The sequence below is a fragment of the Bradyrhizobium sp. RDI18 genome (assembly GCF_043203335.1).
Taxonomy (GTDB): domain Bacteria; phylum Pseudomonadota; class Alphaproteobacteria; order Rhizobiales; family Xanthobacteraceae; genus Bradyrhizobium; species Bradyrhizobium retamae.
In genome coordinates this window covers 1,076,524-1,307,209 of sequence record NZ_JBICRN010000006.1, presented here as the reverse complement: position 1 = coordinate 1,307,209, position 230,686 = coordinate 1,076,524, and the positions used below count along the sequence as shown (strand labels likewise).

Annotated in this window: 182 protein-coding genes and 23 pseudogenes (2 of these 205 running past the window's edge); 114 read left to right on the top strand and 91 right to left on the bottom strand. The window is 62.9% G+C overall.

Translation table 11 applies throughout. The features are described from left to right. From ACFXS9_RS07240 to ACFXS9_RS07230, 3 genes are all read right to left on the bottom strand, one after another. Positions 1–581, bottom strand: partial view of a hypothetical protein gene (locus tag ACFXS9_RS07240; RefSeq protein WP_392686674.1) — the 5' portion only. 175 nt of this gene lie to the left of the window's left edge; 581 of the gene's 756 nt are visible here — the first part of the coding sequence; the start codon lies at positions 579–581; its stop codon lies beyond the left edge, outside the window. Between the two features lie 51 nt (positions 582–632). Further along, positions 633–2,228 carry an arylsulfatase gene (locus ACFXS9_RS07235; protein ID WP_392686671.1) on the bottom strand — a complete coding sequence of 532 codons (1,596 nt, stop codon included), beginning with the start codon at positions 2,226–2,228 and terminating at the stop codon, positions 633–635. Between the two features lie 133 nt (positions 2,229–2,361). Beyond that, positions 2,362–3,963, bottom strand: coding sequence for an arylsulfatase (locus ACFXS9_RS07230; protein ID WP_392686669.1), 1,602 nt, complete (start codon positions 3,961–3,963; stop codon positions 2,362–2,364). On the opposite strand from ACFXS9_RS07230, the gene ACFXS9_RS07225 reads away from it, so the two are divergent. Then, positions 3,962–4,195, top strand: a complete 234-nt coding sequence (locus ACFXS9_RS07225) for a hypothetical protein (protein ID WP_392686666.1) — start codon at positions 3,962–3,964, stop codon at positions 4,193–4,195. The two genes, ACFXS9_RS07230 and ACFXS9_RS07225, sit on opposite strands and share 2 nt — an antisense overlap. On the opposite strand, the gene ACFXS9_RS07220 is transcribed toward ACFXS9_RS07225, so the two are convergent. Beyond that, on the bottom strand, positions 4,167–5,093 hold the full coding sequence (locus ACFXS9_RS07220) for a formylglycine-generating enzyme family protein (protein ID WP_392687325.1): 927 nt from the start codon (positions 5,091–5,093) through the stop codon (positions 4,167–4,169). The genes ACFXS9_RS07225 and ACFXS9_RS07220 overlap by 29 nt on opposite strands. 440 nt (positions 5,094–5,533) lie before the next feature. Between ACFXS9_RS07220 and ACFXS9_RS07215 the strand changes: the two genes are divergently transcribed. From ACFXS9_RS07215 to ACFXS9_RS07205, 3 genes are all read left to right on the top strand, one after another. After that, entirely contained in the window at positions 5,534–7,741 is a 2,208-nt protein-coding gene (locus ACFXS9_RS07215; RefSeq protein ID WP_392686664.1) for an ABC transporter substrate binding protein, read from the top strand. Beyond that, positions 7,738–8,355 carry a response regulator transcription factor gene (locus ACFXS9_RS07210; protein WP_392686661.1) on the top strand — a complete coding sequence of 206 codons (618 nt, stop codon included), beginning with the start codon at positions 7,738–7,740 and terminating at the stop codon, positions 8,353–8,355. Before ACFXS9_RS07215 ends, ACFXS9_RS07210 begins: the two co-directional genes overlap by 4 nt. Positions 8,356–8,417: 62 nt before the next feature. Further along, positions 8,418–8,804 carry a response regulator transcription factor gene (locus tag ACFXS9_RS07205; RefSeq protein WP_392686658.1) on the top strand — a complete coding sequence of 129 codons (387 nt, stop codon included), beginning with the start codon at positions 8,418–8,420 and terminating at the stop codon, positions 8,802–8,804. Positions 8,805–8,842: 38 nt separating this feature from the next. On the opposite strand, the pseudogene ACFXS9_RS07200 reads toward ACFXS9_RS07205, so the two are convergent. Further along, positions 8,843–13,673: pseudogene (locus tag ACFXS9_RS07200) on the bottom strand (NAD-glutamate dehydrogenase). Between the two features lie 427 nt (positions 13,674–14,100). Here ACFXS9_RS07200 and ACFXS9_RS07195 point away from each other — a divergent pair. From ACFXS9_RS07195 to ACFXS9_RS07145, 11 genes are all read left to right on the top strand, one after another. Next, the gene (locus ACFXS9_RS07195; protein WP_392686655.1) at positions 14,101–15,144 is read left to right on the top strand and encodes a LacI family DNA-binding transcriptional regulator; all 1,044 of its coding nucleotides are present in this window, start codon (positions 14,101–14,103) and stop codon (positions 15,142–15,144) included. Positions 15,145–15,227: 83 nt separating this feature from the next. Next, a complete protein-coding gene (gene xylB, locus ACFXS9_RS07190) occupies positions 15,228–16,682 on the top strand; it encodes a xylulokinase (protein WP_392686652.1) in 1,455 nt (484 codons plus the stop codon). Next, a complete protein-coding gene (gene xylA / locus ACFXS9_RS07185) occupies positions 16,679–18,001 on the top strand; it encodes a xylose isomerase (protein ID WP_392686649.1) in 1,323 nt (440 codons plus the stop codon). Before xylB ends, xylA begins: the two co-directional genes overlap by 4 nt. A gap of 12 nt (positions 18,002–18,013) precedes the next feature. Further along, the gene (locus tag ACFXS9_RS07180) at positions 18,014–18,778 is read left to right on the top strand and encodes an ATP-binding cassette domain-containing protein (protein ID WP_392686646.1); all 765 of its coding nucleotides are present in this window, start codon (positions 18,014–18,016) and stop codon (positions 18,776–18,778) included. After that, on the top strand, positions 18,778–19,860 hold the full coding sequence (locus ACFXS9_RS07175) for an ABC transporter permease (protein WP_392686643.1): 1,083 nt from the start codon (positions 18,778–18,780) through the stop codon (positions 19,858–19,860). The genes ACFXS9_RS07180 and ACFXS9_RS07175 overlap by 1 nt, the downstream gene beginning before the upstream one ends. Positions 19,861–19,947: 87 nt before the next feature. After that, positions 19,948–20,880, top strand: a complete 933-nt coding sequence (locus tag ACFXS9_RS07170; protein WP_392686640.1) for a sugar-binding protein — start codon at positions 19,948–19,950, stop codon at positions 20,878–20,880. Positions 20,881–20,967: 87 nt separating this feature from the next. Then, a complete protein-coding gene (locus ACFXS9_RS07165) occupies positions 20,968–21,945 on the top strand; it encodes an aldo/keto reductase (RefSeq protein ID WP_392686637.1) in 978 nt (325 codons plus the stop codon). Between the two features lie 3 nt (positions 21,946–21,948). Beyond that, the gene (locus tag ACFXS9_RS07160; RefSeq protein WP_392686634.1) at positions 21,949–22,818 is read left to right on the top strand and encodes an amidohydrolase family protein; all 870 of its coding nucleotides are present in this window, start codon (positions 21,949–21,951) and stop codon (positions 22,816–22,818) included. A gap of 800 nt (positions 22,819–23,618) precedes the next feature. Further along, positions 23,619–24,818 carry an ABC transporter substrate-binding protein gene (locus ACFXS9_RS07155; RefSeq protein WP_392686631.1) on the top strand — a complete coding sequence of 400 codons (1,200 nt, stop codon included), beginning with the start codon at positions 23,619–23,621 and terminating at the stop codon, positions 24,816–24,818. Positions 24,819–24,911: 93 nt separating this feature from the next. Beyond that, entirely contained in the window at positions 24,912–25,997 is a 1,086-nt protein-coding gene (locus ACFXS9_RS07150; protein ID WP_392686628.1) for an AMP-binding protein, read from the top strand. Then, positions 25,901–26,806: an AMP-binding protein gene (locus ACFXS9_RS07145; protein WP_392686625.1), complete on the top strand. Its 906-nt coding sequence runs from the start codon at positions 25,901–25,903 to the stop codon at positions 26,804–26,806. The genes ACFXS9_RS07150 and ACFXS9_RS07145 overlap by 97 nt, the downstream gene beginning before the upstream one ends. A gap of 121 nt (positions 26,807–26,927) precedes the next feature. On the opposite strand, the gene ACFXS9_RS07140 is transcribed toward ACFXS9_RS07145, so the two are convergent. Then, positions 26,928–27,440, bottom strand: a complete 513-nt coding sequence (locus ACFXS9_RS07140) for a helix-turn-helix domain-containing protein (protein WP_057843316.1) — start codon at positions 27,438–27,440, stop codon at positions 26,928–26,930. Positions 27,441–27,679: 239 nt separating this feature from the next. Between ACFXS9_RS07140 and ACFXS9_RS07135 the strand changes: the two genes are divergently transcribed. Both ACFXS9_RS07135 and ACFXS9_RS07130 read left to right on the top strand, forming a co-directional pair. After that, positions 27,680–28,312 carry a 2-hydroxychromene-2-carboxylate isomerase gene (locus ACFXS9_RS07135; protein ID WP_392686621.1) on the top strand — a complete coding sequence of 211 codons (633 nt, stop codon included), beginning with the start codon at positions 27,680–27,682 and terminating at the stop codon, positions 28,310–28,312. A gap of 63 nt (positions 28,313–28,375) precedes the next feature. Further along, positions 28,376–29,575: a CaiB/BaiF CoA transferase family protein gene (locus ACFXS9_RS07130; RefSeq protein ID WP_392686614.1), complete on the top strand. Its 1,200-nt coding sequence runs from the start codon at positions 28,376–28,378 to the stop codon at positions 29,573–29,575. A 29-nt stretch (positions 29,576–29,604) separates the two neighbouring features. Here the strand turns inward: ACFXS9_RS07130 and ACFXS9_RS07125 are convergent. Continuing rightward, positions 29,605–30,283 (bottom strand): annotated as a pseudogene (locus ACFXS9_RS07125) (glutathione S-transferase family protein). Then, the gene (locus ACFXS9_RS07120) at positions 30,283–31,026 is read right to left on the bottom strand and encodes an SDR family NAD(P)-dependent oxidoreductase (protein WP_392687322.1); all 744 of its coding nucleotides are present in this window, start codon (positions 31,024–31,026) and stop codon (positions 30,283–30,285) included. Before ACFXS9_RS07120 ends, ACFXS9_RS07125 begins: the two are co-directional and overlap by 1 nt. A gap of 224 nt (positions 31,027–31,250) precedes the next feature. Here ACFXS9_RS07120 and ACFXS9_RS07115 point away from each other — a divergent pair, with 224 nt between their 5' ends. The 8 genes and pseudogenes from ACFXS9_RS07115 (at position 31,251) to ACFXS9_RS07080 (ending at position 40,518) form a co-directional block, all read left to right on the top strand. Next, complete coding sequence (locus ACFXS9_RS07115) at positions 31,251–32,855, top strand: class I adenylate-forming enzyme family protein (protein WP_392686605.1); 1,605 nt, start codon at positions 31,251–31,253, stop codon at positions 32,853–32,855. A 19-nt stretch (positions 32,856–32,874) separates the two neighbouring features. After that, positions 32,875–33,612 carry an SDR family oxidoreductase gene (locus ACFXS9_RS07110; RefSeq protein WP_334415375.1) on the top strand — a complete coding sequence of 246 codons (738 nt, stop codon included), beginning with the start codon at positions 32,875–32,877 and terminating at the stop codon, positions 33,610–33,612. 15 nt (positions 33,613–33,627) lie between these two features. Next, positions 33,628–34,809 (top strand): acyl-CoA dehydrogenase family protein, encoded by a 1,182-nt coding sequence (locus ACFXS9_RS07105; protein ID WP_392686602.1) that lies wholly within the window; start codon positions 33,628–33,630, stop codon positions 34,807–34,809. Positions 34,810–34,830: 21 nt separating this feature from the next. Next, positions 34,831–35,961, top strand: a complete 1,131-nt coding sequence (locus ACFXS9_RS07100) for an acyl-CoA dehydrogenase family protein (RefSeq protein WP_392686599.1) — start codon at positions 34,831–34,833, stop codon at positions 35,959–35,961. Positions 35,962–36,012: 51 nt separating this feature from the next. After that, entirely contained in the window at positions 36,013–37,200 is a 1,188-nt protein-coding gene (locus ACFXS9_RS07095; protein WP_392686596.1) for an acetyl-CoA C-acyltransferase, read from the top strand. 49 nt (positions 37,201–37,249) lie between these two features. Continuing rightward, positions 37,250–38,254, top strand: coding sequence for an NAD(P)H-dependent flavin oxidoreductase (locus tag ACFXS9_RS07090; protein WP_392686593.1), 1,005 nt, complete (start codon positions 37,250–37,252; stop codon positions 38,252–38,254). A gap of 22 nt (positions 38,255–38,276) precedes the next feature. Further along, positions 38,277–39,105, top strand: a pseudogene (locus ACFXS9_RS07085) (enoyl-CoA hydratase-related protein). Between the two features lie 213 nt (positions 39,106–39,318). Continuing rightward, the gene (locus tag ACFXS9_RS07080) at positions 39,319–40,518 is read left to right on the top strand and encodes an adenylate/guanylate cyclase domain-containing protein (protein WP_392686590.1); all 1,200 of its coding nucleotides are present in this window, start codon (positions 39,319–39,321) and stop codon (positions 40,516–40,518) included. A gap of 183 nt (positions 40,519–40,701) precedes the next feature. Here ACFXS9_RS07080 and ACFXS9_RS07075 read toward each other — a convergent pair whose 3' ends face one another. The 5 genes from ACFXS9_RS07075 to ACFXS9_RS07055 all read right to left on the bottom strand — a co-directional run bounded on the left by ACFXS9_RS07075 (position 40,702) and on the right by ACFXS9_RS07055 (position 45,404). Next, positions 40,702–41,835 carry a S8 family serine peptidase gene (locus ACFXS9_RS07075; RefSeq protein WP_392686587.1) on the bottom strand — a complete coding sequence of 378 codons (1,134 nt, stop codon included), beginning with the start codon at positions 41,833–41,835 and terminating at the stop codon, positions 40,702–40,704. Then, positions 41,778–42,524 carry a hypothetical protein gene (locus tag ACFXS9_RS07070; protein WP_392686584.1) on the bottom strand — a complete coding sequence of 249 codons (747 nt, stop codon included), beginning with the start codon at positions 42,522–42,524 and terminating at the stop codon, positions 41,778–41,780. The genes ACFXS9_RS07075 and ACFXS9_RS07070 overlap by 58 nt, the downstream gene beginning before the upstream one ends. 16 nt (positions 42,525–42,540) lie before the next feature. Continuing rightward, positions 42,541–42,999: a hypothetical protein gene (locus ACFXS9_RS07065; RefSeq protein ID WP_392686581.1), complete on the bottom strand. Its 459-nt coding sequence runs from the start codon at positions 42,997–42,999 to the stop codon at positions 42,541–42,543. Between the two features lie 99 nt (positions 43,000–43,098). Further along, positions 43,099–43,854: a hypothetical protein gene (locus ACFXS9_RS07060; protein ID WP_392686579.1), complete on the bottom strand. Its 756-nt coding sequence runs from the start codon at positions 43,852–43,854 to the stop codon at positions 43,099–43,101. A gap of 485 nt (positions 43,855–44,339) precedes the next feature. After that, entirely contained in the window at positions 44,340–45,404 is a 1,065-nt protein-coding gene (locus ACFXS9_RS07055) for a zinc metalloprotease HtpX (RefSeq protein WP_392686576.1), read from the bottom strand. 383 nt (positions 45,405–45,787) lie between these two features. Between ACFXS9_RS07055 and ACFXS9_RS07050 the strand changes: the two genes are divergently transcribed. Next, positions 45,788–46,168, top strand: coding sequence for a hypothetical protein (locus ACFXS9_RS07050; RefSeq protein WP_392686574.1), 381 nt, complete (start codon positions 45,788–45,790; stop codon positions 46,166–46,168). Then, positions 46,143–48,443: an MHYT domain-containing protein gene (locus ACFXS9_RS07045; protein WP_392686571.1), complete on the top strand. Its 2,301-nt coding sequence runs from the start codon at positions 46,143–46,145 to the stop codon at positions 48,441–48,443. The genes ACFXS9_RS07050 and ACFXS9_RS07045 overlap by 26 nt, the downstream gene beginning before the upstream one ends. 47 nt (positions 48,444–48,490) lie before the next feature. Here the strand turns inward: ACFXS9_RS07045 and ACFXS9_RS07040 are convergent, their stop codons facing one another. The 5 genes from ACFXS9_RS07040 to ACFXS9_RS07020 form a co-directional block, all read right to left on the bottom strand. Beyond that, the gene (locus ACFXS9_RS07040; protein WP_392686568.1) at positions 48,491–51,601 is read right to left on the bottom strand and encodes an efflux RND transporter permease subunit; all 3,111 of its coding nucleotides are present in this window, start codon (positions 51,599–51,601) and stop codon (positions 48,491–48,493) included. After that, complete coding sequence (locus ACFXS9_RS07035) at positions 51,598–52,776, bottom strand: efflux RND transporter periplasmic adaptor subunit (RefSeq protein WP_392686566.1); 1,179 nt, start codon at positions 52,774–52,776, stop codon at positions 51,598–51,600. Before ACFXS9_RS07035 ends, ACFXS9_RS07040 begins: the two co-directional genes overlap by 4 nt. Positions 52,777–52,803: 27 nt before the next feature. Beyond that, on the bottom strand, positions 52,804–53,562 hold the full coding sequence (locus ACFXS9_RS07030) for a hypothetical protein (protein WP_392686563.1): 759 nt from the start codon (positions 53,560–53,562) through the stop codon (positions 52,804–52,806). Between the two features lie 156 nt (positions 53,563–53,718). Next, positions 53,719–54,132: a hypothetical protein gene (locus ACFXS9_RS07025; RefSeq protein ID WP_392686560.1), complete on the bottom strand. Its 414-nt coding sequence runs from the start codon at positions 54,130–54,132 to the stop codon at positions 53,719–53,721. 272 nt (positions 54,133–54,404) lie between these two features. Continuing rightward, a complete protein-coding gene (locus tag ACFXS9_RS07020) occupies positions 54,405–54,629 on the bottom strand; it encodes a hypothetical protein (protein WP_392686557.1) in 225 nt (74 codons plus the stop codon). A gap of 426 nt (positions 54,630–55,055) precedes the next feature. Here ACFXS9_RS07020 and ACFXS9_RS07015 point away from each other — a divergent pair, with 426 nt between their 5' ends. Then, positions 55,056–55,733: a response regulator transcription factor gene (locus ACFXS9_RS07015; protein ID WP_392686554.1), complete on the top strand. Its 678-nt coding sequence runs from the start codon at positions 55,056–55,058 to the stop codon at positions 55,731–55,733. Between the two features lie 75 nt (positions 55,734–55,808). Further along, positions 55,809–57,173, top strand: a complete 1,365-nt coding sequence (locus ACFXS9_RS07010; protein WP_392686551.1) for a sensor histidine kinase — start codon at positions 55,809–55,811, stop codon at positions 57,171–57,173. Between the two features lie 11 nt (positions 57,174–57,184). Here ACFXS9_RS07010 and ACFXS9_RS07005 read toward each other — a convergent pair whose 3' ends face one another. Then, complete coding sequence (locus tag ACFXS9_RS07005) at positions 57,185–57,478, bottom strand: hypothetical protein (protein WP_392686548.1); 294 nt, start codon at positions 57,476–57,478, stop codon at positions 57,185–57,187. A 431-nt stretch (positions 57,479–57,909) separates the two neighbouring features. Between ACFXS9_RS07005 and ACFXS9_RS07000 the strand changes: the two are divergent. Continuing rightward, positions 57,910–58,758: pseudogene (locus tag ACFXS9_RS07000) on the top strand (RNA polymerase factor sigma-32); the annotation flags it as partial. A gap of 116 nt (positions 58,759–58,874) precedes the next feature. Here ACFXS9_RS07000 and ACFXS9_RS06995 read toward each other — a convergent pair. Both ACFXS9_RS06995 and ACFXS9_RS06990 read right to left on the bottom strand, forming a co-directional pair. Then, positions 58,875–60,071, bottom strand: coding sequence for an acetyl-CoA C-acyltransferase (locus ACFXS9_RS06995; RefSeq protein WP_392686545.1), 1,197 nt, complete (start codon positions 60,069–60,071; stop codon positions 58,875–58,877). Between the two features lie 176 nt (positions 60,072–60,247). Continuing rightward, entirely contained in the window at positions 60,248–60,955 is a 708-nt protein-coding gene (locus ACFXS9_RS06990) for a LuxR C-terminal-related transcriptional regulator (protein ID WP_392686543.1), read from the bottom strand. Positions 60,956–61,838: 883 nt separating this feature from the next. Here ACFXS9_RS06990 and ACFXS9_RS06985 point away from each other — a divergent pair. From ACFXS9_RS06985 to ACFXS9_RS06965, 5 genes and pseudogenes are all read left to right on the top strand, one after another. Beyond that, entirely contained in the window at positions 61,839–62,066 is a 228-nt protein-coding gene (locus ACFXS9_RS06985; RefSeq protein WP_392686540.1) for a hypothetical protein, read from the top strand. A 224-nt stretch (positions 62,067–62,290) separates the two neighbouring features. Then, on the top strand, positions 62,291–62,620 hold the full coding sequence (locus tag ACFXS9_RS06980) for a hypothetical protein (protein ID WP_392686537.1): 330 nt from the start codon (positions 62,291–62,293) through the stop codon (positions 62,618–62,620). Beyond that, positions 62,587–62,664 (top strand): annotated as a pseudogene (locus ACFXS9_RS06975) (hypothetical protein); the annotation flags it as partial. The gene ACFXS9_RS06980 and the pseudogene ACFXS9_RS06975, both read left to right, overlap by 34 nt. Positions 62,665–62,787: 123 nt before the next feature. Further along, entirely contained in the window at positions 62,788–64,326 is a 1,539-nt protein-coding gene (locus ACFXS9_RS06970) for a VTT domain-containing protein (RefSeq protein ID WP_392686534.1), read from the top strand. After that, positions 64,326–65,015 carry an endonuclease/exonuclease/phosphatase family protein gene (locus ACFXS9_RS06965; RefSeq protein WP_392686531.1) on the top strand — a complete coding sequence of 230 codons (690 nt, stop codon included), beginning with the start codon at positions 64,326–64,328 and terminating at the stop codon, positions 65,013–65,015. The genes ACFXS9_RS06970 and ACFXS9_RS06965 overlap by 1 nt, the downstream gene beginning before the upstream one ends. Positions 65,016–65,031: 16 nt before the next feature. Here the strand turns inward: ACFXS9_RS06965 and ACFXS9_RS06960 are convergent, their stop codons facing one another. From ACFXS9_RS06960 to ACFXS9_RS06945, 4 genes are all read right to left on the bottom strand, one after another. Continuing rightward, entirely contained in the window at positions 65,032–65,223 is a 192-nt protein-coding gene (locus ACFXS9_RS06960) for a hypothetical protein (protein ID WP_334364092.1), read from the bottom strand. Between the two features lie 90 nt (positions 65,224–65,313). Next, a complete protein-coding gene (locus ACFXS9_RS06955; RefSeq protein ID WP_392686528.1) occupies positions 65,314–66,009 on the bottom strand; it encodes a DUF3750 domain-containing protein in 696 nt (231 codons plus the stop codon). 243 nt (positions 66,010–66,252) lie between these two features. Then, the gene (locus tag ACFXS9_RS06950) at positions 66,253–67,269 is read right to left on the bottom strand and encodes a YihY/virulence factor BrkB family protein (protein ID WP_392686525.1); all 1,017 of its coding nucleotides are present in this window, start codon (positions 67,267–67,269) and stop codon (positions 66,253–66,255) included. Between the two features lie 335 nt (positions 67,270–67,604). After that, positions 67,605–68,534: a dihydrodipicolinate synthase family protein gene (locus tag ACFXS9_RS06945; RefSeq protein ID WP_392686522.1), complete on the bottom strand. Its 930-nt coding sequence runs from the start codon at positions 68,532–68,534 to the stop codon at positions 67,605–67,607. Positions 68,535–68,644: 110 nt separating this feature from the next. Between ACFXS9_RS06945 and ACFXS9_RS06940 the strand changes: the two are divergent. Next, positions 68,645–69,828, top strand: a pseudogene (locus tag ACFXS9_RS06940) (CaiB/BaiF CoA transferase family protein). A 39-nt stretch (positions 69,829–69,867) separates the two neighbouring features. Here the strand turns inward: ACFXS9_RS06940 and ACFXS9_RS06935 are convergent. Then, positions 69,868–70,320 (bottom strand): Lrp/AsnC family transcriptional regulator, encoded by a 453-nt coding sequence (locus ACFXS9_RS06935; protein ID WP_392686519.1) that lies wholly within the window; start codon positions 70,318–70,320, stop codon positions 69,868–69,870. A 118-nt stretch (positions 70,321–70,438) separates the two neighbouring features. Here ACFXS9_RS06935 and ACFXS9_RS06930 point away from each other — a divergent pair, with 118 nt between their 5' ends. The 5 genes from ACFXS9_RS06930 (at position 70,439) to ACFXS9_RS06910 (ending at position 77,774) form a co-directional block, all read left to right on the top strand. Then, positions 70,439–71,419, top strand: coding sequence for a nucleoside recognition protein (locus tag ACFXS9_RS06930; RefSeq protein WP_392686516.1), 981 nt, complete (start codon positions 70,439–70,441; stop codon positions 71,417–71,419). Between the two features lie 801 nt (positions 71,420–72,220). Next, complete coding sequence (locus ACFXS9_RS06925) at positions 72,221–72,982, top strand: SDR family NAD(P)-dependent oxidoreductase (protein WP_392686513.1); 762 nt, start codon at positions 72,221–72,223, stop codon at positions 72,980–72,982. Positions 72,983–73,015: 33 nt separating this feature from the next. Continuing rightward, the gene (locus ACFXS9_RS06920) at positions 73,016–73,852 is read left to right on the top strand and encodes an enoyl-CoA hydratase family protein (RefSeq protein ID WP_392686510.1); all 837 of its coding nucleotides are present in this window, start codon (positions 73,016–73,018) and stop codon (positions 73,850–73,852) included. Between the two features lie 240 nt (positions 73,853–74,092). Next, positions 74,093–76,441: a bifunctional salicylyl-CoA 5-hydroxylase/oxidoreductase gene (locus tag ACFXS9_RS06915; protein ID WP_392686507.1), complete on the top strand. Its 2,349-nt coding sequence runs from the start codon at positions 74,093–74,095 to the stop codon at positions 76,439–76,441. Positions 76,442–76,520: 79 nt separating this feature from the next. After that, on the top strand, positions 76,521–77,774 hold the full coding sequence (locus tag ACFXS9_RS06910; RefSeq protein ID WP_392686504.1) for a flavin-dependent oxidoreductase: 1,254 nt from the start codon (positions 76,521–76,523) through the stop codon (positions 77,772–77,774). Position 77,775: 1 nt separating this feature from the next. Here ACFXS9_RS06910 and ACFXS9_RS06905 read toward each other — a convergent pair whose 3' ends face one another. Both ACFXS9_RS06905 and ACFXS9_RS06900 read right to left on the bottom strand, forming a co-directional pair. Further along, complete coding sequence (locus tag ACFXS9_RS06905; RefSeq protein ID WP_392686502.1) at positions 77,776–78,231, bottom strand: cupin domain-containing protein; 456 nt, start codon at positions 78,229–78,231, stop codon at positions 77,776–77,778. A gap of 21 nt (positions 78,232–78,252) precedes the next feature. After that, entirely contained in the window at positions 78,253–79,428 is a 1,176-nt protein-coding gene (locus ACFXS9_RS06900; RefSeq protein ID WP_392686499.1) for an ABC transporter substrate-binding protein, read from the bottom strand. Positions 79,429–79,641: 213 nt separating this feature from the next. Between ACFXS9_RS06900 and ACFXS9_RS06895 the strand changes: the two genes are divergently transcribed. After that, positions 79,642–80,136, top strand: coding sequence for a MarR family winged helix-turn-helix transcriptional regulator (locus tag ACFXS9_RS06895; RefSeq protein ID WP_392686496.1), 495 nt, complete (start codon positions 79,642–79,644; stop codon positions 80,134–80,136). Between the two features lie 42 nt (positions 80,137–80,178). On the opposite strand, the gene ACFXS9_RS06890 is transcribed toward ACFXS9_RS06895, so the two are convergent. Together ACFXS9_RS06890 and ACFXS9_RS06885 are read right to left on the bottom strand one after the other, a co-directional pair. Continuing rightward, a complete protein-coding gene (locus ACFXS9_RS06890; RefSeq protein WP_392687319.1) occupies positions 80,179–80,610 on the bottom strand; it encodes a helix-turn-helix domain-containing protein in 432 nt (143 codons plus the stop codon). 15 nt (positions 80,611–80,625) lie between these two features. Beyond that, a pseudogene (locus tag ACFXS9_RS06885) lies at positions 80,626–81,199 on the bottom strand (AraC family transcriptional regulator); the annotation flags it as partial. Between the two features lie 285 nt (positions 81,200–81,484). Between ACFXS9_RS06885 and ACFXS9_RS06880 the strand changes: the two are divergent. From ACFXS9_RS06880 to ACFXS9_RS06865, 4 genes and pseudogenes are all read left to right on the top strand, one after another. Beyond that, on the top strand, positions 81,485–81,934 hold the full coding sequence (locus tag ACFXS9_RS06880; RefSeq protein WP_392686493.1) for a cupin domain-containing protein: 450 nt from the start codon (positions 81,485–81,487) through the stop codon (positions 81,932–81,934). A 33-nt stretch (positions 81,935–81,967) separates the two neighbouring features. Then, positions 81,968–83,456: pseudogene (locus ACFXS9_RS06875) on the top strand (flavin-containing monooxygenase). A gap of 185 nt (positions 83,457–83,641) precedes the next feature. Then, complete coding sequence (locus ACFXS9_RS06870) at positions 83,642–85,339, top strand: benzoate-CoA ligase family protein (RefSeq protein ID WP_392686490.1); 1,698 nt, start codon at positions 83,642–83,644, stop codon at positions 85,337–85,339. Positions 85,340–85,364: 25 nt separating this feature from the next. Continuing rightward, positions 85,365–85,823, top strand: a complete 459-nt coding sequence (locus tag ACFXS9_RS06865) for a RidA family protein (RefSeq protein WP_392686487.1) — start codon at positions 85,365–85,367, stop codon at positions 85,821–85,823. 22 nt (positions 85,824–85,845) lie between these two features. Here the strand turns inward: ACFXS9_RS06865 and kynA are convergent, their stop codons facing one another. Both kynA and kynU read right to left on the bottom strand, forming a co-directional pair. Then, positions 85,846–86,685: a tryptophan 2,3-dioxygenase gene (gene kynA, locus ACFXS9_RS06860; RefSeq protein ID WP_392686484.1), complete on the bottom strand. Its 840-nt coding sequence runs from the start codon at positions 86,683–86,685 to the stop codon at positions 85,846–85,848. Next, complete coding sequence (gene kynU, locus ACFXS9_RS06855; RefSeq protein ID WP_392686482.1) at positions 86,682–87,875, bottom strand: kynureninase; 1,194 nt, start codon at positions 87,873–87,875, stop codon at positions 86,682–86,684. The genes kynA and kynU overlap by 4 nt, the downstream gene beginning before the upstream one ends. Before the next feature lie 163 nt (positions 87,876–88,038). Here kynU and ACFXS9_RS06850 point away from each other — a divergent pair, with 163 nt between their 5' ends. After that, the gene (locus ACFXS9_RS06850; protein ID WP_392686480.1) at positions 88,039–88,869 is read left to right on the top strand and encodes an alpha/beta hydrolase; all 831 of its coding nucleotides are present in this window, start codon (positions 88,039–88,041) and stop codon (positions 88,867–88,869) included. A 69-nt stretch (positions 88,870–88,938) separates the two neighbouring features. Here ACFXS9_RS06850 and ACFXS9_RS06845 read toward each other — a convergent pair. Next, positions 88,939–90,458 (bottom strand): annotated as a pseudogene (locus ACFXS9_RS06845) (mannitol dehydrogenase family protein). Between the two features lie 121 nt (positions 90,459–90,579). On the opposite strand from ACFXS9_RS06845, the pseudogene ACFXS9_RS06840 reads away from it, so the two are divergent. The 6 genes and pseudogenes from ACFXS9_RS06840 (at position 90,580) to uxuA (ending at position 96,771) form a co-directional block, all read left to right on the top strand. Next, positions 90,580–91,318 (top strand): annotated as a pseudogene (locus ACFXS9_RS06840) (FadR/GntR family transcriptional regulator). Positions 91,319–91,468: 150 nt separating this feature from the next. After that, a complete protein-coding gene (locus ACFXS9_RS06835) occupies positions 91,469–92,377 on the top strand; it encodes a sialic acid TRAP transporter substrate-binding protein SiaP (protein ID WP_392687317.1) in 909 nt (302 codons plus the stop codon). A 138-nt stretch (positions 92,378–92,515) separates the two neighbouring features. Beyond that, positions 92,516–93,094: a TRAP transporter small permease gene (locus ACFXS9_RS06830; RefSeq protein WP_065748849.1), complete on the top strand. Its 579-nt coding sequence runs from the start codon at positions 92,516–92,518 to the stop codon at positions 93,092–93,094. Positions 93,095–93,098: 4 nt separating this feature from the next. Next, positions 93,099–94,505, top strand: coding sequence for a TRAP transporter large permease (locus tag ACFXS9_RS06825; protein WP_392686478.1), 1,407 nt, complete (start codon positions 93,099–93,101; stop codon positions 94,503–94,505). Continuing rightward, positions 94,502–95,549, top strand: a pseudogene (locus ACFXS9_RS06820) (L-idonate 5-dehydrogenase). Before ACFXS9_RS06825 ends, ACFXS9_RS06820 begins: the two are co-directional and overlap by 4 nt. Before the next feature lie 28 nt (positions 95,550–95,577). Then, complete coding sequence (gene uxuA, locus ACFXS9_RS06815) at positions 95,578–96,771, top strand: mannonate dehydratase (RefSeq protein ID WP_392686475.1); 1,194 nt, start codon at positions 95,578–95,580, stop codon at positions 96,769–96,771. Here uxuA and ACFXS9_RS06810 read toward each other — a convergent pair. The 7 genes and pseudogenes from ACFXS9_RS06810 to ACFXS9_RS06780 all read right to left on the bottom strand — a co-directional run bounded on the left by ACFXS9_RS06810 (position 96,724) and on the right by ACFXS9_RS06780 (position 104,422). Continuing rightward, complete coding sequence (locus tag ACFXS9_RS06810) at positions 96,724–97,857, bottom strand: ABC transporter ATP-binding protein (RefSeq protein WP_392686472.1); 1,134 nt, start codon at positions 97,855–97,857, stop codon at positions 96,724–96,726. The genes uxuA and ACFXS9_RS06810 overlap by 48 nt on opposite strands. Continuing rightward, positions 97,854–98,835, bottom strand: a pseudogene (locus tag ACFXS9_RS06805) (ABC transporter ATP-binding protein). Before ACFXS9_RS06805 ends, ACFXS9_RS06810 begins: the two are co-directional and overlap by 4 nt. After that, complete coding sequence (locus tag ACFXS9_RS06800; RefSeq protein WP_392686469.1) at positions 98,835–100,406, bottom strand: ABC transporter substrate-binding protein; 1,572 nt, start codon at positions 100,404–100,406, stop codon at positions 98,835–98,837. The pseudogene ACFXS9_RS06805 and the gene ACFXS9_RS06800 overlap by 1 nt, the downstream one beginning before the upstream one ends. A gap of 16 nt (positions 100,407–100,422) precedes the next feature. Next, a complete protein-coding gene (locus ACFXS9_RS06795; RefSeq protein ID WP_392686467.1) occupies positions 100,423–101,991 on the bottom strand; it encodes an ABC transporter substrate-binding protein in 1,569 nt (522 codons plus the stop codon). Further along, on the bottom strand, positions 101,988–102,875 hold the full coding sequence (locus tag ACFXS9_RS06790; RefSeq protein WP_392686464.1) for an ABC transporter permease: 888 nt from the start codon (positions 102,873–102,875) through the stop codon (positions 101,988–101,990). Before ACFXS9_RS06790 ends, ACFXS9_RS06795 begins: the two co-directional genes overlap by 4 nt. Beyond that, a complete protein-coding gene (locus ACFXS9_RS06785; protein ID WP_065748841.1) occupies positions 102,872–103,810 on the bottom strand; it encodes an ABC transporter permease in 939 nt (312 codons plus the stop codon). The genes ACFXS9_RS06790 and ACFXS9_RS06785 overlap by 4 nt, the downstream gene beginning before the upstream one ends. Positions 103,811–104,167: 357 nt before the next feature. Then, positions 104,168–104,422: a hypothetical protein gene (locus ACFXS9_RS06780; protein WP_392686461.1), complete on the bottom strand. Its 255-nt coding sequence runs from the start codon at positions 104,420–104,422 to the stop codon at positions 104,168–104,170. 369 nt (positions 104,423–104,791) lie between these two features. On the opposite strand from ACFXS9_RS06780, the pseudogene ACFXS9_RS06775 reads away from it, so the two are divergent. Then, positions 104,792–106,039 (top strand): annotated as a pseudogene (locus ACFXS9_RS06775) (SulP family inorganic anion transporter); the annotation flags it as partial. 17 nt (positions 106,040–106,056) lie between these two features. Here the strand turns inward: ACFXS9_RS06775 and ACFXS9_RS06770 are convergent. From ACFXS9_RS06770 to ACFXS9_RS06755, 4 genes are all read right to left on the bottom strand, one after another. Next, positions 106,057–106,638 carry a DUF2889 domain-containing protein gene (locus ACFXS9_RS06770; protein ID WP_392686458.1) on the bottom strand — a complete coding sequence of 194 codons (582 nt, stop codon included), beginning with the start codon at positions 106,636–106,638 and terminating at the stop codon, positions 106,057–106,059. Between the two features lie 29 nt (positions 106,639–106,667). Continuing rightward, complete coding sequence (locus ACFXS9_RS06765; protein WP_392686455.1) at positions 106,668–107,645, bottom strand: NADPH:quinone oxidoreductase family protein; 978 nt, start codon at positions 107,643–107,645, stop codon at positions 106,668–106,670. Between the two features lie 84 nt (positions 107,646–107,729). Next, complete coding sequence (locus ACFXS9_RS06760; RefSeq protein WP_392686452.1) at positions 107,730–108,803, bottom strand: LLM class flavin-dependent oxidoreductase; 1,074 nt, start codon at positions 108,801–108,803, stop codon at positions 107,730–107,732. An 80-nt stretch (positions 108,804–108,883) separates the two neighbouring features. Next, positions 108,884–109,642, bottom strand: coding sequence for a FadR/GntR family transcriptional regulator (locus tag ACFXS9_RS06755; protein ID WP_392686449.1), 759 nt, complete (start codon positions 109,640–109,642; stop codon positions 108,884–108,886). Positions 109,643–109,797: 155 nt separating this feature from the next. On the opposite strand from ACFXS9_RS06755, the gene ACFXS9_RS06750 reads away from it, so the two are divergent. The 11 genes from ACFXS9_RS06750 (at position 109,798) to ACFXS9_RS06700 (ending at position 121,916) form a co-directional block, all read left to right on the top strand. Continuing rightward, a complete protein-coding gene (locus ACFXS9_RS06750) occupies positions 109,798–111,162 on the top strand; it encodes an ABC transporter substrate-binding protein (RefSeq protein WP_392686446.1) in 1,365 nt (454 codons plus the stop codon). Next, positions 111,159–112,058, top strand: coding sequence for a carbohydrate ABC transporter permease (locus ACFXS9_RS06745; protein WP_392686443.1), 900 nt, complete (start codon positions 111,159–111,161; stop codon positions 112,056–112,058). Before ACFXS9_RS06750 ends, ACFXS9_RS06745 begins: the two co-directional genes overlap by 4 nt. Before the next feature lie 8 nt (positions 112,059–112,066). Next, the gene (locus ACFXS9_RS06740) at positions 112,067–112,894 is read left to right on the top strand and encodes a carbohydrate ABC transporter permease (protein WP_392686440.1); all 828 of its coding nucleotides are present in this window, start codon (positions 112,067–112,069) and stop codon (positions 112,892–112,894) included. Positions 112,895–112,897: 3 nt separating this feature from the next. Further along, entirely contained in the window at positions 112,898–113,689 is a 792-nt protein-coding gene (locus tag ACFXS9_RS06735; RefSeq protein WP_392686438.1) for a shikimate dehydrogenase family protein, read from the top strand. Positions 113,690–113,850: 161 nt separating this feature from the next. Next, positions 113,851–114,993 (top strand): mechanosensitive ion channel family protein, encoded by a 1,143-nt coding sequence (locus tag ACFXS9_RS06730; RefSeq protein ID WP_392686435.1) that lies wholly within the window; start codon positions 113,851–113,853, stop codon positions 114,991–114,993. A 132-nt stretch (positions 114,994–115,125) separates the two neighbouring features. Continuing rightward, positions 115,126–115,539 (top strand): DUF3830 family protein, encoded by a 414-nt coding sequence (locus tag ACFXS9_RS06725; RefSeq protein ID WP_027536371.1) that lies wholly within the window; start codon positions 115,126–115,128, stop codon positions 115,537–115,539. A gap of 2 nt (positions 115,540–115,541) precedes the next feature. After that, positions 115,542–116,480 (top strand): allantoinase PuuE, encoded by a 939-nt coding sequence (gene puuE / locus ACFXS9_RS06720; RefSeq protein ID WP_392686431.1) that lies wholly within the window; start codon positions 115,542–115,544, stop codon positions 116,478–116,480. Positions 116,481–116,484: 4 nt separating this feature from the next. After that, entirely contained in the window at positions 116,485–117,708 is a 1,224-nt protein-coding gene (locus ACFXS9_RS06715; RefSeq protein ID WP_392686428.1) for an allantoate amidohydrolase, read from the top strand. 198 nt (positions 117,709–117,906) lie between these two features. After that, complete coding sequence (locus ACFXS9_RS06710; RefSeq protein WP_392686426.1) at positions 117,907–119,301, top strand: hypothetical protein; 1,395 nt, start codon at positions 117,907–117,909, stop codon at positions 119,299–119,301. 249 nt (positions 119,302–119,550) lie between these two features. After that, a complete protein-coding gene (locus ACFXS9_RS06705) occupies positions 119,551–120,261 on the top strand; it encodes a cysteine hydrolase family protein (RefSeq protein ID WP_392686423.1) in 711 nt (236 codons plus the stop codon). Continuing rightward, positions 120,258–121,916 carry a regulator gene (locus ACFXS9_RS06700; RefSeq protein WP_392686421.1) on the top strand — a complete coding sequence of 553 codons (1,659 nt, stop codon included), beginning with the start codon at positions 120,258–120,260 and terminating at the stop codon, positions 121,914–121,916. The genes ACFXS9_RS06705 and ACFXS9_RS06700 overlap by 4 nt, the downstream gene beginning before the upstream one ends. Before the next feature lie 58 nt (positions 121,917–121,974). Here the strand turns inward: ACFXS9_RS06700 and ACFXS9_RS06695 are convergent, their stop codons facing one another. Next, the gene (locus ACFXS9_RS06695; RefSeq protein WP_392686418.1) at positions 121,975–122,829 is read right to left on the bottom strand and encodes a VOC family protein; all 855 of its coding nucleotides are present in this window, start codon (positions 122,827–122,829) and stop codon (positions 121,975–121,977) included. A gap of 73 nt (positions 122,830–122,902) precedes the next feature. Here ACFXS9_RS06695 and ACFXS9_RS06690 point away from each other — a divergent pair, with 73 nt between their 5' ends. Further along, the gene (locus tag ACFXS9_RS06690) at positions 122,903–124,207 is read left to right on the top strand and encodes an NAD(P)/FAD-dependent oxidoreductase (RefSeq protein WP_392687314.1); all 1,305 of its coding nucleotides are present in this window, start codon (positions 122,903–122,905) and stop codon (positions 124,205–124,207) included. Positions 124,208–124,263: 56 nt separating this feature from the next. On the opposite strand, the pseudogene ACFXS9_RS06685 reads toward ACFXS9_RS06690, so the two are convergent. The 4 genes and pseudogenes from ACFXS9_RS06685 to ACFXS9_RS06670 all read right to left on the bottom strand — a co-directional run bounded on the left by ACFXS9_RS06685 (position 124,264) and on the right by ACFXS9_RS06670 (position 129,344). Continuing rightward, positions 124,264–125,894, bottom strand: a pseudogene (locus ACFXS9_RS06685) (ABC transporter ATP-binding protein). After that, positions 125,891–126,721 (bottom strand): ABC transporter permease, encoded by an 831-nt coding sequence (locus tag ACFXS9_RS06680; RefSeq protein WP_392686415.1) that lies wholly within the window; start codon positions 126,719–126,721, stop codon positions 125,891–125,893. The pseudogene ACFXS9_RS06685 and the gene ACFXS9_RS06680 overlap by 4 nt, the downstream one beginning before the upstream one ends. A 4-nt stretch (positions 126,722–126,725) precedes the next feature. Further along, complete coding sequence (locus tag ACFXS9_RS06675; protein ID WP_392686412.1) at positions 126,726–127,703, bottom strand: ABC transporter permease; 978 nt, start codon at positions 127,701–127,703, stop codon at positions 126,726–126,728. Between the two features lie 24 nt (positions 127,704–127,727). Beyond that, complete coding sequence (locus ACFXS9_RS06670) at positions 127,728–129,344, bottom strand: ABC transporter substrate-binding protein (protein ID WP_392686409.1); 1,617 nt, start codon at positions 129,342–129,344, stop codon at positions 127,728–127,730. 428 nt (positions 129,345–129,772) lie between these two features. Between ACFXS9_RS06670 and ACFXS9_RS06665 the strand changes: the two genes are divergently transcribed. Then, positions 129,773–130,072: an HU family DNA-binding protein gene (locus tag ACFXS9_RS06665; protein ID WP_057843247.1), complete on the top strand. Its 300-nt coding sequence runs from the start codon at positions 129,773–129,775 to the stop codon at positions 130,070–130,072. Positions 130,073–130,281: 209 nt separating this feature from the next. On the opposite strand, the pseudogene ACFXS9_RS06660 reads toward ACFXS9_RS06665, so the two are convergent. After that, positions 130,282–131,049: pseudogene (locus tag ACFXS9_RS06660) on the bottom strand (SDR family oxidoreductase). Positions 131,050–131,347: 298 nt separating this feature from the next. Here ACFXS9_RS06660 and ACFXS9_RS06655 point away from each other — a divergent pair. The 11 genes and pseudogenes from ACFXS9_RS06655 (at position 131,348) to ACFXS9_RS06605 (ending at position 145,547) form a co-directional block, all read left to right on the top strand. Beyond that, positions 131,348–132,448 (top strand): ABC transporter substrate-binding protein, encoded by a 1,101-nt coding sequence (locus ACFXS9_RS06655; protein ID WP_392686406.1) that lies wholly within the window; start codon positions 131,348–131,350, stop codon positions 132,446–132,448. After that, positions 132,426–133,439 (top strand): ABC transporter permease, encoded by a 1,014-nt coding sequence (locus ACFXS9_RS06650; RefSeq protein WP_392686403.1) that lies wholly within the window; start codon positions 132,426–132,428, stop codon positions 133,437–133,439. Before ACFXS9_RS06655 ends, ACFXS9_RS06650 begins: the two co-directional genes overlap by 23 nt. Continuing rightward, positions 133,433–134,230, top strand: a complete 798-nt coding sequence (locus tag ACFXS9_RS06645) for an ABC transporter ATP-binding protein (RefSeq protein WP_392686400.1) — start codon at positions 133,433–133,435, stop codon at positions 134,228–134,230. The genes ACFXS9_RS06650 and ACFXS9_RS06645 overlap by 7 nt, the downstream gene beginning before the upstream one ends. Next, positions 134,224–135,409 (top strand): annotated as a pseudogene (locus tag ACFXS9_RS06640) (acyl-CoA dehydrogenase family protein). The gene ACFXS9_RS06645 and the pseudogene ACFXS9_RS06640 overlap by 7 nt, the downstream one beginning before the upstream one ends. Positions 135,410–135,439: 30 nt before the next feature. Then, positions 135,440–136,541: pseudogene (locus ACFXS9_RS06635) on the top strand (LLM class flavin-dependent oxidoreductase). After that, positions 136,538–137,479 carry an ABC transporter substrate-binding protein gene (locus ACFXS9_RS06630; protein WP_392686397.1) on the top strand — a complete coding sequence of 314 codons (942 nt, stop codon included), beginning with the start codon at positions 136,538–136,540 and terminating at the stop codon, positions 137,477–137,479. Before ACFXS9_RS06635 ends, ACFXS9_RS06630 begins: the two are co-directional and overlap by 4 nt. Before the next feature lie 193 nt (positions 137,480–137,672). Then, positions 137,673–138,518, top strand: coding sequence for a CmcJ/NvfI family oxidoreductase (locus tag ACFXS9_RS06625; RefSeq protein ID WP_392687311.1), 846 nt, complete (start codon positions 137,673–137,675; stop codon positions 138,516–138,518). A 79-nt stretch (positions 138,519–138,597) separates the two neighbouring features. Continuing rightward, positions 138,598–139,833: an MFS transporter gene (locus tag ACFXS9_RS06620; RefSeq protein WP_392686395.1), complete on the top strand. Its 1,236-nt coding sequence runs from the start codon at positions 138,598–138,600 to the stop codon at positions 139,831–139,833. A gap of 114 nt (positions 139,834–139,947) precedes the next feature. Further along, a pseudogene (locus tag ACFXS9_RS06615) lies at positions 139,948–141,613 on the top strand (hydantoinase B/oxoprolinase family protein). Next, positions 141,610–143,655, top strand: coding sequence for a hydantoinase/oxoprolinase family protein (locus ACFXS9_RS06610; RefSeq protein WP_392686392.1), 2,046 nt, complete (start codon positions 141,610–141,612; stop codon positions 143,653–143,655). Before ACFXS9_RS06615 ends, ACFXS9_RS06610 begins: the two are co-directional and overlap by 4 nt. A 662-nt stretch (positions 143,656–144,317) precedes the next feature. Next, a complete protein-coding gene (locus tag ACFXS9_RS06605) occupies positions 144,318–145,547 on the top strand; it encodes an ABC transporter substrate-binding protein (protein ID WP_392686389.1) in 1,230 nt (409 codons plus the stop codon). Positions 145,548–145,652: 105 nt separating this feature from the next. On the opposite strand, the gene ACFXS9_RS06600 is transcribed toward ACFXS9_RS06605, so the two are convergent. Next, positions 145,653–146,867: a mandelate racemase/muconate lactonizing enzyme family protein gene (locus tag ACFXS9_RS06600; RefSeq protein ID WP_392686386.1), complete on the bottom strand. Its 1,215-nt coding sequence runs from the start codon at positions 146,865–146,867 to the stop codon at positions 145,653–145,655. 165 nt (positions 146,868–147,032) lie between these two features. Then, positions 147,033–148,268: an amidohydrolase family protein gene (locus ACFXS9_RS06595; protein WP_392686383.1), complete on the bottom strand. Its 1,236-nt coding sequence runs from the start codon at positions 148,266–148,268 to the stop codon at positions 147,033–147,035. A 153-nt stretch (positions 148,269–148,421) separates the two neighbouring features. Here ACFXS9_RS06595 and ACFXS9_RS06590 point away from each other — a divergent pair, with 153 nt between their 5' ends. Further along, on the top strand, positions 148,422–148,841 hold the full coding sequence (locus tag ACFXS9_RS06590; protein ID WP_392686380.1) for a nuclear transport factor 2 family protein: 420 nt from the start codon (positions 148,422–148,424) through the stop codon (positions 148,839–148,841). Positions 148,842–148,950: 109 nt separating this feature from the next. Here the strand turns inward: ACFXS9_RS06590 and ACFXS9_RS06585 are convergent, their stop codons facing one another. Continuing rightward, positions 148,951–149,709 carry a GntR family transcriptional regulator gene (locus ACFXS9_RS06585; protein WP_392686377.1) on the bottom strand — a complete coding sequence of 253 codons (759 nt, stop codon included), beginning with the start codon at positions 149,707–149,709 and terminating at the stop codon, positions 148,951–148,953. Between the two features lie 195 nt (positions 149,710–149,904). Between ACFXS9_RS06585 and ACFXS9_RS06580 the strand changes: the two genes are divergently transcribed. From ACFXS9_RS06580 to ACFXS9_RS06565, 4 genes are all read left to right on the top strand, one after another. Next, positions 149,905–150,768, top strand: coding sequence for an ABC transporter ATP-binding protein (locus tag ACFXS9_RS06580; protein WP_392687308.1), 864 nt, complete (start codon positions 149,905–149,907; stop codon positions 150,766–150,768). A 1-nt stretch (position 150,769) separates the two neighbouring features. Then, positions 150,770–151,546 (top strand): ABC transporter permease, encoded by a 777-nt coding sequence (locus tag ACFXS9_RS06575; RefSeq protein ID WP_392686374.1) that lies wholly within the window; start codon positions 150,770–150,772, stop codon positions 151,544–151,546. 43 nt (positions 151,547–151,589) lie between these two features. Then, positions 151,590–152,615, top strand: a complete 1,026-nt coding sequence (locus tag ACFXS9_RS06570) for an ABC transporter substrate-binding protein (RefSeq protein WP_392686371.1) — start codon at positions 151,590–151,592, stop codon at positions 152,613–152,615. A 546-nt stretch (positions 152,616–153,161) separates the two neighbouring features. Beyond that, positions 153,162–153,887, top strand: coding sequence for a reverse transcriptase domain-containing protein (locus ACFXS9_RS06565; protein ID WP_392687305.1), 726 nt, complete (start codon positions 153,162–153,164; stop codon positions 153,885–153,887). A gap of 915 nt (positions 153,888–154,802) precedes the next feature. On the opposite strand, the pseudogene ACFXS9_RS06560 reads toward ACFXS9_RS06565, so the two are convergent. After that, positions 154,803–155,954 (bottom strand): annotated as a pseudogene (locus tag ACFXS9_RS06560) (recombinase family protein); the annotation flags it as partial. A 523-nt stretch (positions 155,955–156,477) separates the two neighbouring features. Between ACFXS9_RS06560 and ACFXS9_RS06555 the strand changes: the two are divergent. The 5 genes and pseudogenes from ACFXS9_RS06555 to ACFXS9_RS06535 all read left to right on the top strand — a co-directional run. Further along, positions 156,478–156,846: pseudogene (locus ACFXS9_RS06555) on the top strand (reverse transcriptase domain-containing protein); the annotation flags it as partial. Next, entirely contained in the window at positions 156,847–157,290 is a 444-nt protein-coding gene (locus ACFXS9_RS06550; RefSeq protein ID WP_392687302.1) for a group II intron maturase-specific domain-containing protein, read from the top strand. A 99-nt stretch (positions 157,291–157,389) separates the two neighbouring features. Beyond that, positions 157,390–158,043, top strand: coding sequence for a hypothetical protein (locus ACFXS9_RS06545; protein WP_392686368.1), 654 nt, complete (start codon positions 157,390–157,392; stop codon positions 158,041–158,043). Beyond that, complete coding sequence (locus tag ACFXS9_RS06540; RefSeq protein WP_392687299.1) at positions 157,943–158,833, top strand: amidohydrolase family protein; 891 nt, start codon at positions 157,943–157,945, stop codon at positions 158,831–158,833. Before ACFXS9_RS06545 ends, ACFXS9_RS06540 begins: the two co-directional genes overlap by 101 nt. Before the next feature lie 205 nt (positions 158,834–159,038). Beyond that, the gene (locus ACFXS9_RS06535; protein ID WP_392686365.1) at positions 159,039–162,359 is read left to right on the top strand and encodes a carboxyl transferase domain-containing protein; all 3,321 of its coding nucleotides are present in this window, start codon (positions 159,039–159,041) and stop codon (positions 162,357–162,359) included. A 939-nt stretch (positions 162,360–163,298) separates the two neighbouring features. Here ACFXS9_RS06535 and ACFXS9_RS06530 read toward each other — a convergent pair. Beyond that, entirely contained in the window at positions 163,299–164,786 is a 1,488-nt protein-coding gene (locus ACFXS9_RS06530) for a flavin-containing monooxygenase (protein WP_392686363.1), read from the bottom strand. Further along, entirely contained in the window at positions 164,731–164,910 is a 180-nt protein-coding gene (locus ACFXS9_RS06525; RefSeq protein ID WP_392686360.1) for an FAD-dependent oxidoreductase, read from the bottom strand. The genes ACFXS9_RS06530 and ACFXS9_RS06525 overlap by 56 nt, the downstream gene beginning before the upstream one ends. 188 nt (positions 164,911–165,098) lie before the next feature. Here ACFXS9_RS06525 and ACFXS9_RS06520 point away from each other — a divergent pair, with 188 nt between their 5' ends. The 3 genes from ACFXS9_RS06520 (at position 165,099) to ACFXS9_RS06510 (ending at position 168,263) form a co-directional block, all read left to right on the top strand. Next, entirely contained in the window at positions 165,099–166,697 is a 1,599-nt protein-coding gene (locus ACFXS9_RS06520) for a GMC family oxidoreductase (RefSeq protein ID WP_392686358.1), read from the top strand. A 7-nt stretch (positions 166,698–166,704) separates the two neighbouring features. Next, the gene (locus tag ACFXS9_RS06515; RefSeq protein ID WP_392686355.1) at positions 166,705–167,154 is read left to right on the top strand and encodes a hypothetical protein; all 450 of its coding nucleotides are present in this window, start codon (positions 166,705–166,707) and stop codon (positions 167,152–167,154) included. 83 nt (positions 167,155–167,237) lie between these two features. Next, on the top strand, positions 167,238–168,263 hold the full coding sequence (locus ACFXS9_RS06510; protein ID WP_392686352.1) for a S1C family serine protease: 1,026 nt from the start codon (positions 167,238–167,240) through the stop codon (positions 168,261–168,263). A gap of 50 nt (positions 168,264–168,313) precedes the next feature. Here ACFXS9_RS06510 and ACFXS9_RS06505 read toward each other — a convergent pair whose 3' ends face one another. The 5 genes and pseudogenes from ACFXS9_RS06505 to ACFXS9_RS06485 all read right to left on the bottom strand — a co-directional run bounded on the left by ACFXS9_RS06505 (position 168,314) and on the right by ACFXS9_RS06485 (position 175,835). Continuing rightward, on the bottom strand, positions 168,314–169,096 hold the full coding sequence (locus ACFXS9_RS06505; protein ID WP_392686350.1) for an alpha/beta fold hydrolase: 783 nt from the start codon (positions 169,094–169,096) through the stop codon (positions 168,314–168,316). 3 nt (positions 169,097–169,099) lie between these two features. Beyond that, entirely contained in the window at positions 169,100–170,395 is a 1,296-nt protein-coding gene (locus ACFXS9_RS06500; RefSeq protein WP_392686348.1) for an O-acetylhomoserine aminocarboxypropyltransferase, read from the bottom strand. Between the two features lie 45 nt (positions 170,396–170,440). Next, positions 170,441–171,744, bottom strand: a pseudogene (gene pncB, locus ACFXS9_RS06495) (nicotinate phosphoribosyltransferase). A 69-nt stretch (positions 171,745–171,813) separates the two neighbouring features. Next, entirely contained in the window at positions 171,814–175,368 is a 3,555-nt protein-coding gene (locus ACFXS9_RS06490) for a molybdopterin cofactor-binding domain-containing protein (protein WP_392686345.1), read from the bottom strand. Beyond that, entirely contained in the window at positions 175,365–175,835 is a 471-nt protein-coding gene (locus ACFXS9_RS06485; protein ID WP_392687296.1) for a (2Fe-2S)-binding protein, read from the bottom strand. The genes ACFXS9_RS06490 and ACFXS9_RS06485 overlap by 4 nt, the downstream gene beginning before the upstream one ends. Before the next feature lie 291 nt (positions 175,836–176,126). On the opposite strand from ACFXS9_RS06485, the gene ACFXS9_RS06480 reads away from it, so the two are divergent. The 8 genes from ACFXS9_RS06480 (at position 176,127) to ACFXS9_RS06445 (ending at position 184,371) form a co-directional block, all read left to right on the top strand. Beyond that, complete coding sequence (locus tag ACFXS9_RS06480) at positions 176,127–177,572, top strand: 6-hydroxynicotinate reductase (RefSeq protein WP_392686342.1); 1,446 nt, start codon at positions 176,127–176,129, stop codon at positions 177,570–177,572. Further along, positions 177,569–178,477 (top strand): UPF0280 family protein, encoded by a 909-nt coding sequence (locus ACFXS9_RS06475; RefSeq protein ID WP_392686339.1) that lies wholly within the window; start codon positions 177,569–177,571, stop codon positions 178,475–178,477. The genes ACFXS9_RS06480 and ACFXS9_RS06475 overlap by 4 nt, the downstream gene beginning before the upstream one ends. 18 nt (positions 178,478–178,495) lie before the next feature. Further along, the gene (locus ACFXS9_RS06470; protein ID WP_392686336.1) at positions 178,496–179,080 is read left to right on the top strand and encodes an amino acid synthesis family protein; all 585 of its coding nucleotides are present in this window, start codon (positions 178,496–178,498) and stop codon (positions 179,078–179,080) included. Between the two features lie 23 nt (positions 179,081–179,103). Further along, positions 179,104–180,315 carry an ABC transporter substrate-binding protein gene (locus ACFXS9_RS06465; RefSeq protein WP_392686333.1) on the top strand — a complete coding sequence of 404 codons (1,212 nt, stop codon included), beginning with the start codon at positions 179,104–179,106 and terminating at the stop codon, positions 180,313–180,315. 192 nt (positions 180,316–180,507) lie between these two features. Further along, the gene (locus ACFXS9_RS06460) at positions 180,508–182,397 is read left to right on the top strand and encodes an ABC transporter permease (protein WP_392686330.1); all 1,890 of its coding nucleotides are present in this window, start codon (positions 180,508–180,510) and stop codon (positions 182,395–182,397) included. Beyond that, positions 182,394–183,185, top strand: a complete 792-nt coding sequence (locus ACFXS9_RS06455) for an ABC transporter ATP-binding protein (RefSeq protein ID WP_392686327.1) — start codon at positions 182,394–182,396, stop codon at positions 183,183–183,185. The genes ACFXS9_RS06460 and ACFXS9_RS06455 overlap by 4 nt, the downstream gene beginning before the upstream one ends. Next, complete coding sequence (locus ACFXS9_RS06450; RefSeq protein ID WP_392686324.1) at positions 183,182–183,886, top strand: ABC transporter ATP-binding protein; 705 nt, start codon at positions 183,182–183,184, stop codon at positions 183,884–183,886. Before ACFXS9_RS06455 ends, ACFXS9_RS06450 begins: the two co-directional genes overlap by 4 nt. A 29-nt stretch (positions 183,887–183,915) precedes the next feature. After that, a complete protein-coding gene (locus tag ACFXS9_RS06445) occupies positions 183,916–184,371 on the top strand; it encodes a MarR family winged helix-turn-helix transcriptional regulator (RefSeq protein ID WP_171577799.1) in 456 nt (151 codons plus the stop codon). Between the two features lie 13 nt (positions 184,372–184,384). Here ACFXS9_RS06445 and ACFXS9_RS06440 read toward each other — a convergent pair whose 3' ends face one another. The 5 genes from ACFXS9_RS06440 to ACFXS9_RS06420 all read right to left on the bottom strand — a co-directional run bounded on the left by ACFXS9_RS06440 (position 184,385) and on the right by ACFXS9_RS06420 (position 190,104). Beyond that, positions 184,385–185,050, bottom strand: a complete 666-nt coding sequence (locus ACFXS9_RS06440; protein ID WP_392686321.1) for a hypothetical protein — start codon at positions 185,048–185,050, stop codon at positions 184,385–184,387. Positions 185,051–185,053: 3 nt separating this feature from the next. Further along, entirely contained in the window at positions 185,054–186,454 is a 1,401-nt protein-coding gene (locus tag ACFXS9_RS06435; RefSeq protein WP_392686318.1) for a selenium-binding protein SBP56-related protein, read from the bottom strand. Between the two features lie 60 nt (positions 186,455–186,514). Further along, complete coding sequence (locus ACFXS9_RS06430) at positions 186,515–186,940, bottom strand: DUF4399 domain-containing protein (protein WP_392686315.1); 426 nt, start codon at positions 186,938–186,940, stop codon at positions 186,515–186,517. A gap of 17 nt (positions 186,941–186,957) precedes the next feature. Next, a complete protein-coding gene (locus ACFXS9_RS06425) occupies positions 186,958–188,520 on the bottom strand; it encodes an SUMF1/EgtB/PvdO family nonheme iron enzyme (protein ID WP_392686312.1) in 1,563 nt (520 codons plus the stop codon). A gap of 384 nt (positions 188,521–188,904) precedes the next feature. After that, positions 188,905–190,104: an amidohydrolase family protein gene (locus ACFXS9_RS06420; protein WP_392686309.1), complete on the bottom strand. Its 1,200-nt coding sequence runs from the start codon at positions 190,102–190,104 to the stop codon at positions 188,905–188,907. A 145-nt stretch (positions 190,105–190,249) separates the two neighbouring features. Here ACFXS9_RS06420 and ACFXS9_RS06415 point away from each other — a divergent pair, with 145 nt between their 5' ends. Next, entirely contained in the window at positions 190,250–191,023 is a 774-nt protein-coding gene (locus tag ACFXS9_RS06415; protein WP_392686307.1) for a ferredoxin--NADP reductase, read from the top strand. A 143-nt stretch (positions 191,024–191,166) separates the two neighbouring features. On the opposite strand, the gene soxA is transcribed toward ACFXS9_RS06415, so the two are convergent. The 9 genes and pseudogenes from soxA to ACFXS9_RS06370 form a co-directional block, all read right to left on the bottom strand. Beyond that, the gene (soxA, locus tag ACFXS9_RS06410) at positions 191,167–191,940 is read right to left on the bottom strand and encodes a sulfur oxidation c-type cytochrome SoxA (RefSeq protein ID WP_392686305.1); all 774 of its coding nucleotides are present in this window, start codon (positions 191,938–191,940) and stop codon (positions 191,167–191,169) included. Further along, positions 191,937–192,257 (bottom strand): thiosulfate oxidation carrier complex protein SoxZ, encoded by a 321-nt coding sequence (gene soxZ, locus ACFXS9_RS06405; RefSeq protein WP_392686302.1) that lies wholly within the window; start codon positions 192,255–192,257, stop codon positions 191,937–191,939. The genes soxA and soxZ overlap by 4 nt, the downstream gene beginning before the upstream one ends. Next, positions 192,257–192,736, bottom strand: a complete 480-nt coding sequence (locus ACFXS9_RS06400) for a SoxY-related AACIE arm protein (protein WP_392686300.1) — start codon at positions 192,734–192,736, stop codon at positions 192,257–192,259. The genes soxZ and ACFXS9_RS06400 overlap by 1 nt, the downstream gene beginning before the upstream one ends. A 9-nt stretch (positions 192,737–192,745) precedes the next feature. After that, positions 192,746–193,183 carry a sulfur oxidation c-type cytochrome SoxX gene (gene soxX / locus ACFXS9_RS06395; RefSeq protein WP_392686297.1) on the bottom strand — a complete coding sequence of 146 codons (438 nt, stop codon included), beginning with the start codon at positions 193,181–193,183 and terminating at the stop codon, positions 192,746–192,748. A 13-nt stretch (positions 193,184–193,196) separates the two neighbouring features. After that, positions 193,197–194,479, bottom strand: a pseudogene (locus tag ACFXS9_RS06390) (FCSD flavin-binding domain-containing protein). Positions 194,480–194,491: 12 nt separating this feature from the next. Beyond that, positions 194,492–194,785, bottom strand: coding sequence for a c-type cytochrome (locus ACFXS9_RS06385; protein WP_392686294.1), 294 nt, complete (start codon positions 194,783–194,785; stop codon positions 194,492–194,494). 53 nt (positions 194,786–194,838) lie between these two features. After that, complete coding sequence (locus ACFXS9_RS06380; protein ID WP_392686292.1) at positions 194,839–197,025, bottom strand: molybdopterin cofactor-binding domain-containing protein; 2,187 nt, start codon at positions 197,023–197,025, stop codon at positions 194,839–194,841. 10 nt (positions 197,026–197,035) lie between these two features. Beyond that, the gene (locus ACFXS9_RS06375) at positions 197,036–197,485 is read right to left on the bottom strand and encodes a (2Fe-2S)-binding protein (RefSeq protein WP_392686289.1); all 450 of its coding nucleotides are present in this window, start codon (positions 197,483–197,485) and stop codon (positions 197,036–197,038) included. A gap of 181 nt (positions 197,486–197,666) precedes the next feature. Next, positions 197,667–198,089 (bottom strand): MarR family winged helix-turn-helix transcriptional regulator, encoded by a 423-nt coding sequence (locus ACFXS9_RS06370; RefSeq protein ID WP_392686286.1) that lies wholly within the window; start codon positions 198,087–198,089, stop codon positions 197,667–197,669. A 116-nt stretch (positions 198,090–198,205) separates the two neighbouring features. On the opposite strand from ACFXS9_RS06370, the gene ACFXS9_RS06365 reads away from it, so the two are divergent. Next, positions 198,206–198,613, top strand: coding sequence for a DUF1772 domain-containing protein (locus ACFXS9_RS06365; RefSeq protein ID WP_392686283.1), 408 nt, complete (start codon positions 198,206–198,208; stop codon positions 198,611–198,613). 39 nt (positions 198,614–198,652) lie between these two features. Here the strand turns inward: ACFXS9_RS06365 and ACFXS9_RS06360 are convergent. The 7 genes and pseudogenes from ACFXS9_RS06360 to ACFXS9_RS06330 form a co-directional block, all read right to left on the bottom strand. Further along, positions 198,653–200,034: pseudogene (locus ACFXS9_RS06360) on the bottom strand (MFS transporter). Between the two features lie 131 nt (positions 200,035–200,165). Further along, on the bottom strand, positions 200,166–200,954 hold the full coding sequence (locus ACFXS9_RS06355; RefSeq protein ID WP_392686281.1) for an ABC transporter ATP-binding protein: 789 nt from the start codon (positions 200,952–200,954) through the stop codon (positions 200,166–200,168). Further along, complete coding sequence (locus ACFXS9_RS06350; protein WP_392686278.1) at positions 200,942–201,997, bottom strand: dihydrodipicolinate synthase family protein; 1,056 nt, start codon at positions 201,995–201,997, stop codon at positions 200,942–200,944. The genes ACFXS9_RS06355 and ACFXS9_RS06350 overlap by 13 nt, the downstream gene beginning before the upstream one ends. A gap of 11 nt (positions 201,998–202,008) precedes the next feature. After that, on the bottom strand, positions 202,009–202,833 hold the full coding sequence (locus ACFXS9_RS06345; RefSeq protein WP_392686275.1) for a GNAT family N-acetyltransferase: 825 nt from the start codon (positions 202,831–202,833) through the stop codon (positions 202,009–202,011). Then, entirely contained in the window at positions 202,820–203,857 is a 1,038-nt protein-coding gene (locus ACFXS9_RS06340) for an NAD-dependent epimerase/dehydratase family protein (RefSeq protein ID WP_392687293.1), read from the bottom strand. Before ACFXS9_RS06340 ends, ACFXS9_RS06345 begins: the two co-directional genes overlap by 14 nt. Before the next feature lie 14 nt (positions 203,858–203,871). After that, positions 203,872–204,642: an ABC transporter permease gene (locus tag ACFXS9_RS06335; RefSeq protein ID WP_392686272.1), complete on the bottom strand. Its 771-nt coding sequence runs from the start codon at positions 204,640–204,642 to the stop codon at positions 203,872–203,874. 89 nt (positions 204,643–204,731) lie between these two features. Beyond that, complete coding sequence (locus tag ACFXS9_RS06330; RefSeq protein ID WP_392686269.1) at positions 204,732–205,379, bottom strand: TetR family transcriptional regulator; 648 nt, start codon at positions 205,377–205,379, stop codon at positions 204,732–204,734. 99 nt (positions 205,380–205,478) lie between these two features. Between ACFXS9_RS06330 and ACFXS9_RS06325 the strand changes: the two genes are divergently transcribed. The 3 genes from ACFXS9_RS06325 (at position 205,479) to ACFXS9_RS06315 (ending at position 208,927) form a co-directional block, all read left to right on the top strand. After that, on the top strand, positions 205,479–206,483 hold the full coding sequence (locus tag ACFXS9_RS06325) for an ABC transporter substrate-binding protein (protein ID WP_392686267.1): 1,005 nt from the start codon (positions 205,479–205,481) through the stop codon (positions 206,481–206,483). 145 nt (positions 206,484–206,628) lie between these two features. Beyond that, positions 206,629–206,778 (top strand): hypothetical protein, encoded by a 150-nt coding sequence (locus ACFXS9_RS06320; protein ID WP_392686264.1) that lies wholly within the window; start codon positions 206,629–206,631, stop codon positions 206,776–206,778. 202 nt (positions 206,779–206,980) lie between these two features. Next, on the top strand, positions 206,981–208,927 hold the full coding sequence (locus ACFXS9_RS06315) for an alkyl/aryl-sulfatase (protein WP_392686261.1): 1,947 nt from the start codon (positions 206,981–206,983) through the stop codon (positions 208,925–208,927). A 101-nt stretch (positions 208,928–209,028) separates the two neighbouring features. Here ACFXS9_RS06315 and ACFXS9_RS06310 read toward each other — a convergent pair whose 3' ends face one another. Further along, positions 209,029–210,096: a glycosyltransferase family 4 protein gene (locus tag ACFXS9_RS06310; RefSeq protein ID WP_392686259.1), complete on the bottom strand. Its 1,068-nt coding sequence runs from the start codon at positions 210,094–210,096 to the stop codon at positions 209,029–209,031. Between the two features lie 303 nt (positions 210,097–210,399). Here ACFXS9_RS06310 and ACFXS9_RS06305 point away from each other — a divergent pair, with 303 nt between their 5' ends. The 4 genes from ACFXS9_RS06305 to ACFXS9_RS06290 all read left to right on the top strand — a co-directional run bounded on the left by ACFXS9_RS06305 (position 210,400) and on the right by ACFXS9_RS06290 (position 216,312). Beyond that, entirely contained in the window at positions 210,400–212,163 is a 1,764-nt protein-coding gene (locus tag ACFXS9_RS06305) for an ABC transporter ATP-binding protein (RefSeq protein WP_392686256.1), read from the top strand. A 68-nt stretch (positions 212,164–212,231) separates the two neighbouring features. After that, complete coding sequence (locus ACFXS9_RS06300; protein ID WP_392686253.1) at positions 212,232–214,430, top strand: glycogen debranching N-terminal domain-containing protein; 2,199 nt, start codon at positions 212,232–212,234, stop codon at positions 214,428–214,430. Positions 214,431–214,476: 46 nt separating this feature from the next. Next, the gene (locus tag ACFXS9_RS06295) at positions 214,477–214,974 is read left to right on the top strand and encodes a PRC-barrel domain-containing protein (RefSeq protein ID WP_392686250.1); all 498 of its coding nucleotides are present in this window, start codon (positions 214,477–214,479) and stop codon (positions 214,972–214,974) included. A gap of 45 nt (positions 214,975–215,019) precedes the next feature. Further along, positions 215,020–216,312, top strand: coding sequence for an MFS transporter (locus ACFXS9_RS06290; RefSeq protein ID WP_392686248.1), 1,293 nt, complete (start codon positions 215,020–215,022; stop codon positions 216,310–216,312). Here the strand turns inward: ACFXS9_RS06290 and ACFXS9_RS06285 are convergent. The 4 genes from ACFXS9_RS06285 to ACFXS9_RS06270 form a co-directional block, all read right to left on the bottom strand. Further along, positions 216,281–217,510, bottom strand: a complete 1,230-nt coding sequence (locus ACFXS9_RS06285; protein WP_392686246.1) for an MFS transporter — start codon at positions 217,508–217,510, stop codon at positions 216,281–216,283. The genes ACFXS9_RS06290 and ACFXS9_RS06285 overlap by 32 nt on opposite strands. A 120-nt stretch (positions 217,511–217,630) precedes the next feature. Further along, positions 217,631–218,122, bottom strand: a complete 492-nt coding sequence (locus ACFXS9_RS06280) for a cupin domain-containing protein (protein ID WP_392686243.1) — start codon at positions 218,120–218,122, stop codon at positions 217,631–217,633. Between the two features lie 132 nt (positions 218,123–218,254). Continuing rightward, positions 218,255–219,616, bottom strand: coding sequence for a dihydrolipoyl dehydrogenase family protein (locus ACFXS9_RS06275; RefSeq protein ID WP_392686240.1), 1,362 nt, complete (start codon positions 219,614–219,616; stop codon positions 218,255–218,257). 90 nt (positions 219,617–219,706) lie between these two features. Further along, positions 219,707–220,198 (bottom strand): DUF302 domain-containing protein, encoded by a 492-nt coding sequence (locus ACFXS9_RS06270; RefSeq protein ID WP_392686237.1) that lies wholly within the window; start codon positions 220,196–220,198, stop codon positions 219,707–219,709. A gap of 231 nt (positions 220,199–220,429) precedes the next feature. Between ACFXS9_RS06270 and ACFXS9_RS06265 the strand changes: the two genes are divergently transcribed. Together ACFXS9_RS06265 and ACFXS9_RS06260 are read left to right on the top strand one after the other, a co-directional pair. After that, positions 220,430–220,714, top strand: a complete 285-nt coding sequence (locus ACFXS9_RS06265; RefSeq protein ID WP_392686234.1) for a hypothetical protein — start codon at positions 220,430–220,432, stop codon at positions 220,712–220,714. Positions 220,715–220,794: 80 nt separating this feature from the next. Beyond that, a complete protein-coding gene (locus ACFXS9_RS06260; RefSeq protein ID WP_392686232.1) occupies positions 220,795–221,514 on the top strand; it encodes a peroxiredoxin-like family protein in 720 nt (239 codons plus the stop codon). Positions 221,515–221,601: 87 nt separating this feature from the next. On the opposite strand, the gene ACFXS9_RS06255 is transcribed toward ACFXS9_RS06260, so the two are convergent. The 3 genes from ACFXS9_RS06255 to ACFXS9_RS06245 all read right to left on the bottom strand — a co-directional run bounded on the left by ACFXS9_RS06255 (position 221,602) and on the right by ACFXS9_RS06245 (position 224,215). Further along, complete coding sequence (locus ACFXS9_RS06255; protein WP_392686229.1) at positions 221,602–222,171, bottom strand: NuoB/complex I 20 kDa subunit family protein; 570 nt, start codon at positions 222,169–222,171, stop codon at positions 221,602–221,604. A 29-nt stretch (positions 222,172–222,200) separates the two neighbouring features. After that, positions 222,201–222,656, bottom strand: coding sequence for an antibiotic biosynthesis monooxygenase family protein (locus ACFXS9_RS06250; protein ID WP_392686227.1), 456 nt, complete (start codon positions 222,654–222,656; stop codon positions 222,201–222,203). A 656-nt stretch (positions 222,657–223,312) separates the two neighbouring features. Continuing rightward, the gene (locus tag ACFXS9_RS06245; RefSeq protein ID WP_392686224.1) at positions 223,313–224,215 is read right to left on the bottom strand and encodes a LysR family transcriptional regulator; all 903 of its coding nucleotides are present in this window, start codon (positions 224,213–224,215) and stop codon (positions 223,313–223,315) included. Positions 224,216–224,402: 187 nt separating this feature from the next. On the opposite strand from ACFXS9_RS06245, the gene ACFXS9_RS06240 reads away from it, so the two are divergent. Continuing rightward, a complete protein-coding gene (locus ACFXS9_RS06240) occupies positions 224,403–225,227 on the top strand; it encodes a 3-hydroxybutyrate dehydrogenase (RefSeq protein ID WP_392686221.1) in 825 nt (274 codons plus the stop codon). A gap of 62 nt (positions 225,228–225,289) precedes the next feature. After that, positions 225,290–226,453, top strand: a complete 1,164-nt coding sequence (locus tag ACFXS9_RS06235) for a patatin-like phospholipase family protein (protein WP_392686219.1) — start codon at positions 225,290–225,292, stop codon at positions 226,451–226,453. A 7-nt stretch (positions 226,454–226,460) separates the two neighbouring features. On the opposite strand, the gene glgA is transcribed toward ACFXS9_RS06235, so the two are convergent. Continuing rightward, positions 226,461–227,888 (bottom strand): glycogen synthase GlgA, encoded by a 1,428-nt coding sequence (gene glgA / locus ACFXS9_RS06230; RefSeq protein ID WP_392686216.1) that lies wholly within the window; start codon positions 227,886–227,888, stop codon positions 226,461–226,463. A 199-nt stretch (positions 227,889–228,087) separates the two neighbouring features. Here glgA and ACFXS9_RS06225 point away from each other — a divergent pair, with 199 nt between their 5' ends. Together ACFXS9_RS06225 and ACFXS9_RS06220 are read left to right on the top strand one after the other, a co-directional pair. Next, positions 228,088–229,293 carry a CaiB/BaiF CoA transferase family protein gene (locus ACFXS9_RS06225; protein ID WP_392686213.1) on the top strand — a complete coding sequence of 402 codons (1,206 nt, stop codon included), beginning with the start codon at positions 228,088–228,090 and terminating at the stop codon, positions 229,291–229,293. Positions 229,294–229,443: 150 nt separating this feature from the next. Beyond that, a protein-coding gene (locus ACFXS9_RS06220; RefSeq protein ID WP_392686210.1) for an ABC transporter substrate-binding protein crosses the window boundary here: on the top strand, positions 229,444–230,686 show its 5' portion. Its footprint extends 299 nt past the window's final position; 1,243 of the gene's 1,542 nt are visible here — the first part of the coding sequence; the start codon lies at positions 229,444–229,446; its stop codon lies off the right edge, out of view.

Here is a 230,686-nt window from a genome sequence, read left to right as displayed (position 1 = left end):
CCGCGGAAGCCCGCCGCGTGGAAGCCTCCCATGCCGCCCGCGTGGAAGCCACCAGCGTGGAAGCCGCCGAAGCCGAAGCGGTCGATAAAGAGCGCCGCGGGCCCGTCGCCGCCGGAAAGATCGCCTTCGAGCACATCCACATCGAAGGTCAGCCGGTCGCCCTCGAGCTTCGCAGTCTTCAGCACCACGACGGCATCGCGGATTTTCGACGCATCGGTGCTGAGCACTGAGACGGTGGCGTTCGGCGGATCCTTGGTAAAGCTCTCAGCGCTGTCATTGCTCGGCGACCATTCCGCCATCAGGTCGGTCGTGAGCGAATGCCCTGCCGCCCGCACCGGGCGGTCCGCGAAAACGATCGAGTTGGGCGCCACGCCGGTGAGTGTCAGCTTCCCGCCCTGCAGGCTGGCGCCGCGGGCATTCATGACGATCAACGACGGCACAATCTCCGGCTTGGCCTGGCCGATCGTCTTCTGCAGCGGCGTGTGCTGCGGCGTCGAAGGCGCGGTCTGGGCCAGCGCCGGTGCTGCCCCGCAGAGCAGGAGGGCGATAATCATGCAGCCAGTTCGATTCTTGATGGTCATGATAAACTCCTTCCGTTTCGCTACTTGCGTTCAATCGGAGTCGTGCCGAGTTCAATTGCTAGACGGTGGATTCCTTAGCTTTTCCATCGCTTGTTCGACGGAGAATGAGCCAGGCCTTTGCCGCGGCGGAAATTGCTGGAAACTCGTGAGATGCTGCCCCACGATTGCCTGCGCGGGAACGAGCACAAAGGCATGCTCCACGAACCACCGGACGTAATCGCCGGCTTCATGCTGGGCTCGCTCGAACGGATCGGATCGGAGGTTGAACAGCGACGGCAACCGAAGTTGAATCATCGGCTGGGCCCATACGTCGAACCCATGTGCCTTCTGTTCCAGGAAGACGGCCTTCCATTGGTCGTAGCGAAGCCCGGCCAAGTTGCCGTCGTCGGTCCAGTAGAAGAATTCGCGGCGCTTATTGGCGCCCTTGCGGGCGAGAAGGTCGCGCTGGTCGTACCCGTCGAGGTGGACCTTGAAGTTCTTCCCAGCGGCATCGTAGCCTACCAACAGCTTTGTCTTGACGTCGGGCTCGCCCGCCGCCGCGACCAGCGTCGTCGCCCAATCCTCCGCCGAAAACACGTCGTTGATTTCGGTTCGTGCCGGCACCAGTCCGGGCCAGCGCACCATCGCGGGGACGCGATAGCCACCCTCCCAGTTGGTGTTTTTCTCGCCCCGGAACGGCGTCGTGCCGCCGTCCGGCCAGGAAAATGTTTCCGCACCGTTATCGGTCGTGTAGATCACGATCGTATTGTTGGCGATGCCGAGATCGTCGAGCTTTTTCAGCAACTGTCCGACTTGCCCGTCGTGCTCCACCATGCCGTCGGGATAGATACCAAGACCGGTCTTTCCCTGGGATTCGGCCTTGAGACGCGTCCAGATATGCATCCGGCTCGAATTGAACCAAACAAAAAACGGCTTCCTGTCGCGATTGGCGCGGTCGATGAAGTCCACTGAGGCGGTGAGAAATTCCTCGTCGACTGTCTCCATGCGCTTCTTGGTGAGCGGTCCGGTATCCTCGCACTTCTGCTTGCCCCATGGGCCGAAGCGCGGATCGTCGCCTGGCGTGTCGACGGTTGTCGCTGTGCATTTCATGACGCCACGCGGACCGAACTGCGCCCTGAATGCCGGATTTTTCGGATAGTCCGGATGTTCCGGCTCGTCCTCGGCATTCAGGTGATAGAGGTTGCCGAAGAACTCGTCGAAGCCGTGAACCGTGGGCAGAAATTCGTTGCGATCGCCAAGATGGTTCTTGCCGAACTGCCCGGTCGCATAGCCCTGCGGCTTGAGCAGGTCGGCAATGGTCGGATCCTTTCCAGACAGGCCTTCCTTCGCTCCCGGCAGGCCCACCTTCAGGAGTCCCGTCCGCAATGGACTCTGGCCGGTGATGAACGCCGCGCGGCCTGCGGTGCAGGATTGCTGTCCGTAATAGTCGGTGAAGATCGCGCCTTCGTTCGCAATGCGGTCGATGTTGGGCGTGCGGTAGCCCATCATGCCGCGGTTGTAGGCGCTGATATTCCAGTAGCCGATGTCATCGCCCATGATGACGAGGATATTGGGCTTTTGTTGCTGGGCGGACAGCGGCGTGACCAATGCTGTTGCAGCTGCGACCGAGGTAACCAGACTAAGGCATGCACGTTTGAAGATGCTCATGATCAAGTTCCTCGTTCTATTCTCTGGTTGCGCCGGATCCGGCGCAACCGCTTCGCTGATGGCTGCTTGCTTGAGCGAGGGAGTTGATCGGCGGGCGTCACTATGGGACGCCCGCCGAGTTAACGTCGTGCTGTTAATCGCTGCGGCCAGCCGTCTTCATATTCTTAACTTGCTGCATGACCTGTTCCAGGTTGTAGCTGGCCGGGTCCTGCAGCGCCGGGAATTTGATGTAAGTCTCGAGGTGCATCAGCCACAGCTGTTGCCCGATAGGCAGCAAGTTCCAGTCATAGACATAGGCGGTGGACGGAGAAGCAATCGCCCCGCCCATACCGAACAGCGTCTTCTGCTGCGAGCCAACGGAGGTCTCGAAGGGATCGCGCTTGATGTTGACGACCTGGGTCCAGGAGTAGGGCTGCACTCCAGAAACGAAGCCCGCTGGGTTGTCGGACACCATCGCGAAGTACATCTTCCAGTTCTTGTAGCGGACGGCCGACGGCGTTGTGCTGGACCAATACAGGAAATGGTCGCGTGCCGACTTCTCTGACCTGCCACTCAGGTATTCCACCTGGTTGACGCCGTCGAGCGTGGTCTTGACGATGCCGGGATACTGCCCGGCCTCGATCCGTTGCTTCAGTTCGTTGCCTTTGGGTCCGCCGGCGATCTCGACGAGAGTCGGGACCCAGTCGAGGGCGGCAAACATTTCGTTCTTGACCGTGCCAGGCTTGATGACGCCCGGCCAGCGGATGACTGCAGGAGCGCGCAAACCGCCCTCCCAGGTGCTCAGCTTGCCACCCTTGAACGGCGTGACGCCGCCGTCCGGGAAGGTGATGGTCTCGGCGCCGTTGTCGGTGGTGAAGACGACGATCGTGTTGTTGAGTTGGCCCATGTCTTCGAGCTTCTTCAGCACCACACCGATGTTGTCATCCATCTGCTTCATGCCGGCTTCGTTGACGCCCCAGTCCTTGCCGCCGGGCTCGCCCACCATGGCCAAGTATTTGTCCGACAGCACGGTCGTGATGTGCATGCGCGCCGGATTGTACCAGACGAAGAACGGCTTGTTGGTCTTCTTCGGGTCGTTACGATCGAGGTAGTCGACGACCTTTGCCGAGATTTCCTCGTCCACGGTCTTCGATCGCTCGAGGGTCAGCGGTCCTTCGCTCCTGCACATTTGTCTAGCGCCAGTGCCGTCGGATGACGTGCACGCGAGTATCGGACGCGGTGGCGTCAGGCAGACCGTGGTCTTGGGATCCACCGCGCCGGGAAGCTCGGGCACGCCGGGAATCGGAGTGTTCTTGCATGGCGGCGCGACGGTCTGCTGGGTCGGAGTCTTGTTGATGTCGGGGAAGCTCACCCCCTGCATCGCATCGAGATGATAGAGGTAGCCCCAGTATTCCTGGAAACCATGCGCGGTCGGCAGCGATTCGGTGTGGTCGCCGAGATGATTCTTGCCGAACTCCCCGGTGTTGTAGCCGAGATCGAGCAGGAACTTGGCAATCGTCGGCGTCCCGGACCGCAGATAGGATGGGCTGCCAGGAATTTCCGGCAAGGTCATGCCGACGCGAACCGGCTGCATGCCGGTGAAGAAGGCCGTACGCCCAGCCGTGCAACTCTGCTCGGAGTAATAGTGCGTGAACATGGCGCCTTCGTTGCCGATGCGATCGATGTTCGGCGTCTCGCCGACCATCAGCCCGCGATGGTAGATGCTCGGCTGGTAGAGCCCGATATCGTCACCCATGATGAAAAGGATATTGGGTTTCTGTGGCGGTTGCTGTGCGGTTGCCGGCGTGCTGACCGGCCCGGACAGTGTCATCAGCATCGATGCGCTCAACAAGGCGGCGCAGGATCGCTTGAGACAACCGGGCACCTTGCCTTGCGGCGTTGCGGCAGAAGGCGGCTTGTCATTGAATATGGAATCTAACATGTTCGTCGCTCTCCCTTTTATGATGCATCAGTGGTTCCTCGCCTGATGCATCGAAAGCCAAGATGACTGGTGGAAGTATCAACCGGCTCCGCATGACGCGCTGCCGGCCGGTAGCGTCGGCAGTAGTTCGGCGCGCACAAATGCGAGCCGCCCTTGATGACCTTCTGTGGAATTTTCACGTTGGTCGTTCGGGGGTCGTAGCTGTTGTCCTCGCGCCCGCCGCGCGGGTTCTTTGGAATGCAGCAAGCCTTTGCAGCATCCGCCTGATGCTTTGGCGAATACCAGTCGGCCGTCCATTCCCAGACGTTGCCGATCATGTCGTGCAACCCATAGCCGTTGGGCGGGAATGCACTGACCGGCGAGGTGCGCTCGAAGCCATCGGCATTGGCATTCTGGCGAGGGAATTCTCCCTGCCAGGTGTTTGCCATGTGACGGCCGGCCGGCGTGAATTCATCGCCCCACGCAAATTCGGTGTCGTCGAGCCCGCCGCGCGCTGCAAATTCCCATTCCGCTTCGGTTGGCAAATCCTTGCCAGCCCATTTCGCGTAGGCGAGCGCATCGCTGAAAGCCACATGCACGACCGGATGATCGTCGAGACCACGGATGTTGCTTCCGGGTCCGTAGGGATGCCGCCATTGCGCGCCCTTGGCGAAGGTCCACCACTGGCTGAAGTCGCGGAGGTTGACCGGATGGTTGGGCGGCAAGAACATCAGCGAGCCCGCGTAGATCATATGCGGGAGCATTCCCGGATAATCCTTGGGGTTAGGTGTGATTTCGGCGACGGTGACGTGTTTGGTCGCCCTTACGAATTCCCTGAATTGCCGGTTCGTCACCGGATAGCGATCCATCCAGAAACCGTCCACCGTGACACGATGCGCCGGAGCTTCTTCGGGATAATGCTTGTCCGATCCCATGCGGAAAGTGCCACCGGGTATCCAGATCATCCCGTCGGTCGGCGAAGCACCAACCGTGACGTCAGCTTTGAATGTGCTTGCAGGGAAAAGCGTTGTCATCTCGCGCGCTGCCTCCCGCTCGATCGCTAAACTGCGAGAGGCACGCTACGCAGGAGCCCTGTCACAAGCTATTGGACCGTGGTCCAACATCGGAGCGATGTAGCTAGCGTCACTGGGACGGACCCTCCGGCGCCTGCGCACATGACTTGCATCGCGGCGACATCGGTCCGCTGTTTTTTGTCTGGCGGGAAAATCCCCGTTGATTTTACTTAGAAATCCTGAACAACCGGGGCAGGATATGCTCCCAAAAACGTGCTAAGGTTGCAGGCTGGATGTGAGCCGTGCGGGCAGATTGCTTAGTTTGTAAATTTACAATTGTAGCGTTTTTTGAGTGGCGGCCATTTCAGTGTGACGACGATGCGCATCATCGCATGGAGCATTGGACTCCTTTTTTGCTCGCGGGGGAAGCCCGCGCTGCGGAGCGTGCGCGCGTTCTTATGCTTCACGCCTTCAACTACTCATTTCCCGCCACCAGCGTGATCGCTGAGGCGGCTCGAAAGCGGCTAGTCGAACACTCGAAATCAGCTGAGATCGATGCGGAATTTCTCGATCTGGGTCGAAACACTGACGAGGCCCATTCGCTGCGAGCGGCGACTTTTATTCGCGACAAGTACGGGAAGCATCCGCCGGATTTGATGATTACGCTCGGCAGCAACGCTTTGCCATTTGTCGTCAAGCATCGTGACATGCTGCCCGACGTTCCGGTCGTCTTTGCATCCATCTCTCCACACACCTATGCTGCGTTGCGACCGCCGCCGGGCATTACCGGGCTCGTCACTGCGTTCGATCTGGCGAAGACGCTTTCGCTTGCGGAGAAGCTCCAGCCGGAGGCGCGCCGTCTGTTTGTCATCGCCGGAAGCGGCGAGACTGATCGCCGTTGGCAACCGATAGCTCGCAAGATGATCGAGGAGCGCGGCGGCAAATTCGAGACGACATTCCTGTTCGAGCTTCCATACTCAGAACTCGTCGCTGAACTGTCGAAGGTGCCTAGTGATGCGATCGTGATCCTTCTGACGTTTTTTGCTGATCGCGAAGGAAAGACTTTTGTTCCGGCACAGGTCGCGGCTGATCTGTCCGCGCTGTCACCTGCACCGCTCTACGGGCCTTACGATACGTTTATCGGCAGGGGTGCCGTCGGCGGTTTTGTTGAGACGTTCGAGTCGATCGGCGTTGCAGCGGCTGAAATGGCGATCGAAATCATGGATGGCGCGGATCCGGCTACGCTCGCGCCCCGAACAAACCCGGCGCAGCACTACCGCGTCGATCACCGGGCAATGCAGCGCTGGAATCTGAAGGAGAAGAATCTGCCTCCAGACACCGTTGTTCTGTTCAAAAAGCCGACGATCTGGGATGAGCATCGCGGCACCGTTCTTGCGGCACTTTCCGTCCTCGGGTTGCAAACGACAATTCTGGGCGCCTTGCTAATTCAGCGGCGCAGGAGACAGCGCGCCGAGGAACTGCTTAAGGATAGCGAGGAGCGGATGACCTTTGCGGCCGCTGCGGCAAACATCGGCCTCTGGCAGTTTGACCGGGATACGGATGAGTTGTGGGTCACCGACCATGGCAGGGCGCTGTTCGGGCTGCCGCGTGATGTACCTCTCACCCGGGAGGCATTCCTTGCCGCTGTTCATCCGGATGATCTCGAAACCGCACGCCGTTCGCTCCGGCAGTCCTTCAGGAAGGAGCGGTCCACGGCCAGCGACGTACGAATTGTCTTGCCGAGCGGTGAGACGCGTTGGATCCGTATGCGCGCCCGGTCGTATGCGGAGAGCAAAAGCGAGCCAAAGCAGCTAGGGGGAATTTTCGTCGACATCACCGACCAGAAATCGGCCGAAGCTGAGACCGCATTGCAACGTCTGGAAATTGAGCACCTGATGCGGGTGTCCGTACTCGGCGAACTTTCAGGTTCGATAGCTCACGAGGTCAACCAACCCCTCACTGCAATCCTGTCAAATGCGCAAGCGGCGCTCCATCTCTTGAGGCAGAAGTCCCCAGATCTCGCCGAAGTTCGCGACGCCCTTGAAGACATTGTGCACGAAGATAATCGGGCGGGCGAAGTGATCCACCGTCTCCGTGGCCTTCTTAAGAAGGGCGAGCGAAATATGGAAAACGTCAACATCAATTCCCTTGTCACATCGACGATCAGTCTGCTGCACAGCGAGCTGATCGGCCGCGACATTAGCGTCAAGCTTGATCTGGAAAACGATGTGTTTCTGACGCGAGGCGATTCTGTGCAGTTGCAGCAAGTCCTGCTCAATCTTGTCATGAATGCAATGGACGCCATGGCCGCTACCCCGATAGCGCAGCGGTCTATCCTGATCTCGACCCGAGAGGCGAAAGCCGGAATGATAGACGTGCTCGTGAAGGATCGGGGGCACGGCATTTGCCCCAAGGAAAATGGCCGGCTGTTCGAACCGTTCTACACCACCAAGGCCCATGGCCTTGGCCTGGGTCTGGCCCTTTGTTCGACGATCATAAAGGCGCATCAGGGAAAGCTGACCCTGGTCAATGGCGAGGGCGGTGGCGCCGTTGCAGGATTTTCGTTGCCCGCTCAGCAACCTGTGGTCAGTTCTGTATGACAGACATGTTCACGGTTTATCTCGTTGACGATGACCCCGGAGTCCTCAAGTCCTTGTCGCGACTGCTCCGCGCCAAGGGTTATGACGTCAAGCCCTATTCTTCGCCGCAGGTATTCCTCGAAGAGCATGACGAGGCGATTCCTGGATGCGCCGTACTCGATGTTTCGATGCCAGATCTTGATGGTCTGGAGATTCAGGATGTGTTGACCACCGCCAGTGGCTCGCATCGTCCCATCGTGTTCGTTACCGGCAAAGGCGACATTCCCACCAGCGTACGTGCCATGAAAGCCGGGGCGATCGATTTCCTGACCAAGCCGGTAAAGGACCAGGATTTGTTTGAAGCGCTATCCCGCGCTGAAGCCATGGACGCCGAGTTGCGTCGACTTCGTTCCGAACTGGACGTGATGCGAGCGAAGGTAAGGACCTTGACCCCACGCGAACGCGAAGTGCTTACGCATGTCGTGGCGGGGCGGCTCAACAAGCAGATTGCCGGCGAGCTGGGTACGGTCGAAAAGACCATCAAGGTTCACCGCAGCCGGATGATGGAGAAACTTGGCGTTCGAACTGTCGCCGATCTTGTGCGGATGGCCGAGAAGCTCAAACTGTCCAAATAAGATGCACCTGTTGGCCCAAGGGCCAACTCGACGAGCGCAGGGTGCATCGGCAATAGTCTTCCATGGCGGAAGCTTCCCCATGGATTGCCATTGTGGACGATGATCCGGCCGTGCTCAAGGCCTTGAGTCGGTTGCTGCGTTCGCACGCCTTTCGTGCCCGGGCATATGGATCGGGAGCGGAATTTCTCGCGGCGTTGCCGGCCGGTCTGCCCGTGTGCCTGATTGTAGATCTTCAGATGCCGGAGATGAACGGCCTGGAGCTTCAACAGCATCTCATAAGCAACGGCATAAAAATTCCGACAATTCTCATCTCCGCGCACGGCGACGCTACGTTATGCACGCGATCGGACGATGGTACGCTTGTAGCCAGCCTCCGGAAACCTTTGCAGGAGGAAACCTTGTTCTCGGCTATCGACAGAGCAATTGGCAGTTCGGGAAATGCCAGCTAGCGACAAAGTGGCGCCGCCCCCTCGCCGCGGCGCGCCCATCAACTCTTGACCAAATCCCCCAGCAGGTTCGCCGTCACAGTCAGCTTGGCGAGCGTCAGTCCGCTGACAGCGATCTCCTCGACGGAGCGGCGGATGCGCGTCGCCTCAGGATGAGCCGCGAGCCAGGTCTCGGTAGCCTGCTGGCCGCATTGGCCGGTTGTCAGCATATCCGCGACCAATCTTCTTTCGGCTGCTGCGATCTGGTCAACCGCGCGGTCGATGGCGAGACGTTCGAAATGATCGTTTGCCGGAACGCTGCGCGCGGCGACGATGATGGGATGAACGTGGAAATTGGCCTCGGCAGCGAAGAAGGTCGTAGCGGCGTCGTCGATGGCGCGGGTGGTGCGCTCGGCGACAGTCACGATATCCGGTGCGGAGACCAAGGCGTCGAGATCGGCGAGTTCGTTTGCGAGGTCGGTGGGGACGCCGGCATCGACCAGATCCCGTCGCCGCTTGCTGCGGCCAGCCTGCAAGTCCTGCGGCAGGGCGTTGTCGAGCCCGGCGGCGATCTCTCGGATACTCGGGCCGAAGCGCGAGATGACCGCGTCCAGGCCGGCTTTGAAATCAACGTTGCGCACATACCAGATCATGCGGGAGAGCAGGAGATCCTGAATCGCCGCGTAGAGGCCGAGTTGGACTTGACCGTTGATCGCCGTGTCAAGCGCATCAATCGCGTTGTTCAGCCGCTCGAGACCGTAAGATTCCTCCACCGCCACGAAGGCCATGGCGATGGTGGATACGTCGGCGTCCGTCTCATCGATCAGGCGACCGATGCAGGTCGGGCCGCCGCGATTGATTACGGCATTGGCAAGATTGGTTGAGATGATCTCCCGGCGCAGACGATGGTGTTTCATGGAATCGGGGAACTTGTCTCGAATCTCGTGCGGGAAATATTTTGACAATTCGCCGATGAGATAAGGGTCGTCCGGCACGCTTGTGACGAGCAGATCATCGTAAAGGGTAAGCTTGGCGTAGGCGAGCAGGACGGCGAGTTCTGGCCGCGTAAAGGGTTGGCCGCGCTGAGTGCGCGCGGCGATCGCGACGTCGTCCGGCAGGAACTCAACGGCGCGGTCGAGGAGGCCCCTCCGCTCGAGCGCTTGCATCAGGCGGGCAAGGAAGCCATTGTCGGCCACGCCCTTGCGTTCGGCTAGCGACAACGCCAGCGACTGAAGGTAATTGTTGCGAAGCACCAGCGTGCCGACCTCGTCGGTCATCGCGGCAAGCAGGCTGTTGCGGTCACTCGAACTGAGGCGTCCCTCGCGTTCGGGACGCGCCAGCGCAATCTTGATATTGACCTCGACGTCGGAAGTGTTCACTCCCGCCGAATTGTCGATGGCATCGGTGTTGAGCTTGACGCCTCTCTGCGCCATTTCGATGCGGCCGCGCTGGGTCGCGCCGAGATTGGCACCTTCGCCGATCACCCGGGCGCGGATGTCAGAACCGGTAACACGGATCGGATCATTGGCCCGATCGCCCGCCTGATCGTCGCTTTCCGTAGACGCGCGGACATAGGTGCCGATGCCGCCAAACCAGAGCAGGTCGACCCGTGCCTTCAGTATCGCCGTCATCACCTCGAAAGGCGTGGCTTGCGTCTTGTCGAGATCAAGCAGGGCCCGCACCTCCGGTGCGAGCGGAATTGCCTTGAGCGAACGCGAGAACACGCCGCCGCCCTGCGAGATCAGCGATTTGTTGTAGTCCTGCCAGCTAGACCGCGGCATGTTGAACAAGCGCAGGCGCTCGGCGTGGCTGATGGCAGGGTCGGGCGAGGGGTCGATGAAGATGTCCCGGTGGTCGAAGGCCGCCACCAGCCTTGTCGCCGGCGAAAGCAACATGCCATTGCCGAAGACGTCGCCGGACATGTCGCCGACACCTGCAACGGTGAAGGGCATGGTCTGGATATCGGTGCCGAGCTCGCGGAAATGGCGCTTGACTGCTTCCCACGCACCGCGCGCGGTGATGCCCATCTTCTTATGGTCATAACCTTGGCTGCCGCCTGAGGCGAAAGCGTCACCGAGCCAATGGCCCTTCTCGACTGAGATCGCGTTGGCGGTGTCGGAGAAAGTCGCAGTGCCCTTGTCGGCCGCGACGACGAGATACGGATCATCCTTGTCGTGCCGCACAGTGTCGTCGGGCGGCACGATCGCATCGCCATCGAGATTGTCGGTAAGTTCGAGCAGCGAGCGAACGAAGATGCGATAGGCCTCGGTGCCTTCCGCCATCCAGGCCTCACGATTGGAGGGCGGCGGCAGGCGCTTGGGCACGAAGCCGCCCTTAGCGCCGACCGGCACGATGACGGCGTTCTTGACCTGCTGTGCCTTGACAAGACCGAGGATCTCGGTGCGGAAATCCTGCGGCCGGTCGGACCAGCGCAGGCCGCCGCGCGCGACCTTGCCGAAACGTAGATGGATACCTTCGAGACGCGGCGAATAGACAAAGATCTCGTAGAGCGGTCGCGGAGCGGGTAGGTCATCGATTTTGCGGGCGTCGAACTTGAAGGAAATCACCGGACGCGGATATCCGTCCTGGCCGATTTGCCACAGGTTGGTGCGGACGATGGCCTGCACCAGATTGGTGAAGCGGCGCAGAATGCGGTCTTCGTCCAACAGGGCGACGGATTTGAGCTGCTCCTCAATCTCGGCGAGGAGAGCCGTCTCCCGCGCCGAGCGCTCGGCATTGGTGGCGGCGAGCCGCGGGTCGAAGCGAGCCTGGAACAGCGCGACGATGCTGGTGGTGATAGCGCTGTTCTTGCGCAACGTCCCCCACATATAGTCCTGGCTGAACGGAGCGCGGATCTGGTGCAGGTAGCGGGAGAGGGCGCGGATGGCCGAAACTTCGCGCCAGCTCAAGCGCGTGCGCAGGATGAGGGCGTTGTATCCGTCGGATTCGGCGCGATCGCCCACCACCGCCATGATCGAGGCTTCCAGGCGACGGCCGAATTCCTCGGTAACAACGATCGGCTTGGCGTCATTGGCCTCGATCGTCATGTCGTGTAGCCAAACCGGTGCGGGTGTAGACGTGGCGCTGGGCGTAATCTGGTAGGTACGCTCGTTGACGACGCGCAGGCCGTGATTTTCGATTACCGGGACGCGATAGGACAGCGATAGCGGCGTGCCGCGCGAAAAGACCTTAAGGCCGAAACGCGTCGGATCATCGCCGTCGATGCGGTAGACCGAAAGCGCCACGGGACGAGCGGCGCTGAGCTTTTCGATGGTGGTGATGTCAGTGATGGCCTGTGAGGCGTCGAAGATCTCCGTATAGCCGCCGGTAAAGGCCCGGGCATAACGGTTGGCGAGCAGGCGAGCCCGCATGCCGTCAGTGGTGGTCGCAAGCTTGGCTTTCAGCTTGTCGCCCCATGTTGCGATGATTGCGCTGATCCCGCCTTCAAGCGTGGCGCGCTCGACGACGGGCGTTTTGCCTTCATAGCGCCCGATGATGTAGTGGACGCGCGCAAGTGGACCTTCGGGGAAGGCCACGTAGGAGGCTGCCAAGGTCCCCTTGTATACCTGGGCCAGGAAGGCGGCGACCCGCGTCCGTACGTCGGTGTCGTACTTCTCGCGCGGAATGAACACGAGGATGGAGACGAAACGGTCAAACTTGTCAGCTCGTGCCAACGCCCGCAAGCGAGGGCGCTCATAAAGCATCAGGACTTCCATGACGAAATTATAGAGCGTCTCGATATCGACCTGGACGATCTCGTCGCGCGGATATTCTTCGAGGATATGCAGCAGTGCCTTGCCGGAATGGCTGTTGGGGTCGAAGCCGGCGCGCTCGAGCACCTGCGCCACCTTGTGGCGGACGTAGGGGATTTGTCGCACCGAACGAGTATAGGCGCCCGAGGTGAACAGACCGACGAGGCGCAGTTCGCCGTCGAGCCGGCCGTCCGGCGTGTACAGTTTGATGCCTACGTAGTCCATCCGGACGCGGCGATGGACGCGGCTGCTGACATTGGCCTTGACAACGATGAGGAGTGTCGGCTCGCGCATAAACTCGCGGATTTCCTGTGTCATCACCACCATTTCGGTGCCGCGGCGCAGCACCCTCACATCAGGATCACGCAGGATGCCGAGACCTTCGCCGCTGCTGATCTCGTCCGACGCAGCGCGGTCGGGCGAGAAGCGATATTCGCGCAGGCCCAGGAAGGTGAAATTGTCGGCGCACAGCCATTGCAGGAACTGGTTGGCTTCGGCGACCTCGTCGATCGGCAGCGGCGGCGGATTGGAGCTCAAGGTCGTGATCGCTCCTTCGACGCGGGCGCGCATGGCTCGCCAGTCGGTCACGCAAGCGCGCACGTCGTTCAGCGTCTTGGTGAGGCCATCGATCAGTTTCTGGCGGTCGTCAGCGGCATCGAGCCGGGCGATATGCAGATGGATCAGGCTTTCGCGCTCGCCCATTGACCCTTCGGGCAGTGTTTCGCCATAGAAACGCAGCAGCTTGCCGTACGCGTCGCGCTCGACGGCTATGATCGGATGGGCGACCAGCGTGACTTCGATGCCGTGCTCGGCGAGTTCCGCCATGGTCGAATCGAAGAGGAAGGGCATGTTGTCGTTGAGAACTTCGAGCACGGAAATCTCGCGCCCGTCCGGCATCATCGGATTGATGACGCGGATATCAGCACGGCCTGCCGCGCGTTGCTGCACATGCTCCCAAGCCTGTTCCGCCAGGAAGGCGAGACGCGGCATCGTAGCCGGTGAGATCCTCGCTATTGGTGTGGCCGAACAGAAGCTCGGCAAAAGTCCGGGGGGTCTTGCCCGGCTGGACGCTTCCCGCTGCATCGCGGATCAGGGTTGCCCTGACCCTGTCGTCACGCCAGGACGCCATAACGTCCTCCATTTTCCGCGCCATCCGACCGCAGGCGCGATCGTCCGCTTGACTTTGGAGTGCATCTCTTCGAGGGCCATTGTCTCGACCGCGATTGAACGCGTAAGCGAAATCCTCGGTCTCGGAGCTTCAATAGCTCCTGAAGACAATACCATCCTGGAGCGGCCCCCGCCAGCTATAGCGGTGCCATCCCAGTTCTAATGCACGTGGAGGAGCTCGCCATGTGCGGTGCGTTCCACGTCCCGATGCTGCTCGGTCGCTTCCATGAGTCGGAAGATTGAAGAAGATATCGGAGGTTCGGTCGATTGGCGCCGTGCTTGCAATTCGCCCGGCGGCTTGCCTCGGGAGTTCGAGTCGCTCCCCGCTGCCGGGTCCGCTCAGCGTCGTGTTCCTCAAAATGAGTTGCGTACCTCAAATAACCTCTGCTAGCCTTCAGCCCATGAAGGAGCCGGACGGCAACAGCCCTCTCACGCTTAGGGACATCGCCCGCCAGGCTGGCGTCAGCCTCGCGACGGTCGATCGTGTCCTGCACAACCGCCCCGGCGTGCGGCCGGATACGATCCGCCGTGTCAAGGAGACGATCGCGCGCAACTCCTTCCAGCCGCATGTGGCCGGCGCCGAGCTCGCCCGTGGCCGCTTCAGGCGCTTCGCCTTCGTGATGCCGTCGGGGCCGAATCTGTTCATGCAGCAGATCCAGTCCTATCTCGGCGAGATGTCGGGCTGGCTGTCGGCCCGCCGGCTCGCGGTCGAGATGGTCGCGACCGACGTGTTCGATGCCTCCGTTCTCGCGAGCTCGCTGGAGGCTCTCGCCGGCGAATATGACGGCATCGCGGTTGTCGCGCTCGATCATCCGAGCGTGCGGGCCGCCATCAATGATCTCGTCGATGGTGGCGCCAAGGTGGTGACGCTGGTTTCTGATGTGCCTTCGTCGCGCCGTCATTATTATGTTGGCATCGACAATATCGCCGCCGGGCGCACCGCCGGCGCGCTGGTCGGCCGCCTCGTTGGTCCGCGATCCGGCAAGGTCGCGATCGTCGCCGGCTCGCAAGGCCTGCGCGACCATGCCGAGCGCATCTTCGGCTTCAATCAGGTGATGGCGTCGGAGTTTCCTGGGCTTAACGTGCTGCCCGTGCTCGAAGGGCGCGACGAGGACGGGCGCTCGGAACAGCTCATGTCGCGGCTGCTCGGCAAACATCCTGACATCGTCGGCCTCTACAATGTCGGCGCCGGCACGCAAGGCGTTGCCAAGGCCCTGATCGATTCCGATCGCGAGAAGCAGGTGGTGTTCGTCGGACACGACGTCACCGTGCTGACGCGCAAGCTCTTGTTGCAGGGCGTGATGGATGCGGCGATCTCGCAAAATCCGGGACATGAGGCCCGCGCCGCCGTGCGCGTGCTGCTCGCGCTCGCCCGCGGCGAGCCGATCCTGAGTGAACAGGAGAAGATCCGGATCGACATCGTGATGCGGGACAATCTGCCATAGCCTGCAGAACCGATTTGCAAGACGGCCCGATGTGGGGAAAGGCGACATAGATCGCGAACCGGGCCGGAAGGGAGGATGACGACGTGTATCTCGGAATGGACATCGGCACGTCCGGTGTGAAGGCGGTGCTCGTGAACGAGGCTGGCGCAATCGTCGCGACAGCCGCGCGCGAGCTTGCGCTCTCGCATCCCGCACCGCTGTGGTCCGAGCAGGATCCGGACGCCTGGGTTGATGCAGCGATCGGCGCCATCGACGATCTCGCGTCCGTTCATCCGAGCGACGTCGCGCAGGTGCGCGGCATCGGTCTCTCCGGCCAGATGCACGGCGCTACCTTGCTCGGCGAGGACGGTCGTCCGCTGCGTCCGGCCATCCTGTGGAATGATGGCCGCTCCCATACCGAGTGCAAGGAGCTGGAGGCGCGCTGTCCCTCGCTCCACGCTATCGCCGGCAATCTCGCGATGCCAGGCTTCACCGCGCCAAAGCTGCTCTGGGTGGCCCGCCACGAGCCCGAGATCTTCGATCGGGTGGCAAAAGTGCTGCTGCCAAAGGCCTATGTGCGCTACCGCCTGACCGGCGAGATGGTCGAGGACATGTCGGACGCCGCCGGCACGCTCTGGCTCGATGTCGGTCAGCGCCGTTGGTCTGCGGTGCTGCTACATGCCACGGGGCTCGATCTTCACCACATGCCGCGTCTGGTCGAAGGCAGCGAGATCGGCGCGGCACTTGCCGGCGAATTTTCGAAGCGCTGGGGCATGGCGAAAGATGTCATGGTTGCCGGCGGTGCGGGAGACTGTGCCGCGAGCGCGATCGGGCTCGGAGCCATCACGCCCGGCGATGCGTTCCTGTCGCTGGGAACGTCGGGCGTGGTGTTTCGTGTCACCGACAGTTTTGCGCCGGCGCCCGCGTCGGCCGTGCACGCCTTCTGTCATGCGCTGCCGGGTCTCTGGCACCAGATGGGCGTGATGCTGGCGGCGGCCGCCTCGCTCGCCTGGCTTTCGGGCGTCATGGCGACGCCTGCCGCCGCGCTGCTGGCGCCGCTCGGCGGGACCGTCCGCGGACCGAGCCCGGTCAAGTTCCTTCCCTATCTCGATGGCGAGCGCACGCCACACAACGACGCTGCCGCCAGCGGCGCATTCGCAGGTCTTCGCGGCGGGACGGGACGCGATCAGATCGTCCAGGCCGTGCTCGAAGGCGTGGCCTTTGCCGCGCGCGACAACCTCGCGGCGCTCGGCAACGCCAGCGGGATCACGGAGGTCGACCTTGTGGGCGGCGGCTCGCGCTCGGCGCTGTGGGCCCAGATCTGCGCCGATGTGCTCGGCATTCCCGTCCACCGCGTCGAGGAGGGCGAGGTCGGTGCAGCGCTTGGCGCGGCACGGCTCGGCCGGCTTGCCGCAACCAACGAAAACCCTGCCCAGATCTGCACGCGTCCGCGGCGGCTTGCGAGCTTCACGCCGCGTGCGTCTGCCAAAGCCGCCTACGATGAAGCCTATCACCAGTGGCGAAAACTATATCCCGCGCTGAAGGAGTTCTCCCTGTGAACGTGTCACCCAAATTCTTCGGGGCGAGTGCGCCGGTCGCCTATGGCGGCAAGGACGCCAAAAGCCCGCTCGCGTTCCGCTGGTACGACAAGGATCGCGTCGTGCGCGGACGGCGGCTCGAGGATCACTTGCGTTTCGCGGTCTGCTACTGGCACTCGCTCTGCTGGCCCGGCGGCGATCCGTTCGGCGGCGAGACATTCCTGCGGCCCTGGCATCATGGCACGGATGCGATGGCGCTGGCGCGGGCCAAGGCCGATATCGCCTTCGAGCTGTTCCGCCTGCTCGACGTACCCTTCTTCACCTTCCACGACGTCGATGCCGCGCCGGAAGGCGCCTCGCTCGGCGAATCCGTCGCCAACCTCAACGCCATTGCCGATCTCTTCGAACAGAAGATGGCGTCTTCCAAGGTGCGTCTACTCTGGGGTACGGCCAATCTGTTCACGCATCGCCGCTACATGGCCGGCGCCGCGACCAATCCGGATCCGGACATTTTCACCTATGCCGCAGGCCAGGTACGGGCCGCGCTCGAGGTGACCAACCGTTTGGGCGGGCAGAACTATGTGCTCTGGGGTGGACGCGAAGGCTACGAGACGCTGCTCAACACCGACATCAAGCGCGAGCTCGACCAGCTCGGCCGCTTCGTCTCGCTGGTCGTCGAGCACAAGCACAAGATCGGTTTCAAGGGACCGATCCTGATCGAGCCGAAGCCGAAGGAGCCGACCAAGCATCAGTATGATTTCGACGTCGCCACATGCTACGGGTTCCTCCAGCGGTATGACCTTCTGAAAGATGTCAAGCTCAACATCGAACAGAACCACGCCATCCTTGCCGGCCATTCGTTCCAGCACGAGATCGCGCTGGCCCAGGCGCTCGGCGTGTTCGGCTCGCTCGACATCAACCGCGGCGACGATCTGCTCGGCTGGGATACCGACCAGTTCGCGATGAACGTGCCAGAGCTGGCACTGGCGTTCCACGACATCCTGAAGGCCGGTGGCTTCACGACGGGCGGTCTCAATTTCGACGCCAAGATCAGGCGGCAATCGATCGATCCGGACGATCTGATCCACGCCCATGTCGGCTCGATGGACGCCTGCGCGCGGGCGTTCCTTGCCGCCGCCGACATGCTCGATGCCGAGGCGCTGACGATGCCGATTGCGGAACGTTACGCGGGATGGGCTGATGCCGAGGGACGCGCGATCCTCGCCGGCCAGCGTTCGCTTGCCGATCTTGCTGATCGCGCGCTGGCACCCGGTTTCGATCCGCAGCCGCGCTCGGGTCGTCAGGAATATCTGGAATCACTGGTCAACCGGTACGTCTGAGCGAGGCCGAGCATGGAAACCGCAGGTAGCGCCGGGCAACCGGTTCTGGAATTGACAGGGATCGGCAAGGAGTTCGGCGCGATCCGCGCGCTGCACGGCGTCGACATGCAGGTCTTCCCCGGCGAGGTGGTCGGCTTGATGGGCGACAACGGCGCGGGCAAGTCGACGCTCGTGAAAATCATTGCCGGAAACTTCCGCCCCACCCATGGCGAGGTCCGCTTCGGCGGCAACACGGTCCATTTCTACCGTCCCATCGATGCTCGCGCGGTCGGGATCGAGGTCGTCTATCAGGACCTGGCGCTTGCCGACAATCTCACGGCGGCGGCCAACGTCTTCCTCGGCCGCGAGCTCAAGCGCAAATTCGGCCCGTTCGCCTTCCTCGATCACAATGCGATGGCGGCGCGCGCGCTGGAGCTGTTCGGCGAGCTGCGCTCCGAGACGAGACCGCATGATCTCGTGAAGCAGATGTCGGGCGGCCAGCGCCAGGCGGTTGCGATCGCACGAACCCGCCTGTCGAACGCCAAGCTCGTGATGATGGACGAGCCGACCGCGGCGATCTCGGTCCGCCAGGTCGAGCAGGTCCTGGGCTTGATCCATCGGCTGAAAGAGCAGGGCGTCGCCGTCATGCTGATCTCCCACCGCATGCCCGACGTCTTCGCGGTCTGCGACCGCGTCGTCGTCATGCGCCGCGGCGAGAAGCGGGCGGATAAGTCGATCCGCGATACCAGTCCCGAGGAAGTCACTGCCCTGATCACCGGCGCGAAGGAGGCTGCGTAATGGCTATGCCGCTGGAATCCCCGATCTCCTTCGCCAATGTCGGCCGCATCAGGTGGTGGCAGCGCGGCATCTTTGCATCCCAAACCGGCTACGTCCTGCTGGCGCTGCTGGTGCTGCTGATCGCGATGCATTTTGCGAGCCCCTACTTCTTCACGCAGGGCAACATGCAGAACGTGGCGAAGAACTTTTCCTTCATCGCCATTGCCACCCTCGGCATCACCTTCGTGATCATCACCGGCGGCATCGATCTCTCGGTGGGATCGATGATGTGCTTCTCCGCCATGATCACATCCATGGTGATGTCGGGCTTATCGACGCCGGGCATGCCCGGCGCGTCCCTGTTCGTGCATCTGGCTGCGGACGGCAAGACCGTGGTCGCCAATGTACCGGGGCTGATCCTGATCGTCTCGATCCTGGCGGGACTTGTCACCGCGCTGATCGTCGGCTTCGTCAACGGCTTCTGCATCGCCGTGCTCGGGCTGTCGCCCTTTGTCACTACGCTCGGCATGCTCTCGATCGTCCGCGGTCTCGGCTATGTCGTCTCCAACGGGCGCGGCAGCTTTCCGGGCGGACCAGATGCCGACTATTTCTACGCGCTGACATCGGGCGATCTGTTCGGCGTACCGGCGCCATTCATCTATCTCGTGATCCTCGCGGCGGTAATGGCGATCGTGCTGCACCACACGAGCTTCGGCCGTCATGTCTTCGCGCTCGGCGGCAACGAGAAGGCGGCGGAATTGACTGGCATCCCGGTCGTACGGGTCAAGATCGAAGTCTACGTGATTTGTGCGCTGGCCGCAGGGCTGCAGGGCATCATCGTCTCGGGCTGGCTGGGGTCTGCGCCCGCGAACATGGCGACATCCTACGAACTCAACGTGATCGCAGCGGCGGTTATCGGCGGTGCCAATCTCGCAGGCGGCGTCGGCGGCCCGCTCGGGGCCATCGTCGGCTGCGTGCTGCTTGAGGTGATCCGCAATGGCCTCGTGCTCGCGCAGGTCAGCTCCTACTGGCAGCAGACGCTCGTGGGCGTGATCATCATTCTGGCCGTGCTGGTCGACCGCATCCGCTCACGCATCACTTGAGGTTACTCCGGGAGAGCAACGAACACTTCGTCTATCCGCCTTCTGGAGATTCAATTCAAAAGGATAGGCACAAATGTGGAGGGACCAATGAGGAAAATACTTCTCGCCGGAATGGCCATCGCGATGATGGCGACCCCGGCATTCGCCCAGACCTACAAGTTCGTGATCGTGCCCAAAGCGATGAACAATCCGTTCTTCGACGTCGCGCGCGACGGTTGCCTGAAGCGCGCCAAAGAGCTCGGCAACGTCGAATGCATTTACAAGGGGCCGGTCGAGCATGAGCCGGCGACACAGGCGCAGATCATCCAGGATTTCATCACGCAAAAGGTGGATGGTCTTGCGATCTCGGTCGCGGATGTCGCAGCGATGACCAAGTCGATCGAGGCTGCGACCGCGGCCGGTATTCCTGTCATCACCTTCGATGCGGATGCGCCCGGCTCCAAGCGCATTGCCTATATCGGCACCAACAACAAGGACTTCGGCCTCGCGCTCGGCAAGCAATTGCTGCAGCTCAAGCCCGAGGGCGGCAAGTATGCCGTCGTCTCCGGTGGTCCGGGCGCCAAGAACCTCGCCGAGCGCGTCGATGGCGTGCGCGAGGCGCTCAAGGGCTCGAAGTGGGTCGAGGTCGCGGGCTCGCCGACCTTTTGCAATGACGATCCTGCGCTCGCGGTCCAGCAGATGGCGGATCTGCGCACTGCCACGCCGGATCTCGGCGCGATCGTGCCGGTTGGCGGCTGGCCGATGTTTGCGCCGGAAGGCTACAAGGCCTTCGTCAACAAGAACAAGAAGGACATCGATGCCGGCAAGCTGACGCTCGTCGTCGCCGATACGCTCAAGATGCAGCTTGAACTCTTGCGTGACGGCTACTCCAACGCGCTTACGGGACAGCGCCCGTTCGAGATGGGCGAGAAGGCGATGGACACTCTGCTGGCAATCAAGAAGGGCCAGAAGGTTTCCGAGGTCATTTATACCGGCCTCGACCTCGTGACCAAAGACAACGTCGCTCAACTCTTGAAGTAGGAACGTTCTCAGCCCCGACGTTCCTGCGCTACACTCCCTCTCCCGGTTGCGGGAGAGGGAGTGCATGTTTCGACCATGGATCCTGGAATGAAGCGTATGCGGCTTGCGGATGGACTCGACGTCACAGCGATTGGTCTCGGAACCGCTCCTCTCGGCGGACTGTTTGCGCCGGTCAGCGACGCGGACGCGGAAGCCACGATCGAGCGCGCCTGGTCGCTCGGTGTCCGCTTCTTCGATACTGCGCCGCTCTACGGCTTTGGATTGGCCGAACGTCGCCTGGGCAGTTTTCTGCGCCGGCAAAAGCGGGATTCATTTGCGATCTCCACCAAAGTCGGCCGTTTGCTGCGCCCGGCCAGTGCGGCTGCGGAAGACGATCACTACAAGGGCACGTCCGCCGAGCGGCCGCAGTTCGACTTCAGCTACGACGGCGTGATGCGATCGGTTGAGGAAAGCCTCGCCCGTCTCGGGCTCGACCGCGTCGATGTACTGCTCGTCCATGATCCGGATGATCACTATGAGGATGCAGTTGCCGGTGCCTTCCGCGCACTCCAGCGCTTGCGCGACGATGGCACGGTCAAGGCGATCGGCGCCGGTATGAATCAATCCGAGATGCTCGCCCGCTTCGCCGAAGCGGCGCCGGTCGATTGCTTCCTGCTGGCGGGCCGCTACACGCTGCTCGACCAGGGCGCGCTGACGAATTTGTTTCCGATCTGCCGTGCGAAGAGCATCGGCATCATTCTCGGGGGCATCTACAACAGCGGCATCCTCGCGAACCCGCGAACTGGGGCGAAGTTCAATTACGAAGACGCCGATGCGGCGCTCGTCGCCCGCGCGCTGGCGCTGGAGGCACTGTGCCGCAAGCATGGCACCGAGCTCAAGGCCGCCGCAGTCCAGTTCTGTATGGCCCATCCGGCGGTAACGCTCGCGCTGCAGGGCGCGCGTAGCGCTGCGGAGGTTTCGGACAACATCGCGATGGCCGAGCGGCTGGTGCCGTCCTCCTTCTGGCAGGAGCTGCGCGAGCGCAAGTTGGTCGATGCGTCCGCACCGCTGCCGGGTGGAGCTTGACCCATGGTGATCGACGGTCATCAGCATTTCTGGGATCCCGAGCGCGCCGATTATCCCTGGATGGAGGCGCCCGAACTCGAGCGGATCCACCGCGCTTTCGGCCCGAGCGATCTCGCGCCGCTGCTTCTCGCCAACGGGGTCGATGCGAGCATTTTGGTGCAATGCCGCTCCTCGATCGAGGAGACCGAGGAATTCTTGCGCGTCGCCGCTGCGACGCCCTTCGTCATCGGTGTGGTCGGCTGGGCCGATCTCACGGACGGGTCGGTCGACGAGACGCTCGAACGGCTGCGCGGCTCGCCCGGAGGCAACAGGCTGGTCGGCATTCGTCACCAGGTGCACGACGAGCCCGATCCTGATTGGCTGCTGCGCGAGGACGTGCAGCGCGGCTTGACCGCGGTGGTTGCGCACGATCTCACTTACGATCTTCTGGTGCGCACGCGTGAAATGCCGGCCGCGATCGCAACTGCGCAGGCGTTTCCGCAAGGGCGCTTTGTCCTCGACCACGCCGGCAAGCCGCCGATCGCCGAGGGATTCAGCCGTGAATGGGCCGATCTTCTCGTCGCACTCGCCGCTTGCGGCAATGTCTGGTGCAAGATCTCGGGTCTCGCCACCGAGGCCAGGTGGGACGATTGGGATGCGGAACGTCTGCTTCCGTTCGTCGCGCACGCCGCCAAATGCTTTGGCGAGGATCGCCTGATCTTCGGCTCCGACTGGCCGGTGTGTTTGCTCGCAGGAAGCTATGGCGCGACCAAGGGCGCGCTCGAGGCGTGCCTGATGAAGCTTGGTCCGCACCTGCGCGACAAGGCGTTCGGGGCGAACGCTCAGCGGGCATATCTCAATCCTTCTGCCCTTGTGGGAGAAGGTGGCGCGTAGCGCCGGATGAGAGGTTCTGTCCGCGAACTCACCCGATATCGTCCAGCCGCATCCTACTTTGCACGCCGCCAAGTGGTCGAAATCGGTAGAGTCGATTCTTCCTTCCCAATGCGTCGTCGATGCCGGCGTTGGCCGACAGGTAACGCCCGTCTAATGACGCTGCGATCGAGCAGCTCTTTCTCAACCATGCACGGCCGTGGACTTGAGGAGCGAAATTACGCCCGTCTCACGACAGTTCTATAGTGGAATTTATGTGATACTCCGTTCGAAGGAAGTATTCCCGTCGCATTTCTGACGGACCGCGTTGCTTCACCTGCGCCGGTAGTTGCGCAAGCCATACTCGTGCAAGCGACATGGTAGTTATCGATAAATCCTATTAGGTCAGCGCTGGAGACGTCACGTTATCCAAAATGGATTGAAGCCCATTTCCGGCAACAGAGGAACTGGTTTCGAGGGACTTGACTAGTTCTAAAAAAGAACTGTAGGTTTAGAACAAGACGGTCGGATAACGGCTGCGACTTGCAGGATCGCGGCCCCCGCTTGGGACGCGCACTCCGCTATTCAGAAGGGGAGGGACGCTATGATGCTCAAATCTTTCAAGCCTGCTGCCGCGCTAATGCTGTTAGCGCTGGGATCACCCGCATTTGCTGCTGACGCGCCGAGGTAACGCCGTCCACGCTGGGACCAGTTCAGCGAAGTTCTCGATGCCGCTTTTGAGTGACGAGGGACGAGCAGCCAGCGGCGAAACAATAACAGAACCACGTGCCCGTAAGGGTGCATCGCGTTTGGGAGGACCAAGAATGTTGATGAAATGGAAGATCGTGGCGGCTCTGGTTTTACTCTTGTGCGGCCCGGCATTCGCAGCCGAAGAGCCAGGAATCTCAGCGACCGAGATCAAGATTGGCGGCGTTTTTCCCTTCAGCGGACCGGCGTCATCGATCGGTCTCGTGGGTAAGGGAGTTATGGCCTATATTCAGTCGGTCAACGACCGCGGCGGCATCAACGGCCGCAAGATCAACTACATCGCGTATGACGACGCATACAGTCCTCCGAAAGCGGTGGAGCACGTCCGCAAGCTCGTTGAGAGCGACGAAGTGTCGTTCATGTTCGGCCAGCTCGGCACTCCCGGCATCTCGGCTACGGCAAAATACCTGCGGTCGAAAGGGGTGCCCAGCATCGCAATTATCAGCGGGTCATCCAAGTTCACGGACGTCGCCAATTACCCGCTGACCACGACAGGTCTTGTCAGCTACGACACCGAAGGAAAAATCTACGCCAAATATCTGACGAAAGCGCTGCCAAACGCCAAGTATGCCATCCTCTATCAGAATGACGACCTCGGCAAAGACTATGTCAACGCCTTCAAGGCATTCCTCGGAAAGGATTTCGACCGAAAGGTCGTGGCCGCTTCCTATGAGGTCACCGAACCGACGGTTGATTCACAGGTCGTCAACCTGAAGAGTTCGGGTGCGGACGCGCTTGTCATCGCCGGCACGCCGAAGTTCGCGGCGCAGGCCATCCGGCAAGCCGCCGTGATCGGCTGGAAGGCCACCGTGATCATTAATTTTCCTTCGGGCTCGGTCGGAGGCACGCTCGCGCCCGCCGGTCTCGACAAATCGGTCGGCGTGATCGTCGGTACGACCAACAAGGATGTTCTGGATTCGGCTTGGAAAGATGACCCGGGCATGCAGGCCTTTCGGGTGTTCTTTGACAAGTATTTGCCGGGCGCCGATATCACCAACGGCAGCTATCTGACCGGCTATCAGCAAGGCGTCCTGCTCGAGCAGATTCTAAGGCAATGCGGCAATGATCTGTCACGCAAGAATATTCTTGCGCAGGCCAAGAACCTGAAAGACTTCGTCGTTCCGACTGCGCTGCCTGGCATCAAGGTCAACACCACCGACACCGAGAACATGATCTGGACGCAAATGCGATTGCAGCGGTGGAGCGGCACGAGCTGGCAAGCCTTCGGCGACGTGCTGGACGCCAAGTCCGAGTGACCTGGCGCGGGCGAACGACGGGCCTGGCAAATTCGCGGACTTGGGCGCGAACTGCCGACCGGTCACGCCCGTAAGACTGATTGACAACTCGCGTTGTCCAGGCCGGCGGACCTACGAGCACCAGGTATCGGTGGTGAATGGCTGCCTTCGAGCGCTCCTTTCCCGGTAATTCAGGAGATCAATTCCATGTCGACGAAGGCACTGACGTTTGCGCCAAGGGAGCTTTGCATAGAGCGTCGAACCGACGGCACGCTCATCTTGAGCTCGCCTGTTGAGTTGGGGGAGTGTGCCTGGCGCATCACGGATTTCCTTCCGACCTGGGCAAACTCTGCTCCGGATAGAATTTTTCTTGCGCAGCGCAATGCGAAGGGCGGATGGGACGAGATTACCTATGGTGAAACATGGTTGCAGGTTCAGGCGGTCGGCCAAAGCCTGATCGACATGGGCGCAAAGCCGGCTGACAAGCTGGCGGTACTTTCAGGAAACTCCATCGAGAACGCCGTGATCTCGTTTGCCGCGATGTCGATAGGGGTAATTCTGGCGCCGATATCGCCAAATTACACGCTGATGCCCGGCGGCCTGGTTCGTCTCAAGGATATCGCGGAGGTGCTGCGTCCGAATTTCGTTTTCGTTCAGAGCGGACGCGACTTTTCCGCGGGCCGCTCCATTCCGGAACTGGCAGCCGCGACCTGGATCAGCGTCGATGGCGCGCCGGACACGGTGCCGTTCCAGGCTCTGACCGCCCGAAGCGGGAGCGACGGATTCGAGCGCGCGTCACGTGCGGTGTCTTGCGGCGCTGTCGCAAAGATACTCTTTACGTCCGGTTCGACCGGTTTCCCCAAAGGCGTGCTCAACACCCACCGCATGATGGCGGGCTCACTGCAAATGGGGAGCCTGCTGGTGTCTTCTCCGGACGCACCGGTGCAGGTCGAGTGGCTGCCATGGCACCATACGATGGGCAGCAACGTAATTCTTCACGGCATTCTGAGGAATGGCGGTACGCTTTACATCGACGATGGCCGGCCGCTGCCTCAGCTCTTCCACAAGACGGTGGCGATCTCAGGGAGATTTCGCCCACCGCCATGTTCAACGTGCCTGCTGGCTATAATCTCTTATGTGACGCGATCGAGAACGATCTCGATCTTGGCGCCAGCGTATTCAAGCGGATGGATAGATTGAGCTATGCCGGGGCTGCAATTTCGCAAGGGACGCTTGAAAAGCTCTATCGGCTGACATCGTCGATCACCGGCCGGCGAATTCCGGTCATGTCGGGCTACGGTACCACCGAAACGGCCCCGACCATCAGTACGACCCATTGGGCGACCGACCAGCCGGGAGAGATTGGTCTTCCCGCGCCGGGTCTGCAGCTAAAACTGATTCCAGTTTCCGATACTTATGAGGCGAGGGTCAAGGGACCCAACGTCACCCCCGGTTATCTCGGAAGGCCTGATTTGACGGAGAAGGCCTTCGATGAGGAAGGGTTCTATCGCATCGGCGACACCGTCTCGTTTCTGGATCCTCAGAAACCGGAGCTTGGGCTGCGCTTTACAGGCAGAATTTCCGAGAACTTCAAACTCGCGAACGGCACGTGGGTCTCGATCGGCAACATGCGCGCGGCAATCCTGGCTGCAACGCGAGGCGTATTGCTGGACATTGTCGTTGCGGGGGAAAACCGTGAATCGTGCGCGCTGCTCTGCTGGTTGAATCCGACCGAGGCGGCGCGAATTTCGAAGACACCAGCCTCGGATTTGACCTGCGATGCTCTCGTGGTTCAATTTCTTAGAGATCGTTTTCAAGAATATAATGAGATCGTTGGAAGCAGCGAACGAATCTGTTCGTTTTCCCTGCTGAAGGATCCACCGTCAATGGCGGCAGGAGAAATCACCGACAAGGCCTACGTCAATCAACGTGCTGTCCTGAAATATCGTTCTGAACAGGTCGAACGCCTCTACTGCAACGAAGCAAGTCGAGATGTGATCCGGGTCTAAGGTTCAACCGTTCGCGACCGTTGCCGGACATCTCGTGTCCGCCATATGGCGCCTACGATATGCCGGCGCGGAGATCTGGTTAGTCAGGCTTTCGATGCGGTAGCCGGGGTGAGCGGCCACCTCAAGCGGCGCTGCGGCGCGCCTTTGCCTTCGGTTTCTCTGGCGCCTTTATTGCCGGGGTGCTTCGGGCACCAGGGCCGGGGTGGGTATGAACCTCCTTGGCCGAAAGTGGCTCGCCGCATTCGGAGCATACCATGACCGGATCGAAGTTCTTGCCGCATTTGCGGTGCTGGTGCAGCAACGGCCGCCCGCGTTCGTCGACCATGTGCGTGTCGCCCCAATGCACAATCGCCATCATGATCGGATAAAGATCGAGGCCCTTCTGAGTGAGGATATATTCATGCCGTTTGGGCGACTCCTGATAGGGAATGCGGCGCAGTACGCCCTGGCGGACCAGTTTCTTCAACCGTTCGGCGAGCAGATGGCGTGTGATTCCGAGCGCGGACTGAAATCCCTCGAAGCGACGCGTGCGCAGGAAGCACTCGCGCAGGATCAGAAGGGTCCAGCGGTCGCCGATCACGCCGATGGTCCGGGCCATCGAGCATGGCTCTTCCTCCAGTTCATCCCATCTCATTCCTGTTCTCCAGTCTTCCCACGCCAGTTCCTCTCGAATCGTCCAGCGAACTTTTGGTTCCGCTACCATTCTAGTTAGGTACTAAACTCCAAACAATCCCCTAGGGTTCGCGTCAAACTAGGAAAATTCCGCATAATTTGACAGTTCGTTTTTAGAACTGTAAGGATGGATGGCAAGCTTGGGTTCAGCCTGCTGATTATCGAACCTGACCAACAACGCGCTCTCCGGGAGGAGTCGACATGCCCCTGAAGGTAGAATTCCAGTTCGATTTCGGCAGCCCTAACGCTTATCTGGCGGAAGTAGCCATTCCGGGAATCGAGCGGCGTACCGGCGTGAAATTCGAGTATGTCCCGGTTTTGCTGGGCGGCATCTACAAGGCGACGGGCAACATGTCGCCGTTCGATTCGCTTCGCGGCATCAAGAACAAGCCGGAATACCAGGCGCTGGAGACCCAGCGGTTCATTCGCCGCCATAATGTCACGAAATTTCGCCAGAATCCGTTCTTTCCGGTCAATACGCTGATGCTGATGCGTGGCGCCGTCGCCGCCCAATTCGAAGGCGTGTTCGAGCCCTATTTCCGTGCCGCCTACCATCATATGTGGGAGGAGCCGAAGAAGATGGACGACCTCGAAATCTTTCGTAACGCATTCATCTCCTCAGGGATCGATATCGACCGGTTGATCGCGCGTGCGCAGCAGGATGACGTCAAAAAGAGGCTGATCGACCTGACCAACGACGCCGTCAGCCGGGGAGCATTCGGCTCGCCAACTTTCTTCGTTGGAAAGGAAATGTTCTTCGGCAAGGACCAACTCCGCGACGTCGAGGAATCCATCGTCGAGCAGACCAGACAGCCTGTTCCCAGGACGGCCTAACGGCTACGATGGCCCGGGTTGAGTGGCGGACCCAAAGCAAAAGTGAATTCAGGGAGAATGTCCATGCCTGGCCCGCTTAGCGGTGTTCGTGTCCTCGACCTGACCGGCGTGGTGTCGGGCCCGTTCGCGACCATGTTTCTAGCGGACCAGGGCGCCGACGTGCTGAAGATCGAGCCGATCGGCGGCGATATTACGCGCCGCAGCCGGGCCACCATCGACAAGGACGGCGAGTTCTCCGCGCTGTTCATCTCTTCGAACCGCGGCAAGCGTTCGCTGTCGATCGACGTCAAGAGCACGAGCGGCCGTGAGGTACTCACCAGGCTGGTCGCGCAGGCTGATGTGCTGGTGCAGAACTTCCGGCCCGGCACCATGGAACGCCTCGGTTTAGGCGTAGAAGAATTGCGGCAGCGCCATCCGCGCCTGATCTATGTCTCGATCAGCGGCGTCGGCGATACCGGCCCGTATGTAAAGAAGCGCGTCTATGACCCGATCATTCAGGGCCTGTCAGGCTTCGCTGATATCCAGTCGCAGCCGGTAACGAACCGTCCGCAAATGATCCGCACCATCGTATGCGACAAGACCACTGCAGTGTTCACGGCACAGGCGGTGGCGGCAGCGCTCTATGCCCGCGAGAAAACCGGGCAGGGCGATCATATTCAGGTCGCGATGTTGGATGCGATGATTTCCTACCTGTGGCCCGAAGGCATGATGCAGTATACGGTCGTGGGGGCCGAGGCCGCCGCAGCCGATCCCAACGATCGGCCGGATCTCGTCTTCAAGACCAGTGATGGCTACATCACCGCCGGCACGATTTCGGATTCCGAATGGCAGGGTTTCTGCCGGGCATCCGGCGATCCCGAGCTTGCCAACGATCCAAGGTTTGCGACGCCCTCGGCGCGTTCGGTCAACGCCACCGCCCGCATCAACAAGATGGCTGAGTATATCAGCCAGCATACCACTGCCGAATGGCTGGAGCGACTGGACGCCGCCGACGTGCCTTGTGCGCCGATCCTGCGTCGGAGCGAAATCATCCACAATGAGCAGGTGGTGGCGCGCGGTATCATCGCGGAATTCGATCAGCCGAAGGTCGGGCGAGTGCGGCAGCCGAAGCCCGCGGCTCGCTTCGAAATCAATGAGGCTGCAATTGGCGGGCCGGCGCCCCGGGTCGGTGAGCATTCGCGTGATGTATTGCGCGAACTGGGATATGACGACAGCGCCATCGACAAGATGGTCGCCGAACGCGCCGTGCGTGTGGCCGTCTAATCCGAAGCCTCGCGACCGGCGATCGGCTCTCAGACCTTCGCCGCCGCCGGCGTAGTCGGTGCCGCCGGAACATTCGCTGCAACGGCTTGCTGATAGGCCGCTCGGCTTTGGATGCGCTCAAGGTAAGGCTGCGCGTTGTCGCAAATGCCGACGCCGTAGGCGACGGCCCAGTCCAGGCACGTCGTGAGCAGGATATCGGCGCTGGTAAATTGGTCACCCATCAAGAACGTCCGCCCATCCGCTAGCGCGACCTCCACGTGTCGCAATTGTTGCCGGAAATATTCGCCGGCCTGTGCGACAACTTCGGGCGCAATTCCATAGATATGTCCCAGTGCATCCGCGCGATGGCGGCGCATGACGTAGAGGCTCGTAGAATCGAGTTCGGCGACGATAAAGAAGCACCATTCGAGCCACGCGGCGAACTCGCGCTGGGTTTCGGGAATCAGCGAACGGCCTGGCGTTGAATAGGTTCGCGACAGATAGGCGACAATCGCGGCGCTTTCTCCGATGCAGAAGTCGCCGTCCTGCAGCAGGGGGGATCTTCTGGCGGGGATTGAGGCTGGTGTATTCGGCCGTCTTGGTCTCGCCGGTTCGCGGTCCGATCGGCCTGACTTTGTAGGACAAGCCAAGCTCGTGCATGGCCCAGTGCGCACGAATGGTGCGGCTTGTACCAACGCCCCATAGGGTTAGATCGGGTGTTGCGCTCATCACCATTTCTCCACGGACGGACGAAGATCGAGTTCATGGGTCCAGCCGTCTCGGCTTTGCTGATGGGTGAACCAGTACACCTCGGCTATGGAAGACGTCTTCGTCAGACTGTCCTGGGGAATCTCGCCTGCCTCGATTCCCTTCGCCGCCTTCATGCGCTGATGAATGGCTTCGCTATCTACGCCGGCGTCAATGATGAGATGGACCACGTGGATGTTCTTTGGTCCCAGTTCGCGCGCCATGGCCTGGGCGACCGCGCGAAGGCCAAACTTCGCCGATGAAAACGCCGCAAAGCCCTGGCCGCCACGGACGCTGGCGGTCGCACCAGTAAAGAAGATGGTGCCGCGCCCACGTGGCAGCATGACGCGCGCAGCCTCGCGTCCGACCAGGAATCCCGCGTAGCAGGCCAGTTCCCAGGCCTTGAAGAACAGCTTTTCCGTGGTCTCCACGAGGGGTTTGTTGACGTTCGATCCGGCATTGAAAAGGCAAACCTCGATCGGCCCGACGTTGCTTTCGACGTCGGAAAAAAGCTTTTGAACTTCGGATTCCTGACGAGCATCGACGCTGAAAGCGTGGATACGATGGCCCGCAGCGGTGAGTTCATCTACCAGTCCCTGGGATTTGGCTGCGTCACGCCGGCAGATACAAACGGTGTAGCCCCCTTTGGCAAACCGACGCGCGACAGCCGCGCCGATGGCGTCGCCCGCGCCCACGAGTATTGCAACGCCGCGACCTTCCACCATTCTCGGTCTCTCCCGTAAGTTCTTATTTGGTACTTGTAGGTAGCTCTTATCGACCTCGTTGTAAACGAGCTTTTCGAGGCGTGACAAAAGCGACAGGCGTGCTGCCTCTTTTGAACGTGGACACCAGAAGACCAATTAGCAATTGACGAGTTCTAAAAAAGAACGTTAAATCGATATCGCGCGCGACGCAGCAGGGGCGACGTTGGCTGTTCGGGAGGTTGACGGTGACGGGTCTTTCAGGGGCAATCGATATCGATGAGATTGCTGCGGAGTTGCCGCGCCGCATCCATGAAGTAACGACTGGCCACGTCGTCAATGCCCCGGACCGGATCGCCCTGATCGAAGATGGCGCCGCCTGGAGCTATCGTGACCTGGACGGGCGGGTCGCCGAGATCGCGGCTGTTCTCACCTCGCTGGGGGTGAGAGCGGGTGATCGGATGGTCATTATCAGCGAAAACTGCATTGCGCTGGCGGCCTTGCTGCTTGCGGCGAGCCGGCTCGACGCCTGGGCAATCGTCGCCAACCCGCGATTGTCGGCGCGCGAGTTGGACCAGATCCGCGACCATAGCGGCGCCCGCCGGATGTTCTTCACGTCAGGTGTTTCGAAAGAGGCCGCGGCGCACGCATCACGCTATGGTGCGGAGAACCGGCAAATTGGCGCGCTGCGGGAGATTGGCATCGGCCCGCTGAACGAAAGCGCCACCGTCGAGGCGGTGGAGGCCGATCCGGCAAAACAAGTCGCAGTGCTGATTTACACCTCGGGAACGACGGGCACGCCAAAGGGGGTGATGCTCTCTCACGAAAACCTGCTGATCAGCGCCAAGACCACGGCGCATTTCCGCAAGATGGATCAAGACGACAAGATCTATCTGGTGTTGCCGATCTCGCATATCGTCGGCATCTCGCTCCTGATCATGACGCTGATGGTCGGCGGCACGGTGCGGATGGTCAGCAAATTCGATCCGGCGGCAACTGCCAAGGCGATCGCGGAGGAGGACGTAACCATCCTCAATGGCGTGCCGGCCACCTATCAACGTCTGCTGGAATACAAGAGCGTATCGGGTCTGAAGCGGCTCGACCGGGGCTCGTTGCGCTTGATTGCCGTTGCCGGCGCGCCGCTCGACCTGAATTTGAAGTTGCGTGTGGAGAAGGAGTTCGGCCTTGCGCTCCTCAACGGTTATGGGATCACCGAATGTTCGCCCGGAATATCCGGCGTGCGCTTCGACGCGCCGCGGTCCGACCAGGCGGTTGGTACGCTGCTGCCAGGAATAGAGGGGCGCATCAGAACAATCGACGGCATACCGCTGTCGAAGGGTGAAGTCGGAGAACTTCACGTTCGCGGGCGCAACGTGATGCGCGGCTATTATCGCGCGCCGGAACTGACGGCCAAAGTGATCGACAGCGAGGGTTGGTTCAATACCGGCGATCTGGCGCGCTTCGACGGCGATTGCCTCTATATCGTCGGCCGCACCAAGGAAATGATCATCCGCTCCGGCTTCAACGTCTATCCCGCCGAGGTGGAAGCGGTCCTCAGTTCACACAAGGACGTGGTGCAATGCGCCGTCGTCGGCCGTCCGGCCGATGGCAATGAGGAGATTGTCGCCTTTGTACAGTTGCTGCCGGGGTCGCGCGCGACGCCGGCCGACCTGATGGGCTTCATCCGATTTCAGCTCACCTCCTACAAGCGACCATCCGAAATCATCGTCCTCGATGCCTTGCCGGCTACTTCGACCGGCAAGATACTCAAGCATAAGCTGGCGGAGTCTTTACGCGAGGGTGACGAAGCTCCACCGGCGCAGATGGCTCCACTTCGTAGACAGCAGATCTAACCTGACCGGGAGAAGACCCTTGCAAAAGAGAAACGCAACCGTGGCCGTGATCGGCGCCGGGGACTACATCGGCGGCGAGATCGCCAAAAAGTTTGCCTCAGAGGGCTTCACGGTGTTTGCCGGGCGCCGTAACGGGGCCAAACTCGAACCGCTCGTCAAGGAGATCGAGAAGGCCGGCGGTGAGATTCACGCGCGCTCGCTCGACGCACGCAAGGAGGAGGAAATCATTTCATTCCTCGGCGATGCCGACAAGCACGCGCCTCTCGAGGTCTGTATCTTCAACATCGGCGCCAACGTCAATTTTCCGATTCTGGAAACCACCGAGCGCGTGTTCCGCAAGGTGTGGGAAATGGCCTGTTATTCCGGCTTCCTCGCCGGGCGCGAAGCTGCGCGGCTCATGCTGCCGCGGGGCAAGGGCAATATCTTCTTCACTGGAGCGACGGCGAGTCTCCGTGGTGGAACGGGTTATGCAGCCTTTGCCAGCGCCAAGTTCGGCTTGCGGGCCGTCGCCCAGGCGGCCGCTCGCGAGTTGGGGCCCAAGAACATCCACGTGGCGCATCTCATCATTGATTCCGGCGTCGATACCGAGTGGGTGCGCCAGCGACGGATCGAGGCACTCGGTCCGAACGCGCTGGATAACCCCGATGCTTTGATGCCGCCATCCTCGGTCGCGGAATCCTATTGGCTGCTCTATCAGCAGCCGCGCAGCGCCTGGACCTTCGAACTGGAGATCCGTCCCTTCGGCGAGAAGTGGTAGCGGGAGCCTCGCACGATGGAGCTCGAACTTTCCAGCGAGGACGCAGCGTTTCGTGACGAGGTGCGTGCTTTTATCGCGGAGAACTATCCGCCGGAAATGCGCGTTCCAAACCCCGAGACGGATTTGACCAAGGAGCAGTCGCTGCTCTGGCACCGCATCCTCTACAAGAAGGGTTGGATCGCGCCGCTCTGGCCCAAGGAATATGGCGGCCCCGGCTGGTCGGTCACGCAGCGCTTCATCTTTGAACAGGAGACCTCGCGCGCGGGAACGCTGCCGCCGCTCGCATTCAGCGTCACCATGGTCGGCCCGGTCATCTACACCTTCGGCAACGATGCGCAGAAGAAGAAGTTTCTGCCGCGGATTCTCTCCGGTGACGACTGGTGGTGCCAGGGCTATTCGGAGCCGGGCTCCGGCTCCGACCTCGCATCGGTCCGCACCAGGGCGGTACGCGACGGCGACCACTACATCGTCAACGGCCACAAGACCTGGACGACGCTGGCCCAGCATGCCGACTGGATCTTCTGCCTGGTGCGCACCGATCCCTCAGCAAAACCTCAGGCCGGCATCTCCTTCCTGCTGATCGATATGAAATCGCCGGGCGTCACCGTGCGGCCGATCATTACGATTGACGGATCGCACGAGGTCAACGATGTGTTCCTCGAGGACGTGCGAGTGCCTGCGGAGAATCTGATCGGCGAGGAAAACAAGGGCTGGACCTACGCCAAATTCCTGTTGGGCAACGAGCGCACCAGCATGGCCGGGATCGGCCGGTCCACTCGGTATCTCGGGCGTCTGAAGCAGATCGTGAGAACCGAAGTTGGTGAGGACGATCCAGCGTTCGGGGAATTCATCAGGGAGATCGCGCGCGTCGAGCTCGATGTGCTGGCGCTGGAGGCAACCGAACTGCGTATCGTGGCTCAGATGTCGCGCGGCATCGACCCAGGACCGGCCGCGTCGTTGTTCAAGATCAGGGGCACCGAGATATTCCAGCGCATCACCGATCTGACGCACCAGGCGATCGGCAATTATGGTCTGGCCATCCGTGAGCACCCGGTAAGCGCCAACCGCTTCATGCCGGGGCCGGACTACGGGCACACCGCGACCGAAAAGTACCTGAACTCCCGCAAACTCAGCATTTACGGGGGATCGAACGAGATCCAGCGCAACATAATCGCGAAAGCGGTGCTGGGTCTCTGACCACAGCGCACGAGGCATCCGATGGACATTCAGTTGACGGAAGAACAGGAATTGCTCCGTTCCAGCATTCAACGCTTTCTGCGCGAGCAGTACGATTTCGACGAGCGCCGCAAGATCGTTGCGACCGACGAAGGCTGGAGCCGCAGGCACTGGAAGTCGTTTGCCGAGCTGGGGCTCTGCGCCGCGCCGTTCCAGGAAAGCTCCGGTGGCCTTGGTGGCGGCTCGCTTGCCACGATGATCGTGATGCAGGAGTTCGGCCGCAAGCTCGTCGTCGAGCCGTTTTTTGAGACGGTTGTCCTCGCCGGTGGCCTGATCGAGGACGTCGGCTCGGCCGAGCAGCGCCAGGCATTCCTGCCGAAGATCATGGAAGGCGATGCGATATGGGCGCTGGCCTGGGCGGAAGGACGGTCACGTTATGATTTCAACAACGTCACCACCACTGCACGCCGCCAAGGGGACAAATTTGTTCTGAGCGGAACCAAAGCAGCGGTGGTCGGTGCGCCATGGGCCGATAAGCTGATCGTTTCGGCGCGCACCTCGGGCCAGCAACGCGATCGCGACGGCGTAAGTCTGTTTGTCGTAGATCGCCATGCGGCCAATCTTCACCTGCAGAGCTTCAAGACGATCGACGGTCGGCGCGCCGCTGAACTCACGCTGATGAAAGTCGAGGTGCCGGCCAGCCAGATGCTGGGGGGCGAAGGCGAGGGCGTCGCTGCCCTGGAGGCGGCTCGCGATCGCGCCATCGCGGCCCTTTGCGCGGAAGCCGTCGGTGCCATGACGGAGCTGAACTCGGCGACGCTCGAATACAGCAAGACGCGCAAGCAGTTCGGGGTTGCGCTGGGAACGTTTCAGGTGCTGCAGCACCGCATGGTCGACATGTTCATCGCGCTTGAGGAGTCGATTTCGCTCACTCAGCATTTGAATCTAAGCCTGGCATCGAAGGAACCGAACGGATCGAAACTGGCGTCCGGCGCCAAGACCAAGGTGGGCTATGCCGCCCGCTTCGTCGCGGAGCAGGCCGTGCAACTGCACGGCGGCATGGGCATGAGCGACGAGTTGAACGTCGGCCACTACTTCAAGCGCATAAGCTCCATCAACATCCAGTTCGGCGATCCTGCCTATCATCTCATGCGGTACGCGCAGCAGAGCTGAATCTCCCTCCCAACGCAGCAAATCGATGCCGCACCCCGAACAGAGGTAACAATGACCGAAGCCGTAATCGTTTCGACCGCTCGCACCCCAATTGGCAAGGCTTACAAGGGCGCTCTCAACAATACCGAGGGCGCGACCCTGCTCGGGCATGCCATCGCCTCGGCGCTGTCGCGTGCGAAGATCGAGGGCGCCGAGGTCGAAGATGTCGTGATGGGTTGCGCCATGCAACAGGGCGCCACGGGTATGAACATTGCGCGCAAGGCGCTGCTGCGGGCCGGACTTCCGGTCAGCGCGGCTGGAACCACCATCGACCGCCAATGCGCGTCGGGCCTGCAAGCGATTGCCCTGGCTGCGCGTTCGGTCATCTTCGATGGCGTGGAGGTTGCCATCGGCGGCGGCGGTGAATCCATCAGCCTGGTCCAGAACGCCCAGTTCAACAACTTTCATGCCGTCGATCCGGAACTGCTCGCGATGAAGGGAGACGCCTACATCGCGATGCTGGATACTGCCGAGATCGTTGCGAAGCGCTACGACATCTCGCGCGAACGTCAGGACGAATACAGCCTGGAGAGCCAGCGCCGGACAGCGGCTGCCCAACAGGGCGGCCGCTTCAGCGACGAACTCGCACCGATCAAGACGACCATGGCGGTGACTGACAAGGCGAGCGGCGCTGTATCCTATCAGCAGGTGATGCTATCGGCGGATGAGGGGCCGCGTCCCGATACGACCGCCGAAGGTCTCGCAGGTGTCAAGCCGGCCAAGGGGCCGGGCTTCACCATTACTGGCGGCAACGCGAGCCAGCTCTCGGACGGCGCCAGTGCCGCCGTCATCATGAGCGACAAGCTGGCCTCCCAGAAAGGATTAAAGCCTCTCGGTATCTTCCGCGGCTTTGTCGCCGCAGGATGCGAGCCGGACGAGATGGGAGTTGGCCCGGTCTACGCCGTGCCCCGACTTCTCAAGCGCCACGGACTCAAGATCGATGATATCGATCTCTGGGAACTGAACGAGGCATTCGCAGTGCAGGTGATCTATTGCCGCGACAAGCTCGGGATCGACCCGGAGAAACTCAACGTCAACGGTGGCTCGATCGCAGTCGGCCATCCCTATGGCATGACTGGCGCGCGGTTGACTGGCCACGCCTTGATCGAGGGCCGGCGGCGCAAGGCGAAATACGCCGTTGTCACCATGTGCGTCGGCGGCGGCATGGGCGCCGCAGGGCTGCTCGAAATCGTTCATTAAACAATCAAGTCGGCAGGACCAGACGTCCATCAGCAAATCGGAGGCACGTGTGAAGACAGCAATCACCGAGATGTTCGGCATCGAACATCCGATCATTCAAGGCGGAATGCACTATGTGGGATTTGCCGAACTCGCGGCCGCGGTGTCGAATGCCGGCGGGCTCGGGATCATCACTGGCCTGACGCAGAGGACGCCGGAACTATTGGCCAAGGAGATCGCGCGCTGCCGCGACATGACGGACAAGCCCTTTGGCGTGAACCTTACTTTCCTGCCGAGCTTCACCGCGCCACCATATCCGGAATATATCGCTGCTATCAAGGAAGGCGGCGTCAAGGCGGTGGAGACCGCCGGCCGCAGCCCCGAGCAGTATATGCCGGCGCTGAAAGCCGCTGGCATCAAGGTGATCCACAAATGCACCTCGGTGCGGCACTCGCTCAAGGCCGAGAAGATCGGCTGCGACGCTGTCAGCGTCGATGGCTTCGAATGCGGCGGCCATCCCGGCGAGGACGATATCCCGAACATGATCCTGCTGCCCCGTGCGGCGGACGAGCTGAAGATTCCGTTCGTGGCGTCGGGCGGCATGGCCGACGCGCGGAGCCTCGTCGCGGCGCTGTCGATGGGGGCCGCCGGCATGAACATGGGCACCCGCTTCATCGCCACGAAGGAAGCGCCAGTCCACGACAATGTAAAGCAGGCCTTGGTCAAGGCGACCGAACTCGATACCGTGCTGGTCATGCGCGCGCTGCGCAATACCGAGCGCGTCTTGAAGAACAAGGGCGTCGACCAGTTGCTGGAGGTCGAGCGCGAGAAGGGCGCAAGCCTGAAGATTGGCGACATCCACGAGCAGGTCGCTGGGGTCTATCCGAAGGTGATGATCGAGGGCGATATGGACGCGGGCGCCTGGAGCTGCGGCATGGTCGCAGGCCTCATTCACGACATTCCGACCGTGAAGGAACTGATCGACCGCATCATGGCGGATGCCGAGCAACTGATCAGGGGCCGGCTGACGGGATTCCTGGACGCCGACAGCGAGGCAGCCCTGAAGGTCGCGTGAAGGCACGACGGGAGCAGCGCGAATGGCAGAAGATCGGATCGAGGTCGATACCGGCACAGGTGAGCTGCTGTGTGAAATCCGGGATCGCGTGGCGCTCATCACGCTGAACCGGCCCGCGGCCCGCAACGCCTTGTCCGATCAACTGACCCCCGCGCTCCGGCGCATGATCAGGCAGTGCGGCGAGGATTCCAGCGTCGGCGCATTGCTCATCACTGGGGCTGGCGCTGCTTTTTGCGCCGGCGGCGACGTCAAGGGTATGGGGAGCAATGCCGCCAAAGCCGAAGCGCCGATCGCTGAGCGGGTCGCCGACCTGCGCATCAAGCAGCGCACACTTACAGGTGCGTTGGTTGGATTGCGAAAGCCGACGATTGCAGCGCTTCCCGGGCCTGCGGCAGGCGCAGGGCTTGCGCTCGCACTCGCCTGCGACATTCGAATCGCCGCTGAATCGGCGGTGATGACTACGGGATATGCCCGCATCGCCCTGACCGGAGACTACGGCGTCGCCTGGCTGCTGACGCGGCTGGTGGGGACGTCCCGGGCACGCGAGTTGATGTTTCTGTCGGAGCGGATCGACGCACGCCGCTGCGAAACCCTGGGGCTTGTCAATCGGGTGGTAGCCGACGCCGAGCTTCGCGACGTTGCATTTGCGCTTGCAAGGTCGCTGGCCGAGGGCCCCTTGCATGCTTTCGCCGGCATGAAGGACAACCTTGACCATGCCTTGACGGCCGACCTTCTGGATCTCGATGGACCAGGAAGCGGAATACATGGTCCGCTCCGCGCGAACGACGGATCATCGGGAGGCGGTGCGCGCCTTCATCGACAAGCGCAAGCCCGTTTTCGTCGGGCATTAGCGTGCGTCGCTGGACGTCAGCGTCGCTGACCGGCTTCCTGGTCGACGCGAAGGACACCCGGTCGCCGCGAGCCAACTGCGGCATCCTGACCGCGGGAAATTCACCAATGCTATCAATGCGCACGGCAGATTGCGGCGGACTCCGTTGACGACGTCGCACGGGGACACGACATATCCTGTACCGTCGATCCAGGTCACTGCTCGGGAGCAAGATATGAACGCGCCGCCAAGAATCGATCCCGTTACCGCGCGTTCTGACCGGGACGTCCTGCACTGGCTGACAAACGGCACGCGTGATGAGCGCTTCATTGACAATATTTTCGCTGAGCTGTGTATCCGGCTCCAACGAGCAGGCATACCGGTCAAGCGGGCGTCGCTTCATATCCTGATCCACCATCCGCAATGGCTTGGCGCACGGATCATGTGGGCCGACGGGATGCGCGAGGCGGAGATTGCGAGGGTCGACTACGACGTCAGGGAGCGATCCGAGTACATCGGTAGTCCCGCCAACGAAGTCCATGATGGCGCCACCGAGGTACGCGAAAATCTCGAACGGGACCCGTCACTGGGCCGCAAGCACGCCGTCTTTGACGAGATGCGGGCGAAAGGCCTGACCGATTATGTGGCGTGGCCGCTGTATCATACGCTCGGTAAGCGGCATATCGTGACCTTTGCAACCGACCGGCCAGGAGGTTTCGACGATGCGCATATCGCCAGCCTGTTGGAACTGTTGCCGGTTCTGGCGCTGGTCAGCGAAATCCGTGTCAAGAACCGGTTGGCGCGAACGCTGCTCGAAACCTATGTCGGGTCGCATGCCAGCGAGCTCATTCTAGCCGGCGCCACCAGGCGGGGCAGCGGGACCACGGTACGCGCCGCCATCATGATCTGCGATCTGCGTGATTTCACCAGGATCTCCGACAACTGGCCGCGCGATGACGTCATTGATCTTCTGAACGGCTATTTCGATGCGATGTCGGAGCCGATTGCGCGACATGGCGGGGAAATACTGAAATTCATCGGCGACGGCCTGCTTGCCATTTTTCCGCTGAGCCAGCCGTCGGCCTGCGCAAATCTGCTGCATGCCGTGGCTGAAGCCCGTCAGGCCATGCTTGCCCTCAACGAAAAAAATAGCGAAACCGGTCGTGAGCCGCTGAATTACGGCATCGGCGTCCACGTCGGAGACGTCATGTACGGCAATATCGGGTCGCGCAGCCGGCTCGACTTCACGGTCATCGGTCCTGCGGTCAACATGGCTTCGCGTCTCGAAGCCCTCACCAAACAGTTGGGAAAAACGGTGCTGCTATCCCGCGCATTCGCTGATTTCGTCGAAAACGATTTCGATCTCGAACGCGTCGGGGAATATCCGGTGCGCGGCTTCAACGACCCGATCGAGCTGTTTGCGTATCACGGCTGAACGACGATCTATCGCCAGGGCCCCGGTCATTCTCTCGGCGGTCGGCCCGGCGCGAACACGCACCGGGGACCACGAGGTGTGTCGCGCAGCTCTTGGCAATAAGCGGTGTCCGCCCGCCGCGATGAATGCGAAGGACGAAACCGACTAACGCGCGATTGCGATTCGACTTAGAGCCATCGCGCTTTAGCGTTCTGCCGCCAAACCAGCGAATGCCATTGCTGCCTTGAGTTCGTGGATGCTTGCTTTCCCGCCGCCGTCAGCCTGGAACGTCAGAGGTCCCGAACTCAGCGGCAGGCTACTCACCTTGGCCGGACCACGCGGCAGCTCGAACGGCATCACGTCGCTTGCGCCGAACTGAATCTGGTCGAGCTGCCGAATGGCGCTGCGCATCTGACGCAATCCGACATTCAGCGGCATGACTGTCGCTCGCTGCTCAGACCAGATGCCAAGCGCACGTGCCGCGTTCGGTAGCCCAGCCCCCGTCTGCCAGGGATGACCGATCGGCTGCGCGGTATCCTTGAGAATCTGGAACAGCCGTTCGACGCGTTGCAAATCTCTGGCAGCGAAACTGCCCTTGAAATCACTGTGATCGGCGAGGATCAGGGCCGCGAGTGCGGTAACGTGGGCAGCAGCGAGCGAGGTTCCGTCACAGACCGCGTAACTGTCAAGGGACTGGCAGGCAGTGATCGCAACGCCAGGCGCGCAGAGGTCGAGCTCGGGCCCGCGACAGGAAAACGGCGGTACGAAGAATCCGCCGGCGAGCGCGATGGCTGCCGCCGCTTGTGCCGCCTGCGGACTGTCTTCCGGGAAGCTTCCCGCTTGTCCGACCGCACCAACCGCCATGACGTTGGGGGAGCAAGCCGGAAACAGCACCGCTCCTGCGGAATTTCCGGCAGCCGCGATGAGGCTCATGCCATGCTGTTTTGCCTCAGCGATGCGTTGCTCAACCAGAGCTGAGCCGCGCTCGCAACCGAATCCCAGACACGCCACGTCGATGGCGTTCTGCAGGCAATAGTCGAGCGCTACGATCAGATCGCTGCAATAGGCATCGGACGGAAGCTTGCAGATATGCAGCTCGCTGTCCGGCGCGTAACCGCGTACGCCGTGCGCTGTCTGGAGCGCGGCACTGATAAGGCCCGCGCATGGCGTGCCGTGGCCGATCGCGTCCTTCGACCAGGATTTTGCTTCGGCGCTCCTGATGTCGATACCGTGATCGATCCTGGTCAATCGCTTGTGGCTGGTCGCAACGCCGCTGTCGATCAGAGCGATCCTGATTCCGGCGCCGCGGCATTGCGTCGGGATCTGATCAAGCTGCATGGCTGCGCCCCCCAATCCAGCGCCTCCGGCAGCGACAACGGTTTTAGGGTGAAAGTGTTCACCGCATCGGCCTCGAGATGAGGTCGATGTTGCCACAGGCCCCAAAAGCCGGAGCGCGGGTTGACAATTATGGCAGCGACCGTGTCCGGCTGCTCGCCTTGCAGCGTCAGATCTATTCTGCCGTCGCTATCCGTCAGTCCCTGAACTGACACCTGCTCGCCGATGAGCCGCACCGCCGTCTGCTCCACGGGCGTGCCGGCTTCGCTCACGATCCGGATCGTCACCTTCAAATCCGGCCCGAACGCGGTCATCATCGCGGCCGTCGGGAGAACCGATAACGCGCCAGCGAATGATGCAGCTCGCAGATGGAGGTCCGGCTCGATGATCAAGCTGCCGGCTGCGGAGCGGCGCAGTGCGGTGGCGGCATCGTCAGCTATGCGCACGACCGCAATCGGCGGGGCAGTGGTGTCGCGCCGGTCACGGGTCCGCAGGATCTCGATGTTGCCGAACTGGTTGAGCTGCTCGGCTAGCTCTTGACCGCTTACACCAGGTCCCGCCGGCGCGATCATGTACTGACTGGTGCGGGCCGGTGTGCGTCGATCACCGGCCGGGGCTGAGCGCACGTCACGTGCTGATTTGCGTCGGTCGCCGCTCGACGTGGAGCGCGCATCATCTGAACTTGCTGCCATGGTGTCGCCTCCCACCTTAGTGGATTGAGGATTTAGTCTGGTCGGTCGAAGCCTGTCGCACCAGCGGAACGCGCGGATCAGCTGCGCGGACGATTTCGATCACGCGATAGGCCTGCCCGATTAGGTCGAAGGCCTGCGCATAGTCCCGCGCGGCAAACCTGTGCGCGGCTTGGGTCACGATCGGCACGCAGTTCTCAAGGCCGGCATACTGCGCTGCGTTGGCTGCGAGAAAGGCGGAAAGCGAGCGCAGCGATTCCGCGACCATATCGCCGATCATGTTCTCCGCGGCCTGACGATCGAGGACCGGGTTCGGTATCGGCAGGCTGCCGGGCATGGTCTGGAACGGTTGCTCAAAAGGTTGAGACTGAAGGCGCATGAGAAGCGGCATCAAATTGCCGAGCAGCGCGACGAGCTGCTGAATGTCTGCCGGGCGTGGCTGTGACGCGGTTGCGCCAGAAGGATTGGAATCGGACATGGATGTTCTCCTCCGGAGGGAAGCATGACGGCAGCGAGCACAACCGCCGCTTTGGGCGGCGGTCGCTGATTACCTTACGGGCTGGCCCGCGAATTGCGCTCAGATCATCCGCTGTTGGCTATAGGCCTGAAGGTTACCTATGACCTGAGGAATGACGCCGATCAGCTGGCGGGTGATGTCGGCCATATCCTGCTGCGTCAGTTGTCGCTGCTGGCCAAAGGCCATGGGACCGCCGAACGCCGACTGGAACTGAGGTGCGCCGAACTGAGTGCCCCAGGCCTGCGCTGGATGGCCGAGACCAAGTTGGCCGAGGCCTCCGAATTGTTGGCCGAGGCCTCCGAACTGACCCTGACCGAGGCCGCCCTGCATGGCCGCATAGTGAGGTTGCTGTTGGCTCTGCAGCATTCCAACGATCTGTGGAACGATGGGCAGGATTTGCCGCACGACTTCATTCACGTCCTGCGGGCTCAGCTGCCGCGGCGCTTGGCCGTAGGCTGCGTGGCTGATTCCGCCGAACGGATTTTGTGCTTGCGCGAGGATTTGAGGCAGCGCCGGTACCAGTTGACGCACGACCTCATTCACGTCCTGTTGCGAAAGCTGGCGCTGTTGGCCGCCCCACTGCTGGCCCCATCCCATCGGTTGCCCGCCCCAGCCGGGGTTATATCCGAATGCGCCGAAGGGCTGCTGACCGCCGTATTGCCCATATTGCTGGCCGTAGGCCGCCTGTCCGAGTCCAACACCGCCTTGTCCAACACCGCCTTGCGAACCTAATGCTCCCCATCCCCCTTGTTGTTGCGGACCGAACTGTCCGAACTGCGGATTATGCGTCTGTTGCAGGGTGTCAAAGTAGGTCATCGCCGTTCTCCTTGCGATGGTTGGTGCCCTCAGCCCAAAGCTCTCCGAAGATCATCCGCATGCGAGGTCCTTCGGTGGCACAGTCCGTCACGCCGGTTTGTGACGGCTTTGCATTTCAAGTTCAAAATGCTCAACGCCGGACAAGTCGCAGCAATAGGTCATATCTTCCTTGCGGCACGCGAACTGCGTTCCTCAAGGCAACAAACGAATGAGAAGCATAAGGCGGCAAAACAAAGCCGTTGAGAGATGAAGGAGCGGGTTTGTTGTTTCTTACCAGCCATCTCCTAGAGGCCAGCCACTTACGTCCGCCCAGACGCTCTGCGATTGATTGCTGATTTTTTCCCCAAACGCGTTCAAGCGCGAATAGTTTCGCGGAAACGCGACGATATTTTGGTGGCAACTCTATGAAAATTCCAAGACGCGCGGATCTTGTCAGCTTAGTCAGCGCTCTTGTCGAAGCACATCTGCTTCGGCACACGCGATTGCTAAAAAGTGAGGTTGAGTAGAGTACCGACGCGCTCGGAGGTAGCGGGGTGGCTGCGAAGCAAGCGCATGGGATCATGCCCGAATGCAGACACAGCCATTGGCGCAGAGCCGGTATGATGGCGCTCCAGCTTATCGAGTGCGGCGATTAGTGCCCACGAGTTGCCGGTCAATTCTAGCGCGGTTGCATCCGCATCCAGTTCGCGGACGCGTGACAGCGCCAGTCCAAGCAACTGACCGAGCGTCGGAGCTGCGCTCAGCAGCGTCGCCAATGGCTGGCTTGGCCTCATCGCGCCGTGGTTATGTCGCGTTCGCAGCAGGGCTAGACCGGCGAGCGAGGTCCAATCGATCGCACGACGCAATGCAGTCGCCCAGCTCATTGTCCAGGTGTCATTGTTGCGGATATGCGCCACTTCGTGGGCCAAGATCCCGGCGATCTCTTCGCGCGTCATGCCACGCAACAGCCCCTCAGTTAAGACGATGGCGCTGCGTTCCGGTCCGCCGAGCGCGTAGGCATTCATATCGCTTGGTGCCGGTAGACAATAAAGCTCCGGCACTCGAGCCAAGCCGGCTCGGCCGCAAACCTTCGTCAGAATGGCGAACAACTCCGGCACCTGGGCGTGGGACAGCAGGCGGGCGCCGAACCAGCGATACATGCTCTCGCGCGAGATGACCGTGCCATCGGGGCGGGGGGCGGTTCCCTGTAACGCGCGCCTCATGCCCTCGGTCCCACCGACGATCCAACCGCACACCGCGAGCAGCAACATCATTGCAAGGATCGCCAATGCCGATGATTGATAGTTCGCTGTCTGATGGGCGAGCCGCCGACGCCGCAGCAGGTCCCGACCTTTCGAGTTCAGCTCGATACGGCATCGCAGGTAAGCGCCTGCCTCAGCCGACGGCCAATAAATCTCCACGGTAGTACCGCACCGGGAAACGCTCAGCATTTGCGTCGGCGGCGCACAGCGCACCAAAGCGAGTGAAATGCCTGGCGTGAGGTCGGCGACGACATCCCGCCGCGGCCGATGACCATGTAAAGCTGTCCAGCTTATGCCAGCGTCAAACACCCCTGTTCCTGCCCCCTGATGCACGCCCAACGCGAAGGTTACGGATCAACTTGCGCCCTGTCATGCCAATTTCATGCCATAGACACAGGAAACTTGCGGAATGCACAAGGGATACTACGGTATTAGCGGGAACCGGTTTTGGTTGCGTGGCGGTATGGGAACCTCGCCGACGGTTCGCATCGATCACGATGGTGCGGAGAGTTGGTGAGCTGCTGGTTGACTCAGGCCCGCGAGAGCCAATCTCGACGCTCTTCTGAGGGAGACAAGGTCGGCGTGAGTTTGCGGGGCTGTATGAGCAAGATCGGTGAGAGCAGGGGAGATCGTCAGTTTGAGGTCAATGCCCCCTACCTGTCGCAATCGGGCGACCTCTGCCGGGTGACGGCATGCTGGTCGAATTCGCAAGTGCTGTCGACGCCGTGACCTTCGCGGTCGGCACGCGCGCGGCCCGTTGCCTTAGATTTTGCGAGACTGATCCTTCCTGCGACGGCTACTTCTTTATTTGGAAACGGCTGCCAAAGCTGTTGAACAGCTACGGGCGTCTTGAGCTTTTTTCCAAAGGCGCCTTGAAATCATTGGATAATTTGGTTGATCTCGATTCCGCCATTCGGAAGTTCGATCCCTCCGCCCCGGCCAGGCGCGCCGCCGGGCCCGGCACCCTCAATTGCCATTCCGGCGCGGGAACAATGCACGGCCGCAAGAACGGTGCTATTGAACTGCTTCCCTTGCGACATCAACGGAATGCATCACCATCCAGGCACCCATGACCCCGTTCTTGTCGCGCTGTCAGTCCTGATCGCCGCGCTTTCCTCCTATACGGCGCTGGATCTCGCGACTCGCATGCGGGCTGCTTCCGGCTCCGCCAGCCTGGGCTGGCTTGGGGCTGCGGCCGTCGCCATGGGCGGCGGCATCTGGTCCATGCATTTCGTGGCCATGCTGGCGTTCAGCCTGCCCGGCGTCGAAATTTCCTACGATCCGCTCCTCACGCTGCTCTCGCTCGCCCTTCCCATTTTGGTCGCTGCAGCCGCGTTCGTCGTCGTAAGTCAGCGGGCGAACGCGCTCGTCGCTTCCGGCATTGGAATGGGGCTCGCGATCTCCGGCATGCACTACACCGGCATGAGCGCCATGCGGATGGCGGCTTCCATCCATTATGATCCCGTCTGGGTCGTGCTTTCCATCGCGATCGCGATCGGCGCGTCCATCATCGCGCTGTGGCTCGCCTTTCGCACGACGAGCGTGCTCGAGCGCATATCGGCCGGCGCCGTCATGGGCTTGGCGATCTCCGGGATGCACTACGCGGCCATGCGGGGCTCCTCCTTCGTTGCCACGGATGCCATTCTTGGCCGCGCAGCCCACGGCGCGGTTGGGCAGGCGCCGCTCGCGTTCCTGGTCGCCGGCACCACGATCGTCGTCCTCGTCATCGGGCTCGCCGCGGCCGTGTACGACCGCGCCTCGGCAGAACGTGCCGATCGCGAAGCCGAGGCACTCAGGCGAAGCGAGGAGAAATTCCGCCTGCTGGTGGAGGGGGTGGCCGACCACGCCATCTTCATGCTCGACCCCGAAGGGCGGGTGGCGAACTGGAATCTCGGCGCGCGCCGGCTGATCGGCTACGGCGACGAGATCATAGGTACCCACTACGCCATCCTTCACACCGAAGAAGACCGCGAGTCCGGAGTTCCCGATGCCGTGCTTCACGACGCAGAGCGGGAAGGCAAGTCGGCAGGCGAAGGCTGGCGCGTTCGCAAGGACGGAAGCCGTTTCTGGGCCGAGGCGACGATACGCGTGGTGCAAAACGAGCGTGGCGAGGCAATCGGCTACGCCAAGATCGTGCGCGACGTGACGGAACGGCGCCGAGCCCAGGAAGCGCTGGAGCGCACGCGCGATGCGCTCGTGATATCGCAGAAGATGGAGACCGTCGGACAGCTTACCGGCGGCGTCGCCCACGACTTCAACAACATACTCGCCGTGATCCTGGGCAGCCTCGAACTGGCGAAGAAGCGCCTCCAGCCGGAGGATCCCAGGATTCACCGGCTGCTCGACAACGCGATTCAAGGTGCGCTGCGCGGCGCCTCGCTGACCCAGCGCATGCTGGCGTTCGCGCGCAAGCAGGATCTCAAGCCCGTCGTCGTGGATGTCCCGGAGCTGGTGCGCGGAATGGCGGCTCTCCTGAAGTTTGATCCAGCCATCCGGGTCGAGACCCGTTTTCCGATCGAGCTTTCGAAGGTGAAGGTCGATGCCAACCAGCTCGAGCTCGCGATCCTCAACCTCGCTGTCAATGCGCGCGATGCGATCGCGGCTAGTGGCGGGGTCATCAGCATCGCTGCACGCGAAGAGCATGCCATCGATGGCCTTGCCGAGGGACGATACGTCGCGCTCTCGGTGAGCGACACCGGATGCGGCATGGACGAGGAGACGCTCAGGCATGCGCAGGAGCCGTTCTTTACGACCAAGGGCGTCGGCAAGGGAACCGGTCTCGGCCTCTCGATGGTGAAAGGGTTGGCTGAACAATCCGGAGGCGTGCTGCGGCTGAAGAGCCGCATCGGCGAAGGGACCACGGCCGAGATCTGGCTGCCTGCCGCTCAGGACGAAAAGGTGGAGGCGCCCCATGCGGCGGAGCCGTCGCGTTCCGCGCCCCGCGGCAGCCGCCCCCTTTCCGTGCTGGTCGTCGACGATGATCTTCTCGTCCTCGACAGTGTCGCTGCGATGCTCGACGATCTCGGCCACGCCGTGATCGAGGCGCGCTCCGGCGAGGAGGCAGTCCAGCTTCTGCGCCGAATGCCGAAGATTGACATCGTGGTGACCGATTACGCCATGCCGGGGATGAACGGGTTGCTGCTTGCCGAAGCAGTGGCCGCCGAGCGTCCCGGCACGCCCGTGGTGCTCTGCACAGGATATGCCGAACTGCTCGGCTCGACGCAGCCTCACTTGCCGCGCATCTCCAAGCCGTTCGACCAGGCGGCGCTGCTGGCCGCCATTGAGGAGGTGATGAGCGCGCAGGCAGCTTCGCGCTCGGTTGTGACCCTACACCCGAAGAGAGCCTGACACTCGAATGGATCTCATCGCGTCTCAGTGAGCCGCCGGAACTTTCGTCACTCCGCCGGCATCACGTTGGAGCCCTCGTCAATCGCCGGTTTCTTCTTGCCGAACAGCCAGGTCTGCAGCCGGTCGAGATAGATGTAGACCACCGGCGTCGTATACAGCGTGAGAAGCTGCGACACGGCCAGTCCTCCGACGATGGCGTAGCCCAGCGGTTGGCGTATCTCGGAGCCCGCGCCAGTGCCGAGCATCATGGGAACGCCAGCAAGCATGGCTGCCATCGTGGTCATGAGGATCGGCCGGAATCGCATGACGCAGGCGCGATAGATAGCGTCTTCCGCCGACAATCGCTCCTGTTGGCCGACGTGCAGGGCGAAATCGACCAGCATGATGCCGTTCTTCTTGACGATGCCGATCAGCAGGATGATGCCGACGATCGCGATCACGCTGAGATCGAGGTGAACCGCCATCAACAACAACAGTGCTCCGAGCCCCGCCGACGGCAGCGTCGAGATGATGGTGATGGGGTGGATCATGCTCTCATACAAGATGCCGAGGATAAGATAGATCACGAACAGCGCCGCCACGATCAGGATCGGCGTCGTCGACAGCGAATCGCCGAACGCCTGTGCGTTGCCCTGGAAGCTGGTCTGCAGCGAAAGCGGTTTGCCGAGCTGCTTCTCGATATTCTGGATGGCGCTGGTCGCTTGGCCGATCGCCGTGCCGGGGAGCAGGTTGAAGGAGATCGTCACCGACGGAAACTGTCCCTGGTGATTGACCACGAGCGGGGCGACCTTGACCACGCTGTCGACCAGCGTCGATAGCGGCACCTCTTGGCCGGTGGAGGATTTGACATAGATTCCGGTCAACGCCTCGGGCGAGTACTGGAATTTCGGATTGACCTCCATGATCACGTGGTACTGGTTCAGGGTCGTGTACATCGTGGAGACGATGCGCTGGCCAAAGGCGTCATCGAGCGTGTTGTCGATGGTGAAGGGCAGGATGCCGTAGCTCGAAGCCACCTCGCGTTTGATGGAGATGTCTAGCAGGGGACCGGAATTGAGCTGGTCGGTCGCGACGTCGGTGATGCCGGGGACCTTCTTGATCCTGTCGAGGAACAGCGCAGCCCAGTGATTCAGCTCACCGGGATCGGCATCGCCCAGCGTGTACTGATACTGGGTTTTCGAGACGCGTCCGCCGATGGTGATGTCCTGCGCGGCCTGCATGTAGAGCGTGATGCCCTGAATCTTGGCCAGGTTGGTGCGCAGGCGGGCGAGCACCGTTTCCATGCTATCGCGCTGCTTGTAGGGCTTGAGCGCAATATAGATGCGGCCATTGTTGACCGTGGTGTTGCCGCCGCCAGCGCCGATCGCCGAGCCGACGGATGCGACGGCCGGATCCCGCGTGATGGCATTGAGCAGCGCCTGCTGGCGCTCGGTCATCGCAGAATAGGAAATATCCTGCGCGGCTTCGGACAGGCCGATGATCAGCCCGGTGTCCTGCTGCGGAAAGAAGCCTTTGGGAATCACGACGTAGAGATAACCGGTCAGCCCGATGGTCGCAAACATCGTCAACAGGGTGATGAAACGGTGACGAAGCACGATCTTGAGTCCGGCCTCGTAGACTCCGAGTAGTGAATTGAAGCCACCTTCGAGGATGCGGAACAGCCGTCCGTGCGTCCTGTTTTCCGGCTTGAGCAGCCGCGCGCACATCATCGGCGTCAAGGTCAGCGAGATCAGGAGCGACAGCACCAGGGCGACGCTGACGGTGACGGCAAATTCGCGGAACAGCAGCCCGACATATCCGCCCATCAGGAACAGCGGAATGAAGACCGCGATCAGTGACAGCGTGATCGACATGATGGTGAATCCGATCTCGCCGGCGCCCTTCAGCGCCGCCTCGAAAGGCGTGGCGCCTCCCTCCATGTGCCGCACGATGTTCTCGATCACGACCACGGCGTCGTCGACCACGAAGCCGACGGCGATCGACAGCGCCATCAGCGACAGGTTGTCGAGGCTGTAGCCGAGCTCGTAGAGGGCAGCGAGCGTGCCGATCAGCGACAGTGGAACGGTGACCGCCGGGATGACCGTCGCCCAGAAATTTCTCAGGAAGATGAAGATCACCATCACCACCAGCGCAACCGTCAACATCAGCGTGAACTGAACGTCGTGGATGGATGCGCGAACCGTGTCGGTGCGGTCGGAGATGATGTTGACCTTGATCGCGGGCGGGATAGAGGCCTGCAGCACCGGCATCTCGGCCTTGATCCGCTCGACGGTGTCGATGACGTTGGCACCGGGCTGGCGTTGGATCGCCAGGATGACCGCGCGCCGGTTGTTGTACCAGCCGGCGATCAGGTCGTTTTCCGGCGCGCTGACGGCGCGACCGACGTCGCGGATTCGGACCGGCGAGCCGTTTCGGTAGGCGATTACGAGATTGGCGTAGTCCTCAGCCTTCAGGAGCTGATCGTTGGTGTTCAGCGTATAGGTCTGGCGCGGGCTGTTGAGCGTGCCTTTCGGCAAATCGACATTGGCTTGGCCGAGCGCCGTGCGGACGTCCTCGAGATTGATGCCGCGTGCGGCAAGCGCCTGCGGATCGAGCTGCACGCGCACGGCGGGCTTTTGCTGGCCGCCGATGCCGACGAGGCCGACGCCCGGTATCTGCGATATCTTCTGCAGCAGAATGTTTTCCGCGTACGCATCCACCGTGGTCAGCGGCAGGCTGTCCGATGTGAGACCGAGCACCAGGATTGGCGTGTCCGCCGGATTGACCTTGCGGATGGTGGGCGGGTAGGGGATGCCCGGCGGTAGAAACGGACTCGCGGCGTTGATTGCCGACAGCGTGTCGCTGACCGTTCCGTCGATCTGGCGGTTCAGATCGAACTGTAGCGTGATCTGGGTGAAGCCGAGTGCGCTCGCCGACGTCATCTGGAGCAGACCCGGAATCTGCCCGAACTGGAGTTCAAGCGGTGTCGCTACCGACGCCGCCATGGTCTGCGGATCCGCGCCCGGCAACTGCGCCGTCACCTGCAGCGTCGGATAATTGACATTGGGCAACGCCGCGACCGGCAGCAGCGGGTAGGCGATGAGACCGCCGACCAGAAGGCCGACCATCAGGAGCGCCGTTGCGATCGGTCGGTGGATGAAGGGCGCGGATATGTTCATGGGATCGTCGCCTGTTGTGCTTGCTGCGCCGCTGCTTCCTCGGCTGCTTCGCCATGTAGCAGCGTGACATGTGTGCCCGGCTGCAGCCGGTATTGTCCGTCGACGACGACCTGCTCGCCCGCCTTCAGGCCGGTATCGATCAGCGCCTCGCCGTCGGTGATCTGTGCGACCTTGACGGGGCGCATCGCTACCGTGCTGTCGGGCTTGATGACATAGGCATAGGCGCCGTTCGGCCCCTGCTGCACGACCGAAGCGGGGACGGTCAGACCGTTATGCCGGGTCGTGACGAGCAGCCGCGCATTCACCAACTCACCTGGCCACAGCTCACGAGACTTGTTGGGAAAGGTTGCCTTGAGCTGGATCGAGCCAGTCGTCTGCAGGATTTCGTTGTTGACCAGCGCGAGTTCGCCCCGGCCTAGCTGGAGAGTGTCATCCTGATTATAGGCGAGGACCGGAAGCGGCGTCTTGGTCGCTTGCTGTTGCTTGAGGATCTGCGGCAGCACGCCTTCCGGCAGCGTGAAGATCAGCGAGATGGGATCGAGCTGCGTCACGACGACGAGCCCGTTGGCCGTCGTCGGGCTGATGATGTTGCCGACGTCGATCTGGCGAATGCCGACGACGCCGTCGATCGGCGAAGTCAGCCGCGTGTAGCTAAGTTGCACCTTGGCAGCCTCGATCAGCGCCTGGTCGGTCTTGATCGCGGCCTCGAGCTGGCCGACCTGCGCCTTCTGGGTTTCGATCAGTTGCGGCGTGGCCCAGCCCTTGTCGCCGAGTTGGTTGTAACGCGCGAGATTGGCCCGGGCATTGGTGAGCTGGGCCTGGTCGCGCTCCAGATTGCCCTCGAACTGGTCGATCTGGGCCTGATAGGGACGCGGATCGATTTGCGCGAGCAGGTCGCCGGCATGGACGGTCTGCCCTTCGGTGAAATTGATGCTGATGAGCTGGCCCTGGATCTGGGCTCGCACGACATCGGTGTTGTACGCGATCACGGTGCCGACGCCGTTTTGATAGATCGGCACGTCATGCTGCGCGACCACGCCGGCCACGACCGGAACCGGAGGTGCCGGTGCGGCCGCGACAGCGGCTTTGAACGCACTGGCCTGCGTGAAGTAGAGCAGGCCGCCGGCGGCGACGGCACCGAAAAGGACGGCGGGTATTGCAAATTTCATTTTCATGGCTGCTTCTCGCGCGTGGGTTTCCGCTCAACGGAACATCGTGGCGGCGGTTGATAGGCCTGGTATCGTGTTCGGCGCCCCTGTGATGTTCGGTATCCCTGTGATGGCGTCGGTGGACGCGGCGACGGCCGTCGTGTTCGGTGCCGGCAGCGTGACGGCGGGCACCGTCGGGATCGTCGGCGCGATGGTGCTGATGGTGGGGCCGACGGTGATGGTTGGCACCATCGCGGCGGAGCTAATCCCAAGATTGCCGAGCTCGGTCGAGCCCATCGGAATGCCGGTTCGCGCCACGCCGCCCGGCGCCACTGGAGACATCGGCGTCGATGACGCAGCAACGTTGCCCGAGCCGCACATGCTCGATGTACCCGAGGTGTCGATCAGGGCCGATGTCGGCGGAATGCCCGATGACGACATTCCTGACGAATTTGGCGCTCCCGCCATCGGCATCGCGGACATCGTGCTCTGCGGTGTGACCGTCCCGACTGCCACGCCGCCGCCGTCGAAGGTCGCAGCCGATCCGAACATCGTCGACGGTGCCGTGCCGATCGTCGAGCACACGGTGTTGCCGATTGGACCAGTCTGGTCGGCCGGCGCGGGACTCACGCCGGGTGAGGCGATTTCCGTTGCGCCGAGCGGGATGCCGGTGCCGCCGACCGGCGCGCTTGGCACCATGCCCAGCGGGGAGGTCGCCGCCAGCAAAGGCGTCGGCATCACCGCGGCCTGCTGCGCAAAGGCCGGGCCGCACAGCAAGGCAGAGGCTGCCGTGATCATCAGGAAGCGTTTCATGTTGCTCTCCAGTACCGTTCAACCGACACGACAACGCGTGGCGCGAAGTCCACGCGATATCTTTCGGGCTATTGGGGGATCGGTCCGGAGGACGTTTAAAGAAAACAGGAAAACGTCCTCCGAACCGACAGCCTGCGCGCAGCTTGCGCGGCGGGTTCAGCTACAGCTCAGCGGCAAGGGGCTGTAGGGGTGCCGGTAGTACCAGTCGTAGCAATCGGGATAACCGTAGAACCCGTAGCCGTATCCCGGCCCGTACCTGTCGAAGCGATGCACGACGTGCTGGTGGAGTCCGAAACCGTGCGCACCGATGTGGCCGCCGCCGATGTGATCACCGCCGAGGCCTCCCACATGTTCGCCGACGCCCATGCCGCCGATATGGGCGCCACCGCCAAAGCCTCCGATGTGGCCACCGCCGCCGAAGCCACCGCCCATATGGCCGCCGCCACCGAAGCCGCCACCAAAACCTCCGCCGTGGCCGCCACCGCCACCGCCGCCGCGGGCCTCGGCCGCGCCCGCCACCAGGCTCGAAGCGAGAAGAGCCGTTGCCAGTATCGTGAGCATTCGTTTCATCGTGAGACTCCTTTTCAGTCAGATGCTCGGCGCCGGGACGCGCGAACTTCAACGGACCGCGCGAGCGAAACGTCGGATGAGTGACAGGTAGGTGCGATGCACAAGGCATCCATTAAATTCGGCGTTAGTCTTCGCCGCCTTGGTATTCACGAACTGGAGCAGCCGCAGCTATGCGTCAAAGGAGAACACGTTGGCGTGGGGCAAAAGAAGACGGGCCGGCGGGATATCCCGCCAGCCCGGCATGTTCATTGTAGGGTCGTAACGCGAGCGGATCAGTAACCGGTGTTGGGTTCGCAAGGCGGGTTGGTCCACGGTGCCGTGGCATAGGCGCCGACGCGCGGAGCGCGGACGCAGCTATCGCCTACGTCGCGATGCATCGTCGACATCACGCGGCCATTGGCATCGGTTACGACATGCCGCGTGTTGGCGGCCAGTACCGGAGTGGCGAAGGTGGCTGTGGTGAGTAACACAGCCGACAGAAGTTTCAGGTTGCGCATGGGTGTTCTCCATAGGTGGGGAAGCCAGGCCGGCTCCTTCCTGTGACGTGCGGCTGGCCTGCCGTCGTCCAAAGCGAATATCGCTTCACGCGCTCTCAACTCGACGTGAAGGTGATGTGGGTCCCGCTGTCCGACGTCAGCGCCGCTGATCGGGCAATGCAGGACCGTCGATTCATTAAATTGCTATTTATTGGCGCTACGCGCCGCCGACGGCTAACTGTTTCGGGCGAGCCCGCCGTGCTCGTACCGAGGCGGCGGAATGGCCCCCTGGCGGATGGCGCCTGCAGGATATTGTAGAGATCGCGGCGCTGTCTGGCTCCCCTGAACCGTGAGACTTGTGCGCGTCGCCATGGCATTATTGGCTGCCCGGCGTATCATTGCCACCTGGCGTCGAGAGAGTATCTTGATAGCAATCGGATCGATCAGATGACGAAGGTTCTTCTCATAGAAGACGACGGTGAGACGGCGGGGGAAATCACGGCCGAACTGGCCGATCGTGGCTTCGAGGTAGAATGGTCGGCCGACGGGCTGGATGGCCTTGCCAAGGCACGCGACCTGCGGCCGGACGCCATGATCGTCGACCGCCTGCTGCCGGGAATGGATGGCCTCACCGTCATCGAGTCCTTGCGGAAAGACCAGGTGCGCACGCCGGTGCTGGTGCTGAGCGCGCTTGGCGCGGTCGATGACCGCGTGCGCGGATTGCGGATGGGGGGTGACGACTACCTCACCAAGCCGTTTGCGATCGTCGAGCTCGTCGCCCGAATAGAGGCGTTGCTGCGCCGCCCGGCGGAAACGCGGGAAACCATCCTGCGGGTGGGCCAACTCGAGCTCGACCTGATCGAACGCACAGTCAAACGCGGCGAGCGCAAAATCGAGCTCTTGCCGCGCGAGTTTCGCCTGCTCGAATACATGATGCGGCGGAGCGACCAGCTCTTGACGCGCGCGATGCTGCTCGAAGAGGTCTGGAATTACAAGTTCGTCCCCGCCACCAACCTGGTCGACGTTCACATGGGCCGCGTGCGGCACAAGGTCGACGGTCCGGGCGACGCCCCGATGATTCAAAATGTCCGCGGCGCAGGGTTCATTCTTCGTGCCGTGCCCTGACTGATTTTTAGCGATCGTACCGGGCGCTCGCGCCGTCGGGCAAGCCAACCGGACGGCAGGATTGGGAAGCTTCAGTTGCAGTTCATACGCTCGAAGACGTTCCACTGGACCACGGTGCTGGCGGGCCTGTTCGCGATCTTCGTCACGGTTTTGTTCGGTTTCATCTACTTCAGGATCGACGACTACCTGATCGCGCGATCCGATCGCATGATCACGACGCAGATCGGCTTCTTTGCCGGATTGCCGCGCGACCGTCTGATCGGTGCGCTCAGTGACCATCTCGGGCAGGATTCCCGCGGCGTCCAGTTCTCCGGTGTGTTCGACGCGAAGGGGAATCGGCTGGCCGGCAATGTCGCAGCCCTGCCGGACGGGATCGACATCGGGGCGCCGGCGAGGAGCATGCCGCTGGTGCGCCTTGATGACAAGGAAGCCGGTGCGACATCCGTCAGAACCGTCGCGCGGCGCCTCGAGAACGGCGACATATTGGTGGTCGGGCGAAACGTCGACGAAACGGCGGAAGTCTTCAGGGTCGTCGGAGCGGCGCTGGCGATTGGCCTGTTGCCTGCGTTCTGTCTCTGGTTGCTGGCCGGCGCCTGGTTGAGCGCGCGCGCCCACAGGCGGGTCGAGGAGGTCAACCTGCGGGTCCAGCGCATCATCGCCGGAGATCTACGCGAGCGGCTGCCGCACAAGAACGCCGATGAACCGTTCTCGCGGCTCGCCGCCATCGTCAACCGCATGCTCGATGAGCTGGAGACCATGATCAACGCGCTGGCCGGCGTCGGCAACGACATCGCCCACGATCTGCGAACGCCACTGACGCGCGCTCGTCTGACGCTCGAGCGCGGCCGTACCAACGCGACGACCCTGGAGCAACTCCAGGAAGTTGTCGACAAGGCCATCGCCGGCATCGACCAGTCGCTGTCGATCGTCACGGCGCTGTTGCGGCTTGCCGAGATCGAGAACAGCCGCCGCTCGTCCGCGTTTGGCGACGTTGCGCTCGGCGACATGCTGCGCGAGGTCTGCGACATGTACGAGCCGATCGCCGAAGACAAGCAGATCGCGCTGAGCGTGAACATAGCCGACAAGTTTTCCGTGCGCGGCGATCGCGACCTGCTGCTGGAGGCTGTGGCCAATCTCGTCGACAATGCCATCAAGTTCACGCCCCGGAGCGGCAGGGTCGAGCTCGCGCTGCTGCGCGGTGAGGGCGAGACCATCTTGCGTGTGACAGATACGGGTCCGGGGATCAGCGCGCACGAACATGACGCCGTGTTGCGCCGGTTCTATCGCTCGGACAAAATTCGCAACACGCCGGGTATCGGCCTCGGACTCAACCTGGTCTCGGCAATCGTGAAGCTGCACGGCTTTCGCCTGATCATCCACGCCGGCCCGGGAGGCCGGGTGGAGATCGTTTGCCCCGATGAGCAAGGTGGCCGGACATAGGTCCGCCAACGTCACCCATGCCGGCGGTCATCATGCTCGGCGCGGGATGCGTGGTGTACACGCCGATGCTGCCAGACGCTGGGGCCGGCCATGCCGCTTTCCCTTTCGTTATAGGCCTGCATCACCGACGGTGGCAGCCCTTCCATCCTGTAAGCCGGCGTCGGCGCACCGCCATTCAGGACGTCCAGATTGGGATAGAAAAATGCAAAATTGCCAGGCTCCTGGATGGCTTCTTGCGCGAAGGCAGGCGCTGCCGCCATCATCGACAGCAGTCCTGCGACAGCGATGGTCTTGATCGAGGTCATTGTCTTTCTCCATATGGTCGACGCGGCAGTTCGCCGGACGCGCATGCGCAGTCGCATGCCGCAACGGGCGCATGTTCTTTTCGAATGCGAACTGCTCGCTTGAGGCTGCATCCAGGCAGCGGATGCACGACGGAGATGTAGGGCGGGCGCGACCTCGTCCCACTAAATTGCGTTTTACAGATCTCGACTGGTTTTGAACCGTCTTGCAAAGCGTTTGCAGGGAAGCGGTCGTTTGAAATTCGCACGAGCGCGCGAATGCTCACCGATCGAGGTTTCGCGAGCCTCGAGCGAAATCGTGCGATTTTGAAATCGAGACCAGAGCGGAACGGACGCTAACAGCGAATTTAGATTCCTCAATTCCAATTTAATGGCTGCATCGCGACCTCTTCTCCTAGGGTCTGTCTGCCGGACCCGATGGATTGGAGCCACCCATGAACGCCCACAGCACGACCATACTGTCAGACAAGCGCGAGCCGCTGACTGGAGACAGATCGCGAGATATCGTCGATGAATATGCCGCACTGATCAAGCGATACGCTCTGCTTGAACCGACGCGCGAGCAGCAGCTTGCCCGGCGCTGGCAGCAGCATCGAGACCGAAGCGCTACCGATGCGCTCGTCACCAGCCATCTCCGACTCGCGGCCAAGGTGGCGCGCCGCTACCAGCGATACGACCTCCCGCTTGCCGATCTGATCGGCGAAGCCAATCTCGGCCTTGTCATCGCGGCCTCGCATTTCGAGCCGGGCCGTGGCGCCAGGTTCTCCACCTACGCATTGTGGTGGATCAAGGCCGCGATCCACGATTACATTCTGCGGTCGCGCTCGCTGGTCAAGATCGGGACGACGGCCGCTCAACGGAAGCTGTTCTTCGGGCTCAGGCGCGCCATGCGTAAGTTCGGAGGCGACAGGACGGGCCTTACGCCGGAGGTGGCCGAAGCCGTTGCGCGGGAGCTCGCGGTCCCCGTTCGCGATGTGATCGAGATGAGCAGCCGTCTGACGGGCGACCTTTCCCTGAATGCATTCGTCGATGATGACGGGCCTACCGAATGGGAAGCGAGGCTGGTCGACCCTTCGCCGAACGCGGAGGCTATGATCGCCGAGCAGGATGAAGGCGGGCAACGGGCGAGGGCGCTCCATTCGGCCCTCGATGTGCTGACGGCGCGGGAGCGCCGCGTGTTCGAGGCGCGGCGGCTTCGCGAGGATCCGCCGAGCCTGGAAGAACTCGGGCGTGAACTGTCGATTTCCGGCGAGCGCGTGCGGCAGATCGAAGCCTTAGCCTTCGAAAAGGTCAGGCGTGCGGCGACAAGGCGCTTGAGACATGCCCCCTTGCAGCTTGAGGGGGCGGAAAACGGCGAGCGATGCGCTTCGCGCCGCTCGCAGTCCTTCCGGCGGCCCGATCAGCGTGCGGCGCGTTCGACAGCGATCGCGGTCGCTTCTCCGCCGCCGATGCAGAGAGCTGCGATACCGCGCTTTAGGTTCCGCGCTTCCAACGCATGCAGCAACGTCACGATCAGTCGCGCGCCGGTGGCGCCGATCGGGTGGCCGAGCGCGCAGGCGCCACCATTGACGTTGAGCTTTTCGGCGGGAATGCCGAGATCCTTCTGCGCCGCCATCGCCACCACCGCGAACGCTTCGTTGATCTCGAACAGGTCGACGTCGGAAACAGCCCAGCCGACCTTGTCGAGCAGCTTGCGGATCGCCGGGATTGGCGCGGTGGTGAACCATTGCGGCTCCTGGCTGTGGGTGGCGTGGCCCTTGATCTCGGCAAGCACTGGCAGCCCGTCGCGATCGGCGAGCGAGCGCTTGGCTAGAATCAGTGCGGCGGCGCCGTCGGCATTCGCGGACGAGGCGGCCGGCGTGATGGTGCCGCCCGCGCGGAACGCGGGCTTCAATCCGGGAATCTTGGCGGGGTCGACCTTGAGCGGATGCTCGTCATTGGCGATGACGCGTGGACCCGCTTTCTCGGCCAATGTGATCGCCGCGATCTCGGCCCTGAACGCGCCGCCCTCGACCGCCTTGCGGGCGCGGGTCAAGGTCTCCATCGCGTAGGCGTCCTGGTCCTTGCGGGTGAACTGATAGGCCTCCGCGGTGGCCTCGCCGAAGTCGCCCATCGAGCGGCCGGTCTCGTAGGCGTCTTCCAGCCCGTCCATCATCATGTGATCGATGATCCGGTCATGCCCGGCGCGATAGCCGCCGCGCGCCTTGGCCAGCAGATAGGGCGCGTTCGACATGCTCTCCATGCCGCCGGATAGCACGATCGAAGCTGAACCGGCATTGATGATGTCGTGCGCCAGCATCGTCGCCTTCATGCCGGAGCCGCACACCTTGTTGACCGTGGTGGCGCCGGTGGCGTCAGGCAGTCCGGCGCCGCGCGCAGCCTGGCGTGCCGGCGCCTGGCCCTGTCCGGCCGGTAGCACGTTGCCCATGAACACCTCCTCGATCCGCTCCGGCGCGAGTTTCGCCCGTTCCAGCGCCGCGCCGATCACGTGAGCGCCGAGCCTGTGCGCGCTGAAGGGGGACAACTCACCCATGAACCGGCCAAGCGGCGTGCGGGCGGCGGAAAGGATGACGACGGGATCGGGGCTTGCGGCCATTGCGGGTTCTCCTATTCGATCGCTGTTATATGACGATAGTCATATATTGCGCCATTGCAATAGGATCCCGCCGCTTTCCGTAGCGAGGATGCGCGCTGGCCGACAGATCGAGAAATTGCCGCGAGTTCCGGCAGGAGCGATGAAATGGCAACCGGCGCAATGCCGAAAATCAATCGCTAGTGAGATATGGACGACCTGATCGTCATGGATGAATCCGGAGTAATCAGTTCGACGGGACTGTCGAAGGAGACGCGCGCCCCGGCGATCGCGACTTGGGTCCGGTTGCTCACGCCCAGCTTGCGCATGATTTCGCGGACATGGACTTTCACCGTCGTTTCGGTCATGCCGAGCTTGCGACCGATCACCTTGTTGGGATCGCCTTGGCAGAGGCAAGCCAGCACCGCGTACTGCCGCTCGGTAAACTCGGGCGCGTGCCGCGCGCCGTTTAGGCCATGGTCGCGCTGCACGCTTACCGCCTTACCGTCGAAGAGGGACCCTTGCTGGTCGTAAGGACCGTCCTCCGGCCCGAGAGGGGGCGCCTGGTTCTGTTGTTCAGGCTCCGGAAGTGCTTGCTCCTGGGATGTGTGTGGTTGTCTGTATTCGAGAGACGCAGGCGGGCTGAAGGTCTGGCTGGCCAGGATGGCGGTCGCCGGAAAGTAGGTGCCGCCATGGAGGACGAATGAAAGGGCGTGCAACGCAAGCTCGGGCGCCATGGAATTGCTGAAGTAGCCCCGGGCTCCGCAACGGATCGCGGCGAGAACGGTGGCGGGATGTTCATCGTCGGAGATGATGGCGAGTGCCGCCTCCCGGCGAAGGGTATGCAACACCTGTATCTCGGTGAAGACCTCGTGGGGAGAGGAGGTGCCGACGCTGTAAATCAGCATCTCGCATTCGCTCCGCTCGATAAGCCTTCTGTGCGCCTCATCGGGATCGAGCGAAATCAGTTCGACCTGTTCGTTGCTGGCCCAAGGACTTAGGAAGCTCTCCGCTCGAGCTCGTCGAAAGGCCTTTGCGTCTACAATAAATACAGTCTTCTTGCGTGGGACTAACATAACGCGCCCCCGGATTTTAATACCGATTATATCGATAGATTCCTTCAGAACCGCTCATAGTCACTGTGAATTAGTTCATTCTGTATCTTAATTGTTCAAAAGAAACTTTACTCTCGTTAACGGGGGATGCCAAGCAGACCAAATGTGACCGGATGTTGTCAAAAACTGGTCATTAAAGCGTGTTTTCCCATCCCTCAACTGCAAAAAGCCGTACCCGCAACCTGGCTAATATATCTTTCGATACGTACGCCTGCCCTGACGAGGCAGGTACGATGGTATCGTTGTCGGCCTCGCGCTTGTCTGCGGCGGTGCGCAGCCGCAAGCCCTTCCTACCAAAGTCGCCTAGGCTCGACCCGGCGACGGAGGGCCGTCGTCCCGGCCTCATCTGCATTTTCAGATCTCCAAAGCACAGCCTGCGTCGATGGTTGAATATCGCAAGATGCCGCGACTGATCGCATGCGTGCATGTTGCAGGCGCACGTGTGGCGTCATTCTGACCAAGTCGGCCTCGTTGGCTGACGGCCGCGATGACCTTCGGGACGCCACCGTTCGTCAATCGCATGGTGCGCCGGTGGATTTCCCACCATGCATTCGAGACCGAACGTATTTCCCCTCCGGCGCACAGATGAACCGGCGAAGGCGCTTGGCCAAGGATGCGATTGCCCAAACAGCCACCTGATCACCGGACTTCGTTGCCTGAACGGACGCGCGTCAGGATGAGCGCGCTCGGAGCGGCGCGATGCCCAAAGTTCGCCGGCCGCGAAGGGGTGATCATCGGCTCCGGCCGCTATCGCAGCACTGTCCGCATCATGTTCGACGGTTTCAAGTCGCCGATCTCGCTGCACAGCACCTACGTCGAACCGGTGGTTGAGGAAGAAAGTGTCTCCCGCCCCGGCCGGAACGCTACGCCCCCGGATCTCCCCGATAGGCGCAACCGTCGCTGACGCGCGTGTCCGGTGATCCAACGCGCCGAAGGCGCTGGGACGGTGGCAAGTTCCGCTTGGCTGGAACTGTCGCGCCTGCAGATCGTTGGATTTGGTGTCGGGCGAACATTCGTTCGTGATCCCGAAGGGGTTTTCTCATTCTATTGCCGAGGTGCTGTCTGCTGCAAAGCTCATCCATCCTCATTCCTGGCGAAACCGTCTGGAGAAGGTGCAAGGCAGGGCGGTTGACAATCCTCAATGATGCCGCCGCATATTTCGCCGCTTTGCGGGAAGCGCTACTGCTCGCAACCCGGCAGGTGTACATCATCGGCTGGGACATCCACAGCCAGACCCGGTTTGTCGGGCCCTCCGGGTACGCCGACGACGGCTATCCGCAAGAGCTCGGTGCGTTTCTGAAAGCGCTGCTGAAGGCGAAGCCCGATCTGCGGATCAACATCCTGATCTGGAATTTCCCGGCCCTCTACGCCGCGGAGCGGAATGGAATTCGGCCGCCAAGTTCACCGCGCACGCGTCGGATCGGCTGCGCTTCTGTTTCGACTCCAGCCTTCCCTTAGGCTCAGCGCAGCATCAGAAGATCGTCGTCATTGACGGTGCGCTAGGCTTCGTCGGCGGTCTCGACCTGACGATCCGGCGCTGGGACACCAGCGCGCATGAGACGCATCATCCGCTTCGTACCGATCCCGACGGCAAGCCCTATCCGCCGTTTCACGACGTGCAGTGCATGGTGGATGGCGAAGCTGCGGCCAGCCTGACGGAAGTGGCGGAGAACAGGTGGCGCGCTGCCGGCTGCACGGTCGAAAGACCCGCAGCGACCAAGGGCGAGCGCTGGCCAGCCTCGGTCCCGGTGCAGTGCCGGGGAATGACGGCGGGCATCGCCCGGACCGAGATAGCCACCGCGCGCAGTGACGGCGTGAACGAAGTCGCGCGGCTGTTCGAAGCGTCCATCAACACGGCCGACCGCTTCATCTATATCGAAAACCAGTTCACCAGCGCCACCGACATCGCGCGCCTCCTGGCGCAGCGGTTGCTGGACGTGCCGCAACTTCGCGTCCTGATCGTTATGCCGAAGATGCATTCGTCCTGGTTCGAGTCGCAGGCCATGCAGAGCGGGCGCGGCGGATTTATCGCCCGGTTCGTATCGGCGGGCGTCATGGACCGGGTCCGCTTTGTCTATCCATCGACGCGGGATGCCGAGCAGGCGGCCGCGGTCATGGTGCACAGCAAGGTGATGATCGTCGACGATCGCGTCCTGCGCGTGGGATCGGCCAACCTCAACAATCGCTCGATGGGGGCGGACACCGAATGCGACCTGGCCTTCGAGGCGACCTCCGACACGCATTGTGAATATCTCGCCTGGCTTCGCCGTAGTCTGATCGGGCATTTCTGCGGCGTCGATGAACGCGAAATCGAACGCCACGAAGCCGACCTGTTCGGATTTCTCGACCGCCTGGCGGAGGACGACGTCCCGAAATCGTTGCAGCCGATCGATCCGGCCGCGTCGGTCGGCGGCGTGGCGGTCATGGTGCAGCCCGTAGCCGATCCCAGGGAACCGCTTCACCTCGACCGCGCCGCCAACCGAATGTGGACGGCAAGAACCATTTTGGCCGTATCCGGCCTCGCCGCGGCGCTCGCCGGCTTGGCGCTGGCCTGGCAGTACACATCGCTGCGCGATTTCGCCGATGTCGGCTTCGTCTCCTCGATCATCTCGCAACCCGCGCGGTCGCAATTCGCGCCGCTGTTTGCGATTGCCGCCTTCGTCGTCGGCGGGTTGGTGGTTTTTCCGGTGCTGGTACTGATCGCCGCGACCTCTGCAGCACTGGGGCCGTGGATGGGTTTCCTGAGCGCGAGCGCCGGCGTGCTGCTCAGCGCGCTCACGCTGTTCTCGATCGGCCGCGTGCTGGGCCAGGCGCGCTTGCAGCGGCTGCTCGGGCGCCGGGCCGCCCGGGTTCAGAGCGGCATCATCGGCAAGGGGGTCATGGCGGTCGCCATGATTCGGATGGTGCCGATCGCCCCGTTCTCGATCGTGAACTTGGTGGCGGGCGCCAGTAAATTGAGCTTGCGCGATTTCGTGCTCGGCACCGTGCTCGGCATGGCGCCCGGAATCGCTGTGATGGCCGCGCTCGGCGCGCAGATCGCGGATCTGGCGCGAAACGCCTCCTGGATCAATGTGCTGCTGCTGGCGCTGGCGATCCTCGGCTGGATCGCGCTGTGCCTTGGCGTGCAGTTCCTGGTGACCTGGCTGGCGGGGCGTAGAACGTGATGGCTACGATTCGCATCATGACGTGGAACGTTCACGGCATCTTCCACCTCAATCCCGGGTTTGATTTGGATGGCGTCTGTTCCGTCATTCGCCACTGGTCGCCTGATATCGTGGCCCTGCAGGAGGTCGACTCGCGTGGGAGAACCGACGATCCCTTTGCTCTTCTGGCGAAAGCTGTCGGCGACCACAGCGTCGATGCGCGATCGATCGTCACCGAGGACGGCGACTACGGACAGGTGCTGCTGAGCCGCTGGCCGTTCGCCGAGCCCCCGAAAATTTCCGACGTCTCGTATCAGGAGCGGGAGCCCCGCAGGGCCATTGCCGCGCGCATTTTGTCCGATCATGGCGAGGTGAGGGTCATTGCCACGCATCTCGGCCTCAGCATCCATGAAAGGCACGCCCAGGCACATGCCCTGGCCGAGCTGGTGCAGCCGACGCGGACGCTCGTGCTCGGCGATTTCAATGACTGGTTCTGGGTGAAATCGGTGCGGGGCGTGCTGGCGCGAATTTGCCCGGTCCGAACGCGGTTACGGACATTTCCAGCGCGCTTGCCGATGATGCGGCTCGACCAGAATCTACGCCTCGCCCGATCTCGTGATCCGTTCGGCATGGACCGATCGCAAGGCCCGCTCCTATTCGGACCATCTTCCCGTCATCGCGGACGTTGCGTTTCCGGAATAGAGGTGTGACGTCAGGTGGGTTTGCTCAGTCGGGTTTGGCTGGGTGCTGCGTTCTCGGGTGGCGCTCATGCAGCAGCACGGCCAGATCGTGACGCAACTCGGAGCGGTTGCGCATCGCGGTTTCGAACAGCGCCTCCTGAATGTCCCGGGGCATGTCGCCCCACACCGCCATCGCGGCCTCGCCGAGCAATGATGCAAAGGTCTGTTCGTCGGTCATGTCGATGCTCCCGATTTTCGACGTTTGATCGAAACGAAGGTTCCCTATCGATTGAAATCAATCCCATCTCGTCCAGTGAAAAATATTGAGTCACGGGCCAAGCGGCAGCCCGAGCCGGCCGACACCTGGCAGTTTCAATGCGGGGCGGCGGATGTCGAAGCCGAGAACGCCTCCGAAAAAATTGAGTTCGATGCCTTCGATCCATCCGATCGTCAGTCCAAGATAACCTCCGAGCGAAGCAAACACGCCGGTCCGCGACGGCGTGAAGCCGACCCAATTGCCATGGTAAGGATAATCCTTGCCGATCGCCGTCGGCGGCAACACCGCTTCAAGTTCCGGAACGGCATCCAGTATCGCCTGGATGAACGTGTTGGAGTTCGGACCCGGCCATGCGCTGTAATCTCCATTGGCTCGAAACTTGTAAGTCTCGATGACCGAGCGGATTTTGGGAATCAGCGCTTCCGCTTTCGGACCATCGACGCTGACGACCGTTTCGGGGATCTCGCCAAACCAGCGCCCGTCGGCCAGGAATCCGTCGATCCGGATCGGTTCACCCCAGGCCGTGTAATCGTAGCGGCTGTAACGGCTGGCCCCGCGCTCCTTCACGACGATCCAGGTGTGAACCGCGAATATCCCGCGCCAGCGTACGGTTCGTGCCGCGAACACCCTGATCACGGCATCGGTGTGTTCGGAAGCCTTGGCAAGAAGCCCGGCGCTTGAACGGTCCGCCGTTTGCCAGTTCTCGCGCCTGTCGCCGAGCAGGTATTGCACGGCGGAAACAGCCATGGGAACGAGCATGAGCAGAAGGAAAATGACGAAGTATCTCTTCACGGCGGGGGATCAATGTGAGCGGGCACTTGATGTAGTAGCTTAAACTCTGATTTCCAGTTCGGCGCTGCGCAATTCCGCGATCAAAAACGCAGAACGCCGAGCGCAAAGAGCAGGCCGATGGTCACGGCTGTCGAAATTAACAACGAGCCGAGACATCCCAGCCTGTTCGAGAAAAACAGGAACATTACGCTTCTGCGCCTACGATTTCGCCTCTCCGATCGTGTCGGCCATCGTGGCCCCGCGCTGACCTAGCGGCCTGTTTCCGCCCTCCGTGCTATCGGCTGCGGTCTGATGTTCGATCTCCGCATTGAGTTCAGCGCCAAACAACACAACGATCGTCGACATCCACATCCACATCATCAAGCCGATCGCCGCCCCGAGCGAGCCGTAGGTCGCGTCGTAATTTGCGTAATTGGCAAGATAGAACGACAGCAAAGCCGATCCCGCAAGCCATGTCAGCGTTGCAAGCACGCTGCCGACGCTTAGCCAGCGCCATTGCGCCGAGCGGCGGCTTGGTCCGAACCGATAGAGCACCGCAAGGCCAAAAAGCATCGTCAGGACCAGGACAGGCCAGCGTCCGAATCGAAACAGCGCATCGGTCACGGAGCCGAGTCCGATGGTGGACAGAACGATCGGGAGTGCAACCACGGAGCCGATCGCGAGAAGCACCGCAACCAACCCGCCAAAGGTCAATGCGAGGGAAACCGCGTTGAGCTTGAAGAACCCACGCTTCTCGTCCTCGTCGTAGACCACATTGAGCGCATCGATGATCGCCTTGATGCCGCCATTGGCGCTCCACACGGCAAGGAGGAAGGAGAACAGAAACGCCAGTCCCAGCCTGACCTCGCCCTGGGCCAGCACCCGGCCGACCTGATCTCTGACGATGCCGAGAGCGCCCTCCGGCAGGATGCCCGCAAGCATCGTCATGTGGTCGTTGATCGTACTTGCATCGGCGAACAGCGCGTAGGATGAGACGAGGGCGGTGATCGCCGGGAAAAGGGCGAGCAGGCCATAGAACACGACACCCGCGGCGACCGCGAGCAGCCGGTCTTCGCTGACCTGCTGATAGGTCCTGATCAGGATGTCCTTCCATCCTCTCCAGGGAATTTGCCATGGGGACACTGCGCGGCGACCGCGGCCCTGATCGCCGGAAGTATCCGGCTCGGCCTTGGCTGGCTCAGGCTTCGTGTTGTGCAGGTAACTCGCATCGCTCATGGCGAACCGTCCCCGCGTCTCTACGCCATAATGCGCAGCGGGCGACGACGTTCCTGGATCAGGTCGCGATGAACAGGTGGCGACGCCGCGCCGGAGCGCGGTGCCGGCTGACCGTGGCGATCTAAAGCATGATGAAACTAGGTTTAATTGCGACCACGAAGGAGGTGCGCTCCCTCTCCCGCTTGCGGGGGAGGGCTGGGGTGGGGGTGTCTCCGCGGGCGATACTGCCCGAGTGGAGAGAGCCCCCACCCGGCGCTTCGCGCCGACCTCCCCCGCAAGCGGGAGAGGTGAAGCGCGTCTGCGGCCAAATCTATCTGACCAAAAATCATCCTGCTTTACCGTCCCCAGCGCAATACCACGGGATCGAGCTGGCGGGCGATTTCGATGAGACCGGCGCGCGCCGCCGGGTGAACCCTTTGCAGGGGGTGACGAACCGCGTCCGAACCGATCACGCCGCCTTCCTTCATCAGTATCTTGGCGGCCTGCAAGCCGCACTGGCGGTTCTCGTAATTGATCAGCGGCAGCCAGCGTGCATAGGCTGCCATCGCTTCCTCGCGGCGGCCTGCGAGATACGGATCGATGATCTGCCGGATGCCATCAGGATAGCCGCCCCCCGTCATGGCGCCGGTCGCCCCGGCGTCGAGATCGGCCATCAGCGTGATGGCTTCCTCGCCGTCCCAGGGACCTTCGATGCTGTCGCCGCCGGCCGCGATCAGATCGCGAAGCTTCGCCGCCGCCATCGGCACCTCGATCTTGAAATAGCGGATATTCGGAATTTCCCGCGCCATGCGCGCCAGCAGGTCGACCGAAAGCGGCGTCCCGGCAACGGGCGCATCCTGGATCATGATGGGAATGTCGATGGCGTCGGAGACGGTGCGATAGAATTCGAAAATGGCCCTTTCCGGCACGCGGAACGTTGCGCCGTGGTACGGCGGCATGATCATCACCATCGCCGCGCCCGCGTCCTGGGCCTGGCGGCTGCGTTCCGCGCAGATGCGCGAGCCGAAATGCGTCGTCGTCACGATCACCGGCACGCGTCCTGCGACATGCTCCAGCACCGCAACCATAACCGTTTCGCGCTCGGCATCGGTGAGGACGAACTGCTCAGAGAAGTTGGCCAGGATGCACAGGCCGTTCGAGCCGGCGTCGATCATGAAATCGATACAGCGCCGCTGGCCTTCGAGATCGAGCTCCCCCTGATCGTCGAAGATGGTTGGAGCGACGGGGAAGACGCCGCGATAGGGCCGTTGTGCAGTCGGGGTCATTTAGGGATGTTCCGTTGGAAAGGGATCAGTGATTGTATGGCCGTCCCTTTCATTCATCAACATGATAGAAGGCTCGTCACGATCGAGCAGGCAGCCAAGGAAAAAGACCGATGGGGGGAGTTCTGGAGGGCATCCGTGTCCTCGATTTCGGGCGTTATATCGCGGGGCCGTATTGCGCGACATTGCTGGCGGAGTTCGGTGCGGAAGTCATCCGCGTGGAAAAACGCGACGGCAGTGAGGACCGCTTTGTCGCACCCGTCGGTGAAGGCGGCGAGGGCGCGCTGTTCCTGCAGGTCAACCGCAACAAGAAATGCATCACGCTCGATCCGATGAAGCCGCAAGGCCAGGAGGTGATGCGCCGGCTGGTTGCGACATCAGATGTCGTCGTCGCCAACCTGCCGCCGCAGACGCTGCGCGCGATGAAGCTCGACTATGAATCGCTGAAGGCAATCAAGCCGGACATCATCCTGACGACCGCGACCGCTTTCGGCGGCCCCGGGCCGTGGTCGGATCGCGTCGGCTTTGACGGCGTTGGCCAGGTGATGTCGGGCGCCGTCTACATGACGGGCAAGGGCGATCCGCCGTACCGGGCCGCGGTGAACTGGGTCGATTCGGCACCGCGCTGCATTGCGCCTTCGGCACGCTCGCCGCGCTGATCGAGCGGGCTAAGTCCGGGCGCGGGCAGATCGTCGAGGGCGCGCTGCTCGCAACCGCGTTGTCCTTCACCAACGCAACGCTGATCGAGCAGGCGGTGATATCAGCGAACCGCGTACCCACAGGCAATCTCGGCCAGACCGCGGCGCCCGCCGATATCTACCGCACCAGGGACGGCTGGGTGCTGTGCCAGGTCACCGGCCATCCGCTGTTCATCCGCTGGGCCAGATTGATGGGCGAGGATCACTGGCTGAGCGATCCGCGCTTTGCCGACGACATCAAGCGCGGCGACCACGGTCCCATCATCAGCGAACGGATGGCGCGCTGGTGCGCCGAGCGCACCACGCAGCAAGCCGTCGATACGCTCGGCCAGGCAATGATCCCGGCCGGTCCGGTCTTAAGCCCGCAACAGGCGCTGGAGCATCCGCACATCCGCGCCGCCGGTTTCATGCAGGATGTCGACTACCCCGGCCTGCCGAATCCCGCGCCAGTGGCGCGCGCGGCGGTGCGGCTGTCGGAAACGCCGGGCGAAATCGTGTCGCGCCCGCCGACGCTTGGCGAGCACACCGATAGCGTGCTGGCCGATATTGGCTATGACGCAGATGCCATCGCCGCGCTTCGCAAGCACGGGATCATCTAGATGCAGGGGTCGATGACCCGGCGCCTTAACGGGCGCTGACTATAGCGGGATTGTTGTTTCGTTCTTTGCGGTACGGATCACCATCATGGTGAAGAACCTCGCAACATTTGTCCGATTCCGAAACAGCCGATCGCAAAGTGCATCGAATTCCTCCATATCGCGAAGGTGCAGCATCAGGACGACATCAACTTCCCCTGTAACGGCATAAGCCTGCGCCACTGCTTCCTCGCTAATCGCGAGATCGAGAAACCGGCGCATATGTTGCTCGCCGTGAAGCTTCAGTTCGACCGTCACCAGGGCCTTCAACATGCGCCCGGCCTTGGCTGGGTTCAGGATTGCGACAATCCGGTCAATGATGCCCGTCTGGCCCAGCCGTCGAATACGGCGCAGGCAGCTCGAAGGGGACAGTCCGACCTCGTCGGCCATGTCGGCGTTCGTTCGTGACGCATCGCGTTGCAGAAGGTTCAGGAGCTTCCTGTCGATCCGGTCCATACGCATCTCCAAACTCGTACGAACAGGATGCAATAAAATTGCATCTAAGTGCAATATTTGACCGCAAATGCGAATGGGGTCGGACTAGAAAATGAGGGCCGCAATATGGGAGCCCGCGATGACAGCGCTCAGATTCGCCGTCCACAAGACCCAGGAGACACTGCAAATCTACTGGGAACTCGTCCGTGTCATCGTTCCGGTCACGATCGTGACCGAGGTGATGTTTCGGACCGGTTTGTTCGAGGCCGCGTCTCCGGCCCTAGCGCCAGTCATGGGACTTTTCGGACTGCCGCCGGAGCTGGGACTGGCCTGGCTGACCGGAATGCTCGTGGGGGTATGGGCCGCGATTCCCATGATCTTCGCGCTGGTGCCAGCCGCATCGATGAGCGTTGCGGATATTACAGTTTTCTCAGCACTTCTGCTTTTCGCGCATGGTCTGCCGATCGAGCAGAAGATCATTCAGAAGGCAGGGCCGGGATTTGTCGTCACCACGCTGATCCGGGTCGCTGGCGGCATACTCTACGCCATGATGCTCCATCATCTGCTTGCCACCACTGGCTGGCTGTCGGAGGCGCTGGATCCGGCCTGGATTCCGATGGCCGCCTCTGCTGATTGGGTGGGGTTCCTCACCGGGCTAATGGAGGCGCTTATTTTCATGCTCGTCATTCTCATCGTTCTCGCCTGGGGACTGGAGATTCTGAAGTTGTCCGGCCTCATGGCTCTGTTGATGAAAATCCTTGCGCCTTCGTTGCGCCTAGCCGGAATAGAGGGCAAGGCGGGGCAGTTTACCACCGTAGGTTTGTTACTGGGCATTTCCTATGGCGGTGGATTGCTGATCCGCGAAGCGCAATCAGGCGAGGTGTCATCCCGTCAGGTCCTTATTTCATGCGTCTTCATGGGATTTGCACATAGCGTTGTCGAGGACACCTTGATCGTAATAGCAGTGGGCGCGGATGTTTTCGGCGTGCTCGTCGGACGGATTATTTTCGCGGTCGCTGCAACCGCTCTGATTGCGTGTCTCGTTCGGTCAGTTCCAGATGAAACTTTTTTTGCGTGGGCATTTCGGCGAGCGCACTGCCGCGGGGCAGCGGGCCGGTAGATGCGAACTGCGGAAAGGTAACACGATGGGCAAATCACTTCTGATTTTCAGAAATCGTGTCAAGCCCAGGAACCAAAAATATTTCGCTTAACGCGAGGGGCAAATCAGTCGCATAACTCTGCCTGTCTCACCCGATGGAGGGGCGGCTCGCGATCGTCACGAACGTGCGGTGAGATGCGATGGACGCGAATGGCGCACAAGACGTAGGCGCCTGACGCGTACGGCGAAGTCGTGTGGTTCGGGCGCCGCGGTGCTGGCGCTAAGTCCCAGGAGAAGCGAAGCTTCTCAGGGGCGACGGAGGCAAGAAAGCCGTTCTCCGGGAAGAGCACGAAGTAAGCCGTAAAGCCATTGCGCAGGGAAGCCGGGATGCTCCCGCTGTACCTGTATGCTCGTGTGCGTGTTCTCTATGCGCAATTGCACACGAGACCGCGGGTGCGGCGCGCACCCGGTCTTCCCTGCGCCCTCTAATTCGAAGGGGGGTAAGGTGAACAGCAAACCTCGGACGCAACGCGCCGCGAGATCGCGAAGTCATACCTTGCATCGCGACTGCTTCCACGCAGTCGTCCCTGCGAACGCAGGGACCCATACGCCGCGGCGGATGTTGTCTTGCCAAAGATGGTGGCCGGCTTTCGTTCAACGACGGGCAGCGGTGGCTATGGGTCCATGCGCCGAGTGCGCGATTGCGCACGGAGGCAGGGACGACGCTTTGATTTGGGGCCACCATGCCCATCGTCCGCCGCTTCCTTGCAAAAGCTTGAAGTTTAAAATATATGCTGAACCCTGATCCTGGAGGCTTGACCGATGTCCCAGTTGTCGCGTTCCTCCCATGCGCTCGTCACCGGCGGCGGGCGGGGCATCGGCCTTGCGGTATCGTCGGCGCTGTCGAAAGCGGGCGCGACGGTGACGGTGCTCGGCCGCAACCGCGCAACGCTGGATGAAGCTGTTAGCTCTGGCGCGGCGCAATTCGCGGCGGTCGCCGATGTCGCCGATCAGGCTTCGGTCAAATCAGCCGTTGCCGAGGCCGCCGCGCGGCAGCCGATCGACATCCTCGTCGCCAACGCGGGCGCGGCTGAATCCGCGCCATTCGGCCGCTCCGATGCGGCGCTGTTCCAGCGGATGATGAACGTCAACTTCATGGGCGTGGTCCACGCCACGCAAGCCGTGCTGCCGGGGATGCTGGAGCGACGCCGCGGCCGCATCGTTGCGGTGGCTTCCACCGCTGGCCTCAAGGGCTATGCTTATGTCAGCGCCTACAGCGCGGCGAAACATGCCGTCATCGGTCTCGTCCGTTCGCTGGCGCTGGAAACCGCAAAGAGCGGCGTCACGGTCAATGCTGTCTGTCCCGGCTTCACTGAAACCGACCTGCTCGAAGGCTCGATCGAGAACATCATCAAGAAGACCGGCCGCAGCCGCGAGCAGGCGATCGCGGAGTTGTCAAAGCACAATCCGCAGGGACGTCTCGTGGCGCCGTCGGAAGTAGCTGATACCGTGCTCTGGCTCTGCGGCGAGGGTGCCGGCGCCATCACAGGACAGGCCATCGCGGTTGCCGGTGGCGAGGTCTGAGCGGTCAACGACAATGCAATTCAGGGAGATCTCATGAGCAAGCCTGCCAACCCCGTCACGCTGCCGCTGGCCGACTATTCGCCGAAACATTTTGTGCTCGCGGTCGTGGATCGCGTCGCCACGGTGACGCTCAATCGTCCTGAGCGAAAGAATCCGCTGACCTTCGAAAGCTACCGCGAGCTCACCGATTTCTTCCGCGCCTGCGCTATGGACGATGAGGTCAAAACCATCGTCGTCACCGGTGCCGGCGGCAACTTCTCGTCCGGCGGCGACGTGTTCGAGATCATCGGTCCCTTGATTCAGATGGACACCAAGGGGCTCACCGCCTTTACCCGCATGACCGGAGACCTGGTGAAAGCGATACGGGCCTGCCCGCAGCCGATCGTTGCCGCCGTCGAGGGCATCTGCGCCGGCGCAGGCGCGATCATCGCCATGGCGTCGGATCTGCGCCTTGCCGCGACAGGCGCCAAGGTTGCGTTCCTGTTCAACAAGGTCGGGCTCGCCGGCTGCGACATGGGCGCCTGCGCAATCCTGCCGCGCATCATCGGCCAGTCGCGGGCTTCGGAACTGCTCTATACCGGCCGCTTCATGACCGCGGAGGAGGGCGAGCGCTGGGGCTTCTTCAGCCGCATCGTTACGCCGGACGCGGTGCTGCCGCAGGCGCAGCTTCTGGCCAAGCAGATTTCGGAAGGGCCGACCTTCGCCAACACCATGACCAAGCGTATGCTGGCGATGGAATGGGCGATGTCGGTGGAGGAGGCGGTCGAGGCCGAAGCCGTAGCCCAAGCGCTCTGCATGACCACGGAGGATTTTGCCCGCGCCTTCGAGGCGTTCTCGAACAAGCGCACGCCGGTATTCCAGGGGAATTGAGGGCTGGGCGTTGTCCCGGACGCGGTGCAGCGTTCTCCCGGCGATGCGAAGCATCGTCCAGTACGCTGCTCCGCAGAGCCGGGACCCATCGGCGAGTGGGCCCCGGAGCAGCAGCGCACCGCCGTGAACGCGCTTATGGCGCTGCGCAGCATCCGGGGCACGAACAACCCCTTGCCGGAAAATTATTTTAGGCTTAAAGTAATTCGGAACTAGCCCGACAGGCTGTTTCGGAGGCCGTAGATGAAGATGGCGATAATCGGCGGCGGACCGGCCGGTCTCTATGCCGCGATCCTCTTGAAGAAACAGCGGCCGCAGGCCGAGATCACCGTCTATGAGCGCAACCGCGCCGACGACACCTTCGGCTTCGGCGTCGTGTTCTCCGACGCCACGTTGGACAATTTCGAAAAATACGATCTGCCGAGCTACCGCCGCATCACCCAGGAGTTCGCCTATTGGGACGACATCGCCGTGCATTTCCGCGGCACCGTGCACCGCGTCGGCGGCAACGGCTTTTGCGGCTGCTCGCGCCGCACGCTGCTGCTGATCCTGCAGGAGCGTGCCCGCGAACTCGGGGTCACATTGCTGTTCGAAACCGATATCGACGACGAAGCCCGTTTCGCCGACACTGATCTCATCGTGCTCGCCGACGGCATCAACAGCCGCTTCCGCGACAAGCACATCGAACATTTCCAGCCGCAGATCGACCTGCGCTCCAACAAATTCGCCTGGATGGGCTCGACCCGGCCGCTCGACGCCTTCACCTTCATCTTCCAGGAGACCGAATGGGGGCCGTTCATCGCGCATGCCTACCAATACGAGGCGGGGCGCTCGACGTGGATCTTCGAGACCGACGCCGAAACCTTCCACCGCGCCGGCCTCGAAGGCCTCAGCGAACGTGAATCCGCCGATCGCATGGCCGAAATCTTCGGCTGGTTCCTCGACGGCCATCCGTTGCTGATCAACCGCTCGACGTGGCGCAATTTTCCGATGATCCGCAGCCAACGCTGGATCAAGGACAACATGGTGCTGCTCGGCGACGCCAAGGCGACCGCGCATTTCTCGATCGGCTCGGGCACCAAGCTCGCGATGGAAGACGCGATTGCGCTGGCCGACGCCATGGCGCAGGCGCCGACCGTCGACGCCGCGTTGCAGACCTACGAGCAGGGACGGCGCGAGGAGGTCGAGAAGATCCAGCACGCCGCCGACGTATCGCTGGTCTGGTTCGAGCATGTCGACCGCTTCTGGGATTTCGATCCCGTGCAGTTCGCGTTCGGTGTCATGACCCGCGCCAAGGCGATCACCTACGATAACCTCACGCTGCGCGCGCCGGAGTTCGTCCGCGAGGTCGACAAGGCGTTTGCGAAGCAGGTTCGCGCCAAAGGATTCGATGTCGACCTCGACAGGCCGGCGGCGCCGATGTTCCAGCCGCTCAGGCTGCGCGAGATGGAAGTGAGGAACCGCGCGGTGGTGTCGCCGATGTGCATGTATTCAGCGAAAGACGGCGTGCCCGGCGATTTCCATCTGGTGCATTACGGCTCGCGCGCCATCGGCGGCGCGGGACTTGTCTTCACCGAGATGACCTGCGTCGGCCGCGACGCCCGCATCACGCCCGGCTGCACCGGTCTGTGGACCGACGAGCAGCAGGCTGCCTGGACGCGCATCGTCGATTTCGTCCACGCCAATTCGGCGGCAAAGATCTGCCTGCAACTCGGTCATGCCGGCCGCAAGGGCGCGACCAAATTGATGTGGGAGGGGATGGACCGGCCGCTGGAGCAGGGCGGCTGGGATACGATCTCGGCGTCTCCGTTGCCCTACTTCCCCGACAGCCAGGTGCCGCGCGAAATGGATCGCGCCGCGATGGACCGCGTCAGGGAAGAATTCGTGGCGGCCACCTTGCGCGGCGTGGCCTGCGGCTTCGACATGCTGGAACTGCACTGCGCCCATGGCTATCTGCTGGCGAGTTTCATCTCGCCGCTGACCAATCAACGGACCGACGAATATGGCGGCCCGCTCGCCAACCGGCTGCGCTATCCGCTCGAAGTCTTCGAGGCGATGCGCGCGGCGTGGCCCGCGCACAAGCCGATGTCGGTGCGCATCTCCGCCACCGACTGGGCGGCGGGCGGCATCACCGGCGATGACGCGGTCGCAATCGCGCGCGCGTTCGCCGAAGCCGGCGTCGATCTCGTCGATGTCTCCACGGGCCAGACCGTGCGCGACGCGCAGCCGATATATGGCCGCATGTTCCAGACGCCGTTCTCCGATCAGGTCCGGAACGAAGCCCGTGTCGCGACCATGTGCGTCGGGAACATCACCACCGCGGACCAGGTCAACACGATTCTGGCCGCCGGTCGCGCCGATCTCGTCGCGCTCGCCCGGCCGCACCTGGTTGATCCGTCCTTCACGATGCGGGCGGCGGCCTGGTATGGCGCCGACATTGCCTGTCCGCCACAGTATCTGCCCGGCAAGGAACAAATTTTCCGCAACAGCGTACGCGACCGGCAGGATTTCGAGGACCTCAAGGTTAAGGCTAAACCGAAAACCCGCGCCGAGCTGAAGGCCGAGGCGACAAAGCCGCTTGCGGCCGAATAGGCCGAATGGCAGGCTTGGCTCGATCCCTCCCTCGCCCCGCGCCGGCGGAGAGAGGTCGAAGAATAGAGTGGAGTAGCGCATGAAAGCGATCATCGTCGGAGGCGGCATCGGAGGCCTCACCACGGCGCTGATGCTGCGCGCCCGCGGCATCGATTGCGAAGTGTTCGAGCAGTCCGACACCATCCGCGAGCTCGGCGTCGGCATCAACACTCTGCCGCATGCGATCAGAGAATTGACGGGCCTTGGCCTGTTGGACCGGCTCGATGCTGCCGCTGTTCGTACCGATCAACTGTATTATCTCAGCCGCCACGGCCAGGAAGTCTGGCGCGAGCCGCGCGGCCTCGATGCCGGGCACGACGTGCCGCAATTCTCGGTCCATCGCGGTCGCCTGCAAAGCGTGATCCATCGCGCCGTCGAGGAACGGCTCGGCAACGAGGCGATCCACACCGGTTGCCGTCTCGGCGCGTTTGCGCAGCACGAGGGCGGCGTGGTCGCTCACTTCTTCGACCGCACCGGCTCCCATGTCAAAACGGCGCGCGGCGATATCTTGGTCGGCGCCGACGGCATTCATTCGCGCGTGCGCGAGATGCTGTTTCCGGACGAGGGACCGCCGTGCTGGAACGGCTTGATGCTGTGGCGCGGCGCGCGCGACTGGCCGGCGTTCCTGACCGGCCGCTCCATGATCGTGGCCGGCGGGCTGAATGCCAAGGTCGTGGTCTATCCGATTGCGGAAGGCTTGAGTCCATCGAGCCGGCTGACCAATTGGGCGGTGCTGGTGAAGATCGGCGATGGCAATTCGCCGCCGCCGCGCCGCGAGGACTGGTCGCGGCCCGGCAAGCGCGAGGAGCTGATGCCGCATGTCGAGCGCTTCAAGGTGCCATATGTAGACGTGCGCAGCCTGATCTCGGCGACGTCGGAATTTTACGAGTATCCGTGCTGCGACCGCGATCCCTTGCCGTACTGGACCTCGGGCCGGGTGACGCTGCTCGGCGACGCCGCGCACCCGATGTATCCAGTCGGATCGAATGGTGCCTCGCAGGCGATCCTCGATGCTCGCGCGCTGGCCGATGAACTGGCGCGCGCCGAACATCCGCGCCAGGCGCTGGTCGCCTATGAGAAGAAGCGCCTGCCGATGACGGCGGAGATCGTGCGCGCGAACCGCCGCGGCGGCCCCGAAGGCGTGATCGACGCCGTCGAGCAACTGGCGCCGGACGGCTTTACCGATATCGAAAAGGTGTTGAGCTACGCCCAGCGCGAAGCGATCGTGCGCGGCTACGCGTCCAAGGCCGGCTTCGCCCCGCCGCAGGTTGGGCTCGCGGCGGTGCGGGCGTAGCTCACGCCCCCGGAGGCGGCGGCAGGAAGTGGATGTTGTGCTCGGCCGCCAGCGCCACCACCGCGTCCGGCTTCTGTTCCTTCATGTTGTGGATCGCCCAGAACAGGTCGTAGAGCCGCTGCGTCGGCGAGACCCAGAACAGCGTCTTCGCGGTCCGTCCCGACTTGTTGAAGATGCCGTGCGGCTTGCCCATCGGCAGCCGTACCAGATCGCCGGCTGTCGCCTGCGTATCGGCGCCGTCGAGGAAGAAGTCGAGCTGCCCTTCCAGGATGTAGAGATACTCGTCCTGATCGGGATGGATGTGCGGCGGCACAAAAGTCTCGGGCGGCAACGTCGCATGCCAGGAGAAGGAATGCTCGGTGACGCTCTTCGGCACATAGATCTGACCGAGAATGCTCCAGGAAATTCCCTGGATTCCCTCGTTGGCGCGGGTAATGCCGGCGATTTCAGTCTTCATGGTATCGCTCCCTCTCGATCGTTATTTCGCGGGCGTGCAATCCTTGGCATAGCGATCGCCGTAGTTGGAAAACACCTTCTCGACGATCTCGGTCTGGAATTTGCCGTCCGGGCGCTTGGCGACCTTGGTCAGATAGAAATTCTGGATCGGATAGCCGTTGACGTTGAACTTGAAGTCGCCGCGCAGCGAAGTGAACTCGGCCTTCTTGAGCGCGGCCGAGACCGCGTCCTTGTTCTTCAGATCGCCCTTCACCGCCTTCACCGCGCTGTCGATCAGCATGGCCGTATCATAGCCCTGCATGGCGTAGGTGCCGGGCACGCTGTTATAGGCGGCCTCGTACGCCGCGACGAATTTTTTGCTGTGGGGATTGTCCATGTTCGGCGCCCAGTTGGCGCCGCCGAACATGCCGACGGCGGCATCCTGCTGCGCGGGCAGGGTCGATTCGTCGACCGTGAACGCCGACAGCACCGGGATCTTGTCGGCGAGACCGGCCTGCCGGTACTGCTTGACGAGGCCGACGCCCATGCCGCCCGGCATGAAGGTGAACAGCGCATCGACCTTGGAGGAGGCGATCTTGGTCAGCTCGACCTGGAAATCCAGCGTGCCGAGCGGGGTGTAGCTCTCCTCGACGATCTCGCCCTTGTAGTCCAGCTTGAATCCGGCCGCCGAATCCTTGCCGGCCTGATAGTTCGGCACCAGCACGTACACGCGCTTGTAGCCGCGGTCCTGGGCGACCTTGCCGAGGATCTCGTGAACCTGATCGTTCTGGTACGAGGTCACGTAGAAGAACGGACTGCACTCCTTGCCGGCATAGCTCGACGGCCCCGCGTTCGGGCTGATCAGGAACGTCTTGTTCCCCGTCACTGGCCGGTGAATGGCCTGCAGGATGTTGGAGAAGATCGGCCCGACGACGAAATCCACCGTCTCGCGCTCGAGCAGGCCCTTGGCCTTGGTCAGGGCGCCATCGGGCTTGAGTTCATCGTCGACGACGATGACCTCGACGTCCTTGCCGGCCATCTTGCCGCCGAGCTCCTTGACCGCGAGCTGGAAGCCGTCGCGGGATTGCTGGCCGAGTACGGCCGCCGGGCCGGACAAGGTCGTGATCACGCCGATCTTGATCTTCTCCTGCGCTGCGGCCGGAGCGGCGGCAACCCCCAGCAAAACGGCAAGCCCTGTCAGTTTCAACGACTGCTTCATGATTGTTCCTCCGTTCGGCGGCTCGGCAGCCAAAACCTACGCTACATCAAATGCTCGGGGTGCAGCTTATTCTGACGGCGACGGCACCTGCAAGCACAACGCCTCCATGCAAGCCATGCGCCAATGCTTGAAACTTAAAGAAATCTGGACAATGATCCCGAGCTGCGCTCTGTTCGGGCTCGCCGAACGTTAAAACGCAGACAAGATAGGATCATGACTCTCGACTCAGAGACCAAGGCCGTCGAGCTCCCGGAGCATCATGGCGACGAACTCAGGCTGTGGCTTCGCCTCCTGACCTGCACGACCCTGATCGAGGGTGAGGTACGCAGCCGCTTGCGCGAGCGCTTCGACGTCACGTTGCCGCGGTTCGACCTGATGGCCCAGCTCGACAAGGTGCCGGAGGGCATGACGCTGTCAGATGTCTCGAAGCGAATGATGGTTTCGAATGGCAACGTCACTGGCCTCGTCGAGCGCCTGGTCGAATCCGGGCATCTCGATCGCCGCACCTCGGAGGTCGACCGCCGCGTGCAGGTGATCCGACTGACCAAGGCCGGCCGTGCCGAATTCCGCAAAATGGCGGCAGAGCACGAGTTATGGATCGCCGATATTTTTGGAGACCTGACGCCGAAGGATGTCCGCGAGCTGATGCGCCTCTTGGCCAAGACCAAAACTTCGGCGCAAAAGGCCGCGAGGGCGCGGACCGCCTGATATCCGACGCCGCAGAGGATCCGTTGAGCAACTCGCTGGACGCTAGTTGATCCCGCGCATGGTCGCCGACGGCGTTTCGCCGAACTTGGCGCGATAGGCGCTTGCCATCCGGCTGAGGTGTGTAAAGCCGAGCTCGAAAGCGATATCGGTGATGCTGTCGTCAGGGGAGGCGGCGGCCAGTCTGACGTTGAGGTGCGCGAGGCGGATGTCGCGCAGCATCTCCGAGATCGACGTTCCGAAATGCCGCCGGAAGCCGAGCTGTAGCGCACGGATGCCCGTGCCTGCGGCTGCAGCAAGCTGCGCGAGCTCGAGCGGCTCGTCCGCGTGCGCGTATAAGAACTCGCGCGCCCGTCGCAACGATTGCGGCAGCGTTTCGGCCCGGCCGCCAAATCGCTCGATGGCATCGCTGGCGCTGTGATGCTGGCCGTGGAGCAAGGCGCCCAACAATGTCTCGCGTATATTGGCTGTGGCCACCGGCGAAAGCGGCCTTCGCGGTCCGAGGTGCTCGACAAGATCGACGAACTCCAGGATCTGCGACTGAAGCGCGCGGCCGGCTGCGGGGGAGAGGTCGACCGCGGGCTCGAACTCGACCGCGCCTGCCGGTCGCCCCGATAACGCCGCGGCCCGTTGCTCTATCAGGCGGCGGTCGACCAGCAGAATGATCTGGGAGCAATTGCTCTGCCAAGTCATTCGCGTCGGGATCGTCGGCGACAACAGTGAGGCGCTGGCGCCGGGAGCGGTTGCGATGTCGCGCGAGGCGGTTCGGATCCGCGCTGAACCGTGCACGGGGATTTGCAACAGAAAAAAAGCGCTCGAGGCAGCCGGGGTCGATCGACACCGATCCGCCATAGGCGACGTAGTTGATGGAAAATCCGCCAAAGACGGCGCTGTTGTGCAACGCAAAGAATTCAGATGATGTCGTTTGCTCGGGCGTCAGTCGATGCGGGCAGAATATCCGCCCGACCGCGTCGGCGGCAGCATCGACGCTGTCGGTCGAAACGCGGTTGAATGCCGCCAGCCGGACGGTTGGGTCATGCCTGACAATGCTGGTGCCCGTCTCCACGGCCCCGCCCTCCGCATTATTTGAAGCCTATAATATCTGTGGGTGCCGTGCTTGGAAAGGCGATTTCCTTGGCCGCGGTGCCTGATCTGCGGGCAGGGTCATGCTCGCTCCGTCATTCCGGGTGATCTGAAGCATCGAGCCTCGTATCGCGTCGCAGCAATCTGAAAAATCTCGCGCGAAGCCCGCCGGATTCGTTTTCCGGCTAGACGACCGCTTCGGCTCGATCCAGCCTGCGCGAACTGTTTTCGGACATCGCAACCACATCAACTGCGAGAGGAGGGCGACATGGCAGCGCTCGAAAAAGGCATCACCAAGAACGGCACCGGCTACGGCGGCAAGACCTGGAATATTCTCGGTCAGGTCTACTTCCCCAAGGCCGTGACCGATTCAACCTTTGCCTTCGAGACCAACAGCGAGCCCGGACAATTCGTGCCGGTGCATGTTCACCCCATGCAGGATGAATTCATCCTGGTGCAGGAGGGCGTTCTCGATCTCAAGCTCGACGGCGTCTGGGTGCAAGCCAAGGCCGGCGATCTGGTTCGGATGCCGCGCGGCATCCCGCATGGCTACTTCAACAAGTCAGACAAGCCGGCCCGCGCGCTGTTCTGGGTGTCGCCGATGCAGAAGCTCGAAGCGCTGTTCAACCAGCTTCACAATCTGACCGACCCCGAAGAAGTGGTCCGGATCTCGGCGCAGCATGAAGTGAACTTTTTGCCGCCCGAGGCCAACGAATAGCTCCCTGAACTCATCCTCGCTGGAGACGTCGTCATGGTCAGCCGAAAGAAAGTCTGCGCCATTGGCGCCGGCGTATCCGGACTTGCGGCCGCAAAGGCCTTCGCCGCGCGCGGACATCAGATCACGATCGTCGAGCGCAGCGGCGATCTTGGCGGCGTCTGGGAACCGGCGCGGTCCTATCCCGAGGTGCAAACGCAGAGCCCGAAGGAGTTATACCGCTACACGGACAAAGCGATGCCGGATTCTTATCCGGAATGGCCGAAAGGTCCGCAGGTCCACGCCTACCTGACCGAATACGCAAAGGACAACGATCTCCTCGGTGCCATCAGCTTCAACACGACCGTGGTGCAAATGGATCGTCGGCCCGACCCTGCGCCGGGCTGGCGGCTCGATCTGCGTGGGCCGGACGGCCGCGCCACTTCCGAAGACTTCGATTTCGTCGCGGTATGCACCGGGCAGTTCAATGAGCCGCAGATGCTCAGCCTGCCGGGCGAAGATGCCTTCAAGGCGCAGGGGGGCGCATCCTGCACTCCTCGCAATACAACGACCCGGCGATTGCCAAAGGCCGCAGGATCGTCGTGCTCGGCGGCTCGAAGTCGGCGACAGATATCGCGGTCAACGCGGTCAATTCCGGGGCGGCGGAAGTGACGCTGGTGTACCGCGAGCCGGTGTGGCGGATTCCTATTTCATCGGCGGCTTGGTCAATTTCAAACGCATTCTCTACATCCGCGCGCAGGAGGAGATGTTCCGGAGTTGGGGCATCGGCGCGATGTCACAGTTCGCGCATGCGGTGGCAAAGCCGCTCGTCTGGGCCAACTGGCGCGGGCTGGAGAGCCTTCTGAAAGTTCAGCTCAAGCTCGGAAAATGCGACATGGTGCCGAAGGAAAGGATTGAAGACGGCGTCAACTGCTCGGTGCCGATCGCGACGCCGGGATTCTTTCCGATGGTCGCGGACAAGCGCATCAAGGCTATCAGAGGCAGTTTTGAGCGCTATGATGGCAATACGATCGTGATGACCGGCGGGCAGCGCGTCCAGGCCGACGTGGCCGTGCCCGCGATCGGCTACAAACTTGGTGTGCCGTTCCTGCCGCAGGCTTACCGAGACAGACTGGTCGATCCCGACGGGCAGTATCGGCTCTATCGGCTGATTGCCAACCCGGATCTGCCCGAAATGGGATTCGTTGGCTTCAACTCCAGCTTCTGCACGGTGCTGTGCGCAGACCTCGCCGCGAACTGGCTGGTGCGCTATGCCGATGGCCAGCTCGTCCGTCAGCCGACGTCCAAGGAAATGCGCGACAACATCGAGATGATGCTGCATTTCAAGCGCGTCGAGCGGCCGGCCGCCGGCGTCTATGGCGGGCTGTGCGTCGCGCCCTATCACTTCAAGCATTTTGACGAATTGCTCGCCGACATCGGCGTATCCGGACGCCGGCGCAATCCACTGGTGGAGAAATTTACCCCGCCCGATGCCGCCGCCTACGGCCGCTTCCTCGCCGCGGCGCCGGACTACCGGGCCGCGTGAGGGGGACGAGTTCCCGGCCGGGGCGCGGCCGTTAATCTCTGAAGGTGGGAATACGCGATTCCACCCTTGATTCCACCCTTGCGAAAAATTGTTTTAAGCCTAAAATGATTTGCGAGACGGCGTTGCCGGGCGTCCTCGATATTGATCTCGAGCCTTTCATGGATGGAAGCGAGGGGAGATTGAAAATGTCAGGTAGCACTCCCAGCCGATCCCTTGGCCGGCCTCTCGGCCCGTCGGGCCACGTCGACGATTTTACGCGGCGAAATCTGCCGCCGTCAGAGCAATGGCCGGATCTGCTGCTCGATCGGCCGGAATTTCAATATCCGGAATATCTCAACGCCGCAGTCGAACTGACCGATCGGATCGTCGAAGAAGGCTGGGGCGATCGGATCGCACTGATTGGCAACGGCCGCCAGCGCACCTACAAGGAACTGGCTGACTGGTCCAACCGCCTCGCGCATGCTCTGGTGGAGAACTACGGCGTCAAGCCCGGCAACCGCGTGCTGATCCGCTCCGGCAACAACCCGGCGTTGGTCGCGGCATGGCTCGCAGCTACAAAAGCGGGCGCCGTCGTCGTCAACACCATGCCGATGCTGCGCGCCGGTGAGCTGAGCAAGATCGTCGACAAGGCGGAGATTGCGCTGGCGCTGACCGACAGCCGCATCGCCGATGAACTGGTCGCGTGCGCGAAGACCAGCCGCTTCCTGAAGCAGGTGGTGAATTTCGACGGCACGTCCAACCATGATGCCGAGCTCGACAGGGTGGCGCTGAACAAGCCGGTCCGGTTCGACGCGGTGAAGACGGGGCGCGACGACGTCGCCTTGCTGGGATTTACCTCGGGCACGACGGGCGAGCCGAAGGCGACGATGCATTTCCATCGCGACCTTATGATCATTGCGGACGGCTATGCCAGGGAAGTGCTCAACGTTACAGAGGACGACATTTTCGTCGGCTCGCCGCCGCTGGCCTTTACCTTCGGGCTCGGAGGGCTGGCAATCTTCCCCCTGCGCTTCGGCGCAACGGCGACGCTATTGGAAAACGCGTCGCCGCCCGAGATGGTCAAGATCATCGAGACCTACAAGGCGACGATCTGCTTCACCTCGCCGACCGCGTATCGCGCGATGATGGCGGCGATGGATAATGGCGCCGACCTGTCGTCGCTGCGGCTGGCGGTTTCCGCCGGCGAGACATTGCCGGCGCCGGTGTTCGAAAGCTGGACCCGCAAGACCGGCAAGACCATCCTTGACGGCATCGGCTCGACGGAATTGCTGCACATTTTCATTACCAACCGCGTCGGCGATGCGGTCCCGGGCACGACGGGAAATCCCGTGGCGGGCTACGAGGCAAAAATCGTCGACGACGACATGAACGAATTGCCGCCCGGCACCATCGGCAAGCTTGCGGTGCGCGGGCCGACCGGCTGCCGCTATCTCGCCGACGCAAGGCAGTCGAACTATGTGCGCGACGGCTGGAACCTGACGGGCGATACCTTTGTCCGCGACGCGAATGGCCGACTGTCCTTCGTCGCCCGCTCGGACGACATGATCGTCTCTTCCGGCTACAACATTGCAGGGCCCGAGGTCGAAGCGGCGCTGCTGTCGCATCCTGCCGTCGCCGAATGCGGCGTGGTCGGCGCGCCCGACGAGGCGCGCGGCATGATCGTCAAGGCTTACGTGGTTCTGGCCGGCGGCGCTGCTGCCGACGCTGCGCTGACGCAGACCTTGCAGGATCACGTCAAGCAGACGATTGCACCCTACAAATATCCGCGTGCGATCGAATATGTCGCGCAACTGCCGAAGACCGAGACCGGCAAGCTGAGGCGCTTTGCGCTCCGGCAGATGGCTGCGGCCGGCCCGGCGTCGCCTAGCGTTGCCGCGGAATGATTTCTAACCTGATGGAGAAAAGCCGGTGACCGCCCCCAAAGGTCCCACACTGAGCGTGGTGCCTCATCCCACGACCGACACCTCACCGCCGGGCCCGCAAGTGTTGCAGCCGAGCGGCTGGCCGACGCCGAAAGGATATGCTAACGGCATGGCGGCCGATGGCCGGCTCGTCGTGACCGGCGGCGTGATCGGTTGGGATACGCAGGGCCGCCTGGAGCCCGATTTCGTCGCGCAGGTGCGTCAGACGCTTTCGAACATTTCCGAGATTCTAGCCGAGGGCGGCGCCAGACCTGAGCATCTGGTGCGCCTGACCTGGTATGTCGTCGACATCGAGGAATATCTGGCGAGCCTGAAAGAGCTCGGCCGCGTCTACCGCGAGATTTTCGGCGCGCACTATCCGGCAATGGCGCTGGTGCAGGTGGTGCGCCTGGTCGAGAAGGAAGCCCGCGTCGAGATCGAAGCGACCGCGGTGGTGCCGCGCTGAAACCGGCTTATCGGGTGTCGTTTTAAAGCTCTGTTCTCAGCTTCCAGAGTTCCGGAAAAAGTTCGACTTCGAGCATCTTGCGCAAGTAGAACACGCCCGACGTGCCGCCGGTCCCGCGCTTCAGGCCGATGATGCGCTCGACCGTCGTGACGTGATTGAAGCGCCAGCGGCGGAAATAGTCTTCGAAATCGACCAGCTTCTCCGCAAGCTCGTAGAGCATCCAGTGTTTCGCCGGCGACGCATAGACGGTCTTCCAGGCCTCCAGAACTTCGTCGTTCGGCGTGCGCTTGACGCGCCAGTCGGTTCGGCGTGCGTCTTCGCCGATGTCGAAACCATTGCGCGCCAGCAGCAGCAACGCCTCGTCATAGAGGCCCGGCTCAGCGAGAATTTCTTCGAGCTTGGCCATGATGTCGGCGCGGTGGGCATGCGGGCCAAGCAGCGCCAAATTGCGGTTGCCGGCGAGAAACTCGATCGCGCGGTACTGGTACGACTGAAAACCCGAGGACTGCCCGAGCTGATCGCGAAACTCGGTGTATTCGCTGGGTGTCATCGTCCGCAAGACGTCCCAGGCGGTATTGAGCTGCTCGAAGATCCGGGCGATGCGCGACAGCATCTTGAAGGCAGGATGCAACTGGTCTTGGCGGATCGCCTTGATGGCGGAACGGATTTCGTGGATGGCCAGCTTCATCCAGAGTTCGGACGTCTGGTGCTGGATGATGAACAGCAGTTCGTCATGCGCGTCCGAGAGCGGCTCTTGCGCGTCCAGAACGCGTTCCAGATGCAGATAATCGCTGTAGGACATGTGCCCTTCGAGCGACATCTGGGCTCCCTCACGCGAAGATTCGTCGGGCTTGCCAGTCATGTTACGAGCGCCTTTTTGCGGTAATCCGCGGTATCCCAGCGGCGATTGGTCAAGACGTCGGCGATGACGTCGACTGCCGCGCGAACCTCGCCTTCTCCGATGTAGAGCGGCGTAAAGCCGAAGCGCATCATGTCCGGCGCGCGGAAGTCACCTATCACGTCGCGCGCGATCAGCGCCTGCATAATCGCGTAGCCATCCGGGTGACGAAACGAAACCTGGCTGCCGCGCCGCTTCGCGTCCCGCGGCGAAGCCAGTGCCAGTTCGGGACAACGTCCTTCGACTTCGCGAATGAACAGGTCGCCAAGCTCGATCGATGCATGACGCACGTCGGTCATGCTGACGCCTTCCCAGACATCGAGGGCGGCGTCGAGCGCGGCCATCGCAATGATCGGAGGCGTACCCACCCGCATTCGCTCAATGCCCGGCCCGGCCCGATAGTCGAGGTCAAAGGCAAAGGGCGCATGATGACCCATCCAACCGGAAAGCGCGGGCCGCGCCGTATCGGCGTGCTTCGGCGCAACATAGATGAAGGCTGGTGCGCCAGGACCGGCATTGAGATATTTGTAGGTGCAGCCGACGGCGAAATCGGCCTCAGCTCGTTCCAAGTCGACCGGAATCGCGCCCGCGGAATGCGCCAGATCCCAGACCGTCAAGGCGCCGGCGGCATGCGCCCTGCGCGTCAGCTCGCTCATGTCGTGCAGCCGGCCGGTGCGATAGTCGACCTCGGTCAGCATCAGCACCGCGACCGTCTCGTCGATGGCGGCTTCGACGTCTTCGGGGGCGACGACTTTCAACTCGTAGCCACGGCCGAGCGTTTCAAGTAGACCGCTGGCGATGTAGAGATCGGAAGGAAAGTTGCCGGTGTCCGACAAGATCACGCGCCGCGACGGATTGAGTTCGAGCGCCGAGGCCAGCGCCTGGTAGACTTTGATCGACAGCGTATCGCCCACCACAACCGTCCCGTCGGCAGCGCCGATCAACCGGCCGATTCGGTCGCCGACACGCCGCGGCTGCGTCATCCACCCGGCGACGTTCCAGCCCTTGATAAGGTGCTTGCCCCATTCCTCCGACATCATGCGGCCGACGCGATCAGCGGCTGCAACGGGCAGGGGACCGAGCGAATTGCCGTCCAGATAGATCACGCCATCCGGGATGGCGAACAGGGATCTTGTTCGCGTGAAATCGGTCATGTCTTTCCTGGTCCGCGCCCCAGCGGAATTATTCGCGCTGATATCAATTATTTCAAGCTTGAAATTTATGGGCGGAAGGTGCGCTTCCCGGTATAGACTGGTTGCCTGCGGGCATCGATCGGACATCGGCCCGGCCCACAAGATCGAATGGAAGCCGAACCGCGTGATTTTTCATCAGATTTCCGACTGGAACGACGCCTATGCGAATGGCCCGAACATTCCAGGCGGCGACCGCTGGCCGGCGGCGTGGGTGCAGCCCGCGCAGGCTTATCGCGACGCACTTCAAGGCAGCGGCCGCGCGACGCTCGACGTCGGCTATGGCGAGCGCCCACGAAACCGCTTCGATCTCTTTGGGCCGGAAGGCCGGCCAAAGGGCCTGGTCGTCTTCGTCCATGGCGGATTCTGGAAGGCGCTCGACAAGAGCTTTTGGTCGCATCTGGCGCGTGGATCGGTTGAAAGCGGCTATGCGGTGGCGATGCCCTCCTACACGCTGTGCCCGGCCGTGCGCATCTACGAGATCACGCGCGAAATTGCCGCCGCCGTCGAGCGCGCCGCCGCGATGGTTGAAGGTCCGCTTTTTCTGGCGGGCCATTCCGCCGGCGGGCATCTGGTGACACGCATGATCTCGGCGACGTCGCCGCTCGCGGAGGATGTCCGGGCGCGCATCAGCCACACCGTCTCCATTTCCGGCGTTCATGACCTTCGTCCGCTGATGAAGGCCGCCATGAACACGGACCTTCGGATCGACGAGGCCGAGGCGCTGGTGGAAAGCCCCGCATTGCTGGAGCCGATGCCGAATGCGCGCGTAACATGCTGGGTAGGCAGCGCTGAGCGCCCGGAATTCGTCCGCCAGAACGCGCTCCTCGCCAACATCTGGACCGGGCTAGGCGCGAAAACCTGCGTGATCGAAGAACCCGGCCGGCATCATTTCGATGTCATCGACGGGCTCGCCGATCCCCGTCACCAACTCACCCGGACCTTGTTGTCGCCGTAGCCTGCTGAATCTGTGAAATGAACGGCGGTCGCGGTGTGGCCTTGCTATCAGGTGGTTCTGACGTGTCGATCATGCTGCTTGAAATGTCTGTACAGCCTGACGCGCGCCCAGTGCGTAGAGTTTTGCGAGCGCCCCGGTGACGGCGCCGCGCATGCGAGGATCGTTACCGAGCGTGCCGAAGATGGAGCTGACTTCCAGCAGCGCGGGAGCAAGCCGCTCTGCGACAGGGCCGGTACGCTCGGCGATATCTGCCAACTCTCGCGCAAGGGGATCACGCACATCGATGGCGCGGCCTCGCTCGTCGGTGCCGGTGACGTAACGCATCCAGCCGGCCACCGCGAGCGCGTGGGTATCGATCGGCAGCCCCAGCCGCAGCCGGTCCTGCATGGTCGCGAGCAGCCGTTGCGGCAGTTTCTGCGAACCGTCCATCGCAATCTGCCAGGTGCGGTGATGCAGGGCGGGATTGGAGAAGCGCTGCAGCAGTGATGCGCTATAGGCCGCCATATCCGTGCCCGCAGGCATCGCCAGTGTCGGCGCGGCGTCTTGCATCACCTGTCGGGCAAACGCCACAAAGCGATGGTCGGTCATGGTTGCGGCGATGGTCTCAAAGCCTGCGAGATATCCGATATAGGCGAGCGCCGAGTGGCTGGCGTTGAGGAGCCGCAGCTTCATATGTTCGAACGGCGTTACATCCGAAACTAGTTGTACGCCCGCAGCCGCAAGTCCGGCCGTCCGGCCGGAAAGCGGTCTTCAACGATCCATTGCGTGAACGGTTCTGTGATAATGGGCCATGCGTCGATCATGCCGAGCGCTGAAGAAATCTCCGCCCGGTCGAGTTCCGTGGTCTCCGGCACGATCCGGTCCACCATGGTCGAAGGGAAGGCCACTTCGGCTTCAATCCATTTGGCGAGATTGCGCGATCGCAACGCGGCGAACTGCTTCACGATGCGCCCGACCGTTTGGCCGTTGCCGGAGAGATTGTCGCAGGAGAGAACGGTGAAGGGAGCTGCGCTTGCGATCCGCCTGCGCGCGAGCGCGGCCACCAGGTATCCGATGGCCGAACGCGGCGTGCCGGGATTTTGCAGGTCATGAACGATGTCGGGATGATGCTCGTCCAGATCGCCAGTCTGCGGCGTATGGCAATAGCCCTTCTCGGTGACCGTCAGCGAGACGATACGCGTGGCCGGGTTGGTCAGGCGCGCGATCAACTGGCCGGATTTCTCGGTGGCGACGTCGATCGCGAGAACCGAGCCGATGATGCGGTGATCGGTGCCCGCGCCGGAGCGAACGGCCAGCGCGTAAAGGCCGTCCTGCGGGGCGAGGGCATCGCGTGTCGCCGGGCTGCGCAAGCTGGCCCCGACGATTCCCCAATCCATAGCGCCGCCTGCCAGGAGGTCGTCGATCACCACCGCCTGGTGCGCCCGGTGGAACGCGCCAATTCCGAGGTGAACGATGCCTGGTGAGATCAGCGAGCGGTCATATGCCGGTTGCCGGATGTGGCCGGGAAGCCGAGGAAGGTTGGCGTTCGAAAGGCGGAAATTGCCGTCTTTCGGGCTGAAAACTGGGATTTTCGCCGTGTCGCTTGACATGGAAGGCTCGATCTATCAATCTTTGGTCAATTGGTAAGGCCAATGTGCCGATTTATTGGCCTTATCCCGACCAAGCAAGAAAAATCCGATTCACTTCGGGGATCGTCAGGGAGAGCCGAGCGTGCCGCTCGAAGCCGTGGAAGCGCGACGCCTTTATCGCCAGGTTGCCGATCAGCTTCGCGCCTTGATCGACAGCGGCGAATACCGCGTGGGCAGCCGGCTTCCGACCGAACGCGATCTTGCCGAACAGTTGAAGGTGTCGCGGCCGACGGTGCGCGAAGCGCTGATTGCTCTGGAAGTCGAGGGCAGGGTTCGGATTCTGCGTGGGTTCCGGGATTTATGTCAGTGAGCCGGCCGCGCTCGCACCGCCTTTGCCCTTGGCGGCCGAGATCGAAGGCCCGTTCGAACTCTTGCGCGCGCGCGAATTCCTCGAAGGCGCCATCGCCGAACAGGCGGCGCGGGTGGCGACGGCCGAAGATATCGCGCGCATAGATGCTTCGCTGGAGGCGATGGCCACTGTGCAGCATCCCGGCGAAGCCTCGATGATCCATGACCGCGCGTTTCACATCGCGGTGGCCGGATGCCTCGACAACGCCGTGCTGGTCCGCGTGGTCGGCGAGCTGTTCGACCAGCGGCTCAATCCCTACTTCGCCAAGCTCGCACACTATTTCGAAAATCCGGAATCCTGGAATGCGGCGCTGGCCGAGCACCGCGCGATCCGCGATGCCATCGCCGCGCACGATTCCGATGCCGCCCGCGTGACGATGCGCGAGCACCTGGCGCGTTCGCAGGCCCGCTTTGCGCAAAATTTCGGAGCCGAAGCTTCGTCCGCCTCGCGCATCCGCGCAAGCAGCGGCTGAACGACGAGAATTCGAACGGTTCGGCGAAACGCCGGGCCGGTTGGGTAACAAAAGCAAATTGTAACGACGGAGGAAATTCACGTGTTGAAAAAATTGACGATTGCATTCGCGGCGTCTGCTGCGGCGCTGCTGGCCGCAACCACATCGGGCATGGCACAGACCAAACTGAAATGGGCCCACGTTTACGAAACCTCGGAGCCGTTCCACAGCGCTTCCGTCTGGGCCGCGGGCGAGATCAACAAGCGTACCAACGGGCGCTACCAGATCGACGTCTATCCGGCTTCGCAGCTCGGCAAGGAAACCGACATCAACCAGGGGCTTTCGCTGGGCTCCGTCGACATCATCATTTCCGGCTCGAGCTTTGCGGCCAAGAGCTTTCCCCCGATCGGCGTGACCTACTATCCCTACACCTTCCGCGATGCCGATCATCTCCTGGCGTACACCAAGAGCGACGTCTTCAAGGAGCTTGCCAAGGGCTACGAGGACAAGAGCGGCCATCACATCGTGGCGGTGACCTACTACGGCGTGCGTCACACCTCTTCGAACAAGCCGATCAAGGCCTGCGCCGACATGAAGGGCCTCAAGATGCGTGTGCCTGACGTGCCGGCCTATCTCGCGATGCCGCGCGCCTGCGGCGCCAACACCGCGCCGATCGCCTTTGCCGAGGTCTATCTCGCCCTGCAGAACGGCACCGTGGAAGCCCAGGAAAATCCGCTCACCACGATCGAGGCCAAGAAGTTCTACGAGGTGCAGAAGCACATCGTGCTGACCGGCCACATTGTCGATCACCTCAACACCGTCGTCGCCGGCGCGCTCTGGAAGAAGCTCTCGGAAGAAGACCGCAAGATCTTCACCGACGTCGCCCAGGAAGCGGCGGCAAAGGCTACAGCCGAGATCAAGGCCAACGAGGCCAAGCTGGTCGACTTCTTCAAGCAGAAGGGGCTGACGGTCACCGAGGTCAACAAGGACGAGTTCCGCGACACCGTGATCAAGACCACGAAGTTCGAGACCTTCGACTACCGGAAGTCCGACTGGGATCGCATCCAGGCGGTGAAGTGACGACGAAGTCGTCATCCCGGGGCGACGCGTCGGCGTCGAACTATGGTGCGCAATTGCGCACCTGAGAATCTCGAGATTCCGGGTTCGGCTCTTCGAGCCGCCCCGGAATGACGTGAGCCAATCACGGGGAGTAAGCGCATGTCGACGGTTGAAGTGCACAAGCAGATCACGGCGGACGAGATCGCCCATACGTTTGAGGACGAGGTCCCCAAGGGCGCCGATCTCGGCCAATACGCCGCCGAGGACTGGCTGGCGCTCGCGATCTTCTGGATCATGGCGCTGTCCGTGTTTCTGCAGTTCTTCACCCGCTACGTGCTCAACGACAGTTACGCCTGGACCGAGGAGATCGCGACTTATTGCCTGATCGGCGTGGTCTTTATCGGCTCGGCGATGTGCGTGCGGCTGTCGCGGCACATCCAGGTCGATCTGCTGTTTCGCTATCTGCCGCATCTGCCGGCGCGCGCGCTCTCGACGGTCATCGACCTGATCCGGATCGCGTTCTTCGGCTATGCGATCAAGTTGGTCTGGCAGTTCATCCAGATCATCGGCGACGAGCGGATGACAACGATCAAGTTTCAAAAGGGATTTGTGTATTACGCCGTGCTGCTCGGCTTCGTGCTGATGTTCGCGCGCTCGATCCAGATCGCGGTCGAGAACTGGCGGCGCGGTTACTCCATCCTGGAGCGACCCGGCGCATTCGACGGAACGGAAGGCTGACGCGATGCTGCTGCTGCTTGGGGGATTTCTGCTGCTGATGCTGGTCGGCCTGCCGGTCGCGCTTTCAATGGCGGTATCGTCGCTGGTCTACATTCTCGTCACCGGAATCACGCCGGATGTCACGCTGGCGCAGCGCATGATTGCCGGTGTCGAAAGCTTTCCGCTGCTCGCGGTGCCGTTTTTCATTCTGGCCGGCAATCTCATGAACATCGCGGGCGTCACGGGGCGCATCTACAAATTCGCGGTCGCGCTGGTGGGCTGGATGCGCGGCGGCCTCGGCCACGTCAATATCGTCGGCTCCGTGATCTTTTCCGGTATGTCCGGCACCGCGATTGCGGACGCCGCAGGGCTCGGCACCATCGAGATCAAGGCGATGAAGGATCACGGCTACTCGACCGAGTTCGCGGTCGGCGTGACCGCGGCGTCCGCCACGCTAGGCCCGATCATCCCGCCGTCGCTGCCGTTCGTGATCTATGGCATGATGGCGAACGTCTCGATCGGCGCGCTGTTTCTGGGCGGCGTGATTCCAGGCGTGTTCATGACGTTGGCCATGATGGCGACCGTGGCCTATTTCGCCCACAAGAACGGCTGGGGCAGCGATACGCCGTTCTCCTGGCCGCAACTCGGCTCGGCCGCGATCGAAATCGTGATCGTGCTGGCGTTCCCGGTGGTCGTTTGGCTGCTGGTCGTCGCCGGGCTCTCGGTGAACATGGCGGTCGGAATCGGTCTCGTGGCGCTGCTGGCGCTCGACTGGTACTTCGATTTCTCCGCCGTGATGGCGCTGATGGCTCCTGTCATCCTGATCGGCGGCATGACGCTCGGCTGGTTTACGCCGACCGAAGCCGCAGTCGCCGCCGTGATCTGGTCGCTTTTCCTCGGGCTCGTGCGTTACCGCTCGATGACGCTGCAGACCGTCGCCAAGGCGACGTTCGACACCATCGAAACTACGGCATCCGTGCTGTTCATCGTGACCGCGGCGTCGATCTTTGCATGGCTCTTGACGGTGTCGCAGGCGGCGCAGACGCTGACCGATGCGATGCTCGGGATCACCCAGAACAAGTGGGTATTCCTGCTGCTGGCGAACATCCTGATCCTGTTGGTCGGCTGCTTCATCGACACCATCGCCGCGATCACCATCCTGGTGCCGATCCTGCTGCCGATCGTGCTCAAGCTCGGCATCGACCCCATTCATTTCGGCCTGATCATGACGCTGAACCTGATGATCGGTCTGTTGCACCCGCCGCTCGGCATGGTGCTGTTCGTGCTGGCCCGCGTGGCGAAATTGTCCGTCGAGCGCACCACCATGGCGATCCTGCCGTGGCTGGTGCCGCTCTTGTTGGCGCTCGTCGCCATCACCTACATCCCGGAGTTGACGCTCTGGCTGCCTAAATACATGGGACTCTCAAAATGACATCGATGGCTTTGGCTGCAACGCTGTTCGGCCCGGAAGATCTGCGCATGGTCGAGCGGCCGCTCGATCCGCTTCCCTCCGGCATGGTGCGCATTCGTTTCGGCGCCGGCGGCATTTGCGGCTCGGACATGCATTATTACCGTCATGCCCGCACCGGCGACTTTGTCGTGACCTCGCCGCTGGTGCTCGGTCATGAGATTGCGGGTGAGGTGGTCGAGATCGCAGGTTCTGCGCCGGGCGTAAAAGTCGGCGATCGCGTCGCCGTCAACCCGTCGCGCTGGTGCGGCCATTGCAAGCCGTGCCGCGAAGGCCGGCCCAATCTTTGCGAAAACATCTTCTTCATGGGATCTGCCTCGAAGACCCCGCACATGCAGGGCGGCTTTGCGTCTTACTTCGACGCCATCCCGGCGCAGTGCGTGAAGATTCCGGACCACGTGACCTATCAGGCGGCGGCGCTCGCCGAGCCGCTCGCAGTCTCGCCTGCACGCGGTCGCCCGCGCGGGGGACGTCACCGGCAAGCGCGCCGTGCTGTTTGGCGCCGGCCCGATCGGTCTCCTGACCATGCTGGCGGCGCAGCGCGCCGGGATCGCAGAGACGACCGTCGTCGATATCGCGGCGGCGCCGTTGGCGTTCGCCACGAGATTGGGGGCTAATCATGTCGTCGATATCTCCGGCGGCGAAGAGGCGCTGAAGGCGCAGGCTGCAGCGCAGCCGTTCGATGTAGCGTTCGAAGTCTCGGGCACCGCGGCGGGCTTGGCCAGCGCGATCGGAGCCGTCAGGCGCGGCGGTGTCGTGGTTCAGGTCGGCAACCTGCCGGGCGGACAGATTTCTGTGCCGGCGAACGCGGTGATGGCCAAGGAGATCGACCTTCGCGGCTCGTTCCGCTTCGGGACGGAATTCTTCACGGCGGTCGAACTGATCGCCGACGGCAGCGTGGACGTGCTCTCGCTGGTGACGGCGCAACGCCCGCTCGCGGTCGCGCCTGATGCGGTGCGGCTGGCGCTCGATCGTTCGCAAAGCGTCAAGGTCGTGCTGACCGCTTGATCGCCGTTCTCATTTCAGGAGCTTCCGCATGATGCTGCAGGGATGGCGGTGGTACGGACCTAACGATCCCGTATCGCTCGACGATATCCGTCAGGCCGGCGCGACCGATGTGGTAACGGCGCTGCATCAGGTGCCGATCGGCGAGGCCTGGACGCGCTCAGCCGTGGAGGAGCGGAAGAACCTGATCGAGAACTCCCAACCGGGCCGCTCGCCGCTGACCTGGTCAGTGGTGGAATCGATCCCGATTCCTGATGACGTGAAGCGGTTGGGGGGCAAGGCGACGCGCTCGATCGAGGCGTGGATCGCAAGCATGGAGGCGGTCGCCGCCGCCGGTATCAAGATCATCTGCTACAATTTCATGCCCGTCGTGGACTGGTGCCGCACCGATCTCGAATGGGAACTGCCGAACGGCGCCAAGGCGATGCGCTTCGACCAGGACCGGTTCGCGGCGTTCGACCTGCACATCCTTCAGCGGCCGGAAGCGCCTGCGGAATATTCCGAGGCGGCGCAGCGCCGCGCCAGGCAGATCTATGAAGCGATGACAGAGGCCGATATCGACGTCCTCATCACCAACATTGCCAGCGCGCTGCCGGGATCCACCACCGATCCCCTGACCATTCCGCAATTCCGCGACCGCCTGCAGCAATACCGGGGCATTGATTCCAAAGTGCTGCGTCAGCACTTAAGCGAATTTCTCGCGCGCGTCGCGCCGGTGGCGGAGCAACTCGGGGTAACGTTGACGCTGCATCCGGACGATCCGCCGCGCCCGCTGTTTGGCCTGCCGCGCATCGCGTCCAGCGTGGAAGATTATCAGGCGCTGTTCGACGCAGTCCCATCCAAGGCCAACGGCATCTGCTTCTGCACCGGCTCACTCGGCGTGAGCGCGGAGAACGATCTGCCCGCGATGGCCAAGCGCTTCGCGCCGCGGATCGGCTTTGCCCATCTGCGGGCGACCAAACGGGAATCAGACGGCTTGTCGTTCTTCGAGTCCGATCATCTCGATGGCGACGTCGACATGATCGCGGTGCTCAAGGCGTTGCTCGCCGAGAACCGCAACCGCTCGTCGAACAATCAAATCGTGTTCCGGCCGGACCATGGCCACCGTATGCTCGACGATCTCGCCGCGACCAAGCGCACCAATCCCGGCTACACCGCGATCGGCCGGCTGCGCGGGCTAGCCGAGTTGCGCGGTGCTATCCGCGCCATTGAACACACCGGGTAATTGCACTTCTGTCCGCTTCAGCCCCTGCTTCGCCGCCTCGAAGGCCGCCAATCGGGCGGCGAATTTGCCGTTCGCAAGGCCAGCGCGCGCGAGAATGGTGGGGGCGGGCAGCGTCTCGAAAAAATGACAGGCCACGCGATGGCCGGGTGCCGCCTCGCGCAGCTCCGGCTCCTCGGCCGAACAGCGCGCCTGCGCATGCGGGCAGCGGGTATGGAAGCGGCAGCCGGTCGGCGGCTTGAAAGGGCTTGGCACGTCGCCCTGCAGCATCACGCGTTTGGTGCGGAGCGCGGGATCGGGCTTTGGGATCGCCGCGAGCAGCGCCTGGGTATACGGATGCAACGGCCGATCGTAGAGCGACTTCTTGTCTGATATCTCGACCAGCTTGCCCAAATACATCACGGCGACGCGGTCGCTGATGTGCTTCACCACGGCAAGATCATGGGCGATGAACAGATAGGAAAGGCCAAAACGCTGCTGCAGATTCTGCAGAAGGTTGACGATCTGCGCCTGGATCGAGACGTCCAGCGCCGATACCGGCTCGTCACAGACGATTAAATCGGGATTGGCGGCGAGTGCGCGGGCGATGCCGATGCGCTGGCGTTGCCCGCCCGAGAACTGGTGCGGATAGCGCCTTGCATGTTCGGGCAGCAGGCCGACGATGTCCAGCAGCTCACGGCCGCGCGCCTCGCGCGATGCGTCATCGCCGATTTCGTGAACGCGCAGCGGCTCGGCCAGGATTTCGCCGACCGTCATGCGCGGATTGAGCGAGGCGTAGGGATCCTGGAAGATGATCTGCATATGCCGGCGCATCCGGCGCAGCGCATTTTTGTCGAGATCGGCGATTTCCTTGCCCTTGAAACGTACCGAGCCGGCGGTCGGGTCCATCAAACGCAGGATCAGCCGTCCGGTGGTCGACTTGCCGCAGCCGGATTCGCCGACCAGCGCGAGCGTCTCGCCGCGGGCGATCTCGAAGCTGACATCTTCGACGGCGCGCACGAGCCCAATGGTCTTGCGGCGGATCAGCCCGCGGGTGACCGCAAAATGCTTGACCAGGCCGTCGACCTGCAAAACGGGGGCGTCGCTCATGATGTCACCTCGACCGGGGCTTTCCAGCACGCGACCTGGTGACCGGGCGCGATGTCGCGCAGCGGTGGCGGATCAAGCCGGCAGCGCTGGTCTGCGAACGGGCAGCGCGGCGCAAAGCGGCAGCCCGCCGGCTGGTTGTTGGGGCTGGGCACCGTGCCCTCGATGGTGGCGAGCCGCTTGCGGTCGATATCGATGCGCGGAATCGAACCGAGCAGGCCGATGGTGTAAGGATGCTGCGGGTCGGCGAACAGGTCGTTCACATCGGCGCTCTCGACGATCTCGCCCCGCATACATCACCAGAACCTGGTCGGCGACCTCGGCGATGACGCCGAGATCGTGGGTGATGATCAGGATCGCCATGCCGAGCCGCCGCTGCAGGTCGCTCAACAGGTCAAGAATTTGCGCCTGGATGGTGACGTCGAGCGCCGTGGTCGGCTCGTCGGCGATCAGCAGCGCCGGCTCGCAGGAGAGCGCCATCGCGATCATGACGCGCTGCCGCATGCCGCCAGACATGTTGTGCGGAAAATCGTCGATGCGCTGCGCCGCTGACGGAATCCGCACCAGCTCGAGCATCTCGATGGCGCGCGCCCGCGCCGCGCGCGGCGACATCGCGGTGTGGGCAAGGATCGCCTCGACGATCTGCTGGCCCACGGTGTGGACCGGATTGAGCGAGGTCATCGGCTCCTGAAAGATCATCGACATCTTGCCACCGCGCAGCCTGCGCCGCTCGTCGGCCGTGAGCTTCAGCACGTCGCGATTGCCGAACAGCACCGCCTCGGCCTCGACCTTGCCCGGCGGGCTCGGCACCAGGCCCATCACCGAAAGCGAGGTCACGCTCTTGCCGCAGCCGGACTCGCCGACAAGGCCGATGGTGCGTCCGCGCGGAACGCTGAAGCTGATGCCGTCGACGGCGCGGAACAGCCCGCGGTCCGTCGCGAAGTGAGTTTTCAGGCCGCGAACCTCAAGGAGCGTGTCCATCAGAAGGAATAATCCAGTCCCTTATAGAAGGTGTTCTGGTAGAGCATGTGCGGCCTGACGCCCTTCATCTTCTTCGAGCTGGTGGTGTACATCGCGATGTTCATCACCGGCATCCACAGATGCTCGCCCATCACCTTCTCCTGCACCCGGGCGTAGTTGAGCGCACGCTCGGTATCGGTCAACGCGGCGCGGCCGGCGCGCAGCCACTCGTCGGTCTCTGCGTCCTTCCAGTTCATGCGATTTGGCGTCGGGATGTTCTTCGAGTTGAAATAGATGTTCATCAGCTCGCCCGCCGACAAATAGGGCACGGTGACGGTCCACAGCTCGTAGTCCTGCTTGCCCATCTCGGCAGGGGCGATCGTGGAGTCGAAGCCCACGATCTTCCAATCGACGCCGATCTTGCGCATGTAGCCTTGAATAGCTTCGGAGACCCGCGGGAAATAGGTGACCTGCGTGAACAGCACCCGCGGCGCGAGCTTCATGCCGTCCTTCTCGCGGATGCCGTCGGCGCCAACCTTCCAGCCGGCCTCGTCCAAGAGCTTCTTTGCCCGCTCCACATCTTCCTTGATGATGCCCTTGGTCTTGTCGGCGAAGTCCAGCGCCTTGGGGTCGACGAAGGTAAACGCCGGCTCGGCGTTGCCCAGCATGACACCCTTGACGATGTCGGCGCGGTTGATGGCGATATTCATCGCCTCGCGCACGCGTTTGTCCGAAACCATCGGGCGCGTGATCTTGTAGCCGTAATACATGAGCTGGAAGTTGGGCTTGGCTTCCTGAACGATCAGATTAGGCGCGGCCTTGACCTGCTCGATGAATTGCAGCGGCACCTGGTGGGAGAGGTCGAATTGACCACCCATGATGGCGGCGACCCGGCTGGCGTCCTCGGGCACGATCTTGATGCTGAGCTTTTCGAATTTGACCGGGCCCTTGTTCTGGTACATCGACGGGCCCCATTTGTAGGCGTCGTGGCGCTTTAGTACAATTTCCGTGCGCGGCTGCCAGCTCTCGAAGCACCACGGACCGGTGCCGTCGATTCCCTTGATGCCGTAGTCCTTGCCGAGCGTCTCCACGCTCTCCTGATTGTGGATTGCATTGGTGTACATGGTGAGCTGCAGCAACAGTTCGGAGTAGGGCTCGTTGAGCCCATATTCGACAGTATAGGGATCGGGCGCGCGCACTTCCTTGATGTCGCCGGCGCGCCAGGCGTAGGGCGCTTTGGTTTCCGGATCCTTCAGCCGCTTGAAGCTGTAGACGACATCGGCGGCGGTGAACTTCTTGCCGCTGCAGAACGTCACGTCGCCGCGCAGCTTGAAGACGTAGGTCTTGCCGTCCTCGCTGATCGTCCACGATTTCGCGAGGTAGGGGATCGCGGTCTTGCCGTCCCAGTCGAGCGCCACCAGTGTATCCTGGAACATGTTGACGATGTCAGACGTCGGCGACCAGGTGGTGCGCTGGCCGTCGTAATGCGGCGCGTCCAGCGACTTCATCACCCTCAAGGTCTGGGCCTCGACCGCTGAAGATATTGCGGCCGCTCCCAGCAGCGCCGCAACTCCCGTCAAAATGCTGCGCATCGTGTTCTCTCCCTCGTTATTTCTGGCGCGACACGTCCAAACCCTTGTAGAAGGTGTTCTGGTAGATCATGTGCGGCCTCGCGTCTGATATCTTCTTGCTGGCCACCTGATTCATGTTGATGTTGAGCACGGGCATCCAGAGGTGCTCACGCATCACCTTCTGCTGGACCTTCGCGTAGTATTTGGCGCGGTCGGCTTCCGTCAGCGCCGAGCGTCCCTGCTTCAGCCACTCATCGGTTTCGGCATCCTTCCAGTTCATCCTGTTGGGCGTCGGGATGTTCCTGGAATCGAAGTAGATGTTCATGAGATCGCCGGCAGACAGATACGGTACCGTCACCGACCAGATTTCGTAGTCCTGCTCGGCCATCTTGGCGGAGGCGATCGTGGAGTCCCAGGGCTGAAGTTGCCACTGCACGCCGATGCGGCGCAGATAGCCTTGGATAGCCTCGGCTACCCGCGGCGTGTTGCCGGCCTGGGTGTAATAGACCTTGGGCTGCAACTTGACGCCGTCCTTTTCGCGAACGCCGTCGCTGCCGATTTTCCAACCGGCTTCGTCGAGTAGGGCTTTTGCACGCTCGATATCCTCCTTCACGATCCCCTTGGTGGCGGAGTCGTGATCGAGCGCGTCGGAATCGACGATGGTGAAGGCTGGATCGGCGTTGCCAAGCAAGACGCCTTTGGCGATCTCGCCGCGGTTGATGGCGATGCTCATGGCTTCGCGCACGCGTTTATCTGATACCATCGGTCGGGTCGTCTTGAAGCCAAAATAGAGCAACTGAAAGTTCGGCTTGGCCTCGGTGACGGCCAGCATCGGCGCAGCCTTGGCCTGCGCGATGAACTGCGGCGGGAACTGATGGGTCATGTCGAACTGCCCGGCCATCATCGCCGCCACGCGGCTGGATTCCTCGGGCATGATCTTGACGCTGAGCTTCTCGAACTTCACCGGCCCCTTGTTCTTGTACATCGATGGGCCCCATCGGTAGGCATCGTGGCGCTTGAGCACGATCTCGGTGCGCGGCTGCCAGCTCTCGAAACACCATGGGCCGGTGCCGTCAGCGCCCTTGATGCCGTAATCCTTGCCCAGTGCGTCCACGCTCTCCTTGTTGTGGATGACGTTGGTGAACATGGTGAGCTGCAGCAGCAGTTCGGAGTAGGGCTCCTCGAGCTCGTATTCGACCGTGTAAGGATCCGGCGCACGCAACTCCTTGATGTTGCCGGCGCGCCAGGCATAGGGCGCCTTGATCGCGGGATCCTTGAGCCGCTTGAAGCTGTAGACGACGTCGTCGGCGGTGAATTTCTTGCCGCTGCAGAACGATACGTCGTCGCGCAGCTTGAACGTATACGTCCTGCCGTCCTCGCTGATCGTCCATGACTTGGCGAGATAGGGGATCGGCGTGCGGCCATCCCAGTCGAGCGCGACCAGCGTGTCCTGGAACATGTTGACGATATCGGACGTCGGCCCCCAGGTGGTGCGCTGCGCATCGTAGTGCGGCGCGTCGATCCCCTTCATGAGTTGGAGAGTCTGGGCCGCCGCCGAGCCCGTGACGCACAGTGCCAAGGACATTCCCAGTGCGAACCTGATCATGTCTGCAGCCTCGGATCGAGGACGTCGCGGAATGCGTCGCCCAGAAGGTTGGCGGCCAGCACGATCACGAAGATGGCACAGCTCGGGATCGTCGCGATATGCGGCGCCATGAACAGGAAGTCGCGGCCCTGCGCTGCCATCATGCCGAGCTCGGCGGTTGGCGGCTGCGCGCCCATGCCGAGGAAGCCGAGCGCGGCGCCGATCAGGATAATCTGGCCGAAGCGCAGCGTCAGGAACACGAAGATCGTTGATATGCAATTCAGCGTCAGATAGCGCCAGATCAATTCACCGTCGGAGACGCCGACGGCGCGGCCGGCCTCCATGAATTCCTGGCCCATCACGCCGATCGCCGCGCCGCGTGCAACGCGGGCGACATCGGGCACCGTGGCAACCACGAGCGCAATCACCACGGCGGTCAGCCCGGCGCCGAAGATCGCGGCCACCGCAAGCCCGATCAGGATCGCAGGGAAGGCGAGCATCACGTCGACCAGCCGCATGATCCAGCCGTCCAGCCGCCGGTAGTAGGCGGCAAGGATGCCGAGAACACCGCCGATGAAGCCGCCGACGATCACGCCGACCAGCCCGAGCATCAGCGTGTTGCGCGTGCCGTAAAGGACTCGGCTGAAAATGTCGCGCCCGGTATTGTCGGTGCCGAACCAGTGCGCGGCGTCGGGAGGCAGCATCACCTTGGTGAGGTCGGTGAAGTAGGGATCGTAGGGCGCGATCCAGGGCGCAAACAGCGCCGCCAGCACGATTGCCGTGAGTGCCAGCCCGGCGAGTGCAGCGACCCGGTCGCGCGCCAGCCGGCGCAACACCCCGGCGCGGGCGAATACGCCGGTTTCGCGCTCCTGAATAAAGCCTTGTTCGAGGGCCTCGACGCTCATCTGCGCTGCACCCTGGGATCGAGATAGACGTAGAGGACATCGACCAGGAGGTTGATCGTCAGGAAGGCGACGGCGAGGATCATGATCGCGCCCTGCGCGGTCGGAAAATCGCTGGAGACGATGGCGCCGACGGCAAGCCGGCCGACGCCGGGCCATGAGAACATGGTTTCCGTGACCACGGCGCCGCCGAGCAGGAACGCCGCTTGCAGCCCGATCAGGGTGACGACGGGGATCATGGCGTTGCGCAGCGCGTGATGAATGATCACCACCCGCTCACGCAATCCCTTGGCGCGCGCCGTGCGGACGAAATCGGCGCCGAGCACTTCGAGCACGGCGGTGCGCGTCAACCGCGCGATCGGGCCGATTAGCACCGCGCCGAGCGTCAGAGCGGGGAGGATCAGGCTCGGCAATCCGCCGTCCCATACCGGGCCGGTGCGCCCGGTGAAGGGCAACAGCGCCCATTTGAATCCAACGAACTGGATCAGGATCAGGCCGATGAAGAACACCGGCATCGACACGCCGGCGACCGAGCAGGCCATGATGATGCGATCGGTGAGGCGGCCGCGATGGACTGCCGCCAGCGTCCCGAGCGCGAGCCCGGCCGGCACTGCGATCAGCATCGCGCCGAGCATCAGCTCGATCGTCGGCCCGATCGTCATCGCCAGTTCTTCGCTCACCATTCGGTTGGAAATGATGGAGCGGCCGAGATCGCCGCGCAGCACACGCAGGATGTATTCGAAGAATTGAACGGGGATCGATCTGTCGAGACCGAGTTCCTGACGGATCGCGGCGATGGTCTCGGCCTTGGCATCGGGCCCGGCAATGATCATCGCGGGATCTGCCGGAACGACCTGCAACAGGCAAAAGCAGAGGAAGAGAACCCCGAGCAGAGCGGGGAACGAAATCAGCAGACGATGGACAATCTGTTGTCCCATGCGACGCCAACGGACGGGTTGGGCCAAAAGGAACTCATGCGCCCACGCCGACGCTATTGTCTCTCCCTTGGCAGCCGCACTTCGTCCGACGTGCGCGGCGTTTGATTATCGGGGAATAGTGACATGCGTCCGACGCGGCGTCACGCCCAATCTGACAATTCGTTTCGCGCTGCGTCCTTTGGCTTCGAACTGCAGCGACTTCTCGCGATGCGAAAAATCCGTGTCACGGGATTTCCGCGACGCGCTGGCCGTGCTCAGCATCGCGCTCATCTCGACGGTGAGCGAAATCAGTATGAATGCGTACGGTTGTGAATGAACCGGCAGTTACGCGCGCAAGGATTCGATTCACCCCGCGATTTATGGGGCGACGTTCCCGGCGTGCTTGCTGGACGCACGGACCGATGAACGTTCGAACTCGTGAGGGACATCCATCAGGTGCATCACCTCGATGCAATCGGCGTTCAGGCGGTCGTTGTCGACCAGCCGTCCCGCAAGCACCTTCGCCTGAGAGGGATCGTCGGACTGTACGTCGACCCAGCGCTGGAGGCACTTGAAGCTGTGACCGTCGGAATTCAACAGGTCCTTGTAGAAGGAGACGCGGTAATTGCTCATCTGGGCACTCCCCGTCGTTCCGGCATCTAGGCGCTAGCTTATACTCTCAGGCGCCGACGTCGGCCAGCCGCCTGCCAGCCCGCGAAGTCGATTTAATCTAACGCGCTGTTCGAGATGCCGGCCATGCAGCCTGTAGGTGTCTATTCTAGTCAAAAGCGACCGGAAGGATCGAGGTGACGACGGCGCTTGCGCCGAGTGCCGGTGAACTCCTGCCCGACGGCCGGCAGCTAGCCGGGGCTACGCAATGGCCTGCGTCAATCTCGGTCTCATCTATGCGAAAATCGCTTTGGGCTCCGTATTCGAGCCGGTGGCCGCCCGGTGCGTGTTCCATTATATGTAGTTCTCGAATCCACACTGGCTCGCCCGCAAATGCCCGACGGTACCGCTACCGCCCATCATTACCGCCCCAAGCTCGTCACGGTTCTGTCGGAAGGCTACGGTCTTGCCAGCTTCCGGAAGGATATGCTGGCGGCCCTGACGGTTGCGATCGTCGCGCTCCCGCTCTCGATGGCGATCGCCGTCGCCTCGGGCGTATCGCCCGAGCGGGGATTATACGCCGCCGTCATCGGCGGCTTTTTAGTGTCGGCGCTCGGCGGCAGCCGCTACCAGATCGGCGGTCCTGCCGGCGCGTTCATCGTCTTGGTATCGGCTACCGTGACGAGGTTCGGGCTGGAAGGGCTGCTGCTGACGGTTTTCATCTCCGGCTTCATGCTGACGCTGATCGGCCTTTTGCGGCTCGGCACGCTGATCCGTTATATCCCCCATGCGGTGACCATAGGCTTCACCTGCGGAATCGCGGTCACGATCTTTGCCAGCCAACTCCGGGATCTCGCCGGGCTGAAGCTTCCGGCTGCCGAGCCCGGGCCGCTGTTGCCAAAGCTTGCGATGCTCGGCCAGTCCTTGCCGACCATCTCGCCGGCCGCGGGCATGATCGGCATCGGCTCGGCAGCCCTGATCTTCTTGTTGCGGCGGCTTTCGCCGAACGTGCCCGGAATGCTGATCGCGGTCGTGCTGGCCGCAGTCGCCGCCTGGCTGTTCAATCTGCCGGTGGAGACGATCGGCAGCCGTTTCGGCCAGCTTCCGGATGGATTGCCGGGACCGCGTCTGCCGGCGATCTCGTATGCGACCGTGCTCGAGGTATTGCCGGCGGCGCTATCCTTCACGCTGCTCGGGGCGGTCGAAAGCCTGCTATCCGCAAAGGTCGCCGACGGCATGACGGGGCGCAAGCACCGCTACAACATGGAGGTCGTGGCGCAAGGCATCGCCAACGTCGCGTCCGCTCTGTTCGGCGGCATCAGCGTCACCGGCACGATCGCCCGCACCGCGACCAACATCCGTGCCGGGGCGTGCAGCCCGGTCTCCGGCATGACCCATGCGCTCTTCGTACTGGTGTTCATGGTGGCCGCAGCCCCGCTCGCAAGCTTTGTCCCGCTGTCGGCGCTGGCGGGCGTGCTGGTCATTGTCTGCTGGAATATGGCGGAGAAGGAGGAGTTCCTTCGCCTGCTTCGCAACTGGCGCAGCGCGGCGGTGCTGATCGCGACCTTCGGCCTGACGCTGATCGAAGACCTGACGGTTGGCATCGTCGCCGGCTGCGCCTTGGCCGCGGCGTTTGCGATCTACGATCGCCTCCGCGCCTAATCCTTTGCCGCCGGCTTGGTCGCGAACTGCGGAAACATCGCCGCGACGACGGGGCCGTCGGTGCGCCAGGAGTGGCAGCCGCCGATGAAGAACGGACGCTGGCCGGAGTTCTGCTGGTTCTCCAGCGTATCGCGGCCTTCCGGATTTCTGCCATAGGACATGGTCTGGTACAGCGTGGTCACGGCGGGGCCGAGCAGTTCGGCGAGATGCGTGCAGGTCTCGATCCGGCCGATCTTGCGTCGCACCGTCTCGCGCCAGCCCGGGCCTATCCGCTCGCCGACCAGGCGCTGCAAGATCGGCTCGACCTCGATGCAGGTCGGGTAGGGCGTGGCGCGCATCATCGCTTCCGCCTCGCGGATGGTCATGTCCTCGTCGATCGCCAGCCGCAGGCCGATATCGTGGACGGGATCGCCCGGCTTCAGTTCGCCGCGGAAACGATCGGCGCGCTGGACGAAGGGTTTGGTGTCGCGCAGCCACGCCTCGACTTCCCAGAGCCCGTCGTCCCGCAGAAAGCCTTCGCATTCGACCGATCGCCTATGCATCAGGCGGCGCGATGGCTTGCCGTTTTCCAGAGACATCCGTCCGTATCCTGCTTCGATGCGCCGCTTCAGCCGAATTTCACGATCATCTTGCCGAGCGCCGATCGCGACTGCATGGTCTTGAAGGCCTCGCGGAAATTTTCGAACGGCACGATCTTGCCGACCACGGGCTGCAATTTGCCCGAGGCCAGCCAGTCGAACAATTGCGCCATCAGGCGGGCGTGGGTCTCCGGCTCGCGCTTCTGGATCTGGGCGAGGTCGACGCCGAGCAGCGCGCCGCCCTTGAGCAGCGGCAGGTTGAACGCCAGCGCTGGAATGGTGCCGGAGGCGAATCCGACGACGAGGTGCCGCCCGCGCCAGGCGATCGAGCGGAACGCCTGCAGCGATACTTCGCCGCCGACGGGATCGAAAATGACATCGGGCCCATGCCCGCCGGTCAGCTCCTTCAGCGTCTCCCGCCAATCCGCCTGGGTGTAGTCGACGGTGTGATCGGCGCCGTGACGAACCGCGAAGTCGCGCTTTTCCGGCGTTGAGGCCGCGGCGATCACCCGCGCGCCCATCAGTCTGCCGATCTGGACGGCAGCGATGCCGACGCCGCCGGCGGCGCCCAGCACCAATAATATCTCGCCTTCGCGCAGCGCCGCGCGGGCATCCAGCGCGTAGAGCCCGGTCAGATAGTTGGCTTGAAACGACGCGCCAGCCTCGAACGGAACTTGCGGCGGCAGGTGCTTGAGAGCCGCAGACGGCACCGAGATATATTCTGCCAGCGCGCCGGAACGGGCCATGCCGATCACCGGCATGCCCGGCTTGAACGCGTCGATACTGCCAGCGACGGCATCGACCGTTCCGGCAAACTCCGTTCCCGGCACGAACGGCAGCGGGTCCTTGGTCTGGTAGAGACCCTGCACCTTCAGCCCGTCGACGAAGCCGACCGCCGCCGCGCCGACCCTGACGCGGACTTCGCCCGCGGCGAGGCCTGGCGTATCGATCTCCTTGATCGAGATACCGTCGATCGAATTATAGTTCTCGACAACGACCGCCTTCATGCAAATTCTTTCATGCGTTTTCTCTTCATGTCCCAAGAGCTTGCGCCGGTGTCTTGAGGTGGCTGCGGATACTTGAGGTGAACTCTATTCGGCTGCTTCGGCCTGCCGGTCGATCGCCAGCGCGCCTTGCTTGATGAGTGGAATCAAGTCGCGGCCGATCGCCATCGTGTCGTGCGGATTCTCGAAACCGCGCAGCAGGAAGGAATGAATGCCGAGTCTGTAATATTCCAGCACTGCTGCCGCGATCTGCTCGGGTGTTCCGACCAGGCATGACGTATTGCCGGGCGCGCCGGTGGCGCGGGCGATCCCCATCCATAGCCGTTCGTCGTGGACGTCGCCGCGCGCGGCGTAGCCGAGCAGGCGTTCGGCGGAATGATTGGTCGGCTGGGGCGCGGCACCGGTCTTGCGCTCGACATTCGCCAGCAGCGCGTTCGCCTTGTCCCATGCCGCGCCTTCGCTGTCCGCCATGATCGGCCGCAGCGACATGTTGAAGCCGACGCTGCGCCCAAGGGCGGCTGCTCGGCGGCGGAAATCCTGCACCCGTTCCCGCGTTTCCTTCAGCGGCTCGCCGAAAATCGCGAACACGTCGCAATGTTTGGCGCCCATCTCCAGCGCGCCCTCCGACGAGCCGCCGAAAAACAGCGGAGGGAAGGGCTGCTGGTAGGGCTTGATATCGGAGAAACCGCCCTCGACGCGGTAGAACTCGCCCCTGTGATCGATCGGGCTGTCGCTGGTCCAGAGTTTTTGCATCACCTCCAGATATTCGCCGGCGCGGCGATAGCGGTCATTCTTGGGCAGGAAGTCGCCTTCGCTCGCCTGGTCCGCGTCGCTGGTGCCGGCGATGATATGCAGCGCCATCCGGCCCTGCGTGAGCTGGTCGAAGGTTGCGACCTGCCGCGCGGCCAGCGCCGGCGCCACCGAACCCGGCCGGTGCGCGATCAGGAACTTGATCCGCTCGGTGTGATCGGCGGCATAGAGTGCAACCGCAAAACCTTCGGCGGCGGAGGCGTAATAGCCGACAAGGACGGAATCATAGTTCCACTGCTCGTGCAGCCGGGTGAAATCGACCACCCATTGCCGCGATATCTGTCCCTTGATCAGGTGAACCGCGACGCCCTCCTGCTGGGTGCCGATCATTCCGATGATTCTTGCGGGCATGGGCGTTTCCCCGGTCGCTGATGTTTGACCGGAATGAAACGCGCAAGGCCAAGGGAAAGCAAGGGTTTAGGATCGTTCCGTCACGCGTCGTGTTCACGGCTGGCATCCGCTGCCGCCATCGCTTCGCCATGCCGGCGTGACAGCGCCGAGGTAATGTTGCGCTCGGTCAGGTCCATCAGGCGATGCATAGCGCGCCGCGCGCCGTCGGGATTGCGCGCCCAGATCTCGTCGAGGATGGCGCGGTGATAGGGCAGGCTCTTGCGCGGCGCGCCCGGGTTCAGCGTCGACAGATCGAACGACATCCGTAGCGCCGCCTCGACGGTGGCGCCGAAGGCGACCAGAAAGTCGTTGCCGGTCGCCGTCAGGATGCCGCGATGGAAGCGCAGATCGGGCTCGGAATAGGCGCGGCTGTCCATTCCGGCGGCGTCCATCTCGCGATAGGCCCGTTCGATCCGGGCGAGGTCGGCGTCCGAGCCGCGTTCGGCGCAGATCGCGCAAGCCTCAGGTTCGACGATCCGGCGCACCTGAGTGAGCTGGCGGGCGAACTCCTCCGTCGGACGCAGCGCCCATGTCCATTCCAGAAGCTCTGCATCCAGCATGTTCCAGTTGATCCGCTCGCGGACATGGGTGCCGGCCTTCTGCCGCGCCGCAATCAAGCCCTTTGCCTTGAGGATGGACAGCGATTCCCGGATCGAGGTGCGGCTGACGCAAAATTGCGACGCGAGCTCGATCTCGCGCGGCAGCGTGCTTCCCTCCTGCCACGTGCCGGAGACGATGAGCTTGGCGATTTCCCGCGCGACGTGGGTGTTGGACTGACGGAGTTCGACGTCCCTGGGCAAATCGTGGATCCTCAAGCCTTGAAATAATATTGTCTGCTTTATTGCGATGCGATGTCAATTCATACCGTAAAAATAGTGTACGCGAGAGAACCCTCCTTTTGACAGCACATTTTATGTCGGTCATATTGTCCAAAAAGACCGTCAGGGAGGGTGCCATGACCAAGAAGAATTCGAGCCATAAATCCGCGGGCTTCAGCCGCCGAGCGCTGCTTCAGGCCGGCGCCGCTACCCTCGGCGCGGTCGCATTTCCGCTGCCAGCCATTGCACAAACAAAACCGTTTGCCGGCGTCACGCTGCGCGGCGCGTCCTTTCAGCACCGCTTTTTCACGCTGCTGCAGAACTACATTCCGGAGTTCGAAGCGCAGACCGGCATGAAGGTTGATCTGCAACTTTCGGCGTTCCCAGTCTACAACCAGCAGGCCAATCTCGAATTGTCATCAGGTGGCTCGGCGTTCGATTTCGTCAATGTCACCTTCATCCTTGCCGCGCGCTGGGTGGCGGCAGGGCTACTCGCCAATCTCGACGAGTTCACCGGCGATCCCAACCTGACGCCGGCGGAATGGAATCCGAAGGATTTCGTCGAGGGCGCGCAGGTGCCGTATCGCGACGTCAAGGGCGCCACCTACGGCTATTCCTGGGAAGGCGGGGCCATGGTGATGGGCCTGTCGCGCATGGACCTGATGGAGAAAAAAGGCCTCAAGATTCCCAGAACCTTTGCCGAATTGCAGCAGGTCTGCGCCGAGATCAACGGCGCCGAGAACGTCAACGGCATCGTCAGCTTCCAACTCCATCACTGGTGCCTGCCGCCATACATCCAGGGCTTTGGCGGCAACATCTTCCGCAAGCCGCCTGCCGACATCATGCCGACGCTGAACTCGCCGGAGGCGATCAAGGCCGTTGAATATTACGCGAACCTTCTGAAGAACTACGCGCCGAAGGGCGTGCTCACCTACACCGAGGATCAGGCGCGGCAATCCCACATGACGGGCCGCTCCAACATCTTCATTCATTCCAGCGCCTGGATTACGCCGATCCTGCTCTCGAACGACAGCAAGGTGAAAGACACCTCCCGCGTCGTCAGGATGCCCGCCGGGCCTGTGCACGACTACCCGGCCGCCAACAGCCAGGGCCTCGGCATTCCCAAGAACGCCAAGAACAAGAAAGCGGCGTGGGAATTCGTCAAATGGGCGCTCAGCCCCGAAATCTCGATGCGGCTGGTCAAGGAGCACGGCCATTCTTCGGTATGCCGCAGATCCGTGATCGAGAGTGAGGAATACCGCAGGCTGAACACGGTCAACGGCCAGGACCTCGGCGCGCTCTATCTCGAAGTGCTGGGGCTGCCGGCCAAGGGCGAGAACTACATGGCCTATCGCACGGTGAAGGAGTTCCCGATCGTTGGCGATGTCCTCAACAAGGCGTTCGAGCAGGTGGCGACCGGGCAGCTCGCAGCCCAGGCTGCGATGAACGCAGCGCAGGAGCAGGCGGTCGCCAATCTCCGCCGCGCCGGGACCGCACTTTGAGCGGAGAAGGACTGGTCGACGCCGAGCGCCGGCGCTTCAATCGCATCGCGCTGGCGCCGAGCCTGATCGTGTTGTTCGTGATCGCAGGCTTGCCTGCGATCTATCTTGTCGTGACCAGCCTGACGCCGTTCCAACTGGTCAATCCGGGATCGTCGACCGATTTCTCTTCGCCCTTGCGGAACTATCGCCTGCTCCCCGGCGATCCGCGCTTCGTCAATTCGCTATGGGTGCAGGCCAAGCTGTCGTTCTGGGGCGTGCTGTTGCAGGTCCTGCTCGGCATGCTGCTGGCGCTATTGCTGCACACGCAGTCGCGCGTCGTGGAATTCGCCCGCACCCTGTTCCTGATTCCGATGGTGCTGCCGCCGATCGTCGTGGCGATCATCTGGAAGCTGATTTACACGCCCGACATCAGCCCGCTCTATTACGCCGCAAGCCTGCTCAACGTGGCCATGCCGTCGCTGACTTCGAGCGTCGATTTTGCGCTGACCGCTATCATCATCGCCGACACCTGGGAATGGATGCCCTTCACCTTCCTGATGGTATTGGCCGCGCTGCAGACCATTCCGGAGGAATTTTCCGAAGCCGCCCTGGTCGACGGCGCCAACCGGCTGCAGATCTTCTTCTACATCACGCTGCCCTTCATCACGCCGATCCTGGTCATCTCGGGCATGTTTCGCCTGATCGATAGCGTCAAGGCATTTCCGCTGGTGTTCCTCCTGACCGGCGGCGGGCCGGGCAGCGTCACCGAGGTGACCAACTATTATGCCTATCTGCTCGCATTCGACTTCAACGAAATCGGCTATTCCAGTTCGGTCACGATCGTGATGCTGCTGCTCGTCGTCGCGGTCAGCCTCGGTGTGGTGTGGATGGGCCGCCGCCGCGAGGCCATGGCATGAGTGGGGGCATGAGTGGCCCGGTCCGCCGTTCGGCCAGCCCGCGCCGGCTGGTTGCGATCGGCGTGACGCTGATCGTGCTGCTGTCGCCGTTCCTCTGGCTCTTGCAGATGAGCTTCAAGTCCAACGACCTGATCCTGCAGTTTCCGCCGCCCTTGATCTTCACGCCGACGCTGCAAAATTATGCGTCGCTCTGGCAAGGCGCGTTCGCGGCCTCCTTTGTCAACAGCCTGATGAGTGCGTCATTCTCCACGGCGCTGGCGCTCATTCTCGGGGTGCCCGCGGCCTACGCGTTGTCGCGATGGGCGGGGCGGGGAAAGCACGCGCTGAGCTTTGCCATCCTGGTAACGCGAATGGCGCCGCCGATCGCATTCACGATTCCGTTCTTTCTGTTCTATCGCTGGATCGGGCTGCTCGACACCGTCACCGGGCTGGTGCTGGTCTACACCAGTTTCAACCTGCCGCTGGTGATCTGGATGATGCAGCCGTTTTTTGAAACCGTGCCGTCGTCGCTGGAAGAGGCGGCGCTGGTCGACGGCGCGTCGACACGGGTCGTCTTCCTCCAGATCGTGCTGCCGATGGTAGCGCCCGGCATAGCCGCCACCGCGATCCTGTGCTTCCTCTACGCCTGGAACGACTTCTTCTTTGCGCTGATCCTGACGCGGACCAATGCGCGCACCGCGCCGGTCGCCGTGGTCAACTTCATGAACTACGAGGGATGGGAGTGGGGCAAGATCGCCGCGGGCGGCTCGCTGGTGATGACGCCGGTCCTGATTTTCTCGCTCGCCGTGCGCCGCTATCTGGTGAGCGGGCTGACGGCGGGCGCCGTGAAAGGGTGAGCGATGCGGCTTCCGACCGGTGCTTCACGATTTGTATTCATCTTTGCCCATCCGGCCGGCCATGTCGGCGCGCCCCGCCACTACACGCCTTACTTTCAAGGCAATGGGCTGGACTGGCACATGGTGCCGCTCGACATCACCCCGGAACATCTCTCTGAGACGATCCGCACGCTCGTGAAATCGCCGAGCGTCGCCGGCTTCAATCTCACGATGCCGCACAAGCCGGCGGCGTTCGAGCTATGCGATGCGGTCGGGCCGGCCGCAGAGTTCGAAGGCGTCGTCAACACGATCCGGATCGAGTCCGGTGGACGACTGGTCGGCGAATCCTTCGATGGCGGCGGTTTCCTGAATGCGGCGCGCGAGGAGGGGATATTCGATCCCGACCGCCGCTGCGTCGTGATCGGGGCGGGCGGAGCCGGCCGCGCGATCTGTCACGCGCTGGCTGCCGCAGGCGTGAGGCGGCTGCAAATCCTAAACGAAACGCCAGGGCCGGTCGAAATCCTCGCCCAAAAACTGCGCAGCCGCTTCGCCGATCTTGAGATCTGCCTCGACGAAAGATTCGATGACGCTGGCCTCTTGGTCAACGCCACCTCGCTTGGGCTTCGCGAGACGGACGCCCTGCCGATGAATCCCGCGAGGCTGCCGGATGATTGCGCCGTATTCGATATCATTGCCGCCCGCCGGACCGAGTTCATGCAAGCTTGCGCCGCGCGCGGCCTGAAGGTGGTTGATGGCGTCGCGATGATCAAACACCAGTTGCCCCTGCAGACCGCATTCTGGCGCGGCGAATCCTGAGCGATCGAGCCCTGCAACCGCGTGCCATCACGCCAAAGTTCCCCGTTTCGCCCATCGATCTCCGCGATGCGCAGATGAATTGCTGCGCTGCGCCGCATGCGGGACCAATGCACGGATCAGTGCGTTAGCGACCGAAGACGCTGCGCAGTGGGGAATCCGGCATGGAAGATCTTCTGTCAAAGGTCGAACAGGCGTTTGATTGGGTGCCACAATGGCTGGTTGGGCTTGGCCTCGTCGTCGGCGCCATTGCCGTGGCGCTGTTCGTGTACGGTATTGCCGCAAGAATCATCAAGCGCGCGCTGCGGATGCGCTGGCCGGCCGTGACGCTGCTTCTGCAAAGGGTCTCCGGCCCGGCGCGGCTGGCGCTTTGTCTCGTCGCCGAGGCGCTGGTGCTGCCGCTGGCGCCCTTGAACGACGTGCTGCGTGAACAGCTCAGGCACTTCTTCATCGTTGCCGTGATCGCGCTGATCGGATGGATCACGGTTCGCGCCGTGGACATGGGGGCCGCGCGCTATCTTCAGCGCTTCCGCCTCGATACTGACGAGAATTTTCTCGCCCGCAAGCAGGTCACCCAGGTGCGCGTCTTCAAGCGCGTGATCCATATCTTGATTGTCATCATTGCCGTTTCCACTGCCCTGATGACCTTCGAGTCCGTCAAGCAGTACGGCGTCAGTCTGTTCGCCTCCGCCGGCGCGGCCGGCCTGATCGTCGGCCTTGCCGCAAGGCCTTTGCTCAGCAACCTCATCGCCGGCGTTCAGATCGCGATCACGCAACCGATCCGGATCGAGGACGCCGTCATCATCGAGAACGAATGGGGGTGGATCGAGGACATCGCCTCGACCTATGTCGTGGTCCGGCTGTGGGACTGGCGCAGGATGGTCGTGCCGCTGTCCTACTTCATCGAGCGCCCCTTCCAGAACTGGACCCGCGACACCCAGTCGCTGATCGGGACCATCACCCTTCATGTCGATTATTGCACCGATGTCTCGCGGATCAGGCAGCGGCTCGAACAGGCCGTACGCGAGTCCAAACTGTGGGATGGCGCCGTCGTCAATCTCCAGGTGATCGAGGCCAGCCCGCGGGCGATCGAGCTTCGGGCGCTGGTCAGCGCCAGCTCGGCGCCGCAATCCTGGGATCTCCGCTGCGAGATCAGGGAAAAGCTGCTCACCTTCATTCGCGAGGAGATGCCGGAAGCCTTCCCGCGCGAACGTGCCATGATATCGCCCCGGCTCGCCGACTTCAGCGACACTTTCGAGCACGGCGATAAGCGGTCCAGTCCGATGGCGGCAAGGGCCCACGGCTAGCTCCTGCACAGGAACGAATTCCGGGCCCGATGTCCTCGCCGAAACTGCCGAATGGGGCCTTGCGTCCGCTTGTTCGGGCTGTAATGGATACGGCTGAACCACTTCCTCACCTATATCTAGAAGAAGAGATCGATGAGCCAACTGATTGTCCGTGCCGGCGAATTCACCTTCCAGGCCCGCTTCGAGGAGCAACTGGCGCCGAAGACGGTCGCCGCCTTTCGCAAGGCGATGCCGTTCGAGAGCCAGGCGATCCACGTCCGCTGGAGCGGCGAGGGTGTCTGGATGCCGCTCGGCGATCTCGATTTCGGCGTCTCCTACGAGAACCACACCAGCTATCCCGCGCCCGGCCAGATCATTCTTTATCCCGGCGGCATCAGCGAGACCGAAATCCTGCTGGCCTATGGCGGCGTGCACTTTGCGAGCAAGATGGGCCAGCTCGCCGGCAACCACTTCATCACCCTGACTTCGGGGCTGGAGAACCTGACCGCGTTCGGCAAGACCGTGCTGTGGAAGGGCGCGCAGAAGATCCGCTTCGAGGAAGTCTGATCATGGCGGCGCCGGCCTACCCGCGTGACTTCCGCGGCTACGGGCGCAACGCGCCCGATCCGAAGTGGCCGGGCAATGCGCGCGTTGCGGTGCAGTTCGTGGTGAATTTCGAGGAAGGCGGCGAGAACAATGTTCTCGACGGCGATCGCGCCTCGGAGGCCTTTTTGTCCGACGTGCTGGGCGCGCAGCCCTGGCCCGGACAGCGCCATGCCAACATCGAGTCGATGTTCGAGTATGGCTCGCGCGCCGGCTTCTGGCGGCTGTGGCGGATCTTCGCCGAGCGCAATTTGCCGGTCACCGTGTTCGGCGTCGCGAAGGCGTTGCAGCGAAATCCCGACGTGGTTGCTGCCATGAAGGAGGTCGGCTGGGACATCGCCAGCCACAGCCTGAGATGGATCGAGCACAAGGACATGTCGGAAAACGAGGAGCGCACCGAGATCGCGGCGGCGATCCGCGTCCACACCGAGGCGACGGGGCAGCGCCCGCTTGGCTGGTACACCGGGCGCACCTCGATCAACACCTTAAGGCTGCTGATGGAGGCCGGCGGCCTGCTTTATCTCAGCGACTCCTATGCCGACGACCTGCCGTACTGGATCAAGTCGCGGGGCTCAAAGCCGCATCTGGTCATCCCCTATACGCTCGACGCCAACGACATGCGCTTTGTCAACGCGCAGGGCTTTGGCGGCGGCGATGAATTCTTCACCTACCTCAAGGACAGTTTTGACGTCCTTTATGCGGAAGGTGAGAGCGCGCCGAAGATGATGTCGGTCGGCCTGCATTGCCGGGTCGTCGGCCGCCCCGGCCGCGTGGCGGCGCTGATGCGGTTTCTCGACTACATCGGAAACCACGAGCGCGTCTGGGTGCCGACGCGGCTGCAGATCGCGCAGCACTGGCACGCCAACCTGTCGCATCTCGCCGATAGCGCTTTCGATATCGGATGAAGCAATGCTCGGCGATGAAATCGTAAGCCGTATCAATCAGCTCGGAACGATTTCCGAGACACCGCAGCATCTGGCGCGGATCTTTCTCTCGCCAGAGCATCGCACGGCAGCCGATCTCATTCTGTCCTGGATGCGGGATGCCGGGATGGAAGCGCATCTCGACGCCATCGGCAATGTCTGCGGCCGTTACGAGGGCGACCGCCCGGGATTGCCCAGCCTGATGCTGGGCTCGCACTACGACACCGTGCGCGATGCCGGCAAATGGGACGGACCGCTCGGGGTCATCACCGCGATCGCCTGCGTCGCCGATCTGAACCGGCGCGGCGTGCGGCTGCCGTTCGCGATCGAGATCGTCGGGTTCGCCGACGAGGAGGGCGTGCGGTTTGCCTCGACGCTGCTCGGCAGCCGGGCGGTCGCGGGAACCTTCGACGCAAGCGTGCTCAACGCGCGCGACCGTGACGGCCTCACCATGCGCGAGGCCATGGTGCAATTCGGCCTCGACCCCGACCATATCGGTGCTGCGGCGCGCACCCGCCGCGAGTTGCATGCCTATGTCGAACTGCATATCGAGCAGGGGCCGGTGCTGGAACAACAGAACCTCCCTGTCGGCGTAGTGACGGCGATCGCGGGCGCCACGCGGCTCGCCGCAAATCTCTCCGGCATGGCCGGTCATGCCGGCACGGTACCGATGGCGCTGCGGCGCGATGCGCTGGCCGGTGCCGCCGAATGCATCGTCGCGGTCGAGCAATTCTGCAAGGCCGATGGCGCCGGCCTGGTCGGCACCGTCGGCGTGATCAACGCGTCGCCGGGCGCGACCAACGTCATTCCGGGGCAGGTCTCCTTCACACTCGACATCCGCGCGCCGACCGATCCGCACCGCAAGCGCGCCGCTGCCGAGATCGTGCAACAGATCGAAGCGATCGCGGCGCGCCGTGAGCTGTCGCTGCAGATCGACGTCACCCATGAGAACCGCACCGTGCCCTGCGCGCCCTGGCTGAAAGCGCAGGTCGCGGAAGCGGTTGCGGCCGAAGGCTATGGCGTGTTCGAACTGCCGAGCGGGGCGGGGCATGACGGCATGGCAATGATCGATATCGTCGATGTCGCCATGCTGTTCGTGCGCTGCCGCGGTGGCATCAGCCATAACCCGGCCGAGCATGTCGAGACCTCCGATGCCGATGCCGGCGCGCGCGTGCTGCTGCGGCTGATCGAGAATTTCCGGCCGCAGTAAAGGCGGCGGCATGCAAGGTCCTAAGTTCAGCGTTCGTCCGGATTAAATTTGCTCACCTGCAAGAGCCGACCTGAGCGCTGCTGCCATGCCGCTTTATGACAATGCAGTGACATCATCATTCATTTGACAGAAAGACGAATCGACGATGTCTGAAGTACCAAGGCGTGGTAATCGAAACCACGGAACTCTGTTTCTCATATGCATCGCCACATTCCATTTTCATCATATCGCCAGTACCGATTTTACCAGGGTCCGTTTGCCTCCTGTGTCGCCAACGGTATTCAGGCCGTCAATTTTCTCGGTGATCGCTTCCTGAGAAGGTACCGCCCATCGGCCGGGATCGAAGAGCTGTACAGGCACGCGGTCGACAGTGCCTTTTTTCCGACGGAGGACTTTCTGGTCACAGGAGCGCCGCACGCATCGGCCTATTATCCCCGGGACTTTGCTTGGTTCTATCCCGATGTTCTCGATCCCGAGACCATCATGGATTCCGAGGATGCCGTCCGCAGGGTTCGTTTGCTCGAGAAGAGCGTCCGGCTGATGTTGGAGGCCGTCCGCGCCAATGTCGTCACGACGACCATTGTTCCCGCAGGCCGCGATCGGTACATCGGCGTCAATTACTTCTCACTGCCGTCGGATACGTTGTTGGGCATCCTCGCGGGTCTGGAACAGATCATGCGCGCGGACCAAAGGGCATCTTCGTATTTGGCGATGGCGCAAGGCGCGCATGCCGGCCGCTTGTTGCTTGCTGCGTATCGCGACGACCTGAAGAGGGCGATATTTCAACTTGCCGGCTCGTTGCAGCCGTTCGACGACAACGGCCTCACAGCTTTGCTGTGCGACGTAACGGCACCTCGTTCCGCGGCGACAGATACCCGCGCCGAGCGCCGGCGGTTCGTCACCAATGCATGCGTCTACGCGACCTTTGTGCTCGGAATACGGTTGGGGGTGATCGACCAGATCGAGTTGGAAGGGCTGCTCGGACGCGCGCTTTCACAATATAAAAAGCAATTGCTCGAGTTGTTCGGCAAGCATGGCTATATCAGGCATTTCCTGGATTCCAGGAGCGAACCGGGAGCGTCTTCCGTTGCCCTGGACTTCGTCAATGTGCACCAGGGATTTTGGGACCTGAGCGAGGCGAGCGAACGCGCACTATTCGCCGTCACGACGGATCTGATCCTAGGCGAGCCACGGTTTCGAATCCCGGACACATCACACTTCCTGGTGTCCACGGATAATCCGCAGAACAAGATGATCCACAAGATTGCGGCTCCGGCCTACCAGGGGCGATCCTGCTGGCCGACGTTTAACGTCGAGTTCGCCGATCGCATGCTGGAGTACGATGAATTTTCCGGCACTGACAAGTACCGGTCCTGCGCCCGCGATATTTTGAGAGACATCCGTACCGCGACCGAGACGCACGGCGGATATCAGGAACTGCTGTCGGAAAACGGCCTCAAGTATCGCACATGGGCCTATCAGGGCGCCGTCGCGCACTCCTGGTTTCCCCGTTTCCTGACGGTCTGGAGGAGGGCATACGGGGCCCCGCTGCTGAGCTGGAATTCGCAATCTCTTGAGGCGGCCTCTGCATAGCGAGGCGATGCCCGGCGCCAGGACAGACAAGTTGTCGTTCAGCACGCGCAATTGCGGTTTGCTTAGATAATGAGCAGATGCCCGTCCAGAATGCGTTGGACGGAAAGCGCACCGCCTCAGCATCGACAATCAACAAATTGAAACAACGATCAATTTTGCCGCCGTCGGCCGCCGGCCGCCATTGTACACAATGGCACGCGCCTTGCTTGATTTCTCCGGAGGGGTTCTCTCGTTCGGGGCGCGTACGTCATGGCGAACTCAGCAAAGCTCGCAGCGGAGCCGAAGCCGATCGAGCTTGATTGGGCGGCGACCGCGCTTCTCATCATCGACATGCAGCGCGATTTCATGGAGCCCGGCGGCTTCGGCGAGACGCTCGGCAACGACGTCAGCCAGCTCGCGCGCGCGGTGAAGCCGATCGCCGCCGTGCTGGAAGCGGCGCGCGCGGCCGGCATGCTGGTCATTCACACCCGCGAGGGCCATCTGCCCGACCTTTCCGACGCGCCGCCGGCCAAGGTCGAGCGCGGCGCGCCGTCCCTGCGCATCGGTGATCCCGGCCCGATGGGCCGCATTCTCGTTCGCGGCGAACCCGGCCACGACATCATTCCCGAGCTCTATCCGCTCGACAGCGAGATCGTGATCGACAAGCCGGGCAAGGGTGCCTTCTACGCCACCGAGCTCGGTGACGTCTTGCAGCGCTACGGCATCGAGAACCTTTTGGTATGCGGCGTCACCACTGAGGTCTGCGTCAACACCACGGTGCGCGAAGCCAACGACCGCGGCTATCGCTGCGTGGTGCTGGCAGATGGCTGCGCCTCCTATTTTCCCGAATTTCACGAGATAGGCCTGAAAATGATCAAGGCGCAGGGCGGCATCTTCGGCTGGGTCTCGGATTCAGCCGCGGTGCTGGACGCACTTTCACCGGAGATTCCAACAACGGCAGTAGCAGGGGGATTGCGATGAGCACGAGCGCAACGGGGACATCAGGTACATCCACTTTCAAGCCGGCGCTGTGGACGCCGGGCGACTGGAACGCGCTGTTCGGCTTCGGCACCAACATCCTCGTCAACATGCTGGTGCTGACCGGGCTGTTGCGCTTCGTGCTGAAGATGCCGGACAGTATCGTGTTCGGCCGCATTCTGCCGGCGCTCGGCCTGATGATGTGCCTCTCGACGTTCTATTACGCGTATCTCGCCTACAAACTGGCGCAGAAGACCGGCCGCAACGACGTCTGCGCGCTGCCGTCCGGCGTCAGCGTGCCGCACATGTTCATCGTCACCTTCGTGATCATGCTGCCGATCACGCTCAAGACCGGCGATCCCGTGAAGGGTTGGTCGGCCGGCCTGGTCTGGGTGTTCTTCCAGAGTTTTATTCTGATGATCGGCGGTTTCATCGCGCCCTACATCCGGAAAATCACCCCACGCGCGGCGCTGCTCGGCACGCTAGCCGGCGTCTCCGTCACCTTCATCTCGATGCGCCCGGCGCTGGAAATGTACATGACGCCGCAGATCGGTCTCGTCTGCTTCGCCATCATCCTGGTGAGCTGGTTCGGTGGCGTGAAATATCCGAAGGGGATTCCGGCGGGCCTTGTCGCCATTGCCGCCGGCATGCTGATCGCGTGGGGCTCGAACCTGTTCGGCCTCGGGATCGGTGGGCTGAGCCTGAAGGTCGTTGGCGATGCCTTTGCGAATTTTGGCTTCTCGGTGCCGCTGCCGGCCTTCGGCCACGTGTTCTCCGGCTTCGAATTCCTCGGCATCATCCTGGTGACTGCGATCCCGTTCGGCATCTACGACCTCGTCGAGGCCATGGACAATGTCGAAAGCGCGGAAGCCGCCGGCGACGAATATCCGACCACGCGCGTGCTGACGGCTGATGGTGTCGTCAGCCTGATCGGCTGCCTGATGGGTAATCCCTTCATCAACGCGGTTTATATCGGCCATCCCGGCTGGAAAGCGATGGGCGGGCGGATCGGTTATTCGGCCGCGACCGGCGTCATGGTGGTGCTGCTGTCGTGGTTCGGCATCATCTCGGTGCTGCTGGCGCTCGTGCCCGTGGTCGCGATCTCGCCGATCCTGCTCTATATCGGCATGCTGATCGGCGCGCAGGCGTTCCAGACCACGCCGCTCAAGCACGCTCCCGCCATCGTGCTGGCGCTGACACCGCATCTCGCGGCGTGGGCGAAGCTGCAGGTCGACACCATGCTCGGTGCGAGCATGGCTGCGGCGCAAACCGTCGGCGGTCTCGCGGCCGACAAAGTCGGCGCGGTCAAATCGGCAGCCATTGCATCGCTACCGCAGCAAGGCGTGCTCTATCACGGGCTGGAAGTGATGGGCGGCGGCTCGATCCTCGCCGGCCTCGTGCTGGGCGCAATTGGCGTGTTCGTGATCGAACGCGACTTCATGAAGGCGTCAGCCTTTGCGCTCGCCGGCGCGGCCATGACGTATTTCGGTTTCATGCATGGCGAATCCGTCGGCATCGGCGGCGGTCTCGGTGTCACGCCGGGCGTGGCGCTGGCCTATGCCGTGATGGCGGCGGGACTGTTTGCGCTGGCGAAGACGAGTCCGAGCGTGGATTACAGCGCGCATCCGGAGCTACCTGCGGCAGCGCCCGCGGAGTAACCGGCCGTCGCGTTCCCCCGGACGCAGCGCAGCGCGTCCGGGACACGAGCACTCCGACTTACCCCCTCACGAACACCAGCATCGTGCCGTTGCCTTCGGCCGGCGGCACCACCACGCCATCGGCGCTCTTCACGCCGACAGGGCCGAGCGCCTTTTCCGCCGCCGCGAGATCGGCCGCGATCACAAGCCCCGCGCCGCCGCGCTCGGGCAGCCCCGCCAGCGGGACGTCAGGGTAGCGTGTGCCGAGCTGGGTCTTTGTCAGGAATATGAAGTCGGCGCGGTCGCCGCCTGAGGGGACTGCAATGACGCCGTCCGGTTCGACCATTGCCTCACGATCGATCATGCTCGCGAGTTGCGCGGCGTCATCCGCCGGCTCCGGGGTGACGATCAGCACCTGCTTCAGGCGCTTTGCGCCATTGGCGTGCTTCATCAATTCGGGAATCCAAACCGTCTCGCGCGTCTTGTGCTGGCAGGCAAACATGCGCACGCCGCCCGGCGCTTCCGCCGTCGGCCATTGGAAGGTGCGAAACTTGGCCGCCGATATCGTGCCATCCGGCATCGTCACCGGACGTTCGAAATCGGTCGGTCCAATCGGCGGATAGCCGCGCGCGCGAATTTCTTCCGCGCCTTCGGCGGAATCCACCGCCGTGAACGCGATGCGCTCGATGCCTTCGCCATTCTTTTCCAGATATGTCCGCGCCGGAGCATTATGTTCCGTCGGCGTCAGCACGCCGAGCAATTCCATATAGTCGGGGTCGAACATGATGGTGTAATTGCCCGATCCCATATGTGCGCTGTGGGTGCCGCGCGGCGATACGGTGAAGCCGAGCCGCTTGTAGTTTTCGGCGGCTTTGTCGAGATCTTTCACCATGACCACCGCGTGATCGATTCCGATGATGTTTTTGAGTGCCACTCTTTTGTTCCCTGAGGCTCGTTAGCGGTCTAAGCTAATCAGAACGATCAGTTGCCTGCAAGAAAGGATCATGATGAACACGAGCAACGTCCGCTGGCCCGATTCATTGTGGGCGGCCGTGACGCCATCGGGGCCTGAGTTACCGGAACTGATCGGCTCGCAGCAGGCCGATGTGATCGTGATCGGCGGAGGCTTCACCGGACTTTCCACCGCGTTGCATCTGCGCGAAGCGGGCGTCGATGTCGCGATTGTCGAAGCCGCGGAGCCGGGCTGGGGTGCATCGGGCCGCAACAATGGTCAGGTGATCCCGACGCTGTCGCGGCCCGATCCGGAGGACATCGTTGCAAAGCACGGCGCGGCCGGCGAACGTTTCGTCGGCATGTTGCGCGACAGCGCTTCTTATCTGTTCGACGTGACAAGGTGCTACAGGATCGACGCCGAGGGGGAACAGGCCGGCTGGGTTCAGCCCGTGCATTCGCCCGGCCGCATCAAGATCGCGGAACGGCGGGTGCGGCAGTGGTCGAAGTTCGGCGCGCCAGTCGAATTGCTGTCGCGCGAGCAGACGCGCGAAATGCTCGGCTCCGATGCATGGTTCGGCGGTTTCTGGAATAAAACCGGCGGCCACATCAATCCGCTGGCACTGGCCCGTGGCCTCGCGCGCACCGCGCTCGGCCTCGGCACGCGCATTTACGCGCGCTCGCCGGCGGAAAGTTTTGAGCGCCGGGGCGACCGCTGGGTCGTCAAAACCGCGAAGGGCGAGATTTCCGGCCGTGCGCTGGTCGTGGCGAGCAATGCCTATAGCGGCGAATTCTCCAAATCGCTGGCGCCAGAGATTGCGCGCGAGGTGATGCCGGTGCTGTCGTGGCAAATGGCGACGCAGCCGTTGTCGGACAACGTCCGCAAGACCATCATTCCCGGCCGGCAGGCGATGTCGGATACCCATGGCGAACTCTATTTCGCACGCTACGACGCGCGAAACCGCCTGGTCACCGGCGGCGCGGTGATCGGCCCCGGCAACAAGGTGGAGCGGATCAAGGCGCGCGTCACCGAACGCCTGCAGCGGCTGTGGCCGCAGATCGGCGAGGTCTCGTTCGATTATGTCTGGAACGGTTATGTCGGCATGACCACGGACTTTTTGCCGCGCATCCACAAGCTCGGGCCCAATGCGTTCGGCTGGACCGGTTGCAATGGCCGCGCGGTGGCGCTGACGATGCCTCTCGGCAACGAACTGGCAAAGGCCGTCCGCGGCGTGCCGGAGAACGAACTGGCGCTGCCGTTCACCGAGCCAGTGCCGATCGTCGCCCACGGCATTTTGCGAAAGCTGGCGCCGCTGATGCTGTTGGTCTACCGCCGGCGAGATGCCAGGGAGATGGCGTGATTCCCACGGGCGAGCTGCCACTTCTCCCTCTCCCCGTTCTTCACGGGGAGAGGGAGCTACACCGCCTCCGTCGCGTGCTCCCTCGCGAATTCCCCGCCCGGGATGGAATCGAGCAACGCCTGCGTATACGGATGCTGCGGATTGCCGAACACCTCCGCCGCGCGTCCGTGCTCCACCACCTCACCATCCTTCATCACCGCGACGAGGTCGCAGATTTGCGCCGCCACGCGCAGATCATGCGTGATGAAGACGATCGAAAGCCCGAGCCGCGTCCGCAATTCGGCGAGCAGCTTTAACACCTGCGCCTGCACGGAAACATCGAGCGCCGAGACCGGCTCGTCCGCCACCAGCACGTCCGGCTTCAGCGCCAGCGCCCGCGCAAGACCGATGCGCTGGCGCTGGCCGCCGGAGAATTCGTGCGGATAGCGGTCGCCGGCAGAAGGATCCAGCCCGACCAGCGCAAACAGTTCTTTCGCATCCGCAATCGCCTTGGCGCGCGGCGTGCCGTGCACGATTGGCCCCAGCGCCACCAGCTCGGCCGCCTTGCGGCGCGGATTGAGCGAGGCGAACGGGTCCTGAAACACCATCTGGATATGCCGCGTCTCGCGGCGGACCTCTTCACGCGGCATTTTTGCCCAGTCGCTGCCGTCGAGCACGATCGATCCGTTATCGGGATCAATCAGCCGCACGATGCAGCGCGCCAGCGTCGATTTGCCCGATCCGGATTCGCCGACAATGCCGAGCGTCGCCCCGCGCGGCAGGTTGAGCGAGACATTCTTCACGGCCGCCGTCACCCGCGCGCCGCGCCCGAGAAAACCGCCGGTGCGATAGGTCTTCGAGACATCGGTGATCGTCAGGATGTTGTCAGAGGCAAGCGCCCGCGGGGAGGCGCGTTCAGTGGTGGCACCGCGGCGATGAGCTGCTTGGTATAGGCGTGCTGTGGATGGTGCAGTACGTCGGAAGCCGTACCGTGTTCGACGATGACGCCGTGCTGCATCACCACGACGCGGTCGGCGATCTCGGCGACCACGCCGAAATCATGGGTGATGAACATGACCGCCGTTCTGCGGCGCTGCTGCAGGTCGCGGATCAGTTTCAATATCTGCGCTTGCGTCGTGACGTCGAGCGCCGTCGTCGGCTCGTCGGCAATCAGGAGTTTCGGATCGAGCGCCAGCGCCATCGCGATCATGGCCCGCTGGCGCTGCCCGCCGGATAGCTCATGCGGATAGGCCTTTGCCGCCAGCTTCGGATCGGGAATGCGGACGTCGGCGAGCAGCGCCAGCACTTTCGCGCCGATCTCCGCCTTCGACAATTCGGTATGGATCGAGAACATCTCGGCGATCTGGTCGCCAATGGTGCGCAGCGGATTGAGCGCCGTCATCGGCTCCTGGAAGATCATCGCAATGCCGGCGCCGCGGACCTCGCGCATCTCCGCGATCGACGCTTTGCAGAGATCACGACCCTCGAACATCACCTGGCCGCCGTCGATCGTCACCTCATTGGGCAACAGCCGCATGATCGCATTCGCCATCATCGACTTGCCGGAGCCGGATTCGCCGACCACGCAGAGGATCTCGTTGGAAGCGATTTCCAGCGACACGCCCGATAGCGCATGCGCTCTATCCGCGCCGCCGGGCAGGCGGACGCTCAAGCGATCGAGCGAGAGGATGGCATCTTTCGCGCTCATCGGCCTTTCAGCCTCGGATTGAGCGCATCATTGAGGCCCTGGCCGACCAGCGACACCGCGAGCACGGTAACGAGGATGGCGATGCCGGGGATTGCCGAGACGTACCACTGCACGCGGAGCACATCGCGGCCGAGGCCGATCAAATTTCCCCAGGACGCCACGTTCGGGTCCGACAGCCGCAGGAAAGCGAGCGCGCTTTCGAGCAGGATGGCGACCGCCATCACCACGCTGGCGTAGACAATGACGGGCGGCAGCGCATTGGGCAGGATCTCGCCGAAAATGAGCTGGATACTCTTCATGCCGAGTGTCCGCCCGGCCTGGACGAATTCGCGGTTGCGCAGCGACAGGAACTCGGCGCGGGTCAGCCGCGCCGGCGCCGGCCACGACACCACGCCAACGGCGATGGTGACCGTCGTCAAGGTCGAGCCGAACACGGCGACCAGCACCAAGAGCAGCACGAAATTCGGCAGCGTCTGGAACGCTTCGGTGATCCGCATCAAGACATTGTCGACCCAGCCGCCGTAGTAACCGGCAAACGCGCCGACCAGGATGCCGATCAGGATCGCGATTGCCGTTGCGACACCCCCGATCAAAAGCGATATCCGCGCGCCGTAGAATATCTGCGCGGCGATGTCGCGTCCTGAATTGTCGGTGCCGAGCAGGAAGCGCGGATTGGAGAACGGCCAGACCAGCGGCCGGCCAGCGAGCGCCAGCGGATCGCGCGGGTAGAACCAGCCGGCAGAGATCGCCATTGCGATCACGATCAGGAGCAGGATCAGGCCAGCGACCGCGGCGGGACTTCGGAAGTAGCGCTTGACCGCATCCATGGCGTCAGCCCTCTGCCGTGATGCGCGGATCGAGCCGCGCATAGATGAGGTCGACGATGAAGTTCACGGTGATGACGAGCAGCGCGGAGACGAAGACGATGCCAAGCAAGGTATTGAGGTCGCGCTGCACCACCGACTCGTAGGCAAGCCGCCCGAGCCCCGGCAGCGAGAACACGCTTTCGACCACCACCGATCCGCCCAGCATGGTGCCGGCCTGCAATCCAATCAGCGTCACCATCGGCAACAGCGCATTGCGCAGCACGTGCCGCGTCACCACGCGCGTCTCGTCGAGGCCCTTTGCGCGCGCGGTGCGGACATAGTCGAGGTTCAGCACTTCCAGCATCGAGGCGCGCATGATGCGAAGGTAAATGGCGAGAAAGATCAGCCCGAGGGTGAGCGTCGGCAGCACCAGGTGGCTTGCGATATCCAGGGCTCGCCAGATGCCGGTCCGGACCGTTCCGATATCCTCGAAACCGCCGGGCGGCAGCCATTGCAGATAGACCGAGAACACAACAATCGCCATCAGGCCGAACCAGAACGAGGGCGTGGCATAGAAGATCAGGCCGAGCGTCGAGATCAGCGTATCCGGCCAGCGGTTGACCCCGCGTGCGGCGATCACGCCGAACAGGAGCCCGAAGAAGAACGCAAACGACAGCGACGCGGTCATCAAAAGGATCGTCGGCGGCAGCCGTTCCAGGATGACCGAGGCCACCGGCTTGCCGTAGATCGAGGAGAAGCCGAGATCGAGCCGCACCAGCCGCCAGAGGTAGTTGCCGAGCTGGGCCGGGATCGAGAGGTCGAGCCCATAGAATTTGCGCAGTTCCTTGGCGGTAGCGGCATCGCCGCCGCCCATCTGCGCCATCATGGCGTCGACGGTGTCGCCCGGTGCGAACTGCAGCAGCAGGAACACGCCGATCAGGATCAGGATCAGGGTCGGGATCGAGGCGGCAAGCCGCCGCCCCGCAAGGCTCAGAATGCGCATAGACCTATCTTGGCGGATATCGGCTCAAGCCGAAAGCCAAAGATCGTGCCAACTCGTCGATCCCCAGCGCGGGGTGTTGGAGTGGTTGCGTGCCTTCGCCGTAATCGTGGTGACGAAAATTTGCTCGATCGGCATCCAGACCGGCAGCTCCGTGTTCACTTCCTTGACGAACTGGGCGTAGAGCGCCTTGCGTTTGGCCGGATCGATTTCGGTCGCGGCATCATCAATGGTCTTGTCGACGTTCTCGTCTTGCCAGCCCCACTGGTTGGTCCAGGGCGCGCCCTTCGGCTGGCCGGAGCGGTACCAGACCGTGGTCGAGACCGCGGGATCGTTGCGGTATTGGTGCCAGCCGGTGGCGAGATCGAAGGCGTGCTCGTCATAGACCTGCTTGAGGAAGCCGCCGCCGTCGTTACGCACGATCTCGACGGGAATGCCGATCTCGCCCAGCGACTGCTGGATGAAGGTCGACCACAGCGAGATGTCCTCGCCCCACGGCGCGGGCAACAGCTTTAGCGTGAAGCGCGTGCCGCCGGTGCCCGGCTTGAAGCCGGCCTCATTCAGTAGCGCGGCGGCCTTGGCCTTGTCGTAAGCGTATTGCGGCGTGTTCGGGCCCGGATAGAAATCGGTCGAGGTCGAGGGGATCGGCCCGGTGCCGAGCTTGGCGAAATCGCCGAGAAAGTTCTCGATGAAGAACGGCACGTTGATCGCATGCGCAATCGCACGGCGGACGCGGATGTCGGACAATTCCTTGCGGCGAAAGTTGAACTCGAGCGTATTGGTCCGCGCGTTGCCTTCATTGCCCTTGGTCGAGACGATAAAGCGCTTGTCCTTGGAAAGCCGGGCCAAGTCCGAGAGCGTTAGTCCCGAGAACGGCGAGTAGTGCAACTCGCCGGCTTCCATCTGCGCGGCGGCCGCGGAGCGATCGGTGATCACGCGCCAGACGATGCGGTCGAGATAGGGAGCGTTCGGACGCCAGTAATTCTCGTTGCGGTCGGCGATGACATATTGCCCGCGCTCATATTTGACGAACTTGAACGGCCCGGTGCCGACCGGCGCGAGATTGGTCGGGTTCTGGCGGATATCGCCGCTCTCATAGAGATGCTTGGCCGAGACGTAGCCGAGGTCGGGCAGGGCGCGGAGCAGCAGGTTCAGCGGCATCGGCCGCTCGTATTTGAAGATCGCGGTCTCGGCATCAGGCGTTTCGACCGCGGTGAGGAAGAGCTGCAGCGTCGATCCGTAATTGAGGATCTTCTTCCACATGTTCATCGCCGTGAATTCGACGTCGGCCGAGGTGAACGGCTTGCCGTCGTGCCAGGTGATGCCCTTGCGCAGCTTGAACGTCACCGTCTTGCCATCGGGGCTCGCTTCCCAGCTTTCGGCGAGCACGCCGTCCGGCTGGCCGTTGGCGTCGAGATCGACGAGGTTTTCCTGGATCTTGCCGCCGATGATGTAGACGCCGGTGGAAGCCTGGATGCTCGGATTGAGCTGGCGCTGCTCGGCGCCGTAGTGAACGTTGAACACGCCGCCCTTGCGCGGCGTGTTCTGCGCGAAGGCCCGCATCGGATTGATCACGTTGGCCGCGATGGCCGCCGACGTCAGCAGCGCGGTGCGGCGATTGATCTCAAGGCGCGTCAAATCCATGCGAAGTCTCCGAACACGATATTGATGGCAGACCGTTCACGCGTCCGCCTTAAGGGCGATGTTACGATGGAAGGCCAACGCGAGTCATTTTCAAATCAACGCGCAGGGCGGAAAATCCTTCCAGAAAACAACGTGCTTACTGGCTGATCAGCCTTGCGCATTTTGCCCTGTCAGAAGGCAAATCAAGGCTCGTCCCGATAGAGACAAAGGCCCGAGGGCAGTCTCAGATTGTCCGAAAAGGGGGCCTCGGGGTGCGCTGATTCCCCATAAAAATAGGCCCCGGACGGCTTCCGATGCTAAAAACCCCGGAAAAATTGGACGAATCACTGCAACTCGACTAGCGAGATAGTTGTGCAGAATGTCGGAAACCCTGTTTTTTAGGCGTTTTCCGCCATATCGTCGCCTGTGCCAGAATCAATGGAGCAACCATGGCCACCCAAATGTCTAAGTCGCAGCTCATCGAGAAGATCGCGACCACCACCGAAGTTTCGAAGAAAGAGGTCAAGAGCGTGATGGACACGCTCGTTGACGTCGGCCACAAGGAGCTGAAGAAGAACGGGGTGTTCCTCGTTCCCGGCTTCGCGAAGTTCGTCGTGGTGAAGAAGCCGGCGACTAAGGCTCGGAAGGGCACCAACCCCTTCACGGGCGAGGAAATGATGTTCAAGGCCAAGCCGGCCCGCAAGATCGTCCGGGCCCGCCCGGTCAAGGCCGCCAAGGACGCGGTTTAAGAAAAAAGCGAAAAGGCCCCTGGCGACGGGGGCCTTTTTTGTTTCGTGGGGCTGCGTGCCCCGGATGCTGCGCAGCGCGCCGCCCTTTCGGCGTGGTGCGCTGCTGATCCGGGGCCCATGCCGACCGTAGGTCCCGGCTCTGCGGAGCAGCGTTGCACGCTGCACCGCGTCCGGGACACGAGAGGCGGATTAGCAAAAGCAATATTGCCTTACACCACCGGCGACCGCCCGCCATCGACATTGATGGCGGTGCCGGTGATGAACGAGCCCTGATCGGAAGCGAGGAAGCAGGCCAAATTGGCGAATTCCTCCGCTGTGCCGATGCGCCCCAAAGGCGTGCCCTTGGCGAGATTCTTGACAAATACCTCGAAATCCATTTCGGGTGCCTGCGCGGCGTGGCGCTTGACCCATTGATCGCTCATGATCAGGCCGACCAGCATGGCATTCACCAGGATGTTGTGCTCGCCGCCTTCGCTCGCCATCACCTTGGTCAGCGCCATGCCGGCCGCCCGTGAGACCGAGGTCGGCGCCGAGGAGGCCGCGGGCGCCTTGGCGTAGGTGTTGAGCACGTTGATGATGCGACCCCATTTGCGCGCCTTCATGCCCGGCCAGACCAGCCGGCTGAAGCGGATCGCGGCGAATAGTTTGAGGTCGAGATCTTCCTGTCAGGCCTCGTCGGAGATGTTCTCGAACGCCATTGTCCGCGCGGTGCCAGCATTGTTGATGAGGATGTCGACCGGGCCGAGGTCGGCGACAATCCTCTCATGGGCGCTTGCGATGTCCGATGCTTTCGAGACGTCGCAGACATAGTCGCTGATATCAAGGCCCTCCTTGCCGAGCTGTTCACGCGCGGTCTTCAAATCCTGCGCGCCGCGCGCGAGGATCGCGACTTTGGCGCCAGCGCCCGCAAATCGCCGCGCGACCGCGAGCCCGATTCCCTTGCTGCCGCCAGTGACCACCGCAACTCTGTCCTTCATCGTGACTTGCATGTTGTTCTGCCTATGCGTTGAGCCGAATTGGGTCGCGCGAAAATCGTTCGACCGTCGGAAGGAGGGAACAGGGAGATAAACTCTCCGTCCGTTTCAACATTCAAAATTCCATTTTATTGACGAGCCCATTGTTGCCGCGCATCATCGCAGCGTCAACTTCAGCGGAACGAGAGCCGCGAATTCTCGTCGGGACTGAATCAATTTCATCAATTCACGGTGCCCAGGCGGCAGCGCGCTTCCCGCGTTTGCCGCGAGCGTGGTCGCGTGCTTGCAAAGGAGAAGGACAATGTCAGAGGACGGGCAGCACGGCAGAGCAGTGCTGGATCGGCGCACGCTATTGCGTTCCGGCGCCGCTGCAGCGCTGGCGGCGCCGCTCGGCGTGATCGGCGCGCAGGCATTTCCGTTTCGCACCGCAACGCCGGCCATCGACTTCTCGGAATTTCCGATCTGCAGAACGGCGTCCGATGCACCGCCGCTGACAGGGGCGCCGCGCAAGCTGAAGATTTCTTGGAACGCGGGCGCGGTCTGCCTCGCGCCCGTGCCGGTCGCGATCGACTACGGTTTTTTCCAGAAGCAGAATCTCGATATCGAACTCGTCAATTACAGCGGCTCGACCGACCAGCTCCTGGAGGCGATCGCCACCGGCAAGAGCGACGCGGGGCTGGGCATGGCCTTGCGCTGGCTCAAGCCGCTGGAGCAGGGCTTTGACGTCAAGATTGCCGCGGGAACGCATGGCGGCTGCATGCGCGTTCTGACGCGCACCAATTCGGGCGTGGACAAGCTCAGCGATCTCAAGGGCAAGATCGTCGCGGTCGGCGATCTCGCCGGTCCGGACAAGAACTTCTTTTCGATCCAGCTCGCCAAGCTCGGCATCGATCCTAACAAGGACGTCGACTGGCGGCCTTACCCGGGCAACCTGCTCAATCTCGCCGTCGAGAAGGGCGAGGTTCAGGCATTCCTGGCGGCGGACCCGCTCGCCTATCTCTGGCTGAAGGATAGCCAGTACAGGGAGGTCGCCTCCAATCTGGATGGCGAGTACCGCGACAAGAGCTGCTGCATCCTCGGCATTCGCGGCAGCCTGATACGTGAGGAACCCAATGTCGCCCGCGCCGTGACGCGCGCGCTGCTCGATGCTGCAATGTTCACCTCGCAAAATCCGGAGAAGGCCGCAAAGTCGTTCCAGCCCTATGCGCCGAAGACCGCGACGCTGGCCGATCTCGAGGCGATGGCGCGCTATCACACCCACCATCATCATCCCGTCGGCGACGTGCTCAAGCGCGAACTGAAGGGCTACGCCGACGACCTGAAGACCGTTTCCGTCTTCAAGCCAAGCACCGATACGGCAAAATTCGCGGAGAAGATCTATGTCGACCTATTCAGTGTCTGACGGGATCGCCGTCGAGGGCTCGCGCGCAGGATTGATCGGTGATTGGCTGAAAACTTCCGGCACCGGCGTTGCTGCTGCCATTGCCTGGACATCGTTTGGCCTGTCCTGCCTGTGGTGGCCCGATGTCGGCGACTGGTCGCGGACCTATGCGCTTGGGATTGCCGCCTTCGTGGTCGCAACGTTCGCACTGTTCGGCACGCTGAGCGCCGATTTCCTTGGGGCCGCGGGCCCTGCGCTCCGCCGCCGCACGCCATGGCTTGTCGCGCTCGGCCTGTTCCTGACAGTGTGGGAACTCGCGATCGCCAAATTTGCCTGGCTGCCGTTGCCGTTCTTCCCGCCGCCGCAGGCCATTCTCGAAGTCTATACCGACGATCTGCCAAAGCTGCTCGACAGCGTCTTTGCGTCGGTAAAGCTGCAGCTCGGCGGCTATGTCATCGGAGCTACGATCGGATTCGTGACCGGCGTTTCGATCGGGTGGTCGCAAAGCGTCGGATACTGGGTGCACCCGGTGCTGCGTTTTATCGGGCCGCTGCCGGCCACCGCGTGGCTTCCGATCGCCTTTTTCACCTTTCCGTCGAGCTGGAGCGCCAGCACGTTTCTGATCGCGCTGGCGACCGGCTTTCCCGTCACCGTGCTGACCTGGTCCGGCGTCGCGAGCGTGAGCAACGCCTATTACGACGTCGCGCGAACGCTCGGCGCCAAGCCGTCCTTCCTGGTGCTCAAGGTCGCGATACCGGCCGCGCTGCCGCATGTGTTCGTCGGGCTGTTCATGGGGCTCGGCTCTTCGTTCGCCGTGCTCGTGGTGGCGGAGATGATCGGCGTCAAGGCTGGGCTCGGCTGGTACCTGCAATGGGCGCAGGGCTGGGCGGCTTACGCCAACATGTATGCGGCGCTAATCGTGATGTCGCTGTTGTGCTCCGGCGCCATCACGCTGCTATTCAGGACGCGCGACCGCTTGCTGGTCTGGCAGAAGGGGGTCGTCAAATGGTAGCCCAGGCTGTTGCAGAGGCGATCGCCGAACCCGCGGCCGGCGCTTCGCTCGATGTCGAACATGTCAGCCATGCCTTTGACATCGACGGCGTGACACTGCCGGTCCTCGAAGATGTCAATCTGATTATCGAGCCCGGCGAATTCGTCGCGCTGCTCGGACCTTCCGGCTGCGGCAAGTCCACCCTGTTGCGGCTGGTGGCAGGGCTGGAGAAGCCGAAATCCGGCGTCCTGCGGGAAGACGATATCAGCATCAAGGGACCGCATCCTTCGCGCGTGGTGGTGTTTCAGGATCCGACTTTGTTCCCGTGGCGTTCGGTCTGGGACAATGTCGCGCTCGGCCTGGAGGCGCAGGGCATTCTGACGAGCCAGCGGCAACGGGTCGATGCGGCGCTCGATCTCGTCGGCCTGTCGGCGTTCCGCAATGCCTATCCGCATCAGCTATCGGGCGGCATGGCGCAGCGCGTGGCGCTGGCGCGCGCCCTGGTCAACGATCCCAAGATCCTCATCCTCGACGAGCCGCTCGGCAAGCTGGACTCGCTGACGCGCATCACCATGCAGGCCGAGCTTGTCTCGCTCTGGCAGCGCAAGGGCCTGACCGCGCTGCTCGTCACTCATGACGTCGAGGAGGCTTTGTTTCTCTCCAACCGCGTCATTGTGCTCAGCGACCGGCCGGCCCGCATCAAGGCTGATATCCTGGTGGACCGACCTTATCCGCGCCATCGCGGCGATCCTTATCTGGCAGATCTTCGCAGACAAATTCTCGGCCTGCTCGGACTGGACGCCACATGGTGACGGCCTCCAGCCATAGCGCTGCGAGGGAGCCGCAACGGCAGAATGAGCCGGCCCATGTGGTGCGCGCTTTACTTCTCGCCACGCCGTTTGCGGAGCGGGCGCCGGCCCACGACCGCGACGCCAGCTTTCCGTTCCAGAATTTTGCGGATCTGTCGAAGGCTGGCCTGCTGGCGCTGACGGTGCCTTCAGCGCTTGGCGGTGCGGGCGCGGGCGCCGCAGAGGCGGCTCGCATTCTCGGCATCGTCGGCAAGGCCGACCCGTCGACCGCGCTCGTGCTGTCGATGCATTACATCCAGCATCTCGTGATGGCGCGCAGTTCGCGCTGGCCCGTCCGCCTGTCCCGCAAGCTTGCCCGGGAGACGGTCGAGGGCGTCGCCCTGATCAACGCGCTTCGGGTCGAGCCGGAACTCGGATCGCCGGCGCGGGGAGGGCTGCCTGCGACGATCGCCCGCCGAACCGAAACCGGCTGGCGGCTGAGCGGCCACAAGATCTACTCGACCGGCGCACCGGCCCTGAAATGGTATGCGGTCTGGGCCCGAACCGATGAGGCCGAAACGCGCGTCGGACAGTTTCTCGTGCCGGCGGGCCTTCCGGGCACGCGGATCATTGAGACCTGGGATCATCTCGGGCTTCGCGCCAGCGGCAGCCATGACGTCATCTTCGAAGACGTCGTCTTCCCGCTCGACCACGAGATCGACGTTCGCCGGCCGGACGAGTGGCGAGCGCCCGATGTTACCCAGCCGACGGTGCATGCGATTTTCATAGCCGCCATCTACAACGGCATCGCGCATGCGGCCCGCGACTGGCTGGTCGGCTTTCTCCAGGGATCGCGCACCGGCCAATCTCGGCGCGCCTCTGGCGACCTTGCCGCGGGCGCAGGAAGTCCTTGGCGGCATCGAGGCGCGGCTATCGGTGAACGCGCGCCTGATCGGCAGCTTCGCCGATGATTTCGATAACAACCGGCCGCTCACGGCCATCGAGTCCAACGTCATCAAGCTGACGGTGACCAACAACGCCGTCGCGGTCGTTGAGGATGCGCTGTCGCTGTCGGGCAATCATGGTCTGTCGCGAACCAATTCGCTTCAGCGGCATTATCGCGACGTGCTCTGCGGCCGCGTGCATACCCCGCAGGATGACACTGTCAGGATTTCCGCCGGCCGTCTCGCGCTTGGCCTCTGAACCGTCTTTTCCCGTAACTGGAGCTTCGTCATGTCCGTCGAGTTCATCGGCTTTATCTCGAACAACAATTCTTCGGAAACCATCGTGCGGTCCGGCCCGGTCCTCGATGTGAATCACATCGAGACGGTGGCGAAGGCGCATGAGCTTGCCGGTTTCGACCGCGCCTTGCTGGCGTTTCACTCGACCACACCGGACGCGCTGCAGATCGGCCAGCATGTCCTCGGCATCACCAGGAAGCTCAAGGTCATGATAGCGCAGCGGCCGGGCTTTACCGCGCCGACGCTGCTGGCGCGTCAACTCGCGACGCTGGACCAGCTCTCAGGCGGCCGCGTATCGCTTCACGTCATCACCGGCGGGAACGCCGGCGAATTGCGTCAGGATGGCAACACGCTGGACGACAAGGACGAGCGTTACGCGCGAACCAGCGAATTCCTGGACATCGTCCGCGCCGAATGGACCAGTGAAAAACCGTTCGACTACGACGGAGAATATTACAAGGTCGAGAAGGGCTTTTCGCAGGTGAAGCCTTATCAGGCGGGCGGCATCTACACTTTCGTCGGCGGCGGCTCGGATGCGGCCATTGAGGTAGCCGGCAAGCATGCCGATACGTTTGCGCTGTGGGGCGAATCCTATGCGCAGGTGCGCGACGTCACCGCACGCGTGCGGGCCGCCGCCGCCAGACACGGCCGGCCGACGCCGCGCTTCAGCCTGTCGGTGCGGCCGATCCTGGCGGAAACGGAAGAAAAAGGCGTGGGCCAAGACCGACGAGATTCTCGCGCGCGCCACCGCGCTGCAGGACCAGACGGGCTATCGCAAGCCCGTCGATGGTCATGCGACCGGCGGCGCGCGGCGCCTGCTGGCGCTGGCGGAACAGGGCACGCGGATCGACAAGCGGCTGTGGACCGAGATCGCGAAACTGACCGGCGCCAACAGCAACACCACCGCGCTGGTCGGCACACCGGAGCAGGTCGCCGAGGTGTTCGGCGATTATTACGACCTCGGCATCAGCCATTTCCTGATCCGCGGCTTCGATCCCCTGATCGATGCCATCGAATATGGCCGCGAGCTCATTCCGCTGACGCGGCAGCTCATTGCCGAACGCCAGGCGGCGCATGAGGTGGCCGCCCAATGATGCGCGGTGCTCTTGCTGCCGGGCTGTTGCTCGGCTCCGCCGTTCTCGCTTCCGCGCAGACCACGCTTCGCGTGGGCGACCAGAAGGGCAATTCGCAGGCCGTGATGGAGGCGGCGGGCGTGCTCAAGGACGTTCCCTACAAGATCGAGTGGAAGGAGTTTCCTGCGGCCGCCCCGCTGTTGGAAGCGCTCGGCGCAGGTGCCATCGAGACCGGGCTGGTCGGAGATGCGCCCTTCACCTTCGCGGCTGCCGCCAACGTGCCGGTGAAAGCGATCGCTGCTGTCAGGCAGTCGCGGGAGGGGCTCGCGGTGCTCGTGCCGGAGCAGTCGAAGATCAAGAGTTTCGACGATCTGCGCGGCAAGAAGATTGCAACCGGCCGCGGTTCGATCGGCCACCAGTTGATCCTCGCCGCGCTGGAGGCGAGGGGATGGAAGCCTGACGATGTGCAGATCGCTTTCCTCGCGCCGTCGGATGCCAAGATCGCCTACACCCAGGGTTCGGTCGACGCATGGTCGACCTGGGAGCCTTATGTGAGCCAGGAAGAGGTGCTGTTCAAATCGCGCCGCGTCATCACGGCGGAGGGCCTCACGCCGGGATTAGGCTTCCAGGTGGCAACGCCCACGGCGATCAGGGACAAGCGTCCCGAGCTCGAAGATTTCGTGCGCCGTCTGGCCGCAGCGCGGGCGTGGTCGGCCGGCAACGTGAGCAGCTACGCCGAGACCTGGGGCAAGCTCATGAATATTCCAACTGCGGTGCCGCTCAACTGGCTGGCGCGGGCGAAGATCCGGATTACGCCGATCGACGACGGCGTCGTTGCGGATGAGCAGAAGACCATCGATCTCTATTTCCGCTCGGGGCTGATCAAGCAGAACCTCAACGCGGCCGACATCGTCGACCGGTCGTTTTCGGAAGCCATCGGCAAGGGGGCGGGCCTGTAACGCGCCGCCCGCGCGTGATGACGGACGCGTGAGGTCTGAAAATTACTGTCCGGTCCGGCCGGCGCTTCGGACAAGGATTTTTCCCTTTCCTCGTCACCGGCAATGACAATGTTGCTATTTTCGAGCGCGCCTTGTGGGAGTCGGCGGCCGCGCCAAGATCAAGCAGAACAACAATGGAGTCCAGGAGACCACCATGGGCCTGCAGCAAGCAAAACTCGAATCGCTTCCCTTCGTCACCGCCGAGCTGAACTATCTCGCGCCGACGCCGGGAAAGCCCCGCACCTACGCCTTCGATCCGCCGCCGGGCGAAGCCAAATCCACCGCGCTGCCCGAACCGCACAACGTCCCGATCTTCGACGCGCGCCTGATCGCCGCAAACCTTTCGCTCGACCGCGAAGGTTTTGCGCTGGTCCGCCATCCCACCATCGTCAGGAATTTCTATGACGATAAGGAAGTGAGGAACGTCTACTATCCCGCCGTGGAAGCCTTCCTGAAGGCGACGCTCAAAGCCGACCGCGTCTTCATCTTCGACCACACCGTGCGCAAGCGCGTGGAGGGCGCCGCCGATATCAGGGGCGCTGGCCCACGCCAGCCGGCTACGCGCGTCCATGTCGACCAGACCGATAAATCAGGCGCCAACCGCGTGCGCGAACATCTGCCGGATGAGGCTGACGAGCTTCTGAAGGGACGGGTGCAGGTCATCAACGTCTGGCGGCCGATCCGCGGTCCGTTGCGCGATACGCCGCTGGCGATGTGCGACGGCCAGACGGTCGAGCCGGGCGATCTCGTCGCTTCCGACCTGATCTATCCGAACCGCAGCGGCGAAACCTATTCGGTAAAATACAATCCGAACCATCGCTGGTACTACATTCCGGAAATGCGGACCGACGAGGCGTTGCTGTTGAAGTGCTACGATTCCGTAACCGACGGCCGCACGCGGTTCGGGCCGCATACCGCCTTCATCGACCCGACCACGCCGGCCGATGCGCCGCCGCGCGAGAGCATCGAACTGCGAACGCTGGTGTTCCACAGGAACTGATCGCTGCGAGCGGGCGGATTCGCGTTCTCAACATATTGGTGCTACCTCGCCCCGAAACAGTATTGGGGCGAGACGGCTCATGGACGACGGCAAGGCCGACGGTGCGGATGTCAATTTCCGCGCCCTGATTTTTGCGCTGCTGGCGCTGGCCTGCGGTCACATGCTGTCGACGCTGCTGCGAACCATTCCGGCCATCAGCCTCGACGTGATGGCGGCCGATTTCAAAACGCCCTCGCAGACGCTGGCGAGCCTTACCTCGATCTATCATTTTGCCTTTGCCGCCTCGCAGATTCCGGTCGGCGCAGCGATGGATCGCTTTGGCGTGCGGCCGGTGTCGCTCAGTCTGCTGGCGGGAACCATCGTCGGCGCGCTGGCGTCGGGTCTGGCCACCGGGCCGGAGGGCTTCCTGTTCGGCCAATTCCTGCTCGGGGTCGCCACCTCGGGTATGCTGATGTGCCCGATGACGCTGGCGGCGAAACAGATGTCGGCGGCGCGCTTCGGCCTGTGGTCCGGCATCATTCTCTCGATCGGCAATATCGGCATGCTGCTGTCGTCGAGCCCGCTGGCCTTGGTCGTCGAGCAGTGGGGATGGCGGGCCGGATTCTGGATCTCCGCCGGCTTCGGAGCGGTGGTGGCGGTGGCGGTGTTCGCGCTGGTGCCGAAGCAACCGGCCGCGCATGCCGACGACTCCTCGCCATTATCGCAAATGGCCGAGGTGCTGCGCATCGGCCTGTCGCGACCACTGCGCGGCCTGATCGCGCTGTCGCTGGTCTCGCTGGCCGCCTCGCTGGTGTTGCGCGGATTGTGGGGCGGACCGTGGCTGATGGAGGTCAAGGGGCTTGGCCGCATCGAGGCCGGCAACGCGCTCGGCCTGTTCACGCTCGCGTTGATCGTTGGTCCCCTCCTGATCGGGATCCTCGATCGCAATATCGGCCACCGCCGCGAAGTGCTGGCCGCCGCCCATTGCTTCGTAGCCGTGTTGCTCGCGCTGATGGCGGCGGGCGCGCCGTATTATCCGCTTTCGGAACTGTTCGGGATGACGGCGATGCCGCCGCGACTTGACACCGTGCTGCTGGTCATGATCGGCATCGCGATATCGGCTCAGCCGCTGCTCTTCGGCATGACGCGGCAATTGGCCGGCGCGCAGAACGCCGGCAAGGCGCTCTCCGCCGTCAACCTCGCGTTCTTCCTCGGCGCCGCGCTGATGCAATCGGCAACCGGCGTGGTAGCGGCGGTGCTGGGCCTGCCCGCGGTGCTGCTGTTCATGGCGGCGGCCTTGATCGTGGGGACGGTGGTGTTTTTGCTGTACACCTAGGATGGGTGGAGCGGAAGCGATACCCATCAATGCCAGCCTCCCGTGTTGTGATGGGTTTCGCAAGGGCTCAACCCGTCCTACACTCTGATGCTGAACAACTGACAACGGGTAACAATGTCCGCCAGGATCGATCCCATCACGCGCTCCGTCGTCCAGCACCGCCTCAGCTCGATCGTGAAGGAGATGGGCGAGGCGATGCTTCGCACCTCCTATTCGCAGATCCTCAATTCCAGCCGCGATTTTTCGCTGGCGATCTGCGACACAAGCGGGCGACTGATCGCGCAGGCCGATCACCTGCCGGTTCATGTCGGCGCGCTGCCATGGGCGACGCTCGCGGTCGAAGAGCGCTTCAAGGACGTTAAACCCGGCGACGTGATCCTGCTCAACGATCCCTATTATGGCGGCAGCCATCTGCCTGATTTGACCGCCTTCGTGCCGGTGTTCGACGGCGAGCGGCGGCTGCTCTGGACCATCGTGCGTGCGCACCAGAGCGACATCGGCGGCGCCACCCACGGCGCTTATAACCCCGCTGCGACCGAGATCTATCAGGAAGGGCTGCGCGTTCCGCCAATCAAGCTCTATGAAGCGGGCAAGCTCCGCGACGATCTGCTTGACCTGCTGGCGCTGAACATTCGCAACCCCAGAGAATTCCGCGGCGATCTCGCGGCCATGCTCGGCGCGGCGCATCTCGGCGAGCGGCGGCTGTCGCGACTGTTCGCAGAGTTCGGCGCGCCGGTGGTCGAGGCCGCCGTCGAGGCGATCCTCGACGCCACCGAGCAGCAGACCCGCGCGGTGGTCTCGACCTGGAAGGACGGCGTGTTTTACGGCGAGGCGTTTCTCGACGACGACGGCCATGGCCGTACCGATATCCGCATAGCCGCCAAGGTCACCAAGAACGGCAGCGACGTCGAGGTCGATCTCTCCGACTCGGATCTGCAATCGACCAGCTTTGTGAACTCCTCGCACGCCAACATGCAGGCCGCGGTCGCGATGGCCTTTGCCTATCTGATCGATGCGGAAATCCCCAAGAACACCGGCGCGCTGCGTCCGCTGAAGGTAATTGCGAAACAGGGCACCGTGGTGTGGGCCGATCCGGGCCGGCCGGTGACGCTGTGCACCAGCCATCCCTCGAATGAAATCGTCGAGGCCATCGTGAAAGCCCTGTCGGCATCCTGCCCCGAGCGCGCGATGGCGGGCTGGAGCAGGCGCTTTCGCATCGCGATCCAGGGCGAGGACCCACGCACGGGAAAGAATTTCATCTGGCACCTGTTCCAGGCGCGGCCCGGCGGCGGCGCGTCGTCCGGCGGCGACGGCTGGTCGTCGATCGGCGAGTGGCACTCGGTCGGCGGGCTGAAGTTCGGCAGCCTGGAGGTGGCCGAAGTGCGCTTTCCCCTGCATTTCCGCACATGAATTCCGTCCGGGCTCCGGCGGCGATGGCCAGCATCGCGGCGGCCTTGGCGTGTCGCTCGACCTGGTGCTGGAGACGGAGAAGCCTGCGAAAGGCAACACCGCCGGCGACGGCGCGCGACACGGTCCGTGTGGCATGCTCGGCGGTGAGGACGGCAAGCCGCACCATTATCGTTTGCTGTCCGAAGGGCGCGAGCCGCGCGTGTTGCGCACCAAGGAGGTCGGTATCGAGCTTCGTCCCGGCGATTGCCTGGAAATCCGCTCTTCGGGCGGCGGCGGGTGGGGGCCGCCTGCGAAACGATCGGCGGAGGCGCGGCGGCGCGACCGCGAGCAGGGCTTCACCGAAGTCCCGGCGGAGCGGGCGTCCTCATGATGTTCAGGATAGGCGTTGACGTCGGCGGGACCTACACCGATCTCGTGGCGACTGACGAGACCGGCCGCACCGTGTTTGCAAAATCGCCGTCGACCCCGGCGGATCAGTCGATTGGCGTGATGGCAGGGCTGGAAGAATTGGCGCGGCGGCTGAACGTCACGCGCTCGGACATGCTCGCGGCGACCGATCGCCTCGTGCACGGCACGACGGTCGCGACCAATGCGCTGCTGGAGCGCAAGGGCGCAAAAGTGGCGCTGATCACCACCGAAGGTCATCGCGACGTCATCGAGATGCGCGAAGGCCTGAAACCCGACCGCTACGATTTGCGCTCACCGCCGCCGGCGCCGCTGGTGCCGCGCGATTTGCGTTTCGGTGTCAAGGAGCGGCTCAAGGCCGACGGCAGTGTCCTTATTCCGCTCGACCCAAAGTCGCTCGACGATGCCATTGCCGGCATCGGGCAATCGGGCGCGACCTCGGTCGCGGTGTGCTTTATGCATTCCTATCTCAACCCGGTTCACGAACTTGCCGCCGTCGAGCGCTTGAGGCAGGCGCTGCCGGACATCAGCATCTCGCGCTCCAGCGACGTGCTGCCGCAGATCAAGGAATATGAACGGGTCTCGACCACGATCGTGAACGCCTATGTCGAGCCGATCGTGCGGCGCTATCTGACCAATCTCGAAGCGCGGCTCGGCGAGGCCGGCTTCAAGGGCAGTCTCTTCGTGGTGCTGTCGCATGGCGGCATGGCGCCGGTCGAGGAAGCTTCGCGCCTTGCCGCGGGGACGGTGCTGTCAGGCCCCGCGGGCGGCATGTCCGGCGGACGGCGCTGTTCTGAATTGGTCGACATTCCCGATCTGGTGCCGTTCGACATGGGCGGCACCTCCACCGATATCTCGCTGATTTCTGGGGGACAGGTCTCGCTCTCCGCCGACGGCATGCTGGCCGGCCAGCGCATCGCGCTGCGCAGCCTCGATATCGCGAGCATCGCCGCGGGCGGCGGCTCGATCGCGAGCGTCGACGCCAGCCGCACCCTGCGGGTCGGGCCCGAAAGCGCGGGCTCGGTACCGGGCCCGGCCTGTTACGGCAATGGCGGCGAGGCCGCGACCGTCACCGACGCCAATGTCGTGCTCGGCTATCTCGACGCCGCAGCCTTCATGGGCGGCAAGCGCCCGCTCGACCGCGCGGCGTCGGAAGCAGCCGTCGACCGCATCGCGGCCGCGATGGAGCTGTCGCGCGTCGAGGCCGCCGCCGGCATCTACCGCATGATCAATCTGAACATGGCCGACGGCATCCGCCTGATGACGCTGCGCCGCGGCGTCGATCCGCGAAAATTTGCGCTGTTGAGCTTCGGCGGCGCGGCGGGCCTGCACGCGGCGGAGGTCGCGCGCGAACTCGAAATCAAGCGCATCATCGTGCCGACGGTGGCGTCCGTGCTGTCGGCCTGGGGCATGCTGACCAGCGATCTCCGCTACGAAGTCAGCCGCACGCATTATGGCGCCGGCGCGCACATTTCGGCGGATGAAGTGCGCGCGCTGTTTGCCGGGCTGGAGCAGCAGGCCGCCGGCCGGCTTCGCTCATGGTTCAACGGTCCAGTGTCGATCGAGCGCTCCGCAGAGATGCGCTACGGCGAGCAGATCTTCGAGATCGACGTCTCGCTCGACGGCCTCGACTGGAACGCGCCCAATCTCGTGGACCAGATCGAAGATCGTTTCCATGTCAGGCACGAGGAGCTCTACACCTATGCCTCGCGCGGTCAGGAAGTCGTGTTCGTCAATGCGCGCGTCGCGGCGGTGGGCGAAGTCCAACACCAAGACGAGGGCGGCCGCGAAGCCGCATCATCCAGCGCTTGCTCGCCGCGCAGCAAACGGCAGGCCTTCTTCGGCGGCTGGCGCGAAGTCCCGGTCTACGCGCTCGACGAGCTGCGCGCCGGCCACACGCTGACGGGACCTGCGATCATCGAAGCCGAGACCACGACCGTGCTGGTCGACACGGGGGACCGCGTGACGGTGAACGCCCTGGGCTGGCTGGATATCGCGCTACGCTGACACCGGGATGGGTATCGCTTTCGCTCCACCCATCCTACAGACTCAATCGGTGCATTTACCGGTTGCGGCCCCTACACGGCCAATCTCGACCACGTATACGGCCGAGACCCAACTCGTTCGCCAGCCACAACGGAACCGTTGCCTCTTGAGGCCCCTCGCGTATCACGGGCACTACGGGCCCGCCGCATGGATCGACCCGGTCGTCCTCCGGGCGGTAACGATATCGTGGAACGATATTGTAATCCCAGTAGGGAGCTGGCCTTACGACGGGCACCCTGATGATGGGCCTTTCCCGTGGTTCACGAACGACTTGGGCCGTCTGCGCATGCGCTGCGGTACCAAACGTGGCCAGGTTACCCAGGACCAGGGCCGTTCCCAAAGCTACGATTGTTATCCTCATGCCTCGACCTCCTTGCCACACACTGCTTAGACGGAACTCGGATATCCAGCGATGTTCGAATTCGTGCCACTGCTGAGCGGTATATCGGACATCAAACACGCCTGAACCGCAACGTCTCATTTTATGAAGACTGGCGACCCATTTGGTGTGGCAATGCGGCGCCGCCAACATTTCATTTTAACAACCTGAACTCCCGCGCTATCATCGTCATCGCTGGGTGGCGTCACGAGCTCTGAACAGCTCGGGTTCGAGGGCCGCGTTGATGAAAACAAGAATAAAATGGCTGTCACCAGCCTTCTTCGCATTGTTCTTGGCATCGATACTGGCCGCCCCGCAGCCAACGCGCTCTGCCGGCGTGACTGATACCGAAATCCGCATCGGCAACATCATGCCCTACACCGGCCCGCTTGCCGCGTTCGCTTCGATCGGCAGGGCCGAGGCCGCCTATTTCGATATGATCAACGAGCGCGGCGGCATCAACGGGCGCAAGATCAGGTTCATCTCCCGCGACGACAGCTCAAATCCGAGAACGGCGGTCGAGCAGACCCGCGAGCTGGTCGAGCAGGAGCGCGTGCACTTGATGTTCGGGTCGTTCGGCACGCCGACCAATCTGGCGACGCGAACCTATCTCAACGAGCGGAATATCCCGCAGCTCTTCGTCGCCTCCGGCGACGAGGAGTGGGCGCATCCGAAGCGGTTTCCCTGGACGATGGGCTGGCAGCCGACGTTCCGATCCGAAGGCCGGATCTACGCCAATTACATCCAGGCCGCCTATCCAAGTAGGAAGATCGCCGTGCTCTGGCAGAACGATCAGTTCGGCCGCGATCTGTTCCGGGGATTGCAGGAGGGGCTCGGCATCACCGCCAACATGATCGTGGCCGATATCGCCATCGATGCGGATATGTCGATCGATGCCCAGGTCGACATTCTCAAGAACTCGGGCGCCGAAGTGCTGGTGCTCAATTGCGCGCCGCCGATCTCGGCGCGCGCCATCCGTAAAGCCGCTGAGCAGGGCTGGTATCCGGTGCTGGTGCTGGTCAATGCGGCGGCCTCGATCGCCAATGCGCTGCGGCCGGCGGGCCTGCAGAACTCCGTCGGCGTGATCTCCACCTCGTACCTGAAGGATGCCGGCGACGCCACTTGGAAGGAAGACCCTGCCATCAAGGAGTGGCTCGCCTTCATGGACAAGTACTATCCTGACGGCGACAAGGATGACAGCAATGCCATCTTCGGCTACGCAGCGGCCGAAACGCTGGTCCAGGTATTGACCCAGTGCGGCGACGACCTGTCGCGCGAGAACATCATGCGGCAGGCGGCGTCCTTAAGGAACTACCAGAGCACGGTCGCATTCCCGGGAATAGCGATCAACACCAGCCCGACCGACTTCCATCCGATCGAGCAGATGCGCCTGGTGCAGTTCGACGGCAACGCCTGGCAGCCGATCGGCGATGTGATCGAGAGCGCGTTTCTGGGCGCACCGGGCGATAAGTGAGCGACGACCATGTAGGATGGGAGGAGCGAAGCGATACCCATCAGTGTCTTGCGCAGTGGTCGATGGGTATCGCTGCGCTCCACCCATCCTACGCGGTATCGGCCACTACTTCTTCTGCCCGTAATTCAACAGCCCGCCCTTGCTCTTCGGCGGATGGGCGCGCAGACCTTCCTCGTTGGGCTCGGTGCCCCAGCCGGGACGGTCCGGCATCACCAGGTGGCCGTCGACGATCTCGGGCACGTGGGTGAACAGTTCATGGTCCCACGCCAGGCGATCGATGTCGGTTTCCATGATGCGCAAGTTCGGCACCGCGGCGGAAAAGTGCGCGTTCTGCATGGTGCAGAGATGGCCGTAGAAATTATGAGGGGCGACGTTGACCTCGAAATGCTCGGCGGCTGCGGCGATCTTCATCGATTGCCACACCCCGTTCCACGGCGTGTCGACGATGGCGACATCCATCGCCTGTTCGTTGAAATAGGGCAGGAACTCGCGCAGGCCCAACAGCGTCTCGCAGGATGACACCGGATGCGGGCTCTGGCGGCGGATGTAGCCCAGCGCCTGCGGGTTGAAGGTATCGATCTCCACCCAGAACAGATCCATTTCCTTGATGGCGCGGAGTATCTTTAAGTAACCTTCCGTCTTGGCGTTGAAGTTGAGGTCGAGCAGCAGATCGACATCAGGACCCGCGCCGTCGCGGATCGCTTCGAGATGCATGCAGAGGTTTCGCAGCACTTTGCGATCGATATTGATCTCGGGCTCGAACGGCGAGCCGAAGCCGGGACGCCAGCCCTGCGGCTTGCCATCGGTATAGACGAAAATGTTGGTCTTCATCGCGGTGAAGCCTTTTTCGCGTACCTCGTTGCCAATCGATTTGACGCCGTCGAGGCTGGTGATAGCCGGCTTGAACCAATCAGGATGGTTGATGCGCCAGGTCGCGCAGTGCGACCAGTAGACCCGGATGCGGTCGCGGATCTTGCCGCCGAGCAGTTCGTAGCAGGGCACGCCGAGCGCCTTGGCCTTGACGTCGAGCAACGCGTTCTCGAGAGCCCCAAGCGCCAGCGCCACCACGCCGCCGGCGGCCGGCCGCGTCGCGGCGAACAGTTCGGCGTAGATCCGCTCGTGCTGGAACGCGTTCTTGCCGACGACGCGCGCGCCGAGCCGCTCGATCGCCGCCGTCACGCCGGGCGCGCCAAAACCCTCGTCGTACTCGCTCCAGCCGACGATGCCGTCCTCGGTCATGATCTTGACGAAGTGGTAGTTCCGCCATCCGGCGTCGCAGGCGAGCGTTTCGACGCTTCTAACGGTGGTGGCTTTTTTCATGATTTCCTGCCCCGGGCTTGTTGTTGTGGTTGGCTGATAACAACAATGGATCGGCGGGATCGTCAATTGCAGGGCAGCGCATGAGGCATGGCATGGCCTGCATGGTTCGCCCGGCGATGCGAAGCATCGTCCGGAGACGCGCCCGAAGGGGCCGGCTCAGCAAACCTACGGAGCAAATAGCGTCGGCTTCCGCCGCTCGAACACCTGCCGGCCGTTCTTGAAGCCCATCAGCACATCAGGCAATTCCGCAACCGCGTTTATCCCGCTGTCGGTATCGAGAATGATCAGGTCTGCCGGATTGCCCACCGCGACGCCGTAGTCGCGCAGGTTCATCAGCCGTGCCGGCAGCTCGGTCACGAGATCGAGGCAGGCGTCGAAATCGCTGATCCCGGCATGCGCGACATTGGCGTAGAAATTCGCCATCCGCAGCAGCGAGGCGTCGCCGAACGGCGTGAAGGGATTGAGCACATTGTTGGTCGCGACCGAACAGAGAACGCCATCTTCAACCAACTTGTGCGCCACCGTCAGCCCGCGCGGCGCGTTGTGCGTGGCGTCGCGGCCCATCAGATAGAGATCGGTCGCGGGCAGCACGGTGACGGCGACGCCGGATTTGGCCAGCCGCGCCGCTGCCGCCTTCAGCCGGTCCGGCGGCAGCGCCGATAGCTTGGTGGCGTGACCGATCGCGACGCGGCCCTGATAGTTGCGCCGCTCGGTCTGCCTGCAGACCTCGTCGAGATGCCACCAGGACGGATCGAGATCGAAGTCGAGGTGCAGGTCGACATCGACATCGAATTTTTGTGCCAAGTCGAAAATCTTTTCGAGATGTGCGTTCGGATCGGTGTCCATATAGGGGCAGCCGCCGATCACCTCACCGCCGTCGCGCAAGGCCGCAATGAGCAGTTCCTCGGCGCCGGGATCGTTGGTCAGGCCCTCCTGCGGAAACACGCAGATCGAAAGATCGAGCGCCCAGGCATAATCGCGCTTGAGCGCTTTCACCGCCTCAAAACCGCGCAAGCCGATCCGCGGATCGATTTCGACATGGGTACGCATCCGCGTGGTGCCATGCACGATGGCGCGCTCGATCACGCGCGCGCCGCGGGCATAGACGTCTTCCACCGTGAAATCGTGCTTCATCGCAGCGACCGCGGCGATGGCTTCGCTGACGCTGCCATGATTGTGCGCGCAGCGGCCGAGCAGGCAGGCCTTGTCGAGATGGATGTGGGTGTCGACGAAGCCGGGCAGGGCCAATCTGCCGTCGACCTCGATCTCGGCCGCTTCGCAGGCAAGCCGGGGTTCGATGGCCGCGATACGCCCGCCGGCGATGCCGATATCGACAGGCGTCGCCGAGGTTCGCGTCCTGGCGTTGCGGAAGATCAGGTCAAAGGCGGTTTTGGTGTTCATCAGGCGTCGGGCTGGAGAAGGTCTCAACCTATCGGAAGCGGGGGCGACGGGCAGCTCCAGATTGTGTGCAATTGGAATGCTGAACTGTTCAAAATATGTGCATGCAGTTTGTGGGCTGGACGGTAGTATCCCAGGCCATCAGGAGAAGCCGCCATGTCTGTTGCCGCGAAAGCCGAAGTGAAGGGAATGTCCGACGCCGAGCTGGTCAAAGCCTATCTCACGGCATCGATGATCCCGGATCCCGATGCGGCCGCGGCCTACATGAAGCCGGGCACGATCATCACCTTCACCGGCGGCCGCGAGTTCGACCATCCCCGCGGGCCGACCGGCTTCAACGCGCGGCGCTATCGCTGGGTCAAGAAGAAGATGGACCGCTTCGACGTCTGCCCGGGCGCCGAGGAGACCGTCGTCTACAGCATCGGCACGCTCTACGGCGAATGGCTCGACGGCACGCCGTTCAAGGGCAATCGCTATGTCGACCGCTTCGTGGTCAGGGGTGGGCTGATCGTGAAGATGGACGTCTGGAACGACAGCGCCGAACGGATTTTGGTGCAGATGGGGATTGAGGCGTGACCGGTGCAGCCTTCGTCATTGCGAGGAGCGAAGCGACGAAGCAATCCATCTCACCGCATACGTGGAGAGATGGATTGCTTCGCTGCGCTCGCAATGACGGCGTGAGTAACTACCTCGCTCTTACCACCTTCGGCAGCTTCACCACCCGCTCGCTTTCGCCTTCCTCGGCATAGGGCGCCAGAATATCCAGCAAATCGCGGCCGCGCGGCGGGGCGGGGGCTACCAGCGCGCGGCTGGCCACCGAATCCAGGTGGCTGTGCATCAGGCTCATCACCTTGGCCTCGTTGCCCTTGACTAGTGCGGCGATGATTGCGCGGTGCTCGTTGATCGCGCATTCGGACGAATGCGGACGGCTGTAGAGCGATAGCGTCAGGCAGCAGCGATAGGCGACCTCGCTGACGTAACGCACCAGGATCGGGCTGTTCGTCATGTTGGCGAGCAGGATGTGGAATTCGGTCGCGAGGCGGATCGACACCGCATCCGAGCCGTCGCGCGCGCGGTCCTCGGCATCGACATGGGCGTTGAGCTCGGCAATCTGGCTCTTGGTCAGCTTGCCGGCGAGTTGCCGCACCACCAGGCGCTCGAGTTCGATCCGGATATCAAACGCATCGCGCGCTTCCTGCCAGCTCGGCGTCGCCACCACGGCAATCCGGTTGCGGCGCAGTTCGACGAGACCTTCCGCGGCCAATTGGCCCAGCGCATGCCGCGCAATGGTGCGGCTGACGCCGAACCGCTCGCCGAGCGAATCCTCCGGCAATTTCGCGCCCGGCGCCAGCGCCTGCTCGATGATGGCGCGGCGCAGCGCGCGGCAGATCACGCCGACCTTGTCGGACGGGACAGCGGTTTTGCTGGCGGGGCGGGGCGCCATCGGCGAATCCTGACGGGTGCTTCGAATGGGTCCTCTTATCACAATTGCCGACTGATTGTGCGCCTCAATTGCATGCACTTTGCGGGTCGAACTGCACAAAAAGGAATCCGCCAGATCGGGCGGCAAACCGCCGGCCCCTTGATATTCCTAAGGCAAGTTTGGCTGGCATCTGGCTTGCATGCACTTCCAGCCATGATGCGCATGCAACCACATTCCGAATTTCAGGGCGCGCCGGTTCCGGGCTCCGCCGCTCCGATCGCGATCGAACTGTCGGAGGCTTCCGTCACCTTCGGCCGCGGCCCCCGCGCGGTGCCGGCCCTCTCCACGACAAGCTTGCGGATCGCCGATGGCGAGTTCGTCGCGCTGGTTGGGCCGTCCGGCTGCGGCAAATCAACCATCCTGCGGCTGGTGAGCGGCCTGGTGCAGCCGACATCAGGCGTCGTCATCGTCGGCGGCCGCGAGGTGGCGGCGCGCGCTTTACGCGTCGGCATGGCGTTCCAGAATCCGACCATGCTGCCGTGGATGTCGATCGAGCGGAACATCATGCTGCCGCTCAAGATCGTCGAGCCGTTTCGCTCGCAATTCCGAAGGCTGCGCAAAACCGAATTCCGCGACAAGGCCAATGCGCTTTTGGAGCAGGTCGGCCTCAAGGGGTTCGGCAATCACTACCCCTGGCAACTCTCCGGCGGCATGCTTCAGCGCGCCAATCTCTGCCGTGCGCTGATCCACGAGCCGCGCATGCTGCTGCTCGATGAGCCCTTCGGCGCCCTCGACCAGTTCACGCGGGAAGAGCTGTGGTCGATCCTTCAGGATCTCTGGATCGCGCACAAGCCGACCGTGCTCCTGGTGACGCATGATCTGCGCGAGGCCGCCTTTCTCGGCAGCCGCATCTGCGTGATGAGCGCGCGGCCCGGCCGCATCCTCGACGACAGCCGGGTCGAATTCGCCCGCCCACGCACCGTGGCCAGGACCTTCGAGCCGGATTTCGTGGCGCTGAACCAGAAACTGCGCGCGTTCATCGAGGATGCCCGTACGGCGTCCACGCAGGGAGCAGCCTGACATGCCCGAGTTCGATTACCGCCAGAAAGCCTGGTCGGCGGCACTGATCGTGCTGTTCTTCGTCGCCTGGGAATTGTTCTGCCTGATATCAGGCATGTCCGACCTGGTGCTGCCACGCCCCTCGCAAGTATTCATCACGCTGGTCGAGAAATTCCCCATCCTGTGGCCGCACATCCTGCAGACGCTGGCGACAACGATGATCGGGTTTGTTCTTGGCGTCGGCCTCGGCGTCGTATTGGGCGCGGTGATCGGCGTCTCGAAAACCGCGTATGGCACGGCCTATCCGCTGCTCGTTGGATTTTCCTCGATTCCGAAAGTCGCTGTCGTGCCGATCTTCGTGCTGTGGTTCGGCTCCGGCTCGGTGCCGGCGGTGCTGACCGCGCTCTCGATCTGCTTCTTCCCGATCGTGGTCAACATCGCGACGGGGCTGGCGACGACCGAACCTGAACTCGAAGACGTGCTGAAAGCGCTCGGCGCCAGCAAGTTCGACATCCTCTGGAACGTCGGCTTGCCCCGCACCATGCCGTTCTTCTTTGCCTCGCTGAAGGTCGCGATCTCCTACGCCTTCGTCGGCGCGGTACTGTCGGAAACCGTCGCCTCGAACCGCGGCATCGGCAACGTCATGATGACCGCGTCCTCGAACTTCAACGTGCCGCTGGTGTTCGCCGGCCTGTTCGTGCTCGCCGGCCTCGGCGTGGCGCTCTACGTGATCTTCTCGGTAATCGAGGGGCGCGTCACCGGCTGGGCCACCCGCAAGAACGACATGATCGCGACATGAAAGTTTCGCCAACCGCCGTCCAACCCTTATCGAGGAGAATACGATGCTAGCCAGAGTAAGCGCCGCGCTGTTGGGAGCCATCTTGTTTGCCGGTGCCGCCAGCGCCCAGGAAACCACGATCAAGTTTACGCTGGGCTGGAAGACGCAAGGCTCGGATGCCGCGTTCTTCTATGCCAAGGACAACGGCTTCTTCAAAGAGGAAGGTCTCAACGTCGTGATCGACCAGGGTGAGGGCTCCGGCGCGACCGTGACGCGCATCATGTCGGGCGCCTACGACGCCGGCTTCGGCGACGTCAACGCCATCATCCAGAACGCCTCGACCAAGCCGCAGGACGCGCCTGTGATGGTCTACATGATCTGGAACCAGCCGCCGTTCGCAATCGTCACCAAGAAGACCAGCGGCATCAACACCATCAAGGACTTTGAGGGCCGCACGCTCGGCGGCGCGCAGGGCACGCCGACGACCCGGTTGTTGCCGGTGTTTGCCAACAAGAACAAGCTCGAGGGCGAGAAGATCAAGATCTCCAATATGGCGCCGAACCTGCAGGAGCCGATGCTGATCAAGGGCGATATCGACGCGGCGCTCGTGTTCAACATCACGAGCTACTTCAACCTGGTGCTGAACCGCCAGGATCCCGACAAGGACTACAGGTGGTTCTCGTTCGGCGATTACGGCCTCGATCTCTATTCCAACGGCATGATGGTGTCGCGCAAGCTGCTGGCGTCCAATCCGAAGGCCGTCGCCGGCCTCGTCCGCGCCGTCAATAAGGCCGTTATCGCGATCGCCAAGGACCAGAATGCCGGGATGAAGGCCGCGCTGAACTACGACAATCTGATCAATGCCGACGTCGAGAAGCGCCGGCTGCAGTTTTCCTTCGACAAGCTGATCGTCTCGCCCGAGATGAAGGAGATCGGCGTCGGCGATGTCAAGGACGACCGCATGGCCCGCGCCATCGGTATCATCGTGGAAGGTTACCAGCTCGCCCGCGCGCCGGCGCCTGCGGAAATCTTCTCCCGCGAATTCCTGCCGCCGCGCGCCGAGCGGGAGCTGGTGTATACGGCGAATTGACAGGGTGGTGTATCAACTCGTCATTGCGAGCGCAGCGAAGCAATCCATGTCTCTGCACGGGGAAAGATGGATTGCTTCGTCGCGGAGCCTGTCATCGGGCGCGCATTTCGCGCGACCCGTTGGCTGTGTGCCGAGTATGAACGACAGCTTGGAGGTGGAAGTCCTCTATCCAGCCTGATGACGGCGAAGGATTAGCGAAACGCAAGGGCATCACCGCGAGGTGGGGGTCCGAAGAAAGCGTGGAGCAAAGCCGCGGCTCGATGGACAAAATACCGGATAATGAGGCCTGCCCGGCCGGACGAGCGAGCAGCCAATCGCGAAGTCCTCAGTCATCAAGGGTCGGGGTGGTAGATCCGGCGGGCGTGCGGCGAAGGCGGTCGGTCTTACCTCGGGAGGTCTGCGTTGTGTCCCGGCAACGGGACTGAGGTCGTCGCAAGGCGATCTGAGCGCAGCGCAGAAGTCAGCAGAGGGCGTAGTGGGCGGCAGCGCGCCGCTGAAGGCCCGAACGGTGGAAGAGGTCAGTAGAGCGGCAATCTCGTGCAGGCCATGCAGCAGAAGCCACAGCAAACACTGGACTTGGGCCGCGACGCGACGGGTGAAGCCCGAAGCGCCCCCTCCCAAGGGATTGAAACCAGCACGGCGAGAGCCAGCCTCGAACGCCCGGCGGTCGCGGGACCGTCGATGGAAGCAGTGATCGAGCGTGAGAACTTGAGGAAAGCGTTGGCGCAAGTGAAGCGCAACAAGGGTGCGGCGGGCATTGACGGGATGACCGTCGACGATCTGCCGGCCTACCTGAAGGAGCACTGGCCCACGATCCGAGCCAAGCTGCTTGACGGCACCTACCAGCCGCAACCGGTGCGGCGGGTCGAGATACCAAAGGCATCGGGTGGCGTTAGGCTGCTCGGCATCCCCACGGTGCTCGACCGCTTCATCCAGCAGGCGGTGATGCAGGTGCTGCAGGCGGACTGGGACGGAACGTTCTCCGATGCGAGCTTCGGCTTCCGGTCGGGTCGCTCGGCGCATCAGGCGGTGGAACGGGCGCAGGCGTATATCGCGTCAGGGCACGCCGTCGTCGTGGACATCGACCTGGAGAAGTTCTTGGATGTTGCGTCATACTACACCTTCAGTTTTTTTGAGAGGGTCGAAGAGGTCCGGAGCAACTGCAGGTACCTGAATTCGTATGCCTTTTGCCCGTCCGCGATAGACGTGAACGGCCTTAAGCTCGCCGCGCTTTACACGTTGCAAGATGGTTTGCCGCGAGACGCCGAGTAGATTCATGGCCTTGAACATCTTCACGTAACCTTCGGGCGCGCTCTCCACAAAGCGCGACCGCAACTCGTCATTGATACGGATGCGCCAAGGCGCGCCAGGTGTGATCTGCTCTCCGGCAATGAAGCCATCGTTGAGGCAGCGATGCAAAGTAGAGGGTGCGATCCCGAGAGCGCGTGCTGCTTTCTCGATCGTCATGCACTCGCCGTCCTGCACTTGCTGTTTCGGCTGGAAGCACGGGATCTCCCAGTGCGTCCGCAGGCTCGACACACGATTTGCCGTAAACGACAGTCCTGTGGCCGTTGTACGGCCTTGGCGATTGAGGATGCCGGCGATCTTGGTGTCGGGATAATGTGCAGCCAGTCGCCGCAGCAGATCGATCGTATCGTCGGCGGTGCGGATCGGCGATGGATGCGAGTGCGGCAATGGGACATTAACTTCACTGAAGAGACCGCCGCGCCAACGCAGCGTCAGGTGAGCGTTGTATTTATCGCGCTCGACTCTCAAGGTGACATCGTCGAGCAGCGTGCGGAGCAACTCCTTGCGATCGCGATCGCTCGTCGTGGGAGCGAACCAGATACGCTTGAGGTCTTTACCGAGTGCAAGGATAGCGTCGCGTTCTTCGTGCGTAAGCGAGCGCGGTCGGGCATGTTCGCGGTCCGAGAGTTCGGATTCGGCAGTCTTCAATTCCAGCAGAGCGCTTTCCCATTCTGCTTCGAGTCCACGCGCGACGAGTCTATTCTCCGGGTCCACTGCGCGATAGCGTCGCTCGGCGCGCTGCGCGTTGTAGCGCGCACGCTCGACGTCGCGACGGAACTGCGCGAGAGTCGTCTCGCGATCGGCGTCGAATTGCTCGATCGCCTGGAGCGAGGCTTCCAGGCCTGCGGGCGCGAGAGCCGCAAGGAACGCTTCGGCGACAGCCGCATCGATCTGCACACCGCCGATGTTGAGGCAGTACTCGCCCCGGCCGTTGACGATGTTCTTGCCGGCGCAGTGATATCCGGGCGCCGAGAACCGGCCGCTGTAGTGTACGGCCAGGCGCCGACCGCAGTGTCCGCATACGGCGAGGCCTTGCAGGAGTGCTGCGCCTTCTCTCACGGCACCCCCGCTCTGGTGCGGTCGAGGACGGATGTTCTGCGCCAGGCGCTTCTGGTTCGCCTCGAAGGTATTCCAATCGATGTATCCGGCATGATGGTCACGAATGAACACCGGCCACTGCTCGCGGTCGCGTTGTCTGATGCGCTTTCGGATTCGACCGCCCGCATCGAGATAGCATGTCTGCTGGGTGCGGCCATACACATAAACGCCGGCATAGAACGGGTTGGTGAGGACCTGGTGGATCTTTGTGTAAGTGGGGGCGACCCAGCGGAGATCGACAAGGCTGTTGGAGTGCAGCGGAAAGCGCAGGCCTTGCGAGCGGAACCACAGCCACACGCGTCGTGCCGAGCCGAATTCGGCAAAGCGGTCGAAGACAGCATGGATCGCGGCTTGCACCGACTCGTCAGGATGCAACAGCACCTCCCCGTCGGCGTCGCCCCGTACCAGACCCACCGGCAGCCCGCGGTGCAGTTCTCCGCGTGCGGCCTTGTTGCGGATGCCACCGAGCAGCCGCGCACGCAGCACATGCAGCTCTGCCTCTGACATCGTACCTTTGAGCCCGAGCACCAGGCGGTCATTGAACAAGCCCGGATGATAAATCCCATCTCCATCACCGATGAGCGTGTGGGTCAGGCCACATAGATCGAGCAGACGGTACCAATCAGCATTATTGCGCGCCAGTCGCGAGACTTCCAAGCCGAGCACGATGCCCACCTGGCCGAGGCCGACCTCCGCGGTCATACGCGCGAAACCGGTGCGCTCGGAAAGGCCGGAACCGGAAATACCGAGGTCCTCATCGATGACCTTCACCTGATCGCGTCGCCAACCAAGCCGCGCGGCGCGTTCGGCTAACTCGTACTGACGGGCAGTGGACTCGCGATTATGCTCGACCTGCGTCGTACTGGACTGACGCACGTAGACGATTGCGCATCGGCGTAGGTGCTCAGCGGTAATCTTGCTCAGTTCGTTCATCGTTGTGATCTCCGGCAGTGGCGATTGCTCGGGCGATTAGTCGGGCGAGTCGCAGCACGAGATGTGCGCGCTGCTCTCTATCGAGGGCCTCCCATACAGGTACGGCCCCGCGCTGAGGTGGTGGGTCGAGAAAGCTTAGCTGCTGCATGGCTGTCCTCCGATTCCGGTGGCAGGACAGTATGCGCGCCATCCAATTGCCGCAGCAAAGCGTCGACGATCGTCCGGGCGTGCAGCAGCTCGGCGTGGGAAGCCAGGAATGCCGCTCGAGCGCATTGCGGGCTTGCACGCGGTAAATGTTGTGCGATAGGCAGATCTGTCCACGCGGCCGGTACAAGGGCACGGGTACCATCGGGCAGTACAAGCGTCAGATGAAGTTCGCCGCGTCGATGACACCAGCCAAGCACATTAAGCGCAGATCCCTCAAAGGGATGGCGCGACCGAACGATGGTTACCTGATCGGGATAGTCGTCGAGATGATGAGCGCGGTGGTGGGTAGTCTGTCGAGTAGTCTTTCGACCGGGTCAACCACGACATCCTAATGGGGCTCGTCGCCAAGCGGGTTGCTGACAAGCGCGTTCTGAAGCTCACCCGCGCCTTCCTGAATGCGGGTGTGATGGAGGGCGGGTTGGTCAGTCCGACAGAAGAGGGCACGCCGCAGGGCGGCCCGCTCTCGCCGTTGTTGTCGAACCTGATGCTAGATGTGCTGGACAAGAAGCTTGAGAAGCGCGGTCACCGCTTCGTGCGCTACGCCGACGACTGCAACATCTATGTGCGCAGTCAAAAGGCGGGTGAACGGGTGCTGGCGGGCATCGAGAAGTTCCTGGAAAAGCGCCTCAAGCTCAAGGTCAACAAGGCCAAGAGCGCGGTCGCCAAACCGAGCGTCCGCAAGTTCCTGGGCTTTAGCTTTACAAGCGGGCCGGGGCCACGACGGCGCATCGCACCGCAGGCGATCGCCCGCTTCAAGGCCAGAGTTCGGGAATTGACGCGGCGCACAGGCGGACGAAGCCTCGCGCAAGTCGCCAAGGAATTATCCGTTTACCTTGTCGGCTGGCGTGGCTACTTCGGCTTCTGCCAAACCCCGTCGGTATTGCGCGCACTTGACGAATGGATCAGGCGGCGGTTGCGCGCCATCGCCTGGAAGCAGTGGAAGCGTGGACCCGCTCGCTTTGCAGAGCTGCGACGCTGCGGCGTCGGCCGGGATCGGGCGGCTCAAACCGCCGGCAGCCCACATGGCCCTTGGCGGCTGGCAGCGAGTCCCGCGCTCACCATCGCATTGCCAACTCACTTCCTCGGTTCACTCGGTCTCACTTCCGTCGCGGCGTCGAGGTCCGCATAATCCATCGAACCGCCGTATACGGACCCGTACGTACGGTGGTGTGGGAGGAGGAGTCGCGAGACTCCCCTATCCCGATCCTCGCAATGACGGAGCGCCCTTATGGCCACCGAAGTTACCGCACACAGCCTATTCTCTAGCTCGTGCTCGGGGCTGCTCGATAACGTCGTGCTTCAACACGACAACGGCCTCATCACGTCTATCTCGCCAGCGCCGCCGTCCGCAACCGGACCGCGCTCCCTCATTCTTCCCGCCTTCGTCAACGCCCACGATCACGCGCGGCCGACCGCGTCCTCGTTCGGCGCGCTCGGCATGCCCTTGGAAAGCTGGATCCTGCGCTCTGCGCTAGGCACGCCGGTCGATCCCTATCTGACCGCGGCGTCTGCGCTCGCGCGTTCGGCGAGGGCGGGCTGCGCGGCGATGATGGTGCACTACACCCGACCAAGCGGCACCATGCCGCTGGTCGAGGAGGCAAAGGCGATTGCGCGGGCGGCGTCCGACGTCGGCATCCGCATCGCGTTTGCGCTTGCCGTGCGCGACCAGAACCCGGTTGTCTATGGCGACAGCGAACCGGTGCTGTCGCAGCTCTCTAGCGACGATCGCAGGGCCATTGAGGAATTGTTCGTCCGCGCGCCGATGTCGCCAAAAGGCCTATATCGAACTCACGGATGCCATCGCCTCGGCCATCGCAGGTCCCAAGGTCGATGTGCAGCTCGGCCCCGCGGGCGTGCAATGGTGCTCAAAACCGCTGCTTGAGGCGGTAGCCGAGAATTCGGCGCACACCGGGCGACGCATTCACATGCATCTCCTGGAGACAATCTATCAGCGCGCCTGGGCTGACCGGCACTTTCCGGATGGCGTCGTCCGTTATCTCCGCGACATCGGCTTCCTGTCGGAGCGGCTGACGCTGGCGCATTGCATCCACGCCCGCCCCGACGAGATCGAGATGATCGCCGCGTCCGGCGCGCGTATCGTCACCAACTTCTCCTCCAATTTGCACCTGCGCTCGGGCCTCGCGCCGATCGCCGCGGCGCACCGATGTGGTTGCGCCATCGCGGTCGGCGTCGATGGTCTCGCGCTCGACGAAGACGACGACGTGCTGCGCGAGATGAGGCTGGTGCAGATGATGCACGGCGGCCTTGGCTTTGAGCGAACCTGGACCGCTGCCGAATTCCTCGCGCTCGCGATCGCCAACGGCCGCAAGGCGACCGGCGCGCCCGGAACGGGCGCCCTCATATCAGGCGCGCCGGCCGATTTCGTCACCATCGATCTCGATCGGCTCGACCGCGACCGGATCATGCCGGTCGACCCCATCGAGCTCCTGTTCGCGCGCGGCAATGCGTCTTTCTTGCGCGACGTCGTGGTGGACGGACGGCTGATCGTCAGCGAAGGCCGTTGCACCAGCGTCGATTTCCCCGCGATCGAGCGGGAGCTGCGCGGAATCTATCGCGCCAATGCAAGACAGCTCTCGCCATTCCAGCGGGCCTGGCCGCCGCTCGCAGCGTCGCTGCAGGGCTGGTTCGAAGCCCAGCTCGATTGCCGGTAGATCGCTTAAGCGCCTCAGTTGCTGTGTGAATTCCGTCATGTGGAACGAAATTCCACTTGCGCAGAATCTCGGCAACGGTTCATGTCGAATAAACAAGAAACTGCCGGTAGCCGCCTCGCGCTGCTGATTGGGGTATGGGAAGCAAGCGGGGCGAGGTGAACCGATCGCCGCATCATTTCGCTCTGCTGTCCAGACGGAACCGTTCATGTCCTTCCATAAATTGCTGATTGCCAACCGCGGCGAGATTGCCATCCGCATCGCGCGCGCCGCGGGCGACGCCGGCCTTGCGACGGTCGCAATCTACTCCGCCGACGACGCGCAATCGCTGCATGTCCGCGCCGCCGACGCCGCCCTTGAAATCCCCGGGCGCGGCGCGCGGGCCTATCTCGATATCGAGGCGGTGATCGCAGCCGCCAAGGCGACCGAATGCGATGCCGTGCATCCCGGCTATGGCTTCCTCAGCGAGAATGCCGGGTTCGCCCGCCGCTGCATCGAGGAAAGCATCGTCTTCGTCGGGCCGTCGCCGGAAGCGCTCGATCTGTTCGGCGACAAGGCGCAGGCCAAGGCGCTGGCAAGAAAATGCGGCGTGCCTGTTATCGAGGGCACCAGCGGGCCGACCAGCCTCGATGAGGCCAAGGCGTTCCTGGAATCGCTCGGTGCCGGCGGCGCCATCATGATCAAGGCCATCGCCGGCGGCGGCGGCCGCGGCATGCGCATCGTCGACGACGCGGGCAGGCTGGAGGAGGCCTATGCGCGCTGCCAATCCGAGGCGATGGCGGCCTTCGGCAGCGATGGCGTCTATGTCGAGCGCCTGATTCGCAATGCCCGCCACATCGAGGTGCAGGTCATCTGCGACCACCACGGCGCGATCAGCCATCTGTGGGAGCGCGAATGCACGATCCAGCGCCGCAACCAGAAGCTCATCGAGGTCGCGCCAAGCCCGTCGCTGAACGACGCCTTGCGCTCGCGCATCATCGACGCCGCCAAGGAACTTGCCGCCGCCGCGAACTACGACAATCTCGGCACTTTCGAATTCCTCGTCGATAATGACGCCAGGACCAGCGACAAGGCGTTCGCCTTCATCGAGGCCAATCCGCGGCTGCAGGTCGAGCATACCGTTACCGAGGAGGTGCTCGGCCTCGATCTCGTGCAGTCGCAGCTTGCGGTCGCGGCTGGTGCGACGCTGGGCTCGCTCGGGCTTGCGCAGGGGTATATCCCGAGGCCGCGCGGCTTCGCGATCCAGCTCCGCGTCAACATGGAGGTGATGGACGAGACCGGCGCCACCAGGCCGACCGGCGGGACGCTGGCCGTGTTCGACCTGCCGTCCGGCCCCGGCGTGCGCGTCGATACGTTCGGTTATTCGGGTTACCGGACCAGCGCCGCTTTCGACTCGCTGCTTGCAAAGGTCATCGTGCATTCGCCAGGCGGCAACTGGACCGACGTCGTGCATAAGGCCTCGCGGACGCTGCGTGAATTTCGCATCGGCGGTGTCGCCACCAACGTTCCCTTCCTCGCGGCGATTTTGGCGCATCCGGATTTCGTCGAGAACCGTCTCAGCACCGGCTTTATCGACAAGCATGTTGCCGATCTGGTTGGCGAAACCAACACGACGGCGGAGACGGAACTGGTCGAATCCGGCAGCGCCGCCGATGACGAGACGCTCGCGATCGCGGTCGCGGCATCGGCAACCGGCCCGGCGGGTTCGGTCGCGGTGCCAGCGCCGCTGCAAGGCACGATCGTCGCGATAGACGTCGAGGAGGGAGACCTCGTTCGCCCCGGCCAGCAGATCGCCGTGCTCGAATCCATGAAGATGGAGCATCTGGTCACCGCGCCGCAGGGCGGCCGGGTGACGCAGATCGCAGCAGGCTCCGGCGTGACGCTGATGCAGGACGAGCCGATCCTCTATCTGGAGCCGGCCGAACTCGACGCCCATGATATCGCTGAGGAAGACGATATCGATCTCGACCACATCCGTCCCGATCTGGCCGAGTTGATCGAACGCCACGCCATCACGCTGGATGAAAACCGGCCGGCCTCGGTCGAGCGACGGCGCAAGACCAACCAGCGCACGGCGCGCGAGAATATCGCGCACCTCGTCGATGAAGGCTCCTTCGTCGAATATGGGTCGCTCGCCATCGCCGCCCAGCGAAGGCGGCGCACGGTCGATGACCTCATCCGCAACACGCCAGCCGATGGCCTGATCTCCGGCGTCGCCACCGTGAACGCAGAAAAATTCGGCGCGGACGCCGCCCGCTGCATGGTGATCGCTTACGATTACACCGTGCTCGCGGGCACGCAAGGCCACATGAACCACAAGAAGATCGACCGCATGCTCGGCCTGGCCGAACAATGGCGGCTGCCACTGGTGTTCTATGCCGAGGGCGGCGGCGGCCGCCCCGGCGATACGGACAGGCTCGGCATGACCGGCCTCGACGGGCCGTCCTTCGTGCAGTTCGCAAAGCTCTCAGGGCTGGTGCCGGTGGTCGGCGTCGTCTCCGGCTATTGCTTTGCCGGCAACGCCGCGATGCTCGGTTGTTGCGACGTCATCATCGCGACGAAGAACGCCTCGATCGGCATGGGCGGACCGGCGATGATCGAGGGCGGCGGGCTCGGCGTCTATCACCCTGCTGAGGTAGGTCCGGTGTCGTTCCAGTCGCCGAACGGCGTCATCGACATTCTGGTCGAGGATGAAGCGGAGGCGACATCCGCGGCGCAGAAATATCTGTCCTACTTCCAGGGCGCGGTCGCCGACTGGAAAGCGCCGGACCAGCGCCTGCTGCGGCGGTCCATTCCGGAGAACCGGCTGCGGGTCTACGACATCCGCAGCGTCATCGATCTCTTGGCCGACGAAGGATCGGTACTCGAAATCCGCCGCGATTTCGGTGTCGGCATGATCACCGCTTTCATCCGCATCGAGGGAAAGCCGTTCGGCCTGATCGCCAATAACCCAAAGCATCTCGGCGGTGCGATCGACGCGCCGGCCGGCGATAAGGCCGCGCGCTTCATGCAACTCTGCGACGCCTTCGACATTCCGATCATATCGCTCTGCGATACGCCGGGCTTCATGGTCGGACCCGAAGCGGAGAAAACCGCGATCGTGCGCCATGTCGCGCGCATGTTCGTGACCGGCGCCAGCCTCACCGTGCCGCTGTTCGGCATCGTCCTGCGCAAGGGCTATGGGCTGGGCGCGCAGTCCATGATCGGCGGCGGCTTCCACGCCTCGTTCTTCACCGTGGCCTGGCCGACCGGCGAGTTCGGCGGCATGGGGCTGGAAGGCTATGTCCGGCTCGGTTTCCGCAAGGAGATGGAAGCGATCGAGGACCCGGACGAGCGCGAGGACTATTACAGGGCCAAGGTCGCCGAACTCTACTCCAACGGCAAGGCGGTCTCGATCGCCTCGGTGCTCGAGATCGACGAAGTCATCGATCCCGCCGACACGCGGCACTGGATCATGTCCGGCCTGCGCTCGGTGCCGAAGCCGGAAGCGCGCGCGACCAAGAAGCGGCCGTGTATCGATGCGTGGTAGCGGGAGATCCGTAGGGTGGGAAAAGGCGCGATAGCGCCGTGCCCACCATCTATCGGCGATCGCCCTTCTCTGATGCGCGTCGTCCCTGCGAACGCAGGGACCCAACCACAGGTTTGCGTTGTTGACGGAGGCCGTCTACCCGCGCGCGAAATAATTTACGCCGCGGCGTATGGGTCCCGGGTCGCGCTCGCGTTGCTCGCTTGCCCAGGACGACGAACTGATTTGCCGCGCACGCAAGCGCAATTTCGTGCGGCGGCCTGCGACACGATGGCACGACGGGCAAATCAATTCTGATTTTCCGAAATCGTGTCAAGCCCAGGAATCAAAAATATTCCGCTTAACACGAGGGGCAAATCAGTCGCATAACTCCGCCCGTCTCACGGCAGATGAGGGGCGCTCGCGATCGTCACGAACGTGCGGTGAGATGCGATGGACGCGGATGGCGCGCTCGACGTACGCGCCGGAGGCGTACGGCGAAGTCGTGTGGTTCTGATGTCGCGGTGCTGGCGTTAAGTTGGCGGGAAGTGTCCCGCCGGCGACGGAGGCAAAAGAGCCGTTCTCCGGGAAGAGCACGAAGTAAGCCGTAAAGCCATTGCGCAGGGAAGGCCGGGATGCTCCCGCTGTACCTGTATGCTCGTGTGCGTTTCCTTTTGCGCACTTTGCACACGAGACCGCGGCGCGCACCCGGTCTTCCCTGCGCCCTCTCTTTTGAGAGAGCGACAACGAAGATGTAAACCTCGGGCGAAACGCGCCGCGAGATCGCGAAGTTGTGTCAGCTCTTTTGAAGATTGAATCCGAAAGCTCGTCCGTCGTCCCTGCGAACGCAGGGACCCATAACCACCGGCGGTAATTGGTTTTGCGAGGTCTCTGTCATCTGCCTTTTCCAGCAATACCGGCCGCGGAGTATGGGTCCCTGCGTTCGCAGGGACGACGATGGCACTACCCCAACCTCAACTCATCATACCCCTTCGCGGCCACTTCGTCGCACCTCGCGCGATAAGCCGGCGCGCTGCCGCTGTAGCGGGCGACGATGCGCCTCTGTTTGCCTTCGACGTTGGAATTGATGCCGGTCATCCAGGAGTTGACCTCGTTGGACAGCAATCCCTCGCCGAGCGCCTTGACGTGATCGGTCCAGGATTTCACGCCCTCCGGCGTCGCCTCCAGCCGCGTCAAACCCTCTTTCATCGCGAACAGGAGCAGCCCGGTGACCCAGTCGACGCTGTATTCGATGCTGCGCGGGATGTTGCCGAGCGCGGTGTGCGGCCCCATCAGCATCAGCATGTTCGGAAATTCATGCACCATGATGCCGAGATAGGTCTCCGGGCCTTGTCGCCACTTGTCTTTCAACCGCGCGCCGCCAACCCCGCGAAAATCGATCTTGTCGAAACTGCCGGTGATGGCATCGAAACCGGTCGCGTAGATGATGATGTCGAACTGGTAATCCCGTTCGCTTGTCCTGATGCCCTCAGGCGTGATCCGCTCGATCGGCGTCTCGTTGATGTCGACCAGCTCGACATTGTCCTGGTTGTAGACTTCGTAATAGAAAGTTTCGAGCGGCAGCCGGCGGGTGCCAAAGCCGTGATTTTTCGGAATCAGCTTCTCCGCGACCGCCGAATTCTTCACCCGCTGCCGGATCTTGCGCGCGACGAAATCGGAGATCGTGGCGTTCGCCTTGCGGTCGATCAGTATGTCGCGAAAGTTGCCCTGCCAGATGCCGAAGCCGCGCTCGCCATAGAGCTTTTCATAAAACGCCTCGCGCTCCTCGTCCGACACCTCGAACGCGCCGCGCGGGTCCGGCGTGTGCAGGAAGCAGGCGAAGGTTTCCTGGCAACGGGCGAAGATCTCGGGATAGCCGGCCTTGATCTTCTTCTGGGTTTCGGCGTCGATCTTGCCGTTGTGCAGCGGCGCGCACCAGTTCGGCGTGCGCTGGAATACGGTGAGATGGCCAACCGAGCCAGCAATGGTCTGGATGGTCTGCACGCCGGTCGCGCCGGTGCCGATCACGGCGACGCGCTTGCCGGTAAAATCCACCGGCTCCTTCGGCCACCGTGCGGTATGAAAGGAGGCGCCCTTGAAATCCTCGCGGCCCTCGATCCGCGGCAGGGTAGGCGTCGACAGCGGCCCGATCGCGGTGATCAGGAAGCGCGCGTCGAACCGGCTGCCGTCCTCCAGCGTAATGGTCCAGCTCCGCGTATCTTCCTCGTAAGTAGCCGCCGTCACCCGGCTCCTGAACTGGATATCCCGGCGCAGGTCGAACTTGTCGGCGACGTATTTGAGATAGCGCAACGTCTCGGGCTGGCCGGCAAAATGCTCCGACCATTCCCATTCCTCAAGCAACTCCTTCGAGAAAGAGTAGCCATAGGAATAGCTTTCAGGAATCGAAGCGCGCGCCGGGATAGCGGTTCCAGTACCAGGTGCCGCCGACATCGGTACCGGCCTCGAACACCCGCACGCGAATACCCTGCTCGCGCAGCCGGTAGAGCTGGTACAGCCCCGACATGCCCGCGCCGATGATGATGGCGTCGTAGTCCGGAATCGGCGTCGCCTCCATGCGTATGGTTTGCTCAAAAGCTATCCCGTCTCGCGTCCGCAAACAAACCTGTATCAAGGCGTGGCAGGGTTGCGCGTTTGTCCCGCCAAGTCGGCCTCGCTCGGCTTTACTGCCGGCCGCATCTGCCCCTATCGTGGAGCCCAGATCGCCTTCAAGGCGACGCTAATTCAGGGAGCGAAGCGACTGCAATGAACGATCCCGTTGACGTCCTCATCATCGGCGCCGGCGCGTCCGGCGCGGCGGTGGCGTGGAGCCTGGCTGAAACCAAGATGCATATCCTCTGCCTTGACCAGGGCGGCTGGATGAAGCCCTCGGAATATCCGAGCACGGGACGCGACTGGGAGGCGAAGTTTTATGGGGACTGGTCGACCAGCCCGAACATCCGCGGCCGGCCCGAGGACTATCCGATCAACGACGACAACTCGCCGATCAAGGTCGTGAACTTCAACGGCGTCGGCGGCTCGACGGTGATGTATACCGCGCATTGGCCGCGACTACATCCCTCCGATTTCAAGGCGAAAACGCTCGACGGCGTCGCCGACGACTGGCCGATCGACTACGACACGCTGGTGCCGTTCTTCGAAGAGAACGACCGCATGATGGGCGTCTCGGGTCTCTCAGGCGATCCGTTGTCGCCGCTGACGCATCCGCCGATGCCGCCGCAGCCGCTCGGGCTTTCCGGCCCGCTGATCGGCAAGGCCATGAACGAGCTCGGCTGGCATTGGTGGCCGTCGGACACGACGGTCGCGACGACGGATTACGAGGGCCGGGCGCGCTGTATCAATCTCGGCCATTGCACGCCGGCCTGCGCGCAGGGTGCCAAAGCCTCGACCGACATCACCTATTGGCCGCAGGCGATCCGCGCCGGCGTCGAGCTCAAGACCCATTGCCGCGTCCGCGAGATCCTGACCAATGAACATGGCATGGCCTCGGGCGTCGTCTATTACGATAAGGATGGCGTCGAGCAGTTCCAGCCGGCCGAAGTCGTCATCATCGCCTGCAACGGCGTCGGCACGCCGCGGCTGCTCTTGAATTCGGTCTCCGGCCGCTTCCCGCATGGCCTGGCCAATTCGTCCGGTCTGGTCGGCAAGAACCTGATGTTCCATCCCTATGCGCAAATCTACGGTTTTGTGAAGGAGCCGACCGACTCCAACCGCGCGCCGCCGACCTGCCTCTGGAGCAAGGAGTTTTACGACACCGATCTCTCGCGCGGCTTCGTGCGCGGCTACGGCATCCAGTTCGGCCGCGGCGCGGGGCCGGTGTTCGAAGCCGTTGCGAGCGAACAGAAGGGCATTTTGCCATGGGGCGAGGACCATCACCGCGTGTTCCGCAAGCTCAACGGCCATCGGCTCGCGGTATCTGCGATCTGCGAGGATCTGCCCGAGGAGCACAACCGCGTTACGCTCGATCCCATGCTGAAGGACAGCCACGGGATTCCCGCGCCGAAGATCGACTACACGATCAGCGAAAACAGCCGGAAGATGATGGAACATGGATTGGCGCGCGGCCGGGAAATTCTCGAAACCGCCGGCGCCACTGACATCTGCATCAACAACCCGATTCCCTGGGGCGGCTGGCATCTGCTCGGTACCGCGCGGATGGGCACCGATCCGGCGCGCTCCGTGGTCAACGAATGGGGCCGCTCGCACGACGTGAAAAACCTCTTCATCGTCGACGGCAGCGTGTTCGTCACGTCAGGCGGCGTGAACCCGACCTCGACCATCCAGGCGATCGCGCTCTACGTCGCCGACCAGATGAAGCAACGCCTTGCCAACCTCTTCGATTGAGACCGCGATGTCCGCACCCAATGAACTGACCGCAGCCCAACGCGACGACCTCCGCACCGTCGCTGCGATGATCATTCCCGCCAGCGACGAGTACAAGGTGCCCAGCGCGGACGATCCCGCAATCCAGGCCGACATGCTGGCGACGCTCGGCCGCGATACTGCGCAGGTCACGCAGGCGCTCGACCATCTGGCGCGTCTGGCTGGCCGACCGTTGGCTGAGCTTGACGCGGCGCGGCGCGACGAGGTCGCAAGAGAGTTCCGCGCCACCGGCGGCGGCCCGGCCGCGACACTCGTTCGCGTCGTGCTGCAATGCTACTACCGCGATGACCGCGTGCTGCGCTCGCTCGGGCTGGAGCCTCGCGCCCCATTCCCGAAGGGCCACGTGCTGGAAGAGGGTGACTGGTCGCTGCTCGACCCCGTCAAGGCGCGGCCGGCGAAGCTCAGAAGGGCGCCGTAGCAGGCCTGCCCTGCGCTGGATGCCCGGGCACCTTGCGCAGCCGGTTCCCGGCCACCATCTGATGAGGCCGAAGGAATCTCGCCATGTTGGATATTACCTCAGATATCGCCGATGACGGACCGTCGTCGCGAACCGCCGAGCCTGCCCGAGACAATGACCGGGTTTTGCTCGATGCCTATTCCAATGCCGTGATCGATGTGACCGAGCGGGTCGGTCCCGCAGTCGTGCGCGTCGAAACCGGGCCGAAGGTGCGCAGCGCGCGTGAGCGCGGCGGACTTGGGTCCGGTATCGTCATCTCGCCCGACGGTCTCGTGCTGACCAACAGCCATGTGGTCGGATCATCGAAGGAGATCAGGCTGCGCGACACCGAAGGATTCGTCACCGACGCTCACGTGCTCGGCGTCGATCCAGACACTGACCTGGCCTTGCTGCGGGCCGACGGCGCGCGCGACCTGCGTTATGCCTCGCTCGGCAATTCCAAGAGCCTGCGTCGGGGCCAACTCGTGGTCGCGATCGGCAATCCGCTCGGCTTCGAATCGACGGTGACCGCCGGCGTGGTGTCGGCGCTCGGCCGCTCGATCCGTTCGGTGAGCGGCCGGACCATCGAGGACGTGATCCAAACCGATGCTGCGCTGAATCCAGGCAATTCCGGCGGGCCGCTGGTGTCGTCGGCATCGGAGGTGATCGGCATCAACACCGCGATCATCAACGGCGCGCAAGGCATCTGCTTTGCGGTCGCCAGCAACACGGCGCAGTTCGTGCTGTCCGAGATCATCCGCCACGGCTATGTCCGCCGCGCCTATATCGGTGTCGCCGGCCAGACCGCGCCGATCCCGCGGCGGCATGCGGTGGTCGCCGGCGTCGACAACAAGATGGGCGCGCTGCTGGCGCAGATCGAGCCGGACAGCCCGGCCGCGAAGGCGGGACTGTTGCCGGGCGATGTCGTGATCAAGCTCGACGGCGTCGAGATCAACGGCGTCGACGATCTGATCCGCGCCCTCGATCGCGACCGCATCGGGCGGACGCTCGCGATGGATGTATTGCGGATGGGAAGGTTGCGGGCGATCGACATCCACCCGGTAGAGCGCAGGCAGGTGGCGCGGCAGTGATGCTGCTCGCCCTCTCCCACAAGGGGAGAGGGAAGAAACGGAGTTCGCTGCTACTGCCGCAACGCCGCTAGCAATTCATCCGGCGCTTCGGCCATGATCATGTGGCCGGCGCCGGGAACGACGACGATCCGCGCATTCGGCGTCGCCGCCGCCAGCGCCTTGCCGCCCTTGGCTGGCGTCATCATGTCGCGCTCGCCGAGAACGAAGGTGACGGGCACCTTCACCTGCGCGGCTGCTGCGAGTGCGTTCTGATAGGAGTTGCAGGCATTGAGATCGCTGTAGAGCACGCCCGGTCGCGTCTGCTGCAGCACGCGCTGCGCGCCCTGATGCATCCACAGTCCCGGCGCGAGACTGCCGCCGAGCTCGGCCTTGAAGCCGAGGCCCCAGATCGAGACCATGTCGATGGCATCGGGGTTGTTGACCTCGGCGGCCTTGAGCAGATCGGGGCCGACCGTCATCGCAGCAGCGGTGCCGATCAGGCTGAGGCCGGACACCTTGTCGGGATGACGCGCGGACGTCTCCAGCGCGATCAGCGAGCCCATCGAATGGCCGATCAGCTTCGCCTTCGGCGCACCCGCAGCGTCGAGCAGCGCGGCGGTCCAGTCGGCCATGTCGGCGATGGTCGGCAGCGGGCCGCCTGCCGAACGGCCATGGCCGGGCAGATCGGGCGCCAGCACGGCGTAGCCGTGATGGGCGAACCAGCGGCTGTGCAGCGCCCAGGTCGAATGATCGAACCCCGCGCCGTGCAGCATCACCACCGCGGGCAGCGACGGATCGAACGGACGGCCGCCGGTCGCGACGAAGACATCAGCACCGTTGACGGAAAGCTGCATGGGTCAAACCTTCTGCGATGCGCGAAGCGCCTGGCCGAGATCGTCGATGATGTCGGAGACGGTTTCAATGCCGACCGACAGCCGCACCAGTTCCTCGCCGACCCCTGCGGCCTTGAGCTGTGCCGCGTCCATCTGCTGATGCGTGGTGCTGGCGGGGTGAATGACCAGCGTCTTGGCGTCGCCGACATTGGCGAGGTGGCTGATCATCCGCAACGACTCGATGAATTTTTTGCCCGCCGCCCGGCCACCCTTGATGCCGAAAGAGACGATCGATCCGGCGCCGCGCGGCAACAGCCGCTTCGCGAGCTGATGGTCGGGATGATTTTCCAGCGCCGGATGCAGCACCCACTCGACCGCCTTGTTGGCGCTCAGCGCTTCGAGCACCGCAAGCGTGTTGCTCATGTGGCGCTCCATCCGCACGCCGAGCGTCTCGACGCCCTGCAGCAGTTGAAACGCGTTGGTCGGCGACAGGCAGGCGCCGAAGTCGCGCAGGCCCTCGGTACGGGCGCGCATGATGAAGGCAGCCTGGCCGAACTGCTCGTCGAAGACGATGCCGTGATAGCCGGCATAGGGTTCGGTGAGCTGGGGGAATTTGCCCGACGCGTGCCAGTCGAACCGGCCGCCATCGACGATGACGCCGCCGATCGCAATGCCGTGGCCGCCGATCCATTTGGTCGCCGAGTTCATCACGATGTCGGCGCCGAGCTCGATCGGGCGGCTGAGGAACGGCGTCGCAAAGGTGTTGTCGATCAGAAGCGGAATTTTGGCGTCATGCGCGATCTGCGCGACCGCCGGAATATCCAGCACCTCCAGCCCCGGATTGCCGATGGTCTCGCCGATCACCAGCCGCGTGTTTGGCTTGATCGCGGCGCGGAATTCATCAAGCGCGCGCGGTTTGACGAACGTCGTCGTGATGCCGAAGCGCGGCAGCGTGTGCGCCAGCAAATTGATGGTGCCGCCATAGAGCGAGGCGGAGGCGACGATGTGGTCGCCGGCGTTGAGGATCGTTGCGATCGCCAGATGCATCGCGGCCATGCCGCTCGCCGTGCAGATCGCGCCGACGCCGGCTTCCAGCGCCGCCAGCCGCTCCTCGAGCACGGCGGTCGTTGGATTGGAAATGCGGGTGTAGATGTGCCCGGCGCGCTCGAGGTTGAACAGCGCGGCGGCGTGATCGGAATCCTGGAACACATAGGAGGTGGTCTGGTAGATCGGAACGGCACGGGCACCGGTTGCGGGATCAGGGCGCTGGCCGGCATGCAGGCTCAGGGTTTCGAAGGCAGGCGGCTTGGGTGCGGGCATGCGAGGCTCGTCAGATCAAGTGGTGGCGGGAAAGTATGTGATGGCTCAGACGTGCACGGCGGTGCGGACGCGGCCGGCATTGCCGAACACGCGCAAATAACGTTCGATCTCGGACGGCGTACCGGTGGCCTTCTCGGGATTATCCGACAGCTTGACCGCCGGCCGCCCATCGACCGATGTCACCTTGCAGACCAGCGAGATCGGATCGAGATCGGCCGATCCGTCCGGCGCGCAGCCGACGAAATCGTTGGTGAGGTTGGTGCCCCAGCCGAACGAGATGCGGACGCGTCCGGCGAAGTGACGATAGGTCTCCTCGATCAGATCGACATCCATGCCGTCGGAGAACACCAGCAGCTTCTCCTTGGGCTCGCGGCCCTTCTGCCTCCACCATTTGATGATGTCCTCGCCTGCCGTGATCGGCGGCGCGCTGTCCGGGCGGAAGCCGGTCCAGTCGGCGACCCAGTCCGGCGCATCGCGCAGGAATGTTTTGGTGCCGAATGCATCAGGCAGCGCGATCAAGAGATTGCCGCCATAGGTGTGTCGCCATTGATCGAGGATGCGATAGGGCGCCCAGCGCAGCTCCTCGTCGGAATCGGCAAGCGCGGCCGCGACCATCGGCAATTCATGCGCGTTGGTGCCGATCGCTTCGAGATCGTTGTCCATCGCCAGCAGCACGTTGGAGGTGCCGGTGAAGAGGGGCCGAGCCCCTCCTTGACGGCCTCGACGCACCAGCGCTGCCACAAATGGCCGTGGCGCCGGCGCGTGCCGAAGTCCGACAGCCGGAGGCCCTCGAGCTTGCGCAGCCGCTCGACCTTGGACCACAGCTTGGCCTTGGCGCGGGCATAGAGCACGTCGAGCACGAAGCGTCCCTGACCCTTGGTCGCCTGCCGCGAGCGCAGCTCGTTCATGATCGCGAGCGCCGGGATTTCCCACATCGTGGTGTGGGTCCAGGGCCCGTGGAAATGCAGCTCGTACTGGCCGTCGACCTTGTTCAGTTCGTATTCGGGCAGGCGGAAGTTGGCGAGCCAGTGGATGAAGTCCGGCGAGAACATCTGGGTCTTGCCGTAGAACGTGTTACCGGCGAGCCAGATCAGCTCCTTCTTGGTGAAGCGGATGGTGCGCGCATGGTCGAGCTGTGCGCGCAGTTCGCCCTCATCGACGATCTCGGCGAGGCGAACCTGCCGGGTGCGGTTGATGACCGAAAAGGTGACGCGCTGCTCCGGGTAGAATTCCCGGATCATCTGCAGCATCAAGAGCTTGTAAAAATCGGTATCGAGCAGGCTGCGCACGATCGGGTCGAGCCGCCAGCCATGGTTATAGGTCCGGGATGCAATATCGGTAACTGCCATGGCGGAACTTTATCGTGCCGCGGGCCGCCCAACCAGTGGCTTTTGCCGGCGGCATGGCAGCTCAGCGCGCTATTCCTGCCGGATACGGCCGATCGCAGCAGGAATATCCTTCCAGACCGGCTTATCGGGGGCAAATTGTTGCCTCAGATAAACGACCAGTTCGGCGATTTGGCCGTCGCTCAGGCTGTCCTTGAACGCCGGCATATAGCCGAGGTCGGTCACGGCCGGTTTTGCGATGCCGTGCAGGATGACCTGGATCAGATTGTCGGGCACGGTGCTGTGCAGATTGCTGTTGAGCGCCAGCGATGGCCGACTGCCGAACAGCGGTGCGCCGCCGACCTCATGGCAGACCGCGCAGGCGCCCTGATAGAGCCGCGCGCCGACGCTGGAGGGCGCACGCGTTCGTGTACCCGTCGAGGCTTCGAGCCTGGCGGCAAGCGCTCGCTGCGCCGGGCGATCGATCGCGGTCTCGTTGAACGAGGCGAGATAGACCGCCATGGCGCGGATGTCGGCATCAGGCAATGCGGCGAGCTCCTTCACCACCGGCGCCATGGGCCCGGCGGCGACGCCGTGAAGGCGCGACTCGCCGGTTCGCAAATACGCGTAGAACTCGTCCTCGTTCCACGGGATCGGCGCTTGCGACAACGAGGTCAGCGCCGGTGCTTCCCAACCTTCTGCAAATCCGCCGGCGAGATAGGCATTCGCCTTCTCCGCGCCGAGCGCATTGCGCGGCGAATGGCAGGCGCCGCAATGGCCGAAGCCTTCGACGAGATAAGCGCCGCGATTCCAGATCTCGGATTTTGCGGGATCGGGCTGGAAGACGGCGGGTGTGTGGAACAGCGCATTCCATACGGCCATCAGCGGGCGCAGGTTGAACGGGAATGCGAGCGCGTTGGCCGGCGTCTCCGCGCGCACCGGCGATTGCGCCATCAGATAGGCATAGAGCGCCTGCATGTCGGCGTCAGTAGCCCTGGCGAAATGCGGATAGGGAAACGCGGGATAGAGATGCCGTCCATCTCGATGGATGCCCTCGCGCATTGCGCGCTCGAAGGCGGGATAGGACCAGGCGCCGATTCCGGTTTCGACATCGGGTGTGATGTTGGTCGAATAGATCGTGCCGAACGGCGTCGGCAGCGGCCGGCCGCCGGCGTTGAGCACGCCATTCGCAGCGGTGTGGCACACCGCGCAATCGCCGAGCGCGGCAAGTTGCTGGCCGCGGGCGATGGTCGCGGCCGAATAGACCGAGGCATCGGGCCGCGCGATCGGCGCGATCGCTCGCCACGGCAACACGGCGGTGCCGATGCCGACCATAGCCGCGCACAGCGCTGCGGCAGTCGCGAGGACGCCGCGCCGTCCCGCGAACGGATTGGGCCATCGATTGAGATCAGGCTGTGGTGCGGATGCAGGCGCAGGCAACGCCTCCGCGGCCGCCGATTCCTCGCCACGCAGCCCCCGCAGGATGCGCTCCGGGGTGAACGGCAATTCGCGAAATCGCACGCCGGTCGCATCATAGATCGCATTGGCTATGGCGGCTGCGCTGGGGACGGAGGCGGACTCGCCGACACCGAGCGGCGGCTGATCCTGTCGCGGCAGCATCAGCACGTCGATCTCAGGCACCTCGGGAAATTTGATGATGGGGTAGGCGCCCCATTCCCGCGCCGTCACGGAGGTGCGATCGAACGACACTTCCTCCATCAGCGCGCGGCTGGTCGACTGGATGACGTTGCCGTGGATCTGGTGGCGCACGCCGTCCGGATTGATCATCAGGCCGGAGTCCTGGCCTGCCACGACCCGCGTCACGCTGACATCGCCGGTCGCCTTGTTCACCGCGACGTCGGCGATCCACGCCGACCACGCTGCGCCATAGCCGGGAAACTTGCTGTGCACATAGAGCGCATAGGCAAAGCCGCGCCCACGCACGATATCGTCCTCGGCCTGCTTCTCCTCGCGCACCGGCCGCGGCTTCCAGCCGGCGCGTTCGGCCACCGCATTGACGAGATCGATCGCGCGCGGATCCTTCAAATAGCGCAGACGGTACTCGATCGGATCGACACCAGCCTCGCTGGCGCATTCGTCGATCCAGGATTCATGCGCAAAGGTGTTCGGCAGCGCCGAGACGCCGCGCAGCCAGGAGGCGCGCACGATCGGCGGCATGTCATTTGCTACCACGCGCAGATTCTCGTAGTCGTAGGGCGGGATCGCGGTGCGATCGCCCATCTCGAAGACAGCGGGTGTGTGCGGGACGGCGCCGGTCAGCAGCAGGGCCAGTGTCGGGGCGCCGTTCGATGGATAGCGTGTCGCAAAATCATAGCCGGCAACGCTGCCATCGGCGTTCAATCCGCCGTTGACATCCATCAATTGCGCGGTGCCCTTCGGCTCCCAGGCGTGCTCCTGCTCGCGCGTCAACTGCACGCGGACGGGCCGGCCGACGGCGCGCGACAGCAGCACCGCGTCGGCGGAAACATCATCGGCGCAGTTGCGGCCATAGCAGCCGGCGGCTTCCAGCCGGATCACCTCGATCTCGGCTTCGCGCCGGTGGATCAGCCGCGCCAGATCGGTGCGCAGATGATGCGGGCTCTGCGTGCCGGACCAAACCCGCGTCACATCCTCCTGATAATCCGCAACCGCGCAGGACGGGCCGATCGAAGCGTGCATCTGATAGGGCCAGATGTAGGTCCGCGGCATCGGCCTGGCGACGCCGGCAATCGCCGCATCGACATCACCCTTGTCGATCAGCGTTCGCGGCGTCGATGGATTGGCCCGCAACGCCGTTTCAATGTCCTTGAGGTCGGGCAGCGTCGGCACCGGCTTCCAGCTCACCTTGAGCTGCGTCGCCGCCTTGATCGCATTCTCCTCGCGCTCGGCGACGACGCCGACGAAGTCGCCGATGCGAACGACAGCGACAAGGCCAGGGATGCCGCGCACCGAGTTCTCGTCGATCGCGATCAGGCTGTTGCCGATGAAGTCGCCGACGTCGACGCCGGCATAGGGCGGGCGAACGACGCGGCCATGCAGCATGCCGGGCACGCGCATGTCGTGCACATAGACCAATTCACCGGTTGCTTTCGCCGGAAGATCGACGCGCGGCACCGATTGGCCAACGATGTTGTAGGCGTCGACGGACTTAACTGGAACGTCGTCGGCGAGTTCAAGGCGAATGGTCTCGCCCGCAATCAATTCGCCATAGCTGACGCTGCGATTGTCCTTGCCGCGGACGAGGCCGTCTTCAACGAGGAGATCCTCGGCCGAAAGCTCCAGCCGCTCGGCGGCGCGCGCGACCAGAAACTGCCGCGCCTGGGCGGCGGCCTTGCGCAGCGGTATGGCCGTAATCTGAATTGTTTCGCTCGCAATCGTCGCGCCCTGATTGGGAACGAGGGCTGTGTCGCCGAGCACGACCACAACACGGGCAAAGGATACGTCGAGCTCTTCGGCAACGATTTGCCCGAGCGCGGTGCGGATGCCGGTACCGAGATCGACGTGGCCATTATAGGCGGTGACCGATCCATCTGCCGTGATCTTGATGAAGGTCTCGAACTTGACGGCCTCGACCGGCGATGCCGGGCGCACGACGGACAGCGTGCCTTGCAACCGCTCGCCATTCTCGGCCGTGTCACGGAGGGTCATCGCGTCTGCGCCTCAACGAGACGGCCTGCGGCGCGCATCGCCGCGCGCATGATTTCGACATGCGCCCCGCAGCGGCACAGATGATGGCGCAGTGCTTCCAGTACGTCGTCTTCCGATGGGTGAGGGGAGCGCAGCAACAGCGCCTTGGTGGTGATGATCATGCCGTTGAGGCAATAGCCGCATTGCGCCGCCTGTTCGCTGATAAACGCTTGCTGCACGGGATCGGGATGCTCGCGTGTGCCGAGGCCTTCGAGCGTCACGATGTCGCGCCCGATGCAGCCCTCGATCGGGATCACGCAGGAACGCGCGGCGACGCCGTCGATCAGCACGGCGCAGGCGCCGCATTCGCCGAGCCCGCAGCCGTATTTCGGTCCGTTTAGTTCGAGGTCGTTGCGGAGCACGTAAAGCAATGCAGTGTCGAGCGCGGCGTCAACGTCGTGAGCTTTGCCGTTGACGGTCAGGCGCATCATGCTCTCCCGAAGTCCTCGTTGCGCTGCAAAATCCGCACTGGATGCTTCGCGAAAGATACCGTTTGTGTACAAACGTGCAAGCCGCGCGATCCCGCGCTGCAGCGCGCTGCTCGCTTTATGAACAGAGCGGCGAGGCAAATGAGGTATTATGCGGCAAGCGGCGCGTTTCGCAGCGGGAGCGGCTTGACAGTGTTCCAGTCGGCGCGCAACATCATTCGTATACGAACAAATGGTCGGAACCGCGAATAAGCGGCTATGATCGGCGCCTTCCCGACTGCAGGCTTGTTCATGACTGACGAGGCCGTTGCCACTGGCGACAAGATCCGCTGCGATGCCTGTCCGGTGATGTGCTACATCAAGCCGGGCGCGGCGGGCGCGTGCGATCGCTATGCCAACCATAATGGCGAGTTGGTGCGCGTCGATCCGCATATCGTGCTGGAACGAACGGTGTCGCACGGCGGACGGCTGGTGCCGTTTCAGGCCGGTGGCGACTGGGACGGCAAACTCGTCCACGAGCCCAACGTGTTCGTCACCGCGATCGGAGCGGGCACGACCTATCCCGATTACAAGCCGGCGCCCTTCATCGTGTCATCGGAAATCGACGGCGTCGACATGGTGACCGTCGTGACCGAAGGCATTTTCAGCTATTGCGGCGTCAAGGTGAAGATCGACACCGACCGATATCTCGGTCCCGAGACCGCGACCGTCCGCGCGGAAGGCGAGGCGATCGGCCATGTGACGACCAGCGAATATGGCTCGCAGATGCTCTCGCTCGGCGGCGTGCATCATCTGACCGGCGGTTCCAAGAAGGAGGGCCGCGTTACCTGCGACGCGCTGATGGACCTTTCCAATTGCAAGCCGGTGGAACTGACGATCGATGGCGGCGCCACGGTGGTGGTGCAGGCCGGTCATCCGCCGATCGTTAATGGTGTTGCCGAAGAGCGCATGCGGGTAGGCTGCGGCTCGGCGACGATCGGCATGTTCGCCAAGCAATGGCACGGCAAGGTCGATGAGGTCGTGGTCGTGGACGACCACATCACCGGCGTGCTCTCGGAACACCAGGCCGGCAAGCTGCTGGATATTCCTGATACCGGGATCAAGATGAAGGGCCGGCGCTCGACGCCCGGCCGTTACTTTCAGGTCGCCGATCCCGGAACGGGGTGGGGCGGCACCAATATTTCCGATCCGCTGTCGGTGCTGGGACCGTTCAATCCGAAGGAGGCGCGACCCGGGCTCACCATGCTGATGGTCTCGACCACCGGCGAGCACGCCGCCTATTACGAACTCGACGAGGCGCTGCGGCCGATCGAAAAGCAGATGCCGGCCGATCTCCAGTTCTCGGTCGAGCGCATCCAGGAAAATTGCGAGCCGGCGCTGTGCACGGTGCTGTTCATGGGCGGTGCCGGCGGCTCGCTTCGGGCCGGCGTCACCGACAATCCGGTGCGGCTGACGCGGTCGGTCAAGGACGCGCTGACGCGGGTCACCAGCGGCGGCGCGCCGGTCTATGTCTGGCCGGGCGGCGGCATCACCTTCATGGTCGACGTCACGCAAATGCCGGCCGGCGCGTTCGGCTACGTGCCGACACCGGCGCTGGTCGCGCCGATCGAGTTCACGCTGAAACTGTCCGATTACGCGGCGCTCGGCGGTCACATGGATCATGTGCGCCCGCTGGCGTCGCTGCGGGAGAACAGCGGGTTCCGCCCGATGCCCAATATGCCGGGACGGCGCGCATGAAACGGCTCCCGCAAATCGCGCTTCTTCCTGACGGAAAGCGGCTGCATTTGCAGGACGGTCCGATCGACCTGATCATCGAGGCAAAGGGAAGTGAGCGCAACGTGCGCGCCGCTTATGAGGCCGCCGCGCGGCGCTTCACCGGCTTGCTCGATGAACTCTGCGAGGAGTTGATCGAACTTCGAAAAGCCGCCGATCCGGCGCGAAGCACGCTGAACGGTGTCGTTGCGCGTCGCATGCATGCCGCAGTCGCGCCGTTTGGGGGCGAGCACTTCATCACGCCGATGGCGGCGGTGGCGGGCAGCGTCGCGGAAGAGATTCTTGGTGCGATGCTGGGCACGGCGCGGCTTGATCGTGCCTACGTCAACAATGGCGGCGACATCGCATTGCATCTGACCCGAGGCGAGCAATTCACGGTCGGACTGATGGACCGCCCGGACCATCATGGCGTGATGCAAACCATCAAGATTGAAGCCGATGATCCGGCACGCGGCATCGCGACCAGCGGGCGGCATGGCCGTAGTTTCTCGCTCGGGATTGCCGATGCCGTTACCGTGCTGGCTCGAACGGCCTCGCAGGCGGATGCGGCGGCGACCATTATCGCCAATGCCGTCGACCTGCCCGGTCATCCCGCCATCATCCGCTGTCCGGCCAATGAGTTGCAGCCCGACAGCGACCTCGGAGCGCGCCTCGTCACCCGCGACGTCGGCGTGCTCCGGGAAGGCGAAATCGACGATGCGTTAAGGGCAGGGGTAAGCCGGGCACAACAATTGCTTGCGGCGGGATTGATCGAAGGTGCGGCCTTGCGTCTACTAGGCGAGACGGCCGTGGTGGGTGCAACAGGGATCAGGGCGGGCGCCTTGCCAACGTTTCACGGAAGCGCACTAGAAAGCACAGCGCATGTTTGATCGGGAGCGAGGCGGACAATGAGCGCGATCATTCGCAAGATCGTCACGGTGGTCGAGGAAACCCATCTCGAGATGGGACAGAAGATTGCACCGCCGACGCGGCGGGCCGCGGCGATCGCTGTGATCGAGAATCCGTTTGCAGGCCGGTATGTCGAAGACCTTTCGCCCTTGATCGAAATCGGCGAAGAGCTTGGCGAATTGCTCTCGAAGAGAGCAGTCGCCGCGCTCGGCATCGAGGGCGCCAAGGCCCACAGCTACGGCAAGGCGGCCGCCGTCGGCGAAAACGGCGAGCTCGAGCATGCGGCAGCGATCTTGCATCCCAAAATGGGCGCACCGGTGCGGAAAGTATTGGGCAAGGGCGCGGCGCTGATCCCGTCGTCGAAAAAGCGCAGCGGCCCGGGCACAACGCTGGACATTCCGCTCGGTCACAAGGACGCGGCTTTTGTGCGCAGCCATTTCGACGGCATGGAAGTGCAGATCAACGATGCGCCCCGCGCCAACGAGATTATGGTCGCAGTCGCCGTCACCGATAGCGGCAGGCCATTGCCGCGCGTCGGCGGACTGACGGTGGCGGAAGTCAAAGGCGAAGACGGCTTGAGATAATGACATCAACATTGGAGGTAGGGATGCGACGGAGACATTTGCTGGGAGCGGGATTGGCGATCGCGGTCGCCGGCATGGCTGGCAGCGCCATGGCGCAGAGCGAAATCAAGGAAATCAAGATCGGCGAGATCAACAGCTATTCGCTGTTGCCGGCCTTCACCGAGCCCTACCGCAAGGGCTGGCAGCTTGCGGTCGAAGAGATCAATGCCGCGGGCGGCATCAATGGCAAGAAGCTGGTCGTCATTTCCAAGGACGACGGCGGCAAGCCGGCGGATGCGCAGACCGCCGCCAACGAGCTGGTCTCGAGCGAGAACGTCGCGATGCTGGCCGGCACGTTCCTGTCCAATATCGGTCTCGCCGTCTCCGACTTCGCCAACCAGAAGAAGGTGTTCTTCCTGGCCGCGGAGCCGTTGACCGACGCCATCACCTGGTCGAAGGGCAACCGCTACACGTTCCGCCTGCGTCCCTCCAACTACATGCAGGCCGCGATGCTGGTGGAGGAAGCCGCCAAGCTACCGGCCAAGCGCTGGGCGACGATTGCGCCGAACTATGAATATGGCCAATCGGCGGTTGCGGTGTTCAAGAAGCTGATGTCGGAGAAGCGGCCCGATATCCAGTGGGTCGACGAGCAGTGGCCGCCGCAGGGCAAGATCGACGCCGGCCCGGTGGTGCAGGCGGTGGCTGCGGCCAATCCCGAGGCGATCCTCAACGTCACCTTCGGTGCCGATCTGGTGAAGCTGGTGCGTGAGGGCAATACCCGCGGTCTGTTCAAGGGACGTTCGGTGGTGTCCTTCCTTACCGGTGAGCCGGAATATCTCGATCCGCTGAAGGATGAGACGCCGGAGGGCTGGATCGTTACCGGTTACCCCTGGTACGACATCAAGACGCCGGACCATGACAAGTTCCTGAAGGCCTATCAGGCCAAGTACAAGGACTATCCGCGGCTCGGCTCGATCGTCGGCTACCAGACCATCAAGGCGGCTGCTGCGATCCTCGCGAAAGCCAACTCGACCGATCCGGAGAAGCTGATCGCGGCGACCGAAGGCCTGTCGATGCCGTCGCCGTTCGGCGAGATCACCTTCCGCAAGATCGATCATCAGTCGACGTTAGGGGCCTATGTCGGCAAGACCGCGCTGAAGGACGGCAAGGGCGTGATGGTGAACTCGGTCTATCGCAAGGGCGCGGACTATCTGCCGAGCGACGCCGAAGTGGAGAAGCTCCGCCCGAAGCAGTGATGCACCCGCGCCGGTGAGGGCACTGAATCTCTCCCTCTCCCCGTTCTTTACGGGGAGAGGGTCGGGGTGAGGGGCCCTCTCCGCGAGTTGAACGCTATCGATAGACCTGTACCCCTCACCCGGATTGCTTCGCAATCCGACCTCTCCCCGCAAGCGGGGCGAGGTAAAAGCGACCACTAACCCGGACCGCCAATGGCCTTCTACTTCGTTCAGTTCCTGACCGGTCTCGCCAGCGCGGCGTCGCTGTTTCTGGTCGCATCGGGGCTGTCGATCATCTTCGGCGTGACCCGGATCGTGAACTTTGCCCATGGCGCGTTCTATATGCTCGGCGCCTATGTCGCGTTCACGCTGACCGAGCGGTTCTCCGGCGCGCTCGGCTTCTGGGGCGGCATCGTCGTTGCAGCGCTGATCGTTGCCATCATCGGCGTGCTGGTCGAGATGGTGCTGCTGCGGCGAATCTATCATGCGCCGGAGCTATTCCAGTTGCTGGCGACATTCGGCCTCACCCTGATGGTTCAGGACATCGTCGTGATGATCTGGGGCCCGGACGATCTGCTCGGCCGTCGCGCACCCGGCTTCAAGGGCGCGGTCGATTTTTTCGGCCAGAATATTCCGAGCTACGACCTGTTCCTGATTGCGCTCAGCCCGATCGTGCTCGGCATTCTCTGGCTGTTGTTCCAGCGCACCCGCTGGGGCATCTTGGTACGCGCGGCGACGCAGGACCGCGACATGGTGGCAGCGCTCGGCGTCAATCAGAAATGGCTGTTCACCAGCGTGTTCGCGCTCGGCGTCTTTCTGGCCGCGCTCGGCGGCGCGCTGCAGATCCCGCGCGATGCGGTGCATCACGCGCTCGACCTGCGCATCATCGTCGAAGTGTTCGTGGTGGTGGTGATCGGCGGGCTCGGCAGCATCATCGGTGCCTTTGTGGCGGCCGTGCTGGTGTCCGAACTCAACGCCTTCGGTATTCTCATCTTCCCGAAGATATCCATCATCCTGGTATTCCTGGTGATGGCAGTGGTGCTGATCGTGCGCCCCTGGGGCCTGTTCGGCAAGCCGGAAGCTGCAGCACGCCGCACGCCGGGCCTGACCGTCACGCCGTGGCGGCCGCTCACCTCGGCTGAACGGTTGATGTCACTGGGTGCGCTGGTCGTTGCGGCCATGCTGCCGTTGTTTGCCGGTAACTACGCTCTCACTGTCGGATCGGAAATCGCGATCTTCGTCATCTTCGCCGCCAGCCTGCATTTCCTGATGTCGGTCGGCGGCCTCGCCTCGTTCGGTCATGCCGCCTATTTCGGGCTTGGCGCCTATGGCGTCGCATTCCTCGCCAAGGCGGCGGGACTGCCGATGATCATTTCATTGCTGCTCGGCCCGGTGCTAGGCCTCTTGGGTGCCGCGGTGTTCGGCTTCTTTGCCGTGCAACTCTCCGGTGTCTATTTCGCGATGCTGACGCTGGCCTTTGCGCAGATCGTCTGGTCGATCGCGTTCCAGTGGGTCGAGGTGACCGGCGGCGACAACGGCATCTTGGGTGTGTGGCCGGAGAGATGGGCGGCGAGCCCCGCTAATTTCTATTGGTTGTCGCTCGGCATCACGGCGCTCGTGGTCACTGTGCTCCGGGTGATGGTGTTCTCGCCGTTCGGCTTTGCGCTGCGCGCAACGCGGGACTCGCCGCTGCGTAGCGAGGCGATCGGCATCAATGGCAAGCGCGTGCAGTGGACGGCTTTCGTCATATCAGGCACGGCTGCAGGCATCGGCGGTGCGTTGTTCGCCTATCTGAAGGGAAGCGTGTTCCCGGACAGCGTCGGCATCTCGCTCTCTGTGGATGCGCTGGTCATGGTGCTGCTCGGCGGCGTCGAGACGGTTTCCGGCGCGGTGATCGGCGCCATCGTGTTCAAGGCGGCAAACATCTGGCTGGTCAGCCAGACCGATCTCTCAAAACTGGTACTGGGCGGCTTCATCGTGCTGATGGTGGTGGCGTTCCCCAAGGGCATCGTCGGGACGCTGGAGGCGCTTCGGAATCGCCGGCGATCCTCCGAAGCCAAAAAATCTGCGCTGGTCACCTCCCGGATCGAGGCCGCCGAATGAGCATGGTCCCGACATTGCTGAAGGTCGAAGGCTTAAGCAAATCCTATGGCGGCGTGCACGCGGTGCGCAGCGTGTCGTTCGAGCTGCGTGCGGGCGAAATTCTCGCGCTGATCGGACCCAACGGTGCGGGAAAAAGCACCTGCTTCGACATGCTCAACGGCCAGAACATGCCGGACAGTGGACGGATCCATCTGCTCGGTGAGGATACGGTCGGTCGAAAGCCGCGCGCAATCTGGCGGCTGGGCGTCGGGCGCACGTTCCAGATCACGGCGACATTTCCGACCATGACCGTGCGCGAGAACGTGCAGGTCGCGCTGGTGTCGTATGGCAGGCAGTTGTTCAACCTCTGGGGCTCGACGGCGGCTTACGCCCGCGAGGAGGCGGGCCGGCTGCTCGACCTCGTCGGCATGGGCGCCTATGCCGAGCGTCCGTGCGGTGAGCTTGCCTATGGCGATCTCAAGCGACTGGAGCTTGCGATCGCGCTCGCCAACCAGCCCAGGCTGCTGCTGATGGATGAGCCCACCGCAGGCATGGCGCCGCGCGAGCGGATCGAGCTGATGCGGTTGACCGCAAGCATCGCCCGCGAACAGGCAATCGGCGTGCTCTTCACCGAGCACGATATGGACGTGGTGTTCGAGCATGCCGACCGCATCCTGGTGCTCAACCGCGGCAGCTTGATCGCCGAAGGCTCGCCCGAGGAAGTGCGCGGCAACCCGCAGGTGCGCGCGATCTATCTCGGCGAAGGACTGGTCTACGATGCGCGTCATCGCGAGGGAGCCGGCGCATGAAGCTGCAAGTCGCCGATCTCAACAGCTTTTACGGTCCGGCGCATATCCTGTTCGATATCGCGCTGGAAGTCGGCGAGGGCGAAGTAGTGGCTCTGCTCGGCCGCAACGGGGCCGGCAAGTCGACTACCTTCCGCTCCATCGTCGGCCTGGTAGAGAACCGTTCGGGACGGATCGTCTTCGAGGGCAAGGATGTCTCCCGCGAGCCGACGCATGCGATCGTGCGTGGTGGGCTCGGCTATGTGCCGGAAGAGCGGCGCATCTTCACGGATCTTACGGTTGAGGAAAATCTTGAAGTCGGCCGCCAGTCAAAACGGCCGAACGCGCCGCACTGGACGCACGAAAAACTGTTCACGCTGTTTCCCAATCTCGGCGAGATGCGTAATCGGCCGGGCGGGCGGATGAGCGGCGGCGAGCAGCAGATGCTGACGATTGCGCGAACCCTGATGGGCAATCCCTCGCTGGTGCTGCTCGACGAGCCATCGGAAGGGTTATCGCCAAAAATCGTCGAACAGATGGTCGACGCCATCCTGGCGATGAAGAAGGAAGGCGTCAGCATCGTGGTCTCGGAGCAGAACCTGCATTTCGCGCGGCTGATTTCCGACCGCGCCTACATCATCGAACGTGGCAAGATTTGCTTCGGCGGCACGATAGCCGAACTCGACGCGCGGCCGGATATCCGTGACGCGCATCTGTCGCTGTGATCGGCGAGGGGGAAGGGCGGGGAACGCAGATGGGAAGGAGTGTTTCGCCGAAACGGAGCGTCAAGCCGCCGCGCCCGTCCTACATTCTCGACGAACAGATCGGCTTCATCCTGCGTCAGGTCTGGCAGCGCCATGCCACCATCTTCGCCCGCGAGATCGGCATCAACCTGACGCCGACACAATGGGCGGCGCTCGCCAAGCTGACCGAGACCGGACCGTGCTCGCAGAACCTGCTCGGGCGGCTGACGGCGATGGATGTCGCCACCATCAAGGGCGTGATCGACCGTCTCACCGCGCGCGGCCTGACCGAGACCAGCCCGGATCCCGAGGACGGCCGCCGCCTGCTCGTGAGTCTGACGCGCGCCGGCCAGCAACTGGCCGAGAAGGCCGCGCCGAATGCGCTGGCGATCAGCCGCGAGACGCTGGCGCCGCTCGATGCAAAAGAGCGCGAGACCCTGATCGCGCTGCTCGACAAGCTGCGGTAAGGCGTAGCTCGCGTCAGCTCAGGTTCAGCACCAGCGCGATCGCGCCCACGAGAATGAGGCTGAAGGCCCAGGTCGTATCCAGGTTGAACCAGCTCTGCGATATGAACTGCAGGCCGAGATAGCGGTAGGCGAGCCACGCGCAAACTCCGCCGGCGGCGACCATCGCGATGGCGTGGACGGTGGCAACCAGCACGGCCATTCCGAGATTGGCGTTGATGAGAGTACCGGCGGCCGCGTGGCCGCCGTCGAGTTCGGCTTGCCGGCAGAGCCCGAGATAGATCGGCACCAGCATCAGCGCGGCGCCATGCGCCAGCGCCACGGCAAACGACCAAAGCCCCAGTTGCGCCGGTGATATCCGCGCTAGAACTCTCGGATGGCGGCGGTTGGCCAACCGGAACAGGCCGAAGGCGACAACGAGGATGCTGGCGCCGATCTGTATCGTGCGCTGCCACTCGACGATGGCAACGAGCAGCGCGAAGGGAAGGAGTACCAGCAGCATGGCGAGCAGATGGCCGGCCGTGAGCGGCCCCAGCGCGGCCACCAGCGCACGCGGGCTCCGCTCCATCAGTCCAGCCGAAACGGCGAGCGGCCAGCCCATGCCCGGGTTGACGCCGTGGTAAAGGCCGCTCGCGATGACAGCCAGCCAGAGCCAGGCCGGTGTCCAGTCGGCTGCGCTCAAATTTCAAACCGACGGATAGCAGAACGAATCCGTCGAACAGTCGCCGCCGTCGAGCCGGATCTGGTGCGCGCGGTAGCCGTCGGGGAAGTTGACCCAGTACTTGCTCGCCAGTTCGAGACCACCGTCCGGCTTTGCATTGGCCATCACCATGGCTCCCGGGACGCCATCGGGATAAAACTGGTCATCCCATGTCGAGTACAGCGAGTTGGTCCAGTACACCCGATTGCCGTCGCGGCTGATCTCGACCATCTGCGGGCCGCCTGCAAACGCCTTGCCGTTCGGGTGCGGCGTGCGGCGCGCGATGCCGCCGATGTGAACCGAGCCAGCAAGCTTCGGCTTTCGCGGCTCCCTGACATCGTACTGACGCATCTCGCCGGTGCCCCAGCAGGCGACGTAGAGGAATTTATCGTCCATCGACAGGTCGATGTCCGAGACCAGCGGCGGCACGGCGCCAAAGCCCTGCAGCAGCGGGGGCAGTTGCTCCTTTGCGGCAGGCTCGGGCGGGATCGTCGCCGTCTTCTCGATGTGAAACTTGCCGCCCTCGCGCCACCACGTCCAGATCGAGCCTTCGAGGTTGGTGGTGTCAACCACGACGCCCAGGAAGCCGTATTCGCGCACCGGATCATGCGCGGGACGTACCTCCAGCGCCATCTGGTGGTTGGCGCCGAGATCGATGGTCTGGACATTGCGCCGGGCGCGCAGATCCCAGAAGTGGATCCGATGGCCGTATTTGTTGGAAAGCAGATCTTCCGGCACGATCCCGTTCTCGAACTGCGGCGGCAGCCCCCACTCGCTTGTCACCATGTAGTCGCGCGGCAGGTTCCACCAGAAGTCATAATGCAATTGTTGCGGACCGCGATCGAGCTCCCATCGTCCGAGCACCTCGAACGTTTCGCAATCCATGATGAAGACGCCGGGCGGTCCGTCAGTGCCGTCCTTGCCGCTGCCGCCGAGCGTAGAGATGTAAATGCCTTCCGGTCCGCAATGAACGGTGTGGGGCCGCGAATATCCGGTCTTCCTGAAGATCTCTTCGGGCTCGATGATCTTGTGTATGGCCGCCTTGGTGGGGTCGGGTTTGGTGTCGACGATATAGATGCGGGACGACCGCATGCCGGGAATGATCAGATAGCGGCGCTCGAGAAAGGCATGCCCGGTGAGCGGCGATAGCGCTGACGAGCAGGCGTTCCAGCCGAAATGATGAAATTCGTCGCCCTTGTTGGGCATCGTCACGGTGTGAACGATCTGGCTGTAACTCGAAGAGCCCGGCTTGACGTCGATCACGGCAAGGGCGTCCGGCTTTGAGGCGTCCGGGCTCAGCAGCACGGTGTAGGCGAAGCTCTCTGGCGGAGCTTCCATGGCAAGCTTTGGCGAAGCGTGAAACGTGGGGTCGGGCCGAATGTTCATCGTACTGCCTCCCTGTTTGCCTAATTCCAAATGATCAAAGTCGGCGGAGAGAGTTCCGCTCTATTTGACCGTGATGGTTATTTTCTGCGAAACCACTGGCGGAACATGCGGATAGTGTTCGGCATCGCCCAGCACGAGCTGGAGCGTATGTTTGCCCGGTGGCAACTCGATCCGGGCCTCGGTCTGGCCGGCGCCGAAATGAAGATGTGACTTGTCCTGCGGAATCGGCTCATTGGGATTGAGCGGCTCATTCACATTGATCAGCAGGTGGTGATGGCCGCTGTTCGGGTAGTTATCGCCGGCGTGCGTGACGCCCATGTTGCGCAGACCAAAGCGGCACCAAAATCCGCCCTTGATGACGGCGCCGTTCTGCGGCCACACGAAGTAGAGATGGGCCTCCTTGTGCGCGGGCTTGCCTTGAGCATTCGCGGCGAACGGCAGGCAAGCGAGCGCTGCCGAGAGAGCGATCCACTGCATGAACTTCATTACCCGCCCTCTTAAGACTACTTGAGAGATAGCGCGACGCGGAAACCGTGGGTGGGGTATCGCACATTGGTGTCATAGCTGCCGCGGTTTGATACGCGGGCATAGCCTGAGTCCTTCCTCCAGGATCCGGAGCGCATGACATGCGAGGAACATGCATTCTCGACCCATGCTGACCCGTCTCCCGGCGCGCCCTGATAATTTCTGTGCCAGCAATCTTCGACCCATTGATCGACACCGCCGCCCATATCAAACAGCCCAAAAGGATTTGGCTTGAGGCTGCCGACCTTCACCGGCTGGTCGGTGGCTGGAATGTCGCTGCAGTTCCTGCAATTGACCATGCCGTGCTGAAACTGATCGCCCCACCAGTATCTGGTCTGCGTGCCGCCGCGCGCCGCATATTCCCATTCGGCTTCGCTCGGCAGTCGATATGGTTTTCCGGTGGTTTCCGCGAGCCACGCGACATATTGCTTGGCATCGCTCCAGCTTACGTTTGTAACAGGCGCATCGTCCTTTCCGGCTGCCGTGAACCCGCATGCCTTTGCGGCGGCGCATGCGTTCCATTCCTGCACGGTGACGGGAAATTTCCCCATCGCAAATGGCTTGACCGTTACCTGACGGACGGGCTTTTCCGAAGCGTCTTCGTTGCTGCCCATGCCGAAGCTGCCGCCCCGAAGCGAAATCATCTCGGGTTCTCGAACCGGTGCAACGGCTTGCGACGTCGGGGGAGTCTCGGGTGCGGCGGGAGACGCCGGCGGCGGTAGCGGCGCCGCCTGTTGTTGAGTTGGTGCTACGGAAGGAGAAGGTTGGGGCGCCGGCGCTCGTTGTTTCGCGGCAGGCGCCTTCGGCGCTTCCGCCGGAGATGAAACGGGAGCCGACGCCTGATTTATAGCCTTGCGAGGCTGTGCGACCATGTACCAGACAGTACCGATCGCAATGGTCAGCATCGCAATGCAGAGCATGAGGATCAGGACGCGTTCGCGCCGGTTCCGATATGCGTTAAGGGCGGAGGGGTCGGGAAGCACGCGGTAGACCCGAACGGGATCGGTGATGTTCTTGACCTTTCGATCACCGAGCGACTCGTATCCGCAAACCAGCTTATGCTTTATCTGCTCATAAATGCCGCCGGAGATATAGACTTCGCCAGGATGGGCTATGCCCTCAAGCCGCGTGGCAATATTGACGCCGTCGCCATAGACGTCGTCGGTTTCGATAATCACGTCGCCAAGATTGACGCCAATCCGATACTCGATCCAATGATGCTTGGGCAGTGATGCATTGCGGCCAACCAGATTTTGCTGGATCACGATGCTGGATCGGACGGCTTCGACCGGGCTGTCGAAAATGGCGATGAAGCCGTCGCCCGTGGTTTTGACCAGCCTACCATGGTGTTCCCTGATGCTGGGTTCGATGAGATCGCGCTCGATCCGCTTGACGCGATTGTGCGTCCCTTCCTCGTCGATCTGCATCAGACGGCTGTAACCGGAGATGTCCCCTGCCACGATGGCCGCAAGGCGGCGTGGCATTGGCTCTGGCGATGGCTCGCCAGTTCGGCCTGACTTGATGTCACGAATTTGGGCCATGGTTTGGATTGGCTCCCAACTGCAAATACAGTGTGAGGCAAGCAATCTTTCCAGCACCTACAGCGTACCATGCTGGCTGTTCGCGGCAAAGCAGCCGGGCGGGTTCCACGCTGGCTGGTACGGCAATGGACCCCATAAGAACATGAGAACACGAGAATGAGTGTGATCCAGATCATACCGGCAACGAGCCAGGCCGGGCACCGACCGGCCATGATCCTCGCGATTTGCGTGAACAAAGGCGACTAGCACGGCGAGTTTGGGTCGTGACAGGACGCAGGCTGCAGCGGCCAGCCTGTATTGGACGGGGCAGGCCGGCAACTGGTTCATCACTTTCGAGGCATTACCCTAATTTTGGCCCCGGTGCGATCGAGCCATCAACCAGCGTCAATGCCCGACGATGATCTCCGGCACTTTCCCCGCCGGCGGGGTATTGCGGCTGCGCTGGGTGCGGACGATGCCATCGATGATGGTCATGCCGATGCCGGGGAGGTCGCCGAGTTGCACGCTCTCCAGAATGTTCTTGCCGGGGGAATGCTGGGCCTTGTCCATCAGGACGAAGTCCGCGGAGCGGCCGATTTCGATGATTCCGCAATCGAGTTCGCGCATGCGCGCGGTATTGCCGGTCGCAAGGCAGAAGGCGAGTTCGGCCGGCAGTTCGCCGAGAGAGGACAGCATCGAGACCATTCGCAAAATGCCGAGCGGCTGTACGCCGGAGCCGGCCGGTGCGTCGGTGCCGAGGATGACGCGATGGAGGTCACCCATCTCGCGCGCGGTGCGCAACGTGAACAGCGCCGAGCGCTCGTTGCCGTTGTGAACCAGCTCCAACCCGCGTTTGCAGCCCTCGCAGATGCAGCGGATCTGGTCGTCGGGCAGGGCGGTGTGGCCGCCATTGATATGACCGACCACGTCGGTGTCGGCTTCCAGCACCACGTCCTTGTCGATCAGGCCGGAGCCGGGAATTGAAGGTCCGCCGGTGTGGATCGTGCTTTGGATGCCGTATTTGCGCGCCCAGCCGACCATTTTGCGCGCGGTCGGGCCGTCCTTGACGCCGCCCAAGCCCACTTCGCCGAGCAGCTTGACGCCGGCCGCGGCCATCTCCTTGAAATCGTCCTCCACCATTTCGCATTCGATCACCGGCGCGCCGGCATGCACCTTCACCCCGCCTGGCCGCAGCGTCCAAAACGCGCGCTGCGCAAAGATCGCCATCGCCTTCAGGCCTACGACGTCGCGCGGGCGGCCGGGCATGTGGACCTCGCCGGCCGAGATCATGGTGGTCACGCCGCCATGGAGATAGCTGTCGATCCAGTTGGCCTGGTTCTGCCGCGGCGTCCAGTCGCCGGCGACGGGATGGACGTGGCTGTCGATCAATCCGGGCGCGACGGTGGTGCCGTTGGCATCGACTGTCGTGGTGGCGCCCTCGGTATTGCAGTCCTTGAAGCGGCCGATGGCTGTGATCTTGCCGTTCTCGGCCACGATCGTGTCGGCATCCAGGATCGGCTTTTCCAAAGCCCCCGACAGCACGAGCCCGATATTGCGGATCACCAGCTTGCTCGGACCGGTCGCCTGGGGTGCGTCGTGGGCCATGGTTTTTCCTTTTGGTTCAATGCCTTCGCCGGACATTCTGCCCGGCTTGACGATCGGATCAAGCTGGATTATTCGTTTGTATACGAATGATCGTATACGAATGATTTAGCCGGTCAATCCGGCTTGCAAGTCAGGGAACGGTGCGATGAGCAATTTCAACCAGGAAAGCGTGCTGAGCGTTCATCACTGGACCGATACGCTATTCAGCTTCACCACCACACGCGATCCGTCGTTCCGTTTCCGCAATGGCGAGTTCACGATGATCGGCCTGAAGGTCGGCGAGAAGCCGCTGCTCCGCGCCTACTCGGTCGCCAGCGCCAACTACGAGGACCGGCTCGAATTCTTCTCGATCAAGGTGCCGGATGGCCCGCTCACCTCGCGGCTCCAGCATTTGAAGCAGGGCGACGAAATCATCGTCAGCCGCAAGGCGACCGGTACGCTGGTCATCGATAATCTCGAGGACGGCCGCAACCTCTATCTGATCGGGACCGGCACCGGGCTGGCGCCGTTCCTTTCCGTGATCAAGGACCCCGAGACCTATGATCGGTTCGAGAAGGTAGTGCTGCTGCACGGCTGCCGCCGCGTGAAAGAGCTCGCCTATGGCGAGATGATCACCGAAAAGCTGCCGAACGACGAGCTGATCGGCGAATATGTTCGCGACCAGTTGATCTATTATCCGACCGTGACCCGCGATCCCTTCCGCAACCGCGGCCGCATCACCGATTTGATCACTTCCGGCAAGCTGTTTGCCGACATTGGTCTCGCCTCGCTCGATCCGGCGCATGACCGCGTCATGATCTGCGGCAGCCCTGCGCTGGTGACGGACACGCGCGCGCTGCTCACCGGCAAGGGTTTTGCCGAGGGCAATCACGGCGAGCCGGCACAGTTCGTGGTCGAGAAGGCGTTCGCGGAGCGGTAAAGCGCTACGACGACAAACGTGTCCCGACAAGCAGCGCGAGTGCTGCGAGCCGGGGGCGCTCTACTTTGCATGGGGTTGTTTTCGCGATTTTGTCTCCGGGCTTGTGGTGAGGAGACACGCTACGCGCTCCTCGCCACGAGGAGCTAAGGCCGCACCGCCGGCGCTTCCATCTTCATCCCCCGGGCTCGGGACATCAGATACAATTCCAGTTCAACCAGTTCCGGCGCGCCGTAATCATAGGCCTGCGCGCGGATGCCGGTGATGCAGGCGCGCAGGCGTCGCTGCAGCGAGCCCAGCGATTGCCATTCCAGCCGGTAGAGCGGGTAGCCGGTCGGGTGTCCTTGTGTGATCGCTGCGCCGGCGAGCCGCCTGTCCCAATTATCGTCATGGCAATTGGCGCAGCCGAGATTGAGCTGGCCCTGCCGCTGCATGTAGAGCTCGCGTCCTTTGGCGACGAACGGCGCGAGCTGCGGGTCGGCTCCGGTTTCGATCGGAGCGCCCTGTGATTGCCGCGCGACAAAGGCTGTCAGTGCCAGCAGTTCGCGGCTCTCGAACGGCAGCGGCGTCGCCTGCTGGTGGTTGGTGCGGCACGAATTGATGCGCTGTTCCAGATCGATGGGGCGGCCGGTTGCCTTGTCGAACGCGGGGTAGCGGGCGGCCACGCCCTTCATGCTTGCGCGTGCATTGCCATGGCAACCGGCGCACGCTTTGTCGGCGGTGCCTGTCTTGCGGTTCCATAGTGTCTCGCCATTGAGCACCCAGAGCATGCCGGGATTGGCGGTGTCGTCGTCCTGCATCGTTTTGGTGTCCGGCTTCATGAAGCTGTAGCCGGAACGGCGGTCGGCTTGTGGGATCTCGGCAGCGCCGACGGCGCCCGCCACCAGCAGTGCGGTGGCTATGGCGCCCAAAAATCTCATTCGACCGAGATCGAGGCGGAAGCGGTTTCGGAAAAACCCTTGTCGCCGATCCATTCGAACTCGAACTTGCCGCTTTCGGTCGCGGTCGTGAAGAAGGAGAAGAACGGGTTGGCGGCAATCGCCGGGAATAAATCGGCGCGGAAGATTTCAGCGCCGTTAAAGCGGCAGGTAAAGCTCGTGATGATGTCGCGCGGCACAGCTTCGCCTGACGCCTTATGGCGATAGCCTGACTCCATGATGTGCGACATCAGCGTCTTGATCTCGATGATGTCGCCGCGTTTGGCTTTGGCCGGAACATTGATCAGCGCGGAAGCCATCAGATCACCTCCTCGGTGCAGGCCGCCAGTGTCACCACGACGTCGGCGCTGGCCGACCAGAACGACCCGTCCGAGAGCTTGGCGATCGCGACGACCTTCTGGCTGTCGGTGAGGCGAATGCGGGTCGAAACCTGCGCGCGGCCGGCATGAGGGCCGAGGTGGAAGTTGGCGACGTTCGGCTGCGGATTTTTCTCGTTGAAAACGTGGATGCTGCTGACGTGGTCCTCCGGCGCCATCGGGTGGGCGACACTCACAGTCAGCGGCACGGTGTTGCCGTTCTCGACCAAGGGCGGCACCTCGAGCTTGACCTTGCCAGTCTTCACCGCGGCGCCGGCGGTGACATTGCGGATGGCGGAAGCGAGCGTCTCGGGTGTGGCCTCGGCAGGCCGAGGCGCGACGACAGGGGCCGTGCCAAGCACGGCTGCCGCTCCGGCGAGGCCGAGAAACTGGCGGCGTGTCGAATTCGGTGCTGGATGCATCGGACCTTCCTATTCGCGTAAGGTTACGAGATACGCCACGATGTCCTCGATCTGTTCGGCCGACAGGATCGGCTTGTCGCGCCACAGCGTCCCGACGCGAGTGAGGCCGTCAACGCGGTAATAGGACGGCATGATCGTCGCGGCATTGAGACGAGAGGCATCTACCAGCCGAAGCCGAAGCTGACCTTCGGACCAGCGGCTGCCGGAACCGGAAAGATCAGGCGCCAGGTCGCCCTGGAATTTCTGTTCGGGAAATGGGCCGTTGTGGCACAGGATGCAAGTGCTGGAACGTTCGACGACGAGGGCACGGCCGCGCGTCGCATCGCCGGCCGTGCCCGTCAGTGACTGCGGAATGGCATCGCCAGTGACGGCATAGCTGCGAAGTTCCGTTGCGGCGGCGCAGCCGGGCAGCACGAGGAGAACTCCAGCAAAAATCGGATCCAACATGCGATAGGTGCGTCTAGCCAAAGACTTCCGCCGTAATGGTCGCGAACCAGGATTGCGCATAGTCGGCCTCGCGGGCGCGGAAATCGCGTGACGCCTCCAGCGGACTAACGCCGCCGGCGCCTTCAACGTCGGCAAGCGATCCATTCTTCGGATGGTATACGCCGGCAATCGAGACGCCATAGTCGGGGGCTGCCAGACTGTAGCAGGTATTGATCAGCTTCGGCGCGGCTGGCGATCCGCCGGCGACCAGGGTGGCAATCGCGCTTGCGCAAGTCTTGGCCTGCGCATTCGCCGAGAATGCGGATTTTGGCATCGCGCCGGCGAGACAGGCGTCGCCGATGACATGGATGTTCGGTGCCGATCTGGATTCGAAAGTGACAGGATCGATCGCGCACCAGCCGGTGTTATCGGTCGCGCCCGCAATAGCCGCGATGCGGCCGGCCCGTTGCGGTGGAATAACGTTGGCGACCTGGGCGGTATGATTGCCGAAATCGGTGATCAGAGTGTTGGTCGCCGGATCGACGGCATTCACCTTGCCGCCCTGAGATAGCGAAATCCATTCGACCATCCCCGGGTAAAGCTCCTTCCAGGCGTTCTGAAACAGACGTTGCTTGGAGAAGGTATCCTTTGCATCAAGGATGATCAGCTTCGAACGCGGCTTCTTGGTCTTTAGATAGTGCGCAATCAGGCAGGCCCGTTCGTAAGGTCCCGGCGGGCAACGGAAAGGGTTGGCGGGAGCTGCGATCACCACCAGACCGCCATCGTCCATGGCCTCGAGTTGCTTGCGCAGCAACAGCGTTGCTCGCCCGCTTTCCAGGCATGCGGCATCTTCGCCGCGGCGGCTTCGCCGTAGCCCGGCAGGGCGTCGAAACGCAGTTCGATTCCGGGAGACAGCACCAGGCGGTCGTAGGCGAGCGAGGTGCCGTCGGCGAGCCCCACGGTCCGCGCCGCTGCATTGATGGTCGTTGCTTCCAGCGCCACCACGGTGATGCCGCTGGCGGCGATCTTGTCGTAACCGAATTTTTGCTCCTCGATCGAACGCAGTCCGGCGATGACATTGTTGCTGAACGGGCAGGCGGTGAAGGTCCGGTTCGGCTCGACCAGCGTGACCTGCAATTTCGGATCGATCTGTTTCAGCGCGCGCGCACAACTCGCACCGCCGAAGCCGCCGCCGATCACGACGATGCGCGCCGCGGATTGCGCCAACGCGGGCAGCGGAGACGCCAAGGCCGTCACCGCGGCGGCCGCGCTGGCGCTGCAGAACTTCCGGCGGCTGATGCGACGGCTTACGCCCATGCTGGCGGCCCCTTACTTTTGTGCCGCGAGCCACGCCGCCATCGCGCGCGACTCATCGTCGGAAAAGCCCTTGGCGATGCGGTTCATTACCGTAGCGGGAAGCGAGCCGTCGCGAAATCCAGCCATCGCAGTCGCGATCTCGCCGGCGTCGCGGCCGTTCAGCCGCGAAACGGACGAACCGGTCACCCCACGGGAGTGGCAGCCGGAGCAGGATGCCGCGCCGGGCGGGGGATCGGAAGCCGCAAGCACCGGCAGGCTCGACGCCATGACCGTTGCCAGCCCGATGACGGCACGCAAGGCTTTCATCAGAAATCTCTCGATAAGCGAGCGGCGGCCGGAGAGGCCGCCGCCCGTTACGGTCAGGCAAACGTGATGTTCTGGTCCTTCAGCGGGACCGAACGGATCCGCTTGCCGGTTGCCGCGAAGTAGGCGTTGAGCACCGCGGGTGCGGCGACGCCGATAGTCGGCTCGCCGACGCCGCCCCAGAAGCCGCCGCTCGGCACCATGACGCATTCCACCTTCGGCATCGCGGCAATGCGCATTGAATCGTAGGTGTCGAAGTTGGTCTGCTCGATCTTGCCGTCCTTCACCGTGCAGCCGCCGTAGAACAGGGCGGACAGGCCGTAGACGAAGGAGCCGGCAATCTGCCGCTCGACCTGCGCCGGGTTGACGATGTAGCCGGGGTCGGTCGAGGCGACTATGCGATGCACCTTGATCTTGCCGTCGTCGATGACCGAGATTTCCGCGGCGCCCGCGACATAGCTGCCGTAGCCCATCACCTGCGCGATCCCGCGATAGACGCCTTGCGGCGCGGGCTTGCCCCAGCCGATCTTGTCGGCCACCGCATTGAGAACGGCGAGATGTTTTGGATGCTTGCTCATCAGCTTGCGGCGGAATTCCACCGGATCCTGGCCCACCGAATGCGCCAATTCATCCATGAAGCATTCCATGTAGATGGCATTCTGGTTGACGTTGACGCCGCGCCAGAAGCCGGGTGGAACGTGCGGATTGCGCATGGAATGCTCGACCAAGAGATTCGGCACGGAGTAGCCGATCGCCGCGTCGCCGGAAGGACTCAAGCCCTGGAACGCAGCCGTATCCATGCCGTTCACCAGCGCTGCCGGACGCACCGTGTACAGGATCGACTGACCGGACAATCGCACATGTAGCGCCGTGAGATTGTTATCGGCATCGAAGGCCCCGGTCATCTTGCATTGCGTGACCGGATGAAACTTGCCTTGCGCCATGTCCTCTTCCCGCGACCACAACAACTTGACCGGCGTGCCCGGCATCTCCTTGGCGATGAGAACCGCTTGCCGGACGTAATCGGTCATGCCGCGACGGCCGAAACCGCCGCCGAGGATGAGCTTGTGCACCTCACATTTTTCAGCCGGCAATCCCGACGCTTCGAGCGTGGCGGCAAATGCCGCTTCGCCGTTCTGCGTGCCGCACCAGACCTCGCATTTATCCGGCGTATAGAGCGCGGTGGCGTTCAGCGGCTCCATCGTGGCGTGATTCTGGTAGGGATAGTTGTAGACCGCCTCGACCTTCTTTACGGCAGAGGCAATCGCGGTCTTGGCGTCGCCGTTCTGGTTGCCGATATAGGCCGGCTGCGAATTGTCGAGACCCTCGGCCAGCCATTTGGCGATCGACTCGCTGGAGACCTTGGCGTTCTCGCCTTCGTCCCAGACGATCGGCAGCGCGTCGAGCGCGGTCTTGGCGTGCCACCAGGTATCGGCGACGACGGCGACGGCGCTGTCGCCGACCTTCACCACCTTCTTGACACCCTTCATGCCGGTGATCTTGGCCTCGTCATAGCTTTTCAGCTTGCTGCCGAAGACCGGCGCATCCTTGATCGCGGCGTTGAGCATGCCGGGCAGCTTGATGTCCATGCCGTAGATCATCGCGCCCGTGGTCTTGTCGACGGTGTCGAGCCGCTTGACGCCCTTGCCGGCGATCTTCCAGTCCTTGGGATCCTTCAGCTTGACGTCCGCCGGCGGCTCGAGCTTCGCCGCGGCTTCAACTACCTTGCCGTACGTCGTCGTCCTGCCCGACGGCGTGTGGGTGATGACGCTATTGGCCGCGGTGCATTCCGATGCCGGCACTTTCCACTCGTTCGCGGCCGCCTGCACCAGCATCACGCGCGCGGTGGCGCCGCCCTTGCGGACATAGTCCTGGCTGGAGCGGATGCCACGGCTGCCGCCGGTCGAGAAATCGCCCCACGCGCGCTTGCGTGCGACACTTTGACCCGGCGTCGGATATTCGGTGACGACTTTGGACCAGTCGCATTCGAGTTCTTCGGCGACGAGCTGGGCGAGGCCGGTGAGGGTGCCCTGGCCCATCTCCGAGCGGGCGACGCGAATTACAGTCGTATTGTCGGGGCGGATCACCACCCAGACGTTGACTTCGGGTGAGCCGTCGGCAGCGCGGACCACGGTCGGCCCGCCGAAGGGAATATCGAGACCGAGTGCGAGGCCGGCGCCGGCGGCAGCCGTGCCGATCACAAAGCTGCGGCGATTGAGTTTGGGCATGACGTGCTTGTTCATGGCGTCCCCCTCAAGCGTTCGCGGCGGCGTGGATCGCCTCGCGGACCTGCTGGAAGGTCCCGCATCGGCAGATATTGTTGATGGCCTCGTTAATATCCTGGTCGGTCGGCTTCGGATTTTCCTTGAGAAGGGCTGCGACCGCCATGATCATGCCGCTCTGGCAAAAGCCGCATTGCGGGACGTCGTTGGCTACCCATGCCTGCTGCACCTTGTGCAACGCGCCTTCCGAGGCAAGACCTTCGATCGTGGTGATCTGCTTGCCGACGGCCTCGCTGACCGTCATGCCGCAGGAGCGCATCGCGACCCCGTCGACGTGAACCGTGCAGGCGCCGCATAGCGCAATCCCGCACCCATATTTGGTGCCGGTCAGCCCGACATTCTCCCTGATAGCCCAGAGCAGTGGCGTGTCATCTTCGACGTCCACATTGATTGTTTTGCCGTTTATCGTGAGGTTTGCCATCGCATGTCCCTTTTCGAGTCCAATTCGCCAATTGAACCGGGCGCGATGTGATCCGAGAAAATAGAACAGTTCAAATCAAGAAAACGCGCGCTTGACGAACGGGAAGAAAGTCGATCCGCCGGTGTTACGCCAGGTTTCCGCAACCTGGCCGATCGGGTGTCCTTCGTTCGGGGGATAGAGCCTAGGCGGACTCATCAAGGCGCTCGCTCAGCAGCTTCGCGATGCGGGTCATCGCGGCGAGCTCTTCGGGACTAAGCCCCTTCGCAAGGGCATTTGCCCACGGAACCTGGAGCGCGCTGGCGGTTTCGAAGGCTTCCTGCCCACGCCTGGTTAGCGCGACGAGGTGCGCGCGGCGGTGATTTGGGTTGGTCCGCAGCTCCACGAGGCCATCCTCTGCCATCTCGTTCACAATGCGCTGAACTCCCTGTCGATTGAGTCCCATGCTGCGCGCAAGCCAGGCCACCGGTTGCGGACTTGGCGCAAGCGCGATTGCGCCCAGCACCTGCCAGCGCGCGCTGGTAAGGCCGAGGTCCGAAACAAGCCGGTCACCCGCCGCGAGCAGGCGTCCATTGAGGCGGAACACGGCGAGAACCAGCTCGGTCAAAGCCTGACCGCCGGGCGTATGTCGTTTCGTTGTCATTTGACAATTAGTATCCAAGATGACAATATATTGTCAATTGGCAAAGTGTGGAGTGAATAATGTTTGCAGGACAGCTTGCAATGGTCGTCGCGGCGGCGTTCGCCGGTGCCGCCTTCTTCATCAACTTCGCCGAACAGCCGGCGCGTCTCAGCCTCGATGACCGGGGCCTGTTGAGGCAGTGGAAACCAAGCTACGCGCGCGGCTTTGCGATGCAGGCGAGTTGCGCAGTCATTTCCGGCGTGCTCGGTCTGACCGCTGCCTGGCTGACGGGGGACTGGCGCTGGATCGTCGGCGCGGTGCTTATTCTCGCCAACTGGCCCTATACGCTGATCGGCATCATGCCGACAAACCGCCTGCTGAACGCTATCGACGAGAAGGACGCCGGCCCGCGGTCACGTGCGCTGATCGTGAAGTGGGGAGGGTTGCACGCGGTCAGAACGGGTCTTGGGATCGCGGCAACGCTGGCCTATCTGTGGGCGCTCAATTAGGCGGAGCGAACACGAACAGCGCGCGTGCCCCGCGTTGCATCATGTCTTTTCGGTGCCCACCGTCAGACGCAGGAAACTCATCAGGCTTCCGAGCGCGGCAAATCCGGCCCCAGCATCAGCACGACCGTCGCACCGTCGTGACCGGCCAGCCCAAAGCAAAGGGCCGCGAGCGCGGCGCCGAGTGTCTGCCCGGTCAGACGAGCAGTTGCGACGATGCCGCTCGCGCTGCCACTGCGGTGCGGCGGCGCGCTCGACATCAGCGCCCGCAAATTCGGCGTTTGAAAGAAGCCGAATCCGATTCCGCAAATCACCGTGCGCCAGACGATGCTGGCAACGCTAGGATCCGAAGGCAGCGTTGCCAGCAGTGCCATGCCGATGCCGAGCAATACCAGCCCGAGGCCGCCGAGAATGCCGACAGGATAGCGATCGGAGAGCCGGCCTCCGATCGGCGCCATGATCGCCACCACCAGCGGCCAGGGCGTCATGAAGAAGCCGGTTTCGACCTGGGAGCGATGCAGCACGTCCTCGAAGTAGAAGGGCAGCGAAACGAAGGCCAATCCCTGCACCGCGAATGTGCAGACCGACGTGGCGGCCGACAGCGCGAACATCGGCCGCCGGAACAGGTCGATCGGCAACATCGGCGCCGGATGGTTCGCATCCCGTCGGGTCATGATCCAGCCGAGCAGCAATGCCGCGCCAAGCGCCACTCCGACAAGGACGGGCGGCGCCTGATGTGCCGCGCTGCCGATGCCGATGATGAACAGCCCGAGACAGCTTGCGGTCAGCGCTGCGCTCGCAAAATCGAACGCATGTTTCGCGCGCGGCGTTTTGGGCAAGGTCTTCAGGCCGATCCAGATTGCGATCAGGCCGAAGGGAAGGTTGATCGCGAACAGCCAGGGCCATGTTCCGATCGCAAGGATCGCGGACGCAATGGTCGGACCGAAGGTGAATGCCGTTCCGACCACGAGCGCGTTATGTCCGAAGCCGCGCCCCAGCATGTGCGTCGGATAAACGAAACGGACCAGCGCCGCATTCACGCTCATGATGCCGCTGGCGCCCAGCCCCTGCAGCGCCCGCGCCGCAGTCAGGCTCGGCAGCGACCACGCCAAGGCGCAGCCGAGCGAGGCCAGCGTGAACAGCACGAGGCCGCCGATATAGATGCGCTGATGACCGACGATTTCGCCGAGCGGCAGCAGCGTCGCGACCAGCGCGATTTGGTAGATATTGACGACCCAGACCACGTCGGCCGGGCTGACATGGAGGTCGGCCGCGATGGCGGGCAGCGCGATGTTGGCGATCGCCGTATCCAGCGAGGCCAGCGCCAGCGCGGTAAAGATCGCCGCCACCGCCCAGCGCCTGAGTTCCGGCGGCAGGCCGTCGATGGGCGTGGCTGATGGTTTTGGGGTTACGTCTGCGGACATTATGTCGGGCTCTCCACGCCGGCGCGGACGCGCGCTAGGATGGCGTGTACTACGGGCGCTGCACCGGCCACAGGCTCTCCGTTGCATGATGCGTATGCGAAGTGGGCCGGCGGAATTCTGGCGCCTGCGGGCTATGTCCCAGGGCTCAGCCCCAGCCTCGTATAAATTCGCCGCGCATAGGCGCCGAACTCATCCGTGGTCTTGATCGGCAATGCGCGGGGAAACGGCAGCTCGATCGGGAAATATTCCGCCATTCGCGCCGGACCTGCGGTGAGCACGGCGCAATGCGAGGCGAGGAACACCGCTTCCTGGATCGAGTGCGTTACGAACAGGATGGTCTTGCCGCTTTCGCGCCAGATCCGCAGCATTTCGAGGTTCATCTGCTCGCGGGTCAGCGCGTCGAGCGCGCCGAACGGCTCGTCCATCAGGATCAGCTTGGGATCGTGAATGAAGGCGCGGGCGATGGCCGTGCGCTGCTGCATGCCGCCGGACAATTGCTGCGGATACTTTTCTTCATAACCGGCGAGGCCGACCAGGTTGAGCAGATCGCGGGCGCGGCTCCGCGCAGCCTTCATCGGCAGGCCGACGATTTCAGCCGGCAGCAGCACGTTGTCCAAAATGGTTCGCCATTTCAGCAGCAGGGCCTGCTGGAACACCATGCCGATGTCGCGCGCGGGGTCGAACGGCGTTTTCGCATTACCGATCTTGATCGTGCCGCCGTCGGCGTCATGCAATCCGGCCAGGATCTTCAGCACGGTGGTCTTGCCGCAGCCGGACGGGCCGACCAGCGAAACCAGTTCGCCTTCCTTCACGTCCATGGTGACGTCGGAGACGGCGAGGAATTCCGCGCCCTTGGACCGGTAGACCTTGCGGACGTTGCGCAGGCTGATGAAGGGCTCGTCCGCCGTCATGCCAGCCATTTCTGCAGGTTCGCCTTCACGAAGGCGTCGTCGGAGAGATCGGCATGCTCGCGGCAGACGCGGTCGATCTCCTGCATCTGGCCCGGGCTCAGCCCTTCGGCTGGATCGAGACACCAGAGACCTTGCATCAATCCCTGCCGCCGCAGGATTTCGTGGCAACCGGCGATGCAGCCGTGAAAATTATTGGCAACGTCGAAGAACGCGCTGTTGCAATCGGTGACACGCGCGTCGAGCGCCAAGAGATCGGCCGGCACGGTGTCCTTGCCGCGTGCCGCCTTGCACATCTCGAACTGCCTGATCGCGCTCGCGGTCCACACCGACCAGTGCCCGAGCAGACCGCCCTTGAAGTATGCTCGCGTGGTGACGCCCGTGTCGCGGAGGTCGAACGGCAAAGTGAGGTCAAGCAGGATGTGATCGTCGTTGCCGGTATAGAGCGCGACGCGGTCAAGTGCGTTCGCCGCAGCCACCCCACGCAGCACGTCCAGCGTCCGATAGCGATTGAACGGAGCGATCTTGATCGCGATGACGTTATCGATGGCCGCAAAGCGCTTCCAGAAATTGGCGCTAAGGATCACGCCGCCGACGGCCGGCTGCAAATAGAAGCCGATCAGCGGGATCTCGCGTGCCACTGCCTCGCAATGCGCGATGATCTCGTCCTCGGAAGCCGATTTCATCGCAGCCAGGCTGAGCAGGCCGGCGTGGTAGCCGATGCCGCGTGCCGTCTGCGCCTCTGCAACAGCCTGCTGTGTCGAACCGGCCAGGCCTGCGACCATCGCGACCGGCCGCTTGGTCCATGAGGCGGCGGTTTCGGCCGCCAGCTCCAGCACCGGACGGTACATGCCGACGTCGCGGATCGCGAATTGCGTGGTGTGCACGCCCACGGCCAATCCTCCGGAACCAGCATCGAGGTAATAACGCGTCAGCGCCCGCTGGTGCCGCACATCGAGTGCGCGGTTGGCGTCGAGCGCGAGCGGATGGGCAGGAAGCACGGTGCCGTCGGCGATCAGCTTTCGAACCTCGGCCTCGATTTCGCTATGATGCATGGCGGCTGTTCCTATCCGAATTCCGGGCCGGCGACGGCGAACGGCGGTTGCGCGGGCGAGGCAGTCGCGGAGCCAAAGCGCATGCGCTGAAACGGCCGCTCGATATTCCAGCCTGAGCGAACGAGACCGTTCAGAAACGCGTCCTGAGATTGAACGGCGTCGATCAGCCAGGGGCCGGTCTCGGAGCTAGTGATGGCGGCGACCAATGCCAACGCCTGATCGGCGTGATCGGCCAGGACTGGACCGATGTGCCGTGCGGTGCGCCCATCGCGGATCAAGGCCATGGCTCGAGCATCCGACACGATGCGAGAACCCGGGCGCGCAGCAAATTCCGACAGCAATGTGCTGCGGTCGAATCCCATCGCGCTGGCATCGCGCGCGGCCAGGGCTTCGAGGTTGCCAGCCGCGGGCGGCCTTGCCGCTGTGGTGCCTTGCGGCTTTTCCAACCGCAACCGCCGCAGTTGCAGCGTCGGCGCAAAACCGAGCGGACCATAGACGGTCGCGCCAGCCGGCGTGGCATCAAGCCAGGTTGTGAGCCGGCGCAGCGCGGCCGCTTCCAGGCAGATATCGACGAGCCTGGTCGCAAGGCCGCGGCGGCGAAAGTTGGCGGTCACCAGCACCATGCTGATCCAGGCATTGCCGGCCGAGTAGGGCAGCAGCGCCGCTGATGCCACCAACCGGTCGCCGTCGCGCGCGCCGAATACGACCCCTTGGCTCAGGAAAAAGCGCCAGTCGGCTTCGTTCTGGTTCCAGCCAGCTTCGGTCGATAAGGCAAGTCCGGCCTGTGCGTCGCCAACCCCCAGTTCGACGATGTCGATGGGCTCAATAGCGGCCATCGCGCACCTCGTATTTGGTGGGCTTGCCGAGGCTCGGCATCGAACGCGACACCCAATCGGCGGTCCAACTGATGAGCTGCTCGGTATCGACGATCGGCAAGCCGAATAGTTTCACCGCCTGCGACGTGTCGGTGAGCCACGCCGTCGGCTCCTCTTTACCGACAATCACGGGCGCGCGGCCGAAGCGCTGGCCGAATTTTGCGGCGAGGTCGCGCACCGCCAGGATCTCGTGGCCACTGACATTGATCGGCGAGGTCGGCGTCTCGCAATGCGCCAGACAGCGCAGCGCCTGCGAGGAAGCGTCGCCTTGCCAGATGAAATTGACATGGCCGAGGCTGACGTCGATCGGCTGGCCCTGCAGCACCTTGCTCGCGATATCGTGCAGCACGCCGTAACGCATGTCGATCGCGTAGTTTAGCCGGAACAGACGTCCAGGCGTTCCATGCTTGCGTGAGAAATACTCGAACATGCGCTCGCGCCCGACGCAGGATTGCGCATATTCGCCCGGCGGATCGGGCGCCATATCCTCGGCCGAGCCCTTGCCGTTGACCGGCACGAACGGATAAACGCAGCCGGTCGAGAACGCGACGATACGTGACGTCGCGAAGGCCTGCGCGACCAGGGCAGGGACGTGCGAATTCATCGCCCAGGTCAGCGAGAGGTCGCCCTCGGCGCCGAACTTGCGTCCGGCCATGAAGACGATATTCGGAATTTTCGGGAGCGCCTTGATGGCGCTTTCGTCGAGCAGGTCGCAATTGATGGTCTCGACGCCGCGCGCCTGCAGCCAATCCTTGACGGCGGGATCGCTGAACCGGGCGACGCCGATCACGCGGCGCTCCGGCGTGGTCGCCTTGGCAAGGCCGGCCAGCGTCGGCCCCATCTTGCCGGCGACACCCAGGATCATGATATCGCCGTCGACCTTGCGCAAATCGTCGATCAATGCCTGGCTCGGGCGGCACAACAGCTCGTCAAGTGCGGTGATATCGGCGATCGTCTGCGGCAGGTTTTCGCGCGTCAGCAGCATCTTCATTTCCCGTCTTATTGCGGCCGGATGTCACGGACGACGAACATCCGCTCTAAGCCGAGCACGAGCCCATACAGCGCCACACCGAGCAATGTCAGGAGCACCACCGCCATCACCATCGCCGGCGTATCGAGCGAAGACTGCACCTGGATCATGAGGTAACCGAGGCCGCGCTCGGAGGCGATGAACTCACCGACGATTGCGCCGGCAACCGCCAGGATGGCGCCGACTTTCATTCCTGAAAACACGTAAGGCAACGCACCGGGCAACTGGATCTTTCGGAACAACGTCCATCGCGAACCGCGCAGCGACTTCACGAGATCCAGCAGGTCCGGTTCCACCTCGCTCAATCCACGCGCAGTGGTGAGCAGGATCGGAAAGAAGCAAATCGAAAACGCGATCAGGATGTTCGGAAAGATGCCGTAGGAGAACCAGACGATGAACAGCGGTCCCAGCGCCACTTTCGGGATCATGTTCAGCGTCACGAACAGCGGCAGCAGCAGAAGGCTGACCAGCGGCGACCAGGTGAACAGCACGGCCAGCATGATGCCGACCAGCGCGCCGAGGCAGAACCCGCCGAGAATTTCGATGGCCGTCACCGCGAGATTGGAGGGCCACGCATAGCTGGGAGAACCCAGCGTTGCGACGGTCGCGAGTGGCGACGGCAGAATGAATTTCGGCACCTGGAAGGCGTCGACCAGAACCTGCCAGAGCACGATCACGGCCAGATGCACGATCAGGATGATCGCGAAAGACCGTGCCGATCCGCCGTCACCGCTGAACACCCGTGCGCTCCCTTTGGATGCGTGGCCGGTTCCCCGCCGCGCGGCGGCAATCTACCGCGGCCCCTGCCAGTAATCAACCATCCGGTTGATTAGGGCCGCAGCGAATGCATCACCAGGTCGACCACGTGCCTGCGGCGCGCCTGCCGCGCGGCCCGGCTCGACAGGTCCTTGCCGAAGATCGCCGACAGGGTCGGCGTGTTCGAGAAGTAAAAATAGCTGAGCCCGGCGATCGAGATATAGAGGTGCACGGGGTTGATGCCTTTACGGAATATGCCGGCCTTCACGCCGTCGCCGAGAATGGTCGAAACCAGGCTGACCAGCGGCGAATGCATCGCTTCCAGTTTTCGCGATCCGCGCACATGCCGGGCACCGCCGCGGTTTTCGTCGTTCAACAGCACGATGAAGTCCGGATGCGCGGCGAGGTGATCGAAGGAACTTTCTATCAGCTTCTTGATCGCTTGTTCAGGCGGCAGTCCCTCAAGATTGAGCTTGCGCTCCTGGGCGCGGATCTCCTCATAGACCCATTCCAGCACCGCCAGATATAGCGCATCCTTGTCGCCGAAATAGTGATAGACAAGCTGCTTGTTGACGCCCGCCCGCGCGGCGATCTCGTCGACCCGGGCGCCGGCGAGGCCACTGCTGGCGAATTCGCGCCGCGCCGCCGTCAGCAGCTTTTTGCGGGTCGCGGCCGGATCGCGCCGCTGCGGCCTGGTATCGTCAGAACGTTTTTTCGGCATTTCCAACCAAATAGTTGACAAGTCGTCTGGTCCCTTGTTGCATTGGTAGCGTCACAGATGCGCGGCGACAAGATCGGGTTGCAGAACGAGGAGGGTGCAATGAAGGCTTTGCGAATTGCAGGATTGGCGCTTGCGCTTGCCGTGCCGGCTGCGCCCTCTACGGCCGCCGAGTCCGTTAACCTGATCCTGAACTGGACGCCGACGGCCGATCATTCGCCGTTCTATTACGCCAAGTCCAAAGGCTGGTACGAGAAGGCCGGCATCGATCTCACGATCGAGGTCGGCAAAGGCTCCGGCGTCTCATCGCTGAAGGTCGGCTCCGGCGGCTCGCCGTTCGGCATCGCGGATCTCGCGACCGCGCTGGTGGCCAAGAGCAAGGGCGCCGACGTGGTGGCGCTGATGAGCATCTACGCCAACACCGGACAGACCTTCTACTGGCTGAAGAGCTATGGCGTGAACGGACCGAAGGACTTTCCGAATCACAAGATCGGCAATCCGCCGGGCGACGCGTCACGGGTGATGTGGCCGGCCTTTGCAAAGGCGGCCGGCATCGCGCCAGATTCAGTAAGCTTCGTCAATGTCGGCCCGACCGCCAAGATCGCGGCGCTGAAGAGCCATACCGTCGATATCATCAGCGATTTCTACAACGAGCACGATCTGAAGGTGATCGAGTTCGGCGCCGATCTCGGCTACGTCAACTGGAAGGATATCGGGCTGAACCCTTACGGCAATTCGCTGATCGTCAACGGCGCCTATCTGCAAAAGAATCCAAAGCTGGTCGAGGAATTCGTCAAGATCAGCCAGAAGGCCTACGCCGCCTGCGTCGCCGACGTCGCGCCCTGCCTCAAGGCGCTGCTTGACCAAGCCTCGGGTCTCGACAAGGAAAACCAGCAGCGGCAGTGGGAGCGCATCAAGTTCCTGATGACAGACGAATTCACGACGACCAAGGCGCTCGGCTGGATCGATGCCGAGCGGATGAAGAAGGATTACGAGCTGGTGCAGACCTATCTCGGCATGGAAAAGCCGTTCGACGTGAATACTGCGTTCTCGACCAGGATGCTGGATACCGGCATCAAGATGGATGCCAGCAAGGTGAAGAAGTGAGGACTTTAAGCGCTGTCATTCCGGGGCGATGCGAAGCATCGAACTATGGTGCGCAGTTGCACACCTGAGAATCTCGAGATTCCCCGATGCGCAATTGCGCATCTGAGGTCGGGTCCTTCGGACCATCCCGTTCGGACGTACCGTAATGCAATACGACACCGTGCAGCGCTGGATCGCCGAATCCCGCGTCGAGCTCGAGCGGGCGCGCCTGTTGACCTATCGTTGCGCATGGCGGCTCCGACGATACGCCGATCCATCAGGCGCTGGCCTGGGGTCGCCTGCTGCGGATCGGTGACGGGCCCGATGAAGTCCATCTGCGGCAGATCTTTCGCATGGAGCCGATGCCGCCCTGGTCGATTGCCAACTCGCCATATCTGTCCGCACATCCGTCCTGAGCGGCGGCAATATAACGTAACGGCGGCCGGTTCGAGGGTTTCGCACTGACGCCGTTCGAATTTCGACCTTTCTGTTTCTTCTGCGTAAGGGAGCCCACAACAATGAGCCAACCAGCCACGATCGAAGCGCGCAAGGAGTCTCCAAAGGAAGCGTCCGCCTCCGTCATCGCGCAGCATGCGGCGACGCTGAAGGCGCTGCCGTTCTCCGACAGGCGTGATTTCGACGACGCCGCGCGCGGCTTCCTCGGCACGATCGAGAATGCGAGAATTACGTCGCCTCAGGGCCGGGTGGTCTGGAGCCTGGAGCCTTACGGTTTCCTGTCCGCGGAAGAAGCGCCGCCGACGGTCGATCCCAGCCTGTGGCGGCAGTCGCGCCTCAACATGCATCACGGCCTGTTCGAGGTGGTGCCCGGCGCCTACCAGGTGCGCGGGCTCGACATCGCCAACATGACGCTGATCGAGGGCGATAGCGGCGTGATCGTGGTGGATACGCTGACCTCGATCGAAGGCGCGCGGGCGGCGATGCAGCTCTACTTCCAGCACCGCGGCAAGCGCCCGGTTGCGGCCGTGATCTTCACCCATACCCACACCGACCATTGGGGCGGCGCGCGCGGCGTGCTCGACGACGCAACACCTACCGGCGGCAGCGTGCCGATCATTGCGCCCAATCTGTTCATGGAGCATGCGGTTTCGGAAAACATCATTGCCGGTCCGGCCATGTTGCGGCGCGCGCAATATCAGTTCGGGCCGTTTCTTGCGAAAGGCGTGCGCGGGCAGGTCGATTGCGGGCTAGGCAAGACCATGGCGGCCGGGGCGGTCGCACTCGTCCGTCCGACCGATCTGATCATGGCGACCGGCGACCGGCGCACCATCGATGGGGTGGAATTCGAATTCCAGATGGCGCCGAACAGCGAAGCGCCGGCGGAGATGCATTTCTTCATACCGCGTTACAAGCTTCTCAACCTTGCGGAAAACTGCACGCATAATTTTCATAACCTGCTGCCGTTCCGCGGCGCCGACGTACGCGACGCGCTGGCCTGGTCGAAATATCTCGGTGAGGCCCTGCAGATGTGGGGCGGCAAGGCGGATGCGATGTGCGGCCAGCACCATTGGCCGGTCTGGGGGCAGGAGCGGATCGACGCCATGATCCGTCAGCAGCGCGATCTCTATAAATTTGCGCATGATCAGACCATCCGCCTGATGAACCATGGGCTAACCGCAGCCGAAATCGCCGAAACCATCCGCCTGCCAGCGAGCCTTGAGGGCGCGTGGCATGGCCGTGGCTATTACGGTCACATCAGGCATAACGTGAAAGCGATCTACCAAAAGTATCTCGGCTGGTACGACGCCAATCCCGTCAATCTCGATCCGCTGCCGCCGGTCGGATCGGGCAAAAAGTATGTCGAGTATATGGGCGGCGCGGACGCCGTCCTGACGCGCGCGCGCGAGGATTTTGCCAAGGGCGAATTCCGCTTCGTCGCGCAGGCCGTGAGCCATCTGGTGTTCGCCAATCCCGACAACCAGGCGGCACGGGCGCTACTCGCCGATACGTTCGAACAGCTCGGCTATGCTTCCGAAAGTTCGACCTGGCGCAATGCCTATCTGTTCGGCGCGCAGGAACTGCGGCAGGGCATGCCCAAGACGCCGCCGCGCGCCGCGATGCCGCGTGAAACGCTGGCCGCGCTCCGCACCGAGCAGCTCTGGGACGTGCTCGGCGTGCGCCTCAACGGTCCCAAGGCCGAAGGCAAGCGCATCGTCCTGAACTGGAATTTCACCGATACCGGCGAGACCTTCATCCTCAATCTGGAGAATTGCGCGTTGACCTATGTCGCCGGCGCACGAGCCGCCGATGCCGACGCCAGCTTCACGTTGCCGCGCAGCGTGCTCGACGAAGTGATCGCAAAGCTGACGACATTCCCCGAAGCAGTCGGCTCCGGCAAGATCCAGGTCAGCGGTAATTCGGTGCGGCTCGGCGAGTTGATGATGCTGATGGACGAATTCCCGCGGATGTTCGAGATCGTCGAACCGAAACGGACGGCGGCCTCTTAGCGTCATTGCGAGCGAAGCGAAGCAATCCATCTCTCCACTCGCGGTGACATGGATTGCTTCGTCGCTTCGCTCCTCGCAATGACGATGACGCGTGGACGCCGTTATTCCGCGCTGCTCACGAGCTTGATGCGCGGCTCTTCCTCCATCAGGCCGCGATACGCAGCAAGATAGTCGAGCGCCATGCGGCGCGCCGTGAAACGGGCTTCGAACTGCCGGCGGATGGCGCCGCGATCCAACGTGGATAGTCGATCGACCACGGCCACTGCGCTGGTTTCATCTTCCACGACGAAACCTGTCAGACCAGGGTCGATGATCTCCGCTACCGAACCACGGTTGTAGGCAACCACCGGTGTGCCGCAGGCCATGGCCTCGATCATGACGAGGCCGAAAGGCTCCGGCCAGTCGATCGGCACCAGCAGCCCGATGGCGCCGCTGAGGAAGTCGGGCTTTTCGCGGTCGCTGATCTCACCGATGTATTCGACCAGCGGATTGGCCTTGATCAGTGGGGAAATCAGCTCGTCGTAGTAGTCCTGGTCGGCGCGATCGACCTTGGCCGCGATTTTCAGCGGGATGCCGCATCGGGTGGCGATGCTGATGGCGCGATCCACGCCCTTTTCCGGCGCGATCCGCCCGAGCACCGCCAAATAGGACGGCTGCACCGGCTGCGGCGTCAGCAGATTCCCCGGCAGCCCGTGGTGAACGGTGCGCAGCCAATTGGCCTGCGGCACCGGCCGACGCTGCGCGTTGGAAATCGAGATCACCGGCACCTTGGAGAAGGTATTGAATACCGGCTGATGCTCCGGCAGGTCGAGCCTGCCGTGCAGGGTGGTCAGGAACGGCGTCGGCTGTCGGTAGAACAGCGAGAATGGATAGTAGTCGAGATGAAAGTGCAGAAAATCGAACTCTTCATCGTCGCATTTCTGCCGCACGCGTTCCAGCATCACCATGTGCAGCGCGTTGGGGTCCCGCACTGAGCCGTCGAGGCGCAACGCCTTCGGCCATGTCGCATCGAGTTTCGCCGAGGTGCGGGAATCCCCGCTGGCGAACAAAGTGACTTCGTGCCCTAACGCTACCAGTTCTTCAGTCAGCCAGTGCACCACCCGCTCGGTGCCGCCGTACAGTTTGGGGGGAACAGCCTCCGTCAGCGGGGCGACCTGCGCGATGCGCATCTTTCGTCTCCTGTTTCGAATGTTGGTTGGATAAATCCCTCAGCCCGCAGATCGGCACCGGCGTGCCGGAAGCTGGAACGTTCTTGCATCTGCGAAGTTCCAATCATCGGCGCATCTTGGTTCTTCCACACGACTGTCTTGCTGATGCCATCTGACACCAACAGATTTGAGGCGACTTCGATGCTGCAGAATTGTTGCGCGGTGATGGCTGCGCGCCAGCAAACCCGAAGCGGCACCGTTCACGACCTCGTGCGCGATGTGCGTTAGGGATTCCCTTTCACTCTCAACAGGTTTGCAGACGACATGGATAATCTTTCAGGGTATGTGCGGCGGCCGCTTCCATTTGTCTTGCGCTACTTGCGCCGGCGCCGCGGAGCCCATGTGGTCATCGTATCTGCCGTCGTTGCAGCGGTTGCCTGCTCGGTGGGCACGCAATATGGCGTGAAGAGTCTGGTCGACAGCCTGACGGCCGGTTCGTCGCACGCGAGCAGCGTATGGCTGGCATTCGCTTTCCTCATGTCGCTGATCGCGGCGGATAATCTGCTATGGCGGGTCGCGAGCTGGACGGCGAGCTTCACCTTCGTCGGCGTCACCGGCGATCTCCGCCGTGACATGTTCCGCCACCTGACCGGTCACGCCCCCAGCTATTTCTCTGACCGGCTGCCGGGCATGCTGACCAGCCGTATCACCGCGACATCCAATGCCGTCTTCACTGTCGAAAACATGTTCGTCTGGAACGTGTTACCGCCGTGCATCGCGACCGTTTCGGCGATACTCCTCATAGGAACCGTCAGTCTTGCGATGTCTGCGGGCTTGATCATCATCGCGGGTATCATGCTGATGGCGATGTTTCACCTCGCCGCGGCGGGAAAGCCGCTGCACGATGACTTTGCCGACAAGGCGGCTGCGGTGGACGGCGAGATGGTCGACGTCATCAGCAATCTGCCGCTGGTCCGTGCGTTCTGCGGCCTCAGCTACGAACACGACCGCTTCGACGCCACCGTCGAGCGGGAACTCGACGCCCGTGGGCGCAGCCTCCGCTATCTCGAGAAGCTGCGGCTGCTTCACGCCGTTGTGACCATTCTGCTGACGATCGCGCTGCTGGCGTGGGTCATCACGCTCTGGCAGCGGGGCGCGGCGACCACCGGCGATGTCGTGCTGGTATGTACGCTCGGGCTCTCGATCCTAAGCGCGACGCGCGACCTTGCGGTGGCGCTGGTCGACGTGACCCAGCACGTCGCCCGCCTGACGGAGGCGATCGCCACCTTGCTGCTGCCGCACGAATTGAAGGATCATCCCGAGGCCGAGCCACTGGTCCGCAGCGGCGCCGCCGTCGCCTTCAACAACGTCTCGTTCCACTATCCCGGCGGCGTTCAGGTGTTCGAGAAGTTCTCCTTGCGCATTCAGCCGGGACAACGGGTCGGGCTGGTCGGCCATTCCGGCGGCGGTAAATCCAGCCTGTTTGTGCTGCTGCAGCGCTTCTACGACGTCCAGCACGGCAGCATCATGATCGACGGCCAGGATATCTCGCGGGTGACGCAGCAGAGCCTGCGCGAGGCGATCTCGGTCGTGCCGCAGGACATCTCGCTGTTCCACCGCTCGATCATGGAGAATATCCGCTACGGACGTCCGAACGCGACCGACGATGAGGTGCTGCGCGCGGCGATCGCGGCGCGCTGCGATTTCATCGAGAATCTCCCCGAAGGCATGGCTACGATGGTTGGCGATCGCGGCATCAAGGTTTCCGGCGGGCAGCGGCAGCGGATCGCCATCGCGCGCGCCTTCCTGAAAGACGCGCCGATCCTGTTGCTGGACGAGGCAACCGCTGCGCTCGACAGCGAATCCGAAGAGGCGATCCGCGAGGCGTTGTCGCGGTTGATGCGAGGGCGCACCGTGATTGCCATCGCCCACCGGCTCGCCACCTTGCGCAATTTTGATCGCGTTGTGGTATTGCAGGGCGGGCGGATCATCGAGGACGGACCGCCGGATATTCTCCTGCAGGGAAGGGGCCCTTACCGCGAACTGGTCGCGCGCGAAATGGGCCGTCTCGCGACCCACGCGGCCTGATCTGCGGCAGTAGCGTTTGCGTCCCGATGCGTCCATCACAACGCAAGGAAATCGCTTGAGGGGTCAAAATGACAGCCGAAGTCAGCCAACTGATCACCGTTCAGGCTGCCGAACACGTAGCGGAATCGCCATTCTACATCCCGATGACGGGCCCGGCGACGCGGCCGCGCTGCTCGCTCAAGCATGATGATACCTTTATCGTGCTGGACAGCCATGGCGATATCGGCGCCTCCGCCGGCGGGCCCGACGGTCTGTTCAACGCCGACACGCGTTACCTCGCTCGGCTGGAGATGGTGCTCGACGAAGTCCAGCCGCTGTTGCTCGGCTCCAATCTGCGCGACGATAACTCGGCGCTGACCGTCGATCTCACCAATTCCGACGTATACCGCAACGGCAGGCTGGCGTTGCAGAAGGACACGCTGCACATCGTTCGCTCGATTTTCCTGTGGCGCGGCACCGCCTACCAGCGCATCGCGCTGCAAAATCACGGCGACCGGCCGGCGAGCTTCGACCTGACGCTGCTGTTCGACAATGATTTCGCCGATTTGTTCGAGGTGCGCGGCGAGCGCCGGTCGCGCCGGGGCATAGGCTCCAGCCGGTTGCTCGGTCCCGCCGATGTCATGCTGGAATACAGCGGGCTCGACGGTAGGGTCCGCATTACAGCGTTGCATTTCGAGCCGCGGCCGACGCGGCTCGCGGTCAATTCTGCAACCTATCATTTCGAGCTGGAACCCAGGCAAGTGATCGCATTGTTCGTCGCGGTATCCTGCAACAAGCCGGCCATGCAGAAGCCGGTACCGTTCTATCGCGGCCTGCTGGCGCATCGCCGCGAGATGCGGCGGTCGACGGCCGGCGCAGCCAGCATCGAGACGTCGAACAATATCTTCAACGAGGTGCTGTGCCAGGCGATGGCCGATCTCAACATGCTGATGACGGATACGCCGCAGGGCAGATACCCCTATGCCGGCATCCCCTGGTACTCAACGACGTTCGGTCGCGACGGGCTGATCACCGCGCTGCAGATGTTGTGGATCGATCCGCGCATTGCCAAGGGCGTGCTGCGGCGGTTGGCTCATTTTCAGGCCAAGGAGATCGATCCGCTTGCCGATGCCGAACCTGGCAAGATCCTGCACGAAATGCGCGGCGGCGAGATGGCGGCGCTGCGCGAAGTGCCGTTCGCGCAATATTACGGCAGCGTCGACTCGACGTCGCTGTTCGTGCTGCTGGCCGGCCTCTATGTCGAGCGCACCGGCGACGAGGAAACGCTGGCCGAACTGTGGCCCGCGATCGAGGCGGCGTTGCGATGGATCGACGGCCCCGGCGACCCTGATCGTGACGGCTTCGTCGAGTACCAGCGCGCCACCGAGCAGGGGCTTGCCAACCAGGGCTGGAAGGATTCCTTCGACGCGATCTTCCACGCCGATGGACAGCTCGCCGAGGGCTACATCGCGCTGGCGGAAGTTCAGGGATATGTATTTGCCGCCAAGCGGCTGGCGGCGCGATGCGCCCGGCGGTTGGGCTTGATCGACCGGGCGGCAGAACTCGAATCCGCCGCCCTGCTGCTGGCCGAGCGCTTCGAGGAGGCGTTCTGGTGCGAGGAGCTCGGCACCTATGCGCTGGCGCTCGATGGCGCCAAGCGGCCGTGCAAGGTCCGAACTTCCAATGCCGGCCAGCTTCTCTTCACCGGCATCGTTCGGACCGATCGTGCCCGCCTTGTTGCGGCCGATCTGATGAGCCAGAAATTCTTTTCGGGATGGGGCATCCGCACCGTCGCCTATGGCGAGATTCGCTACAACCCGATGTCCTATCACGACGGATCGATCTGGCCGCACGACAACGCGCTGATCGCGCTCGGTTTTGCACGCTACGGCCTGAAGCATTCGGTGGCGCATCTGTTCACGGGCCTGTTCGATGCTGCGAGCTACATGGACTTGCGGCGGCTGCCGGAATTGTTCTGCGGATTCCGACGGGAGAAGCGGCGCGGACCGGTGCTTTATCCGGTCGCCTGTGCGCCGCAGGCCTGGGCCAGCGCGACGCCCTTTACCCTGCTGGAGGCGACGCTCGGTCTCGAATTCGATGCAGCGGGCGGCGAGATCCGTCTTCGTGATCCGCGCCTGCCGGAATTTCTCAACGAGGTGGTATTGCGCGATCTGCGGCTCGGGCCCTCCAGCGTCGACTTGAGGGTCCGCCGCCACGGCGAGGAAGTCTCGCTCGAGGTATTGCGCACGCGCGGACAGATTCAGGTGTCGATCGTGTTGACGCACTAGCGGTCGTGCATTCCTATCCATGCGTCTTCGGAGTTCAGGAGGCCATATGCGCGCCGGTATTGTCATCATATCGCTGATCGCCGGGCTAGCGATGAGCCTCCCGGTTTCGGCAGCGGAAGATAATGGACCGCCGGGAAGCCGAGCTGCTCCGGCCGATGCCGCGAAAGATGCCCCGAAAAAGGAACCGGCGCCTCCGCCGTCGGTCACTGTGATCGGCGCCCGCGACGCGCTCGGCATTCTGGGCCGCGAAGTCCGCAGTCCGGCCAACGAAAATATGGGACGCATCGTCGACGTGATCGTGGACCGCGAGGGCACTGTGCGCGCCGCTGTCATCGATTTCGGCGGCTTTCTCGGTGTCGGCAGCCGAAAGATCGTCGTCGATTGGAGTGCGCTGCGTTTTGGCCGTATTGCCAACAAGAGTGACAGCATCACGCTCGAGCTGAGCAAGGAACAGGTGATGGCGGCGCCGGAATACAAGCAGGACGCGCCGGTCATCGTGCTCGGTGCGGCCGGCCGCTTACAGCCGTGGGATTTCGACAAATAAAGGAGAAACGGTCTGATCGCGCGTCCGTCCCAGTCGCTCGATCCGATGAACGACGATCGCCATGGGCGATCCGCCGGCGAGGGAAATGTTGTGCCGCTGCCGCCCGCGCCCGGCGAGCGGCACAAACCGTCGCGCGAGAGCCAGCGCGGCCTCGACTGGTTCATCTTCTTTCTTGCCGACGTGCAGACCGGATTCGGTCCGTTTATTGCGGTCTACCTCACCACGCAGAAATGGACGCAGGTCGAGATTGGCTTCGTGCTGTCGATCGGCGGGATCATCGGCCTGCTCGGGCAGATGCCAGGCGGAGCTGTCGTCGATGCCGCCCGTTCCGAGCGGCTGGTGGCGGGGCTCGCGGTCGCCACCATCGGCTGCGCCGCGCTGGCCTACGCTCTGTGGCCGATCTTCCCGGTAGTGACTGCGGCCGCCATCTTGCATGCGCTTGCGAGCTGCGTGCTGGGTCCGGCAATCGCTGCGATTAGCCTCGGCCTGGTCGGGCCGTTTGCGATCGGGGAACGGCTCGGGCGCAATGCCCGTTTCGCGTCCTTGGGTAATGGTTCAGCGGCGGCGCTGATGGGAGCCTGCGGCTATCTGTTGTCAAGCCAGTCGGTCTTCTTCGTCACCTTCTTTCTCACAATTCCCACCTTGTTGGCTCTTGCCCGGATTCGTGGCCAGGAAATCAACGTGGCGCAGGCGCACGGTGCCCTGAGCGAGGACGGCGACGATACCAAGACCGCCGACAAGGAGGCGACCAGTGTACTTCATCTCCTTCGGCAGCGCCCGCTGCTGATATTCGCCGGCGGCGTATTGCTGTTTCAACTCGCCAACGCCGCCATGCTGCCGCTGATGGCCGGCGTGGTCACGACGCGATCGGCTCAATGGGCGCCAGTGCTGATTGCGGCTTGCATCATCGTACCTCAAGCGATCGTCGCGTTGACCTCACCCTCGGTCGGGCGCAAGGCTCAGGCGTGGGGGAGGCGGCCGCTGCTGCTCATGGCGTTCGCTGCGCTGGCGATCCGTGGTTTGCTGTTTGCGGTGGTTAGCGATCCCTACGTTCTGGTCCTGGTGCAAGTGTTCGACGGCATTACCGCGGCCGTGCTCAGCGTAATGGTGCCGCTGATCGTGGCCGATGTCGCCTACGGCAGCGGCCACTTCAATCTGGCGCAGGGGATCGTCGGAACCGCGACCGGCATTGGTGCTTCGCTGAGCACGGTATTGGCGGGCTATATCAGCGATATCTTTGGCAGCAGCGTCGCGTTCATCGGGCTGGCGGGGATCGCAGCCCTTGGCTTGACGGTGATCTGGGCGTTCATGCCGGAGACCCGGCGGAGCGAGGTTTAAGCGTGAGGCCCACGGTCAATAGCGCCGCGATGGCGAGCGACGCGCCTACGCCGGCGATGCAGGCGCTCCATCCGAAGCGGTCGAACAACTGGCCCAGCACGGCGCTGCCGACGAGACCACCGAGGAAATAGCAGGCAAGATAGGTTCCGCTGGCAATGCCGCGGTGGTCGCTGGCGGCCTGGCCGACGAAGCCGGTGGCGCAGGCTTGCGCAAAGAACGTCCCGATGCCGACCAGTACCATGCCGGCCAATACTTGCGGCAGGTGGGAAGACAGCATCAAAGGCAATCCAACTGCTGCCACCGCGAGCGCCCCCCAGATCGCTGGCCGCGTGCCAAACCGGGCGACAGCCCTGCCGGCAAACAGAGTCGTGACCACGGATGGCGCGAAGACGAAATAGACAAGGCCGAGGTCCATCCGTCCGAGCGAGAGCGGTGCACGGACCAGCACAAAATTGACAAAGGTGAAGGTGCCGATAAAGGCAAACAGGATGCAGAAGCCGATAGCGAAAGCCGAACGCAGCGCCGGGCTACGCCAATGCTCGATCGTTGCCGCGAGTGGCGATTGCGCCGTGAGCACCGCGTGCATCGGCTTGACCCGATGGATGGTGAAATAAACCAGCACGGCACCGGCGAGATTGAGCAGCGCGAAGAAATAGAAGTTCGAGGCCAGCCCGAGCGTGTCGACCACCGCCGCCGACACCAGCCGGCCGATCAGATTGCTTGCGACGTTGCCGGTGATATAGGCCGCGAACGCGCCGCCCGCATCCATCGAACTGCATTGCTCGCCGAGATGGGCCAGCGTCAACGCGAACGCCGAGGCCATGCAGAGGCCCTGGGCGATGCGAAGCGCCGTAAACGTCATGATATCAGGCGCGATCGCCAGCAACGTGGTGGGGACTGCGAGCACGACCAGGCTGACGAGAATGCCGAGCCGGCGATCGATATGCGGGCTGAGGAAGCCGACAACGAGGCCGGCAATGGCCATGCCGATGGTGCTGGCATTGACCGCGATACCCATGGCGGCCGGTGTTACATTGTAGTGCCGGGTCAGCGAGGGAAGAATCGCCTGCGTTGCGAACAGATCCACCACGGTCAGGAAGGCCGTGAGGCCAATGACCAGGGATCGCAGGGCTACGCCCGGTGAGTGACCATGCATTTCCATCGCTTGGGATTTCATCGGCGCGGACATGCCGGTCATGGCGCTTCTCAATATCTTATCGAGAAAGAAGGATGTGACGCCTGGGCGTGTGGGGCGACACGGGGACCCCAGGCCGTCACATCCGGCAACGAGACGTCGGGTAGCGCTCGTTACGGCTCCTTACATATTGTGGTCGTGCGGATCCTTGCGGACGTCGCCGACATAGAGAATGACGGTCTCCTTGCCGAGATTCTTCCACCAGTGCGAGGTGCCGGCGACTTCCGGCCTGATCTCGCCGGCCTTGTGCACGATCGGCTCCGAGCAGTTGCTAGCGTATTCGACGATCTCGCCCTGCTGGACATAGATCAGCGCAGGCCGGTCGTCATGGCTGTGCCAGGGCACGATGCCGCCGGGCTCGATGGTCAGCTTGCGGAAGCGCAGCTCGCGATCCCTGATGTTGGCCGGCTGCTTTTCGAGGTTGATCGAGCCGAGCGTGACGTCGGTGACGCCGACCGGCTTGTGGTCGACCATCGGGCGGACATTTGCCTGCATCTTCCCGGCCGGGCATTCGCCGGCCACGGCGCTCGGGACGGTCGCAACCGAGCCTGCGATCAATCCGGCGAGCGCGAGGCCCTGCCAGACCATACGCGACGTGACGTTGGATTTGGACATGTCGTGGTCTCCTCTGGTTTTGCCTTGGCCCCGGATGGTTCGGCCGGCTACGTCACCACCATCGTGGAAATGGCGCACGAGAGGAAATGCCGGTTGGCTTTTGACTCGATAGCTCCGCGCTATGCGGTAAGACTAGCCGTGGCCGAGCATGTGTCTGATGTCGGAGGAGAAGGTCGGATAGGCGCAGACGTTTTCCCGGATCTGGCTCGCCGTAATGCCGAAGCGCATCGCCAATCCGAAGATGTTCACCAGTTCCTGCCCCGAATGCCCGACGAAATGAGCACCAAGGATGCGGTCCGTGGCCTGATCGACGATTACTTTCGACCACGCCACTGTTTCGGCATAGGTTTTCGCGGAGAACCAGTCGAGCATGTCATTGACGTGGACGTCGATCGCAAGACCCTTCTGCTTGGCAGCGGCTTCCGTCAGGCCAACCGATGCGAGCGGCGGCACCGTGTAGACCGATGTCGCCATGCTCGCGTAGTCCGGGCTGTACTTAGCGCCTTCGACGATGTTTCGGCCGACGATGTCGCCCTCATAGGTCGCGATCGGCGACAGTTGCGGCGAGGTCGGAACTGCGTCGCCGCAGACATATACGTTGGGATTGGAGGTCGACCGCAGATGGCGGTCGGCCGTGATGCGGCCATTGGCTTGCTCGACCTGGCCCGCCGCAAGATCCAACGTATCGACATTGGCGATGCGTCCGGCGCCGTTGACGACACGGTCGGCCTCGGCTGCGTGCAGGGTGCCGTTATGGCTGAAGACGACGCGCAGGCGGTCCTTCACCTTTTCAATTTGCTTGACGCTCACTGCAGTTCTGATGCGAATGCCGATGCGCTCGCTCTCGGCCTGCAAGCGCGTGACGGCGTCGGCGTCCATGGCAGGCAATAGCTGCGGCAGCGCTTCGAGAATCGTGACCGCAGCACCGGCGCGCGCATAGACGTGGCCAAACTCGAGCGCGATGACACCGCCACCGATGAAGATCACGGAGGCCGGCAGTTCGCGCTCGCTCAGGATTTCGTCCGAGGTGATCATGAGCTCGGCTCCTGGAATCGGCAGCGGCCGCGGCTTCGATCCCGTCGCAATCACGATATGCCTGGCCTCGAGTGTCCGGCTTCCGACGCGGATTGTATTGGAGCCTGTGAAAGCGCCGTGGCCCTTGATGACCTCGACATTGCGCTTGGCCATCGCGCGAGCGAGATTGGCAGGGATGTCCTTGATCATGTCCTTCTCGCGGTCGATCAGCGCGGCCCAGTCGAGTTTCGGCTTGCCGACAGCTATGTGATGGATGGATGCGCGTTCGATTTCGTGCAGCGCGTGACCGGCGGCCACCAGCACCTTCTTCGGCGTGCAGCCGCGGTTCGGGCAGGTGCCGCCGAGAAGATCGGCCTCGATCATCGCGACCGACATTCCCGCGCGCCGGACCGGTCCGGTGACACCGATGCCGGCATTGCCGCCGCCGAGAATGACAACGTCAAATTTCTCCAGTGTCATCGGATGAACTCCTCTGTTGGCAACGCCGGATGCGATCAGGCCGCGCCGGCGGCGCAGCCTGATGAGCTTGCGGCAAGCGGGCCGACACGGTTACTTGGTTGTGATGGTCGAGGTGATCGAGCCCACCACCTTGGTCGCCATCTCGAACTGCGCCACACGGTCCCTGATGTTGTGACGCCTGGCGATCCATCCGAAATCGGTCCAGACTGCCCAGACGTCGCCATTGTCGTCCTGCGTCAGCAATAGCCGGACCGGCCAGTCAAGCCCGGCGTTCGGATTCGAGGCGATTAATTGCGTCCCGAGCGGCGGATTGCCGAACACCAGTAGCGTCGAGGGACGCAGCTTGATGCCGGCACCGGCCGCGAGTTTCGACTGGTCGATCTCGCTGAAGAATTTGATGCCCTTGGCTGCGATATCCGCCTTGATGCGGCTGATCGCCTCCGGCATCGGCACCGCGCTCTTGACGCGAACGATGCCATCGTCGCTGTCGGCCCGTGCTGCCGAGATGGCTGAAAGCACGAGCACCGCCAGCAGCAGTGTGGCAAAGAAATTTGCAAAGCGGTTCGTCAGATGGCGTGTCATGGGAAACCTCCTGTCGGTGGCGCATGCTTGTCGATGACAGGATGAACGTTCGGCCGGCCAATATGAAATGCGCATCCGCTCTCAAGTCGATAGCGGCGGACTATCGCTGCCCCTCAATACGCCATGGCTATCGAACCGATTGTGCAACGGCATTTCAAATCAAGGGAAGTCCATCCTCTGATGGGCCAGCGTCCGATTGGCGGGCGCGATGTCAATCTTGAGGAATTTCCTATGACCACCCTTTCCAAGACCCTGATTGCCGCCGCGGCCTTTGCTGCCGTTGCAACGACCGCCTTCTCGCAAGTCCCCTGGGAATTTAATCCGGGCATGGCCTACATGTATGCCGGTCCGGGGAAGATGTCGGCGATGGCCATGGCCTCGACGCCCAAGAATCACGACGCGATGATGAAGAACGCCAAGAAGGTGCCTGATAACACCGTGTTCTTCATGGACAAGGGCCAGCTCTATTCGACTTCGGGCATGCTTGACCCGACCGGCAATTTCTATCTGCCCTGAAGCGGGAGCACTGCAGCGTTCGGGCCGCCCTTGCGGGGCGGCCCGAGCCGGAAAATAATATGGATATGCCGGAGCAAGCCATGACGACAACGCTATCGCCAGCCAACGCCGAACGCCTCAAGGAGGCGTTCCAGCAATGCCGCGACATGGAGGGTACCTTGCGCGAGCAGCTCGAGGCCTACGCCGCGGCGGGACGGGAGATCTTTCCGGCCTATGGCGAAGCGGTCGACCGGCTGGTGGCGCGGCTCAATAAGAACGGCGGCGGCGAAAACGCGCCGAGGCCAGGCGAGGTGATGCCGCCGTTCCTGTTGCCGGACGAGGCCGGCCGGCTGGTAAGCCTGAAATCGCTCCTCGACCACGGTCCGGTCGCCGTGATGTTTTATCGCGGCCATTGGTGCCCTTACTGCCGGCTAAACGTGAGGGCGGTGATCCAGGCCCAGGACCGGATCAGGGCATTGGGCGCGCAGACAGTTGCGATCATGCCGGAGACCCAGGCCTATGCCGAGAAATTCAAATCCGAGGCCGCAGCGCCGTTCCCGGTGTTGACCGATCTCGACAACGGCTACGCGCTGTCGCTCAACCTCGCGATCTGGCTCGGCACCGAAATCCAGCGGCTGCTTTCGTATCAGGATATGGCGAGTTTTCAGGGCAATGACGGCTGGGTGCTGCCGATCCCGGCTACCTTCGTGGTCGGCCGCGATGGATTGGTAAAAGCCCGCTTCGTCGATCCCGATTTCCGCAAGCGCATGGAGATCGACGATCTGATCGCCGCGTTGAAGAGTGCAGGCGAAGAGCGATAGAGAAATCCGTTCGCCGGCTTGCGGATCGCACCCGGAGCGCCTTCGAGCGCGGTTCTGGCAAGGTTCCCGTTTTCCGGGCGATCGACGTCAGCGTTCGATGGTGCCTGAACGCCGAATCTTCTTCTGCAACAGCATCACGCCGTACAGCAGCGCTTCGGCGGTCGGCGGGCAGCCCGGAACATAGATATCGACAGGAACGATGCGGTCGCAGCCACGCACGACCGAGTACGAATAGTGATAATAGCCGCCGCCGTTGGCGCACGAACCCATCGAAATCACATATCGCGGCTCGGGCATCTGATCGTAGACCTTGCGCAGCGCGGGGGCCATCTTGTTGCAGAGTGTACCGGAGACGATCATGACATCGGCCTGCCGTGGACTGGCTCGGGGCGCAAATCCAAACCGCTCGGCGTCGTAGCGGGGCATCGCCATCTGCATCATCTCGATTGCGCAGCAAGCGAGGCCGAATGTCATCCACATCAACGAACCGCCGCGGGCCCACGTGATCAAATCATCGGCGGCGGTAACGAAAAAGCCTTTGTCGCTGAGCTCATTGTTCAATCCGGCAAAAAAGTAGTCATCACGCACGGGAGCGCCGGTCCCCGGGTCCAAGATTCCCGTTCCGGAGGGCGTGATCAATTGTCGGGAGTCTGGCATCGGGCCGCTCCCACTGGTTGTTGCGAGGCTTACGCTTTCCCGTCTATGACGGCAGAAACTTCATACAGATGTGGATCGATCTCGCTCGTGATTTCGTCGAAATGGCCCCACTGCCTGCGAAACTCCGGCGATTGATGGGCCGATCGCAGCAGGTCGCTGTTCTGCCATTGCACGTAGTTGACGATGCGGCGTCCATCCAGACTGCGATGCAGGCTGATCGATATGAAGCCCGGCTGACGCGCCATGAAGCGGGCGCGCTCGGTCATGACCGACAACGCCTCCGCCTGCTTCTCGGGCTCCGACTCGACGATCGTGATCTGGGTAACGGGTTGCTTGTCGGCGTGGATCTGCGGCATGGCTGATCTCCCTTGATCGAGACCGAATTCAGCGCAGCTTCGCGGCGCAGCGCCTGGCGCGGGTCCCCAGCGTTGCTGGCGCGGGCCGGTATCCGCAAGCTCGACGACGCCGGCGAGCAGTCCAGTCATGGCGACCTCGCCTCAGCTACAGAAATTCCGGGAAGGGGAAGCGGTTCCGAGAATTGCCTGAGGGCGTGCAAGCTCGCGCGAACAGGATCGCTGCCGCACAAGGCCGGTGGCCGCCCGGATGCAAGGCGTTGGTAGTGGAACCGGTGGAGAAACCTCAAAAATCTCGAAAAAGCCGGGAACGTGATCGCGCGTCGAAAGTTACGTCTGCAAGGAGCAAGTAACCTTCATAGAAGGTGAAATGCTCCGACGGCCCCGTCATTTTGCGATTTCAAATGGCGGGGTCGCTCTTTGTGGAGCAGACTTTCACCCTACCAGGCAGGCGTGCGCCGCGGTTCCGCCCTGCGGAGCACTGCATCAGCGGGGCGGTTGCATGCCTGGGGAAGTCAGCCAATTTCTGATTTCGACTGCCTTCCTCATTTGCAACGCCTTGCGTTTGGCGGCTTCCTTGTCATCGCCGGGCGGCAGCCTATCCGCTGTCTCCTGTAGATCCTCGGCGATCTGCTCCCAATCTTTGCGGTTCGGGCGCGGATGAGGTTTCATCGGTCCCTCCAACTCCCAGCCAGATTCCATATGGTGCAGCCGCCCGCGATTTTAAGGGGATCCGCACTCAGCGCAATGCGGCGGAAAAGCCAGGGGAACCGACCCGGCCGGACCTCTCAAGGAGTTCCATTCCTGTCGATGAATGGCTGCCAGTTGGTGCTCCGCAGCATCCGCATCACGGCGGATGCCACCGCGGTCCGTTCACGTCCGGCCACGCCGTAAAGATTTACCGTTCGCCGCGCATCCAGCCCCTCGACGCTGGCGCGCTTTAGCGTCGGCGGGATCGACGCCGTGTCGGGCACCACGGCGACGCCGATATCGGCCTCCAACAGTTCGATCAGATCGCGCTCGGATGCGATCTCGTGGCTGCGATCGACGTCGAGGCCGTGTTCGCGAAGCGAAGAGTTCACCCGCGCCGCATGTTCGCAGTAGTTCCGCGACAGCAATTGTTCGGCGCGAAGGTCGCCGAAGTCGAGTTTGTCGCGGTCTGCCAGCGGATGCTTCCGGTTGATGACGAGCTGAAAGTTTTCGGTAAACAGCGGCCAGGTATCGAGCCGGTCCCACTCTTCGCTGATTTCGGCGGCAATGCCGAGTTCGGCTTCGCCCTTCTTGAGAAATTCCGCGACTTCGCGGGCGTTGCCGCGCAAGAAACGAAACTCCAGACGGTTGAACATCCGCTTGATCTGGTCGAGATGCGGAATCAACAGCGACAGATCGACCGAATGGGTCAGCGCGATCCGGAGCGCGCCGACTTCGCCGCTCTTGAAGGATGAGGCAAGTTCGCGCGCGCCGGTCGCCGCCTCATAACATTGCTTGAGCAGCGGATGCATGCGCTGGCCGAGCTCGGTCAATTGCGCGGCCGGACGCTCGCGGCGAAACAGATCGCCGCCGAGTTCGGCTTCGAGCTGCTTGATCGCCCGCGTCAGCGACGGCTGCGTGACGTTGCACTCGTCGGCGGCGCGCGTGAAGTTGAGCACGCGCGCGACCGCAAGGAAGTAGCGAACCTGATGCATCTCCATGGTCGTGCCCCGGTCTGTCGTGCAGGAAAGCTACCCGATTGCGCCCCCCGATGACTACCCAAACCGCCATAGCGCGGGCGTATCGTTTTGGAAGCCAAAGGGCATTTCCTTGGAGCCGTGCCAAGCGTGCAGATTGCGGTGGAAATGGTCTCGTTACGACGCTGCTAGCCACACGAAAGGGCGGCCCATGAATATTCAGCTCAAGATCCAGGACGCTTCGGCCATGCGGCCACTGACAGGCAAAGTCTCGCTGGTCACGGGCTCGACCAGCGGTATCGGGCTCGGGATCGCCCGTGCGTTGGCCGGAGCCGGCTCGGCCGTGGTGCTGAACGGTTTCGGCCTCGCGGCCGAGATCGCCAAGACCCGCGATCAGCTTACCGCCGATTTCGGCGTCGAAGTCAGCTATTCCGCGGCCGATATGACGAGCCGGGAAGCAATCGCCGAGATGATCGCGGCGACGGTCGCCAGTCACAGCCGGCTCGATATTCTGGTCAACAATGCCGGCATTCAACACGTCGCGCCGCTCGATCAGTTTCCGGTCGAGAAGTGGGACGCGATCCTGTCGATCAATTTGTCATCGGCATTTCACACCATGCGGCTCGCATTGCCCGCGATGCGCCAGAACAGGTTCGGCCGCATCATCAACATCGCCTCGGCGCACGGCCTGGTCGCTTCGCCTTTCAAGGCGGCCTATGTCGCGGCCAAGCACGGCATCGTCGGCCTGACCAAGGTGGCGGCGCTGGAGACCGCGGAAGAGGGCATCACCTGCAACGCGATCTGCCCGGGCTATGTCTACACGCCGCTGGTCGAGGCGCAGATCGACGGCCAGGCCAGGGCCCACGGCATTTCTCGCGAGCAGGTCATCCACGACGTGTTGCTGGCGCAGCAACCGAACAAGCGTTTTGCCACTGTCGAAGAGCTCGGTGCGCTGACGGTGTTTCTTGCCAGCGACGCGGCAGCTTCGATCACCGGCGTCGCGCTGCCGGTCGATGGCGGCTGGACCGCGCACTAGCGGCTTTTCGGTTCTGATTGAATCAGAGCCGGAGCACGACAAACAATCCGAGGGAGGGTGACATGAAGGACGTTCAGGATATCGGTTCTTCGCCGAACTTGCGATCGCTGGCCAGGTCCGAGTCGGGTCAGATCGTCCTGGTGCTGCAGGGCGGCGGCGCACTTGGCTCTTACCAGGCCGGTGTCTATCAAGCGCTGCATGAGGCCGGAATCGAACCGGACTGGATCATCGGCACCTCGATCGGCGCGATCAATGCCGGCCTGATCGCCGGCAACGCGCCGCAGAACCGATTGTCGCGCCTTCGCGAGTTCTGGAAGAAGATGGAACAGAATCCGGTCTGGACCTTCCGCGACATCTTTCCAGGTTTCAACGAAAAGCTCTCCTACTGGTCGACCGTGACCAACGGCATTCCCGGCTTCTTTCGGCCCAACCCGTTGGCCCATGCTGGCGATTCCTATCCGCTCGGTGCCGACAATGCCGGCTACTACTCGACCGCGCCGCTGGAGCGAACCTTGACCGAGCTGGTCGATTTCAAGCTGGTCAATCAATGCTCGCCACGTCTGACGGTCGGCGCCGCCCATGTCCGCACCAGCCAGATGCGCTATTTCGACAGCCGGGACTGCGAGCTTGGCGTCAGGCACATCATGGCGTCGGGCGCGCTGCCGCCGGCATTCCCGGCGATCCGCATCGACGGCGAGCTTTACTGGGATGGTGGCATATTGTCGAACACGCCGACGGAAGCCGTCTTCGACGATCATCCGCGCAAGAACTCGCTGATCTTCGCCGTGCATCTTTGGAATCCGTCTGGCGCCGAGCCGACCACGATGGCGGAGGTGCTGAACCGGCACAAGGACGTGCAGTATTCAAGCCGGATCGCCAGTCACATCGCGCGACAGCAGCAGGCGCATCGGCTGCGCCACGTCATCAACCAGCTCGCCGCGCGCCTGCCTGAGGCCGAGCGCAACAGCGAGGCGGTGAGGGAACTGACGGGCTATGGCTGCCCGACCCGGATGCATGTGGTGCGGCTGCTCGCTCCGCAGCTCAGCCGCGAGGACCACACCAAGGACATCGATTTCAGTGCGTCCGGCATCATGCAGCGCTGGGATGCCGGTTACCGCCACACCAAAACAGTGCTCGAGAAGAAGCCCTGGGTCGGGGAGTTCGATCCGCTCTCCGGCGTCATCCTCCACGAGCAGACGGCGGCGATGCCGGAAGCGGCGGAGTAGATGGGAGTTACGCGGCGATGGAAGGCGCGACCGTCTTGTGGTAGAGCGCGTTGTAGCAGGCGGCCGAAAGATCCCAGCTAAACGATCGCGCCATTGCGTTGCGTCGCATCGTGTCGAGCCGGTCCTTGGCGCGGAAGGCTTCGAACGCACGCCGCACGCCGCCGAGAAACGACTCCGGCGACGGCTTCGAGAACAGGAAACCGGTTTCGCCGTCCTTGATGGTCTCCGCCAGCCCGCCGGTCTGGTGGCCGATCGGCAGCGATCCGAACCGCTGCGCATACATCTGGCTCAGCCCGCACGGCTCGAACCGTGACGGCATCAGCGTGAAATCGCTCCCGGCAAACATCCGCCGCGCCTGTCCATCGTTGAAGCCGATGACGACACCGATCGCGTCCGGCCGGCGCAGATGTGCCTCGACCAGTGCCTTCTCGATGTGGGGCTCGCCGCTGCCGGTCACGACGATCTGGCCGCCGGCATCGATGATGTTGTCGGCGGCTGACAACACGAGGTCGACGCCCTTCTGGTGGACGAGGCGGGCGACAAGCGCAAAAATCGGCCCGCGTGACACCGCCAGGCCAAACTGCTTGCGGACATAGTTCGCGTTCGCCTGCTTGCCTTCCCAATCGCCGGCGCCAAAGGTCTGCGCCAATTGTGCGCAGGCGCGCGGATCCCAGCTTTCGTCGATGCCGTTCAGGATGCCGGTCAGTTGGTCGGCGTCCGAGCGACGCTTCAGCAGGCCTTCGAGCCCGCAGCCGAGCTCGCGCGTCGTGATCTCCTTTGCGTAGGTCGCGCTGACGGTGGTCAGATGCGAGGCGTAGACGAGGCCGCCTTTCAGGAACGACACGTGATCGTAGAATTCGAGCCCGTCGATGTGGAAGGAGCTTTCGGGCGCCCCGATGCGGCGCAGCGAGTCCGCGGGAAACAGTCCCTGATAGGCGAGGTTGTGGATGGTCAGGATCGAAGGAACTTTTGCGTCCTTCCAGGCGAGGTAGGCCGGCGTCAATGCAGCCTGCCAGTCATTGGCGTGAACCAGGTCCGCTGCCCAATTCTTGTCCACCTTGCCCAAGGCAAGTTCGGCGGCAGCGGATGCAAGCCGCCCGAAGCGGATGTCGTTGTCGGGCCAGTCTTGGCCGTTTTCATCGCCGTAGGGGTTGCCGGGCCGGTCATATAATTGCGGGCAGAGCAGGACGTAGACCGGCAGGCCGTCCTTGGTCGCGGCCCGCCCGACCGAGCAGGCCGGCATCTCCGCCAGCGCGTCACATTGTCCAACGATATCAATGTGGGTGAGTTGCTCGACGACGTCCCGGTAGCCGGGCAGCATGACCCTGACGTCGCTTCGTCGGCGAAGCGCCCGGGGCAGGGCGGCGGACACGGCGGCAAGCCCGCCCACCCGGACGAAATCATCCATTTCCGTAGTGATGAATAAGACTCTCAAAGGAATGCCCTCTCCCAGCCTCTGATGAGGGGAAATGCAAGAAAGGGTCCAGTTTACTCTAAGGGTTCAGTCTACTGGAGATAATGCCGGGTCCTAGCTATCGTTCCTAATGCGAAAGGCTTTCCTGCCGCGGCGGCGCCCTTTAGGGTCACGCCGCGCCAACAACAAGTGCCGTTTAGGCCCAAGGAGCTACACGAGAATGACGATAGCCGGTAACGAGCAGAGGAATATGACAGGCAGCTTCGCAGGCTTACGCGTCCTCGATTTCTCAACCACGATTGCCGGGCCTCACTGCACGCGCATGCTAGCCGATATGGGCGCCGAGGTCATCAAGATTGAAACCGAGGATGGCGAGACGATGCGGACCCGTCCGCCGGTACGGAATAATTGTTCGACCGCCTTCGGCCAGCTTAACGTCGGCAAGAACAGCCTGGTGCTCGATCTGAAATCGCCCAGGGGCGTCGAAGCCGTTCGCCGATTGGTCGCGACGGCTGACGTGCTGGTGGAGAATTTTCGTCCCGGTGTGATGCGGCGATTGAAGCTCGATTATGCCTCCCTGCACGGTCTCAACCCGAAATTAGTCTATTGCTCGATCTCCGGATACGGCCAGACCGGACCGTCGGCGGAGCTGCCGGCCTATGCGCCGGTGATTCACGCGGCATCAGGCTATGAGATGGCGCATCTGGCCTACCAGCCGGGACGAAGCCGGCCGGACTATTGCGGCATCTATCACGCCGACGTACTCACCGGAGTCTACGCATTCGGCGCGATCTCGGCGGCGCTGTATCAGCGCACGACAACCGGGCAGGGCCAGCATATCGACGTCTCGATGCTGGAATCCATGCTGAGCCTGACGTTGAACGAACTGCAATGGTCGCAATTCGAGGTGAAGCCGACGCAACGGCCGATGTTCGGCCCGATCGAGACGACGGACGGCTATGTGATGATGGCGATCGCCAGCGAGAAAACCTTCCAGAGCCTGATGCAGGTGATCGGTCATCCCGAGTGGGTGAGCGATCCGCGCTTTGCCAAATATTCCGATCGGAGAGAAAACTGGACGAGCCTGATGGAAGGCGTGGAAGCGTGGTCGCGCACCGTGACGACCGCGCAGTGCCTTGCCGCGCTCAACACGCACGGTGTCCCGTCGTCGGCCTATCGCACGGTAGCCGAAGCGTTGCGCGATCCGCAGATTGCGCATCGCGGCGCATTGGCCGAGGTGGAGGACGGTGGCGGCACCTTCAAGGTTCTCAATCTGCCGTTCCGCATGTCGGGCGCCAACGTGTCGGCGGCGAAGCGCATGTCGACGCTCGGCGAGCACACGCGTGCCTACCTGAAGGAGACCGGCCTGTCGGAAGATGAGATCGCATCCTTCGCCGGCAGGGCGCAGTTGGCCGAGCGCGCCTGACGGCGCGCGTCGCGACGCAAGGGTGTCGATGCTGCGGCTTTTCATCCGCGGCTTGCAAACGCCCTTGCCCGCGACGGCGTTTCCGGACAATCTCCGATAGACATCGACGATCCGGAATACCGGACGTACGACACATCGGAGGGAACATCCATGAAAGCGGCGATCCGTTCGAGCGCGCTCGCGCGAATATTTCTTGTGGCGGGATTTGGCGTGGCGTCGTCAGCAATGCCGGCCAACGCGCAGAAAGCGGGCGGCAGCATCACCTTCGGCCTTGAGCTCGATATCCCCGGTTTCGATCCTCTGAAAGTCGGTGTGTTCGATACCTCGGCCGGAACTGCAGCAGCGGCGATTTTCGACACTCTGACGACTCTGGACGACAAGGGTGGTGTGCAACCGAAACTTGCGCTGTCCTGGACTCCTTCCGCGGACTTCAAGACTTGGACCTTCAAGCTGCGACCTGGCGTCAAATTCCACGACGGCACACCGTTCAACGCCCAAGCGGTCAAGGAAAATTTCGATCGGCAGAAAGATCCTGCCAACAAGTGTCGCTGTGCCTTTTACATCGCCTACGTCAACAACGTGCAGGCACCCGACGAACTGACGGTGGTCTACAATCTGAACGACCCACAGGTGAACATGCCGGCACTTGTGAGCTTTGCTAGCTCCAACAATTCGGTGCAGTCGCCAACCGCGTGGAAGACCAAGGGCGATGACTACAACCGCAATCCCGTCGGCACCGGACCTTATATCCTGAAGTCATGGAGCGCGGGCGACCGCATGGTGCTTGAGAAAAATCCCGACTATTGGAACAAGGGCCGTCCCTATCTCGACCGCATCACGTTGAAGCCGCTGCCGGACGCGCAATCGCGGTTTGCGAGCCTGCAATCCGGCGAGGCCGATATCATCTGGGACGACGAATACGACGCCGACAACATCATGAAGGCGCAGAAGGATCCGAAGCTGACCGTGCACACCTATGTTGGGTCCGGCGCGCAGGTCTACGCCTTCAATACCAAGGTCGCGCCGTTCGACGATGTGCGTGTCCGCCAGGCGCTGGTCATGGCGCTCGACCGCAAGAAGATGTCGCAGGCCATTACCAATGGTCTCGCAAGGCCTGCCAGCAACCCCTACGGCGACGGCTCCTGGGTCAAATGCAAGGACGATGGTGCGCTTCCCGAAGACCTTGAGAAGGCCAAGGCGCTGATCAAGGACTACGGCAAGCCTGTCGATTTCAAGATGCTCGTCACCGCGACGCCCCGTGGGCGCACCGTTGGCCAGGTGCTGCAACAATTGTGGAAGCGGGCCGGTGCCAACATGGAGATCGAGCAGGTCGATCAGGCCACTATCCCGCCGCGTGCCTTCATGCGCCAGTTTCAACTGACGCCGTGGCGAA

What these genes read in the sequence shown, in the direction of transcription:
- ACFXS9_RS06770 (WP_392686458.1), bottom strand. Translation starts at nt 106,638, where the DNA reads ATGTCTCTGGAAAACGGCAAGCCATCGCGCCGCCTGATGCATAGGCGA.
- ACFXS9_RS07220 (WP_392687325.1), bottom strand. Translation starts at nt 5,093, where the DNA reads ATGATCTGGATACCCGGTGGCACTTTCCGCATGGGATCGGACAAGCAT.
- ACFXS9_RS07065 (WP_392686581.1), bottom strand. Translation starts at nt 42,999, where the DNA reads ATGTCCGATTCCAATCCTTCTGGCGCAACCGCGTCACAGCCACGCCCG.
- ACFXS9_RS06305 (WP_392686256.1), top strand. Translation starts at nt 210,400, where the DNA reads ATGGATAATCTTTCAGGGTATGTGCGGCGGCCGCTTCCATTTGTCTTG.
- ACFXS9_RS06450 (WP_392686324.1), top strand. Translation starts at nt 183,182, where the DNA reads ATGAAGCTGCAAGTCGCCGATCTCAACAGCTTTTACGGTCCGGCGCAT.
- ACFXS9_RS07045 (WP_392686571.1), top strand. Translation starts at nt 46,143, where the DNA reads ATGCATCACCATCCAGGCACCCATGACCCCGTTCTTGTCGCGCTGTCA.
- ACFXS9_RS07235 (WP_392686671.1), bottom strand. Translation starts at nt 2,228, where the DNA reads ATGAGCATCTTCAAACGTGCATGCCTTAGTCTGGTTACCTCGGTCGCA.
- ACFXS9_RS06470 (WP_392686336.1), top strand. Translation starts at nt 178,496, where the DNA reads ATGAGCGCGATCATTCGCAAGATCGTCACGGTGGTCGAGGAAACCCAT.
- ACFXS9_RS06930 (WP_392686516.1), top strand. Translation starts at nt 70,439, where the DNA reads ATGACAGCGCTCAGATTCGCCGTCCACAAGACCCAGGAGACACTGCAA.
- ACFXS9_RS06990 (WP_392686543.1), bottom strand. Translation starts at nt 60,955, where the DNA reads ATGCTGATTTACAGCGTCGGCACCTCCTCTCCCCACGAGGTCTTCACC.
- ACFXS9_RS06810 (WP_392686472.1), bottom strand. Translation starts at nt 97,857, where the DNA reads ATGAGCGACGCCCCCGTTTTGCAGGTCGACGGCCTGGTCAAGCATTTT.
- ACFXS9_RS07080 (WP_392686590.1), top strand. Translation starts at nt 39,319, where the DNA reads ATGAACGCGCCGCCAAGAATCGATCCCGTTACCGCGCGTTCTGACCGG.
- ACFXS9_RS06445 (WP_171577799.1), top strand. Translation starts at nt 183,916, where the DNA reads ATGGGAAGGAGTGTTTCGCCGAAACGGAGCGTCAAGCCGCCGCGCCCG.
- ACFXS9_RS06535 (WP_392686365.1), top strand. Translation starts at nt 159,039, where the DNA reads ATGTCCTTCCATAAATTGCTGATTGCCAACCGCGGCGAGATTGCCATC.
- ACFXS9_RS06300 (WP_392686253.1), top strand. Translation starts at nt 212,232, where the DNA reads ATGACAGCCGAAGTCAGCCAACTGATCACCGTTCAGGCTGCCGAACAC.
- ACFXS9_RS07015 (WP_392686554.1), top strand. Translation starts at nt 55,056, where the DNA reads ATGACGAAGGTTCTTCTCATAGAAGACGACGGTGAGACGGCGGGGGAA.
- ACFXS9_RS06800 (WP_392686469.1), bottom strand. Translation starts at nt 100,406, where the DNA reads ATGCGCAGCATTTTGACGGGAGTTGCGGCGCTGCTGGGAGCGGCCGCA.
- ACFXS9_RS06505 (WP_392686350.1), bottom strand. Translation starts at nt 169,096, where the DNA reads ATGCAGCTTTCCGTCAACGGTGCTGATGTCTTCGTCGCGACCGGCGGC.
- ACFXS9_RS06590 (WP_392686380.1), top strand. Translation starts at nt 148,422, where the DNA reads ATGTCTGTTGCCGCGAAAGCCGAAGTGAAGGGAATGTCCGACGCCGAG.
- soxA (WP_392686305.1), bottom strand. Translation starts at nt 191,940, where the DNA reads ATGAGATTTTTGGGCGCCATAGCCACCGCACTGCTGGTGGCGGGCGCC.
- ACFXS9_RS07050 (WP_392686574.1), top strand. Translation starts at nt 45,788, where the DNA reads ATGCTGGTCGAATTCGCAAGTGCTGTCGACGCCGTGACCTTCGCGGTC.
- ACFXS9_RS06785 (WP_065748841.1), bottom strand. Translation starts at nt 103,810, where the DNA reads ATGGGACAACAGATTGTCCATCGTCTGCTGATTTCGTTCCCCGCTCTG.
- ACFXS9_RS06645 (WP_392686400.1), top strand. Translation starts at nt 133,433, where the DNA reads ATGGTAGCCCAGGCTGTTGCAGAGGCGATCGCCGAACCCGCGGCCGGC.
- ACFXS9_RS06950 (WP_392686525.1), bottom strand. Translation starts at nt 67,269, where the DNA reads ATGAGCGATGCGAGTTACCTGCACAACACGAAGCCTGAGCCAGCCAAG.
- ACFXS9_RS07060 (WP_392686579.1), bottom strand. Translation starts at nt 43,854, where the DNA reads ATGACCTACTTTGACACCCTGCAACAGACGCATAATCCGCAGTTCGGA.
- ACFXS9_RS06530 (WP_392686363.1), bottom strand. Translation starts at nt 164,786, where the DNA reads ATGTCGGCGGCACCTGGTACTGGAACCGCTATCCCGGCGCGCGCTTCG.
- ACFXS9_RS07075 (WP_392686587.1), bottom strand. Translation starts at nt 41,835, where the DNA reads ATGCAGCTTGATCAGATCCCGACGCAATGCCGCGGCGCCGGAATCAGG.
- ACFXS9_RS06385 (WP_392686294.1), bottom strand. Translation starts at nt 194,785, where the DNA reads ATGAAAGCCTTGCGTGCCGTCATCGGGCTGGCAACGGTCATGGCGTCG.
- ACFXS9_RS06705 (WP_392686423.1), top strand. Translation starts at nt 119,551, where the DNA reads ATGGCGAACTCAGCAAAGCTCGCAGCGGAGCCGAAGCCGATCGAGCTT.
- ACFXS9_RS06665 (WP_057843247.1), top strand. Translation starts at nt 129,773, where the DNA reads ATGGCCACCCAAATGTCTAAGTCGCAGCTCATCGAGAAGATCGCGACC.
- ACFXS9_RS06295 (WP_392686250.1), top strand. Translation starts at nt 214,477, where the DNA reads ATGCGCGCCGGTATTGTCATCATATCGCTGATCGCCGGGCTAGCGATG.
- ACFXS9_RS07175 (WP_392686643.1), top strand. Translation starts at nt 18,778, where the DNA reads ATGGCTATGCCGCTGGAATCCCCGATCTCCTTCGCCAATGTCGGCCGC.
- ACFXS9_RS06310 (WP_392686259.1), bottom strand. Translation starts at nt 210,096, where the DNA reads ATGCGCATCGCGCAGGTCGCCCCGCTGACGGAGGCTGTTCCCCCCAAA.
- ACFXS9_RS06510 (WP_392686352.1), top strand. Translation starts at nt 167,238, where the DNA reads ATGTTGGATATTACCTCAGATATCGCCGATGACGGACCGTCGTCGCGA.
- ACFXS9_RS07205 (WP_392686658.1), top strand. Translation starts at nt 8,418, where the DNA reads ATGGCGGAAGCTTCCCCATGGATTGCCATTGTGGACGATGATCCGGCC.
- ACFXS9_RS07095 (WP_392686596.1), top strand. Translation starts at nt 36,013, where the DNA reads ATGACCGAAGCCGTAATCGTTTCGACCGCTCGCACCCCAATTGGCAAG.
- ACFXS9_RS07165 (WP_392686637.1), top strand. Translation starts at nt 20,968, where the DNA reads ATGAAGCGTATGCGGCTTGCGGATGGACTCGACGTCACAGCGATTGGT.
- kynA (WP_392686484.1), bottom strand. Translation starts at nt 86,685, where the DNA reads ATGACTGGCAAGCCCGACGAATCTTCGCGTGAGGGAGCCCAGATGTCG.
- ACFXS9_RS07225 (WP_392686666.1), top strand. Translation starts at nt 3,962, where the DNA reads ATGATGAAAAGGATATTGGGTTTCTGTGGCGGTTGCTGTGCGGTTGCC.
- ACFXS9_RS06375 (WP_392686289.1), bottom strand. Translation starts at nt 197,485, where the DNA reads ATGGCAAACCTCACGATAAACGGCAAAACAATCAATGTGGACGTCGAA.
- ACFXS9_RS06630 (WP_392686397.1), top strand. Translation starts at nt 136,538, where the DNA reads ATGATGCGCGGTGCTCTTGCTGCCGGGCTGTTGCTCGGCTCCGCCGTT.
- ACFXS9_RS06580 (WP_392687308.1), top strand. Translation starts at nt 149,905, where the DNA reads ATGCGCATGCAACCACATTCCGAATTTCAGGGCGCGCCGGTTCCGGGC.
- ACFXS9_RS07135 (WP_392686621.1), top strand. Translation starts at nt 27,680, where the DNA reads ATGCCCCTGAAGGTAGAATTCCAGTTCGATTTCGGCAGCCCTAACGCT.
- ACFXS9_RS06595 (WP_392686383.1), bottom strand. Translation starts at nt 148,268, where the DNA reads ATGAACACCAAAACCGCCTTTGACCTGATCTTCCGCAACGCCAGGACG.
- ACFXS9_RS06895 (WP_392686496.1), top strand. Translation starts at nt 79,642, where the DNA reads ATGACTCTCGACTCAGAGACCAAGGCCGTCGAGCTCCCGGAGCATCAT.
- ACFXS9_RS07040 (WP_392686568.1), bottom strand. Translation starts at nt 51,601, where the DNA reads ATGAACATATCCGCGCCCTTCATCCACCGACCGATCGCAACGGCGCTC.
- ACFXS9_RS06835 (WP_392687317.1), top strand. Translation starts at nt 91,469, where the DNA reads ATGGCACAGACCAAACTGAAATGGGCCCACGTTTACGAAACCTCGGAG.
- ACFXS9_RS06285 (WP_392686246.1), bottom strand. Translation starts at nt 217,510, where the DNA reads ATGACCGGCATGTCCGCGCCGATGAAATCCCAAGCGATGGAAATGCAT.
- ACFXS9_RS06965 (WP_392686531.1), top strand. Translation starts at nt 64,326, where the DNA reads ATGGCTACGATTCGCATCATGACGTGGAACGTTCACGGCATCTTCCAC.
- ACFXS9_RS06380 (WP_392686292.1), bottom strand. Translation starts at nt 197,025, where the DNA reads ATGAACAAGCACGTCATGCCCAAACTCAATCGCCGCAGCTTTGTGATC.
- ACFXS9_RS06600 (WP_392686386.1), bottom strand. Translation starts at nt 146,867, where the DNA reads ATGAAAAAAGCCACCACCGTTAGAAGCGTCGAAACGCTCGCCTGCGAC.
- ACFXS9_RS06870 (WP_392686490.1), top strand. Translation starts at nt 83,642, where the DNA reads ATGTCAGGTAGCACTCCCAGCCGATCCCTTGGCCGGCCTCTCGGCCCG.
- ACFXS9_RS06970 (WP_392686534.1), top strand. Translation starts at nt 62,788, where the DNA reads ATGGTGGATGGCGAAGCTGCGGCCAGCCTGACGGAAGTGGCGGAGAAC.
- ACFXS9_RS07230 (WP_392686669.1), bottom strand. Translation starts at nt 3,963, where the DNA reads ATGGGTGACGATATCGGGCTCTACCAGCCGAGCATCTACCATCGCGGG.
- ACFXS9_RS06460 (WP_392686330.1), top strand. Translation starts at nt 180,508, where the DNA reads ATGGCCTTCTACTTCGTTCAGTTCCTGACCGGTCTCGCCAGCGCGGCG.
- ACFXS9_RS06700 (WP_392686421.1), top strand. Translation starts at nt 120,258, where the DNA reads ATGAGCACGAGCGCAACGGGGACATCAGGTACATCCACTTTCAAGCCG.
- ACFXS9_RS06655 (WP_392686406.1), top strand. Translation starts at nt 131,348, where the DNA reads ATGTCAGAGGACGGGCAGCACGGCAGAGCAGTGCTGGATCGGCGCACG.
- ACFXS9_RS06270 (WP_392686237.1), bottom strand. Translation starts at nt 220,198, where the DNA reads ATGACACGCCATCTGACGAACCGCTTTGCAAATTTCTTTGCCACACTG.
- ACFXS9_RS06235 (WP_392686219.1), top strand. Translation starts at nt 225,290, where the DNA reads ATGAAGGACGTTCAGGATATCGGTTCTTCGCCGAACTTGCGATCGCTG.
- ACFXS9_RS06625 (WP_392687311.1), top strand. Translation starts at nt 137,673, where the DNA reads ATGGGCCTGCAGCAAGCAAAACTCGAATCGCTTCCCTTCGTCACCGCC.
- ACFXS9_RS06765 (WP_392686455.1), bottom strand. Translation starts at nt 107,645, where the DNA reads ATGAAGGCGGTCGTTGTCGAGAACTATAATTCGATCGACGGTATCTCG.
- ACFXS9_RS06935 (WP_392686519.1), bottom strand. Translation starts at nt 70,320, where the DNA reads ATGGACCGGATCGACAGGAAGCTCCTGAACCTTCTGCAACGCGATGCG.
- ACFXS9_RS06825 (WP_392686478.1), top strand. Translation starts at nt 93,099, where the DNA reads ATGCTGCTGCTGCTTGGGGGATTTCTGCTGCTGATGCTGGTCGGCCTG.
- ACFXS9_RS07105 (WP_392686602.1), top strand. Translation starts at nt 33,628, where the DNA reads ATGGAGCTCGAACTTTCCAGCGAGGACGCAGCGTTTCGTGACGAGGTG.
- ACFXS9_RS06760 (WP_392686452.1), bottom strand. Translation starts at nt 108,803, where the DNA reads ATGCCCGCAAGAATCATCGGAATGATCGGCACCCAGCAGGAGGGCGTC.
- ACFXS9_RS06740 (WP_392686440.1), top strand. Translation starts at nt 112,067, where the DNA reads ATGAGTGGCCCGGTCCGCCGTTCGGCCAGCCCGCGCCGGCTGGTTGCG.
- ACFXS9_RS06275 (WP_392686240.1), bottom strand. Translation starts at nt 219,616, where the DNA reads ATGACACTGGAGAAATTTGACGTTGTCATTCTCGGCGGCGGCAATGCC.
- ACFXS9_RS06400 (WP_392686300.1), bottom strand. Translation starts at nt 192,736, where the DNA reads ATGCATCCAGCACCGAATTCGACACGCCGCCAGTTTCTCGGCCTCGCC.
- ACFXS9_RS06985 (WP_392686540.1), top strand. Translation starts at nt 61,839, where the DNA reads ATGAGCGCGCTCGGAGCGGCGCGATGCCCAAAGTTCGCCGGCCGCGAA.
- puuE (WP_392686431.1), top strand. Translation starts at nt 115,542, where the DNA reads ATGGCGGCGCCGGCCTACCCGCGTGACTTCCGCGGCTACGGGCGCAAC.
- ACFXS9_RS06915 (WP_392686507.1), top strand. Translation starts at nt 74,093, where the DNA reads ATGAAGATGGCGATAATCGGCGGCGGACCGGCCGGTCTCTATGCCGCG.
- ACFXS9_RS06525 (WP_392686360.1), bottom strand. Translation starts at nt 164,910, where the DNA reads ATGGAGGCGACGCCGATTCCGGACTACGACGCCATCATCATCGGCGCG.
- ACFXS9_RS07195 (WP_392686655.1), top strand. Translation starts at nt 14,101, where the DNA reads ATGAAGGAGCCGGACGGCAACAGCCCTCTCACGCTTAGGGACATCGCC.
- ACFXS9_RS06670 (WP_392686409.1), bottom strand. Translation starts at nt 129,344, where the DNA reads ATGGATTTGACGCGCCTTGAGATCAATCGCCGCACCGCGCTGCTGACG.
- ACFXS9_RS07020 (WP_392686557.1), bottom strand. Translation starts at nt 54,629, where the DNA reads ATGCGCAACCTGAAACTTCTGTCGGCTGTGTTACTCACCACAGCCACC.
- ACFXS9_RS06710 (WP_392686426.1), top strand. Translation starts at nt 117,907, where the DNA reads ATGCATCGCCACATTCCATTTTCATCATATCGCCAGTACCGATTTTAC.
- ACFXS9_RS06675 (WP_392686412.1), bottom strand. Translation starts at nt 127,703, where the DNA reads ATGCGCATTCTGAGCCTTGCGGGGCGGCGGCTTGCCGCCTCGATCCCG.
- ACFXS9_RS06265 (WP_392686234.1), top strand. Translation starts at nt 220,430, where the DNA reads ATGACCACCCTTTCCAAGACCCTGATTGCCGCCGCGGCCTTTGCTGCC.
- ACFXS9_RS06585 (WP_392686377.1), bottom strand. Translation starts at nt 149,709, where the DNA reads ATGGCGCCCCGCCCCGCCAGCAAAACCGCTGTCCCGTCCGACAAGGTC.
- ACFXS9_RS06280 (WP_392686243.1), bottom strand. Translation starts at nt 218,122, where the DNA reads ATGTCCAAATCCAACGTCACGTCGCGTATGGTCTGGCAGGGCCTCGCG.
- ACFXS9_RS07100 (WP_392686599.1), top strand. Translation starts at nt 34,831, where the DNA reads ATGGACATTCAGTTGACGGAAGAACAGGAATTGCTCCGTTCCAGCATT.
- ACFXS9_RS06415 (WP_392686307.1), top strand. Translation starts at nt 190,250, where the DNA reads ATGAGCAATTTCAACCAGGAAAGCGTGCTGAGCGTTCATCACTGGACC.
- ACFXS9_RS06340 (WP_392687293.1), bottom strand. Translation starts at nt 203,857, where the DNA reads ATGCTGCTGACGCGCGAAAACCTGCCGCAGACGATCGCCGATATCACC.
- ACFXS9_RS06900 (WP_392686499.1), bottom strand. Translation starts at nt 79,428, where the DNA reads ATGAAGCAGTCGTTGAAACTGACAGGGCTTGCCGTTTTGCTGGGGGTT.
- ACFXS9_RS06455 (WP_392686327.1), top strand. Translation starts at nt 182,394, where the DNA reads ATGAGCATGGTCCCGACATTGCTGAAGGTCGAAGGCTTAAGCAAATCC.
- ACFXS9_RS06680 (WP_392686415.1), bottom strand. Translation starts at nt 126,721, where the DNA reads ATGGATGCGGTCAAGCGCTACTTCCGAAGTCCCGCCGCGGTCGCTGGC.
- ACFXS9_RS06520 (WP_392686358.1), top strand. Translation starts at nt 165,099, where the DNA reads ATGAACGATCCCGTTGACGTCCTCATCATCGGCGCCGGCGCGTCCGGC.
- uxuA (WP_392686475.1), top strand. Translation starts at nt 95,578, where the DNA reads ATGATGCTGCAGGGATGGCGGTGGTACGGACCTAACGATCCCGTATCG.
- ACFXS9_RS06435 (WP_392686318.1), bottom strand. Translation starts at nt 186,454, where the DNA reads ATGAACATTCGGCCCGACCCCACGTTTCACGCTTCGCCAAAGCTTGCC.
- ACFXS9_RS07155 (WP_392686631.1), top strand. Translation starts at nt 23,619, where the DNA reads ATGTTGATGAAATGGAAGATCGTGGCGGCTCTGGTTTTACTCTTGTGC.
- ACFXS9_RS07025 (WP_392686560.1), bottom strand. Translation starts at nt 54,132, where the DNA reads ATGAAACGAATGCTCACGATACTGGCAACGGCTCTTCTCGCTTCGAGC.
- ACFXS9_RS06515 (WP_392686355.1), top strand. Translation starts at nt 166,705, where the DNA reads ATGTCCGCACCCAATGAACTGACCGCAGCCCAACGCGACGACCTCCGC.
- ACFXS9_RS06475 (WP_392686339.1), top strand. Translation starts at nt 177,569, where the DNA reads ATGAAACGGCTCCCGCAAATCGCGCTTCTTCCTGACGGAAAGCGGCTG.
- ACFXS9_RS06920 (WP_392686510.1), top strand. Translation starts at nt 73,016, where the DNA reads ATGAGCAAGCCTGCCAACCCCGTCACGCTGCCGCTGGCCGACTATTCG.
- ACFXS9_RS06500 (WP_392686348.1), bottom strand. Translation starts at nt 170,395, where the DNA reads ATGCCCGCACCCAAGCCGCCTGCCTTCGAAACCCTGAGCCTGCATGCC.
- ACFXS9_RS06725 (WP_027536371.1), top strand. Translation starts at nt 115,126, where the DNA reads ATGAGCCAACTGATTGTCCGTGCCGGCGAATTCACCTTCCAGGCCCGC.
- kynU (WP_392686482.1), bottom strand. Translation starts at nt 87,875, where the DNA reads ATGACCGATTTCACGCGAACAAGATCCCTGTTCGCCATCCCGGATGGC.
- ACFXS9_RS06570 (WP_392686371.1), top strand. Translation starts at nt 151,590, where the DNA reads ATGCTAGCCAGAGTAAGCGCCGCGCTGTTGGGAGCCATCTTGTTTGCC.
- ACFXS9_RS06255 (WP_392686229.1), bottom strand. Translation starts at nt 222,171, where the DNA reads ATGCCAGACTCCCGACAATTGATCACGCCCTCCGGAACGGGAATCTTG.
- ACFXS9_RS07160 (WP_392686634.1), top strand. Translation starts at nt 21,949, where the DNA reads ATGGTGATCGACGGTCATCAGCATTTCTGGGATCCCGAGCGCGCCGAT.
- ACFXS9_RS06730 (WP_392686435.1), top strand. Translation starts at nt 113,851, where the DNA reads ATGGAAGATCTTCTGTCAAAGGTCGAACAGGCGTTTGATTGGGTGCCA.
- ACFXS9_RS06650 (WP_392686403.1), top strand. Translation starts at nt 132,426, where the DNA reads ATGTCGACCTATTCAGTGTCTGACGGGATCGCCGTCGAGGGCTCGCGC.
- ACFXS9_RS06240 (WP_392686221.1), top strand. Translation starts at nt 224,403, where the DNA reads ATGAATATTCAGCTCAAGATCCAGGACGCTTCGGCCATGCGGCCACTG.
- ACFXS9_RS07180 (WP_392686646.1), top strand. Translation starts at nt 18,014, where the DNA reads ATGGAAACCGCAGGTAGCGCCGGGCAACCGGTTCTGGAATTGACAGGG.
- ACFXS9_RS06425 (WP_392686312.1), bottom strand. Translation starts at nt 188,520, where the DNA reads ATGGCCCAAATTCGTGACATCAAGTCAGGCCGAACTGGCGAGCCATCG.
- ACFXS9_RS06430 (WP_392686315.1), bottom strand. Translation starts at nt 186,940, where the DNA reads ATGAAGTTCATGCAGTGGATCGCTCTCTCGGCAGCGCTCGCTTGCCTG.
- ACFXS9_RS07210 (WP_392686661.1), top strand. Translation starts at nt 7,738, where the DNA reads ATGACAGACATGTTCACGGTTTATCTCGTTGACGATGACCCCGGAGTC.
- ACFXS9_RS06620 (WP_392686395.1), top strand. Translation starts at nt 138,598, where the DNA reads ATGGACGACGGCAAGGCCGACGGTGCGGATGTCAATTTCCGCGCCCTG.
- ACFXS9_RS07145 (WP_392686625.1), top strand. Translation starts at nt 25,901, where the DNA reads ATGTTCAACGTGCCTGCTGGCTATAATCTCTTATGTGACGCGATCGAG.
- ACFXS9_RS06490 (WP_392686345.1), bottom strand. Translation starts at nt 175,368, where the DNA reads ATGACCCTCCGTGACACGGCCGAGAATGGCGAGCGGTTGCAAGGCACG.
- ACFXS9_RS06575 (WP_392686374.1), top strand. Translation starts at nt 150,770, where the DNA reads ATGCCCGAGTTCGATTACCGCCAGAAAGCCTGGTCGGCGGCACTGATC.
- ACFXS9_RS06780 (WP_392686461.1), bottom strand. Translation starts at nt 104,422, where the DNA reads ATGAGCAATTACCGCGTCTCCTTCTACAAGGACCTGTTGAATTCCGAC.
- ACFXS9_RS06995 (WP_392686545.1), bottom strand. Translation starts at nt 60,071, where the DNA reads ATGGCCGCAAGCCCCGATCCCGTCGTCATCCTTTCCGCCGCCCGCACG.
- ACFXS9_RS06480 (WP_392686342.1), top strand. Translation starts at nt 176,127, where the DNA reads ATGACTGACGAGGCCGTTGCCACTGGCGACAAGATCCGCTGCGATGCC.
- ACFXS9_RS06715 (WP_392686428.1), top strand. Translation starts at nt 116,485, where the DNA reads ATGCTCGGCGATGAAATCGTAAGCCGTATCAATCAGCTCGGAACGATT.
- ACFXS9_RS06345 (WP_392686275.1), bottom strand. Translation starts at nt 202,833, where the DNA reads ATGGCCGCTATTGAGCCCATCGACATCGTCGAACTGGGGGTTGGCGAC.
- ACFXS9_RS06735 (WP_392686438.1), top strand. Translation starts at nt 112,898, where the DNA reads ATGCGGCTTCCGACCGGTGCTTCACGATTTGTATTCATCTTTGCCCAT.
- ACFXS9_RS07215 (WP_392686664.1), top strand. Translation starts at nt 5,534, where the DNA reads ATGGAGCATTGGACTCCTTTTTTGCTCGCGGGGGAAGCCCGCGCTGCG.
- ACFXS9_RS06910 (WP_392686504.1), top strand. Translation starts at nt 76,521, where the DNA reads ATGAAAGCGATCATCGTCGGAGGCGGCATCGGAGGCCTCACCACGGCG.
- ACFXS9_RS06320 (WP_392686264.1), top strand. Translation starts at nt 206,629, where the DNA reads ATGCAATACGACACCGTGCAGCGCTGGATCGCCGAATCCCGCGTCGAG.
- ACFXS9_RS06830 (WP_065748849.1), top strand. Translation starts at nt 92,516, where the DNA reads ATGTCGACGGTTGAAGTGCACAAGCAGATCACGGCGGACGAGATCGCC.
- ACFXS9_RS06880 (WP_392686493.1), top strand. Translation starts at nt 81,485, where the DNA reads ATGGCAGCGCTCGAAAAAGGCATCACCAAGAACGGCACCGGCTACGGC.
- ACFXS9_RS06225 (WP_392686213.1), top strand. Translation starts at nt 228,088, where the DNA reads ATGACGATAGCCGGTAACGAGCAGAGGAATATGACAGGCAGCTTCGCA.
- ACFXS9_RS06485 (WP_392687296.1), bottom strand. Translation starts at nt 175,835, where the DNA reads ATGCGCCTGACCGTCAACGGCAAAGCTCACGACGTTGACGCCGCGCTC.
- ACFXS9_RS07130 (WP_392686614.1), top strand. Translation starts at nt 28,376, where the DNA reads ATGCCTGGCCCGCTTAGCGGTGTTCGTGTCCTCGACCTGACCGGCGTG.
- ACFXS9_RS06465 (WP_392686333.1), top strand. Translation starts at nt 179,104, where the DNA reads ATGCGACGGAGACATTTGCTGGGAGCGGGATTGGCGATCGCGGTCGCC.
- soxX (WP_392686297.1), bottom strand. Translation starts at nt 193,183, where the DNA reads ATGTTGGATCCGATTTTTGCTGGAGTTCTCCTCGTGCTGCCCGGCTGC.
- ACFXS9_RS06750 (WP_392686446.1), top strand. Translation starts at nt 109,798, where the DNA reads ATGACCAAGAAGAATTCGAGCCATAAATCCGCGGGCTTCAGCCGCCGA.
- ACFXS9_RS07030 (WP_392686563.1), bottom strand. Translation starts at nt 53,562, where the DNA reads ATGAAACGCTTCCTGATGATCACGGCAGCCTCTGCCTTGCTGTGCGGC.
- ACFXS9_RS06610 (WP_392686392.1), top strand. Translation starts at nt 141,610, where the DNA reads ATGATGTTCAGGATAGGCGTTGACGTCGGCGGGACCTACACCGATCTC.
- ACFXS9_RS06690 (WP_392687314.1), top strand. Translation starts at nt 122,903, where the DNA reads ATGAACACGAGCAACGTCCGCTGGCCCGATTCATTGTGGGCGGCCGTG.
- ACFXS9_RS07140 (WP_057843316.1), bottom strand. Translation starts at nt 27,440, where the DNA reads ATGAGATGGGATGAACTGGAGGAAGAGCCATGCTCGATGGCCCGGACC.
- ACFXS9_RS06420 (WP_392686309.1), bottom strand. Translation starts at nt 190,104, where the DNA reads ATGGCCCACGACGCACCCCAGGCGACCGGTCCGAGCAAGCTGGTGATC.
- ACFXS9_RS06245 (WP_392686224.1), bottom strand. Translation starts at nt 224,215, where the DNA reads ATGGAGATGCATCAGGTTCGCTACTTCCTTGCGGTCGCGCGCGTGCTC.
- ACFXS9_RS06330 (WP_392686269.1), bottom strand. Translation starts at nt 205,379, where the DNA reads ATGCCGAAAAAACGTTCTGACGATACCAGGCCGCAGCGGCGCGATCCG.
- ACFXS9_RS06260 (WP_392686232.1), top strand. Translation starts at nt 220,795, where the DNA reads ATGACGACAACGCTATCGCCAGCCAACGCCGAACGCCTCAAGGAGGCG.
- ACFXS9_RS06290 (WP_392686248.1), top strand. Translation starts at nt 215,020, where the DNA reads ATGAACGACGATCGCCATGGGCGATCCGCCGGCGAGGGAAATGTTGTG.
- ACFXS9_RS06790 (WP_392686464.1), bottom strand. Translation starts at nt 102,875, where the DNA reads ATGAGCGTCGAGGCCCTCGAACAAGGCTTTATTCAGGAGCGCGAAACC.
- ACFXS9_RS06350 (WP_392686278.1), bottom strand. Translation starts at nt 201,997, where the DNA reads ATGCATCATAGCGAAATCGAGGCCGAGGTTCGAAAGCTGATCGCCGAC.
- ACFXS9_RS06905 (WP_392686502.1), bottom strand. Translation starts at nt 78,231, where the DNA reads ATGAAGACTGAAATCGCCGGCATTACCCGCGCCAACGAGGGAATCCAG.
- ACFXS9_RS07005 (WP_392686548.1), bottom strand. Translation starts at nt 57,478, where the DNA reads ATGACCTCGATCAAGACCATCGCTGTCGCAGGACTGCTGTCGATGATG.
- ACFXS9_RS07035 (WP_392686566.1), bottom strand. Translation starts at nt 52,776, where the DNA reads ATGAAAATGAAATTTGCAATACCCGCCGTCCTTTTCGGTGCCGTCGCC.
- ACFXS9_RS06315 (WP_392686261.1), top strand. Translation starts at nt 206,981, where the DNA reads ATGAGCCAACCAGCCACGATCGAAGCGCGCAAGGAGTCTCCAAAGGAA.
- ACFXS9_RS06565 (WP_392687305.1), top strand. Translation starts at nt 153,162, where the DNA reads ATGCAGCAGAAGCCACAGCAAACACTGGACTTGGGCCGCGACGCGACG.
- ACFXS9_RS07120 (WP_392687322.1), bottom strand. Translation starts at nt 31,026, where the DNA reads ATGGTGGAAGGTCGCGGCGTTGCAATACTCGTGGGCGCGGGCGACGCC.
- ACFXS9_RS07170 (WP_392686640.1), top strand. Translation starts at nt 19,948, where the DNA reads ATGAGGAAAATACTTCTCGCCGGAATGGCCATCGCGATGATGGCGACC.
- ACFXS9_RS07070 (WP_392686584.1), bottom strand. Translation starts at nt 42,524, where the DNA reads ATGGCAGCAAGTTCAGATGATGCGCGCTCCACGTCGAGCGGCGACCGA.
- ACFXS9_RS06545 (WP_392686368.1), top strand. Translation starts at nt 157,390, where the DNA reads ATGGCCACCGAAGTTACCGCACACAGCCTATTCTCTAGCTCGTGCTCG.
- ACFXS9_RS06945 (WP_392686522.1), bottom strand. Translation starts at nt 68,534, where the DNA reads ATGACCCCGACTGCACAACGGCCCTATCGCGGCGTCTTCCCCGTCGCT.
- ACFXS9_RS06325 (WP_392686267.1), top strand. Translation starts at nt 205,479, where the DNA reads ATGAAGGCTTTGCGAATTGCAGGATTGGCGCTTGCGCTTGCCGTGCCG.
- ACFXS9_RS06365 (WP_392686283.1), top strand. Translation starts at nt 198,206, where the DNA reads ATGGTCGTCGCGGCGGCGTTCGCCGGTGCCGCCTTCTTCATCAACTTC.
- ACFXS9_RS06925 (WP_392686513.1), top strand. Translation starts at nt 72,221, where the DNA reads ATGTCCCAGTTGTCGCGTTCCTCCCATGCGCTCGTCACCGGCGGCGGG.
- ACFXS9_RS06955 (WP_392686528.1), bottom strand. Translation starts at nt 66,009, where the DNA reads ATGGCTGTTTCCGCCGTGCAATACCTGCTCGGCGACAGGCGCGAGAAC.
- ACFXS9_RS06250 (WP_392686227.1), bottom strand. Translation starts at nt 222,656, where the DNA reads ATGACTGGACTGCTCGCCGGCGTCGTCGAGCTTGCGGATACCGGCCCG.
- ACFXS9_RS06605 (WP_392686389.1), top strand. Translation starts at nt 144,318, where the DNA reads ATGAAAACAAGAATAAAATGGCTGTCACCAGCCTTCTTCGCATTGTTC.
- ACFXS9_RS06355 (WP_392686281.1), bottom strand. Translation starts at nt 200,954, where the DNA reads ATGGCTGGCATGACGGCGGACGAGCCCTTCATCAGCCTGCGCAACGTC.
- ACFXS9_RS06795 (WP_392686467.1), bottom strand. Translation starts at nt 101,991, where the DNA reads ATGATCAGGTTCGCACTGGGAATGTCCTTGGCACTGTGCGTCACGGGC.
- soxZ (WP_392686302.1), bottom strand. Translation starts at nt 192,257, where the DNA reads ATGGCTTCCGCGCTGATCAATGTTCCGGCCAAAGCCAAACGCGGCGAC.
- ACFXS9_RS06960 (WP_334364092.1), bottom strand. Translation starts at nt 65,223, where the DNA reads ATGACCGACGAACAGACCTTTGCATCATTGCTCGGCGAGGCCGCGATG.